The 230,686-nt window shown below is 63.0% G+C and carries 192 protein-coding genes and 4 pseudogenes (2 of these 196 only partly in view); 102 read left to right on the top strand and 94 right to left on the bottom strand.

Translation table 11 applies throughout. The features are described 5' to 3' along the window. The 7 genes from HB777_21725 to pxpA form a co-directional block, all read right to left on the bottom strand. Window positions 1-308: the beginning of an ABC transporter ATP-binding protein gene (locus tag HB777_21725; protein ID QND66274.1), read on the bottom strand. 427 nt of this gene lie to the left of the window's left edge; 308 of the gene's 735 nt are visible here — the first part of the coding sequence; the start codon lies at window positions 306-308; its stop codon lies beyond the left edge, outside the window. Next, window positions 305-1,057: an ABC transporter ATP-binding protein gene (locus HB777_21720; protein QND66273.1), complete on the bottom strand. Its 753-nt coding sequence runs from the start codon at window positions 1,055-1,057 to the stop codon at window positions 305-307. Before HB777_21720 ends, HB777_21725 begins: the two co-directional genes overlap by 4 nt. A gap of 249 nt (window positions 1,058-1,306) precedes the next feature. After that, window positions 1,307-2,278 carry a biotin-dependent carboxyltransferase gene (locus tag HB777_21715; protein QND66272.1) on the bottom strand — a complete coding sequence of 324 codons (972 nt, stop codon included), beginning with the start codon at window positions 2,276-2,278 and terminating at the stop codon, window positions 1,307-1,309. Continuing rightward, complete coding sequence (locus tag HB777_21710) at window positions 2,268-3,143, bottom strand: carboxyltransferase domain-containing protein (GenBank protein QND66271.1); 876 nt, start codon at window positions 3,141-3,143, stop codon at window positions 2,268-2,270. The genes HB777_21715 and HB777_21710 overlap by 11 nt, the downstream gene beginning before the upstream one ends. A gap of 9 nt (window positions 3,144-3,152) precedes the next feature. Next, a complete protein-coding gene (locus HB777_21705) occupies window positions 3,153-4,517 on the bottom strand; it encodes an acetyl-CoA carboxylase biotin carboxylase subunit (protein ID QND66270.1) in 1,365 nt (454 codons plus the stop codon). Next, the gene (locus HB777_21700; protein QND66269.1) at window positions 4,517-4,750 is read right to left on the bottom strand and encodes a biotin carboxyl carrier domain-containing protein; all 234 of its coding nucleotides are present in this window, start codon (window positions 4,748-4,750) and stop codon (window positions 4,517-4,519) included. The genes HB777_21705 and HB777_21700 overlap by 1 nt, the downstream gene beginning before the upstream one ends. Before the next feature lie 66 nt (window positions 4,751-4,816). Next, entirely contained in the window at window positions 4,817-5,539 is a 723-nt protein-coding gene (pxpA, locus tag HB777_21695; protein QND68861.1) for a 5-oxoprolinase subunit PxpA, read from the bottom strand. A gap of 135 nt (window positions 5,540-5,674) precedes the next feature. Here pxpA and HB777_21690 point away from each other — a divergent pair, with 135 nt between their 5' ends. From HB777_21690 to HB777_21635, 12 genes and pseudogenes are all read left to right on the top strand, one after another. Further along, window positions 5,675-6,580, top strand: a complete 906-nt coding sequence (locus HB777_21690) for a LysR family transcriptional regulator (protein QND66268.1) — start codon at window positions 5,675-5,677, stop codon at window positions 6,578-6,580. Between the two features lie 308 nt (window positions 6,581-6,888). Beyond that, window positions 6,889-7,119: pseudogene (locus HB777_21685) on the top strand (prephenate dehydrogenase/arogenate dehydrogenase family protein). A 150-nt stretch (window positions 7,120-7,269) separates the two neighbouring features. Continuing rightward, a complete protein-coding gene (locus HB777_21680; GenBank protein ID QND66267.1) occupies window positions 7,270-7,992 on the top strand; it encodes a class II aldolase/adducin family protein in 723 nt (240 codons plus the stop codon). Between the two features lie 3 nt (window positions 7,993-7,995). Further along, window positions 7,996-8,931 (top strand): glyoxylate/hydroxypyruvate reductase A, encoded by a 936-nt coding sequence (locus HB777_21675; protein ID QND66266.1) that lies wholly within the window; start codon window positions 7,996-7,998, stop codon window positions 8,929-8,931. Window positions 8,932-9,004: 73 nt separating this feature from the next. Next, entirely contained in the window at window positions 9,005-9,718 is a 714-nt protein-coding gene (locus HB777_21670; GenBank protein ID QND66265.1) for a GntR family transcriptional regulator, read from the top strand. A 118-nt stretch (window positions 9,719-9,836) separates the two neighbouring features. Then, entirely contained in the window at window positions 9,837-10,943 is a 1,107-nt protein-coding gene (locus HB777_21665; protein QND66264.1) for a LacI family transcriptional regulator, read from the top strand. Window positions 10,944-10,974: 31 nt separating this feature from the next. After that, window positions 10,975-12,078 carry an ABC transporter substrate-binding protein gene (locus tag HB777_21660; GenBank protein ID QND66263.1) on the top strand — a complete coding sequence of 368 codons (1,104 nt, stop codon included), beginning with the start codon at window positions 10,975-10,977 and terminating at the stop codon, window positions 12,076-12,078. 48 nt (window positions 12,079-12,126) lie between these two features. Next, window positions 12,127-12,966 carry an ABC transporter permease gene (locus HB777_21655; GenBank protein QND66262.1) on the top strand — a complete coding sequence of 280 codons (840 nt, stop codon included), beginning with the start codon at window positions 12,127-12,129 and terminating at the stop codon, window positions 12,964-12,966. Further along, a complete protein-coding gene (locus HB777_21650) occupies window positions 12,963-13,772 on the top strand; it encodes an ABC transporter permease (GenBank protein QND66261.1) in 810 nt (269 codons plus the stop codon). Before HB777_21655 ends, HB777_21650 begins: the two co-directional genes overlap by 4 nt. A 46-nt stretch (window positions 13,773-13,818) precedes the next feature. Next, window positions 13,819-14,838 (top strand): amidinotransferase, encoded by a 1,020-nt coding sequence (locus tag HB777_21645; protein ID QND66260.1) that lies wholly within the window; start codon window positions 13,819-13,821, stop codon window positions 14,836-14,838. Beyond that, window positions 14,839-15,897, top strand: coding sequence for an ABC transporter ATP-binding protein (locus tag HB777_21640; GenBank protein QND66259.1), 1,059 nt, complete (start codon window positions 14,839-14,841; stop codon window positions 15,895-15,897). 129 nt (window positions 15,898-16,026) lie between these two features. Further along, the gene (locus HB777_21635; GenBank protein QND66258.1) at window positions 16,027-17,388 is read left to right on the top strand and encodes a Xaa-Pro aminopeptidase; all 1,362 of its coding nucleotides are present in this window, start codon (window positions 16,027-16,029) and stop codon (window positions 17,386-17,388) included. A gap of 33 nt (window positions 17,389-17,421) precedes the next feature. Here HB777_21635 and HB777_21630 read toward each other — a convergent pair whose 3' ends face one another. The 12 genes and pseudogenes from HB777_21630 to HB777_21575 form a co-directional block, all read right to left on the bottom strand. Beyond that, on the bottom strand, window positions 17,422-18,426 hold the full coding sequence (locus tag HB777_21630; GenBank protein ID QND68860.1) for a quinone oxidoreductase: 1,005 nt from the start codon (window positions 18,424-18,426) through the stop codon (window positions 17,422-17,424). Window positions 18,427-18,501: 75 nt separating this feature from the next. Beyond that, window positions 18,502-18,942 (bottom strand): annotated as a pseudogene (locus HB777_21625) (SRPBCC family protein). Window positions 18,943-18,951: 9 nt separating this feature from the next. Continuing rightward, window positions 18,952-19,389 (bottom strand): SRPBCC family protein, encoded by a 438-nt coding sequence (locus tag HB777_21620; GenBank protein ID QND66257.1) that lies wholly within the window; start codon window positions 19,387-19,389, stop codon window positions 18,952-18,954. A gap of 304 nt (window positions 19,390-19,693) precedes the next feature. Next, window positions 19,694-21,880 carry a hypothetical protein gene (locus tag HB777_21615; protein ID QND66256.1) on the bottom strand — a complete coding sequence of 729 codons (2,187 nt, stop codon included), beginning with the start codon at window positions 21,878-21,880 and terminating at the stop codon, window positions 19,694-19,696. Window positions 21,881-21,969: 89 nt separating this feature from the next. Next, entirely contained in the window at window positions 21,970-24,165 is a 2,196-nt protein-coding gene (locus HB777_21610; protein ID QND68859.1) for an ABC transporter permease, read from the bottom strand. 55 nt (window positions 24,166-24,220) lie between these two features. Continuing rightward, window positions 24,221-25,006, bottom strand: coding sequence for an ABC transporter ATP-binding protein (locus tag HB777_21605; protein ID QND66255.1), 786 nt, complete (start codon window positions 25,004-25,006; stop codon window positions 24,221-24,223). A 25-nt stretch (window positions 25,007-25,031) separates the two neighbouring features. Next, complete coding sequence (locus HB777_21600) at window positions 25,032-26,279, bottom strand: ABC transporter substrate-binding protein (GenBank protein QND66254.1); 1,248 nt, start codon at window positions 26,277-26,279, stop codon at window positions 25,032-25,034. Between the two features lie 52 nt (window positions 26,280-26,331). Next, entirely contained in the window at window positions 26,332-27,357 is a 1,026-nt protein-coding gene (locus HB777_21595; GenBank protein QND66253.1) for a branched-chain amino acid ABC transporter permease, read from the bottom strand. After that, window positions 27,354-28,397 carry a branched-chain amino acid ABC transporter permease gene (locus HB777_21590; GenBank protein ID QND68858.1) on the bottom strand — a complete coding sequence of 348 codons (1,044 nt, stop codon included), beginning with the start codon at window positions 28,395-28,397 and terminating at the stop codon, window positions 27,354-27,356. Before HB777_21590 ends, HB777_21595 begins: the two co-directional genes overlap by 4 nt. 2 nt (window positions 28,398-28,399) lie before the next feature. Next, window positions 28,400-29,740, bottom strand: a complete 1,341-nt coding sequence (locus tag HB777_21585) for an amidohydrolase family protein (protein QND66252.1) — start codon at window positions 29,738-29,740, stop codon at window positions 28,400-28,402. A gap of 52 nt (window positions 29,741-29,792) precedes the next feature. Beyond that, complete coding sequence (locus tag HB777_21580) at window positions 29,793-30,572, bottom strand: alpha/beta fold hydrolase (GenBank protein QND66251.1); 780 nt, start codon at window positions 30,570-30,572, stop codon at window positions 29,793-29,795. Beyond that, entirely contained in the window at window positions 30,569-31,447 is an 879-nt protein-coding gene (locus HB777_21575; protein ID QND66250.1) for a fumarylacetoacetate hydrolase family protein, read from the bottom strand. The genes HB777_21580 and HB777_21575 overlap by 4 nt, the downstream gene beginning before the upstream one ends. Window positions 31,448-31,654: 207 nt before the next feature. Between HB777_21575 and HB777_21570 the strand changes: the two genes are divergently transcribed. Beyond that, a complete protein-coding gene (locus HB777_21570; GenBank protein ID QND68857.1) occupies window positions 31,655-32,326 on the top strand; it encodes a FadR family transcriptional regulator in 672 nt (223 codons plus the stop codon). A gap of 201 nt (window positions 32,327-32,527) precedes the next feature. Here the strand turns inward: HB777_21570 and HB777_21565 are convergent, their stop codons facing one another. The 5 genes from HB777_21565 to HB777_21545 all read right to left on the bottom strand — a co-directional run bounded on the left by HB777_21565 (window position 32,528) and on the right by HB777_21545 (window position 38,011). Beyond that, complete coding sequence (locus tag HB777_21565) at window positions 32,528-33,325, bottom strand: N-acyl homoserine lactonase family protein (GenBank protein QND68856.1); 798 nt, start codon at window positions 33,323-33,325, stop codon at window positions 32,528-32,530. Beyond that, window positions 33,325-34,248, bottom strand: a complete 924-nt coding sequence (locus tag HB777_21560; GenBank protein QND66249.1) for an NAD(P)-dependent oxidoreductase — start codon at window positions 34,246-34,248, stop codon at window positions 33,325-33,327. The genes HB777_21565 and HB777_21560 overlap by 1 nt, the downstream gene beginning before the upstream one ends. A gap of 69 nt (window positions 34,249-34,317) precedes the next feature. Next, window positions 34,318-36,273, bottom strand: coding sequence for a 4Fe-4S dicluster domain-containing protein (locus HB777_21555; GenBank protein QND66248.1), 1,956 nt, complete (start codon window positions 36,271-36,273; stop codon window positions 34,318-34,320). Window position 36,274: 1 nt separating this feature from the next. Then, a complete protein-coding gene (locus HB777_21550) occupies window positions 36,275-37,243 on the bottom strand; it encodes an electron transfer flavoprotein subunit alpha/FixB family protein (GenBank protein ID QND66247.1) in 969 nt (322 codons plus the stop codon). A gap of 3 nt (window positions 37,244-37,246) precedes the next feature. Then, window positions 37,247-38,011 carry an electron transfer flavoprotein subunit beta/FixA family protein gene (locus tag HB777_21545; GenBank protein ID QND66246.1) on the bottom strand — a complete coding sequence of 255 codons (765 nt, stop codon included), beginning with the start codon at window positions 38,009-38,011 and terminating at the stop codon, window positions 37,247-37,249. Between the two features lie 315 nt (window positions 38,012-38,326). Here HB777_21545 and HB777_21540 point away from each other — a divergent pair, with 315 nt between their 5' ends. The 11 genes from HB777_21540 (at window position 38,327) to HB777_21490 (ending at window position 50,538) form a co-directional block, all read left to right on the top strand. Continuing rightward, window positions 38,327-39,538: a substrate-binding domain-containing protein gene (locus HB777_21540; GenBank protein QND66245.1), complete on the top strand. Its 1,212-nt coding sequence runs from the start codon at window positions 38,327-38,329 to the stop codon at window positions 39,536-39,538. A gap of 75 nt (window positions 39,539-39,613) precedes the next feature. After that, window positions 39,614-41,155 (top strand): sugar ABC transporter ATP-binding protein, encoded by a 1,542-nt coding sequence (locus HB777_21535; protein QND66244.1) that lies wholly within the window; start codon window positions 39,614-39,616, stop codon window positions 41,153-41,155. Further along, window positions 41,152-42,102 carry an ABC transporter permease gene (locus tag HB777_21530; protein ID QND66243.1) on the top strand — a complete coding sequence of 317 codons (951 nt, stop codon included), beginning with the start codon at window positions 41,152-41,154 and terminating at the stop codon, window positions 42,100-42,102. Before HB777_21535 ends, HB777_21530 begins: the two co-directional genes overlap by 4 nt. A 2-nt stretch (window positions 42,103-42,104) precedes the next feature. Then, window positions 42,105-43,073, top strand: coding sequence for an ABC transporter permease (locus HB777_21525; GenBank protein QND66242.1), 969 nt, complete (start codon window positions 42,105-42,107; stop codon window positions 43,071-43,073). A gap of 36 nt (window positions 43,074-43,109) precedes the next feature. Next, window positions 43,110-44,783 carry a GMC family oxidoreductase gene (locus HB777_21520; protein ID QND66241.1) on the top strand — a complete coding sequence of 558 codons (1,674 nt, stop codon included), beginning with the start codon at window positions 43,110-43,112 and terminating at the stop codon, window positions 44,781-44,783. 1 nt (window position 44,784) lies between these two features. Continuing rightward, a complete protein-coding gene (locus HB777_21515; protein QND66240.1) occupies window positions 44,785-45,192 on the top strand; it encodes a hypothetical protein in 408 nt (135 codons plus the stop codon). A 29-nt stretch (window positions 45,193-45,221) separates the two neighbouring features. Next, window positions 45,222-45,599, top strand: coding sequence for a 4-carboxymuconolactone decarboxylase (locus tag HB777_21510; protein ID QND66239.1), 378 nt, complete (start codon window positions 45,222-45,224; stop codon window positions 45,597-45,599). Further along, window positions 45,596-47,095, top strand: a complete 1,500-nt coding sequence (locus HB777_21505) for an aldehyde dehydrogenase (GenBank protein ID QND66238.1) — start codon at window positions 45,596-45,598, stop codon at window positions 47,093-47,095. The genes HB777_21510 and HB777_21505 overlap by 4 nt, the downstream gene beginning before the upstream one ends. A gap of 25 nt (window positions 47,096-47,120) precedes the next feature. Next, window positions 47,121-48,623, top strand: coding sequence for an aldehyde dehydrogenase family protein (locus tag HB777_21500; protein ID QND66237.1), 1,503 nt, complete (start codon window positions 47,121-47,123; stop codon window positions 48,621-48,623). Between the two features lie 12 nt (window positions 48,624-48,635). Further along, window positions 48,636-49,550, top strand: a complete 915-nt coding sequence (locus tag HB777_21495) for an SMP-30/gluconolactonase/LRE family protein (GenBank protein ID QND66236.1) — start codon at window positions 48,636-48,638, stop codon at window positions 49,548-49,550. A 58-nt stretch (window positions 49,551-49,608) separates the two neighbouring features. After that, window positions 49,609-50,538, top strand: a complete 930-nt coding sequence (locus tag HB777_21490; GenBank protein QND66235.1) for a LysR family transcriptional regulator — start codon at window positions 49,609-49,611, stop codon at window positions 50,536-50,538. A 95-nt stretch (window positions 50,539-50,633) separates the two neighbouring features. Here the strand turns inward: HB777_21490 and HB777_21485 are convergent, their stop codons facing one another. The 7 genes from HB777_21485 to HB777_21455 form a co-directional block, all read right to left on the bottom strand. After that, window positions 50,634-52,112 (bottom strand): M81 family metallopeptidase, encoded by a 1,479-nt coding sequence (locus tag HB777_21485; GenBank protein ID QND66234.1) that lies wholly within the window; start codon window positions 52,110-52,112, stop codon window positions 50,634-50,636. A 67-nt stretch (window positions 52,113-52,179) separates the two neighbouring features. Further along, window positions 52,180-53,139, bottom strand: a complete 960-nt coding sequence (locus HB777_21480; protein QND66233.1) for an ATP-binding cassette domain-containing protein — start codon at window positions 53,137-53,139, stop codon at window positions 52,180-52,182. Continuing rightward, window positions 53,136-54,095, bottom strand: coding sequence for an ABC transporter ATP-binding protein (locus HB777_21475; GenBank protein QND66232.1), 960 nt, complete (start codon window positions 54,093-54,095; stop codon window positions 53,136-53,138). Before HB777_21475 ends, HB777_21480 begins: the two co-directional genes overlap by 4 nt. Continuing rightward, window positions 54,092-54,943: an ABC transporter permease gene (locus HB777_21470; protein ID QND66231.1), complete on the bottom strand. Its 852-nt coding sequence runs from the start codon at window positions 54,941-54,943 to the stop codon at window positions 54,092-54,094. Before HB777_21470 ends, HB777_21475 begins: the two co-directional genes overlap by 4 nt. After that, window positions 54,940-55,869: an ABC transporter permease gene (locus tag HB777_21465; protein QND66230.1), complete on the bottom strand. Its 930-nt coding sequence runs from the start codon at window positions 55,867-55,869 to the stop codon at window positions 54,940-54,942. The genes HB777_21470 and HB777_21465 overlap by 4 nt, the downstream gene beginning before the upstream one ends. A 48-nt stretch (window positions 55,870-55,917) precedes the next feature. Beyond that, window positions 55,918-57,504: an ABC transporter substrate-binding protein gene (locus HB777_21460; protein QND66229.1), complete on the bottom strand. Its 1,587-nt coding sequence runs from the start codon at window positions 57,502-57,504 to the stop codon at window positions 55,918-55,920. Between the two features lie 48 nt (window positions 57,505-57,552). Beyond that, entirely contained in the window at window positions 57,553-58,437 is an 885-nt protein-coding gene (locus HB777_21455; protein ID QND66228.1) for a MurR/RpiR family transcriptional regulator, read from the bottom strand. Window positions 58,438-58,650: 213 nt separating this feature from the next. On the opposite strand from HB777_21455, the gene HB777_21450 reads away from it, so the two are divergent. Beyond that, on the top strand, window positions 58,651-59,775 hold the full coding sequence (locus HB777_21450; GenBank protein ID QND66227.1) for an FAD-binding oxidoreductase: 1,125 nt from the start codon (window positions 58,651-58,653) through the stop codon (window positions 59,773-59,775). Between the two features lie 330 nt (window positions 59,776-60,105). Continuing rightward, window positions 60,106-61,668 (top strand): GMC family oxidoreductase, encoded by a 1,563-nt coding sequence (locus HB777_21445; GenBank protein ID QND66226.1) that lies wholly within the window; start codon window positions 60,106-60,108, stop codon window positions 61,666-61,668. 180 nt (window positions 61,669-61,848) lie between these two features. Here the strand turns inward: HB777_21445 and HB777_21440 are convergent, their stop codons facing one another. The 8 genes from HB777_21440 to HB777_21405 all read right to left on the bottom strand — a co-directional run bounded on the left by HB777_21440 (window position 61,849) and on the right by HB777_21405 (window position 72,031). Then, window positions 61,849-63,375 carry an aldehyde dehydrogenase gene (locus tag HB777_21440; protein ID QND66225.1) on the bottom strand — a complete coding sequence of 509 codons (1,527 nt, stop codon included), beginning with the start codon at window positions 63,373-63,375 and terminating at the stop codon, window positions 61,849-61,851. Beyond that, window positions 63,375-64,181: a creatininase family protein gene (locus HB777_21435; protein QND66224.1), complete on the bottom strand. Its 807-nt coding sequence runs from the start codon at window positions 64,179-64,181 to the stop codon at window positions 63,375-63,377. Before HB777_21435 ends, HB777_21440 begins: the two co-directional genes overlap by 1 nt. After that, a complete protein-coding gene (locus HB777_21430; protein QND66223.1) occupies window positions 64,178-65,152 on the bottom strand; it encodes an ABC transporter permease in 975 nt (324 codons plus the stop codon). Before HB777_21430 ends, HB777_21435 begins: the two co-directional genes overlap by 4 nt. Window positions 65,153-65,162: 10 nt before the next feature. Further along, window positions 65,163-66,185 carry a Gfo/Idh/MocA family oxidoreductase gene (locus HB777_21425; protein ID QND66222.1) on the bottom strand — a complete coding sequence of 341 codons (1,023 nt, stop codon included), beginning with the start codon at window positions 66,183-66,185 and terminating at the stop codon, window positions 65,163-65,165. Next, complete coding sequence (locus HB777_21420; GenBank protein ID QND66221.1) at window positions 66,182-68,740, bottom strand: ATP-binding cassette domain-containing protein; 2,559 nt, start codon at window positions 68,738-68,740, stop codon at window positions 66,182-66,184. Before HB777_21420 ends, HB777_21425 begins: the two co-directional genes overlap by 4 nt. 116 nt (window positions 68,741-68,856) lie before the next feature. Then, window positions 68,857-69,876 carry a substrate-binding domain-containing protein gene (locus tag HB777_21415; protein ID QND66220.1) on the bottom strand — a complete coding sequence of 340 codons (1,020 nt, stop codon included), beginning with the start codon at window positions 69,874-69,876 and terminating at the stop codon, window positions 68,857-68,859. Window positions 69,877-70,035: 159 nt separating this feature from the next. After that, a complete protein-coding gene (locus HB777_21410) occupies window positions 70,036-70,974 on the bottom strand; it encodes a threonine/serine dehydratase (protein QND66219.1) in 939 nt (312 codons plus the stop codon). Then, on the bottom strand, window positions 70,964-72,031 hold the full coding sequence (locus HB777_21405; protein ID QND68855.1) for a succinylglutamate desuccinylase: 1,068 nt from the start codon (window positions 72,029-72,031) through the stop codon (window positions 70,964-70,966). The genes HB777_21410 and HB777_21405 overlap by 11 nt, the downstream gene beginning before the upstream one ends. 131 nt (window positions 72,032-72,162) lie before the next feature. Here HB777_21405 and HB777_21400 point away from each other — a divergent pair, with 131 nt between their 5' ends. The 11 genes from HB777_21400 to HB777_21350 all read left to right on the top strand — a co-directional run bounded on the left by HB777_21400 (window position 72,163) and on the right by HB777_21350 (window position 83,005). Beyond that, on the top strand, window positions 72,163-72,948 hold the full coding sequence (locus HB777_21400; GenBank protein QND66218.1) for an IclR family transcriptional regulator: 786 nt from the start codon (window positions 72,163-72,165) through the stop codon (window positions 72,946-72,948). A 130-nt stretch (window positions 72,949-73,078) separates the two neighbouring features. Continuing rightward, a complete protein-coding gene (locus tag HB777_21395; GenBank protein QND66217.1) occupies window positions 73,079-73,828 on the top strand; it encodes a GntR family transcriptional regulator in 750 nt (249 codons plus the stop codon). A 69-nt stretch (window positions 73,829-73,897) separates the two neighbouring features. Then, window positions 73,898-75,460 carry a putative N-acetylmannosamine-6-phosphate 2-epimerase gene (locus tag HB777_21390; protein ID QND66216.1) on the top strand — a complete coding sequence of 521 codons (1,563 nt, stop codon included), beginning with the start codon at window positions 73,898-73,900 and terminating at the stop codon, window positions 75,458-75,460. A gap of 53 nt (window positions 75,461-75,513) precedes the next feature. Beyond that, entirely contained in the window at window positions 75,514-76,839 is a 1,326-nt protein-coding gene (locus HB777_21385) for a sugar ABC transporter substrate-binding protein (protein QND66215.1), read from the top strand. Window positions 76,840-76,894: 55 nt separating this feature from the next. Further along, window positions 76,895-77,761: a sugar ABC transporter permease gene (locus tag HB777_21380; GenBank protein QND66214.1), complete on the top strand. Its 867-nt coding sequence runs from the start codon at window positions 76,895-76,897 to the stop codon at window positions 77,759-77,761. 2 nt (window positions 77,762-77,763) lie between these two features. Further along, complete coding sequence (locus tag HB777_21375; protein ID QND66213.1) at window positions 77,764-78,585, top strand: carbohydrate ABC transporter permease; 822 nt, start codon at window positions 77,764-77,766, stop codon at window positions 78,583-78,585. Window positions 78,586-78,722: 137 nt separating this feature from the next. Beyond that, window positions 78,723-79,919, top strand: coding sequence for an L-2-hydroxyglutarate oxidase (lhgO, locus tag HB777_21370; GenBank protein ID QND66212.1), 1,197 nt, complete (start codon window positions 78,723-78,725; stop codon window positions 79,917-79,919). 263 nt (window positions 79,920-80,182) lie between these two features. Continuing rightward, window positions 80,183-81,007 carry a sugar ABC transporter substrate-binding protein gene (locus HB777_21365; GenBank protein ID QND66211.1) on the top strand — a complete coding sequence of 275 codons (825 nt, stop codon included), beginning with the start codon at window positions 80,183-80,185 and terminating at the stop codon, window positions 81,005-81,007. Further along, on the top strand, window positions 80,986-81,174 hold the full coding sequence (locus HB777_21360; protein QND66210.1) for a hypothetical protein: 189 nt from the start codon (window positions 80,986-80,988) through the stop codon (window positions 81,172-81,174). Before HB777_21365 ends, HB777_21360 begins: the two co-directional genes overlap by 22 nt. An 8-nt stretch (window positions 81,175-81,182) precedes the next feature. Continuing rightward, window positions 81,183-82,220, top strand: a complete 1,038-nt coding sequence (locus tag HB777_21355; protein ID QND66209.1) for an ABC transporter permease — start codon at window positions 81,183-81,185, stop codon at window positions 82,218-82,220. Next, the gene (locus HB777_21350; GenBank protein QND66208.1) at window positions 82,217-83,005 is read left to right on the top strand and encodes a sugar ABC transporter ATP-binding protein; all 789 of its coding nucleotides are present in this window, start codon (window positions 82,217-82,219) and stop codon (window positions 83,003-83,005) included. Before HB777_21355 ends, HB777_21350 begins: the two co-directional genes overlap by 4 nt. A 7-nt stretch (window positions 83,006-83,012) precedes the next feature. Here the strand turns inward: HB777_21350 and HB777_21345 are convergent, their stop codons facing one another. Next, window positions 83,013-84,254, bottom strand: a complete 1,242-nt coding sequence (locus HB777_21345; protein QND66207.1) for an ROK family transcriptional regulator — start codon at window positions 84,252-84,254, stop codon at window positions 83,013-83,015. A 226-nt stretch (window positions 84,255-84,480) separates the two neighbouring features. On the opposite strand from HB777_21345, the gene tkt reads away from it, so the two are divergent. From tkt to HB777_21320, 5 genes are all read left to right on the top strand, one after another. Continuing rightward, window positions 84,481-86,541, top strand: a complete 2,061-nt coding sequence (gene tkt, locus HB777_21340) for a transketolase (GenBank protein ID QND66206.1) — start codon at window positions 84,481-84,483, stop codon at window positions 86,539-86,541. Then, window positions 86,538-88,133, top strand: coding sequence for a carbohydrate kinase (locus tag HB777_21335; protein ID QND66205.1), 1,596 nt, complete (start codon window positions 86,538-86,540; stop codon window positions 88,131-88,133). Before tkt ends, HB777_21335 begins: the two co-directional genes overlap by 4 nt. Before the next feature lie 271 nt (window positions 88,134-88,404). Beyond that, window positions 88,405-89,352 carry a sugar ABC transporter substrate-binding protein gene (locus HB777_21330; protein ID QND68854.1) on the top strand — a complete coding sequence of 316 codons (948 nt, stop codon included), beginning with the start codon at window positions 88,405-88,407 and terminating at the stop codon, window positions 89,350-89,352. Window positions 89,353-89,570: 218 nt separating this feature from the next. After that, entirely contained in the window at window positions 89,571-90,557 is a 987-nt protein-coding gene (locus HB777_21325) for an ABC transporter permease (GenBank protein ID QND66204.1), read from the top strand. Continuing rightward, window positions 90,557-91,339 (top strand): sugar ABC transporter ATP-binding protein, encoded by a 783-nt coding sequence (locus tag HB777_21320; GenBank protein ID QND66203.1) that lies wholly within the window; start codon window positions 90,557-90,559, stop codon window positions 91,337-91,339. The genes HB777_21325 and HB777_21320 overlap by 1 nt, the downstream gene beginning before the upstream one ends. Window positions 91,340-91,410: 71 nt before the next feature. On the opposite strand, the gene HB777_21315 is transcribed toward HB777_21320, so the two are convergent. The 6 genes from HB777_21315 to HB777_21290 form a co-directional block, all read right to left on the bottom strand. Continuing rightward, window positions 91,411-92,139, bottom strand: coding sequence for an SDR family oxidoreductase (locus HB777_21315; GenBank protein ID QND66202.1), 729 nt, complete (start codon window positions 92,137-92,139; stop codon window positions 91,411-91,413). Window positions 92,140-92,172: 33 nt separating this feature from the next. Next, window positions 92,173-93,279, bottom strand: coding sequence for a sn-glycerol-3-phosphate ABC transporter ATP-binding protein UgpC (gene ugpC / locus HB777_21310; GenBank protein ID QND66201.1), 1,107 nt, complete (start codon window positions 93,277-93,279; stop codon window positions 92,173-92,175). A gap of 4 nt (window positions 93,280-93,283) precedes the next feature. Beyond that, window positions 93,284-94,117, bottom strand: coding sequence for a carbohydrate ABC transporter permease (locus HB777_21305; protein ID QND66200.1), 834 nt, complete (start codon window positions 94,115-94,117; stop codon window positions 93,284-93,286). Beyond that, window positions 94,117-95,055 carry a sugar ABC transporter permease gene (locus tag HB777_21300; GenBank protein QND66199.1) on the bottom strand — a complete coding sequence of 313 codons (939 nt, stop codon included), beginning with the start codon at window positions 95,053-95,055 and terminating at the stop codon, window positions 94,117-94,119. Before HB777_21300 ends, HB777_21305 begins: the two co-directional genes overlap by 1 nt. Before the next feature lie 64 nt (window positions 95,056-95,119). After that, window positions 95,120-96,406 (bottom strand): extracellular solute-binding protein, encoded by a 1,287-nt coding sequence (locus HB777_21295; protein QND66198.1) that lies wholly within the window; start codon window positions 96,404-96,406, stop codon window positions 95,120-95,122. A gap of 125 nt (window positions 96,407-96,531) precedes the next feature. After that, window positions 96,532-97,548 carry a hypothetical protein gene (locus HB777_21290; GenBank protein ID QND66197.1) on the bottom strand — a complete coding sequence of 339 codons (1,017 nt, stop codon included), beginning with the start codon at window positions 97,546-97,548 and terminating at the stop codon, window positions 96,532-96,534. A gap of 407 nt (window positions 97,549-97,955) precedes the next feature. Here HB777_21290 and HB777_21285 point away from each other — a divergent pair, with 407 nt between their 5' ends. The 4 genes from HB777_21285 (at window position 97,956) to fghA (ending at window position 101,913) form a co-directional block, all read left to right on the top strand. Further along, a complete protein-coding gene (locus HB777_21285) occupies window positions 97,956-99,218 on the top strand; it encodes a 6-phosphofructokinase (protein QND66196.1) in 1,263 nt (420 codons plus the stop codon). A 12-nt stretch (window positions 99,219-99,230) separates the two neighbouring features. Continuing rightward, entirely contained in the window at window positions 99,231-100,004 is a 774-nt protein-coding gene (locus HB777_21280) for an SDR family oxidoreductase (protein ID QND66195.1), read from the top strand. Between the two features lie 49 nt (window positions 100,005-100,053). Next, window positions 100,054-100,887 (top strand): DeoR/GlpR transcriptional regulator, encoded by an 834-nt coding sequence (locus HB777_21275; protein ID QND66194.1) that lies wholly within the window; start codon window positions 100,054-100,056, stop codon window positions 100,885-100,887. A 162-nt stretch (window positions 100,888-101,049) separates the two neighbouring features. After that, window positions 101,050-101,913 (top strand): S-formylglutathione hydrolase, encoded by an 864-nt coding sequence (gene fghA / locus HB777_21270; protein ID QND66193.1) that lies wholly within the window; start codon window positions 101,050-101,052, stop codon window positions 101,911-101,913. 62 nt (window positions 101,914-101,975) lie between these two features. Here the strand turns inward: fghA and HB777_21265 are convergent, their stop codons facing one another. The 4 genes from HB777_21265 to HB777_21250 are packed head-to-tail and all read right to left on the bottom strand — an operon-like array spanning window position 101,976 to window position 104,116. Then, window positions 101,976-102,149, bottom strand: a complete 174-nt coding sequence (locus HB777_21265) for a hypothetical protein (protein ID QND66192.1) — start codon at window positions 102,147-102,149, stop codon at window positions 101,976-101,978. Window positions 102,150-102,181: 32 nt separating this feature from the next. Continuing rightward, entirely contained in the window at window positions 102,182-103,309 is a 1,128-nt protein-coding gene (locus HB777_21260; protein QND66191.1) for a WD40 repeat domain-containing protein, read from the bottom strand. 13 nt (window positions 103,310-103,322) lie between these two features. Continuing rightward, on the bottom strand, window positions 103,323-103,646 hold the full coding sequence (locus HB777_21255) for a hypothetical protein (GenBank protein QND66190.1): 324 nt from the start codon (window positions 103,644-103,646) through the stop codon (window positions 103,323-103,325). Continuing rightward, window positions 103,643-104,116, bottom strand: a complete 474-nt coding sequence (locus tag HB777_21250; GenBank protein ID QND66189.1) for a hypothetical protein — start codon at window positions 104,114-104,116, stop codon at window positions 103,643-103,645. Before HB777_21250 ends, HB777_21255 begins: the two co-directional genes overlap by 4 nt. Before the next feature lie 564 nt (window positions 104,117-104,680). On the opposite strand from HB777_21250, the gene HB777_21245 reads away from it, so the two are divergent. From HB777_21245 to HB777_21205, 9 genes are all read left to right on the top strand, one after another. After that, on the top strand, window positions 104,681-106,348 hold the full coding sequence (locus HB777_21245; GenBank protein ID QND66188.1) for a methane monooxygenase: 1,668 nt from the start codon (window positions 104,681-104,683) through the stop codon (window positions 106,346-106,348). Between the two features lie 53 nt (window positions 106,349-106,401). Further along, the gene (locus HB777_21240; GenBank protein QND66187.1) at window positions 106,402-107,463 is read left to right on the top strand and encodes a 2Fe-2S iron-sulfur cluster binding domain-containing protein; all 1,062 of its coding nucleotides are present in this window, start codon (window positions 106,402-106,404) and stop codon (window positions 107,461-107,463) included. Window positions 107,464-107,510: 47 nt separating this feature from the next. After that, window positions 107,511-108,569 carry a toluene hydroxylase gene (locus tag HB777_21235; GenBank protein ID QND66186.1) on the top strand — a complete coding sequence of 353 codons (1,059 nt, stop codon included), beginning with the start codon at window positions 107,511-107,513 and terminating at the stop codon, window positions 108,567-108,569. Window positions 108,570-108,585: 16 nt separating this feature from the next. Then, the gene (locus tag HB777_21230) at window positions 108,586-108,957 is read left to right on the top strand and encodes a monooxygenase (protein ID QND66185.1); all 372 of its coding nucleotides are present in this window, start codon (window positions 108,586-108,588) and stop codon (window positions 108,955-108,957) included. A 73-nt stretch (window positions 108,958-109,030) separates the two neighbouring features. Continuing rightward, on the top strand, window positions 109,031-110,053 hold the full coding sequence (locus tag HB777_21225; GenBank protein ID QND66184.1) for an amidohydrolase: 1,023 nt from the start codon (window positions 109,031-109,033) through the stop codon (window positions 110,051-110,053). 5 nt (window positions 110,054-110,058) lie between these two features. Beyond that, window positions 110,059-110,856: an iron-sulfur cluster assembly protein gene (locus HB777_21220; GenBank protein QND66183.1), complete on the top strand. Its 798-nt coding sequence runs from the start codon at window positions 110,059-110,061 to the stop codon at window positions 110,854-110,856. Between the two features lie 77 nt (window positions 110,857-110,933). Beyond that, window positions 110,934-112,565, top strand: coding sequence for a molecular chaperone GroEL (locus HB777_21215; GenBank protein ID QND66182.1), 1,632 nt, complete (start codon window positions 110,934-110,936; stop codon window positions 112,563-112,565). A 38-nt stretch (window positions 112,566-112,603) separates the two neighbouring features. Next, a complete protein-coding gene (locus tag HB777_21210) occupies window positions 112,604-113,647 on the top strand; it encodes an NAD(P)-dependent alcohol dehydrogenase (protein QND66181.1) in 1,044 nt (347 codons plus the stop codon). A gap of 187 nt (window positions 113,648-113,834) precedes the next feature. Further along, window positions 113,835-114,332 (top strand): DUF1097 domain-containing protein, encoded by a 498-nt coding sequence (locus tag HB777_21205; protein ID QND66180.1) that lies wholly within the window; start codon window positions 113,835-113,837, stop codon window positions 114,330-114,332. Between the two features lie 98 nt (window positions 114,333-114,430). Here the strand turns inward: HB777_21205 and HB777_21200 are convergent, their stop codons facing one another. Further along, the gene (locus HB777_21200) at window positions 114,431-116,509 is read right to left on the bottom strand and encodes a sigma-54-dependent Fis family transcriptional regulator (GenBank protein ID QND66179.1); all 2,079 of its coding nucleotides are present in this window, start codon (window positions 116,507-116,509) and stop codon (window positions 114,431-114,433) included. Between the two features lie 85 nt (window positions 116,510-116,594). Continuing rightward, window positions 116,595-117,068, bottom strand: coding sequence for a hypothetical protein (locus HB777_21195; protein QND66178.1), 474 nt, complete (start codon window positions 117,066-117,068; stop codon window positions 116,595-116,597). 442 nt (window positions 117,069-117,510) lie between these two features. Here HB777_21195 and HB777_21190 point away from each other — a divergent pair, with 442 nt between their 5' ends. The 4 genes from HB777_21190 (at window position 117,511) to HB777_21175 (ending at window position 122,956) form a co-directional block, all read left to right on the top strand. Continuing rightward, window positions 117,511-120,060: a tetratricopeptide repeat protein gene (locus HB777_21190; protein ID QND66177.1), complete on the top strand. Its 2,550-nt coding sequence runs from the start codon at window positions 117,511-117,513 to the stop codon at window positions 120,058-120,060. Window positions 120,061-120,074: 14 nt separating this feature from the next. Continuing rightward, window positions 120,075-120,389 carry a hypothetical protein gene (locus tag HB777_21185; protein ID QND68853.1) on the top strand — a complete coding sequence of 105 codons (315 nt, stop codon included), beginning with the start codon at window positions 120,075-120,077 and terminating at the stop codon, window positions 120,387-120,389. A 214-nt stretch (window positions 120,390-120,603) separates the two neighbouring features. Continuing rightward, window positions 120,604-121,704 (top strand): OmpA family protein, encoded by a 1,101-nt coding sequence (locus HB777_21180; GenBank protein QND66176.1) that lies wholly within the window; start codon window positions 120,604-120,606, stop codon window positions 121,702-121,704. A 79-nt stretch (window positions 121,705-121,783) separates the two neighbouring features. Continuing rightward, entirely contained in the window at window positions 121,784-122,956 is a 1,173-nt protein-coding gene (locus HB777_21175; protein ID QND68852.1) for a peptidase c14 caspase catalytic subunit p20, read from the top strand. A 36-nt stretch (window positions 122,957-122,992) separates the two neighbouring features. Here HB777_21175 and HB777_21170 read toward each other — a convergent pair whose 3' ends face one another. Then, entirely contained in the window at window positions 122,993-123,595 is a 603-nt protein-coding gene (locus HB777_21170; GenBank protein QND66175.1) for a hypothetical protein, read from the bottom strand. A 217-nt stretch (window positions 123,596-123,812) separates the two neighbouring features. Here HB777_21170 and HB777_21165 point away from each other — a divergent pair, with 217 nt between their 5' ends. Continuing rightward, on the top strand, window positions 123,813-124,313 hold the full coding sequence (locus tag HB777_21165; GenBank protein ID QND68851.1) for an OmpA family protein: 501 nt from the start codon (window positions 123,813-123,815) through the stop codon (window positions 124,311-124,313). Window positions 124,314-124,351: 38 nt separating this feature from the next. On the opposite strand, the gene HB777_21160 is transcribed toward HB777_21165, so the two are convergent. From HB777_21160 to tagH (HB777_21125), 8 genes and pseudogenes are all read right to left on the bottom strand, one after another. After that, the gene (locus HB777_21160) at window positions 124,352-125,980 is read right to left on the bottom strand and encodes a hypothetical protein (protein QND66174.1); all 1,629 of its coding nucleotides are present in this window, start codon (window positions 125,978-125,980) and stop codon (window positions 124,352-124,354) included. 197 nt (window positions 125,981-126,177) lie between these two features. Then, window positions 126,178-128,571: a M23 family metallopeptidase gene (locus tag HB777_21155; protein ID QND66173.1), complete on the bottom strand. Its 2,394-nt coding sequence runs from the start codon at window positions 128,569-128,571 to the stop codon at window positions 126,178-126,180. After that, window positions 128,568-128,978 (bottom strand): DUF1036 domain-containing protein, encoded by a 411-nt coding sequence (locus HB777_21150; GenBank protein ID QND66172.1) that lies wholly within the window; start codon window positions 128,976-128,978, stop codon window positions 128,568-128,570. The genes HB777_21155 and HB777_21150 overlap by 4 nt, the downstream gene beginning before the upstream one ends. A gap of 105 nt (window positions 128,979-129,083) precedes the next feature. Next, the gene (locus tag HB777_21145; GenBank protein ID QND66171.1) at window positions 129,084-131,555 is read right to left on the bottom strand and encodes a protein kinase; all 2,472 of its coding nucleotides are present in this window, start codon (window positions 131,553-131,555) and stop codon (window positions 129,084-129,086) included. After that, window positions 131,552-132,334, bottom strand: coding sequence for a serine/threonine-protein phosphatase (locus HB777_21140; protein ID QND66170.1), 783 nt, complete (start codon window positions 132,332-132,334; stop codon window positions 131,552-131,554). The genes HB777_21145 and HB777_21140 overlap by 4 nt, the downstream gene beginning before the upstream one ends. 159 nt (window positions 132,335-132,493) lie before the next feature. Then, window positions 132,494-136,057 (bottom strand): type VI secretion system membrane subunit TssM, encoded by a 3,564-nt coding sequence (gene tssM / locus HB777_21135; GenBank protein QND66169.1) that lies wholly within the window; start codon window positions 136,055-136,057, stop codon window positions 132,494-132,496. A 22-nt stretch (window positions 136,058-136,079) separates the two neighbouring features. Beyond that, a complete protein-coding gene (tssL, locus tag HB777_21130) occupies window positions 136,080-137,591 on the bottom strand; it encodes a type VI secretion system protein TssL (GenBank protein ID QND66168.1) in 1,512 nt (503 codons plus the stop codon). Window positions 137,592-137,893: 302 nt separating this feature from the next. Beyond that, window positions 137,894-138,945, bottom strand: a pseudogene (gene tagH / locus HB777_21125) (type VI secretion system-associated FHA domain protein TagH). Between the two features lie 248 nt (window positions 138,946-139,193). Here tagH (HB777_21125) and tssI point away from each other — a divergent pair. The 3 genes from tssI to HB777_21110 are packed head-to-tail and all read left to right on the top strand — an operon-like array spanning window position 139,194 to window position 142,302. Then, window positions 139,194-141,521: a type VI secretion system tip protein VgrG gene (tssI, locus tag HB777_21120; GenBank protein QND66167.1), complete on the top strand. Its 2,328-nt coding sequence runs from the start codon at window positions 139,194-139,196 to the stop codon at window positions 141,519-141,521. Between the two features lie 8 nt (window positions 141,522-141,529). Further along, window positions 141,530-141,955 (top strand): hypothetical protein, encoded by a 426-nt coding sequence (locus tag HB777_21115; GenBank protein ID QND66166.1) that lies wholly within the window; start codon window positions 141,530-141,532, stop codon window positions 141,953-141,955. After that, the gene (locus HB777_21110; protein QND66165.1) at window positions 141,955-142,302 is read left to right on the top strand and encodes a hypothetical protein; all 348 of its coding nucleotides are present in this window, start codon (window positions 141,955-141,957) and stop codon (window positions 142,300-142,302) included. Before HB777_21115 ends, HB777_21110 begins: the two co-directional genes overlap by 1 nt. Here the strand turns inward: HB777_21110 and HB777_21105 are convergent. From HB777_21105 to tssA, 17 genes are read right to left on the bottom strand one after another with little or no spacing between them, the layout of a single operon-like run. Further along, window positions 142,299-143,333 carry a hypothetical protein gene (locus HB777_21105; protein QND66164.1) on the bottom strand — a complete coding sequence of 345 codons (1,035 nt, stop codon included), beginning with the start codon at window positions 143,331-143,333 and terminating at the stop codon, window positions 142,299-142,301. The two genes, HB777_21110 and HB777_21105, sit on opposite strands and share 4 nt — an antisense overlap. Further along, window positions 143,330-144,319, bottom strand: a complete 990-nt coding sequence (locus HB777_21100) for a DUF4150 domain-containing protein (GenBank protein QND66163.1) — start codon at window positions 144,317-144,319, stop codon at window positions 143,330-143,332. The genes HB777_21105 and HB777_21100 overlap by 4 nt, the downstream gene beginning before the upstream one ends. Beyond that, window positions 144,319-145,341, bottom strand: coding sequence for a 3-oxoacyl-ACP synthase (locus HB777_21095; protein QND66162.1), 1,023 nt, complete (start codon window positions 145,339-145,341; stop codon window positions 144,319-144,321). Before HB777_21095 ends, HB777_21100 begins: the two co-directional genes overlap by 1 nt. Then, window positions 145,338-146,450 (bottom strand): DUF2169 domain-containing protein, encoded by a 1,113-nt coding sequence (locus HB777_21090; GenBank protein ID QND66161.1) that lies wholly within the window; start codon window positions 146,448-146,450, stop codon window positions 145,338-145,340. Before HB777_21090 ends, HB777_21095 begins: the two co-directional genes overlap by 4 nt. Continuing rightward, window positions 146,450-146,977, bottom strand: a complete 528-nt coding sequence (gene tagF, locus HB777_21085) for a type VI secretion system-associated protein TagF (protein ID QND68850.1) — start codon at window positions 146,975-146,977, stop codon at window positions 146,450-146,452. Before tagF ends, HB777_21090 begins: the two co-directional genes overlap by 1 nt. Next, on the bottom strand, window positions 146,974-150,510 hold the full coding sequence (tssM, locus tag HB777_21080) for a type VI secretion system membrane subunit TssM (protein QND66160.1): 3,537 nt from the start codon (window positions 150,508-150,510) through the stop codon (window positions 146,974-146,976). Before tssM (HB777_21080) ends, tagF begins: the two co-directional genes overlap by 4 nt. Before the next feature lies 1 nt (window position 150,511). Beyond that, window positions 150,512-151,834: an OmpA family protein gene (locus tag HB777_21075; protein ID QND66159.1), complete on the bottom strand. Its 1,323-nt coding sequence runs from the start codon at window positions 151,832-151,834 to the stop codon at window positions 150,512-150,514. 4 nt (window positions 151,835-151,838) lie between these two features. After that, window positions 151,839-153,173 (bottom strand): type VI secretion system baseplate subunit TssK, encoded by a 1,335-nt coding sequence (tssK, locus tag HB777_21070; protein ID QND66158.1) that lies wholly within the window; start codon window positions 153,171-153,173, stop codon window positions 151,839-151,841. Window positions 153,174-153,212: 39 nt separating this feature from the next. Further along, window positions 153,213-153,665: a type VI secretion system lipoprotein TssJ gene (tssJ, locus tag HB777_21065; protein ID QND66157.1), complete on the bottom strand. Its 453-nt coding sequence runs from the start codon at window positions 153,663-153,665 to the stop codon at window positions 153,213-153,215. Window positions 153,666-153,668: 3 nt separating this feature from the next. Beyond that, a complete protein-coding gene (gene tagH / locus HB777_21060; GenBank protein ID QND66156.1) occupies window positions 153,669-155,135 on the bottom strand; it encodes a type VI secretion system-associated FHA domain protein TagH in 1,467 nt (488 codons plus the stop codon). Then, window positions 155,132-156,199, bottom strand: coding sequence for a type VI secretion system baseplate subunit TssG (gene tssG, locus HB777_21055; GenBank protein ID QND66155.1), 1,068 nt, complete (start codon window positions 156,197-156,199; stop codon window positions 155,132-155,134). Before tssG ends, tagH (HB777_21060) begins: the two co-directional genes overlap by 4 nt. Further along, on the bottom strand, window positions 156,163-158,037 hold the full coding sequence (tssF, locus tag HB777_21050) for a type VI secretion system baseplate subunit TssF (protein ID QND66154.1): 1,875 nt from the start codon (window positions 158,035-158,037) through the stop codon (window positions 156,163-156,165). Before tssF ends, tssG begins: the two co-directional genes overlap by 37 nt. Before the next feature lies 1 nt (window position 158,038). Then, a complete protein-coding gene (tssE, locus tag HB777_21045) occupies window positions 158,039-158,794 on the bottom strand; it encodes a type VI secretion system baseplate subunit TssE (protein QND68849.1) in 756 nt (251 codons plus the stop codon). After that, window positions 158,781-159,242, bottom strand: a complete 462-nt coding sequence (gene hcp / locus HB777_21040; GenBank protein QND66153.1) for a type VI secretion system tube protein Hcp — start codon at window positions 159,240-159,242, stop codon at window positions 158,781-158,783. The genes tssE and hcp overlap by 14 nt, the downstream gene beginning before the upstream one ends. A gap of 47 nt (window positions 159,243-159,289) precedes the next feature. Next, window positions 159,290-160,792, bottom strand: coding sequence for a type VI secretion system contractile sheath large subunit (gene tssC / locus HB777_21035; GenBank protein ID QND66152.1), 1,503 nt, complete (start codon window positions 160,790-160,792; stop codon window positions 159,290-159,292). A gap of 3 nt (window positions 160,793-160,795) precedes the next feature. Continuing rightward, on the bottom strand, window positions 160,796-161,335 hold the full coding sequence (tssB, locus tag HB777_21030) for a type VI secretion system contractile sheath small subunit (GenBank protein QND66151.1): 540 nt from the start codon (window positions 161,333-161,335) through the stop codon (window positions 160,796-160,798). A gap of 6 nt (window positions 161,336-161,341) precedes the next feature. Next, window positions 161,342-162,514, bottom strand: coding sequence for a type VI secretion system protein TssA (tssA, locus tag HB777_21025; protein ID QND66150.1), 1,173 nt, complete (start codon window positions 162,512-162,514; stop codon window positions 161,342-161,344). Between the two features lie 314 nt (window positions 162,515-162,828). Between tssA and tssH the strand changes: the two genes are divergently transcribed. From tssH to HB777_20955, 14 genes are all read left to right on the top strand, one after another. Further along, complete coding sequence (gene tssH, locus HB777_21020) at window positions 162,829-165,624, top strand: type VI secretion system ATPase TssH (GenBank protein ID QND66149.1); 2,796 nt, start codon at window positions 162,829-162,831, stop codon at window positions 165,622-165,624. Window positions 165,625-165,992: 368 nt separating this feature from the next. Beyond that, window positions 165,993-167,528, top strand: a complete 1,536-nt coding sequence (locus tag HB777_21015; GenBank protein QND66148.1) for a carbohydrate kinase — start codon at window positions 165,993-165,995, stop codon at window positions 167,526-167,528. Continuing rightward, window positions 167,525-168,301, top strand: a complete 777-nt coding sequence (locus HB777_21010; protein QND66147.1) for a DeoR/GlpR transcriptional regulator — start codon at window positions 167,525-167,527, stop codon at window positions 168,299-168,301. Before HB777_21015 ends, HB777_21010 begins: the two co-directional genes overlap by 4 nt. 50 nt (window positions 168,302-168,351) lie before the next feature. Further along, window positions 168,352-170,010 (top strand): glycerol-3-phosphate dehydrogenase/oxidase, encoded by a 1,659-nt coding sequence (locus HB777_21005; protein ID QND68848.1) that lies wholly within the window; start codon window positions 168,352-168,354, stop codon window positions 170,008-170,010. 427 nt (window positions 170,011-170,437) lie between these two features. Beyond that, window positions 170,438-171,448, top strand: a complete 1,011-nt coding sequence (locus tag HB777_21000; GenBank protein ID QND66146.1) for a sugar-binding transcriptional regulator — start codon at window positions 170,438-170,440, stop codon at window positions 171,446-171,448. Window positions 171,449-171,481: 33 nt separating this feature from the next. Continuing rightward, window positions 171,482-172,138, top strand: a complete 657-nt coding sequence (locus HB777_20995; protein QND66145.1) for a DUF2291 domain-containing protein — start codon at window positions 171,482-171,484, stop codon at window positions 172,136-172,138. Beyond that, a complete protein-coding gene (locus tag HB777_20990) occupies window positions 172,135-173,676 on the top strand; it encodes a sugar ABC transporter ATP-binding protein (GenBank protein ID QND66144.1) in 1,542 nt (513 codons plus the stop codon). The genes HB777_20995 and HB777_20990 overlap by 4 nt, the downstream gene beginning before the upstream one ends. Before the next feature lie 26 nt (window positions 173,677-173,702). After that, window positions 173,703-174,836 (top strand): ABC transporter permease, encoded by a 1,134-nt coding sequence (locus HB777_20985; GenBank protein ID QND66143.1) that lies wholly within the window; start codon window positions 173,703-173,705, stop codon window positions 174,834-174,836. Window positions 174,837-174,868: 32 nt separating this feature from the next. After that, the gene (locus HB777_20980) at window positions 174,869-175,816 is read left to right on the top strand and encodes a D-ribose ABC transporter substrate-binding protein (GenBank protein QND66142.1); all 948 of its coding nucleotides are present in this window, start codon (window positions 174,869-174,871) and stop codon (window positions 175,814-175,816) included. A 102-nt stretch (window positions 175,817-175,918) separates the two neighbouring features. Beyond that, the gene (locus tag HB777_20975; GenBank protein ID QND66141.1) at window positions 175,919-177,478 is read left to right on the top strand and encodes a carbohydrate kinase; all 1,560 of its coding nucleotides are present in this window, start codon (window positions 175,919-175,921) and stop codon (window positions 177,476-177,478) included. Further along, window positions 177,475-178,992: a glycerol-3-phosphate dehydrogenase gene (locus HB777_20970; protein ID QND66140.1), complete on the top strand. Its 1,518-nt coding sequence runs from the start codon at window positions 177,475-177,477 to the stop codon at window positions 178,990-178,992. Before HB777_20975 ends, HB777_20970 begins: the two co-directional genes overlap by 4 nt. Then, window positions 178,992-179,930, top strand: coding sequence for an erythrose 4-phosphate dehydrogenase (locus tag HB777_20965; GenBank protein QND66139.1), 939 nt, complete (start codon window positions 178,992-178,994; stop codon window positions 179,928-179,930). Before HB777_20970 ends, HB777_20965 begins: the two co-directional genes overlap by 1 nt. A 57-nt stretch (window positions 179,931-179,987) precedes the next feature. Then, window positions 179,988-180,755: a triose-phosphate isomerase gene (locus HB777_20960; GenBank protein QND66138.1), complete on the top strand. Its 768-nt coding sequence runs from the start codon at window positions 179,988-179,990 to the stop codon at window positions 180,753-180,755. 34 nt (window positions 180,756-180,789) lie between these two features. Further along, on the top strand, window positions 180,790-181,227 hold the full coding sequence (locus HB777_20955) for an RpiB/LacA/LacB family sugar-phosphate isomerase (protein ID QND66137.1): 438 nt from the start codon (window positions 180,790-180,792) through the stop codon (window positions 181,225-181,227). Window positions 181,228-181,262: 35 nt separating this feature from the next. On the opposite strand, the gene dhaL is transcribed toward HB777_20955, so the two are convergent. The 4 genes from dhaL to HB777_20935 all read right to left on the bottom strand — a co-directional run bounded on the left by dhaL (window position 181,263) and on the right by HB777_20935 (window position 185,659). After that, a complete protein-coding gene (gene dhaL, locus HB777_20950) occupies window positions 181,263-181,904 on the bottom strand; it encodes a dihydroxyacetone kinase subunit L (protein ID QND66136.1) in 642 nt (213 codons plus the stop codon). A 27-nt stretch (window positions 181,905-181,931) separates the two neighbouring features. Further along, window positions 181,932-182,939, bottom strand: a complete 1,008-nt coding sequence (gene dhaK, locus HB777_20945) for a dihydroxyacetone kinase subunit DhaK (protein ID QND66135.1) — start codon at window positions 182,937-182,939, stop codon at window positions 181,932-181,934. A gap of 130 nt (window positions 182,940-183,069) precedes the next feature. Continuing rightward, a complete protein-coding gene (locus HB777_20940; GenBank protein QND66134.1) occupies window positions 183,070-184,404 on the bottom strand; it encodes a four-carbon acid sugar kinase family protein in 1,335 nt (444 codons plus the stop codon). A 4-nt stretch (window positions 184,405-184,408) separates the two neighbouring features. Then, a complete protein-coding gene (locus HB777_20935; GenBank protein QND66133.1) occupies window positions 184,409-185,659 on the bottom strand; it encodes a ribulose 1,5-bisphosphate carboxylase in 1,251 nt (416 codons plus the stop codon). A gap of 185 nt (window positions 185,660-185,844) precedes the next feature. On the opposite strand from HB777_20935, the gene HB777_20930 reads away from it, so the two are divergent. Then, complete coding sequence (locus HB777_20930; protein QND66132.1) at window positions 185,845-186,558, top strand: transcriptional regulator NanR; 714 nt, start codon at window positions 185,845-185,847, stop codon at window positions 186,556-186,558. Between the two features lie 2 nt (window positions 186,559-186,560). Here the strand turns inward: HB777_20930 and HB777_20925 are convergent, their stop codons facing one another. The 8 genes from HB777_20925 to HB777_20890 form a co-directional block, all read right to left on the bottom strand. Continuing rightward, on the bottom strand, window positions 186,561-188,399 hold the full coding sequence (locus HB777_20925) for a hypothetical protein (protein ID QND66131.1): 1,839 nt from the start codon (window positions 188,397-188,399) through the stop codon (window positions 186,561-186,563). Continuing rightward, window positions 188,396-189,430 (bottom strand): Gfo/Idh/MocA family oxidoreductase, encoded by a 1,035-nt coding sequence (locus HB777_20920; protein QND66130.1) that lies wholly within the window; start codon window positions 189,428-189,430, stop codon window positions 188,396-188,398. Before HB777_20920 ends, HB777_20925 begins: the two co-directional genes overlap by 4 nt. Before the next feature lie 2 nt (window positions 189,431-189,432). Then, a complete protein-coding gene (locus tag HB777_20915) occupies window positions 189,433-190,497 on the bottom strand; it encodes an ABC transporter permease (protein QND66129.1) in 1,065 nt (354 codons plus the stop codon). Then, window positions 190,490-192,046 (bottom strand): sugar ABC transporter ATP-binding protein, encoded by a 1,557-nt coding sequence (locus tag HB777_20910; GenBank protein ID QND66128.1) that lies wholly within the window; start codon window positions 192,044-192,046, stop codon window positions 190,490-190,492. Before HB777_20910 ends, HB777_20915 begins: the two co-directional genes overlap by 8 nt. Further along, window positions 192,043-192,687 (bottom strand): DUF2291 family protein, encoded by a 645-nt coding sequence (locus HB777_20905; protein QND66127.1) that lies wholly within the window; start codon window positions 192,685-192,687, stop codon window positions 192,043-192,045. Before HB777_20905 ends, HB777_20910 begins: the two co-directional genes overlap by 4 nt. Before the next feature lie 93 nt (window positions 192,688-192,780). Next, a complete protein-coding gene (locus tag HB777_20900; GenBank protein QND66126.1) occupies window positions 192,781-193,722 on the bottom strand; it encodes a D-ribose ABC transporter substrate-binding protein in 942 nt (313 codons plus the stop codon). A gap of 505 nt (window positions 193,723-194,227) precedes the next feature. Continuing rightward, window positions 194,228-195,055 carry an NAD(P)-binding domain-containing protein gene (locus tag HB777_20895; protein QND66125.1) on the bottom strand — a complete coding sequence of 276 codons (828 nt, stop codon included), beginning with the start codon at window positions 195,053-195,055 and terminating at the stop codon, window positions 194,228-194,230. A 314-nt stretch (window positions 195,056-195,369) separates the two neighbouring features. Then, on the bottom strand, window positions 195,370-196,050 hold the full coding sequence (locus tag HB777_20890) for a GntR family transcriptional regulator (protein ID QND66124.1): 681 nt from the start codon (window positions 196,048-196,050) through the stop codon (window positions 195,370-195,372). Between the two features lie 323 nt (window positions 196,051-196,373). On the opposite strand from HB777_20890, the gene HB777_20885 reads away from it, so the two are divergent. From HB777_20885 to HB777_20855, 7 genes are all read left to right on the top strand, one after another. Next, on the top strand, window positions 196,374-197,501 hold the full coding sequence (locus tag HB777_20885) for a substrate-binding domain-containing protein (GenBank protein QND66123.1): 1,128 nt from the start codon (window positions 196,374-196,376) through the stop codon (window positions 197,499-197,501). A gap of 103 nt (window positions 197,502-197,604) precedes the next feature. After that, window positions 197,605-199,137, top strand: coding sequence for a sugar ABC transporter ATP-binding protein (locus HB777_20880; GenBank protein QND66122.1), 1,533 nt, complete (start codon window positions 197,605-197,607; stop codon window positions 199,135-199,137). After that, on the top strand, window positions 199,134-201,218 hold the full coding sequence (locus tag HB777_20875; protein ID QND66121.1) for an ABC transporter permease: 2,085 nt from the start codon (window positions 199,134-199,136) through the stop codon (window positions 201,216-201,218). The genes HB777_20880 and HB777_20875 overlap by 4 nt, the downstream gene beginning before the upstream one ends. Window positions 201,219-201,231: 13 nt before the next feature. After that, window positions 201,232-202,038: an SDR family oxidoreductase gene (locus tag HB777_20870; protein ID QND66120.1), complete on the top strand. Its 807-nt coding sequence runs from the start codon at window positions 201,232-201,234 to the stop codon at window positions 202,036-202,038. A 10-nt stretch (window positions 202,039-202,048) separates the two neighbouring features. Continuing rightward, a complete protein-coding gene (locus tag HB777_20865) occupies window positions 202,049-202,996 on the top strand; it encodes a 3-hydroxyacyl-CoA dehydrogenase (GenBank protein ID QND66119.1) in 948 nt (315 codons plus the stop codon). Continuing rightward, window positions 202,993-203,955, top strand: a complete 963-nt coding sequence (locus tag HB777_20860; protein ID QND66118.1) for a 3-keto-5-aminohexanoate cleavage protein — start codon at window positions 202,993-202,995, stop codon at window positions 203,953-203,955. Before HB777_20865 ends, HB777_20860 begins: the two co-directional genes overlap by 4 nt. 47 nt (window positions 203,956-204,002) lie before the next feature. Then, window positions 204,003-204,881, top strand: a complete 879-nt coding sequence (locus HB777_20855; GenBank protein ID QND66117.1) for an SMP-30/gluconolactonase/LRE family protein — start codon at window positions 204,003-204,005, stop codon at window positions 204,879-204,881. A gap of 148 nt (window positions 204,882-205,029) precedes the next feature. Here the strand turns inward: HB777_20855 and HB777_20850 are convergent, their stop codons facing one another. Continuing rightward, window positions 205,030-205,791, bottom strand: coding sequence for a GntR family transcriptional regulator (locus tag HB777_20850; GenBank protein ID QND66116.1), 762 nt, complete (start codon window positions 205,789-205,791; stop codon window positions 205,030-205,032). Window positions 205,792-205,940: 149 nt separating this feature from the next. Here HB777_20850 and HB777_20845 point away from each other — a divergent pair, with 149 nt between their 5' ends. From HB777_20845 to HB777_20820, 6 genes are all read left to right on the top strand, one after another. Then, complete coding sequence (locus tag HB777_20845) at window positions 205,941-207,188, top strand: mandelate racemase (protein ID QND66115.1); 1,248 nt, start codon at window positions 205,941-205,943, stop codon at window positions 207,186-207,188. A gap of 61 nt (window positions 207,189-207,249) precedes the next feature. Next, window positions 207,250-208,338, top strand: a complete 1,089-nt coding sequence (locus tag HB777_20840) for an ABC transporter substrate-binding protein (protein ID QND66114.1) — start codon at window positions 207,250-207,252, stop codon at window positions 208,336-208,338. A 16-nt stretch (window positions 208,339-208,354) separates the two neighbouring features. Continuing rightward, window positions 208,355-209,842, top strand: coding sequence for a sugar ABC transporter ATP-binding protein (locus HB777_20835; protein QND68847.1), 1,488 nt, complete (start codon window positions 208,355-208,357; stop codon window positions 209,840-209,842). Continuing rightward, window positions 209,835-210,806, top strand: coding sequence for an ABC transporter permease (locus tag HB777_20830; protein QND66113.1), 972 nt, complete (start codon window positions 209,835-209,837; stop codon window positions 210,804-210,806). Before HB777_20835 ends, HB777_20830 begins: the two co-directional genes overlap by 8 nt. Further along, on the top strand, window positions 210,803-211,741 hold the full coding sequence (locus HB777_20825; GenBank protein ID QND66112.1) for an ABC transporter permease: 939 nt from the start codon (window positions 210,803-210,805) through the stop codon (window positions 211,739-211,741). The genes HB777_20830 and HB777_20825 overlap by 4 nt, the downstream gene beginning before the upstream one ends. Continuing rightward, on the top strand, window positions 211,738-212,448 hold the full coding sequence (locus HB777_20820) for a cyclase family protein (GenBank protein QND66111.1): 711 nt from the start codon (window positions 211,738-211,740) through the stop codon (window positions 212,446-212,448). The genes HB777_20825 and HB777_20820 overlap by 4 nt, the downstream gene beginning before the upstream one ends. Here HB777_20820 and HB777_20815 read toward each other — a convergent pair. Both HB777_20815 and HB777_20810 read right to left on the bottom strand, forming a co-directional pair. Further along, window positions 212,445-213,461, bottom strand: a complete 1,017-nt coding sequence (locus HB777_20815; GenBank protein ID QND66110.1) for a Zn-dependent oxidoreductase — start codon at window positions 213,459-213,461, stop codon at window positions 212,445-212,447. The two genes, HB777_20820 and HB777_20815, sit on opposite strands and share 4 nt — an antisense overlap. 173 nt (window positions 213,462-213,634) lie before the next feature. After that, a complete protein-coding gene (locus HB777_20810; GenBank protein QND66109.1) occupies window positions 213,635-213,955 on the bottom strand; it encodes a hypothetical protein in 321 nt (106 codons plus the stop codon). 320 nt (window positions 213,956-214,275) lie between these two features. Here HB777_20810 and HB777_20805 point away from each other — a divergent pair, with 320 nt between their 5' ends. From HB777_20805 to HB777_20790, 4 genes are all read left to right on the top strand, one after another. Continuing rightward, window positions 214,276-215,727, top strand: coding sequence for a DHA2 family efflux MFS transporter permease subunit (locus HB777_20805; protein QND66108.1), 1,452 nt, complete (start codon window positions 214,276-214,278; stop codon window positions 215,725-215,727). 111 nt (window positions 215,728-215,838) lie between these two features. Further along, window positions 215,839-216,495, top strand: coding sequence for a GntR family transcriptional regulator (locus tag HB777_20800; protein ID QND66107.1), 657 nt, complete (start codon window positions 215,839-215,841; stop codon window positions 216,493-216,495). Window positions 216,496-216,592: 97 nt separating this feature from the next. Further along, window positions 216,593-217,381, top strand: a complete 789-nt coding sequence (locus tag HB777_20795; protein ID QND66106.1) for a DeoR/GlpR transcriptional regulator — start codon at window positions 216,593-216,595, stop codon at window positions 217,379-217,381. An 82-nt stretch (window positions 217,382-217,463) separates the two neighbouring features. Beyond that, window positions 217,464-219,941: an FAD-dependent oxidoreductase gene (locus HB777_20790; protein QND66105.1), complete on the top strand. Its 2,478-nt coding sequence runs from the start codon at window positions 217,464-217,466 to the stop codon at window positions 219,939-219,941. On the opposite strand, the gene HB777_20785 is transcribed toward HB777_20790, so the two are convergent. Next, window positions 219,938-220,807 (bottom strand): LysR family transcriptional regulator, encoded by an 870-nt coding sequence (locus HB777_20785; protein ID QND66104.1) that lies wholly within the window; start codon window positions 220,805-220,807, stop codon window positions 219,938-219,940. The two genes, HB777_20790 and HB777_20785, sit on opposite strands and share 4 nt — an antisense overlap. Before the next feature lie 151 nt (window positions 220,808-220,958). Between HB777_20785 and HB777_20780 the strand changes: the two genes are divergently transcribed. From HB777_20780 to HB777_20750, 7 genes and pseudogenes are all read left to right on the top strand, one after another. After that, window positions 220,959-222,665: a Na/Pi cotransporter family protein gene (locus tag HB777_20780; protein ID QND66103.1), complete on the top strand. Its 1,707-nt coding sequence runs from the start codon at window positions 220,959-220,961 to the stop codon at window positions 222,663-222,665. 118 nt (window positions 222,666-222,783) lie between these two features. Then, entirely contained in the window at window positions 222,784-223,983 is a 1,200-nt protein-coding gene (locus tag HB777_20775; protein ID QND66102.1) for a 2-aminoethylphosphonate--pyruvate transaminase, read from the top strand. Window positions 223,984-224,007: 24 nt separating this feature from the next. Continuing rightward, a complete protein-coding gene (phnA, locus tag HB777_20770; protein QND66101.1) occupies window positions 224,008-225,267 on the top strand; it encodes a phosphonoacetate hydrolase in 1,260 nt (419 codons plus the stop codon). A gap of 262 nt (window positions 225,268-225,529) precedes the next feature. Continuing rightward, complete coding sequence (phnY, locus tag HB777_20765; GenBank protein QND66100.1) at window positions 225,530-226,987, top strand: phosphonoacetaldehyde dehydrogenase; 1,458 nt, start codon at window positions 225,530-225,532, stop codon at window positions 226,985-226,987. A 73-nt stretch (window positions 226,988-227,060) separates the two neighbouring features. Next, a complete protein-coding gene (locus tag HB777_20760; protein ID QND66099.1) occupies window positions 227,061-228,425 on the top strand; it encodes an aspartate aminotransferase family protein in 1,365 nt (454 codons plus the stop codon). Beyond that, a pseudogene (locus HB777_20755) lies at window positions 228,422-229,430 on the top strand (C-terminal binding protein). Before HB777_20760 ends, HB777_20755 begins: the two are co-directional and overlap by 4 nt. 255 nt (window positions 229,431-229,685) lie before the next feature. Then, window positions 229,686-230,686: the 5' portion of a 2-aminoethylphosphonate ABC transporter substrate-binding protein gene (locus tag HB777_20750; GenBank protein QND66098.1), read on the top strand. The gene runs 31 nt beyond the window's last position; the window shows 1,001 of its 1,032 coding nt (coding positions 1-1,001); its start codon is at window positions 229,686-229,688; its stop codon lies beyond the right edge, outside the window.

Raw genomic sequence — 230,686 nt, 5'->3', positions numbered from 1 at the left:
GTGCCGACCAGAAGGTTCTCTTCGGTCGTCAGCGAGCCGAAGACATCGCGCCCCTCCGGCACCATGGAGAATCCGAGCCGGGCGATGTTCTCCGGCGCCTGGCCGGTGACCTCTCGGCCGGCAAAGTCGATCCGGCCGCCCGCCACCGGCGTGACACCGGCGATCGCGCGCAACAGCGAAGACTTCCCGGCACCGTTCGGGCCGGTGATGAACAGGATTTCTCCTTCGTCCATGGAGAAGGAGACGTCGCGGACCGCCGTGAGACGGCTATAGCGGATGGTGATATCGGAAAGGGCGAGCAGGCTCATTCCATCACCTCCAGCACAGGCAGGTCGGTGTTCGAAGCCGTTCCCATATAGGCGTGGCGCACCTTCTCGCTGTCGCGGATGGCTGCGGGCGGGCCTTCTTCGATGATCGCTCCGGAATCGAGCACGACGATATGCTCGCAAAGGCCGAGCACCAGCCCGACATTGTGCTCGATCAGCAGGACACCACAGCCGAGATCGCCGGCGATGTGTCTTATCAGGGTCGAAAGCTCCCGAGCCTCCGGCGCGCTCATGCCAGCCGCTGGCTCGTCGAGCAGGATGTATGCGGGCCGTCCCATCAGGGCACGGCCAATGGCGACACGGCGCTCATCCGTATAAGGCAAGGTTCCGGCGATGCGTGAGCCCAACGCGCCGATGCCTATCCAGTCGAGCATCGCTTCCGCTTCGGCGATGGCAGCGCGCCGGCTCATTCCCAGGCCAACGCCGGTTACCTCCAGATTGTCCAGCACAGGCAGGTCGCGGAAGAGCCGCCCACCCTGGAAGGTGCGGGCGATGCCGCGCCGCCGGACCTGATGCGGCTTGAGACCGGTGAGTGCTGCCCCGTCGAGCTTGATGGTGCCTTCCGTAGGAGCTTGGAAGCCCGTCAGCACGTTGACGAGCGTGGTCTTGCCAGCGCCATTCGGGCCGATAAGGCCACTGATGCGGCCGGGCGTAATTTGGAGGTCTACCGATGACAGGGCCTTTAGCCCCGCAAACGACACCGAGACGTTCTCCGCGCTCAGATGACTCATGTCCCTTTCCTTCTTTTTACCGACGGAAAGGCGCGAAGCATCCGGCCTTGCGGCCAGTCACGTTGCAAATGTCTTCCCCTGTCGGTTCCGGCGGTCTCTAGCGGACTGCTCGGATGCCAAATTCACGCCGTTGCCCGGCGTCGTCTTGTCGTTTCGCGCACCGGATTTTGTCTTCCGCCACGCGCGGTCGGTTTTGGCCGACCGATCTCCTCACCTCCGGCTCCTCCGCCGGCATTTCCCCGGCTGACGTCAGCCGGCCAGATGCCCTTCAGCACGCGCCAGCGCGGCGCGCTGTTCGGCTCGCGCGGCAAGCGCGCCTTCCAGCGTGACCGAAACGAAGCGCGCCGGCGTGTGCGGCTGGAGCTGGGCGATCAGGTCCATGTCGGCCGAAATCACCACCCCCAGCATCATGTAGCCGCCACCCGAAACCGCGTCCCGGTGCAGAACGATCGGCTCTGTGCCGCTCGGCACCTGGACGGATCCATAAGGATAGCAGGCATCGACGATGTTCGAGGGGTCGGAGCCTGCGCCGAAAGGCTGCTCGCGCCCAACGAACTCCAGCGGCGTTCCGCCACGGAAGCGATAGCCGATGCGGTCAGCTTCGGGCGCGACCTTCCAGGTTTCCTCAAAGAACCGATTGCCGGCAGCTTCAGTGATCCGATGCCAGTACATGCCGGGGAGCATTCTGAGTTCCGCCGGATTATTCCACGCGCGGCGCAGATTTGCAGGCAGCGAAAGACCGGTTTTGCCGGAGCCTTCGCCGACGGGAAGCTCATCGCCCGCCTTCAGCGTGCGGCCCTGATGGCCGCCGAGTGCGCCCAGAATGTAAGTCGAGCGGGAGCCGAGAACCACGGGTACGTCGATGCCGCCGGAGACAGCCAGATAACCGCGCGCGCCGCCCTTGAGGAAGCCGAAGGAAAGCCGGTCACCAGCCTTCACCGGAAAGCTCTCCCAGGTCGGCCGTTCCTCGCCATTGAGTTTGGGTGGGAGCTCTCCACCCGTGACGGCGACGACCGCGGATTGGGTGAATTCGAGTTCGGGGCCCATGAAGGTGGCTTCGAGCACCGCGGCACCCGGATCGTTGCCGACAAGCAGGTTTGCGATGCGTGTGGCAAAGCGGTCCATGCCGCCGCCTTCGGGAATGCCGACATGATAGTGGCCCGGTCGGCCAAGGTCCTGCACGGAAGTGGAGAGGCCGGGAGAGATTACCTTAACGGCCATTGATAAGCTCCATCAGCTTCGCATTGGTGCCGTAAATATCGCCGTTGAAATCCGTCAGGCTGAAGGTGCACTGGCGAACCGTCGGCTGCCACCGATTGGCTTCGATTTCCTCCAGCGTGGCGTCGTAATCATCGCGGCCAATGGCCTTGAACTTCACGATGTCGCCTGGCTTGAACAGGCACATATCGTCGGAGAGGTAGCGCACCTTCCTGGTCGGGTCGTAGATTGGGACCGGGGTTATGCCATACATCTGGTAGCCGCCAGCGCCGCGCACCGAATAGATCGCTGCAAAGCAGCCGCCGTGGCCGATGGTGAGCTTGGGAGTGTCGGTGCGTGGACGCAAGTATTTTGGCGCCTGAATCTGTTTCTTGCGCTCAACCATCTGGTACAGGAAGGGCAGTCCGGCGACGAAGCCGACCATGGATACGAACCAGGGCTGGCCGGAATAGGCCGCGATAAACTCTTCCACCGTGGCGTAGCCATTGATGCGTGCCGAATATTCAAGATCGGTGGAGGACGGGTCCTGGTGGCGCTCGCGGAAGCGCAAGCAGGTTTCACGCGTCCATGGATCCTGGAAATAAACCGGCAGCTCGATGATCCGGGTCTTCAAAACCGGGTCTGCCTTTGAGGCCGCCTCTTCCATCGACTTCAGTTCGCTGAGCAGATCCTGCGGCTTGATGATGTCGGGGTTGAAGCGAATCTGGAAGCTGGCGTTGGCCGGGCAGATCTCGGTGACGCCTCGGATGCCTGCCGTACGCACCGCGTTGGTCATCGAAAGGCCGGTAAAGAAGGAGGTGAGCGACATGTCCTCGGACACCTCGCCGAAGATATGTTCGTCACCGCCGAAGTTGAATCGTATCGACATCGGTCCTCCTTAGCCCGCCAATGCTGCGGCGTTTTCGATGAGCCAGCCTTCCAGCCAGCGGGTATGCACGTCTCCCGCCCGCACCGCAGGATCGGCGGCGAGCGCAAGAAACAGCGGCTTGGTGGTCTTGAGCCCGCCGATCTTCAACTCGTTGAGCGCGCGGACCAGGCGGACTATCGCCGCCTCGCGCGTCTCTGCATGCACGATCAGCTTGGCAAGCAGAGAGTCATAGAAGGGCGGCACTTGATAGCCTTGGTAGAGCATGGAATCGAAGCGTACGCCCGGACCGCCGGGAATGCGAAGCTCGGCCACCTGCCCGGGAAATGGAGCGAACTCTTTCGCCGGGTCTTCGGCATTGAGCCGTACTTCGATCGCATGCCCCTTGACGGAGACATCGCCCTGCCTGAACCGCAGCTTCTCGCCACCGGCGATGCGAAGCATCTCCGCAACGAGGTCGATGCCGGTGATCGCCTCGGTGACCGGGTGCTCAACCTGAATGCGGGTATTCATCTCGATGAAGTAAAAGCGGTCGGCTTCATCATCATAAAGATACTCTACCGTGCCGGCACCAGAGTATTTGACCGCCTTGGCCAAAGCGACCGCCGAAGCGCAGAGCTCCTCGCGCAGCCCGTCGGAAAGTGCGCGCGACGGCGCCTCCTCCCAAACCTTCTGACGTCGCCGCTGCAGCGAGCACTCCCGCTCGTAGCAGTGGATGGCGTCGCTTCCGTCCGCCAGCACCTGCACCTCGATATGGCGGGCCTTGCCGATCACCTTTTCCATATAGAGACCACCGTCGCCAAAGGCGGCGAGAGCTTCTGCTTCGGCCTGAGGAAAGGCCTGTTCGAATTCGGTGAGCGAGTTCGCAATGCGAATGCCCCGCCCGCCGCCGCCTGCCGCAGCCTTGATCATCACCGGAAAACCGGTTTCGGTCAGCACCTCGCGACCAGCCTCGAGGCCCTCGACCCGGCCAGCCGAGCCTGGCACCACAGGGACACCCGCAGCGGCAGCGGCCGATCGCGCCGAGACCTTGTCTCCCATCATCCGGATCGCATCTCCCGACGGGCCGACGAAGACCAATCCGGCGCCTGTGACCGCGTCCGAAAACGCGGCATTCTCGGCAAGGAAACCATAGCCAGGATGAACGCTGTCACAGCCGGTGTCGCGGGCAGCCTTCAGAATTGCTTCGATGTTGAGATAGGACTTCTTTGCTGCTGGTGGGCCGATGTTGACCGCTTCGTCCGCAAGCTGGACGTGGAGCGACCCTGCGTCCGCGGCTGAGTACACGGCCACGGTGGCGATGCCCAGATCTTGTGCGGCCCGGATGATCCTGACCGCTATCTCGCCCCGGTTGGCAACCAGAAGCTTTTTCAGCATCAGTCGAGATCCGCAAGAGGTGCGCCGGCCATGATGGGTTCCTCATTGTCGGCAATGAAGCGGATGTTCGTACCGGCCGTCTCGGCTCTCACTTCGTGGAACGACTTCATCACTTCGATGAGGCCGATTACGTCTCCGGCGGAGACTGCGTCGCCATCCACCTTGTAGGGCGGCTGGTCTGGCGAAGCGCTGCGATAAAAAGTGCCGGGAAGAGGCGAAAGAATCTGGGCCATAAAAGAGCTCCGGAAAACTGCAGACAAGCTAATTTGGAACCGCCCGCGCGGGTGGTTCGGTCGGCTTCAGTGCCAAGGGGCGATTGCGGTGCGCACAGCCCTGGCGATTTCGATGGCGTTCGGCGTATCGGAATGCACGCAAATGGTTTCGCATCGTACAGGGAAGAAACTGCCGTCCTCTGCCGTGCCCTCGCGCTTGCTGATGGCGCGCACGCAACGCTCGGCCATCTCCGCGGGGTCCTTGGCGTCATGAACGCGTGTCAGGATCAGCTTGCCGGAGGCGTCGTAGTCGAGATCGGCGTAGAACTCGGCGACGAATGGGATGCCGCGCTCTTGATAGATCTTCTCGTGCAGGGTGCCCGTCATGCCGAAGAGGGGGACGCCGAAGATCTCTGCCGCGTCGCACACGCCATGGGCGACTGCCTCCTGCTGCATGGCCATGAAGTAAAGGCTGCCATGCGGCTTGATATGGTGGAGTTCCACACCCTCGGCCTTGAGGAAGCCGGCAAGCGCTCCCACCTGGTAAATGATGGTGTTCCTGACTTCGTCGCGGGTCATCCGCATCTCGCGCCGGCCGAAACCCTGAATATCCGGCAAGCCCGGATGGGCGCCGATCTTTACGCCATTCGCCTTGGCACTGCGGACGGCGGTGTGCATGTGATCCGGATCGGAGGCGTGAAAACCACAGGCGACATTGGCAACGTCGATGATCGGCATCATGCCCACATCGTCGCCAACCTTGTAAAGGCCAAAGCTTTCGCCCATGTCGCAGTTTAGCGTCACCGCCATCGCATTGTTACCCCTCGAAGCTGCCGTCTTTGCGGCGTTGCAGCATTTTTTGCGCATGCGCGGGCATTTGTGAAATAGTAGTTTATTGATTGTGATATCAAAAAAACAGATAATGGGCCTGGGCCGGAGTGCACCATGACCATCACCTTGAAACAGCTCGATTATTTCATCGCGACCGCCGAGAGCGGACAGGTCAGTCATGCCGCGGTGGAACTCAACATCTCACAATCGGCGGTCACCGCGGCGATAAAGACGCTGGAGGCTGATCTGGGCGTACGGCTTTTGGAGCGTAACCACGCTGGCGTAAGATTGACGATGGAGGGCGCGCGGTTTCTTGAGCATGCGCGTGTTATCACCGGGGCCGTCGCAGCCGCTGTCCGAAGCCCATTGCGCGACAGGAAGGGCCTGGCGGGCAAGCTGCGGCTAGGCATGACCTACACCGTCGTCGGCTACTACATGTCCCGTCACTACGCGCGGTTCCGAAAGACCTATCCCCAGATCGAGGTCGAGGTGCTGGAATTGCCCCGAGACGCTCTCGAAAGCGGCTTGATGTGCGGGGAGATCGACATGGCTGTGATGCTGGTGTCCAACCTGGCGCACACCGAGGAATTGGCGCAAGAGGTCTTGATGCGGTCGAACCGCCGGCTCTGGCTTTCAGCTGACCATCATCTGCTCGCGCGGCAGGAAATCAGCCTCGCCGACGTGGCGGCGGAAGACTATGTCATGCTGACGGTGGACGAGGCGCGCACGACGGCCGCCCGTTACTGGGATGCCGCGGGGCTTACGCTCCGCCCAGTCCTTACCACCAGTTCGGTCGAGGCCGTGCGCTCGCTCGTGGCTGCCGGCATGGGAGTCACTGTCTTGTCCGACATGGTTTACCGACCCTGGTCCTTGGAGGGGCAGCGTATCGAAGTGCGCAGGCTTGTCGAGCCGATCCCCAGTATGGATGTCGGCCTGGCCTGGTCGCGTGACAGACCAATCGACCCGGCGGCTGCCGCCTTCCGCGCCTTTATGTCCGTGACCATGGGCGGCGGCGGCTAGCCGCCGGCCCGTCAGACAGACGCTTTACCCCAAAGGAGGGCACGCACCCCGGCGTCCCGCTGTTCGAAAGTTATCTTCAGGAGAACGAGGGGTAGGGGGTGCCCGAGGTCGGTGCGATTCCACGCGGATCGCCGCATCGCTGATAGTTGTTGCCGGGAGCGGTCGAGAGTTGGACCTGTTCGAAGATCGGTGTCGGCGGCGTCTGGGCCAGCGGCATATCAGTGCTTTCCCAAGGCATGACCGTACGCGCGGATCAGGGCAAGCGGGGTTGCTGCCGCGCGCGTCGAATTGCTCGAATGCTGAAGTCCATGTCCCCGTTCGAAAAGATCGCGCTGGTTGGCGTCGGCCTGATCGGCTCGTCGCTGGCCCGCGTCATTCGCCGCGAGGGTTCGGCCCGTCACGTCGCCATCTCGGCGCGCAGTGCCGCAACGCTGGCACGGGCGAGGGAGCTCGGCCTCGGCTCCTCATACACCACGGATGTGAAAGAGGCCGTCCGCGATGCCGATCTGGTCATCGTCTCGGTGCCGGTCGCCGCGTCGCGGATCTCGGCGGGCATGGGGGGTACCGGAACGAAAAGCCGCTTCCCGCCCGTTTTTCCCTTGTTCCGGCTGCCGGCCCGCCCGGTTTGTTGACTGCATGCAGGTATTCAAGTATGCGACAGTCATCAACAGGAAGGACGGACCGGTACGATGTCGACTGCTGAAATGGCTATGCGCGAGGATTTGGCGGCGGCTTATCGGCTGATCGCCCGGTTCGGAATGGACGACATCATCCACACGCACATATCCGCGCGTCTGCCGGAAGAGCCGGAACTCCTGCTGATCAATCGTTACGGCGATCTTTTTCGAGAGGTGACGCCACAATCGCTGGCGGTGATCGATCACCATGGCCAGCAGATGCGTGGCGGGCAGGTGCCGATCAACACGGCGGGTATCGTCATTCACACCGCGGTCCACGCAGCGCGCCCGGATGCGGTCTGCGTCATGCATACGCATACCGCCGCCGGCGTTGCGGTCAGCTGCCTCGAGGAAGGACTTCTGCCGCTCAACCAGACATCGCTGCTCTTCTACGGACAAGTCGGCTATCACGAGTTCGAGGGCATCGCGCTCGATCCCGGCGAGCAGGAGCGTCTGGTCGCCGATCTCGGCGCCAATCGTGCCATGATCCTGAGAAACCACGGGCTGCTGACCGTCGGGCGCTCCATCGGGGAGGCATTTTCCCTGATGTACAACCTCGAGCAGGCGTGTCGCATCCAGCTTTCCGCCTTGGGCAGCGGGCGTCCCATCCACCTGCCGAGCAAGGAAGTGTGCGAGCGCACCGCCAGGCAGTATGAGGCCGATCCGGACGGCGCCGCGGAACTGGAATGGCTGGCGCTGCGCCGGCTTGCCGGAATGCCCATCGACGGGCATTGAGCCATGCGGATCGTCATTGCCGATCCGCTAGCCTACAGCGACACCTTCGAGCGCGCCCTGCGCGCGGCCCTTCCGTCGGCGGACTTCGTCCGCTGGCCAGACCTGGCGGACGGCGCCGAATACGATCTTTTGGTTGCCTGGCATCTGCCGAAGGAGATGATTGCGCTGCCGCGGTCGCTGCGTGCCATCTTCTGTTTCGGCGCGGGAACGGACCAGCTTCTCGAGGATACCCGCATTCCGGCCGATCTCCCGATCGCGCGCCTGCAGGATCAAGGCCAGGCCGAGCAGTTGCTGGACTATGCGATGCATGCGGTCTTCGCGCGCCTGCATGACGACGTCGCCACCAAAGCGGACCAGCATGCCCGCCTGTGGCGCCCGCCCGATCGTCAGAACCGGACACGCGGGTCGCTGCGGACGGCTGTCCTTGGACTGGGTCCGCTCGGTCTGCATGTCGCGCAAGGGCTTTCGGCCGCCGGCTTCCAGGTGTCCGCCTGGTCGAGAAACCCCCGTCGGATCGAAGGCGTCGCTTGTCTGCATGGCGACGACGGGCTCGGCCCCTGCATCGACGGCGCTGACGTCGTGGTCAATCTCCTGCCCTCCAGGCCCGAAACAAAAGGCATATTGTCGGACCGGCTGTTTTCCCGTCTCTCGCCCGGCGCCTATGTCGTCAATCTCGGCCGTGGCGATCACCTCGATGAGGAGGCGCTACGCGCCGCGCTCGATCGGGGTTGGCTCGGCGCTGCGTGGCTGGACGTCTTTTCCGTCGAGCCTCTGCCGCCCGAGCACTGGTTCTGGCGGCACGAACGGATCCGGCTGACGCCTCATCGCGCCGGCCTGCCGACGCCGCAGGGCGCTGCGGCGTCCATTGCCGCCGTCGTTGCCGCACTCGAACGGGGTCGCAGGCTTCCGGGTTTGGTGCGGTCTGGGGAAGCTGACTGAAAATTGAGCTGATCGCGCAACTGCACAGCGAATGCGCTTGACTCGAAATATGCCTGCATGCCAGCATACCGCCATGCTGAAGTTAAGCACCCCTCTCTTGGCGGATCAGAACGAGCGTCGAAACACGATCTCGTCAAAGGCCTATGTCGAGTTGCGCGAGGCCATCATCACCGCGCGTGTCGCGCCCGGTGCCAATTTTTCGGAAACAGATGTCGCTCAGTCGCTTGGCATCAGCCGCACCCCTGTGCATGAGGCGTTCACTCGGCTTTTCGACGAGGGCCTGATCGAGATCTCGCCCCAGACCGGCACCCGTGTCTCGCTGATCGACATGGCGCGCGTCCGCGAGGCGGTGTTCATCCGCTCCACGCTTGAAAGCGCCGTCATTGCCAGCAGCGGCGTCAGGCCCGATCCAGCCTTGCTGGACGAGGTCGAGTTCTTGCTTCGAGCGCAGGAGCGCCTCGTCCACGGCGATGACATGGGTGCCCTGCACCGCGCCGACATGGCCTTCCATGCAGGCCTGCTTGGCGCTTTCGCGCATCCTCGGGCGTGGACTGCCTGCCAGCACGTTTCGGCCGACATGATGCGCGTCCAGTTCCTGATCGGCATGAAGCCGGATCACATCCGCTCGATCATCGCCGAGCACCGTGCCATTTTCGACGAGGTCCGGGCCGGCAATATGGCCGAGGCCGCACAACTCATGGCGGCGCACATCCGAAATGCCGATTTCGATCAGTTGAGCTTGAAGCGCGAGCATCAGGAATTCTTCCGAACCGGAGACCTCCCGTGAGCGCCGCCGTCATGCGCTCCTGCTCGGTCGCGGAAGGCGCGCGTGATTTTTTTGGGCCGTTTATGAAACCGGTTTACTGAGCCGGCTGTCTGCACATGTCTCGCGGGAGTTGGGCCGCTTGTCGGGAAGATTGAAAATCACCATTCGCGATGTTGCCCGGGCAGCCGGCGTGTCTGTCACGTCCGTTTCCCGTCATCTCAACGGGCAGATCAACCTGCCGGAGCCGACGGCGAGCCGCATCCGGCAGGCGGCCGAGCGCCTAGGCTACCGTCCCAACGCGATCGCCCGCAGGCTCAGCAGCGGCAAGAGCGAGACACTCGGCCTCATCACCGCCGACATCGCCTATCCGCTGTTTGCCGAGATCGCCAGCGCGTCGGAGGCCGAGGCCGCCAGGCATGGCTACAATCTCCTGATGTTCAACAGCCGGAATCTGGTGGAGAAGGAAGTCTCCTTCCTGTCGCGGATCGAAGACCGGCAGGTCGACGGCATCCTGCTTCTCACCAACCATCATGATGACGGGCGGCTTTTGCGGCGGATCAACGAGACCGGAAAAATCGTGCTTCTCGATGAGGACGTGCCCGGCGCGAAGGCGCCGCGACTGTTCGCCGACAACGTCCATGGCGGTCTCCTGGCGACACGCCATCTGATAGCGCGCGGCCACACCTGCATTGCCGCTATCGGAGGGCCGAGGGGACTTCTCAGCACCACCGAACGTCTCGACGGCTTCACGCAGGCGCTTGGCGAGGTCGGTCTTCATGCCGATCCCGCACTGCTGAGGTTCTGCGAGTACGAGGAGGCGCCGGCCTCGATCGCGTTTCTCGACCTTCTGGAACAGAACGAGCCGCCCACCGCGATCTTCACCTTCGGCGACATGCTGGCCACCGGCGCCATGCGGGCCGCACGGCAGGCTGGCATCCGCATTCCAGACGATGTTTCGCTCGTCAGCTTCGACGATATCCACAATGCGGATCTGCTCGCGCCGGCGCTGACCACGGTGCGTCAGTCGGCGGCCGAGTTCGGCACGCGCGGCGTCAACATGCTGCTCGATTTCATCGCCGGTCGGAAATCCGAAACGGCGACCGAACGGGTCGGCGTCGAACTCGTCATACGCAATTCGGTGGCGCCGCCACACGGCCGTCCGTCAGGACGTTCGATAGCGCATACCGGCACAGGAAGCCCCGATGGGCTCCCGGTGTCGGCCAGGGAGGAAGAGCAACAGAGTTAGCCGCTTCCGCGGACGTGAAAGGGGAACACACATGTCCATCAATCGCTTTGGTCAAGACGCAGCGTTGATTGCGCTTGATAAATTCAGAACTGGGAAGATCGATCGCCGAGGCTTCATGACCGCCATGGCCGGGCTTGGCATCGCAGTTGCGTTCAAGCCTGGGCGGGCCTCCGCCGCGGCGTCGGAAATCGTCGTCTGCAACTGGGGTGGGGCTGCCCTCGAAGCCTTTCAGAAGGCCTATGGCGAGCCGTTCAAGGCCAAATCCGGCATCGAGGTCGTCATCGACGGCGCTGGCCCGGCGACCGGTGCGATACGCGCCATGGTCGATTCCAAGAATGTCACCTGGGATGCCACGGATGGCGGCATGACGGACGCCGTCGTGCTCGGCAAGGGCGGCTATGTCGTGCCGATCGACTATTCCATCGTCGACAAGTCCCTTGTCGGCGAGGGCCTCGCGGCCGAGTTCGGCATCTGCAACTACACCTACTCCAACGTGTTGGCTTATGACGCCAAGAAGGTCGGCGCCACCGCCCCTTCAAGCTGGAACGACTTCTTCGACCTCGAGAAGTTTCCCGGCAAGCGCACCATGTGCAAGTGGATCCAGGGGCAGCTCGAAGCCGTGCTGCTCGCCGACGGCGTCAAGCCCGAAGAGATCTACCCGCTCGACGTCGACCGCGCCTTCAAGAAGCTCGAGCCGCTGCTGCCCAATCTGATTTTCTGGGATTCGGGCGCGCAGAGCCAGCAGCTCTTCCGCGACGGAGAGGTGGTCATGGGCAATATCTGGCATACGCGCGCCAACCTGCTGCGCAAGGAAAACCCGAACTACACCTGGACCTGGAACCAGAACCTGATGTTCGCCAGCGCCTGGTCGGTACCGAAGGGCAATCCCGCCGGCAAGAAGGTCTTCGACTTCATCAATTCGTCGATGGACCCGGAAGGCCAGGTGACGCTGTTGCGCATTATGGGCAACGGTCCGTCGAACCCGAAGGCGCTGGCGCTGATGACCGACGAGGACAAGGCGGTCTATTCGCTGGCCCCCGAGAACGCCAAGACAGGTCTGGCTATCTCGGCGCAATACTATGCCGACAACGAGGCCGAACTGCAGAACAAGTTCCTCGACTTCATCTCGCGCTAACCATCGGAGACCACCACCGGCCACTGGCCGGTGGTGGTTCGAAAGATCATGACGTCATTCCAGCGTTGGGCCTTCTGCCTGACGGTGCCGGCAGCGCTTTTGACACTGTGTCTCTACGTGCTGCCCATCCTTCAGGTGCTGGCCCTCAGTTTCACCGAGCCGACCCTCGGCTTCGGCAATTATGTGGCTCTGTTTCAGAACGCCGCCATCGGCCGCGTCGTGCGCACGACCGTCTTCGTCTCGGCGGTCACGACCGTGCTTACGATCGTCATGAGCTACGCGGTTGCCTTCGCGCTGGTTCATATGCCGCCGGCGACGCGCCGCGTTGCGCTGTTCATGGTCATGGTGCCGTTCTGGATATCGGTGCTGGTGCGCGCCTTCGCCTGGATCACCATCCTGCGTCGCAATGGCGTGCTCAACTCGGCCCTGGTCGGCAGCGGAGCCGTCAGCGAGCCTCTCGAACTGGTCTACAACCAGTTCGGCGTCATCGTCGGCATGGTGCATTACATGATGCCCTTCGCCATCATGCTGCTCTACGCGAACCTGTCGGAGATCGACCTCAGGATCATCCAGGCCGCACGATCGCTTGGCGCGCGCCCGGTCACCATCTTCTTTCGCGTCTGGGTGCCGCTCAGCATGCCGGGCCTGGCAATCGCCGGCCTGTTCATCGTCATCTTCTCGCTCGGCTTCCTCGTCACGCCGGCGATCCTGGGCGCCGGCAGGGTGCTGATGGTCGCCGAATATATTTCCGTGCAGATATCCTCGACGCTGCGCTGGGGCGTGGCAACGGCCCTGTCGACGATGCTCCTGCTCGTTGTCGCCATCCTTGTTGCGCTGGCCATGCGCAGCCCGGCATTGCGCGCTGCCTTCGAAGGTGGCCGCAAATGACGCCGCGCATCCGCCGCCTGCTCGAGCGCGCTCTGCCGAAGCTCTTCGCCTGGCTGCTGCTCGCCTTCCTGTTCGTTCCCGTGCTCGTCGTCATTCCGGTGGCGTTGACCGATCGGGACTACCTGTCCCTGCCCAACAACGGCATTTCATTCGACCATTTCGCGGCCCTGGCCAATTGGCGCGCGGGCTGGATGGCGAGCATACTCACGAGCCTCGGCATCGCCCTGGCCTCAAGCGTCGTGGCGACGGCCGTTTCGGCGGCTTTCGCCATAGGCGCGTGGGTCTATGTCGGACGCTGGCCGTCGATCCTGCGCGTCATCCTGCTTTCGCCGCTGATCGTACCGCCGATCATCTATGCGGTCGGCATGGTGCGCCTGTGGTCGAAGCTGGGTCTCCTCGACACGTGGCTTGGTGTCACTATCGTCCATGTGATCCTGGCGATGCCGCTCGCCGTTCTGGCGATCGGCGCTTCGCTGTCGAACCTCGATCCGAGGCTGGTGCAGGCGGCCCGCTCGCTCGGCGCGCGCCCAGCGACGATCTTCGGCCGCGTCATCCTGCCCAACATCGTGCCGGGCACGGCAGCCGGGGCGATCCTTGCCTTCATCGTCTCCTGGGACGAGATCACCGTGACGCTGTTCATCACCAGCCGAGGCATCGTCACCCTGCCGCGCAAGATCTGGACGAGCATCGCCGATGCCGTCGACCCCGCGCTGGCCGCGATCGCAACCGTCATGCTGGCGGTCACCATCGTCGGCCTCATCCTGCGCATGACCGTCTGGGACCGTATTGCCCAGCGCCGGTCATGACACGACCTTCACCAGCTTCGCTTGTTTCAGAAAGGAAATCGAAGACATGACTGCCCACAGCGCCGCAATGAGCGAGCACGAATACCGCGAGGCCAAGTTCTTCCAGACCTTCGGCTCTGTCCCAGCACCGGCTTTCCACGACCCGGAAGAGCAGACCCGCGTCTGGGGGCGGCCCTGGGGTTGCACCAACGATGTCGGCAAGCTGCGCGCCGTGCTGATGCACCGGCCGGGCGAGGAGATCAATGTCGTCGACAAGAACAAGCCGATGCCCGAGATCGGCGGCTTCGGCGATCCGGAAAAGGGCTGGTACTTCATGGGCAAGACGCCGCCCGATCTCGCCGCCATGCAGACCGCCCATGACGCCTTCACCAAGCTGTTGCGGTCGCAGGGCGTCGACGTCATCCTCACCGAAAAGGCCGCACCCGGCGCGCTTAAGTCGACCTTCTGCCGCGACAGCGTCATCGGCGTGAAGGGCGGCGCGATCGTCACCCGGCTTGCCCGCCGCGCGCGCCGTGGCGAGGAACTGATGGTCACCCAGGCGCTTGCCCGGGCCGGCTGCCCGATCCTCGGCACGCTGCATGGCGAGGCGGTGTTCGAAGGCGGCGGCTTCGCGCTGCTCGACGACAAGACCGCCGTCTGCTCCGTCTCCGTCGCTTGCAATGCCGAGGGCGTGCGGCAGGTCGAGATGATCCTCAACAGCCTGGGCGTCGAGCTGATCAAGGTGCCGATGCCCGGCTATCGCATCCACATCGACGGCTCCTTCATGATGATCGACAAGGAGACGGCGATCATCAACATCAACGAGCTGCCCTATGTCTTCATCGAGTATCTGAACAAGCGCGGCATGAAGCTGATCGAGCTGCCGCCGGAAGACAACGCCTTCTCGCTCAACTGCCTGGCGATCGCGCCCGGCCGGGTCGTCATGCACGCCACCCGCACGCCGCGTCTGGCCGACCGGCTCGACGCCGCCGGCATCGAGATCCTGACGCTGGACTATGAATGCATCGAACTGAACGGCGGCGGCATTCACTGCTCGACGGGTCCGCTCGCCCGGGATCCGATCTGAATGTCCTTTCTCGACGTCCGAAACCTCCGCAAGACCTACGGCTCCGCCGTCGCGCTCGACGGGATCGACCTGTCGATCGAGGCGGGGGAGTTCGTGACCTTGCTCGGCCCTTCGGGGTCGGGCAAGACCACGCTGCTGATGTCGGTCGCCGGGTTCACCAAGCCAGACCAAGGCGCCATCCTGCTGGATGGCGTCGACATCACGCGCGTCGACCCGGAGGACAGGAATTTCGGACTGGTCTTTCAGGGCTATGCGCTGTTTCCCCACCTGAACGTCGCCGACAACATCGCCTTCCCCTTGCGGGTCCGCAAATGGGACAAGGCCAGGATCGCCGCGAGGGTGGAAGAAGTCCTGAACCTTGTCGGTCTCGACAGGCTGGCCGCACGCAAGCCGCGCGAACTTTCGGGCGGTCAGCAGCAGCGCGTCGCGATCGGTCGCGCGCTGGCCTTCGGGCCGAAGATACTGCTGCTCGACGAACCGCTGTCGGCGCTCGACCGCACCTTACGCGACACCATGCAACGCGAACTCAAGCGGTTGCATCGGCAGACCGGCGTGACCTTTGTCTATGTTACCCATGACCAGGAAGAGGCCTACGCCATGTCGGACCGCATAGCCGTCTTTCACAATGGCGCAATCGTCCAGGTTGGCACCCCACGCGACATATACCGCGCTCCCGCCTCGCGCTTCGTCGCGGGCTTCCTCGGCGGCAACAACATCGTTTCGGCGCGTGCCGTCGATGGCGGGATCGAGCTGTTCGGTAGCCGGGCGCCGATGCCCGGGGGCTACGATGCGTCACGGCATGGCCGATCGGTGCTCACGGTCTGGATGCGGCCGGAGGACATCGCCATCGGCGAGCCGCAGCCTGGGGCCATCGCCTTTCCCGCTGTTGTCGCAGACGTCTCCTTCGTCGGCTCGTCCGAGCGCGTGACCGTATCCACCCCTGACGGCCAGGAAATCCTGGTCCTGGCCGCCTCGGCAATGGCGCGCGGCATCGCTGCCGGCAGCAAGGTCACCTGCAGCGTGTTGCCCTCGAGCATCGGCTTTCTTGCCGATGAATAATTCGCCGACGAGCAGGATCGCATCCATCGCCGGCGCATCCGACTGACGATCGGCCTCGGCCGAAATCCGGCTTTCCTGACAGCCCGCCTTTCCTGACAGCCCGCCCTTCCTGACAGATTGAGAGACATGATGACCATCAGCCTTCGCACCGTCGACATTCCCGATTTCGGCATTCCTGTCGAGCGTCCGGCCATTCCGGCCACGACCTACGAGGCACGTTGCGCCAGGGCGCTTGAGCGCGCCGGCACGGACTGGCTCGCCGTCTATGCCGATCGCGAGCATGCCGCCAACATCGCCTTCCTGACTGGCTTCGAGCCGCGTTTCGAGGAGGCAATCCTGCTGCTCGGCAAATCGGGCCAGCGCATCGTCGTCACCGGCAACGAGAATCTCGGCTACACGCCTATCGCCGGACTGCCCGATATCATCACCATGCTGGCGCAATCCCTGAGCCTGATGGCGCAGGATCGCATGCAGAAGCCGGACCTCGTGGCCGTACTGCGCGAGGCTGGCATCGCGTCGGGCGACAGTGTCGGCCTGGTGGGCTGGAAATATCTCGAGAAAGAAGAATGGTCCGCGGCGCGTCCGACCTTCCTGGTGCCGGCCTTTATCGTCGATGCAATCGCTGCGATCGTGTCCGCGTCGTCGATCATCGATGCGACGCCGGTGCTCATGCACCAGACGGGCGGGCTGCGCGCCGTCGTCGATGCCGATCAGATCGCCGAGGCCGAATGGGGTGCGGCCCGCTCTTCAATGGCCGTGTGGCGCATCCTGAGCGGCTTCACGCTCGGCGACACCGAACTGATGGCAGCCTCGCGCATGGGGTATGCCGGCGAGCCGATGAACTGCCATCCGATGTTCGCGACCAATGATGCGTCCGGCCCGGTGATAGGCCTGCGCAGTCCTACGGCTCGCGTGCCGAAGCGCGGCGACGGCGCCACCACGGCGGTCGGCTACTGGGGCGGGCTGACCGCCCGAGCCGGCCTGATCGCCGAGCATGACGACACGTTTCTGGAGGTGGCCGAAGCCTATTTCCGCGGCCTGATCGCCTGGTACGAGGCTGCCGGCATCGGCGCCGAGGGTGGTGCGATCCATGAGGCCGTGATTTCGACCCTGGCGAACGGCAAGCTGCGCCCAGCCCTCAATCCAGGCCATCTCGTCGGCCTCGACGAGTGGATGAACTCGCCGATCCGTCCCGGGTCGACCGAGCGCATCGTCTCCGGCATGCCGTTCCAGGTCGATATCATACCCGTGCCGATGCCCGATGGATGGACGCTCAATTCCGAGGATGCGGTGACATTCGCCGATGCCGGCTTGCGTGCCGAAATCGCGCACCGTCATCCAGCACTTTCGCAGCGGTTCGAGGCGCGCCGTCGCTTTGTCGCCGAACGGATCGGCATCGCGGTGAAGGAGGATATCCTGCTGCTGTCCGCCATCCCGCTCTGCCTGCCGCCCTTCTGGCTGGCCAGCGGCAAGCTTCTGGGCCGCGACTGAGAACATCGGCGGCTCAGATTGTGGCAACTCGTCTCACACCTTTAGCACCAGCGCGCCGGTCGTTTGTCGAGACTCCAGATCGCGATGGGCCTCCGACGCCGCTGCCAGATTGTAGTGCCTCGGAGGTTCGACCTTGATAACCCCCTGTCGCAGCGCGGCAAAGAACCGGTTCAATTGCGGAGCAAGCTTCTGCGGTGTGTCCGTATAGTGGGCGTAGTTCGGCCGGGAAATCGTGACGGACTTCGAAGAGAACCGACCGATGTCCCAGTTGCCGACTGGGCCGGAAGCCTGGCCGAAACTGACGAGATGGCCTCGTACCGCGAGCGCCGCCAGTGACCCACCGAAGGTATCTTTGCCGACAGCGTCGTAGGCGACATCCGCGCCGGCGCCGCCGGTCAATCGCATGACGGCTTCGGCGAAATTCTCTCGCGAATAGACGATGACGTGATGAGCACCGAGCCGTTCGACGATCCGCGCCTTGTCGTCGCTCGACACCGTCGCAATGACCGTTGCTCCGAGATGGCGGGCCCATTGCACCAGCAACTGCCCGATGCCGCCGGCGGCGGCATGGATGAGGACGATCTCGCCCGGACGGACAACATGGACGTCGTGCAGCAGGAAACTCGCGGCGATGCCTTTGAGCAGCCCGGCGGCGGCAATGTCATCGGAGATATCATCAGAGAGCTGGACCAAAAGATCAGGCACCATGTTGCGCCGCTCGCAATAGGCGCCGACCGGCGGACACGCATAGGCGACACGGTCGCCGACAGAGAAGCCCGACACCGCCGACCCAACGGCCTCGATGACGCCGGCCGCCTCCATACCCGGCACGCCAGGCGGCTGCAGAAGGTCGAAATAGCCGGCGCGGCAATAGACGTCGATGAAATTGACGCCGATCACCGTATGGCGAATCTGCACTTCGTTCGGTGCCGGCTGTGGCAGTCCAATTTCCCTGAGCTGCAGCTCTTCCGGTCCGCCATAGCGCTCGACAACGATCGCCCTGGTTGTTGCGGGCTGACCTGGAGTGACCGTTGGCACGACGCGCGGCACGCTTGCCGATGAGGCAGGAGCGGCAACCGCCCGGGAAGGTCTCGCATCGACCGGCGAGCCCACGCTTCGGCCTCGTAGAAGATTACGCACGGCCGCGAAGCCGGCCTGATAGATGCCTTCGGCGACCAGCTTGACCAGTTCGTCGCGCCGATGCGCCGGCGGATTGAACTCCGAGCGCCATTCCCAGAAGGTCGCGTTACCGTCGGTCACCGGTTTCAGCCGCACCGAGGCGACATAGCCCATCAAGGGAAGCGGCGCTTCGAGCAGGCAATAGCTGAGCCGCCGGTCCTTGTCGGACAGCGCCAGCAATTGCTCACGCAACTCGCCGCCGTCGGCCAGCCGGAAATGGCGCACCGACCCGACCGCATCGACCGGATCGCCGCCCTCGATCTCGCTGAAGGCAATAGCAGGGTGCCAGCGGTCATGGCCGTTGAAATCGCGCAGGATCGCCCAGACCTCGTCGATCGGTGCATCGATGATCGTGCTCTGGCGAACCTGCACCATCGGCCGATGTCAGCGCCCGAACCGGTTTTTCAGTGCGGTCAAGGCGGTCTGGAACACGCCGGTGCCGATCTGCTGTATCAACGCCGCCTCGCGATCGGGCGCGCAGTCGAACTCCGCTTGCCATTCGGCGAGCGTCAGATTGCCGTCGGTGATTGGCGTCAGCGACAGGGTTGCGACATAGTTCTCCACCGCCATCGGGCTTTCCAGGATCGCGTAGCTGCAGGATAGGTCGTAGTCGGAAAGCGCCAACAGCCTTTCGCGGATGCGTCCGCCGTCCTTCAGCGTGAAACTTCTGATGCAGCCGATCTGGTCGGCTTGCGCATTCTGCTCGATGCGGCTTTCGACAGCGAACGGCGCCCAGCCCGGCAAGCCATTGAAGTTGCGGACGAGCTTCCAGACTTCCGCCGCTGGCGCGGGAATGACCGAGGATACATAGACCTTGGTCATGCTTGGAAGCCGGATATGGGCGTGGCAGTCCGCGCATGCATTGTCTCGCGCCGTGCCAGATCGACCCCCACTCCGTCGAGCTTCGCTCGACACCTCTCCCCGATCGACGGGGGAGAGGAAGGGTACGAACCGTCCACGGCAGGCTCCCTTCCTCTCCCTCCGGAGGGGGAGAGGTGGCGCTGCGAAGCAGCGACGGAGTGGGGGAACCACTTGGCAATCATCGCGAACCGACGCAGCACGGCAATCAGGCGCAAGACATCGTCTCGCACGGCCCAACGAAGCGCAACGAAACACCGCCTTCACCTCAGTGATCGCGATCGTCATCGTCGTCCTTGACGGGTTTGCCCTTGCTCTTCTTGTCACGGGTCAGGCTGGCTATATCCTTGGCGTCGCGCAGCACGTCGGTCATGCGACCGAGCGAGCCGCCCTCAATGCCGATCTCCTTCATCAGATTGTCGATCATCGGCGCCTGCACCCGGTAGCGCAGCGCCGAGTCAATGACTTCGTCAGTGACATTGCGGTTGCCGCCATTGCCACCATTGATGCCGTCGACATGCAGGATCTTGATGCCCTCGATCTTCTCCATCGGCTTGACGCTTTCGCGGATGATGCCCTCCATGTGATCGAGCAATTTGCCGCGCAAGCGACCGGCCCTCGCGCCCTCGGAAAGAATGTTCTCGGCCTCGTTGAGTTGGCGATGGCCGGCGGCGTCGACCTCGTAGCGCTGGGCCGCGGCAAGGGCGTGGATCTTCTCCGATTCCGCCGAGGCGACTGCGGCGATCTTCTGTGCTTCTGCGAGGCTCTTCGCCGCCTTCATCTCGGCATCGGCGGCTGAGACGATGCGCAAGGCGTCACGCTCGGCCTCGCGCTGCGCTCCGATCAGGTCGGTCAGCTTGCGGCGTTCGGCGATCTCGCGCTCGCGGGCGGTGAAGGCCTGCTCCTCGGCCTGGATGGCCTTGGCACGCACGGCTTCGGAAGCCGCGATCGCCGAAGACCGTTCCTGCGTCTTCTTGGCGATATCGATCGCCTTCTGGATCTCGGCAATTTCGATCTTCTGGTCGCGATCGACGCCAAGCTGCCTGATATCGCGATCCTTGATCAGGCGCGCTTCCTCGATGCCGCGTTCGGTGGTGATGCGGGCGCGTTCGACCTCTTCGTCAGCCGAAATCTCGGCTTCCTCGAAAGCCTGACGTTTGGCGATCTGCAGTGCTTCGAGATGACGCTCCCTTGCGATCCTGACCTCGTCGATGGCGCGATCCTGCGCGATCCGCGCCGTCTCGGTCGCCTGGTTCTCGACGATCTCGGCACGGCGCTTTTCCGCCTCGGCCCTGGTCACTTCCAGCGCCTTTTCGGCCAGGGCTATCTGGCGCTCCAGTTCGGCAACCTCGAGCAGTTTCCTGCGATCGATCTCGAGCTGGCTCTGCGTGCCCTCGCGTTCGATGCGGGCCCTTTCCAGCGACAGTTCAAGCGCGATCTGCTCGCGCTCGGTCAGCTCGCGCATCTTCATCTCGGTCTCGTCGAGCGACCGGCGGCGAGCGATCTCCCGACGCTGCGTGTCCTCCTCGCTCTTGATGCGCTCCTCGGTGATGTTGCGCTCCTGGTTGAGGCGCGACTTCTCGACGGCTTCGCGCGATGACAGCTGCGCCTGTTCCGATTCCTGGTCGCGCAGCGCGCGATCGATGGCGAGTTCGGAGCGTTGGGCGGCACGGCGGATCTCGACCTCGCGCTCCTGCTCCAAGCGGGCGTATTCGCTGTCGCGGTCGATCTCCAGCACCTTGCGCTGGGTGTCGAGATTCTGGTTGCGGATGTCGACCAGCGTGCGCTGCTCGATCTCGTTGCGCATCCGGCGACGGGTCTCGATCGATTCCGTCAGTTGCGTCAGGCCTTCGGCATCGAAGGCGTTGGACGGGTCGAAATATTCGAGGCTTGTCTGGTCGAGATCGACGATGGCGACGCTCTCCAACTCAAGCCCGTTGGCGGCAAGCGATTCCTCGGCGAGCCTGCGCACCTTGGCGGCATAGTCGCCGCGCAGTTCGTGCATCTCTTCCAGCGTCATCTGTGCGGCGACGGTCCGCAGGGCGCCGGCAAACTTGCCTTCCAGCAGTTCGCGCAGGCTGTCGGGCTGCAGCGTGCGGCGGCCAAGCGTCTGCGCGGCAGCGGCGACCAGCTCGCGGCTGGCGCCGACGCGGACGAAGAACTCGGCGATCAGATCGACGCGCATGCGGTTTTTGGTGATCAGCGCAAAACCATCCTCGCGCCGCACCTCGATGCGCAGCACGTTCATGTTGACCGGGGTGATCTCGTGCAGCACCGGAATGACGAAGGCGCCGCCATTCACCACCACCTTCTCGCCCATGAAACCGGTGCGGACGAATGCCGTCTCCTTGGTCGAGCGGCGATAGAGCCAGCGCAAGATGTAGACGGCGATCACCACGACGACCGCGGCAATGATCAGCCACAACAGGAAAGCGCCAAAGGCTTGCGCGTCCATGATCTATCCTCCCCAAGACAATACGGTCGGCACGGGGCGACCGGCAGTGTTTTCAAACATCCACCCGCACGGTGGCGAAGTCCAATTCTTCATGCCCGCCTCTGCAGTTTCGGCGTGATTGCGTGGAACGCAGAGATCACAGCGTCGACGAAAGGCGTATCGTTGATATTTCCCCGCACCCGCTCGACATGGCGCAGCGGTGTGCGGCGAACGGTCTTCTCGATCGCTTCGAACAAGGCGTTATCGGCTTCCGGGTCATGAAAGGGCTGATCGGGCGCGTCGAGCATCGAGACGCCGCCTTCCGGCAGCAGGAACCGCACCGGGCCGTTCATGGCGTTGAGCCGCGCGCCGATCCATTCGCCAAAGGCACGGTTCTCGTCGCGCGTGGTGCGCATCAGCGTGACATTCGGATTGTGGATGACGAATTTGCGGCTGCGGAATTTCTCCGGCACGCTGTCGCGCGGGCCGAAATTGACCATGTCGAGCGCGCCGGTCGAGCCGACATAGGGCAGTCGGGTGCGGATCGCCGCACCGAAGCGGTCCTCCGTCGCCGGGAACACGCCGCCGACGATCATGTCGGCCACTTCCGTGGTGGTCAGGTCGAGGAACGCCGACAGCAGCCGGGAATCGCCAAGGGTCTCCATAGCGCGCCCGCCGATACCGGTGGCGTGGAAGACGAGGCAATCATAGTCGGCCTCAAGCCGTTTGGTCACCGCTTGCACGGCTGGCGTGGTGACGCCGAACATGGTGATGCCGACAGCTGGCCGCGCCAGTTTGCGTTTTGCTTCCCACGCCTCGGCATTGGGCAGTTGCGCGACCATGCCGGCCATGGCGTGCGCGGCATTGGACAGCACCTGTTCCGTGATCGAGTTCAGCCCCTGCACATCGGCGACCGAATGGAACATCATGATGTCGGCGCCGCCGACATATTTGGCGACATCGCCGGCCGCCACTGTCGACACCATGAGCTTGGGGATGCCAACCGGCAGCACGCGCATGCCTGCAGTCGCCAGCGTCGTGCCGCCGGAGCCGCCGGCCGAGATGACGCCGCCGATGCGCGGCTCGCGTTCGATCCAGCGCGCGAAGGCCTCCGCCATGGCGCTGACCGAGCCGCCGCGATCATTGGTGAAGACCGAGGACGAACCGCGCGCGTGCATGCCGGCCACCTGCATGGCGGGCACATCGGCGCTCGTCGGTTTGCCCGATGTCGAGAGATCAACGGTGCGCACCGGGACGCCCAGCGACTTCAGCCGATCAGCGACGAAGCGCAGTTCCTTGCCCTTGGTGTCGAAGGTGCCGACGACCAGAACTGTCCTGCCGATGCGCTCGGCAAAGGGGATGGTGAAGACCTTCTTCAGGTCGTCCTGAGGTGCTGTCTTGTCGACCGCCGCCTGCCGCAATTCGGTGACCGGCACGTTCCAGCGGTTGGGCAAGTCGGTGACCGGGCGATAGATGCCGTTCTGCGGCATTGGCTCGGCCGAGCCGGCTCCAGTGCGATCAACGCGATAGACTTCCGCCAGTTGTTCCCTGGCCTGCGCTGCGTCCGCCGGCGTGACCGGCGCTTCCTCGGCATGGCGGCCGACGCCAAGCAGCCGCTGCTGCAACTCGCGGTCGGCGGCGAGCGCCTTTGCGTCCATCAGCCGGTTGATGCGGCCGTTGACCATGATGGCGACCTGGTTCGACACTGCGGTCGCCACGCCGATATTCTGCTCGATGACCAGCACCGCCATCTCGCCTTCGGCGGCGAGGTCGATCAGCATCTGCTCGACCTGGTCGACGATGATCGGCGCCAGGCCTTCGGTCGGCTCGTCCATGACCAGCAGCTTCGGGTCGCTGAGCAGCGCGCGCGAGATCGCCAGCATCTGCTGTTCGCCACCCGACAGCTGCGAGCCGCCATTGCCGCGGCGCTCGGCCAGGCGCGGAAAGGTCTGATAGACACGCTCGACGGTCCAGCTGGCATCGCGCCTGCTGCCGGCGGCAAGCCGCAGATGCTCGTCGACTGTCAGGCTCGGCCAGACGCGGCGGCCCTGCGGCACATAGCCAACGCCGAGGCGATGGATCTCGTGCGGTTCGAGCGCCGATATCTCGCGGCCATCGACGCGAATGGAACCAGACTTCGCCCGCTTGAGGCCAACGATGGTGTTGCAAAGCGTTGACTTGCCCATGCCGTTGCGGCCGACCACCGACAGCACGCCGCTTTCCAGCGTCAGCGAAACACCCTGCAGCGCATGGCTTTCGCCGTAGAAGACCTGCAGGTCTTCTATCCGCAGGATTGCCTTGGCAATTTTGCCAGAACTTGCGCGGGACGAACCAGAATTTTCGCGGGAAGACGTTGGGCGCTCAGCCATGCTTGCCCCCGAGATAGATTTCCTGGACCTCGGGATCGGCCTCGATCTCTTGCGGCGTGCCTTCCTTGAACAGGCGGCCATTGTGCATCATCGAGACATATTCCGAGACACGCAGCGCGACATCGAGATCATGCTCGATGATGATGTAGCCGATGTGCTTCGGCAATGCGTTGAGGATGGCGACAAGGTCGCGGCGTTCGGTCGGCGAAAGCCCGGCCGCCGGCTCGTCGAACAGGATGAAGCGCGGCGCTCCAGCCAATGCGAGTGCGATTTCCAGTTGGCGTTGCTGGCCGTGGCTCAGCGTCGCCACCAGCGTGTCGCGATACGCTTCGAGATGCACGGCGTTGAGGATCGATTCCGCCTGCACCATGTTGACGTCTGATGTGGCCGGACGCAGCAGCGAAAACCGGCGGCGCGAGACGCCGCGACAAGCAAGAAAGATGGAATCGAGGACCGACAGACCCTTGAACAATTGCGAAATCTGATAGGTGCGCCGCAGCCCGCGCCGGATGCGTTCATGCGGCGGCAGGTCGGTGATGTCCTCGCCGAAGAAGCGGATGCGTCCTGCCGTCGGCAGGAAATCGCCGGTCACGGCGTTGAACAGCGTCGTCTTGCCGGCGCCATTGGAGCCGAGGACCGCGCGGCGTTCACCGGCCGCGATCCTCATATTGATGCCCGAGAGCGCTACCAGTGCCCCGAAATGCCGTGCCACGCCATCGAGTTCCAGCGCATAGGCGCCGGAACTCTGGAGACGGTTTGCTGCGAAGCTTTCGGTCACTGGCGGCTACACTCGATATCAGGTGTTACGGGCAGCTCGGATTGTCGCGGTTGACCGCGCCGAGCTTCATGAACTCGTCTTCGGGAATGCCGAGTGTCTGGTTGACCTGCGGCACCACCTTGACCAGCTTGTTCATGAGATTGCCGTCGGCGCCTTCGGTGACCTCGGTCAGGAAGATGTCGGCGATCGCATTGCGGTTCTTGTCGAGCGACACCTTGCCGGTCGGCGTGTCGAAGGACAGCTTCGACAGCGCATCGCGCAGCTTCTTGCCGCCGTCGGAGACATCGCCACCGACCTGGTCGAGACCGAGCAGCGTCGCCTTCATGTCGACATAGTAGCCATGCGCGAAGAGCGAGGGCGAGGGAAAGGCGCCCGGCTGCTTTTTGTAGGCCTCGACAAACGTCTTCCATGCCGGCGCGTCATTGGTGTCCGCGGTCGGCCCGGCCGACGGCGTGCCTTTCAGCACATCGCGCAGCTTGCCCTTCGAGGTCAGCACCGTCTGGTCGACGGTGATCGAGCCGCCGATCAACGGTGCGGAGCCGCCACCCTGCTGGTACTGGGTCAGGAAGTTGACGGCGTCAGCTCCGCCGAGCGCGACGTAGATCGCGTCGACATCCTCGGGAATGGCCGCGATGACCGAAGAAAAGTCCTTGTTGCCGATCGGTACCCAGGACTTCGACGGCACATGTCCGCCGGCCTTGCAGAACTCGGCCATGAAGCCGAACACCTGCGTGTAGGGGAAGGAATAATCCTCGGCGACGGTGGCGACCTTCTTGTAGCCCTTGTCGTTGAAGGCATAGGTGCCGAGGCCGGCCATCCATTGCGCGCCATCGGTCGAGAAGCGGAAGAAGTTTTCCGCCGGATCGCGCAACGTGGTGTCCTGCGCGGCCGAGGTGCCGTTGATGAAGGTCACGTTCGGCTGCGTCTTGGCGTAGTCCTTCACGGCGATGCCTTCATCGCCCGAAAGCGGGCCGACCAGCACCTTGACGCCGTCCTGCTCGACCAGCTTGCGCGCCGCGCGCACGGCGCTGTCGGGCGAGGCATCGGACGAGCCCTTGACGATCTTGACCTTCTTGCCGGCGACGGTGCCGTTCATCTCGGCAACCGCCGTCATCGCGCCGCGTTCGCCGTCCTCGCCGAGCACCGTGAACGGCCCCTCGAAGGTGGCGAGCAGGCCGATCTTGATGGTGTCGTCGGCAGCCAGCGCCATCGAAGGCGCGGTCAGCCCGGTGAACACCGCCAGGGCCAGCAATGTGCGTCTATGCATCCTCATGATTTTCCTCCCGTTGATTTCATTTTGCAGTGGTTCATTCCGCCCCGGTTGCCTATTGGCCGGGACGCAAGGACTCCTGGGCAAGATGTGGCTTGATCCTCCCCCACAACCCAAGAATTCCATCAGGTGAGACGAAGACGATCACCAGGAACACCATACCGATCAGCGTGTTGAAACGCTCGGCGCCGACGATATCGATGGCGAAGGTCTGCATCAGGACGACGACGACCGCGCCGAGGAATGGCCCGATCGGATGGCGAAGGCCGCCGATGACGGCAATGATCAGCACGTCGATCGCGGCATCGACGCCGATGGTGCCGGGCGAGACGCGGCCGTTGAACCAGACCAGCAGCACGCCTGCCAGCCCGGCGATGACCCCGGCCAGCAGCCAGGCGAAGACCTTGTGCGCGGTGACGTGATAGCCGAGCGCGCGCATGCGGCGCGGGTTGTCGCGGATCGCCTGCAAGGTCATGCCGAAGGTCGAGCGCGAGCCGTAGAGTACGGCTGCGTAGGACAACACCGCCAGACCGAGGCAAAGGTAGTAGAAAGGCCGGGCGTCACGCCAGCCGATGCCCCAGAATGCCGGAGCGCGAATGCCGGCATAGCCGGAATGGCCATTGAAGATGGCGTAGTTCTGCTGTGCGAAATAATAGGTCGCGGTGGCGATCGCCAGTGTGATCATGATTGTGTAGATGCCCTCGGTGCGCACCGAGATCCAGCCGATCAGCGCCGAGGCCAGTGCCGCCGCAAGAACGGCGAACGGCACGGCGAGCCACCACGGCCAGCCGAAACCCAGTATATTCGAATTGTTGTTGCCGAGGATGGCGATGGCATAGGCTGATATGCCGGCGACCGTGATCTGCGCCAGGCTGACCATGCCGCCATAGCCGGCGAGCAGCATCAATGACAGACCCAACATGCCGAAGATCAAGGAATAGCCGCCGATCTGCGTCAGGAAGAAATCCGAGGCCACGAGCGGATAGAGCACCAACGCGACGGCCAGGATGATGTGACCGGCCCCCAGCCTCTCCAGCCAGTTCTGCTGCGGCGTCAAATTGGTGGTAATGGCAAGGCTCATCGGGCCTTCCCCATGATGCCTTGTGGCCGCACCGCCAGCGTCACCACCATGATGACGAAGGTCAGCACGATGCCGTAGGTCGGGAAGTAGACGAGGCCAATCTGCTCGGCGAGGCCGATCAGCAGCGCGCCGATGGCGGCACCCGTGATCGAACCCATGCCGCCGACGATGACCACGACCAGCGAGGCCAGGAGATAACGGACATCCTCGCCTGGAGCGACGGACAGCGCCGAACCGCCGACGACACCGGCGAAGCCGGCAAGGCCGGCGCCGACCGCAAAGACGATGGCGAACACCGCATGCACGTTGACGCCGGAAGCCTGCAGCATGGCGCGGTCGTCGACGCCGGCGCGGATCATCATGCCGACGCGTGTCTTGTGCAGCATCAGCCACAGGCCGACGCCGATGATGATCGCCGCCGCCAACACGACGACGCGGTAGAGCGGATAGGTGAGGAAGACCGATACACCGTTTGAGCGCACTGCGGTGATGATTGGCAAGGTCAAGGCGCCGTCGAGCCATTCCGGCGTGGTGATCTGGTAGGTGCCGCCGGCCCACACCGCCAGCATCAGGTCGGCGGCGACGATCGAGATGCCGATGCTGACCAGCGTCTGGCGCAGGTCGTCGCCTTCGAGGCGGCGGAATACGAAAACCTGCATGACGACGCCGACGATCGCCAGCACGGCGAAGCCGGCGGCGACACCGAGCAGCCAGTAGCCGGTGCGGTTGGTGACCTCGTAGCCGATATAGGCGCCGAGCAGATAGAGCGAGCCATGCGCCAGATTGACGTTGCGCATCAGGCCGAAGATCAGGGTGAAGCCGCTGGCGACGAGGAAGTACAGGCCGGCCAGCGTGATGCCGTTGAGGATGGCGCTGACGAAGGCCTTCTTCGAGATCAGGATCGCGTTCAGCCAATCCGGCCAGACGGCGAAGACCAGCCACGCCATGACAGCGGCGGCAAGCAGGCCGACGAGGCCCCAGGCCTGCCCGCGTGTCGTGCCGCCACCCGAGAGCGATGACGAGGATGGCTGGTCGAGCAGGCTCATGCAGTCAGCCGCCGGCGCTGCTCGTTCATGCGCGGCGCCTTGTGGAACTTGCCGTCCTTCATGATGGCGAGGATGCGGTTCTTGTCCTGCAGGATGCGCACGTCGGAAATCGGATCGCCGTCGATCAGCAGGAGGTCGGCGAGGTAACCTTCCTTGATCATGCCGAGCTCGTCGCCCATGTTCATGATCTGGCCGCCATATTTGGTGCCGGCCTGGATGGCCTCCATCGGCGAGAAGCCGAGCATCTCGACGAAGGTCTGGATGTCCTTGGCGTTGGTGCCTTGCGGCGTCCACGCAAAGCCGTAGTCGCCGCCGATGCAGACGCGGATGCCGCGCCTGTGCATCTTCTTCATCGTCTCGATGCACATTTCGAGCTCGCGCTCATATTCGAGCGAAAGCGGCGAGCCGGGCTTGATGCCCCATTGCTCGGCGTGGCGCGCGGTGTTGATCAGCCAGGCGATGCCGGGCGCGACGAAATGCTTGTCCTTGACCGCCTCAAGCATGTCGAGTGCTTCTTCGTCGGCGAAGGACGCGTGGTAGATGTTCTGGATGCCGTGGCGAACGCACTGCTTGACCGAGCCGGACGAGCGCGCATGCGCCGACAGCACCTTGTTGCGGCAGCGCGCCTCGGAAGCCGCCATGGCGACCTCCTCTTCCGACATCGGCGTTTCCTCGGCGCCCATGCCGGTGATGCTCTCGCCGGACAAATTGAGCTTGATGGAATCGACGCCGTACTTGATCAGCTGGCGCACGGTGCGGCGGATTTCCTCGGGGCCGGAGACGACGATGCCGAGATTGAGGCCTTCATGGGGGATATGGGAGGGCGAGGAATCGCCAAGCCCGCCGACCGTGGTGATTTCCGGCCCCGCCGCAAGATAGCGCGGCCCCGGGAAGCGGCCCTGGTTGATGAATTTTTTCGCGACGACGTCGAGACGCGGCTTGGCGGCGGCAGCACCACGGCCGGCGGTGAAGCCGGCGTCGAGCACCAGCTTGGCCATCTCCATGGTGACCAGCATGTGTTCTTCGATTTCCATCATCTGGATGGGGTCGATACCGGGGGCGTTGTTCCAGGACAGATGCAGATGCGCGTCGATCATGCCTGGCATCAGCGTCGCGCCCATGCCGTCGATGGTCGTGACACCCCCTGTTACGCCACCGCTGTAGGCGGAGGACGAAGACGAGCCGAAGCGCGAGGAGCCCTTGGTGATCTGCTTGATGCGGTTGCCCTGCACCAGCACCTCACCGGTGTACGGATATTCACCGGTCGCGTCGAGCACGCGCACATTGGTGAACAGTGTGCTGCTCGAACCGTTGCCGTTCCAGCTGTCGTCTGCCATCACAAGCCTCCCAACCTGCCGAGCGCGTAGTTCTACGCCCGATCTGAAATCCTCACCTATCAACCCGTCTCAAAAAATCGGCGAGCTTCTGGCTGCTCTCGCGCGGGCTTTCCACCGTGGCCCAGTGCCCGCACCGATCCAGTGAGGAGAATACGGCGCCCTTGATCCTGTCGGCAAGCGCCTGGCCGACACCCGCCGGATTGACCGTGTCGGCATCGCCGGTGACGAGCAATGTCGGCGCCGAGATCCGCCGCGCATCGACCGAGGTCGCCTTGGCCAGCGCCTCGCAGGTGCGGGCATAGGATTCCGGGTCCTGGCGGGTGATCGATTCCCGCACGAAGGCGACGGCGGCTGGCGAAGTCTCCCTGGTGTGCGCCGAGATCGCGTTGGCGACGATCTGGTCGGCGATATCGGCAATGCCGCCCGAGCGCGCCAGCCGTGCCCGGTTGGCGAGGCCTTGTCTCGTCGCCTCGGCCGGTTCCGCCAGCGCGCCAAACAGCGTCAGCGAGGTGACCTGCGCGGGCTGCGTTGCCGCAATCTGCTGACAGACGATGGTGCCCATCGAATGACCGACGAAATGCGCGGATGCGACCCCCATGCCGACCATGGCGCGGATGACTGCCTCACTCATCCCTTCGATGGTGAGCTGCTCGATCGGGCGCGGCGAGCGGCCGGAGCCCGGCAGGTCGAGCCGGATGACGCGATAGCCGGACAGTGCTGCCATCTGCGGCTGGAACATGTTCGACGTGCCGCCGAGACCGTGGATCATCACCACGGCCGTGCCTTCGCCGACAACCTCCGCGACGACTTGGCCAACCGTCACGGTCGTCATTGCACGTGCTCCGCAAAGCGGTTTTCCAGCGTGCCGATGCCGTCGATCTCGATGCGCACGACGTCACCGGCCTTGAGATATTTCGGCGGATCAAAGCCGATGCCGACGCCGACCGGCGTGCCGGTTGCGATGATGTCTCCGGGCTTCAGCGTGATGCCTTGCGACAGCGTCGCGATGATGGTCGGGATGTCGAAGATGAGCAGCGAAATCCGGGAATCCTGGCGCAGGTCCTCATTGACGAAGCAGCGGATGCCGGCGGTGGCCAGGTCGAGTTCATCCCTGGTCACCGCCCATGGCCCCATCGGACAGAACGTGTCCTGCGACTTGCCGATCAGCCACTGGCTGTATTTGCCTTGCAGGTCGCGGGCGGTGACGTCGTTGACGATCGTGTAGCCCCAGACATGGTCGAGTGCGTTTTCCCTGGAGATGCCGCGCCCGCCCTTGCCGATGATGACGGCGAGTTCCGCCTCGTAGTCAATGGCCGTCGAGACGGAGGAATCGATCAGCACATTGGCATGGTTGGCGACCACCGATTCCGGCACTTTTGAAAAGATGATCGGATGTTTCGGGATCGCCCCGGCGCCGGCGCTGGAATCGAAACCGCTGCGGGCGAACTCATGCGCATGCTCGTGATAGTTCTTGCCGACGCAGAAGATGTTGCGGCGCGGTTGCGGGATCGGCGCTTCGATCTCGACCTGCGCCAACGGGATAGGCGACAGGGTGCGCGGCACGCCGGCGCCATTGCGTTCGATCAAGGCCAGGATGCCGCTCCTCGCCTGTTCGACGGTGAAATCGAAGGGCGCGACGGTTTGGGCATCAAGATCGACAAGGCCTACGCGACGTTCGCCGGCGATCGAAAAAGTCGCGACCCGCATTCGATTCCTCCCTGAACCTTTTTTGAACCAAAACTGGCTCTTTCGCTACACGCTACCGCCGATTGGTTCATGCTGCAAGAGGGTTCGGATTCACAATTCAACAAAATTTGGGCATATCGCACTTGCATTTCGTCTGGACACTGGACCGAATGGCAATCGCTTGATAAGATTGGTTCAACATTGGATCAGATAAAAGACTCTCAACGAATGCCGAAGCTCGTCGCCAACGACATTGCCACAATGCTGAAGAAGCGGATTTCCTCCGGCGAATGGCTCGAGGACGGCCGCATGCCGCCCGAGCGCGACCTCGCAGCCGAATTCGGCGTCGCGCGCAACACCGTGCGCCGTGCCGTCGGCTTCCTGGAGGACGACGGAACGGTCGTGCGGCATGTCGGGCGCGGCACCTTTCTGACGGCGACCAACCCGACATCGATCGCATCGATGGTCGCACGGATGGAAGGCACCAGCCCCGCCGACATGATGGAGATCAGGCAGCTACTCGAACCAGCAGCGGCTGCCTTTGCCGCGACCAATGCCAGCGCAACCGAACTGAATGCCGTTCGCGAAGCACACCAGACCGCATGCGATGCCATGGAGATGCCCGAGTTCGAGCATTGGGATGCCGAATTCCATCACCGGGTGTTTGCCTGCTGCCGCAATGACTTCCTGAAAGAGATCCACAATCTCATGCGTGCCATTCGCAACCAGTCACCCTGGTTTGAAATGAAGAGGCGCTCATTTTCGGAAGAGCGACGTCAGGTGTATTGCCGGGAACATCAGGCGATCTTGGAAGCGTTGTTCCACCGTGATCCGGAGGGCGCGAAGACGGCGATGCTTGGTCACCTCAAGACGGTCGAGAAGAACTTGCTGGGTAGGTGATCTGCGCGGCGCGGCTGCGCCTCATAGCGGAGGTCGTTCAACCTCCCGTATCAGTTTTCGGGCACCGGTCATCGCTCTGACTTCTGCGCCCAAAGTTGCGCCTTGGGCCCAAATGTCGATGCGTTCGTGGCTAGTTCGTTTCCTTCGAGTCATCGTCGTCATCTGAAAGCCACCAAGCACGCAGTCCTTCAGAACCCGCGCTCAGGGCAAAGGATGAGCAAGACTTACGATGTCTTCGACGTCCTGGTGGGTGCGCGCGAAGCGCTTGAGAACCAGCGGGTCATGGCCTGGCACGATGTGAGCCGGGGAACTGGCGAGTTGTTTCATACGCTCGACCCCGAAGATGACATCGCTAAGCCGATCGAAGACGGGAAACGGCTTCTGGCGTTCCATATTGGCGTAGAAATGGGCTGCGTCGGACGCGATCACGACCGCGCCGTTGCCGGTTTCCACCCGCACCACCTGCAATCCGCGTGAGTGGCCGCCAACCTTGTGGAGCGTGATGCCGGGCGCGATCTGCGACTCGGGGTCGTGGAAGCAAACCTTTCCGGCAAAGACGCGCCGCACCATGGTGGTGACGTCTTCGGCCTCGAAGGGATGGCGCATGGCATGGTGGCACATGCAGCGGCCGGTCGCGAACTCCATCTCCGCATCCTGCAGATGAAAGGTCGCGTTCGGGAACAGGTGATGGTTTCCGCAATGGTCGTAATGCATGTGCGAGATGATGACGTCGCTGACATCGGCGTGGTTGATGCCGATTGCCGCCAGGCCGTCATCGACTGGCCTGACGACACTGCGTCCGCGCTTGTCGCCGGTCGGTTTGTCGAAACCGGTGTCGACGATGAAGGTGCGTTTCTGCCCAACGATCGCCCAGACGAAGTAGTCGAGCGGCATCGCAACATCATGCGTGTCGCCGCCGAGGAAATTCTCACCCGAGCGGCGTTCGAAATGGCCGTAGCGAACGGCATGGACTTCATAACGTTCGGAATCACCCATGATCAACTCGCTTTGGCGACATCTGGGGTCTGGGCTGAACCGACCTCCACATGCGCCCATGTCTCAACCGTCTTGACCATACAGGTAAAATCGGATTCCGGCCCGTAGAGCTGGTTCGTCACGCTCAGCAACTGGCGCACGGCACTGCCCACCACCATTGGCACGCCCATCGCCTCCGCCTCATCCACGCACAACCGTACATCCTTGAAGGACAGGCCTGTCGCGAAACCGAAATCGAAGGTGCGCGGCAGGACGGATTTTGGGAACTTGTCCTCGGTGGCGCTGTTGCGGCCGCTCGAGGCGTTGATGACGTCGATCATCACCTTGGGATCGAGGCCCGCCTTGACGCCCATCACGACCGCTTCGGAGGATATCGCAAGTGCTGCCGCTGCAAGCAGGTTGTTGGCAAGCTTCATGGTTTGGGCGGAGCCCTGAACCTCGCCCATGAAGAATATCCGGCCGAAATTCTCGATCACCGGCCTTGCCGTTTCGAAGGCAGCCTTCGGCCCCGACACCATGACGGCGAGCGTGCCGTTGCGCGCGCCCTTCAAGCCTCCGCTGACGGGCGCGTCGATCATGGCGATGTTCCTGGCTGAAAGGCCTTCGGCAACCTTGGCGGCCATTCGCGGACCCGTCGTCGAGATGTCGACGAAGATGCGAACCGCCTTGCCCTCGGCGATGCCGCCTTCGCCGAGCACGACCTTTTCCAGGATCTGCGGGCTGGGCAGGCTGGCAAAGACGATCTCCGCAACATCGGCAACATCGCGCGCACCGGCGGCGGCTTTCGCGCCCGCGTCGGTCAACTCCGCAACGGCTTTGCTGTCGACGTCGTAGACAGTCACTTCGTAGCCGGCCTTGATGAGACGGGTCGCCATCGGCGTGCCCATTTTTCCGATGCCAACAAAGCCGATTTTCAGGGTCGACATGATCGCTCTCTCCTTCGTCGGGGCCTATTGCCCATGGTGCTTGGTCTCGATCTCCTGGATCGCATTCCGTCAGCTCGTTTCCACTGGGGGCATTTCGAGCGCCTGGCGTGTGCGCGGCACCAGAAGTTCCGCTATGTCCACGGCCTTCAACCTGTCGGCCACGCCGAGCGCATCGATCGCGGCGGTGTACATCACCTTGTCCTTCGGGCAGGCGACGACGAAATAAGCGACGTCGCCCAGGCCCAGCGCTTCACGGATGCGGTTCTCGCTCGGTCGCTCGGTCACGCCGTCGTCGCCTTGCCAGATGCGGCCGCCACCGGCGCCGCAGCAAAAGGAATTCTCGCGGCAGCGCGGCATGTCATGAAGCGTATAGCCGGCGGCGCGGATCAGCTCGCGCGGGGCGTCGAAGCCGCCATTGTAGCGTCCAAGATAGCAGGGATCGTGATAGGTGACCCTGGCGCCGTCGGCGACATGCAGGTCGAGTTTTCCCACCGTGATAAGTTCCGCCAGCAGCGCCGTATAGTGCAGCACCTCGAACGCCGCGCCGAAATGCTGATAGTCGTTCTTCAGCGCATTGAGACTATGCGGATCGGTGGTCATGATCCGGTTAAAGCTGCACGCCTTGATCTCATCGATGTTGGACTGAGCGAGCGTCTCGAACAGACCTTCTTCGCCAGCACGCCGCACATCATTGCCGCTGTTGCGCTCGGCATCGAAGAGGATGCCGAAGTCGACACCGGCCGCGGTCAGCAGTTCGGCAACCTTGCGGGTGATTTCCTGAACGCGCGGATCGTAGGACGCGTAGTCTCCGACGAACCACAGGACGTCGACGGGTTCCTCGCGCGCGTCCTTGACCGGAAAGCCGAGCTCCCTCGTCCAGCGGGCCCGCATCTTGGAAGGCTTGCCCATGGAATTGCCGAGACGGGTCAGGTTCGACAGCGCCTCCTGGAGGCCGGGGCTGACACGGCCTTCGTCGACCAGATGGCGGCGCATGTCGATGATCTTGGGCAGATGCTCGATCTCGACCGGGCATGCTTCCATGCAGGCACGGCAGGTGGTGCAGGCCCACAGCGTCTCCTCGGAAATCACGCCGCCGACCAGCGGGGCCGCCGATGACCCCGCGGCAAGCGCATCGCGCATGTCGGTGATCAGCAATTTCGGGCTGAGCGGCAGACCGGCCGCATAGGCTGGACAGACCGCCTGGCAACGGCCGCATTCGGTGCAGGACAGAAGGTCGAGCTGCTGTTTCCAGTCGAACTGTCCCAGGCTGTCGATGCCTGGAGCCTCACGCGCTTCGGGGACCGCGGGCGCCAGGCCACGCGGTTCCAGGCTGCGGAAGTAGATGTTGGGCGCGGCAAGGAACATGTGCCGGTGCTTCGAACCGGGAATATAGACAAGGAACGCCAGAATGGAGCCGATGTGAACCCAGTAGAACAGCTCTTCGCCCGCATATGCCGACATGCCGGCACGATCGAGCAGTCCCGCCAGCGCCGATGCGACCGGCCGCCACGAGCCATCGGCGCCACCGGCTATGCGCGCCGCCGCCTCAAGCAGCAGGGACGCCACGATCAGAACGATCAGCACATAGATGATTGCCGCATCACTGCCGCTCGAGCCGTCGAAACGGGCAGGCCGCAGCACGTAGCGCTGATAGAGTGCAAGTCCGACGCCGACCAGCATCAGCACCGAAAAGATATCCTGCAGAGCGGCAATCCAGGTTTCGCCACCGATGGGCGCAAGTGAGAACCCGGGAAACAGCCGCGAGCCGAAGGCATCGATCGTGGCGGTGAACAGCACGAAGAACGAAATGAAGATGATTGCGTGGAGCACGCCGGAAAGCGGCTTGCGGAGCATTTTCCGGTGCATGCCGATGGCGACCATCACGCCCTGGAGACGCAGCATCGGGCGGTCGAAGCGGGCCGCTGCCGGTGCATTGGCAAGAGCAACCGCGTAACGGTGCGAGCGCCAGGCCGTCAACGCGAGTGCTGTGATGACCAGGATCCAGAGTGGCAGGGTCGATGCCATCTCAACGGCCAGAGCCGGCCCGCAGCCTGTCGCTCAAATTGGCGACGAGATCGAACAGGTCACAGGTCGCGCCGTAATGCGCGACATTGAAGATGGGGGCCTTCGGATCGGTGTTGACGGCAATGATGAGGTCGGCCTGCGACATGCCCTCGAGATGTTCGGGCGCACCGGACACGCCGAGCGCCAGATAGAGTTTCGGCTTCACCTTCTGGCCGGATTTGCCGACCTGGCGCAGCTTGGGCAGCCAGCCATTGTCGACCACAGGACGGCTGCCGGCGATCTCCGCCCCCAGCATCGTCGCCAGATTGCGGGCAAGGTCGATGCTTGCCTCGTCGCCGATGCCGCGGCCCACGCATACGATCCTCTCGGCTGTCGTCAGATCGACGTCGGCATAGTCCGGCACGTCGATGGCCACCATCTTCACCTTGCCGCTGGTCAGCGCGGGGTCGGCATCGATCGTCTGCACGCTCACGGCGGTGATCGCGCCTGGCGGTGCCTCCGCGAAGGCCCCCGGGTTGATCATCAGAATGGCGGGCAGCTGCACTTCGCATTCGGCGAGTATCTTGCCGCCATACATCTGCGCGACGATCGTCAGGCTTTCACCATGCCGCTTGATTTCATTGACATAGGAGACGAGTGGCCAGCCGGTTCGCGCCGCGATGTCGGCTGCCACATCCAGTCCGTTTGCCGAATAGGGAACCAGGACCAGGCCGGGGCTCTCGGCGGTGATGACATCGCGCAGAAGCAACGCATAGGTCTCGGCGGGAATGACATCTGATTTTGTGGCGCGGGCCACGATCAGGCGATCGGCGGCTCCGAAGGAAGCGGACGCGCCTTCCGTGTCACGACCGGCGAAAAAGGCGACGACCTCGTCGCCGGCCTGGGCGAGCGAACGCGCCGCGGCGATCATTTCGAGGGAGAAGGCTTCGATCTTGCTGGAGTGGCCTTCGGTACAGGCAATCAATTTCATGACTTAGTTCCTCGCCAGGCCCTTGGCTGCCAGGATGCTGACCAGCCGATCCGCGACTGTCTCGGCATTGCCGCCGAGGTTCTCGCCGGAGCCGCCCTGGACTGGCAGTCGCAGTGTGATGATCTCGGCGGAACGCTCGAAGCCTGACGATTCGGGCGTGGCGCGGCCGATGGGCGTCTTGGATGCTTCGCGAAGCTTGCTGCCGGAAACATAGCGTGGCGCCTTCGACGCTGTCTGAACGCCCAGCACCGCCGGCGTGGCCAACTCATAGGTGACGGCAACACCCGCGCCGCGCTCTTGCGTGACCCGAAGTACGGCGCCGTTCGCAACGATACGGTTGGTTCCCGACACATGCGGCCAGTCGAGCAGCGCGCCGACATAGGGCGCGAGCTGGCCAAAGACATCCTCGCTCGATTGAACGCCGCACAGAACCAGGTCGGCCGACTTTGCTCGCGCCATTGCCGCGATGGAGGCGGCGATCTCACGTGAGGAGATCATGGCGTCCTCCTCGGACTGAAGCGCCACGACTTCGTCGGCGCCGCGCGCGGCAGCCATCTGCAGGACACGGTTGGCGCCTTCACCAACGGCCACCGCCGTCACCTTCGCGCCGCCGGCTTCCTTGAGCAGGATTGCTTCCTCGAGGGCATGATCGTCGAAATCGTTGAGCTGGAAATCCAGCCATTCCCTATCGATGCTGCGCCCGTCCTCGGCGAGCTGCAGCTCGCCCGCGGAATCCGGGATCATGCGCAAGACAACAAGAATATTCACGGCCTCTCCTCCGACGGAACGCACCTCAAGCGCCCGGCACCGGCTGCTAGATAAGTCGTATTCTTCGCCGCCCCCAATGGCGAAAAAGGTAATAGCAGCTATTACAAGACGGCAGATTGACGATCGTGGGTAATCGACTGCTAATTTGCGTCAAATCGCTTTCAATCGAATTTTCCTGAATTGGAGGTTGTCAGGAAAATAGTCGTGCGATTTGCCCGGGATATAAACATCTATTGTTTGTTTATACTGTCTCGTGTGCGCGAATATCTGAGGAGAATTTTAGGCGCTCTGTCGAGCGTTCAGGAGGAGGAACCAATGTCAATAAAGAGCATACTAGACCACAAGATCTCGCGTAAGAGCTTCATCCGCGGCATGCCGGCCGTGGCGGCAGCCATGGCCGCTGCACCGGCCATCCAACTTGCCCAGACCAGCGCAGCCGTTGCTTCAGAGCCGGAAACGAAGCCCGGCTACTATGGCGCGCCGCGCACCTGGATGTGGAACCCCAATGCCAACACCATGGTCGACACCTCGAAATGGAAGAAGGCGGGTCCGTATACAATCGGGTTCTCCAATGCTTCGATTTCCAATGCCTGGCGTGTCGCCTTCCAGCATGGCGTCCTCTGGTCCGCCGGCCAGCATCGCGACGAGATCGCCCATCTTCTCGTCACCGACGCCAATGACGACCCTTCCAAGCAGATCGCGGACATCCAGGATCTGATCAGCCAGGGCGTCGACATCCTGCTCATCGCGGCCTCGACCGAGGACGCGCTCGATCCCGTCGTCGGCCGCGCAACCGAACAAGGCATTCCCGTTGTCATGGTCGATCGCAAGGTGAAGACGCCGGCCAACTACATCACCTACGTCACGGCATCCGACTGGGCACTGGGCCGTCTCGAGGCGCAGTGGTTGTGCGAGACGCTGGGCGGCAAGGGCAACATCGTGATGCTGCCCGGCATCGCCGGGTCGAGCGTCGCTGAAATCCGCATCAAGGCGAACGAGGAAGTGTTCTCGAAATTTCCCGACATCAAGGTGCTGGAGAAGCAGTATTGCGACTGGAACCCGGCAACCGGCAAGTCGGTGATGGCCGCGCTGATCCAGAAGCACGGCAAGGCCATCAACGGCGTCCTGGCCGACAGTGCGCTTCAGGGCTATGGCGCGATCGAAGCGTTTCTTGACGCCGGCTACAAGGACGGCGAATTTCCACCGATGACCGGCGGCGACGTTGCCCGGATGTATCAGCTGGCCAACCAGCACAACATCAAGATGGTCGGCATCGACTATCCGACGTCGATGGGCATCACCGGCATCGAGACCGCGCTCGACGTGCTCAAGGGCATCTCGGTCCCGGACAAGGTGGAGGTGAGCTTCCAGGTCGTCACCTCGCCGGGTGCGGATACGATCTCGGTCAAGGGCGACAGGCATCTGCTCGACCATGTCAGCATGAGCGATCCGGGCGATCTGTCGCCAAGCAACGGGCTGCCCGCCGGCTACAATCCGAGCACGTTCAATCCCGACTATCCGAAGTAAGCTTCCCAAGCGACCCGGTGTGCGCCCATCCTGGGCGCGCACCGGACGTGCATTGAACAGTTCGAGCACCGGGATATGTCAGCGTCTGTTATTGAACTCAGCCAGATCGAGAAGGACTATCCTGGAGTCAAACCCCTGGACAAGGTCGATTTCGCCGTGCAGCCGGGCGAGATTCACGCCCTTCTCGGCGAAAATGGCGCAGGCAAGTCGACGCTGATCCGCGTCATGGGCGGCGTGACCAAACCGAATTCCGGGACCATGACCTATCTCGGCAAGCCGGTTTCCTGGCAGTCGCCGAAGGAAGCACGCGCTGCCGGCATCCACGTGATCCATCAAGAGCTTGCGCTCTTTCCCGAGCTTTCCGTTGCCGAGAACATTCTGGTCGATACGCAGCCCCGCGGCATGTTTGGTCTCATTTCGAACCGCGCCCGCCACGTCCGCGCCGCTGAAATCCTCGCACAACTCGGCGTCGATATTCCAACCCACGCCAAGATCGATGAATTGCCGCTTGCCGATCAGCAAATGGTCGAAATCGCGAAAGCCCTGGTCGGCAGGGTGCGGCTTCTCATCCTGGACGAACCGACAGCGGTCATCGCTGGCCGCGAGGTCGATCTCTTGTTCGAGAACATGCGCAGGCTGCGCAACGAAGGCGTCGGCATCGTCTACGTCTCCCATCGGCTCGAGGAGATCTTCGAGATCGCCGACACGGTGACGATCCTCAAGGATGGCCAGCTCGTCGGCACGAGCCCGGTAAGCGCGCTCACGCGTGAAGAGATGATTACCCGCATGGTTGGTCGCCGGCTCAGCCAGATCTATCCGCCGCGGCGTACGGCGCCGGCGGGCGGCCCGGATGTGCTCACCGTCCGCAATCTCAAGGCTGGTCCTCGCGTCCGCGACGTCAGCCTCAACGTCAAGGTTGGCGAAATCGTCGGCGTGGCCGGCATGGTTGGTTCGGGGCGCACTGAGGTCGCCGAGGCTATCTTCGGCACGCGTGCCGTCGAGAGCGGGGTGATCGAATTCGATGGCAAGCCATTCGAGACAAAGCTTCCGAAGGGTTCGATCGGCCATGGGCTCGGTTTCCTGACCGAGAGCCGCAAGGACGACGGCCTGTTTCTCGGCCTGCCGATTTCCGCCAATATCGTGGCGCCCGATCTGGACGGCATAACGAAACATGGCCTGATCGACCGGAAGCAGGAACGTGCTGTGGCGATGCAGCAGATCCAGGACTTTTCGGTTGCGACGCCGTCGCCTGACGCGAAGATCGGCAATCTCTCCGGCGGAAACCAGCAGAAGGTGCTGTTCAGCCGCTGGTCGCGGATCGCCAGCAGGCTGCTTATCCTCGACGAACCGACGCGCGGGGTTGATATCGGAGCCAAGGTGGAGATTTACCGTATCGTGCGCCGGTTGGCGGATTCTGGCGTCGGCGTGCTGATGATCAGTTCAGAACTGCCCGAAATCGTCGGTCTCTCCGACAGGGTCTTCGTCATGGCGCAAGGCTACGTCGTCGGCGAAATCAAAGGCGATGCACTCGGCGAGGAGGCGATCATGGATCTCGCCGTGCGATCTGTCCGGCACCGCGAGGCGAAAATGGATCAGCGTGCGGAGCCGGTCGGATGAGCGCGATCACGGTGGATCTTCGCCGCAACCGGTTGATGCTCTCCTATCTGATCGTGGCAGTGCTGCTGGTTGTGCTTGCCGTCGCCGGCGGCTTGTTGTCCGATCGGTTCCTCACTTGGCGCAACATCGGCAATCTGTTCCAGCAGCTCATCGTGCTGGGCATGGTCAGCCTGGGCCAGACGTTCGTCGTGCTGATGGGCGGCATCGATCTGGCGATCGGTTCGCTGGTCGGTGCGCTCACCGTCTTTCTGGCGAACTTCCTCGAATGGCGCCCTGATCTGGTCTGGCTTGCACTGCCGCTGGCCTTGGTCGCCGCGACCGCTGTCGGCGCGCTCAACGGCTTGCTGACGGTCGTGCTGCGCGTCCATCCCCTGATCGTCACGCTCGGCATGTCTTCGATCGTCTTCGGCGCAACGCTGATGTATCGTAAGGAGCCCGGCGGCTCCGTGCCGCGCGCCTTCGCGGATATTGCCTATGCAAAGGTCGGCGGCATTCCGTTCAGCGCCATCGTGCTCGTCGTGATTTTCGCGTTCGCCGGGCTTTGGCTGCAGCGCACGCGCACGGGCCGCAGCATCTACTTCGTTGGCGGCGATCGGGAAGCGGCGCGGCTGAATGGGTTGCCGGTCGATCGTATCGTGGTGCTTGCCTACGCGCTGTCGGGCCTGTGCGCCGGTATCGCGGCGATTTTCCTGACCGCGCGCACCGGCGTTGGCGACCCGCGCATCGGCGCCGCGCTGACGCTGCAATCGGTGACGCCAGTCGTGGTCGGAGGCACTATTCTGGCCGGCGGAAGAGGTGGCGTGCTTGGTACCTTCCTCGGCGTGCTGCTCGTCACCATGCTCAACAGCCTGCTCAACTTCGTCAATGTCTCATCCTACTACCAGTGGGTCATCCAGGGTCTCATCATCATCATCGCGGTCGGCATCCACACCACGAGGCGGAGATAACGATGGCGCCTCTCGATACCCCGATGCCGCGATCGCAAAGCATGTCCATGGCGTCTGTCTTCGAGCGCTACGGGCTGCTGGTCTTCCTGGTCGCGCTGATGACCGTTGCGGCTCTCGCTTCACCGACCTTTCTGCGGCCGGCCAATCTGGTCAATGTGCTGACGATCGCGGCACCGCTCGGCATGGTCGTCGTCGGCCAGACCTTTGTCATCTTGGTGCGCGGATTGGACCTGTCCGTGGCCTCGCTGATGGCGACGGTGGCCGTGCTGGCGACCGCTTTCAAAGCCACGACCAATGAGGCGATTCCGATGATCTTCATCGCCGCGATCGCCCTGTCGGCCGTGGTGGGCCTGGTGAATGGCTGGCTCGTCGCCAAGCGCAATGTCAGCCCGTTTCTCGCAACACTGGCGATGATGATCATCCTGCAGGGCATTCGTTTCGCCTATACTGGCGGGGCGCCGATCAGCACCTTGCCGCCGGGCATGGGCTTTCTGGCCTCCGGCCGGATTTTTGGCGTGCCCGTCAATCTGATCACCCTGGCATTTCTGGCCATCGCGTTCGGCATCGTGCTGCACCGGTCACGCTTCGGCCGTGAGATATTCATGGTCGGAAGCAATCCGAAGGCGGCGTTCCTCAACGGTGTCGCGCCCGATCGCGTGGTCATCCTCTGCTACGTCATCTGCTCGGTCTGCGCGGGAATAGGCGGACTGTTCCTGCTCGGCTATGTCGGCACCGTTTCGAACTGGGTCGGCCAAGGCTACGAACTGGACTCCATCGTTGCCGCCGTGATGGGCGGGGTCGCGCTTACCGGTGGGCGCGGCAACATCTTTGCGGCGCTGCTTGGCGTGGCCGTTCTGGTGGTGATCAACAATCTCGTGCTGCTGCTCGGATTTCCGATCGAGATGCAGCTCATCATCAAGGGTGTCATCATCATCGGCGCGGCGGCGTTTTATCGGACGCGCCTCGCCTGACCCGATGCTGCCGTTGGACCCCAAGGGAGGAAGAGAATGACCGTTGAAGTTCTGGCGGATCGCGGTGCACGGGCAAGGCGCGACGAGGAAGTGGATGTCGTGATCGTCGGGGCCGGTCCATCCGGCTCGGTCGCCGCACTTCATCTGGCGCGCGCCGGCATTTCCGTCGTCGTGCTCGAGCAGGGCGAATGGCCGGACTATGCCGACTATACCGGCGCGCGTCCGGAGCACGAGCTTGTCAGCACCAAGCTCTGGCATCCCAATCCCAACGTTCGCGACAATCCCAACGACTATCCCGTCGATACGTCGACGACGGACATCAACCCGCTGATGTTTGCCGGCGTCGGTGGCAGCGCGACGCTCTACGGCGCGCAGTGGATGCATTTCCTGCCGTCCGACTTCCGTGTGCGATCGATGGATGGCGTGGCCGAGGATTGGCCGTTCACATATGAGGACCTGCTGCCTTACCAACTCGAGATCGAACGCGAGGTAGGCGTCTCCGGTCTCGCTGGCGATCCGGCCTATCCGCCGCGCGGGGCCTATCCCTTTCCGGCGCTGCCGATGGGCTCCGTTGGTCAGCGCGGTGCGCTGGGCATGGAGAAGATGGGCTGGCACTGGTGGCCCGGCAGCAACGCCATTCCGTCGGAGAAGTTCGGCGAACTCAATCCATGCGTACGGCGTGGAACCTGTCTTACCGGCTGTCCGGAGGGCGCGAAATCCACGACCGACCGGTCGCATTGGCCGCTGGCCCTGAAAGCCGGCGCGCGGCTCGTCACCCGTGCTCGCGTGAAGGAAATCGAGACCAACGAGCAGGGGCTGGCGACCGGTGTCGTCTATGTCGACGCGAACGGGCGCGACCGGCGCCAGCGCGCCAAGGTGGTCATCCTGTGCGCCAACGGCGTCGGCACGCCCCGGCTGCTGCTGATGTCGGGAGGGTCCAGAACTCCAGACGGCCTCGCCAACTCGTCCGGCATGGTCGGCAAGCGGCTGATGATGCATCCCTTCGCAAGCGTCCTTGCCTCCTACCAGGATCCGCTCGATTCCTGGCGCGGCCCCTTCGGCCAGCAGGTCTATTCGCTGGAGTTCTACGAGACCGACGAAAGTCGCGGCTTTGTACGCGGATCGAAATGGAACTGCATGCCGTCGGGCGGACCGGTCGGCGTATCCGGCGCGACCGGGTCCAAGGTCTATGTCGCCGAAAGCGGCCGGTTCCAGGATTTCTGGGGCGCCAACCTGCATGAAAATGTAGCCCGCCGCTTCGGCCACTCGCTGATCTGGGGCATCGTCGGGGAAGATCTTCCGGAGGAAAGCAATCAGGTGGTGCTGTCGAAGGATCTGGTCGATTCCGATGGCCTGCCGGCGCCGCAGATCGTCTACAAGGTCAACGAGAACTCCAACCGGCTGCTCAAGTTCAACATCGACCGCTGCCTGGAATCGGTGCGCGCCGCCGGCGCCATCGAGACGCTGGTTTCGACACCGGTGCGTGAATCGGGCTGGCATCTCATCGGCACCACCGTCATGGGCGACGACCCCAAGCGCTCGGTCGTCGATCAATGGGGCGCCTGCCACGACGTGCCGAACCTCTACGTCATGGATGCCTCGACCTTCCCGACCTCGGGCGCCACCAACCCGACGGCGACCATCATGGCCGTGGCGCTGCGCAACACGCGCCGCATGATCGCCGAGCGCCGCAACCAGAAGGTGGCCTGACATGCCGAACGAGAGCGCCTTCCTTGCACTCGCGGACTTCCTGATCCCCGCGCACGGCAAGATGCCGAAGTTCAGCGACGTCTGCGGCTACGCCGATGTCGAGAAGTCCCTGGATTTTCGTGTTGATCTGAAGCCGGGCTTTGCGCGCGGCATCGCGGTCGATCCGGCCACCGGCGCCGAAGCTCGGCTGGAAAGCCTCAACAAGGAGGATGGCGAAGCCTTCTCGGCGATCACAACGATTGCCATCGCCACCTACTATATGAGCCCGCGCGTGCGCGAGCTGATCGGCTATCCCGGCCAGGAGAACGTCCCCTACGATTCCAAGGCGACGCAGATCTACCTGACCGACGGCTCGCTCGGCCAGGTGGTCGCGCGCGGCCGCAAATATCGGCCGACACCCGGCCTTTGATCTCCCAATCAACTGGAAAGGACCATCCGATGAGCAAAGACGTGTTCGACAAGGGTTTTGAAATCCGCAAATCGGTTCTGGGCGCCGAATTCGTCGAGAAATCCTTCGCCAGCGCCGACGATTTCAATCGTCCGCTGCAGGAGCTCGTGACGGAATATTGCTGGGGCGCTGTCTGGGGCCGTGACACGCTCGACAAGAAGACCCGCAGCATGCTGAACCTCGCCATGCTTTCCGCGCTCAATCGTCCGCACGAGCTGAAGATGCATGTGAAGGGCGCGCTGACCAACGGTGTGACCAAAGACGAAATCCGCGAAGTTCTTCTACAGGTCGTGATCTATGCCGGCGTGCCCGCAGGTGTCGATTCCTTCCGAGTGGCGCGCGAAGCCATGCAGGAAGTCGGAGCATGACAACCCGTCCGCCGCTGGCCACGGAAAAGCTCTCGATGCTGATCGGCGGCCGCTCGGCGGCCGCGCAGTCGGGGGACTATTTCGAATCCTTCGATCCCTTCACCGGCAAGGCCTGGGCGCTCGTTCCGCGCGCCGGCGTAGCCGATGTCGATGCGGCCGTTCAGGCAGCCGCCGCCGCGTTCCGCGGCGAGTGGCGGACGATGACCCCAAGCGCGCGTGGGCAGATCATGACGCGCTTTGCCGATCTCGTGGCGGAGGAGGCAGAAAACCTGGCCGTTCTCGAAACCCGCGACAACGGCAAGCTGATCAATGAAATGCGGATGCAGTGCAAATACATTCCGCAATGGTTCCGCTTCTTTGGCGGCCTTGCCGACAAGATCGAGGGGCGTGTGATCCCGATCGACAAGCCGGGCGTGTTCAACTACACGCGCCGCGAGCCGCTCGGGGTCGTGGCCGCGATCACGCCGTGGAACTCGCCCTTGATGCTGGCGACGTGGAAGCTTGCCCCGGCGCTCGCGGCCGGCAACACGATCGTCTGGAAGCCGTCGGAATTCTCCTCGGTGTCGGCATTGTTCTTCGGCCGGCTTTTCGAGAAGGCGGGCTTTCCCAAGGGCGTCGTCAACATCGTCACCGGCTTCGGCCATGAAATCGGCGACCGCCTCGTCACGCATCCCGATGTCGCGAAAGTGGCGTTCACCGGTGGTGATGCAACCGGCCGTCGCGTCTATCAGGCTGCCGCCGGCGGGCTCAAGAAGGTCACGCTCGAACTCGGCGGTAAATCCGCCAACATCGTTTTCGCCGACGCCAAGATGGATGCCGCCATCCCCGGCCTCGTTTCCGGTATCTTCGCCGCGACCGGGCAGACCTGCATCGCTGGCTCGCGCGCGCTTGTGCAGCGCTCCGTCTACGACCAGGTGACGGAGAAGCTGGTCGCCTTCGCAAAGACCGCGAGGATTGGCGATCCGCTCGATCCCGAGACCCAGGTTGGTCCGATCACCACTTTGCCGCAGCGCGCGAAAGTGCTCGACTACATCAGTATCGCCAACGGTGAGGGCGCCGCGCAACTGCTCGGCGGCAAGATACCCGAGGACAAATCGATTGCCGACGGCTGGTTCGTGGAACCGACGATCTTCGGTAACGTGAAGCAGTCCATGCGCATCGCCCAGGAAGAGGTCTTCGGACCGGTGCTGTCGGTCATTCCCTTCGAGGATGAGGACGAGGCGGTGGCCATCGCCAACGACACCATCTACGGGCTCGCGGCCGGGATGTGGACGCAGGACCTCGGCCGCGCAATCCGCCTGCCCGAGCGGCTCGAGGCCGGCAGCGTGTGGGTCAACATGTACCGCGCCACCAGCTATCTCTCGCCTTTCGGCGGCTACAAGCAGTCGGGCATCGGCCGGGAGAACGGCCAGACCGCCATCTACGAATATCTTCAGGAAAAGAGCATCTGGATCGATGCCGGGAATTCCATTCCCGCGCCGTTCGTCCAGCGCTGATCGAAGAGACCGTTCGGAGGAAATCATGAACATACGTTTCGATGCCGTGCCGCCACTCGATCCCAAGGTGGCGGCGTTCGTCGGCGGCAAGCATGCGATGCTGATCGGCGGCGCATGGCTGCCGGCGGCCTCCGGACAGTCGCTCGACGTCATCGATCCCTCGAACGGCCGGGTCATCGCGCGGGTGCCAGCCGGCGATGGCGCCGATGTCGATCTGGCGGTCAGGGCCGCGCGAACGGCGATCGATGGTCCTTGGTCGAAAATGGTGCCAGCCGAGCGCGCCAGGCTGATCTGGAAACTCGCCGATCTGATCGACGCCAATGTCGATATGCTGGCAACGCTCAATTCCTATGAGAGCGGCAAGCCGATCGGCGATTCCCGCAACGGCGAGGTGCCGTTCACGGCCGAGACGTTCCGCTACTATGCGGGGTGGGCCACCAAGATCAATGGCGAGACGATGACCGTCAACGCGCCGGGTGACTGGCACGCCTACACCCGCCGCGAGCCGGTCGGCGTCGTCGGCCAGATCATCCCTTGGAATTTCCCGCTCAGCATGCTCGCCTGGAAGGTGGCGCCGGCACTGGCGGCCGGCTGCACCATCGTGCTCAAGCCGGCCGAGCAGACGCCCCTCGGAGCACTCTACTTCGGCAAGCTGGTCCAGGACGCCGGCTTTCCGGAAGGTGTGGTCAACATCCTGACCGGCTTTGGCGAAACGGTTGGCGCGGCGATGGCGGCCCATCCCGATATCGACAAGGTGGCGTTCACCGGTTCGACCGAAGTCGGCCGGTTGATCGCGCGCGCCGCGACCGGCAATCTCAAGAAGGTCAGCCTCGAGCTTGGCGGCAAGGCGCCAACCATCGTGCTGGGCGATGCCGATATCGACATGGCGGTGGCCGGCGCCTCGAGCGCGGCATTCTTCAATGCCGGCCAGAGCTGCGGCGCGGGAACGCGTTTCTTCGTTCACAAGACAATCTACGACAAGGTCATGTCCGGCATTGCCGGGCGCGCCGAGGCGCTGAAGCTAGGCGCCGGGCTTGATCCTGCGACCGAGCTCGGACCTGTCGTCTCTCAGCAGCAGATGGAACGCATCACCAGGCTGATCTCGGAAGGCAGGAACGACGGTGCTGAAATCGTCACCGGTGGCGCGCGCGCCGGCGACGTTGGCTATTTCGTCAAGCCGACGGTCATTTCCAGGACGCGGCCGGACATGTCGGTGATCCGCGAAGAGATATTCGGGCCGGTGGCTTGCGCGATGCCCTTCGACGACGAGGACCTGGACAAACTCGCCAAGGATGCCAACGACACGGAATATGGCCTCGCCGCATCGATCTGGACCAACAATCTGGGCGCCGCGCATCGGCTGGCCGCGAAGATCAAATCCGGCACGGTCTGGGTGAACTGCCACAACTTCAATGACGTCACCATGCCGTTCGGCGGTTTCAAGCAATCGGGCTGGGGGCGCGAACTTGGCGAGCAGGCGCTCCAGCTCTACACCGAGACCAAGACCGTCGCGATCCGGCTGCCATAGGTGAGACGGTCGATGTCCTGCTACGAGACGATCGACGCGCGGTTCGGGGATCTGATCGATCCGGTCGCATTCCTCGAAACCATCCATACGGGAAATCGCTGGGCGGAGGGGCCGGTCTATTTCGCCGACCTCCGCTCGCTGATCTGGAGCGATATTCCCAACGACCGGATGCTGCGCTGGGACGAGGAGACAGGGGCGGTTTCGCTTTTCCGCGGCCATGTCTCCAACCCCAACGGCAATACACGCGACCGCAATGGAAGGCTGGTCACCTGCATGCAGGGGGAGCGTCGCGTCGTGCGCACCGAATGGGACGGCGCGATCACCGTGCTGGCCTCCTCTTTCGATGGCAAGCCGTTGAACTCGCCGAACGATGTGGTCGTGAAGTCCGACGGCAGCATCTGGTTCACCGACCCAAATTACGGGATCATTTCGGACTATGTCGGGCGCAAGGGCCTGCAGGAGCAACCGGGCTGCCGCGTCTACAGGATCGATCCCGGCTCGGGAGCAATCACCGTCGTTGCCGATGATTTCTCCATGCCGAACGGGCTCGCCTTCTCGCCCGACGAGAAGCGCCTTTATATTTCGGACTCCGGCTTCCTCACCGACCGCAGCGCCCCGCATCACGTCAGGCAGTTTGACGTTGATGGCGACAGGTTGGTAAATTCCCGCATCTTCGCCGACATATCGCCTGGCATTCCGGATGGTTTTCGCGTTGATGTTACGGGCAATCTCTGGATCAGCGCATGGGATGGCGTACAGTGCCATACGCCCGAAGGTGAGCTCATCGGGAAAATTCAGGTGCCGGAAATGGTTGCGAACCTGGCCTTTGGTGGGCCGCGCAACAATCGGCTGTTCATCACGGCGACAACGTCGGTCTATGCCGTGTTCCTGAATGTCCGAGGCCAGAAGTACCCGTTCGGCATGTGACACGGACACCACTGGGTCAGGCTGGAAGCTCTGCAGCAGCGGACGGTTGGGGTGAGAGTTGGACACGAAGCAGCTACAGGTATTCATCGCCGTCGGTGCGGCCGGCAGCTTCTCGAAGGCCGCGCTGGACCTCAACGTCACCCAGCCGATGGTCACGCGCCATATTCGCGGGCTGGAGGAGGAGCTTGGCGTCGAGCTGTTCTATCGCAACGGCCGCGGTGTCGTGCTGACCGAGGCGGGCGTGCTTCTGAAGGCCCATGCCGACGAGATCGTCGAGCGGATGCGGCTGGCGCAGAATGCGGTCTCGAACCTCAAATCCTCGCCGAAGGGGAGGTTGGTTCTGGCCGTGCCGCCTTCGGTCGGCACCGTTCTGACGGTGCCGCTGGTCAAGAAGATCAAGAACGAGTTTCCCAATGTCGCGTTGCAGGTGATCGAAGGCTTCAGCGGCCATATCCTGGAATGGCTGATTGCCGGCCGCATCGATGCCGCCGTGCTCTACAATTCGCCGAACCATCCGTCCGTGCTGACCGAACCGCTGGCCGATGACGAGCTGTTTCTGATCGGACCGGTCTTGTCCGAGCGCGTGCTGCCGCGCGGGCCGGTCGGCCTCAACATCTTCGCCGAGCTGCCGATGATCCTGCCCAGCCGCCCGCACGGGCTGCGGCGGCTTATCGACAACACCCTGGCGGAGCATGGCATCTATCCCCGTGTCGAGATGGAGCTGGAGGCAATGCCTTCAACCTTGCTTCTGGTCGAGGAGGGCACTGGCTATACGGTTCTGCCCTATGCTTCCGTCCATCTCCTTGTTGAGGCTGGCCGCATCGAGGTCTGGCCATTCGACCCGCCGATTACCCGACAGCTGATCCTCGCGACCTCGTCGCAGCGACCCATGTCCTCGAACTTTCGCCCACTCTTCCGTGCGGTGCGCACGGAACTGCGGGACATCATTTCCACCCACATCTGGAAACCGACAACTTATCCTGAATGAGTGTGCGAAAAGAATGCATGGCTCCAAGTTGGCTGGCGTTTGCGCGCGGGAAAGCGCTTCCTTGATCAGGTAAGCTCAGCCTCCTGTTGGTGCCGTCATTCCCGATCGAGTGGAAAGATCGGCCGCGGTACATTCCGGTACGGCATCCGTTCGTAGTGAGGCGTGCAAAGCGCGCCACTGTCGCAGACGATGATCTTGCCGGCAATCGGCGCGAATGCGGCACGGAAGTGCTGCATGGATTTCAATGCGACCACCCGCTTTGCCGCCGGGTCGATGCCGAATGCCCTGAACTGTTGGAGATCGAGCATCTGCTGGGCGATGGTCACGACCAGGATTTCGATGCCGTCGACGCGCAGCACCGCGCTCCTCCCGAAATTACCGGGGAGTCCGCCGATCATCGGCCCGTCGCCGACGAAGTGGCCATCGCTCAGCGCCACGATTTCGGCATTGAGCTTAAGCGGACCGCCGCCGAAGCGGGCGTCGGTCTTGCCGCCGAGCGCGATCTCGACGCGTTCGCCAACGGCCGACCCATGCAAGGCCGCCGCAGCCTCGCCATCGACCATCGGACCGAAGCAGGCGTCGGTCACGCCTGCTTCGAGCAGGGCCTTCAGCAGACTGGTCGCGTCGCCATAGCCGCCACCGCCGGGATTGTCGGCATAATCGGCGATGACAAGTGGGCCATCGTCTGACTTGTGTGCCACAGCGACGGCTGCCGCCGTTTCGACGCTGATATACGCGTTCAGCACCTCGTGGCGTCTCTCCCAGATATCGTCGGCGATCGTTTCGGCGAACGCCTGGTGCGCATCGAAATCGCCTTGGCCGGTGACCAGAACGGTCGGCCCGATCTCGGCGATATCGGCGCTGGCGAAGCCGCCATTGATGCTGACGGCAAACACGTCGGCTTGTGCTTCGTAGGTCCGCGCGGATGCGAGCCGTTCGAGCATCGGACCGATGTCGGTGCGCCCGCCATTGACCTCCTCGAGCATGGGTCGCCTGGCGCTGATCGTGCGCGGCTTGATCTCGCCGGCCATCGTGCGCTGCAGGATTTCGCCGGCCTGCCGGCCGATCTCACGCATGTCGACGTGAGGATAGGTCTTGAAGGCGACGATGATATCGGCGAGCTCGCACATCCGCCGGCTGACATTGGCGTGCGGGTCAAGCGTAATGGCAATCGGCACGGCCTGGCCGACCACGGCACGCAGGCGTTGAAGCAGTTCGCCTTCGCCGTCCTCGCAAACGTCGGGGACCATGGCGCCGTGCAGTCCAAGCAGGATCCCGTCGAAATCTCCAACTTTAGCGGAAGCGATCAATGGTTCGCATAACCAGTCGAACGCAGCGCGTGTGACCCTGCCGCTTGGACCCGCGGCGGAACTCAGCACATGCTCGACCTGCCAGCCATGAGCACGTCCCACATCGAGGAAACCGGCAAGCTCGGTGTTGGCGTCGCGCCGCTGGGCGATGGCTTCCGCTCCCGCCAGAAAATAGCGGTCGCGAAACGCCTGCTCGTCGGTCGGATGACGGCTGAACGTGTTGGTCTCGTGGTAGATTTCCGCGGTCAGGACTTTGAAGGTCATAAGTTGCTCCAGGGATGCATGGGTTCGGGCGCGGCAACCGCAAAGGGGCGGCAATTCGGCGCGTGGATCAGTCCGGATGGTGGCAGGCTACGGCGTGGCCTCCTCCGGAAGCGGCCAGGAGCGGCGTCTCCACCCGGCAACGTTCGCTCGCCCTTGGGCAGCGCGCCGCGAAGGTGCAGCCCGGCCCAAGATCGAAGGGGCTCGGCACCTCTCCGACCAGGGGCTCGATCCGGCGGCGCAGCTTCGGATCGGGCTGGAACGTGCTGTCGAGCAGCGTTCTGGTATAGGGATGGCGCGCCGGCGCGTCGGTATCGGGCAATGCCTCGACGACGCGGCCGAGATACATCACCAGCACTTCGTCGCAGAAATACTTTACCAGCGCGAGGTCATGGGAAATGAACAGGTAGGTCAGGCTCATCTCTTCCTGCAGCCGTTCGAGCAGGCCAACGATCTGGGCCTGGATCGAGACGTCCAGCGAGGCCGTCGGTTCGTCCAGCACCAGAAGCGCGGGCTTCAGCGCAAGCGCACGGGCGATGCCGATGCGCTGCTTCTGGCCGCCCGACAGCTGATGCGGGTAGCTCGATGCTGTCTGAGGGTTGAGCCCGACCATGGTCAGCAAGCCGCTGATCATGTCGGATCTCGCGGCTGACGAAAGGCGTACCCCCTGGATCTGGAACGGCTCCATCACCGCGTCGGCAACGGTGTAGCGAGGGTCGATCGCCGAATAGGGGTCCTGGAACACCATCTGCATGCGGGCGCGCAGACGGCGCATCTCGCGCGGGCGCTGCTTCAGCAAATCCAGCCCATCGAAACGGACCGCACCGCTCGATGGCTCGATCAGGCGCAGGATGAGGCGTGCGAGCGTGGATTTTCCACAGCCAGATTCACCGACGACGCCGACAACCCGGCCCTTCGTCATCCGGAACGACACGTCGTTGACCGCGTACATCGAGCGGGCCGCGCCGAACAGGCCGCGCTTGCTGCTGTATCGTTTGGACAGGCTGCTGACTTCCAGGAACGCACTCATCCGACCGCTCCTGCAAAATGGCATGCGGCAGCGCCATCACGGCTGGCTATGAAAGGTGGCGACACGGCAGCGCAGATTGCCTCGGCACGCGGGCAACGCGGATGAAAGCGGCAACCCTGCGGATAGTGGGCGACGCTTGGGACGGTACCCTCGATACCCTTCAAGCGCTGTGCACCCGCCAATCCGCGCGGGATGCAGCCGATCAGTGCCTTTGTATAGGGATGGCGCGGATCATCGAAAATCGCCGCGACCGTTCCGTATTCGACCGCGGTCCCGGCATACATCACAACGACCTTGTCGCAGGCTTGGGCAACAACGCTCATATCGTGGGTAATCAGCACCATGCTTAGACCCCGGTCGCGGATCAGGTCGCTCAACAATCGGATGATCTGCGCCTGGACGGTGACGTCCAGCGCTGTGGTCGGTTCATCGGCGATCAGCAGGTCAGGGTCGGCGGCAAGCGCCATGGCGATGACGATGCGCTGCTTCATGCCGCCGGACAATTGGTGGGGGTAAAGGTGATAGATGGAAGCCGGTTCCGGAATCCGCAGTTCGCCAAGCAGTTCGACGGTGCGGTTGCGTGCGGCGGATTTGTCCAGGCCAAGATGCAGCCGTGCCACGACATCGATCTGCGGTCCGACCTTTTTCAGAGGGTCGAGCGACGTCATCGGATTCTGCGTGATCAGGCCAATGCGGCCACCACGCAGTTTCCGGTAGGCCGGTTCAGGCAAAGTGGTCAAATCGCCGCCGTCAAAGACCACCGAGCCGCCGGTGATGCGCCCGCCGATCAGCGGCAGCAGCCCCATGATGGCCATGGCGGTCAACGATTTTCCCGATCCGGATTCGCCAACCAGTCCCAGCGTCTCACCTTTTTTGAGCGAAAAAGATACGCTGGACAATGGCGTGAGTGCGCCGATCGCAACGCGCAGAGCTTCTACTTTCAGGATCGTGCTCATGTTCCGCGCAGCCGTTCGCGGATGTCGAGTGCCCGGATCAACGCATCACCGAACAGGTTGATGGCAATCACGGTTGCGGCAACGACGAGGCCGGGAAAGATGATGACCCAAGGTGCCAGGAAAAGCTGCGCGGTGCCGCTGCTCATCATGGCACCCCAGCTTGGCGTGGGTGGCTGCGCGCCAAGGCCGAAGAAGCCGAGCGTCGCCTCCAGGATGATGCCGTCGCCGATGGCGAGCATGCCGACCACGATGACTGGCGCAACGGCGTTAGGCAGCAGGTGGCGCGACAGGATGTGGGCGGGCGTGGCACCCAGGTTGATGGTTGCCTCAATGAACGTCTCGCGCTTCAGCTGGACGATTTGCGCCCGGGTCAGCCGGGTGAATTGCGCCAGGTAGGCGACGGCTATGGCGAACATCGTGCTGGACAGGCCGGGGCCGATGATCGCCACCAGCATGAGCGCGATCAGGATGTCGGGAAACGACCATGTCAGATCGACGACCGTCATCACGGCGCGTTCGAAGAGGCCACCGAAATAGCCGGCGGCGGCGCCGAGCGCCATCCCCACGATCATCGAGAAACCGATGGCTGTTGCGCTGACCGACAGCGAGGTGCGTGCGCCGTACATGACGCGCGAGAGGACATCGCGGCCGAATTCATCGGTGCCCATCAGATGCGGCCAACCCGGCGCGGCGTTGCTGTTGGCCAGATCCTGGATGGTGACATCGAAGGGCGTGATCCATGGCGCGGTCAGCGCGACCACCAGGAGGATCAGGATATAGCCGCCCGAAAACAGGCCGAGCGGCGTGGTGAAGGCGCGACCGACGCCGGATTGAGCCAATGCGTTCATGTGGTGGCTTCCCTGACACGGGGGTCCAGTGCGGCCTGGGCGACGTCGCCGATCAGCGTTCCGAGCATCACGGCAAGTGCCAGCATGAGCAGGCATCCCTGCACGACGGGATAATCGCGCTGACCGAGCGCACGGATAAGCAGGCTGCCGAGGCCGGGCCGGCCGAAAACGAATTCGACGGTGACCGCGCCGCCGAGGATCCAGCCAATGCGCAGGGCCAGGATCGTGACGACCGGCAGAAAGGCGTGCGGCAGCAGATGGCGAAACAGGATGGTCGAGCGGGACAGCCCCTTCGCGTGCAAAAGCGTGACAAAATCCTGGCGTGCGATCTCGACCAGCGCCACGCGGGTGACACGGGCCACCAGCGCGACGCCGCCGAAACCGATCGTGAGGACCGGAAGGACAAGAGCCGTCCAGGTCTTGGCGCCGGAGACCGGAAACCAGCCGAGCGTCACCGAAAACAGCAGGATCATCAGCAGCGCCAGCCAGAAGCTGGGCACCGTCGAACCGAGCAGGATGAAAGCCTTGACCACCTGTTCCACGATCGGGTTCTTGGCAACCGCGGAGACGGTGCCGGCGATCATGCCGACGATCGAAGAGAAGGCGAAGGCCAGGGCGCCAAGTGTCAGGCTGTAGGGCAGGTTCTGCCGGATCAGGGCCGAAACCGGGCGGCGCAGTACGATTGCCTCGCCGAAATCTCCGCTCAGGATGCTCCTGATCCACAGCAGGTATTGCTCGACCAGCGTCCGGTCGAGCCCGTATTTCACGGTCATTGCGAGCCGGTCCTCCGGAGACGAGCCGACGCGCATGAGGTTGTCGATCGGATCACCGGGCAGGAGATGAACGACCAGGAAGATTACGACCGAAATCGACAGGGACACCGGAATGAGCATCAGCAGACGTTGCAGCGTGTATTTGATGATCATCCCGGCTCCTCCGGTGCTTCACTGTTGGTCAAGCGCCGGTAGCGCTGGTTACTGCAGGACCTGCATGTCCATGATGGTCTGCGACCGGAAACGCGGGCCGCGCACCTTTTCTGGAACGCTCACCGTCTTGGGGTTGAAGGCGATATTGGTTGCCGGCTGGTAGATCGGCACGAACAGGAACTGGGACAGAAGATATTCGTGATAGGTCCTGAAATTCGCGATCCGCTCGGCCGAAGTCTTCGAGTTGGTCATGGCGGTCTTGTTCAGTTCGTCGGATTTGGCGTCTTTCCACATCGAGATGTTCGGGTAGCCGAGCCGCGCGCCGCTGAAGAACCAGTCGAGGATGTCGGCGTTGTTCCAGTCGTAGCCGCGCACGGCGAGCTGATGGTTGTTCTTCTTGTACTCGTCGCGGATCGTGCTGGAATCGAGCACGGTGATCTCGGCATCCATGCCGATATCCTTGAGCTGCGCCTGCACGACCTGGGTAAGCCGCTTGAACTCCGTATCGTTTTGCGTGAAGAGCTTGACCTTCAGCGGTTGGCCGTCCTTGGCGCGCACGCCGTCGTCGGCCCTTTTCCATCCGGCTTCGTCGAGCAGCGCATTGGCCTTGGCCAGGTCGAAACTGACGTCGAGGCCGGGCTTGACCTGGGATTCAGGAAGCGAGCTGATCAGGAAGTTGTGTGCTTCCTGGCCGACGCCGGCATAGACGCTGTCGAGGATGGCCTTCTGGTTGATCGCCAAGGCTGTGGCCTGGCGGACCTTGATGTCGGTGAATGGTGCCACGGACGTATTGATCGGCATGTAATTGATGCCGGTTCCAGGCATGGTGATGATGGTGGCGGCCTTTTCGCTCTTGATGATAGACAGGAAATCGGTGGGCACGCCAAGCAGCACGTCGACGCCGCCTGTCTTCAATTCGAGGAATGCGGTCGACTGATCGGGAATCTCACGGAAGGTGATCTTGGCGATCTTCGCCGCGCCCTGGTTGACCGACAAGTCCGAATCCCAAGCGTAATCGTCATTGCGGACCAAGACTGTCTCAAGCCCTATCGAGAAGCTTTCCAGCTTGAATGGTCCCGTGCCGACAGCGGTGGTCACGCCGTAGTCCTTACCCAGCGCCTTGTAGGATTTGGGGCTGGGCACGCCCATGAAGGAGCTGGCGAGGTTGTACAGCATGTTCGGCTCCGGCCGCTTCATGACGAATTTGACGGTCAACGGATCGACGACCACGACCTTGTCGATTGCCTCGACCATGAAGGCATTTTCCGTGCCGGCAAAAGTCGGGATCCAGGCTGCGATCGTCTCGGCGTTGAATGGCTCGCCGTCATGGAATTTGACGTCGGGATGCAGCTTGAACTCCCAGGTCATGCCGTCAGGGCTTTCCTGCCATGACGTGGCCAGATGCGGGTGGAACGACTGGTCGGCATCCTGCTCGATCAGCCGGTCGTAGATGAGCGACGTCGCCGAATTGAGGTTGCTGGAGGTGACCGGATTGTACGAGGTCGCGCCGAGTTCACCGGCAGGAAGCGCGAATGTCGCTTCCTGGGCCATCGCCGTCGACGGCAGGCTCGTCATGAAAAGTCCGGCGGACAGAAGCGCCGAGCCTGAGAGAAATGCCTTGGTCATGGTACGCATGTCATTGTTCCCTTTTGTTTTGGTTGTTGGGCCGCGGTAGGTCTCGGATTAGTCCCCCATCGAGGGCCCGGTCGGGTCGCCGACATATCCAGTGAAGCGGCTGTAGAGGCGCGATACCTCATTCATGCGCTGCTCCACCTCGGGGCCAAGCTCGATGAACACGCCGTTGACGAGCAGGTTTGTCAGGCTCGCCATCTGGGCGGTCGATTCCCAGAACAGATTGAATTCCGTCGGGACCACGAACATCTCGTCGACCAGTTCGCGACCCCAGTCACAGAAGGCGTCGGTGATCAGGGTGGTCGGTATGCCGAGCCCTCGCGCCTCCTGCGCCAGCAGGCGTGCCATGCGCGAGTAGCGCTTGGCCTCGAAGAGAACGAGGCAGGACTGCTTGGTGTCGGAGGCCAGAAGTTCGCTGAAATTGCCGCCGGCCAGATCGAGAAGATGGACGCGGTCGCGCAGATACTGCAACTGATTGACGAAGGTCTGTGCAACGCCGCGCTCGGTCTGGAAACCGGAGACGAAGATGGCGGGTGTCGTGGCAAGGCGCTTGACGACACGCTTCCATTCCGGCGTGTGGGCAAGTTCATAGACGGCAACCAGGCCTGCTATTTCGAGCTGCAGCCCGCGTGCCAGCTGGTCTTCTCCGGCAAGCGTTCGGCGCTGCAAATCGCGCAGCCGATCGCTGATCAGCCACGGCCGGTCGCCCAGATCCTGTTTGAGATGATCCTTCAGATCCTTGAAGCTGGTGTAGCCGATGGAGCGGCAGAACCGTCCGACGGTCGGTTCGCTGACCTCCACCTTGCTCGCAATGCTGCCGGCGGTCTCAAAGGCCAGACTGTTCAGCTGGGCGAGCATGAAACTCGCAATCGCCTTGTCTGCCTTGGACGCGCTGCCCAGGCAATCCGACAGCCTTTGGCGAACCGAACCGATCATGCGCAATTCTCCTCCGCCGACTACAAAGTTATAAATCTTACATGGTGTCAACATATTTTTGTTTTCTTGCATTTCTACTGGAACTGCACTCTTGTGCGCCGGCGGCGACAGAGCGCCGGATCGAACCGCCAGAACAAACGCGGATAGTGGAGGATCGTCCGTCCAGCGTGCTGCGGCACCTGGATAGAGACGCAAGCCAAAGGCCAGGCCGTCATGGACTACGACTATCTTGTCATCGGCGCGGGCATCTCGGGCTCAGCCGCCGCCTATGAACTCGCAGCCTTGGGGACAGTCGCGCTCATCGAGGCCGAATCGACGCCCGGCTATCACAGTACCGGAAGGTCGGCCGCGCTCTTCACACCCAACTATGGCGTCGCCACGGTCCGACGCATCAACAAGACAAGCCAGGCTTTCTTCCTGAACCCGCCAGCTGAATTCTGTGACGGGCCGCTTCTGACCCAACGCGGCATGTTGACGGTGGCAGCTCACGGCGAGGAAGACCTGCTGGCGCCGATCCTCGATCTGTCGACGGACGGATACGAAATCCGGAAACTGGATGCGGCTGGCACTCTCTCCTTGGCACCGTTGCTTCGCCGCGAACGCGTCGCGGCGTCGGCCTTTGAACGCGACGTCATGGACATCGATGTCGCCTCCCTCCACCAGGGTTTCCTGCGCGGCATCAGGCAGCGCGGCGGGCTCGTCCTTTGCGGCAAGCGCATCACGAAACTGGATCGCCGCGACGGCCTCTGGAAAGCCTCAGCTGGAGATTTCTCGGTGAAAGGGCGAATTGTCGTCAACGCGGCAGGTGCCTGGGCTGGAGAGATCGGCGACATGGCCGGCGCTGGCCCGATCGGGCTGGTGGCGAAGCGGCGCACCGCAATCATCGTCGACGGACCTCCGGGGCTGGACATCGCCAAAATGCCTGCCGTCGACTACGTTGCCGCCGATGCCTACATCAAGCCGGACGCCGGCAGGATCATGGCATCACCGGGGGACCAGACGCCGATCGAACCGCAGGATATCCAGCCTGACGAATGGGACGTGGCAGTGCTGGTCGATTGGCTGCAGCGCGAGACGCTGGCAACCGTCAGCCATATTGCAAAGCGCTGGGCGGGTCTGCGCTCCTTCGTAGCCGACCAGGCGCCCGTGCTGGGCTACGACGCCGCAGCGCCCGACTTCTTCTGGCTTGCAGGCCAGGGCGGTTATGGAATCATGATGGCCCCGGCCCTTGGCCGTGCCGCAGCCGACCTGATTGTTTCGGGACGCCTGCCTGCAGACCTGCTCGCGAATGGACTATCCGAGAGGGATCTTTCGCCGGCGCGTTTGGCCCAGCCGTAGTCGGCTTCCTGGTTCAGGTTCGATCCGGCGGTCATGAGTTGACCGGTAGAACCCGCTTGGAACGAATTTTGATGCGAGGGTTCCATGGGTTCGGCGGTGCGTCGATCTCCCCAAGGATGGACACAGAAAAGGAGCATTTCCGAAAGGTTCATATACGAAATCATATTTACATATAAAACAAATCATGGTGATCTTGCCGTCGTGCAATGGCGGCTAAGGTAGTCGGTTCCGGCGTCCGTCGCTGACCCTGAATGCCGGCAGATAATGGTGACATCAACATGATGTCGCGGTCGAGCCAGCCGTGCATTGGTCGAATCCGGGGAGTGCGGCATGCCGTTTGATGTCATCGTTGTCGGAGCCGGCGCAGCCGGGGCTGTTCTTGCCGCCCGGCTAACCGAAGATGCGGCCACGACCGTGCTTTTGCTGGAAGCGGGGCCGGACTACCGGAGCGGCGAGCAACCTTCTGAGATGGCGAGTCCAAATCCCTTCAACCTGCTGCTTCCCGATCGTTTTCAGCAACAATACATGTATTCCGACCTGATGGCTCGCCGCACGAAGCGGCAGGAGCATCGGGTCTACTGGCGCGGCAAGGGGCTTGGTGGCTCGACTTCCGTCAATGGGCAAATTGCCATTCGCGGCGTGCTCCATGCCTTCGACCGCTGGGAGGAAATCGGATGCAAGGGCTGGTCGGGAGCCGACGTGCTGCCCTTCTTCTGCCGCCTGGAGGATGACCCGATCGCGGCCAATTTTCACGGCAGCAATGGCCCGATTCCGATCTACCGCGCGCCCGTCGAAAGCTGGGGAAATGTCGACAAGGCCATGCGCCAAAGCGCGATGGCTCTCGGCCATCCCTGGCATGACGATCTCAATGCTCCGGATGCCGAAGGGGCTTGCACCTACCCGATCAACAGTCGAGACAGCAAGCGCGTGTCGGTCAATGACGGCTATCTGGAAGCTGCCCGTGACCGGCCGAACCTCACCATCATCGGCCAGGCGACGGTGGACAAGGTGCTTTTCGATGGCAAGACGGCGATCGGCGTTTTGGCCATCGTGGACGGTCAGGTTCGCAAATTCGAGGCGCCGCTGGTCATCCTCTCGGCCGGCGCCATCCACTCTCCGGTCATCCTGCAACGCTCCGGCATCGGTCCGGCGGCTCTCTTGAACCGAAAGGACATCGAGGTGCTTGCCGACCTGCCGGTCGGCGAAGGGTTCTTCGACCATCCCTATTGCCGCATCGAACTGAAGCTGAAGCCCGAATTCAAGGCGACCGATGTCGACGCGCGGCATACCAACTGCTGTGTGCGGATGAGTTCCGGCGTGCCGGGTGCCGAGCGTGACGACATTCTCTACGTCGCCATGAACCATGGCGGTATCGGCGTGGAATCCGACAGCGCCCAGTTCGGCGAGGCCATGGTCAATTTGATCCTGATGGAAGCCAAGAGCCGCGGCACCGTGCAGTTGCGCTCCGCCAATCCCTTCGACCAGCCGATCGTGGAAGAGAACATGCTGGACGATCCAATGGATCTTCAGCGCATGCGTATCGCCTATCGCCATCTTGGCGAGATTGCCCGGCAGGCGCCGATCCAGGCGATCGCCGAGCGTATCCTGCTGGGGGATTCCGATCTGCCTTTGTCATGGCTCGAAACGGCAAGCGACGAAGAGGTCGACAATTTCCTGCTGGCGCAGTCTTCCGATGCACAGCATGGGATCGGCGGCTGTTGCATGGGACGACCCGGCGAGGCCGTGGTCGATCCGGAATGTCGGGTCTACGGTTTTGAAGGGCTGCGGGTGATCGACGCGTCGATCATGCCGCTCGATTGCCAGGCAAACACCAATCTCACCTCGATCATGATTGGTGAGAAAATGGCCGACAGCCTGCGCCGGTCCATCTGACATCTCGCTGCCGAACGGCATACGGTCGCGAGGACAGGCCCGCGCACAAGAGCATGATGCCGAAAAGTGCGAAGCGGTTTTCGGACGACATCATGCTCTATCTCTTTGAGTTAGAGGCGGATTCAGATTTCAGGTCGATTCGACCTGAAATCATCCGGCTCTAGGCGCGGGCCGTGGACATCAGCGGGTGATATCCACAGTAATCGTCTTCAGGTCGCACATTTCCATCAGCGTGTGCCGACCCCCGGTGCGACCGAGGCCGCTCTGCGTCCCAGCGGCGCCGCCGGCAGGGATGTGCGGCTCCCAATAGCAGCTCATCTCGTTGATGTTGACGATGCCGACCTTCAGGCTTTCAGCATAGGCAAAAGCATTCTTGATGGTGCTGGTGAAGACCGCGGCCGACAGGCCGTAAGGGCTGGACGCCGCAAGTTCCATCGCCTCCTCGTCGGTCTCGAAGGTCAGCACAGGTGCGATCGGCCCGAAGGACTCCTCGACATTGAGCAGGCTTTCCCGGGTCAGTCCTGTGACGATCGACGGCTCGAAATAGAGATTGGTGGCAAAACCCGGCGCCACATTGCCGCCGGTGACGATATCGGCGCCACGCGCGCGCGCGTCCGCGATGTGGCTGAGCACCTTGTCGACGGCCACCGCATTGTTGATCGGACCCATCGTGGTCGCGGGATCGAAAGGGTCGCCCATTTTTACCTTCGACGCCGCCTTCACGAGACCTTCGATGAAACGGTCATGGATGGATTTGTGCACCAGCACGCGTTCGGTGGCCGTGCAGATCTGCCCGGCATTGGCAAAGCAGCCGGCTCCCACCTGAGCGGCGGCCATGTCGATATCGGCGTCGGCCAGGACGATGGTCGGACCGTTGCCGCCCATTTCGAGCAGAAGCGGCTTGCCCGCGCCACGCCGGGCGATCGTCGCGCCGGTGGCGGAACTGCCGGTGAAGCCGATGGCATGGGTGCCCGGATGAACGACCGCCTCGTCGCCCACCTCGGCACCGTCACCCAGAACGAGATTGATGACGCCATCCGGCAGGCCCGCCTCGATGAAGCATTCGACAAGCGCCGTCGCAATCAGCGACGTCGTCGGCGCCGGCACCCAGACGACGGTGTTGCCTGTTGCGACGGCCGGTCCGAGATAATAGAGGCAGGGCAGGGCGAGCGGGAAATTCCAGGGCGTGATGATGGCAAAGACTCCCTTCGGCTGCAGGAAGCTGAAGGCGCGCTTGTTGACATCGGCCAACGGAAACGCCGCCGTCTCCAGCCACTTCATCTGCTCTGCCGCATTGCGGAAACCGAGAGCTGCCGCGGCGGCCTCGCCCTTCGCTTCGCTGTGGAACGGCTTTCCCTGCTCCAGGCAAAGCAGGCGTGCCAATTCTTCCGCGCGCTTGTCGATCGCATCGGCAATGCGCAAGCACAATTGCGCGCGCGCAAAAGTTCCCATCTTGCGCATGGCCTCGCGTGCGCCTTCGGCGGCTTTCACCGCACGACCGACATCGGCGCGGGTGGAAAGCGAGAGGTAGCCGAGATGCTCGCCCGTCGAAGGGCTATCGATTTTCAGGAATTTGCCGGAGCTGCCGGCAATCCACTCACCGCCGATGCGGTTGATGCCGATGCGGGCGGCTGCTTCCGGCTCCGAGACGATCGCCATGCCGCGCAGGTTGGGGCCTTCGAGAGAAGATTTGAAATGGACTGTCATCATGCGTTCCTTTGGCCGAATTCGGATTGGATGTTCAAAATGGCGGCGCGGCTGCGCTCCACGGCTGCGATGAAAAGTTTGCCGCCGGCCTCCGCGCTCGCCTGCGATGGCGTGCCGATGACGCCGTTGTCGCGGATGGCTTCGAAACGGCGCCAAACGGTGACGGCCGGCGCGGCGTAAAGGTGAGGATCCGGCCAGGATGGCGGGGTGCCGCCTGGCGGGATGAGATCGCGGCGAACGCTGTCGCCAAGCACATGCATCATCAAGGACGTTTCAAGCGCGCAAGCGTGACCTGTGCCCGTGGCGATGTCGGGTAGAGCCTCTGCGGCCACGTCGGCGATGAGATCGAAATACGAGAAACCCGCCGTGACGATGCCGCGCTGGCCAAGGGTGGTGATCGCCACCTGGATGGCGGCGCGGTTTCCGCCGTGGCCGTTCAGCATGACCGGCAGGAAGCCGTCTTCGGCAAGGCAGGTGCAGAGATCGACGAGCACGGCGATGAAGGTCTGCGGGCTGAGGCTCATCGTGCCGGAGAAGGAACGATGATGCTCGGACGAACCATAGGCGAAAGGTTCGGCGACACGGATGGAGGCTTGCCCTTCCGCCGCGGCGAGCGCAACCGCTTCCGCAAGCCAGCAATCGACGCCGAGCGGCAGATGCGGGCCATGTTGTTCCACAGCGCCGAGCGGCAGGATGACGACAGGTTTGTTCACGCCAGCCGTCGCCTGTCTTTCCGTATCCGGCGAGGTCATCAACGCAAAGCTGGACCCGGGCGGGATCGGCAAGGCCGGAACTGGCTCGCTCATCGTGCGGCCTCGACAAGCCGGGCCTTGGCGTAGGTCATGCCGGAATCGGCCAGAAGAGCGACCATGATGATTGCACCCTTGTAGAGTTCGAGGCTGGAAGGGTCCGTGCCGAACACCCGAAGCGCCGTCGTCAGCAGGCTGACGATCAGAGCGCCGACGACCGCCCCCCACACCGTTCCCCTGCCGCCGAAAATACTGGTGCCGCCAAGCACGGCCGCGGCGATCGCATCCAGAAGCAGCGAGGTGCCGCCGATATTGGGCGTCACGACCGGCACCCGGCTGATCATGATCACAGCCGTCAGGAAGACGAAGATGCTGGAGGCACAATAGACGAGGATCGTGTGTTTCCTCACCGGGATGCCGGCAAGTTCCGCGGCTCCGGCATCCGACCCGAGCGCATAGGTACGCAGCCCGAAACGGCTATGCCGCATCAGGATTGCTGCGACGGCGATGATCAGCAGCGTTGCGAAGATGACGTTGGGGATGCCGAAGCTGCGCTCGATGCCGACGGCGCGAAGCGTCGGATCCTTCAGCATCAGGACGCCTTTGGAGGCAACGGCAAGCGTTGCGCCCTGCAGCGCGACCATTGTGGCCAGCGTCGTCACGAAGGGTGGTATTTTCAACAGTGCGATAACGGCGCCGTTTGCGAGGCCGATCACCACCATCACGGCAAGGCCGACAAGAAGGGCAAGCGGCAGGCCGGCGCCACCATCGATCAGGCTGGCGATGAAGACGGCACAGAAGGCGACGCCGACGCCGGCGGACAGATCGATGCCCGCCGTCAGCAGAACGATCAGGGCACCCAGCGCCAGGATGGCGATCGGGGTCGCCTGTGCGACGATGTTGATGAGGCTGGCAGTCGAAACGATGCGGGCGTCGATAAGCGCGAAGATCGCCAGCAGGGTGACCAGCAGGATCAACGGCGAGAGATCGAGAAAGTGCCTGCACCAGATGTTCTGTTGGCGGGTCATGACGGTTCTCTCATCGGATGTGCCAGTCTTCGACCGGTTCGCGCAGGCCTGATCTGACGCTGCGCAGGATTGCATCGTTGACGGCGACGGCGCGCAGGGCATCGTCGACCGGCATCACGAAGGGGGTGTCGTCGCGAACCGCCGAAATGAAATGGTGGACCTCCTCGAAGAGATCCCCGGTGATACGGCCATTGACGGTTGGCCAGTGCAGGGCGTCGGGTTGCGACCACTGTCCCCGCGACAGGATGCGCAGACCGTGGTCGCGCACGTCGAGGTCGATCATGCCCTCGGTGCCGATGATTTCCGTGCGCGCCCAGATGCCGGTCGGAACGGTCGGTGGCAGCGTCCAGCCGAAGTAGAGCTGTCCGCTCATTCCGTTCGACAGCTCGACGGTGGAGAAGATCGCATCTTCGGATCGAACCCCGAGCGAAGGCATGAGCTTGGCGACCGGGCGGGAGTAGACGGCGATGATGTCCGAACCCGAGATCCATTGCAGCGCATCCACGTCGTGCACGCCGAGGTAGAAGCAGACGCTCGACTTTCCTTTCATGCGAAGACCGACTTCGCGATTGGTGAAACGGCCGCTGCTGCCGTGGATCGGCTCGCCGATCCGCCCGGATTTTACCGCTGCCGCGGCTTCGCAATAGCGCGGGTCGAACCGCAGGATGTGGCCGACCAACAGGCGTGCGCCGTTCCTCTCCGCCGCCTTCGCAATCGCCTTGGCAGCGGAAAGATCATGAGCCATCGGTTTTTCGAGCAGCACCGGCTTTCCGGCATCGAGCAGCGTGCGGCAGACGTCTTCATGCAGCGTGTCGGGCGCGGCCACGATATAGGCGTCGGCTGCATTGGCAGTCAGCGCGGCGGCGGCATCGCGGAAGTGCCGGGCACCGAAATCGGACGCGGCCTTGCTTCCCGTGGCGGCATTTGGATCAACGAATGCCGACAGTTCCGCGACAGGGCTGGCGGCAACCACCTGCGCATGCAGGAGGCCCATGTAGCCGGCGCCGACAATTGCGATCCTCAGTTTGCTCAAAGGGCTCTCCCTACAGGCATGGTGCAAGGCTGGATGTTGGCCGGGGCCGTGCTGGCGGGTGGCGCGATCTTGCGATCACCGAAGGCGTGCGTCATCACATCTTCTTCCGTCGCCCCTCGCGCCAGCGTGCAGACAGAATGGCCTTCGCGCATGACGACGATGCGGTCGGCAACGCCGAGAACCTCGGGCAACTCGCTCGACACCATGAGGATCGCCGCGCCCTCGGCCTTCAATTTCGCGATCAGGTGATGGAGTTCGGACTTTGCTCCAACGTCGACGCCGCGCGTCGGCTCGTCGAGCAGGATGATCTTCGGCCTGGTGGCAAGCCATTTGCCGATGACGACCTTCTGCTGATTGCCGCCCGAAAGCTCGATGGTCATCTTGTCGGGCTGGGCCGGCCGCACGCCGAGTGAGCCGATGAGATCGCTGGCGAGTGCCAGGATGCGGCGAGGTCTCAGCAGGCCGAAGTAACTGTTGTCGCGGATCCAGGCGAGAGACAGGTTGTCTCTGATCGACATCGTGCCGACGAAGCCTTCCAGGTGCCGGTCTTCCGGTATGTAGACGATGCCGGCGCGATTGGCGGCCTTGGTATCCCCGCCGGCCTGCTGCGCGCCGAAAATTGTGATCGTGCCGCCATGCATTGTCTCGAGGCCGGCAATCAGCCTGAGCACCTCGGAGCGGCCGCTGCCCATCAGGCCGGCGAGCGCGACGATCTCGCCCCTGCGCACGCTGAGCGTGGCCGACTTCAAGAGCTTGCCGTTGGAGATGTTGCTGATTTCGATGGCGGTTTCGCCGATCTTTGTTTCGAGATAGGGGAAGATGTCGCCGACATCGCGCCCGACCATCATCGAGACGATCTCGGCCTCGTTGGTCTGGCGGGTCTGCCGCTCGCCGATGAAGCGCCCGTCACGCAGAACGACCACGCGGTCGCACTGGCTGAAGATCTCTTCCATCTTGTGGGAGATGTAGAGGATGCCGGCGCCGCGGGCTCTCAGTCTGTCGATCAGGTCGTAGAGTTGGTCGCGTTCGCGATTGGAGAGCGCGCTGGTGGGCTCGTCCATGATGAAGAACCAGGCATCGGACAAAACGGCACGGGCAATTTCCACCATCTGCTGGCGCCCGACGGAAAGCGTTCGCAGCTCCGCGGCAATGTCGATATCGAGCGACAGCTCGTCCATGATGGCTTTCGCATCGCGCCGCATCCGGGCCCGGTCGAGAAATCCCAGACGGGTGTGCGGTTCGCGGCCGATGAAAAGATTCTCCGCCACCGTCAGGTCCGGCGAAAGGCTGAAATGCTGATGGATGACGCTGATACCCTTGGCGTCGCTGGGGGAGTGGAACTGGACGGCATCGCCGTCGATGACGATCTCTCCCTCGTCCGGGCGATGCAGACCGGAGATGCACTTCACCAGCGTTGATTTCCCCGCCCCGTTCTCGCCTGCAAGTCCCACCACCTCGCCAGCCGAGATGGCAAAGCTGACACCGTCGAGTGCCTTGACGCCCGGAAAAGACTTGCCGACGCCGCGCAACGCGATGCTGTGTTTGCCGACCGGTGTCGCGGCACTGTTGCGAGGTGAGGGGATGGACTTGCGGCCACTTGTCTTGAACAGGGCGGCAACACTCTCCGGCTGGCTGGTGAGAACAGCCACCAGAATGAGGCTGGCGGTCACGAAATAGATCAGGATCTGCGGCACCTGCAGGAAGGACAGGCCGGTGTTGATGACGCCCAGCAGCAGCGCCCCGATTGCCGTTCCCCAGATGGAGCCCTGGCCGCCGGACAGTTTCGTGCCGCCGATGATCGCGGCTGTGATGGCTGTAAATTCAAGGCCGGTGCCGGCAAGCGGCTGTGCCGAACCAAGGCGGCCGATGGTGAGGATCGCGCCGAGCCCGGCTGTCGCACCGGCAATCAGGTAGACGGAGATGCGCACGAGGTCGACGGGAACCAGGGAGGCTCGCGCCGCTCCCGCATTGCCGCCGATCGCATAGATCCAGCGCCCGTACACCGTGCGATTGAGCACGAACCACCAGAGGCCCAGGCAGATGGCGGCGATGATGACGGAGACCGGCAGGAGGCCGATTGTCTCGCGTCCCGCGAAAAGCAGGACCGGATCGGCGACCGCGATGCTGGATGCGCCGGAGAGACTGAGCGCCAGGCCGCGCGCAAACGCCATGGTGGCGAGCGTCGCGATGAAGGGGGAGATGCCGGCAAAGCCGATCAGCGCTCCATTGAGCAGACCGATCGCGGCACCGCCACCGATCGCGGCGAGAAGGCTCAGGCTCGCCGAGCCGGTTGCCGTGTAGGCAAGGCCCGCGGCGATGCCGGAACAGGCAAGGTTGCTGCCAACGGAAATGTCGATGCCGCGCGCGATGATCACGGCCGTCATGGCAAAAGAGATGAGGGCGATGACCGCACTCTGCTGCGCGATGCTGACAAGATTGCCGGTCGACAGAAAGCGCGGATCGATCCAGCCGAAGACGGCGATGGCGACCAGCAGCACCGCGATGAGAACCGGTTCGTTGCGCCGCGGAAACGGAGAGGTCCAGGACTGGAACATGGGTCGGTCCTCTTATCGAGCATCATGCGCGGTCACCGCGGAAGCGGCGACGGCGATCGTCAGGAAAAGGGGACGCCGGATGATACGTCATCCGGCGCTTGAGCCGCTTTAGGCTGTTACTTTGCCAGGGTCATGGCGGTCGCCGGAACCTTGGGACCGAGTTGTTCGGTATAGTTCTTGGCTTCCACCGCCTCTTTGTCGGTGTTGATGTATTCGAAGGTGAGGCCATCCGCCTTGAGCTTCGCCGCCGTCGCATCCGAGGTCACGAAATAGGTCGGCATGAAGAGATCCTGCGGCAGCTTTTCTCCCTTGGCCAGGCGAGCGGCAACGGCGATGTTCCAGTAGCCGACACGATAGGCGCCGGTCAGCACGTCCATCACCATCTTGCCGTCGTCGATCAGCGGCTTCATCTCGGCGTCGCCGTCATAGCCGCCGTAGAGCAGCTGGGTTCCCATCGAGCTGGCAACGGAATCGGCTGCCAGGCAAAGGCTGTCGGAGATGCAGCCGATGGCCTTCAGATCCGGATAGGTGGTGAGCCATGTCTGGGCGGCATTCGTTGCCTTGGCTGCGTCCCAGCCGGTCGGCTCGATACCGACGACCTTGATGTCCGGAAACTCCTTTTTCAGGGTTTCGACAAAGCCCTTTTCGCGCGTGTCGGACACGAAGTTGCCGCGCGAACCGACGAGCAGAGCGACTTCGCCCTTGCCGCCAAGCGACTTGCCGAGTGCGCGGGCAACCATCGACATGTTGTCGTAGTCCGGATAGAGCGTCGAGTAGTTCGAGCCGGCCTCGACCTTGTTGCCCATGGTGATCACCGGAATGCCGGCAGCAGTGGCTTTCTGGATGACCGGAATGACCGCATTCTTGTCGATCGGATCGATCAGGATCGCGCTGACACCCTGATTGATGAAATTCTCGATGATGCTGACCTGTTTTTCCAGACTGCCCTCGGCGCTCTGCCAGGTGGATTTCACCCCATAGTCGGCAGCAGCCACGTCGCCCGCTTCCTTCATGCGGACGAAGAAGGAGTTTTGCAGGTCGATTGCCGCGAGCCCCAGAACCTTTTCCGCGGCAAGCGAGGGCGTCGCGATGGCGAGTGCGAGCAGAGCAACAGATGCTTTCAAGGAAATGCGCATGTTTCAGTTCTCCTCTTGTTGCGACAGGGCGATTCTTCGCCTCTTTTTCATGTCCCGCACGACGACCGTCCCAGCGACAGCCATTCCGGCGGTATTCCGCGGCACTCGTGCCGTATCCATGTCACGGCCGCGTCCTGCGTGGACCGGCCTTTCTCAACCTCAGCCGTTCAGGCCTTCGACACCGGCGCCGCAGACAAGCCCGGCGATGCGGGCGCCGCGCGGTGGCTTGAAAGCTCCGCTCATCAACGCGGCCAGCGACGCCGCGCCGCTGAGGTCGGCGGCAATGCCGAATTCGAACCAGAGCAATTCAGCGGCCTTCTGCATGTCGGCATCCTCGACGAGGACGATGTCGTCGACGTGCTTGGCGACGATCGCGTAGATGCTTTCGTCCGTGCGGCCGCAGGCCATGGTCGCCACCTTCGTCGTTATCTCGGGCAAGCGAACGACACGGCCGGCAGCCAGGGAGGCGTGAAGGGTCGGTGAACCGGTCGGCTCGACACCAATGATCCTGGCTTCAGGTTTGACGTGCTTCAGGACTTCGGACATGCCGCTGATGAGGCCGCCCCCGCCGATCGCGACGATGTAGATGTCCGCATCGGGAATCTGATCGACCATCTCCAGCGCCACGGTTCCCTGACCGGACACGATCTGCGCATCGGCGAAGGGATGCATGTAGAAGGCGCCGCACGCCTTTGCCTCGGCCAATGCCGCCTCATGCGCTTCATCCCAGACCTTGCCTGCGAAGCGAACGTCAGCGCCCCATTTGCGCAACTTTTCCGCCTTCAGCGGGCTTGCATTGTTCGGCAGGTAGATGGTGGCGGGAACGCCGGCCTGGGCAGCCACATAGGCGGTCGCCAGGCCGTGATTGCCGCCGGATGCGGCGACCAGTCCGTTTTCGATCCGGCTCGGCTCGAGCGTTTTCACCCGGTTCGTGGCGCCCCGGATCTTGAAGGAGCCGCTCACCTGGAGGCATTCGAGTTTCAAATAGACATCATTTTGAAGGTTTGCGCCCGTGGCATGGTCGAGCTTGACGACCGGGGTGCGCCGTATGAAGGGGGCAATGCGTCGGGCAGCCGCTTCGATGTCCTCATGGCCCATCGGTCAGTGCCTCAGGGTATTCGTTGGCAAGCACGAAGCAGCAATTCCCCGGACGCACGCGGCCGGGCTGACGCTTGGCGAAAACGATGCCGTCGATAGGGTGAAGGAGATCGATGGGCGCGCGTGACGGCGTGTGGAGAAAGTGAATGCGTCCGGCAAGGTCACCCTTGCTGACGGCACTGCCGAGCGGGCTCAAGGGCTCGAAGACACCGTCCTCCTCGGAAAGCAGATAGCCTTCGCTTCCGGGCACCTTGAGCACGCGTGCGTTGGCGCCAGGGGCAATGTCAGGCGCGCCTTTCAGGACGCCTGCATGTTTCAGCACATTGCGGATGCCCCTGCGGCAGATGGCCAGCGCATCCTGACTGACAAGGCCGCCGCCGGCCATCTCACTGCCGATGACGATCAGCCCCTGTTGGTTGGCGGACGCGGTCGAGGTGCGGGTTTCACCGAGATTGTCGACCATGACAACGGTCGGCGCCCCGAAGGCGAGCGTCGCCTTGATGTTCTTGCGATGTCCCTGCGCGGTCGGGGACGGTTCGATGATCGCGCTCGGCAGGATCATCAGGGACGAACCGCCGGAATGGAGATCCAGGAAGTAGTCGGCCATCGGAAACAGGATGTCATGCACATAGGCCGCGATCTGGCTTGTCAGCGTGCCGTTGAAATCGCCCGGAAAACTGCGGTTGAAATTCAACCCGTCGACCGGGGAGGTGCGGGTGCCGGCCTCGACAGCCCGAATGTTGATGGCCGGGATCGCGATGATGCGTCCGGCAATATCGCGCGGATCGATCTCGCGCAGAAGCTCGCCGAGCGCGATCGGACCCTCATATTCATCGCCGTGGTTGCCCCCCTCGATCAGGACCGTCGGACCGTCGCCGTTCTTGATGACGGCGAGCGGAACGCGGACTGTGCCCCAGGCATCGTCATGCGGCGATTGAGGCACATGAAAGAAGCCGATCTGCTTGCCCTCGCGCTCGAAATCGACCGACGTGTAAACGCTGTTGGGCCGAGGGCTTATCGTCCGGCGCGCTGTGTTGGCAGGTCTCGGTACGGTCATCGGTTCGGCCTCGAAATTCATCATCTCGGGCATCATGTCAGTTTTATATATGGTGTCAAGTTTGGATATAAAACCAATGGCAATTCCGATTTCTTGCCTCTATCGTGTGTGGACCACCGGGGATTCTTCGAATGGCAGATGACGCAAAAGAGAGTGGCAAACCGACCTATTCGGCCCCGGCGCTGACCAAGGGCCTCGATGTCCTGGAGTTGCTGGCGGAGGCGAGGGCGCCCTTGACGATGAAGGAGATCGCGGAAGGCCTCGGCCGTTCGAAAAATGAGATATTCCGGATGCTGATCGCGCTGCAGGAGCGTCAATATATCGAGCGCAACGCCGAGACCGACGCCTATTCGTTGACCGACAAGCTTTTCAAGCTGGGGCTGCACACGCCGAGCGCCCAGGATCTCATGTCCGCCGCCATGCCCGAGCTGACGCGGATTGCCGGGGACTCAAATCAGTCGCCGCACCTGGTCGTCTTCAATCATGGCTTGACCGTCGTGACCGCGGCCGTCCCCGGCGGTGAGGACATGGCGTTCACGCTGCGCCTGGGATACGGCCGCCTGGCCACCGACGCGACCTCCGGCCATGTGATTCTTGCCTTCCAGCCGCCAAAGGTCGCGGCGCGGATGATCGATGAAAGTGCGGCGAATTCCCCGGTGCCGCTGGATCGTGACGCGCTGGAAAAGCAGCTTCGTATCATCCGCGCGGACGGCTACTGGATGCGCGAGAGCCGTGACTTCGTCGGGATCACCGATATCTGCTGTCCGGTCATCGGACCGGACGGCAGCGCCGTTGCCTCCATTATCGTCGCCTATATCAATCGCCATACGCGTGAAAGCCGCCATGCCTATACTCTGGAGGTCCTGCGCGCTGCCTGCGATCGCATCTCCATGAAGCTGTCACCACGGGTTCGCTGAGGGATCGTGGTGCGCTGAGGGTGCGCGCGAAGCACCGTCCGCGGGCCGTTTGCACCGGAATGATAATACCAGTATAGGTCCAGTCGGGAATATTTTGATCCTGGGTGCTTATCGCGCGGGAGGAAGGGCAATGGCAACCGACAACCTGATCGGGCTTGTCAGTCGGGAAATGGAAGCGACGGCGTCCGATGTGCCGCTTTACAGACGGTTGAAATCGGCGATCGAGGCAGCGATCCGTTCCAATGCTTTGAAAGCCGGCGCGGTTCTTCCGGGCGAGCGGGTTCTGGCGGAAGCCCTGTCGATCTCGCGTGTCACCGTGAGAAAAGCCCTGGCGTTGCTCGAAGCCGAAGGGCAGCTCAATCGCCGGCATGGTTCCAAGACCGAGATCGGGTCGCGGGTCGAAAAATCGCTTTCGACGCTGACGAGCTTTTCGGAGGATATTCTGGCGCGCGGCCTGAAGCCTGGATGTCTATGGCTTTCCAAGCAGATAAGCCGTCCATCCCCTGCCGAAATGATGGCCCTGGGTATTGCGGGCAATACCAATGTGGTTCGCATGCGTCGTGTGCGGACAGCCGATGGCGCGCCAATCGCCGTCGAGGTTTCGGCCGTGCCGGTTCGCTTCCTTCCTTCGCCCGAGATGGTTCAGGATTCCCTTTACGAAGCGCTTGATGCACGCGGCTTCCTGCCTCAGAGGGCAATCCAGCGCATGCGCTCGCGCGGCGCGTCGCTGGAGGATGCAAGACACCTTCAATGCGAGGCGGGCGCACCGCTGCTGATGACCGAGCGCCGCTGCTTTCTCGCCGACGGACAGATCGTGGAATACTGCGAAACACGCTACAAGGGCGACGTCTACGATTTCGTCTTCGAGCTGCAGAGATAATACCAGTTATGAACTGGTTGTAATCTGGTATTTTCCATTTATCGTGATGGCGACAGGGGAGTGCCTGACGTGCAGCGAGAAGATATCGCCAACAGTCTCATCGTGTCCTGCCAGCCGGTTCCCGGCGGCCCGATGGACAGTGCGCAATTCGTGACAGGCTTTGCCAAGGCCGCTCTTGAAGCCGGAGCCAAGGCGTTGCGCATCGAATCCGTACCCTATGTGGCGGCCGCCCGCCTGGCCGTACGCGCGCCGATCATCGGTATCGTCAAACGCGATCTCACCGACAGCCCCGTGCGCATCACACCCTATCTGGCCGATGTCGAGGCCTTGGCCGAGGCGGGCGCCGATATCATCGCTTTCGATGCGACGGACCGCGTCCGTCCCGTTCCGGTCGAAGCGCTTGTTAAAGCCGTCAAGGCCAGGAACAAGCTGACCATGGCCGATTGCTCTTGCCTTGACGATGCGCGCCGGGCCCTTGCCGCGGGTGTCGATTTCGTCGGCACGACGCTTTCCGGCTATGTCGGCGGGCCAGAGCCGGAGGATCCGGATATCGCCCTCATCGCTCAAATGCGAACCTTGACCCCCTACGTCATCGCCGAAGGCCGTATCCGGTCGCCGGAGCAGGCGGCTGCCGCCGCGCGCGCCGGCGCCTGTGCCGTGGTTGTCGGCTCGGCGATTACCCGTACCGAGCATGTCACCTCATGGTTCCACCAGGCGATTTCCGATGCCTATGCGGCGAGAGGCACGCAAACCGTGCTTGGCTCAACCGTCTTGGGCCTAACCGTCCTGGGCCCAACCGTGCTGGGCATCGACATCGGGGGAACCAAGACCATGGCCGCGCTGGTCAGCGGCGGCACGGTGATCGAGGACATGATCGTGCCGACCGCGCGAGAGGCTGGACCCGACGCCTGGCTGGCATCCCTGGCGCAAAGCACGTCGGCCTGGTCCGGCCGCTTCCGTCGCATCGGCATCGCCGTGACCGGACTGGTAGAGGATGGACGCTGGTCGGCATTGAATCCGGCAACCCTTGGCATTCCCGATGGCTACCCGCTGGTCGAAAGGGCATCCGCTGTTTTCGGCAAGCCGGTCTGTGCGTTCAACGATGCCCAGGCGGCCGCCTGGGGCGAATACAAATTCGGCGCCGGGCAGGGGCGCGACATCGTCTTTCTGACCATCTCGACCGGAATTGGCGGCGGCATCGTTTGCAATGGCCGATTGCTGTCCGGTCTTGCCGGTCACTTCGGTCTGATCCGTGGTTTGTCGGAAGACCGGGCCCCGCTCGAAGACAGCACCTCCGGCCGCTGGATCGCTTCGCAGGCGCTCAAGGCCGGCTTCAAGGCCGATGCCGCCGATGTGTTCGGGCGTGCGCTGAAGGGCGAGGCCTGGGCCGACGCCATCGTCTCGCGGAGCGCCTCGCGGGTCGCGACGCTGTGCCGGGACATTCAGATGATGTTCGATCCGAAATCGATCGTCATCGGCGGCAGTATCGGTCTTGCCGAGGGCTATCTCGACCGGGTGCGCGCGCATCTGGGCGAGGTTCCGCCGCGCCTTTCCTCCGATCTTGTGGCGGCGAAGCTTGCAGGCCACGCCGGCGTCATCGGCGTTGCCGACCTTGCCGAATGGGCAAGGTAACGGCGCCACGCAGTCATGCCATGCAAAAATCATCAAAAAAGAAGGGAACGATCATGAGACTGAACAGGACGTCTTTCGCGGTTATAGCCACCCTCCTTACGGGGACGGCTTTGCCGACCTTTGCCAACGCAACCGTGACCGTGCTCGGCTGGCCCGGCGGCTCCGAGGAAACCGCACTGCGGGCAACCGTGGAAACCTACAACAAGCAGGCAGGCGATGCCGACAAGGTGGAGCTGCTGTTCTTCAACCGCGAAGGCTTTTACGACAAGCTGCAGGCCGACATGGCGGCCGGATCCAGTGCCTTCGACGTGAACCTCGTCGCCACCTACTCGCTCGGTCGCTACGCGCCCTATATGGAGCCGGTCGATCTTGGCGCGGACGCGGCCAAGGTTTTCGGCGAATCCGTTCTCAAGACGATGCAGTTCGACGGCAAGCAATACGGCGTGCCGACCGACCTTTCGCTGCACTTCATGTACTACCGCAAGGATCTCATCGACGCTCTGATGAAGGATGACGCCGCCAAGAAGACCTATGGTGAAATCGCCCAGAAATATCTCGGCAAGCCGCTGCAGCCGAAAGACCCGGACAGCTGGACCTGGGACGACTGGGCAGCCACCGCCCTCTATTTTACCAAGCAGGTGAACCCCGACAGCCCGGTGCGTTACGGCACGGTCCTGCAGATGAAGAACCTGCTGTTCAACATGATGGTCTTCCAGTCGCTGCCGCGCTCCTACAGCGGCGACTGGATGGACAAGGACGGCAATGTCACGGTGGATTCCGATGCCTACCGGACCGGCCTCGAGCTCTACAAGAAGCTCTATGATGCCGGTTCGTCGCCCAAGGATTCGCTGAGCTACGAATACGCGGAAACCAACGCGGCCTTCGCATCCGGCCAGGCCGCGACAGCGCTGCAGTGGAACGCCGCGGCGGCGGATCTGACCAGCACCGAAAAATCCCCGGCCGTCGCCGAGGTGACCGGGATCGTCGCGCCGCCGGCAGGTCCCGACGGACGCGCCGATCATATCCACGGCCTTGGTTTGGGCCTCAACAAGAACGCCAAGAACAAGGAAGGCGCCGTCAAGTTCCTGAAGTGGCTCGCCACCGAGGATGCGGCCTTGCTCTATGCGCGCAGCGGCGGTTCGCCGGCATTGTCTCCCGATGTCGTCGCCAAGGTTGCGAAGGAACGTCCCGACCTCGTCAAGCTCGGCGAATTCGCCAGCAAGTACGGCTATGTCATGACCGGGGCGACGTCCGCGAGTGCGCTCCCGGTCTATGAGCTGCAGGCAAAGGAGTTCACCGGCTACTGGTCCGGCCAGCAGAGCCTCGAGGATGCACTCGCCCACACCAAGGCGGGCATGCAGGACCTCCTCAAGAAATGATCATTGGCCGGACGCCGGGTCGAGGCCCGGCGTCCGGCGCGTTTGGCGGATCGATATGGCCCTTGTGACACGTGCCGAAGGCAGGATGTATCTGACGCCGCTGGTCGGCTTCCTGCTTCTGTTCCTCGGCTTTCCGGCGATCGTCAATCTGATCTATTCCGTTTCGACCGTTACATTCGAGACGCTGCGCAGTCCGGTGTTGAGCGGTTTTGGCAACTACGTCGCGGTGTTGAACGACCGGGAATTCTGGAGCTCGGCCTGGTTCTCTCTGCGCTTCGGTCTTTTGACCGCGTTGGCCGAATGTCTGATCGGTCTTTTCCTTGCCATCTTCCTGGCGCCGCTTCTGAGCAAGCGTCCAGTCCTGATGGCGCCGTTGATGCTGCCGCTGATGGTCGCTCCGGCCATGGTCGGTCTCATGTACCGGCTGGTGCTGCATGAATTCGCAGGTCCCGTCCCCTACTATCTCTTCGAATGGTTCGGCGACAGCCCGGCCTTCCTCGACATCAACAATGCCTTCCGCACTCTTGTCGTCGTGGAAACGCTGCAATGGACGCCTTTCGCCTTCCTGCTCTTCTACATGGCCTATTCGGCCATACCGCTCGACGTGCGCGAAGCCTCCTCGCTCGACGGCGCATCACCGCTTGAGATCGTCCGGTGGATCGACCTGCCGTTGATGAAGCCGACGCTGGTCATCGCGTTTTTCATCCGTTTCATCGACGGTTTCCGGGTGTTCGATAATGTCTATGCGCTGACCGGCAGTGGCGCTGGCGGCTCGACGACCTCCTTGTCGATCTACATCTACCAGGCCTTCTTCAAGGAAGGCGCCATCGGCAAGGCGGTCGCCGCCTCGGTTGTCCTGTTTCTAGCTTCGTTCATCATTCTCCACGGCCTTAACCGGCTTGCCGGCCGCAGGAAGGGTTGACGATGGTCAGGGCTCTGCGCTGGGTCGTTCTTGCCATCGCCGTGCTGGCGATGAATTTCCCCATTGTCGTGACGCTGATCACATCGCTCAAAAGCCAGCGCGAGCTTTCGACGAACCCCGGTTTGTGGATCAGCCAGCCGACGCTCGACAACTATCTGGAGGTCCTGACGCAGACCAGCCGCTTCAACATCTATGCCTATCTGCTGAACAGCACCGTGGCGGCGCTGATCGGAACCGGCCTTGCGATCGTGCTCGCGTTCCCGGCTGCCTATGCGATCGCGCGCAGCGAGGCGGGAAAGCGCTTGGTCCTGCCGATCGTCATCAACCTTCGCGCCGTGCCGCTGATCATCTTCGCGATCCCGCTTTACATGATGTACCAGTGGCTGGGCCTGCTCGATACACGGATCGGGCTCGGGCTCATCCTGACGATCGTCAACGCGCCGCTTGCGCTCGTCATCCTGGTGAACGCGATTTCCGATGTGCCGGTCGAACTCGACGAGGCCGCGAAAGTCGATGGCGCAAGCTCCTTGCAGGTGATGATGATGATCGTCCGGCCGGTCATCCGCCCGGCGCTAGTCACAACCTTCATCTTCGGCTTCATCACCGCCTGGAACGAATTCCTCTTCGGCCTCATGCTGACAACCAGTCGTGCCGTCCCGATGACGGTCGGCGCGTCCTTCTTTTTCGCCGCGAGTGGCGGTGGCGTAAAATGGGGAACCGCTTCCGCGGTCATGATACTGGGCGCCTTGCCGCCGGCATTGCTGGGTCTTGTGATGTATCGGCAGATATCGGGATCCATGACCGCTGGGGCGATCAAAGGTTAACTCGGCGACAGATTGTGATGGAGAGGTTCCGTGGAGTATGCAATGCGACCGTCGTGCGGCTGGCGGAAGGGCTGCTGATCGTCACCAATCTCTTCGGACCGCAGCCCGCGGGAAGCTGAATCGGTCAGGAGGCTTGATTGATCTACGACTTCTGCGTGATCGGTGGCGGTATCGTCGGACTTGCCACGGCCAGGGAATTGCTGGCGCTTCGCCCCCAGGCCAGCCTGCTTCTGCTCGAGAAGGAGGATACAGTCGGCAAGCATCAGACGGGGCATAATAGCGGTGTCATCCACGCCGGAATCTACTATGTGCCGGGCAGTCTCAAGGCGCGGCTTTGCATCGAGGGGGCACGCGCGACCAAGGAGTTCTGCGACGAGCATGCGATACGCTACGACACCTGCGGCAAGCTGATCGTCGCGACCAACGCGCTTGAAATGACCCGCGCCGACGCGCTGCATGAACGGGCGACGTCGAACGGACTCAATTTGCGGCGGGTGGGAGAATCCGAGCTGAGGGAACTGGAGCCGCAAATTGCCGGCGTTGGTGCCTTGCTCAGCCCGGAGACGGCGATCGTCGACTACCGGGAAATCTGCCGGAAAATGCTGTCGCTCCTGCAGGCCGCCGGCGCGACCATCCATTTCGGCGAAACGGTCACCCGGATCAAGGAGACCGGCTCGGTCGTCGAGATCGGCTCCAGAGGCGGGAGCTGGCAGGCGCGACAACTCGTCTGCTGCGCTGGGCTCCAGTCCGACCGGCTGGCGCGCATGGCAGGCGCGGATATTTCCTACAGGATCGTGCCGTTCCGGGGCGAATATTTCCGCCTGCCGCCAAGGCTCAACCGGATTGTCAGCCATCTCATCTATCCGGTGCCGGACCCCGACCTGCCGTTCCTCGGAATCCATCTCACGCGCATGATCGACGGATCGGTGACGCTCGGTCCCAATGCGGTGCTCGGCCTGTCCCGGGAGGGCTATCCGAAATTTTCCATCAATGCCCGCGACGCGGCCGACATGATCGGTTTTCCGGGATTCTGGAAGCTTGTGATGCGGCATCGGCGCCATGCGGCGCACGAGCTTGCCAATTCGCTTTCGAAGCGTGGTTATCTGGAAGAGTGCAGGAAATACTGTCCGACGCTTGAACTCGCGGACCTGACGCCTTACCCGGCCGGCATCCGTGCGCAAGCGGTTACGGCATCTGGCGAGGCCGTGCACGATTTCCTGTTCGCACAGACGCCGCGCAGCCTGCACGTTGGAAACGCTCCGTCACCGGCGGCGACTTCGGCCATTCCCATTGGTCGGATGATTGCGTCCAAGTGCATCCAACACATGCGCTAAAGCTCCTACTCCCAGTCGGAAGTCGTCCTGCTTTACCGCACCACCGGTCCAATCGGGAAACCAGGGCAGGTCTGCCTCTCCTTCTGTTGGACGGGCGCCCGTGGCCGGCCATGCCTCGGCCCGCCGGTGTCATGTTATGTTTAAAAATAAACAAAATAACCCTGAAATTTAGATGAAGATAGACATATTGAGTGAGATGACCTATCGTCAGATGGAGGCTGACATCGGGAAGAGGCCTCGACACTCAGGGAGGAGATATAAAAATGAAATCGAAGCTGGTTTTGCGCGCTTCCGTCGCGACCTTGCTTGCGGCAGCAGGCTGCTGCGTCGCCTTTAGCGCTTTTGCAGGGGACAAGCCCAAGGGGCTGATGCTCTTTTCGTACCTCGGCGATCAAGCCTATGTTCGCCAGTACAACGTTGCCAAAGGCCGGGCGGACAGGATTGAAGATGTCCAGATCGACGTCAAATCGGGCACCTCGCGCGGCGACGTCAATTTCTTCATTCAGGAAATCGTCAACGCTCCCGCTGAAGGCTACAAGGTTATCGGCGTCAACACCGGCGCCACCTCCAAGGAACTGGTAAGCGCGCTCAACGATGCCACCAAGCAAGGCATCAAGGTGCTGTCCTTCGACGGCGCGCCACCGCCGATCGATGACCTGACCGCGCAGGTGAATTATGATCCGGTCGGGGCCGAGAAGGCAGTGGTGCAGGAATTTGCCAAACAGCTCCCTGCGGGAGGCGAGATTGGCGTCATCCGCTGTATTGCCGGCCTGGCGGATACCGATGCGTTCATCAATGCTTTCAAGGACGCGTTGAAGGGTACGAAGTTCAGCATAGTTGCCGAGGGCGACGCCCGTTGCGATCCCGAGAAATCGCGTACGATCGCCGAAGGCATGTTGAACGCGCATCCAAATCTGGTCGGCATTTACGACATCTTTGACGTCTCGGCACAGGGAACGCTGCAGGCGCTCGAGGCCGCCGGCTCCAATGTCATCGTAGGTTCAGTCGGCGGTCAGGAGTACGCGCTCAAGGCGATCGCCGCGGCAGCAAGAACTGGAAGTTCACGGTGCCTTACCCGTTCGAGGTGATCGCCAGAACAGCCACGGACACCACCGCTGACCTGGTGCGCGGTAAAAGCGTTGAAAAGCTCGTGGTGGTGCCGGCGCAGCCTGTCCAGACCTCGGAGAATGCCGGTGGCATGCTGAAGACGGTCTCTGACGTGGTGGCCGGCAATGTTGATGACGTCGTGAAATAGCGCCACCGATGGAAGCGCATGTCGACAATGCGGGGAAGTCGTCCGACACGGCGGCAGGACGCCGCGACCACCTCTCCGTCCTGCTATGGCTTCTGCAGGCCGGGCCGATCATAATTCTCGTAACCCTGGTCGTGGCATTCGGCCTGCTTGCCCCGCATTTCATATCGGTGCGCAATCTTCAGAATCTCCTGGCCCAAAGCGCGATTGTCTGCGCCTTGGGCCTGGGGCAATTCCTCGTGATCCTGGTTCGCGGCGTCGATGTTTCCGTCGGCAGCGTCATAGCGCTGAGTGTCGTAACGGTGGCCACGTTGACCGGTGTCGATCAGCCCAGCTCGGTTGCGCTGGTCATCTATCCGCTTGTTGGCCTGATTGTAGGACTGATCAACGGCTTCCTCATCGTCAAGGGCGGCATTCCGCAGCCTCTTGTGGTCACCGTGGCCATGCTTGGCATTGTTGCCGGTGTCGCCTTGCTCATCAGTGGCGGCAACACGCTCGTGGGTGTCTCGCCTGCCGTGCATTGGCTGGCAAACGGCAAGGTGCTGGGCATACCTGCCGGCGCGTTGATGGTCCTGGTTCTTGCCGGGCTGTTCTGGCTCATTTTGCGGCGTACGCAATGGGGCCGCTGGCTCTATGCAGTGGGCGGCAATCCAGATGTCGCACAATGGGTTGGTCTTCCGCGCGACAGGCTGATCATGAGCGCCTATGCCATCTGTGGTACCACTGCGGGCATCGCAGGCATGCTGTATCACGGTCGGACCGGGTCGGCGTCGCCTCTTTCCGGCATCGGCTACGAACTGGACGCTATCACGGCGGTGGTTGTCGGCGGGGCGAGTCTCTTCGGTGGTCGCGGCAGCATCACCAATGTGCTGTTCGGCGCGCTCATCATCGCCACCATCCGCAGCGGCCTCCAGCAACTCGACGTCTCTCCGTTCTGGTCGTCGGTGGCAATCGGCATCGGCATCCTGCTGGCACTTGAGCTCGATGTCTTGCGCAAACACATCGAGACCCGCATTCGAACGCTGCGCGCGAGACAGGTGAGCCAATGAGTGTCGCCTCGCCAGACAGCATTTCCAACGCGGCCTCCGATGCGCGTCTGGTTCTTTCGGTGCGGGACGCGCGCAAGGCCTACGGCTTCGTGACAGCGCTGGCTGGCGCGTCGCTTGACCTCCATGAGGGCGAGATTGTTGCCTTGCTCGGCGACAACGGCGCCGGAAAGTCGACACTCATCAAGGCGATCACCGGCATCGTAACGCTGGATTCCGGTGACATCGAGCTTGACGGACGCCCACTGCGGCTGCGTTCGCCCGCCGACGCGCGTGCATCGGGCATCGAGACTGTATTTCAGGATCTTGCTGTTTTCGACAATCTGACCGTATCCGACAACTTCCTGATCGGACGCGAGCAGACGTGGCCACGCTGGCTCGGTCCGCTGGGCTTCCTTTCCGCCGGACAAGAGCAGCGACAGTGGCGGCAGCATGCCAGCGCGCTGAGCGTCAGCCATGTCTCACCTTCCCAGGAGATCGGACTGATGTCGGGCGGCCAGCGTCAGGCTGTGGCGGTTGCACGGGCGGTGGCGTTCGCCCGCCGGGTGGTCATTCTGGATGAACCTACGGCGGCACTTGGTGTGCGCGAATCCGACGAGATATTGACGATGGTAAGACGTCTGCCGGAACGGGGCCTGTCCGTCATCATCGTAAGCCACAACATGGACCACGTCGTGCGCGTGGCGGATCGTGCTGTCGTCATGCGGCAAGGCCGAAGTGTCGGCGAGATGACTGTTCGCCAGGGCGTTCAGAAAGATCTTGTCGCTATGATCATGGGCGTCACCTGAAACAGCGTCATCCGGAAATCGTGCTGCTTTGTGAAAGCGGATTGGCGCGGTCGATGGCAAGCCGATCTATGAGTTCCTCCACTTTCCCGAGGCTGAAGATATCCTCAAGCGCCAGGTAGGCAGCGCCAAAAAGGGCACTGTCCTTCTGCGGGTTGGCAAGCACGATCTGCAACTCGCGCGTGGCAAGTGGAAGGCATCGCTGGTAGACGAGTTCGCGGATACCCGACAACAGAAACTCTCCACCCTTGGCGAGGGTGCCGCCCACCACGATCAGGTTTGGGTTGAGAATACTGACGACATCGGAGGCGACTTCGCCGATCACCCGCCCAGCGCTGCGCAGCAGCATCAGGGCTTCCGGCTTCTGCATTTCGACGAGGGAAATGACATCGCGCGCGTTCTCCGCCTTGAAGCCTTTGCTCGAGAGATCCCGGGCAATCGCCCAGCCGCCGGCGCGGGCTTCGACACAACCGAGTTTGCCACAGCGGCACAAGGGCGCGTTCTCGGAGTTGAACTGGATATGGCCGATGTCGCCGGCCGCGCCCTGAGCGCCACGAAAGATCTTGCCGCCTGCGATGATGCCGCTGCCGATACCCGTTCCCGCCTTGATGAAGAACATATCATCCACATGCGGGAAGTTCTGGCGATGCTCATGGATCGCCATGAGGTTCACGTCATTTTCGACATAGATCGGCACGTCGAAGCGACGGCGCAGCCAGCTGATGATGTCGAATTCGTCCCACCCGTGAAGCACCGAAGGACCGACGACGCGGCCGCGCTTGAAATCGACCGGCGTGGGCATGCTGAGGCTGACCCCAAAGAGCGAGCCATGGCTGGTCCGGGCCTTCGCCGCGAGGATGTCGAACCCGTCGGCAATCTGCTCGAGGGAAGCCGCCGGTCCGTCCGACGCGTTGAACGGTATTGTGCTTTGCGAGATGATAGCGGGTTCGAGGTCCATGGCGGCAAGATGGATGTAGGTTTCGCCGATATTGGCGACGAGAAAGAAACCCGCCCGTTCATTGATCCCAAGCACGCGCGTCGGCCTCCCGCCGCTCGGCATGGTGCGCGCCGTCTCGCGGATCAGGCCTGAGTCGATCAGCGCGTTCAGGCGCTGCGTGACCGTCACGCGTGACAATCCCGACGCGTCGAGCAACGCCGACCGGGACGTGGCGGCGCCGGTGGCGATCAGCGAGAGAATTTCACCGCTGTTAGCAAGGGCGGGATGCTCCGCCGTACCATTTGTCCTGACCATTCCGCACGTCCCCGTTCGCCCTGAGATTTAGCCATAAACCCTGGGGAGATAAAGGCGTGTCCGCAAGAAAGCGACATAACTTTTGTACAAAAATATGCAATAATACGTTGACTTAAAGATATATCGATGACTAAGAGGATGTCGTCCGGGAGGAACGGATGAACCAGCGTGGATCGATCCGCGCTGTTTCAGATGTTTCTCCGTCACTCGATCGACGGAATCTCACATGTTGTCAGCGCAAAAGGATTTCGCCCGCCCGGAACTCCTGGCGAATGCCATTCGCGCGCTGTCAATGGACGCGGTCGAGAACGCCAAGTCCGGCCACCCAGGCATGCCGATGGGCATGGCCGAGATCGCAGTCGCGCTCTGGCACCGGCATCTTCGTCACAACCCATCCAATCCAGCCTGGACCGATCGCGACCGCGTTGTGCTCAGCAATGGCCACGGCTCGATGCTGCTCTACAGCGTGCTCCATCTCACAGGATACGATGTTTCGATCGACGATCTGCGGCAGTTTAGGCAGCTTGGCAGCAGGACGCCGGGCCATCCCGAATTCGGCTATACGCCGGGAGTTGAAGTTACGACCGGGCCGCTCGGGCAAGGCCTCGCAAATGCTGTCGGCATGGCAATCGCCGAAAAGACGCTGGCCGCCGCGTTCAACCGACCCGGACACGACATTGTCGACCACCATACCTTTGTCCTGGCAGGCGACGGCTGCCTGATGGAAGGCATTTCGCATGAGGCGTGCTCGCTTGCCGGAACGCTAGGGCTGGGCAAGCTGATCGTGCTCTACGACGACAACGGCATTTCCATCGACGGCCATGTCGAGGGCTGGTTTTCGGACGATACGCCGAAGCGGTTCGAGGCCTATGGCTGGCAGGTCATTGCCGATGTGGACGGGCACGATGTCGAGGCAGTCGACAAGGCGATATCAGCGGCAAAGGCGCATGCAACCCGCCCGACGCTGATCTGCTGCAAGACCACGATCGGCAAGGGAGCACCGACGAAGGCGGGCAGTCACGATTGCCATGGATCTCCGCTGGGCGCCGACGAGGTCGGCGGGGCTCGACTGGCGCTCGATTGGCCGCATGCGCCGTTTGACGTCCCAAGAGAGATTGGCGAGGCGTGGAACGCCTCGTTCAAGGGGGCTGGGTCGGAGGCGGCCTGGCGCCGCCGCTTCGAGACGTACCGCGAGGCCTATCCCAATGAAGCGGCGGAGTTCGAGCGGCGATCCTCGCACGACCTTCCCGCGGCCTTCGCCGCCAAGGCGGATGCGTTCGTTGCGCAAACCGTCGAAAAGGCCGAAACGCTGGCGACACGCAAGGCAAGTCAGAACGCCATCCAGGCCCTTTCCGGCTTCCTTCCCGAACTGATCGGCGGTTCGGCGGATCTCGCCAGTTCGAACCTCACGCTTTGGAAGGGGGCCGAACCGATCACCTCCGTCTCGGGCGGCAACTACATCTATTACGGCGTGCGCGAATTCGGAATGGCCGCGATCATGAACGGCCTGATGGCCCATGGCGGGTTTCGTCCCTTCGGCGGCACGTTCCTGATGTTTTCGGAATACGCGCGCAACGCGCTGCGGATGGCGGCGCTGATGAAGCTCGGCGCCATCTATGTCTTTACCCACGATTCCATCGCGCTCGGACAGGACGGTCCGACGCATCAGCCGGTCGAGCAGTTGGCTACGCTCCGGCTGATGCCCAACATGGACGTATGGCGACCATGCGACACCGTTGAAACGGCGGTTGCCTGGCAGGTTGCGCTGGAGCAGGTGGCGACGCCGACAAGTCTTGCGCTTAGCCGCCAGAACCTGCCGTTTCAGCCGCGCGACCAAGCCCAGGTTCAAGCGGTGCGCAGGGGCGGATATGTGCTGCGCGGTGAAGACGGCTGGCTGGACGCGGTCATCATCGCGACCGGTTCCGAAGTGTCGCTCGCTGTCGGTGCCCGCGAGCAACTTGCAAAGCGAGGGGTTCAGGTTCGCGTGGTGTCGATGCCGTGCACCAGTGCTTTCGACCGGCAGGATGACGGCTACAAGGCCGAGGTGCTGCCATGGGGCGTTCCCCGCGTCTCCGTCGAAGCCGGCGTCACCGATTATTGGCGCAAATATGTAGGCCTCGAAGGCGAATGCGTCGGCATCGACCAGTTTGGGGAATCGGCCCCGGCCGAGATGCTCTATGAGCATTTCCACCTGACCGTCGAGGCGGTCGAGAAGGCGGTTCATAGGGCGCTCGAGAAACACCGCCGCGCTGTGTCGCCGGAATTGGGAAAGCAGCAGGCGAGATGACCGCAACCTACGTCATCGGACTGGATTACGGCACCGGGTCAGCTCGCGGCGTCCTGCTCGACGCCGCAACCGGCGAGCAGATCGGCAGCCACACGCATGCCTATCGCCATGACGTCATGACGCAAAACCTTCCTGACGGCACGCCCTTGCCACGGTCATGGGCGTTGCAAAACGCCGCCGACTATCTCGATGCCGCGGAAGAAATCCTCGGTGTGCTGGGGCGCGGACGGGTCATCGAGTCGATCGGGCTTGGCTTCTCGGCAAGCTCGCCGATGCCGACCACCACCGATGGCACGGCCCTTTCCCAACTTCACCCCGGCGAGCCCCATGCCTATGTCAAGCTGTGGAAACATCGCGCCGCGCAGCCCTATGCGGACGCGATCAACCGTCGTGGCGGAACTTTTCTGCGCAATTTCGGCGGCAAGCTTTCGGGGGAATGGTTGCTTCCGAAAGCCGCCCAGATCGCGGACGAAGCACCGCACATCTGGAGCGCCGCCGGCAGGTTCATCGAGTCCGGCGATTGGCTTGTCTGGCAGTTGACCGGCCGCGAAATGCGCAGCCTGGGTTTCGCGGCCTACAAGGCCCAGTATTCCGAGGCCGAAGGCTATCCGCCGGGGATCGTGCCCGGTCTTTCCGAAAGGCTGTCGGTGCCGCACCGTATCGGCACCCCCGCTGGAGGCCTGTCTGAGGCATGGCGGACGCGCACCGGGATCAGCGGCCGCGCCATCGTAGCGGTGGCGGTCATCGATTCACACGTCGTGCTGCCGGCGGTTGGGGCCGTGTCGTCCGGCTGTCTCGTCGGCGCGCTCGGAACGTCGGCGGTCTATCTCTTTTTGAACGAACAGTTCCGTCCACTGCCGCCCGGCATCGAAGGTGTGGCCAAGGATGGATCGGTTCGCGATCTCTGGTGCTACGAGGCCGGGCAGGCCGGGTTTGGCGACACGCTTGCCTGGTTCGTGAAGGCCTTTCCGCGTGGCGCGGACGAGGCGGAAAGTTTCCGTGTCTACAACCGCGAGGCAGCCGGGCTCGAACCCGGCGCCAACCATCTCGTGGCGCTCGACTGGTGGAACGGCAACCGGGTGCCACTCGCGGATTCAAACCTCAGCGGCCTGCTTCTCGGTCTCACCACCGAAACCACCGGCGTCGGCATCTACCGCGCACTGATCGAGTCGCTGTGTTTTGGCGCTCGCACGGTGGTCGACCTCTTCGAGGCCGGCGATTTTGCCATCAACCGCGTCATCCTGACGAGCGGGCTGGCCCAGAACAATCCATTGCTGGTGCAGATCATGGCCGACGTGCTGGGGCGCGTCGTGGAGGTTCCAAGCATTGCCCATGCAACGGCCGTCGGCGCGGCTGTTCATGGCGCGGTCGCGGCCGAACTGGTGAGCGGCTTCGCCGAAGGCACGGCCCGGTTCGGCGCGCGCACCTTCACCCCCTATCACCCCCGCCACGAAAACGCGGCCGCCTACCGGTCCCTTTACAAGAATTATCGGCAGCTCAGCGACAACCAGGCCGTGCGCAACGCCATGCACGATCTCAACAGGGCGGCGTCGCTCGACCGGCCGGAGGAAGAAACGAAATCGGTGGCCTGAACAAGGGCGATTGCCAACCTCGTCGATCTCTTTTGCGGAACCGCTATCCTTGTCATGCAGAGCACGACTGAGGCGCGACTTATATCTACGATTATGTATAAAAACATACATAATCGTAGATATAATGTTTGACTATATGCAAAACGTATGCGTAACTCGGCGAGCCTTTGAGGAGAAAGGTTCAACAACTTGGGAGGAGTTCATGTCCACTTTGCCTATGTCGACCGGCACCAAATCCGGAACCATCGTGAAATCAGCCGTTGCGGGCCTTGTGTTCTTCGGGACCGCTTTTGCAGTGACCGGCCATGCCTCGGCTGAGGAAGTCATTGTCGGCCTCGTCACCAAGACGGAGGTCAACCCGTTCTTTGTGAAAATGCGTCAGGCTGCCGAAGCGGAGGCCAAGGCCAAGGGCGTCAAGTTGATCGCCCGTGCCGGCAAGTTCGACGGCGACAATGAAGGCCAGGTCACAGCGATCGAGGATCTGATCAGCGCCGGCGCCAAAGGCATACTGGTGACGCCGAACAACTCGACCGGCATGCTGGGTATCATCAAGAAGGCGCGCGATGCAGGGGTCCTCGTGATCGCGCTCGATACGGCGACCGATCCCGCCGATGCGGTCGACGCCACCTTTGCCACGGACAATTTCGAGGCCGGCGTGCAGCAGGGCGCCTATGCCCGCAAGGCGCTCGGTGACAAGAAGCCGGTGCTGGCGATGCTCGATGGAACGCCTGGCGGTACGGTCGATACGTTCCGGCACAATGGATATCTGAAGGGCTTCGGACTTGCCGAAGGCGATCCGGCCATTGCCGGCTCGGCCATCACCAATGGCGCGCAGGACAAGGGCCAGGTCGGCATGGAAAACCTGCTCTCCAAGAACAGCGAGATCAATGCGGTCTACACCATCAACGAACCAGCCGCCGCCGGCGGCTACGCGGCATTGAAATCTTTCGGCAAGGAAGCCGATGTCATGCTGACCTCGATCGACGGCGGTTGCGCCGGCGTTCGCGACGTCAAGGCCGGCAAGATCGCCGCGACGGTCATGCAGTTCCCCTACAAGATGGCGGCGATGGGTGTCGACGCGGTCGTCGACTATGCGGCCAGCGGCAAGAAGCCGAGCGGGTTCGTCAATACGGGTTCGTTCCTGATCACCGACAAGCCGGTTGAAGGGATCGACTCCAAGGACACCGAATGGGGCCTCAAGAACTGCTGGGGCGACTGATTAACTCTTTGTTTTGACGCAATTCCAAAGGGAAAGCGCTGATGCGCTTTTCCCGGGAAAACCGTTTCACGCTTTTCCTGGAATTGCTCTAGATCCTCCCGGCGGGACCATGCCGGACAGGCCGTCGGCAAGACGGTATATCTGTATCGGCATGGTCCCGTTCGTTTTCGGCCCGACCCTTGAGGCTGGGAACGCGGCGACTGTTCCAGAGGGCACTTATGAATTCGCCATCGGCACTCTCTTTCGGCAGGACGTCCAGCATTGCCAAGAAGGTCATCGGCACGCCATCGGTGGGCCCATTGCTGGTACTGCTCGTTTTCGGCGTGATCTTTTCGCTAACCAATCCGCGTTTTCTCGCCACGCAAAACCTCTCGATCATTCTCCAGCAGACGGTGATCATCGGCACCTTGGCCATTGGCCAGACCTTGATCATCCTGACGGCCGGTATCGATCTCGCGGTGGGGGCGATATGCGTTCTGGGCACCATCCTTGCCGGGAAACTGGCCAACAGCGGCTATGATCCGATCGCGGCAATGGCCCTGGCCGTTCTGGCCTGCTCGGCGGCCGGTGTCGCGGCTGGAAGCCTGATCAGCGGCCTGCGCCTGCCGCCCTTCATCGTCACCCTCGGTATATTGGGCATAATCACCGCCGCGCTCAGGCTGATTTCGGCGGGCGGGGCATTTTCGGTCACCGACGAATTTCTCGGCTGGACGGGAAACACCATCCGCCTGAACGGTTTCATCGTGACCTATGGCGTCATCATCATGCTCCTCCTCTATGGAATGGTCTGGTTCCTTCTCAACCAGACCCAATGGGGACGGCATGTCTACGCGGTTGGCAACAATCCGGAAGCTGCCCGGCTTGTCGGCATACCGGTAGGCCGGCTTCTCCTCTCGGTCTACGTCCTTGCCGCGTTCATCTATGGGATCGCGGCCTGGCTGGCGCTCGGCCGAATCCCCAATGCCGACCCCAACGCCTTGCAGACCGCCAATCTCGATTCCATCACCGCCGTCGTCATCGGCGGCACCAGCCTGTTCGGTGGCCGGGGCGGATTGATCGGCACACTGATAGGCGCGCTGATCGTCGGCGTCCTGCGCAACGGGCTGACGCTCGCCGGTATTGATCCACTCTGGCAGGATCTGATCACAGGCATTCTGGTGATCGTGGCGGTCGCGCTCGATCAGCTGACCAGGGGGAGGCGGTGATGGCGCCTGTTATCCTCGAAGCGCGCAATTTGGTTAAACGTTACGGGCACGTCACTGCCCTCGATGGTGTCGATTTCGAACTGCGCTCCGGCGAAATCCTGGCGGTGGTCGGCGACAACGGTGCTGGAAAGAGTTCGCTGATCAAAGCGCTGACCGGCGCGCTCATCCCTGACAGTGGCGACATCCTGCTGGACGGCCAACCCGTCCATTTCAAGGGTCCGTTGGACGCCCGCAAGCTGGGCATCGAGACGGTCTACCAGGATCTCGCCGTCGCCGCGGCGCTTGATATCGCCAGCAATCTGTTTCTGGGCCGGGAACGCCGCCGCCCCGGCTTCCTCGGCAATGTCCTGCGCATGCTCGACAAGAAGGGTATGCGCGCGGAGGCGGAGCGCAGCATGGCGGAGCTGAAATTCCACCTGCCGTCGATCGGCAGCGCGGTCGAATCGCTGTCAGGCGGACAGCGTCAGGGCGTCGCGGTCGCCAGAGCGGCATTGTTCGCCAAGAAGCTCGCGATCATGGATGAGCCGACGGCAGCGCTCGGCGTGCGGGAAACGGGCCAGGTTCTCGACCTGATCCGGGCCATCCGGCAGCGCGGGCTGCCGGTGGTCCTGATCAGCCACAACATGCCGAACGTCTTCGAAATCGCCGACCGCATCCACATCATGCGCCTGGGCAAACGTGCGGCCGTGGTCAGTCCGAAAACCCACACCATGGCCGACGTCGTCGCCATCATGACCGGCGCGGCGAAGTTCGAAGAACCGGCAGGACTTCAAGCCGGTTAGCAGGTCGTCCGGACTTCAATACCGGCGCGAGGAAATGGGCCGCTACAAGCAGCGGCCCCCGGCCACAGGCCTCATCGGCAGGTGTAGCCACCGTCGATAGGAAGGTGAATGCCTGTTATCATCGAGGCGGCGTCGCTGAGCAGGAACACGATCGGCCCGGCGACTTCATCCTCCGTCGCCCAGCGGCCGAGCGGCATCTGTTTCAGGAATGGTTCGGCGACATGCGGCTGGCTCCAATGGCCCGATGAGATCGGCGTCATGACCACGGTCGGGTTCACGCTGTTGACGCGGATATTGTACTTGCCGAGCTCCAGCGCCGAACAGCGCGTGATGTTTTCGAGTGCCGCCTTGGAGGAGCCATAGGAAATGTGGCCGTCGAGCGCGACGAGTGCTGCCTGGCTGGAGACGTTGACGATCGCGCCGCCCTTGCCGATCGCCACCATCTGCCGCGTCGCGTATTTGGTGACCAGCAGCGCGCCGCGCGCATTGATGGTGATCACCTTATCGAAGATGGCGATGTCGGTGTCCATCGGCGTCGCGATCTCGCCGCCGAAACCGCCGCAATTGACGACGCCCCAGAGGTCGAGGCCTTCGAGCGCGTCGCGGATCTCGTCTTCCGAGGCGAGGTCGAAGGTCACGGTACGGCAGCCCGTCTCCCTGGCGATCGCATCGAGCGCCTCTTGCGAGCGCCCGGCTGCGATCACATTGGCGTTGGCCCGCACCAGATGCCGCACAGTGGTGCCGCCAATGCCGCCGCTGCCGCCCGTCACCAGAATATTTCGTCCGTGAAAATCCGTCATGGTTCCCTCTTCGTGGTGTTCTTCAAGTTGCTGTCAGGCGGGCTCGGTGGCTGCCGCCGCATCGAAAATTCGTTGGCCGACCTTGTCGAAGAGATGGCAGGCGCGGGGCGGCAAGGAGATCGCGATGCGATCCCCCGCGCGCGCCATGCGGCCGCCGCTGTCGCGGATGACTAGGCTCTCCTCGCCTTCGCGAACATGAATGAAGGTGTCGCTGCCCAACAGTTCGACCACGCTCGCCTTGACGATGAAAGCATCGGCCTGCCCCTCGGCGGACAGCACGATGTGTTCAGGCCGAATGCCGACTGTCACTTCGGCGCCCGCCCGCGGTGCCTTCGAAACCTGCATCGTCAGCGAAAGCCCGAGCTCCAGGCTGACCGTCACCTGGTTGCCTTCAACTTTATCGACACAGCCTTTCAGGAAATTCATCGCCGGCGAACCGATGAAACCAGCAACGAACAGGTTGTCTGGCCGATGATAGAGGTCGAGCGGTGTGCCGACCTGTTCGATGCGCCCGCCATTCATGACCACGATGCGGTCGGCGAGCGTCATCGCCTCCACCTGGTCATGCGTGACGTAGACCATGGTGGACGCCAGTTCGGCCTTCAGCCGCGCGATCTCCAGGCGCATGCCGACACGCAGCGCCGCATCCAGATTGGAAAGGGGCTCGTCGAGCAGGAAAAGCTTAGGCTTGCGCGTCATGGCCCGGCCGATCGCGACGCGCTGGCGCTGCCCGCCGGAAAGCTCTCGCGGCTTACGCTTCAGGTAAGAGCCGAGCCGCAGTTTTTCGGCAGCGCGGCTGACACGTTCGAGGATCTCGGCGGCAGGCGTCCGTGCGATTTTCAGGCCGAAGCCGATGTTGCGGTCGACATTCATATGCGGATAGAGCGCGTAGGACTGGAACACCATGGCCACGCCGCGTTCCGGCGGCTCGGCGCCGCTCATGTCCATGCCGTCGACCAGGATCCGGCCGGAGCTGATGGGTTCCAGACCGGCGATGATCCGCAGCAGTGTGGACTTGCCGCAGCCCGACGGCCCAACCAGCACGCAGAACTCGCCGTCCTCGATTGTCAGCGACAGTTCCGGAATGACCGTGGTGTTGCCGTAGGCCTTGGTGACTTTGTCGATCGAAAGCGTCGCCATGGATCTAACCTTTTACGGCACCGGCGAGCAGGCCACGCACGAAGGCGCGCTGCACCAGCACATAGAGAAGGATGAGGGGAAGCGCGATCAGCGTCAGGATTGCGAAGAGGGCACCGGGGTTGGCCATGTAGAGGCCGGAATACTGCATCGGCACGATGGTGAGTGTCTTCATCTCGCTTTTGGTGAGGACGATGAGAGCGAGGAAGAACTCGTTCCACGTCACGATGAATTGCCAGATCGTGACGAAAACCAGGGCCGGCCGCACCAGCGGCAAGGCCACGTGCCAATAAGTCTGCCAGGCATTGCAGCCATCCACCCGCGCCGCTTCGAAGAGTTCGTGCGGGGCATCTTCCATGAAGGATTTCAGGATGACCATGGCAAACGGCACGCCGAGCGCCGCATAGGGCAGGATGAGGCCGATATAGGTGTTCACCCAGCCGAAGTTCTGCAGCAGGATGGCGAGCGGCAGGACCATGGAAGCGAGCGGAACCATCAAGGTCGTCAGCAGCGTCGTGTACAGGAAGATCGAGCCCTTCAGCCTCAGGATCGCGCAGGCGAAGGCAAAGAGCGAGGAGACTGCGACCACGATCGCCACGGTGGCGACGGTGATGATCAGGCTGTTCAGGAAGATGGCGCCCAGCGGATTGTCGCGGATCACGGTGACGAAGTTGTCGAAGGTCACCGGCCAGGTGAACAGCTCCGCGTCGAAGGCCTGCGCCGGCGTGCGCAGCCCGATCGACAGCATGTAGATCTGCGGGACCATCCAGAAGCCGAGCACGATGAAGAGAACCGCATGGATGACCATGCTGCGGATTCGGGTGCGGGCGAGCGGCGTCATCACGGGCTCTGCCTCCCTGCGGGCGACAAGCGGGCACCCAGCGCCGCGATCTGGATCAGCGAGAGGGCGAGTGCGATGACCAGCACGATGACGGAGAGCGCGGCGCCGCTGCCAGTGTCGCCCAGCACGAAGCTCTGCTTGAAGATGAACGTGCCGAAGACCTCGCTGGCCCGGTTCGGACCGCCGCCGGTCATCAGGTGGACGATGGGAAAGGTCTGCAACGTGCCGATGACACCCAAGAGCAGCAGGGATTTCGTTGCAGGTGCCAGCATTGGCACGATGACGTGCACGGCCAGCCGCCAGCCCTTCGCGCCGTCGATGCGGGCGGCATCGAGCACCTCGCTGGGCAGGTTGGCGATGCCGGCGATGTACATGAGCATCGAAAAGCCGGTCCACTGCCAGATGTTGACGATGATCAGCGCGTAGATCGCGGTCTTCGGGTCGCCGATCGGCGACGTCACCATGACGATGCCGACATCCTTCAGATACTCCTGGGCAATGCCGTAATAGGGCGCATAGATTTGCACCCACACCAGGCTGATGACTGAAACCGAAGTCACCACCGGCAGGAAGAACATGGTGCGAAAGAAGCCGCGAAGGGCATGCGTATGCCGCTCGATGAAATAGGCAAGCAGTCCGCCGATCAGCATCTGCACCGGTATGGTGATGACGCCCCACAGGAACATGTTGCGCACCACGGTCCAGAAGGTCGGGTCGCCGAGAACCGTCATGTAGTTGGCAAGCCCGGCAAAGACCGCTCCGCCAGTTGTGCCGACATAAAGGCTCTGCCCGGCAACCCAGAGGATCGGATAGGCGATGAAGACGACGAACAGAAGCGTCGCCGGAAGCACGAAAAGATAGAGCTTCGAAGCTCTGGATGCCGATCGCCGTTTGACCGCCGCGACGGCGGACCCGGCTCGCATGGCTTCTGTGCTCATGATGCTCGCCACTTCAGGCTGAAAGGGACCGGGCGCGCTTCGGCGCCCGGTCGTTCGTCTCAGGTTACTTTGCAGCAAGTGCCTTGTCGGTCGCCGCCTGAACGGTGGCGAGCGCTGCTTCCGGCTCGATGCTGCCGGCTGCGACACCGGCAAGCGCATTGTCGAGCGCCTCTGCGACTGCCGGCGAGGCAAAGCGCTGGTTTTCCGCCTTGGGCAGATCAGCCATGAAGCGGGCCGAAATCTCCTTCACATGATCGGTGATGTCGCCCTTCGGCGAATTGCCCTCGAAGGCGGGAAGGTCGTTGAGGTCGTTCAACGCCTCCTGCAAGCCGACGCCGTTGGTGAGTTCGGCAAGGAAGGTCCAGGCTTCGGGGTTCTTGCCACCGTTCTTGGTCAGGCCGTAGCCGATGTCGATGCCGCCGACGGGCGGGCTGGCGGAATTGCCGTCCTTGACGGGCGGCATGTAGAAGAAATCGAAGCCGTCCATGTTCTGGACATACTCCGAAAGCGGCGGCGGGAACTTGCTTTCCTGCATCCACCAGGAACCGAGCGCCATCATGCCGACCTTGCCTTGGGCAAAGAGCTGAGCGCCGGTCGGATAGGCATGCGCGCCGAGCGCTCCTTGCTGGAAGATGCCGTCGTCGAAAAGACCCTTCCAGGCTTTCATGGCCGCGACGAGTTCCGGCGCTGTCCAGGGCGTTTCGCCGGCCTGGGCCTTGTCGACGATGCCTGCCGAGAACTGGTTGGCGAGCATGAGGAAGACGTTCTCGTTCTGCCAGCCATCGGCCGCGCCCTGGAACATCGGGATGTAGCCGCCGTCGGTCAGGGCCTTGGCCGCCGCCTTCAGATCGGCATAGGTCTTGGGAGCCGAAAGATTGAGCTTTTCGAAGATCTTGCGGTTGTACCAGATGCACAGAACCTGGGACTCCTGCGGAATGATGTAATAGTTCTCGTCGCCCTTCGGATTGCCCATCAGCATCTGCTTGCGATTGACGGGGAATACTTTTTCGGCCCACTTGTCGCCCCACTGCTTGGTGGCGCGTTCGTTCACCGCTTCGAGATTTTCGCGATACTGCTGGGTGAGCGAACCCGGCTGCAGGCCGATCACGTCAGGCAGGCTCCCGGACGCCGCCGCCGCCTTCAGGGCGGTGATGTATTCGGGCGAGTAGTTGTAGTACGTGTACTTGACTTTGACGTCCGGATGGACCTTCTCGAAGGCGGCGATCGACTTGTCCATCGTGCTCTGGATGAACCAGGACCAGACCGTCACCTCTTTCTGTTCGGCATTCGCCGAAGCAGCAGAAAGAGCGGCGCCGAGGATCGTCGTCGCAAGAAACAGCAGCTTCCTCATTTTATTCCTCCCTTTTTCTCCCACGTAATGCGCGTCGCGAGCCTCCTACCCGCGGGCGCAGTGACCCGTTGGAGGGTCACGTCCAAATGGAGCGGCGGTTCACGCGCCGCTCATCAGTTCCGGTGTCAGGCGGCCTTGGCGGCCGCGACCGTCAACACGTCTTCCGTGATCACCCGATCGTCAGCGAGCGAACGGTTCGGCGTCAGCCCAAGCTTCTGCAAGTCACCATGATAGGCGCGCACCGCTTCCTCCGGGCCGACCGTGCCGTCGGCAACCGCCCGCATCAAAACGATAAGGTGAAGTGGCGCCTCGGCGAGGTTGATCTTGCGGCCGAACAGCGCCAGACGAGCGCCATAGCGTTCCGACTGGGCGACGAGCTCGAACGTGTCGCGCGTGGTGCCGGCACCGCCGCCAAGCACGCCGACGATCAGCTCGGAGTCGAAACTGGCGAGTTCCTCCAGCGCTTTCGGCCCGTTATAGGGCGTCTTCAGGAAAAGCGGACGTTCGGCCTGCGGCACGCTCGCCAGCGACTTGATGATGTGGTCGTTGACGAATTCGCCGATCTGCTCGCGGTTGAGCCCGATGTCGACGCTCGGATTGAAGACCTCGTAGAAATATTTGAAGTTGGTCCGGGCCGCCTCGGCGCGGAAGGCGGCAAATTCATTCAGCGTGCGGATGTCGAGTTCGACATCGTTGCTGAAGGAAACCGAATAGAGGGCAAGGTCCGTACCGCGTTTCGGATAGCTGGCAATGGCGCGCGAGAGATTGGTGTCGCGGAAGGGCACTGACGGCTGCTGCGTATAGGTGCCGTGGCGCACGGCGCCCCAGCACATTGTTTCCAGATTGCCGCGGATCGCAGGCTTCATCTCGCTGCCGAAGAAGGCGCCGCGCTCGTCGAGAAGATCAAGGTTGGACTGCGACACCAGCATGAGGTCGACGATGTCCTGTTTGATGATCTCCTCGATCTGGGCGATGAATTCCTGGCGGCTGCGGCGGCGCGGCGGCTTGACCGAATAGTCGAAGCCCGTGGCGGTCACGCCGGCGCCGACGTCGCTGTCCTTGGCATCGGCAATGACGAAATCGGTCGGTTTGTAGCGGCCTGCGCGGATGTTCGCCAGCTTCCTGTCGAGTCTCGTGAGCATAGGTGTTCCTCGGTAGAAATGTTGTAAGGCCCTGCTGTCGGCGCTCTTCCTTGGCCGCTCCAGGCTCGGCATCATATGCGGATATTTCTCATAATCTGTCAATAGCTATCTAAATCTTTCTAATTTTGCGCCAACGCAGATCATTTTCCGGCGTTTCGCTGCGGGTACGCCCTGCTCGCCGAAGCGGTAGTTTGTATTATATTATTGTTTATAAACAGAAAAGTTTCTTCTGCCCGACATATGGAGCAATTTGAGCATTTGCAGCAAAAATTTCTTGCTGCGCTGCGCAAAAGCAGGGCTCGCAATGGTATATCCGGGCAATTCAGGCGCGAAGCGGCAAAAATCGCATTGACGATTTGGAAGATAATGATAGCAATTGGCAGCGTCGGGTGAGGAGGATCGCGGCCTTGAGTGATGGTTTCGCCACGTCGTGCGCAGAAAGCTATTCCGCCCTGATCGATCCACGGTCCGGTCCGCTCGGCAGGGACGCCCTTTCGTCGGCGGGCCTTTTCTTGTGCGGCATCAGCGCATGCGTCGATGCGCGGGTCGAGATGCACGACATCCAGCCGCTTCTGGACGCGCCGGCCGATACGCCGGCGGCGCAACTTGCCAATCTCCTTCTGTCCCGTGCGGCGCGCGGGGTGGGCGGCGAGGTACGGTTCGACTGGCCGGAAGGCCCGGCATGGCTGCGCGAGCGGCTGCGGCCGCGCTATGCCCTGGGCGGAACCGGGCCTCAGGCGGCCTGGGTGCTCGGACAACTTGGCGTTCGCTCTGTGGTCGCCCTCGAGGATCGCCACGCGGCAATGCTGCGGCAGATACCGGCAGGCGTTCTGCTGGCGGAAAGGGGGGCGCTCAAGACGTCGGATGCGGTATCGACCGCTGGTCCGCACATCCCCGAAATCTTCATCTTCGAATTCACGGCCGGCCGCGCGATCGGCGCTGTCGTGCCGCCTCGTTCCTCACGGGTCATCATTCGCTTCTGCGACCGCGGCATTCAGCGCGACAAGGACTTCGAAGCCATGTCGCGCCGGTTGGCGGCGTCGGCCGCCGCGGGGCTCCTTTCCGGACTGAACGACGAGGCGGTGGAGAATGTCGGCGCGGCCAGCCGCCACGTCTTCGCGCTCAGCCGCGACTGGAAGGCAGCCGGGCTCCGGACGATCCATTTCGAGCTGGCGGGCTATGCGACGCAGCAGGCAGTCGAGGAGCTCCTTTCACACACCCACGGCGCAATCACCTCGCTTGGAATGAGCCATTCCGAACTGCTTGCCATGAACCCGTCTGCTCATCATCCCATGGAGGCTCTTGTAGCGCTGGGCGAGCGGTTCGATCTCGAGCGAGTCTGCGTGCATGCCGATACCTGGGCCGCCGCTGTGACCCTGAACGATCCGAAGGAAGAGGAACGTGCGCTGATGGCAGGCTGCGCAATAGCCAGCGCCAGGGCGGCGAATGGAGAACCGGCACGAACCATCGCGATCGCGCCGACGGCCGAGTTCCATCCGCTTCCCTTCGAAACGCCGGTCCGCAAGGGACGCTGGACCTTCGTTGCCTGTGCTTCTCCCTATGTGGAGAAGCCTGCGACGACGCTCGGCCTGGGCGACAGCTTCACCGCCGGCTGCCTGCTCATCCTCGGACGCAACCGCCACGCCGATGCCACCCTCCAACACGCCTGAAGGACAATCCTCATGTTTCTCGAACGGTTCCGCCTTGATGGCAAGACTGCCTTTATCACCGGCGGTGGCCGCGGCATTGGCCTGTCGACGGCCGAAGCACTCGCCGAGGCCGGCGCACGGGTCATCATATCGGACATGGATCCGCAGGTGCTGGAGACAGGGCGCGACGAGCTGAAGCGCAAGGGCCACGATGTCGAGGCGGTGCAGCTCGACGTAACCGATTCCAGGGCGGTTGCCGCAGCTGCGCGATCCGCCAACGAACGTCACGGCGCGGTCGATATCCTGATCGCCAATGCCGGGATCGCCTGGCCCGACACCGGCGGGGAGGAGATGAGCGACGAGGTATGGCTGAAGGTGGTCGACGTCGACCTGAACGGCGCCTATTGGTCCTGCCGGGAGTTCGCAAGACCCATGCTCGAACGTGGCCGTGGCTCGATCGTCACGCTCGGTTCCATGTCCGGACTGGTCTCAAACAAGCCGCAACGTCAGGTGCACTACAATTCGGCCAAGGCAGCGGTCCACCACATGACACGTTCCCTTGCCGGAGAATGGGCCGAACGCGGCGTCAGGGTAAACTGCGTCGCGCCGACCTATGTCGATACCGTCATGTCGCGCGGCGGCTTCACCGACGACAGACTGATGCCGGTATGGATGGATATGACGCCGATGAAGCGCGTCGCGCGCGCCGACGAGATTGCTGCCCCCATCCTCTTCCTCGCCTCGGATGCAGCGAGCGCTATGACCGGTGCGGTGGTGGTTGTGGATTGCGGTTACACCATTTGGTAGAGATTGACTGATTTGGCCTGAAATCTGTCGGCCATCGAGCAGGTGAAGCATGGAGTCTCCGAGCAAACGCGTCGATATCGTTCCTGCCAAACGGCAGGCGCTGATCCTGGAGCACCTGCGCGTCAGCGGCGCGGCCAGCATCCAGGAGCTCGCCGACACGATAGGTGGGTCGCAATCGACGGTAAGGCGCGATCTCGAACATCTGGTGGAAAAAGGGTACCTCGAGCGCACCCATGGCGGGGCGCACCTGCTGCAGCCGATGCGCGCCACCTTCGAACGCGAGATGACCGTCAATGCGGAGCTGCAGCATGCCGAAAAGGTTGCGATCGGCCGCGAGGCCGCGCAGCGGCTGAGCGCTCGCGATAGCGTTATCTTCGACAGTTCCTCCACCGTCATGGAGGTGGTGCGCGCCGCCGCCGAGCGGGATTTGCCGTTGACCGTGGTGACGAACAGTCTCCAGATCGCCGATTTCGCGGCCGACATCAAATCCTGGCGCATCATCCTGCCCGGCGGCACCGTCCGTCCTGGCTACCGGCACCTTGCCGGCGAGCCGGGCGAGAGCTTCATCAAGACGCTCCATGCCGATCTCTGCATGACCGGTGCTTCGGCTGTGACGGGCACGCTGCTGACGGAAACGTCGTTGGAGGTGGCGTCGCTCAAGCGCGCCATGATCTCGTCTGCCCGCAAGACGATCCTGCTCGTCGACAGCTCGAAGTTCACCGCGCCTGGTTTCTGCACGCTTTCGGATATTTCCGAGATCGACGAGGTGATCACCGACGAGGGTATCTCCCAGGACGCACTTTCGTCCTTGCACTCCGCCGAGCGGAAAGTGACGGTGGTCAGCGTCAGCGCTTTGCCGGCTTCAGGGCGTCCCAAATTGTGATGGCCAGACGCCGGGACGCTCAGTCAATTCGAGTGCGTCCGACGCCGGCAGAGTGAGCCTTGGCTGTCGCGCCGCCGATAGGTTCACCGGGGTTGCCGCGATCCCAACCGATGCCGTAGACACCACCCGTGGTTGGCGTTTGAAATTGGCGGAGAGAAGCACATGTCAGAACAGATGAAGGTCATCTCCGCTGCCAAGTCGCATGGCGGCGTGCAGGGCGTCTATTCCCATGCTTCGGAGGCCTGCGCCTGCGACATGAATTTTGCCGTTTTCGTGCCGCCGCAGGCCCGTGAAATGCCTTGCCCGGTTGTGTGGTACCTCTCCGGCCTCACTTGCACCCATGCGAATGTGATGGACAAGGGCGAGTACAGGCGGATGGCCGCGGAGCTTGGCTTGATCGTCGTCTGTTCCGACACCAGTCCCCGCGGCACCGATATTCCTGACGAGAAGGACAATTGGCAGTTTGGCAGTGGCGCCGGCTTCTACGTCGATGCGACTCAGGAGCCTTACGCGAAGAACTATCGCATGTATTCCTACATCACCGAGGAGCTGCCCGCCCTGATCGCGCAGGAGTTTCCGGCCGACATGAGACGTCAGTCAATCTTTGGCCATTCGATGGGTGGGCACGGTGCGCTGACGATTGCCCTGAAGAATCCGGGACGCTTCAAAAGCTGTTCGGCGTTTGCGCCGATTGTGCAGCCAGCCACCGCCGGCTGGTCGAGGCCGGCCTTCGAAAAATATCTCGGCAAGGACGAGGCCTCGTGGCGCAGCTACGACGCCACCTCGCTCGTCGAGGATGGACACCGTTTTCCCGAATTTTTCATCGATCAAGGCACCTCGGACGGATTTCTCAACGATGGGCTGAGGCCCTGGCTTCTCGATGCGGCCTGCGCCAAGGCCCGCATTCCGCTGACACTGCGAATGCAGGACGGCTACGACCACTCGTATTTCTTCATTTCGACATTCATGGACGACCATCTGAGATGGCACGCCAAAAGATTGTCTGATGCAACAGCCGGCGCATAGCCTGGTCGCGCGTCACGCTGTTCATTTCGTCCCGTCGCCCGAGGACGGACAATCGCGTTGGTTCAGTTCGTCTTCAACTGGCCGACGCGGTTTTCGGCGATCCAGCGGGCGGCGAGCACCAGCGCGCCCATGCTGAAATCCTTGCCGTGCCTGGCCACCATCTCTTCCGACAGCTTGGCTAGCCGCTCGAAAAATTCGTCCTTGCTCTCGTCCTCTGCGGTGAGTTCGGTCTGCATTCTATCCTCCTGTTTGACGTGGACTGCGTCCGTTATTTGAACATCTGCGCTGGAAAGGTGACGATCGCGGCGGTGCCGTCGACGGCGCCCACCGCCAGGTGCCGTCCGTCGCCGGACCAGGCAAGCGCGGTGACCGCGCTGCCCAAAGGCCTGACGAGGAGTTCGTCGCGGGCGCCGATCTGGGCGATGGTGATCCGCCCGTTGGCGTAGCCGGCCGCAACGAGTTTCTTCTCAGGGTGCGCCGCCACCGTTTCGACCAGCACCAGCCCGGCACGACCCGTCTCCAGCGCGCCGGAGGTTTCGCCGCCAACCGGCGGCGCGGTCATCGACCAGCCGGCGATCCGGAAGGCGCCCGAGGCAAACAGCGCATTGGCCGGCCGGCTCCAGTACACGGTCCGCACAGGCGACGGAAATCCCGTGACGATGTCGGCGCGGCCATCGGCCATGCCGACCAGGGCAAGGCCTCCTGTTTCCAGCCCGCAGGCCAGCCATGTGCCGTCGCCGCTCCAGCGGATCGACACCGGGCGCGCTGGAAAAGAGACATCGCGTATCAATGCGGCGTCGCCTTCGACGGACCAGATCGACAGTCCCTCATCCAGGCCGCAGGCGAGGCGACGCCCGCCAGGTGAGAAAGCAAGGGCGTCCATGGACGATGTCACGGCATGTTTCAGTTGCACTGCGCCGCCTTGGCCGCGCGACAGGAAGACATCATGCCCATTGCTGATGGCTGTCATGTCCGTCCTGGCGCTGTGGTCGATGGCGGCGATCGGTCCGTCGATCCTGACCAAGGGGGCCGCTGCTTCACCGTCGGCGGCCAGATGCAGCACATCGCCGCTGGCCGCGCCGACCAGAAAGCCGGAATGCGCATAGGCAGCGATCGGGACATCGCCATCTCCGAATGCCGCCGTGGCGATCAGCGGGACGGGTGGCTTTTCCCTTGGGCGGATCGTCGTCTGCCCGAGATCGTTGCTCACCCTGATCCGCGTTTCCGGCGGCTCGTGATCGGCGACCGCGGCAATGGCGATGGTTCCATCCACGCAGGTGAAGGCAACAGCCGAACCGTCGGCGCTGAAGCGCAGATCGGCGATTGCCGACGGGCGACGCCAACTCCGCGCCAGAAGGTCGAACAAGGTCAGGTTCTGCATCGTCTGCTGGTTCATGCCGTCTCTCCCGTCAATCCTCGTTCGCCGTTGCGGCCAGCTGGCGATCAACGTCCTCGACATCGCCTTCCGCCGCGACGATGCGGTCCTCGCACGCCGCGCATGCCTGCATGACCGCCGCCGCGCTCTGCTCTGCCTCATGCAAGTCCCGCACCAGTTGCTCGCTGGCGCCGTTTCTGCCGATCTCCAGCTCGAGGCGCAGCACATCCATCTCGATGCCGGCGCGTTTCTGATTGAGCCGCAGCGCCTCGGCGGTAAGCGCGGAGACATTGGCGACCAGATCGAGCCGGCGGGCGAGCAGCGCGTCACGCCTGGCGATATCGGATACTCCTGTCATTTTTTGCTCCCCAAAGCCCCGGGTGGTTTTTCGAAGGCCGACAGCAATTTTGGCAACGTGCCGGCCTGTGACTGGAACTGTTTTTCGGCCGTCTCGATGTGGCTCTTGAGCTGATCCCAGATGTCGACGCGGATCATCGACGTCGTGTCGCCGGTGAGGCGCTCGATCTCGTCGACGCGGAACTGGCGCGTCAGCGAAACGCCGGAAAACACGAAGTCCCGCAACAGGATCGCGTGGTTTTCGATGAACAGATGGATCATCGGATGCGTTTCCGTGGTGACGCCGCCGGCGGCAAGCTCGGCCCGGATGAAGTCCTGGAAGTGGCTTTGCAGGCGATGTTGGCTCTCGCCCATGAAGCGCATGACAAAGACCAGATCGCGGGGCATCAGCCTGACAAGATCGCCGGTGACACCGTCGGCCTGGCTGGACATTGGCTCGGGCGGTCCCCGACTGTCTCTATCGCTCGGCATTGTCTCTCTCCAGCGGGAGGCCCGCCCATGGGCGCCGCCTTCAAATAGTAGAGAAAGACGTAGAATTGAATAGATGATATTTGTTTTCGTATTTGCTGCGCGTGCTAACTAAATATATTGCAGTTGCGAATAGACGATAAATATTACAGGCGTACGTTACGAATGTAAAAGAACGTTACAGTTGGCCGTATGCTCATGTGTTGCAAGAGCGGCGGTTTTGTTTTGAGCCCCAGCCGTGGGCGCTATTTTCAAATTGGCACGACGCTTGCTTTGTACATTCCTACAAGAAGCCCATCGCGCTTTTGACGCGGTGCCAAAAGAACGAAGGAACGGAGGAAGCAGAGACCGCTTCGATACGCCCATCGCACATGCGGTTGGCGCCGCGGGTCTCTGCCAAAACACCTCGAAACCTTTGCCGCGATCCACTTGAACGGCCGGACCATGAGTCGCGCCTCGATGCGCAACCCTTTGTCGTGCCGCTCGCACTCTCACTGGCGGTGCTGTGTGCCGCTTCATGCCGGGGTCAAGGGACCTGCGGCTCAAACCTGGTGGAGGCTTATGACCATGACGTCTCTGACGCTCAACAAGATTACCTCGCAACGCGGAATCTCCGTCGGCGAGGCAACCAAGAAGATTGCCGATCTCGGCTGGAATCCTTCCTACGTCCAGGAAGCGATGACGTTTCCGACCGACTACAAGATCAACAAGACGCCGCGCGACCCGATGAAGCAGGTTCTGCGGTCGTATTTCCCGATGCAGGAAGAAAAGGACAACCGCGTCTACGGTGCGCTCGATGCGGCGCTGCGCGGCGACATGTTCCGCAACGTCGAGCCGCGTTGGGTCGAGTGGATGAAGCTCTTCCTGGCCATCATCCCTTTCCCGGAAATCTCGGCTGCCCGCTCGATGGCGATGGTCGCCCGCATCGCGCCTGGTGAGGAACTCAGAACCGGCTTCACGATGCAGATGATCGACGAGTTTCGTCACTCGACGATCCAGATGAATTTGAAGAAATGGTACATGGAGAACTACATCGATCCGGCCGGCTTCGACATCACCGAGGAAGCCTTCGGAAAATGCTACGCCACGACCATCGGCCGGCAGTTCGCTGAGGGCTTCATCACCGGCGACACGATGACCGCCGCCTGCATGTACCTGACCGTGGTTGCCGAGACCGCCTTCACAAACACGCTGTTTGTCGCCATGCCTTCGGAGGCCGCCCGCAACGGCGACTACGCGCTGCCGACGGTGTTCCTGTCGGTGCAGTCCGACGAGAGCCGGCATATCGGCAATGGCCACTCGCTGCTGATGGCGGCGCTCAAGGAGCCGGAAAACCACCTCTTGCTCGAGCGCGACCTGCGCTACGCCTTCTGGCAGAACCACGCCATCGTCGATGCCGCCATCGGCACCTTCATCGAATACGGCACCACCAACCGCGACAAGAACAAGGAGTCCTACGCGGAAATGTGGCACCGCTGGATCTATGAGGATTACTATCGCACCTACATGCTGCCGCTCGAGAAATACGGCATCAAGGTCCATCACGACGACGTCCAGGCGGCCTGGGAACGCATCACGAAGAAGAATTATGTCCACAAGGTCGGGCAGTTCTTCGCGGTCGGCTGGCCGGTCAATTTCTGGCGCATCGAAGCCCAGACCGACAAGGACTTCGAGTGGTTCGAGCACAAATATCCGGGCTGGTACGCCGAGTTCGGCGACTTCTGGAAATGGTACGCCAAGCTCAGCCACAAGGGCGAGAAGGTGCTGCTGTTCAACAGCGACGTCGGCTACGTCTACCCGCACCGCTGCTGGTCCTGCCTCGTTCCTTGCCTGATCCGCGAGGACATGGTGGTCGGCGAGATCGACGGCCAGCTCCATACCTTCGCCCACGAACTCGACAAGTGGACCGCAACGGTCGCCTTCGCCGACGAGTATCAGGGCCGGCCGACGCCCGCGATGGGCCGCTTCAGCGGCAAGCGCGAGTGGGAGACGCTCTATGACGGCTGGGATCTGGCCGATGCGATCAAGGACCTGAACTTCGTCCGTTCCGACGGCAAGACGCTGGTTCCGCAGCCGCATCTGCGCTTCGACGACAAGGAGATGTGGACGCTCGACGACGTGCGCGGCAACACGCTCGGATCGCCGCTCAATGCGCTGCGTGCCATGTCGCCCGCCGACCGCGAGAAGCACCTGGCCGAGTACGCCAAGGGCTTCACCATCAACCCCTGCAACTGATCAGGCCAAAGGGGGGCGGGTTCGCCCCGCCCTTCCTTTCACTGGAGGTCCGTATGTCGGAAACCCACACGGTCAGGCTCAGCCCGGTCGGCGTCGAATTCGACGTTGAGCATGGCGAAACGGTGCTTAACGCCGCGTTCCGCCAGGGCATCGCCCTGCCGCACGGCTGCAAGGAAGGGCAATGCTCGGCCTGCAAAAGCGTGTTGCTCGAAGGCGAAGTCGACATGTTGAAATACTCGACCTTCGCGCTGAACGACATGGAGAAGGAGAGCGGGCACGTCCTGTTGTGCCGCTGTATCGCCTTCTCCGACCTGGAAGTCGAGCTTCTCAACTACGACGAGGAGATTTTGGCGAAAGCGATCGCCGTGAAGACGTACAAGGGCCGGATTGCTCGCATCGAGCAGCTGACCCACGACATTCGCGGCATCGAGATCGAACTCGGCTCCCCAATGAAGTTCTGGGCGGGGCAATATGTCGACATCACGGTTACCACGCAAAAAGGGGAGACGATTACGCGCTCGTTCTCCATGGCAAATACGCCGGACCAAACCGAAAAACTCTCCTTCATCATCAAAAAATACCCTGAGGGAAAGTTCTCAGGCGAGCTCGATTCCGGAGGCATCAGGGCCGGAGCCGAAGTCACCGTCGTCGGACCCTACGGAACCTGCTTCCGCCGCGACGAACGGCAAGGACCCCTGATCCTGGTCGGCGCCGGCTCAGGCATGTCGCCGATCTGGTCGATCCTCAACGATCACCTGAAGAGCGGCGAGAAACGTCCGGTCTATTTCTTCTACGGCGCCCGCACCCGCAACGACCTGTTCTATCTCGACAGGATCGCCGAGTTGGTCGGCAATCATTCCGACGTCACCTTCATTCCCGTGCTGTCGCACGCGAACGACGACGCCGAATGGCAAGGCGAACGTGGCTTCGTGCACCAGAGTGTCGACGCCGTGCTCAAGCAACTGGCGGTCGACGGGCAGGGCGATGTCCATGCCTGTGGCCCGCCGCCGATGATCGATGCGCTGCAGCCGGTGCTGTTCATGAACGGCTTCGAAACGGAGCGGATCTTCTTCGACAAGTTCACCACATCGGCAGGTGCAACGCCGGCCCATTGAGGGCGGCCGTGCACAGCCAACCACAACTGCAACAAGGGAGAGAGACTATGCCTGCAACCTCGAGTTCAGTCGGATCCGGAGCCGCCGGCGCGGCAATCTTCGCCGACTCCGACAGCCGGAAATACCGGTATTTCGACCCGAAAGGCCAGCGCGCCACCCACTACGAGGACATGACGGTCGACGTCCAGCCCGACCCGGAACGCTACCTGATCCAGGACTGGATCATCTCCTTTGCCGACGGCAAGGGCGCCTATGTCAAGCAGAACACCGCCGCCCAGAGCTCCAACTGGCATGCCTTCCGCGCTCCCGACCAGGAGTGGGAGCGTACGCACTACCAGCGCCAGTCGAAGATCGAGACGATGGTGCAGAGCGTCATCAACAACGCGCGCAAGTCGGGCACCCCGAAGACCTTCGACAAGGCCTGGGTCAAGATCCTGCAGACGCAGCTCGGCGCGTGGAAACATGCCGAATTCGGGCTCGGCACGTCGCTGATGCAAGCGCAGCGTTACGGCTACACCCAGATGATCAACAATGCGACGCTGACCAACTCGTCCTACAAGCTCAGGCTTGCCCAGGATATCACCCTCTACCTCGCCGAGATCGGCATGGATTTGCCTGACTGGGACGACGAACTCGGCAAGAAGGCCTGGCTCGAGGACAAGAACTGGCAAGGCACGCGCGAAGCGGTCGAAACAATCATGGGCGCGACCGACTATCTCGAGCAGTATTTCGCCATCAACATCGTCTTCGAGCCGCTGGTGGGCGAAGTGTTCCGCTCCGGCTTCCTGATGCAGATCGCCGCCGCCAACCATGACTTCATCACCCCGGCGGTGATTTCGGCGGCCGAGGCCGACTACGAGCGCAACCTCGCCAACACGATCGACCTCATGCACCTGCTGGCCAATGACGAGAAGCATGGCGCCGCCAACAAGAAGCTCTTCCAGGGCTGGGTCAAGAAACACGGCGCGCTCGCCGACAAGGCAGCCGCCGGCCTGCAGCCGATCTGGTCGATGCCGCATTCCAAGCCGGTCGCGTTCACCGACGTCCGCGCCAAATCCGAAGAGCGGATTGGCCAGATCCTCGGCGAACTCGGCCTCAAGCGCTGAAACAGGAGAAATCGTCATGTCACTATCAGCACGCGACGCAACGCATTCCAACATCTTCAAGGCGATGAAGGACATCACCTTCGAGCAGACGATTTCGCATCAGTGCGGCGTCACCATGAACGACTCGGTCGAGGCGAGGGCCATCGCCGAATTCATGGGCCTCAAGCCGAACGTAACCGTCACCTACCAACCGGCGATGATCCGCATCGATGGTACCGGCAAGCTGATCTTCAAGATGGACGAGATCAGCGAATATCTCGGCCGCGAGATGACGGCGGAAACCTTTGAGGTCAACAGCTCCACCCACTACGGGCGGATGGTGCGCATCGACGACAACACCGTGATCCTGTTCGGCAACATGGACGAGATGTTCGAATACATCGAATAGCCGTCGAAAAAATCCGGCGCGCCGCTGGGTGCGGCGCGCCGAACCGATCAACGCGATTGCTGCGGAGGCAACCATGTACAGAACACCGGAAGGCAAAGACATTTTCGTGGTCGACGGCCACACCCATTTCTGGGACGGCAGCCCGGAAAACCAGAAGAACATCCACGGCAAGCAGTTCATCGAGTGCTTCTATGCCTATCACACGGGCTTGAGCCCGAAGGACCAGCTGTGGGAGAAGAGCAAGTTCGAGAAATACAGCGCCGACGACCTCTACCGCGACCTGTTCATCGACGGGCCCGATGATGTGGCGATCGTCCAGTCGACCTATCTCAAGGACTTCTACAAGAACGGCTTCAACACGATCGAGCGCAACGCCGAGGTGGCCAAGCGCTATCCGGAGCGGTTCATCGTCAACGGCGCCTTCGACCCGCGCGACGGCGAGAAGGCGCTGGAATACATCCACTTCCTCAAGGAGACCTACGACGTCAAGGGCGTGAAGATGTATACGGCTGAATGGAACGGCGCTTCCAAGGGCTGGAAGCTCACCGATCCCGATGCCTACAAGTGCTTCGAACTCTGCGACAAGCTCGGCATCAGGAACATCCACGTCCACAAGGGCCCGACCATCCTGCCGCTCTCGAAGGATGCGTTCGACGTCCATGACGTCGATCACGCGGCGACGGATTTCCAGGGCCTCAACTGGATCATCGAGCATTGCGGCCTGCCGCGTCTCGACGATTTCTGCTGGATCGCGACGCAGGAAACCAATGTCTATGGCGGGCTGGCGGTGGCGCTGCCGTTCATCCATGCGCGCCCGCGCTATTTCGGCGAGGTCATCGCCGAGCTGCTATTCTGGCTCGGGCCGGAGAAGATCCTGTTCGGCTCCGACTACGCGATCTGGACGCCGCGCTGGCTGGTCGAGAAATTCTGGGCCTACCAGATCCCCGAGGACATCGCCGCTGAACGGGGTGTGCAGCTGACCGACGAGATCAAGGAGAAGATCCTCGGCCTCAACGCCGCGCGTCTCTACAACATCGACGTCGAAGCCAAGAAGAAGGCGCTTGCCAGCTCGCCCTTCAGCATCGCGGCGGAGTAGGAGCCATGGCAACCGCCAGCGTTTCCGGCGACTGCCAGAAGGAACTCTGGCGGCGCCTTGGTGAGGTCAACGACCCGGAACTCGACGAACCCGTCACCGAGATGGGCTTCGTCGAGCGGGCGCAGGTGACGAGCGATGGCAGCGTGGAGATCGACTTCCGCCTGCCGACTTACTGGTGCTCGCCCAACTTCGCGTTCCTGATGCTGGACGGCGTCCGCAAGGCGCTCGACCAGCTCACTTGGAAGCCTGCCTATCGCGTCAAGTTGCACGACCACATGTTCGCCGAAGAGGTCAATCGCGGCATGGCAGAGGGCAAAAGCTTCGGCGATATCTTCGCCGTGCTTGCCGAGGATCAGGATCTCGGCGGCTTGCGCGAAACCTTCAGGGTGAAGGCATTCAAGCGGCGCCAGGAGGCAGTCCTGCGCGGCCTGCGGCAGCACGGCCTGACCGATCGCGAAATCCTCGGCATGGACCTGCCGGCATACGACGTCGCGCGGTTCGAACCGGGCGAGGCGGCCAAACAGCAGCCGCGGTACCGGGCGGCTCTGCTCGAGCGTTTTCCCGACCGCCGGGCCGACGATCCTGTGTTCGTGACATGGGAAGGGCAGAAAATCCCGCCTGGTGCACTCAGTGCCCACCTCGCCGAGCTGCGCGGTGTGCGCATCAACATGGAGTTCAACGGCGCGCTGTGCCGGGGGCTCAAGCAGACCCGATACAAGGAACTGGATGTGGTCGACGGCGAACCGACGCTGGTCGATTTCATCATGGATCGCGTGCCGGCACGAACCGCGCCGACCGCCTGAAGCAGAGCCGACAGCAACGGCCTCCCTCGCACGAGGCCCCTAATCAACAACCCGCCCGTAAGGCGGAAGGAGGAATCATGCCCAAGATAATGCTTCATAATTCGCAGGCCCGCCGGGCTCTCGCCCGTGGTGTCTTCCGGCTTGCAGCCGCTGTCGAGCCGACGCTCGGCCCCAAAGGCATGAACGCCATGATCGACCGGCCGATCGGCACGCCAATGGTGACCCGCGACGGTGTCAGCATCGCCTCCGAGATCGAACTGCACGACCGTTTCGAAAACATGGGCGCGCAAGTCGTCCGCGAAGTGTCGATGCAGACCAACGAGATTGCCGGCGACGGCACCACGACGGCCATCGTGCTCGCCAACGCGCTCATCCAGGGCGGCGTCGAGGCGAATGAGCGCGGCGTGAAGTCCGTCGATCTCTGCAAAGGCATCGACCTTGCCGTGGCGGCGGTGGTGGCGGCACTCAAGGCCTCGGCCAAGCCAGCCAAGGGCAACGGCATTCTGGCGTCGGTCGCCAACATAGCGGCGACCAACACCAAACTTGGCGCGCTGGTGGCGGAAGCCCATCAGCGGGTAGGCGCCGAAGGCGTCATCACCACCGACTTCAGCGTCACCACCGAGACCACGCTCGATGTCGTCGAGGGCATGTCCTTCGAACGCGGCTACCTCTCTCACCACATGGTGACCGATCAGGAGAAGATGGAGGCTGTTCTCGAACGACCCTACATTCTGATGACCGACCTCAAGATCAAGGAACCCGGACAGCTCGATGCGGTTCGCCGCATCGCCGATGAGGATGGCCGGCCGCTGCTGATCGTGTCCGAGGAAATGTCGCCGGAAGTGGTGGTGACCCTGCTCGGCAAGCAGGGGCCGGGACGGTATCTCGTCGTCCACCCGCCGGAATATGGCCATTGGCGCAAGGCGATGATGGAGGATCTGGCCATCATCACCGGCGGCAAGGTGATCGCCCGCGATCTCGGCGGCCGCCTGGAGGATATCACCGCAGAAGATCTCGGCACGGCCGACCGGGTGAAGACCAGCTCGTCCTACACCTCGATCATTCGTGGCGGCGGCGACCATGCGTCAATTGCCTCGCGCCGCGCCCAGGTGCAACGGCAGTATGAAGCCTCGCCGCCGAACATCGACCAGGACAAGCTGCGCGAACGCCTGGCCAAGCTCTCCGGCGGCACCGCGATCCTCTATGCCGGCGGCGTCACCCCGGTCGAGCAGAAGCGGACCATCCAGCTGATCGAGGATTCGCTCAATGCGGTGCGCGCCGCGTCTGAAGAGGGCGTGGTCGCCGGCGGCGGCTCGGCGCTCGCCCAGATCGCGCCGCTGCTCGACAAGGTGGCGGCCGACGTCGAGGGCGATGTCGCCGAGGGGGTGCGACTGGTGCGCTCGGTCCTGTCGCGGCCGCTGTGGCGCATCGCCGCCAATGCCGGCGCCGATCCCGAAGCGGTGGTGACCGAGGTCACCCGCATCAATGGCGGCTACGGCTACAACGCATCGACCGGCGCATACCAGAACATGTTCGAGGCAGGCATCATCGACCCGGTCCGCGTCACCTACACAGCGCTCGCCAACGCAGCTTCGGTGGCGACCCTGATCCTGACCACCGAAACGCTGATTGGCGATCTTGCCGAGGACGAGGATCCGACGGCCGGCCCGGCGCGTGGCGGCGGCTCCGAAAAACTCGGCCGCGCCTGAAGCAATCCAGACAATCTCGACGTTGAAGGGATACGACGATGAAAGCTGCCAGACTGTACGAATACGACCCGAAGATGAACGTCCAGCTCAAGATCGAGGAGGTCAAGGCGCCGACGATCACCGCACCTGACGAGGTGATCGTGCGGGTGGGTGCCGCCGGCCTCTGCCGCACCGACCTGCACATCATCGAGGGCGTGTGGAAGCCGACCATGGATCCCGAAGGCACGCTGTTGCCTTACATCATGGGCCACGAAAATGCCGGTTGGGTCGAGGAAGTCGGCAGCGGCGTCAAATCGGTCAAGCGCGGCGACGCCGTGATCTGCCATCCCTTCCGCTCATGCGGCATCTGCCTCAACTGCCGCCATGGCGAGGACATGTATTGCGACAACGGCCAATTCCCCGGCCTCGGCATGAATGGCGGCTTCGCCGAATACTTCATCACCAGTGAGCGCTCGCTGATCAAGCTGAACGCCAACATCACGCCGATCGAGGTGGCTCCGCTGGCCGATGCCGGCATCACCGCCTACCGTGCCGCCAAACGCGCCGCCAAGCTGTTGCGGCCAGGCAGCTATTGCGTGCTGCTCGGCATAGGCGGGCTTGGCCATATCGCTCTGCAATCGCTGCATGCGATCTCGGGCTGCCGCATCATCGCTGTCGACCGAGAGCCGGCGGCGCAAGTGCTGGCCAGGGATCTGGGCGCCGACTTCGTCCTCGATGGCGGGCCGAACGTCGTCGAGGAGGTTGCCCAGATCACTGGTGGCGGTGCGCATGTGGTGATCGACTTCGTCGGCGAACTCGGTGTCGAGAACATCTGCTGGAAGATGGTGCGCAAGGGCGGGCAACTGTTCGTCGTTGGCTATGGCGGCAACATCAACGTGCCGACCGCGCATCTCGTCATCGAGGAGATCAACATCGGCGGCAGCCTGGTCGGCAATTTCACCGAGCTCGTCGAACTGATGGAACTCAACGCCGACGGCAAGGTGAAGATGCACTACACCGAATACAATCTCGCCAGCATCAACACCGCCCTCGACGACTTCAAGAACCGCCGGTTCACCGGCCGTGGCGTCATCGTGCCCTGAAGCATCCGGACCGGATGCGGCGCCGAACGGGTGCCGCGTCCGGTTCGATCTGACGGCGTGCCTGAACGGCAGCCTTCCTCGTGAGCTCCGTGGCTGATGCCATGGCATTTCCGTATCGGGACGTCAGCGAAGCGCGATCCCCATACGAATTTCGTTGCTTCGCGGTGTGGAAAAACGGGAGGACAACATGGATCTTGTTACAGGACTGGCCGTCGTCATCGGCATTATGGGTGGCATTGCAACATGGGCGGCCATCACGATCGGCAGTCCTTATCTGCTGATATGGGCGGTATTCGTCGGCTGGGGGAGCTTCTATCACTGTGGTGGCAAGGAAGCTGGGTTCAAGAGTTCGGCGGTTGCAAATCTGTGGGGTGCGATTTGCGCGGCCGGCGCATTGATAGCGCTGACGTCCATTGGCGTTACGGCGATCATGGCCGGCATTTGCGTCGGTATTTCAATCATCGTCCTGATCCTCGCTGCCAAGCTGCCATTGCTGAGCGCGATTCCGTCAGCGGTCTATGGCTACGCAACGACCGCGGCACTTTTTCTGCTTGGTGCCGCCGCTTATGGCGAAGGCGCCGGCGGCATCATCAAGGTCGCGGCCGCCGTGGTTGTTTCCCTGATCATCGGCAACGTCCTCGGCTACATCTCGGAGAAAGGTACCGGTGCGGTCGTAAAGAGCTGATCATTCCCGCGACCGCTGCCTGAAGGCAAATTCGGTCGAACGAATTTCCCCAACCCCGCGGCGCGAATGCCGCGTTTTTTTTGTGCCGATGATTGGGTCTAGAGGAAGCCGCGCCGGATGCCGTATTGGCCGAGCTTGCGATAGAGCGTCGGCCGTGAAATGCCGAGCCTGAGCGCAACCTTGCTGAGATTGCCGCTCTCCGCGGCGAGCGCATTCTTGATCGCCTGGCGTTCCGCATCCTCGAATGTACATACGGGCGCTTCGAGCATGGCTGTGGGATGGTCGCCGTGCATGGCCACGGTGTTGCGGTTGCCCGCGCTGATTTCGCCGGGAAGATCTTGCAGGTCGATCGTGCTGCCGCGCGTCAGTATGTGCAGGCGCTCGACCAGGTTCTTCAGTTCACGCACATTTCCCGGCCAGCGATAGGCAAGCAGTGCATCGAGCGCGTCGTTCGAAAACTCCAAGGGATCATTGCCAGCCAGTTTTGCGATCTGACGATTGAAATGCTCAAGCAGCAACAGCACGTCGTCGCCGCGGTCGCGCAAAGCCGGGACATGGATCGAGACCGCACCGATGCGGTAATAGAGATCGCTGCGGAAGCGCCCGGCCGCGACTTCCTGCTTGAGGTCGCGATTGGTCGAGGCGACCAGTCGCACGTCCACCGGCCGGCCTCTGGAGTCGCCGATGCGGTGGACCACGCGCTCTTCGAGGACACGCAACAGGAAGGGCTGGATTTCGAGCGGCAACTCGCCGATTTCGTCAAGGCTGAGCACGCCGCCATTGGCGAGTTCGAAGATGCCCGGCTTGCCGTCACGAGAAGCGCCGGTGAAGGCGCCGGAGACATGGCCGAACAATTCGCTGCCGAACAGCTCCTTGGTGATTGCACCGCAGTTCATGGCGATGAACGGATCGTTTTCGGTGCGCCGGCTGCCGGCATGGACAAGCCGCGCAAACAACTCTTTTCCGACGCCCGTTTCGCCTTCGATCAGCAACGAGGTGACGCCCTTCGACCCGGCCACCCGGGAGGCGACATCGATGGCGGCCAGCAATTTTTCGCTTTCGCCGACGATCATCGCCGCGGCTGTCCGCAGGTGCTTGTTCTCCTCCCGGCGGATCACCGTCATGCTCAAGACGGCCGGCACCGAGGGAAACACCAGAGCCGCGCCACGAAGATCGCCATCAAGCTTCAGCGGCGTGACATGGCAGGATCGCAGATGCGCCGGCAGCGCGTTGGCGAGATCGGCATCGGAGCCGGAGGCCGGCAGGTTCATCAGCCAACGACCACGCCCTGGCTCCATCGGGCCGTCCATCATCTCCGTGGTGTCGCCATTGGGCACGTTGTTGCAGAAGATCGCGCGGCCACGATGATCGACGATCACCAACCCGTCTTTCCGGCGGTAGCTGGGTGCCGAGGAAATGAAGGCTTCGAGCAGGCGCGTGCGCTGCTCCTGCTGCTGCTCGGCGAGCGCCTTTTCAATCTGCCGGGCGGTGGCGGCGACAAGCGCCGTGTTGTGCGGCCGGAAGATCGGCGAATAGCCTGACAGGTCGACAACGCCGATGATCTTGCCGTCCAGGGGATCGCGGATCGGCGCACCGGCGCAGGTCCAGGATTTGATGCCGGCGCAGAAATGTTCGGCGGCGTGGACGAAAATCGGTTCGCCGGTCCACAGCGCCGTGCCGATGCCGTTGGTTCCGACGGCGTCCTCGTTCCATTTGCCGCCGATACCCAGATGAATGTCCATGCCGTCATGCAAGGTCTTCTTGTCGCCGATCGCGTCGATCAGCACGCCATCGCTGTCGGCGAGCACCAGCATCGCTCCCGTCCCTTCCAGCAACTGGCCAAGGGACGCAAACGATCGCCGCGCCGCCGAAAGCAGCTCGGCGTTGGCACGGGTCAGATATTCGATCTCGTCGCGATCGCTGCTCAGCGGCGCTTCGATGCCTTGAGCGTTGATGCCGCCAGTGGCGCTGCGAAACCAGGAATCGTGGATCAACGAGCGGACATGGACCGGATCGCGGGCGGATGTCGGTTCGTCGGCCAGAAAACTTTCCCAAGCGCGCATGGTGGCGCGCTCGTCATAGTCGATGTTGTCCAGAACCAACTGCCCGGCGGCCATCGACGCACGCGCCGGAAGAGCATTGGTCTTCATCTGATCGGGGCCGTTCGCGTGTCTCATTCAGTCATCACAGTACCTTTGAGGTATGCCATTTCTGTATGCTGTCGCGGATTGGGCGCGCTCAGCGACGCCCGAGTGCCGGTGGTCAGTCGATGCCGAGTTTCGCGCCGATGTCGGCGGCAAGCTGTTCTTCGCCATAGATCGCCGTCAGGTGGGCTCCGTCCAGTTCGGCAAGCGCCTCGGCGATGGTTTCGTCGACTGGTGAGAAAAAGCCGTTCTGCTTCGTTGCCAGGACGAAAATCTGTTCCCCATTCCGGTCGCGGACATCGCCGATATGATGAAGCTGGCGGCCGGTGTTCTGATCCTTGGAGATCACACGGCCGTTCATGGTGACGCGGATGGACGGGCTCGCCTCGGCCACGCTCGCCACGCTGCCGCCTACATGGATGATCAGGCCTTCGGCCTTGGGTTGTTGGCGCGGCTTCCTGGAAGCCGAATAGCCGCCACCGCTGATCTGGTCGGCAAGGCGAACGATGGTCGATCGGTTCTGCTCGATCAGTCTCTTGACCTGAACATCCTCGCGTCGCGGGCCATCCCGCTTGGAGATGATTTCGACCATGAATCCTCCCAGATTCGCTTGGCGCCGTGAGTTCGGCTCAGTTCTTCTTGGCGCGAACCCTACACCGTCCCTGCGAAGTTCGCCATTCACATCAGATAGCACTAAGATTTGAACCGATGGTAGCAACTGGCTGCTACACGGGATCGAGCGGACACCACTGAGGTCGCCTCTGGATACGCGTTTCATGCTTCGGCGAGACCCGTCGCTGGATCGAGGCCTGGCGGGTGCGTCGGACCCAGACAGCCACGCCGGCGCCGTTCGACACTCATTGCGGATGGCTCGGCTCTGAGGTAATTTAGACGCTGATCGGATGGGGAAAGTGCCTGCTGTCGCGACGGTTTTTTGTTTCTGTTCCTGTCTCGGCGGATTGTGAGCTCTTTAACAGCCTTGATACCGCAACCTGGGGGCTTGTGGTCATCAGGTAGCGACGGTTGAAACAGCCATGCTCCGACTTTGCGGATTCATCGCGGTCTTTCTCGTAGCGGCCCTTACGACCTTCGGTGCGTCGGCCGATCGACGGGTCGCCCTGGTGATCGGCAATTCTCAGTACCGCGACATCCCCGCTCTCAAGAATCCCGACAAGGATGCCGAGGACGTATCCAAGACGTTTCGGTTGGCCGGCTTCGAAGTCTTCGTCGCCAAGGATCTCACAAAGCTGCAGTTCGAGGAACAGTTCCGCAACTACCTTGCGGCGGCGGACGGCGCCGATCTGTCCGTCGTCTACTATTCAGGTCACGGCTTCCAGATCGGTGGCGAGAATTTCCTGATCCCCGTCGATGCCTCGCTGAAGAATGCAGCCGACATAGAGGTCCAGGCGGTCAAGCTGGACGATGTCCTGCAGCAATTGCGCGCGAAATCGAAGATCCAGGTGATCATCCTCGATGCCTGTCGCAACAATCCGTTTCCGCGCAAGGATTATTGGCTGAGGGACCAGCTGATCACGGCGGGCAACACCGGCCTTGCGCAGGTTAAAAGCTCGTTGAACACGCTGATTGCCTTTGCCACCGAGCCAGGGGCGGTCGCCTATGATGGGGCGGGGGACCTCAGCCCGTTTTCATCCGCATTCTCTCGTCGCGCGCTGGCGCCGAACCAGGAGATACGCACGGTCATGGCCGCGGTGCGCCGCGATGTGGTCGAGGCCACTGACGGCAAGCAGGTTCCATGGGAAAACTCCTCGCTCATCGACGAGGTTGTCCTGATGCGTCGCACCAGCCGGCCCTCGTTGCCGCCGGTTCTGGAGAAGGTCGTGCCGTCGGGTGTCGGGCCTGTTGCCCTGGACCTGCCGGAACCGGTCGACGTCGATGGCGGATCGATCACCGTCAGCATCGAAAGGCCGCCTGCGCTCGGACGCCTGCTGCTGGACGGCAAGGCTGTCGCGGTGGGCGAACAGATCCAGGGCAAGGACCTGCCGCGCCTGAAGCTGGATGTGCCCAAGGGGGCCGGCGCGACGGAAGAGGTGGACATGCTGGCCTACGCCACGCACGACAATTGGGGTGGCGGGGCTCAGGGCATCATGGTGTTTCGTGTCAAAAGCGGCCAGGGCGCCGAGGGCGAACAGATTGTGGCCTCGCTCGAGACCGAGCAGAAACAGCAGGTGCTGGAGCGAGGCATCCATATCACCGGCGCCGCCGAGGCGATCGAAAACCGGCAGATCAGCGTCCCGGTCGGTGTCGGCCCGGTTCCGCTGAAGCTGGACTTCCCGACAAATGATCCCGCGGTCAGCCTGAGACTCGCGAGCTATCCGGCAACGGGAACGCTGTCCTTGCCGGATCGTGCCCTGTCGCCAGAGTCGAGCCTGATGGCGGATGAGGTCGACAATTTGCGCTATGAACCCCAGATCGGCGCAGCCGAGCCGGTCGAGGTCGGCTTCGAAATCCGGGCCGACAGCAGTTCTTCCAAGCCGGCCACCATGAGGCTGTCGCCAAGCGTAGATCCTTGCGACCAGGCTGCAGGCGAGCCTCTCGATCTGCAAGGCGTTGTCCCCGGCCTGCTGCCCAATGAAATCGGCGCGGCGGCCGTGAAGGCCTGCGAGGCGGCGGTGAAGGCCTATCCCGATGTCGCCCGCTTCCGCTACGAACTGGGCCGAGCGCTGCTGGCCGCCGGCAAGGTCGATCAGGCGAAGAAAGCCATTCAGGAGGCGGCCGACAGGGGCCACGTCCGCGCCGTGTTCGAGCTCGGCTACCTCAACGCGACGGGAACGGGAATGCCCGTCGACCGCAAGCAGGCCAACGGCTTCTACGCGGCGGCATCCGGCAAGGGCGATCCCTACGGGATGACGTCATGGGGTCGTGCCCTTTTCAATGGTTACGGGGTCGAACGCGACACCGGCAAAGGCCTGGACCTGCTGCTCAAGGGGGCGGCGATGGGGCATACCTATGCCATGAACGATCTCGCCGCGATCTTCACGGAAGGCCGCAACGGCGTGCCCGCCGATCCGGCCCGCGCCGTTGCGTTTTTGAAGGCAGGTGTTGAACGGCAGGACATGTATTCGATGAACCTGCTCGGTCGCAATTACCTGACCGGTGTGGGCGTCGAGAAGGATCCCGGGCAGGCGCAAGGGCTATTCCAGAAGGCTATGGATCTAGGCCAGCCCTACGCTCCGGCCAGCCTAGCGCGCATGTACCGGGACGGCGTTGGTGTGGGGCAAAACCTCGACGAAGCGCAAAGACTGTTCGAGCTGGCCACGGCGCGCGGCGATCAGTCCGGCGCATATGATCGCGCAGCGCTCGAAATGCAGAAGGGCGCCAATGCCGACCAGACGATAGCGGTGCGCTATCTGGCCTTCACCGTCGCGCTTGATCTTCGCAAGGAATTGCCGGGCGCCCAGACAACGCTGACGAAATTCGCAGTGAAGACGAAAACGGTGGCGCTCAAGCAATTGCGCGGCGAACTCAAGTCGAAGATCCCGGCGAAGGGCTCGCTTGACGACCAACTGGTCGACGCGGCCAGAGCGGTCTGGGAGCAAGCCAATCCGCGTCGGGACTTGTTTTGATCAATGAGGAGGCAATCGTGGGCAGGGCAGTGAAGCAGGCATTGATCGCCACAGTTCTATCCGGCGCTCTGGTGGCAGTAACGGGCTGCATGTCCGTTGCGCCCAAGGTCGAACCGACGGTGACGACGACCAAGCACAGGCCGAAGCTCATTCGCACGACGACCACGCCAAGGATCACCAAACAGAAGAAGGTTATCGCCAAGAAGGTGGTCAAGCCGGTTGAGGAAACCACTGTTCCCCTGCCGGTTGTCCCTGCCACAAATGGAGGCGGTAGCGGAAGCGGTGGGAGCGGCGGAGGCAGCAGCGGCGGCGGCGGCTGGGGAGGTTGACCAAGCATCGAGAAGGTCGGCAGTAGCTACGGCTGCGTTCTGGTCGTAGCAGAGCGGGCTTTGCACTGTTTTCACAACGGCTTGGGCTCCCTCCGGTTGAGAGCAGAGCACCACCTCGGGACCACCGGCCGCAGCTGCTCGCCAACCAGTCGCAAGTGCTCTATGCTTCCGCCAGGTGTCGTATCGATACGGTGGTCCTGGGCAGGGGCGTTCCATGTTCGAAGTCGTCGCATTCTGGTGGATGGCAAGGCTGAAAGGCCCCGCCATACCGGGTCTTGGCCTGATCGTCGCGCTCTCCGGCTGGCTGCTGCTCGGATCGCAAGCCGCCAACGCAGCGCCGAACTGGACGCTTGATCCCGCAGCTTCGGTGATCACCTACCAGTCGGTGAAGAAGAACACGATCGTCGAGACAAACAAGATCAGGAACATCACCGGCACGCTCAGCTCGGCGGGTGATGCCAAGGTCACCTTCGACCTCAATTCGGTCGATACCGGCGTCGACCTGCGCAATGTCCGCATGCGCTTCCTGTTTTTCGAGACATTCAAATACCCGACGGCCGAGCTGACGGCCAAGGTCGATCCCGCCGCATTCGCCGATCTCGCGACAAAGCGCAGGGTGAAGTCGACGCTGCCTTTCCGTCTCAATCTGCATGGCGTCGACAAGGACCTCGAGGCCAGCATCGTTGTCACCATGATCAGCGACACCATGGTGTCGGTCGCTTCGGAGGCTCCGGTCGCTGTCCATGTGGAGGATTTCGGCTTGCTGCCGAACGTCGACAAACTCCAGCAGGCGGCCAACGTGACCAACATCGTGCCCACCGCGTCGGTGTCGTTCGACTTCGTCTTCACCGCCGACGGCAGCAAGCCGGCCACCACCCAGAGCGCCGCGGCGGGTGCGGCCGATGTGGGGCCTGTTGCCACCGACGCCGCCAAGGCGAACTTCAGCGATGAGGAATGCCTGAACAGGTTTGCCGTGCTCTCACGCACCGGCGCCATCTACTTCCGGCCGGCCAGCGCCCGGCTCGATGCGAAGAGCCGGCCGCTGCTTGAAGAGGTCGAAGGTGTCGTCGGCAAATGCCCAAGCCTGAAGGTCGAGGTCTCCGGCTATACCGATTCCGATGGATCGCCGGACGCAAACAAGCAGTTGTCGGAGCGGCGGGCCCAGGCGGTTGCCGACGCCATTGTTGCCGCGGGCATTCCTCGCGCGCAGATCACAGCGACCGGCTACGGCGAGGAGCGGCCGGTTGCCGCCAACGATACGCCCAAGAACAAGGCGCTCAATCGGCGGATCGAGTTTTCCGCCACCAAGCTCTGAGGTTCCGGTGGGGTGCGATCTGATTGCCCGTTGCGGTGGCCTCTTTCGCGCCGCTGGGTTTGCGGCGCTCGCCTTGCTTTTGACGTTGACGGTCGCCAGTGCCGAGCGCCGCGTAGCACTTGTCCTCGGCAACTCCCAGTACCAGCACGCGGCGCCGCTGGCCAATCCGGTGCGCGACGCCCAGGCCATGGCGGAGCGCTTGAAGAAGCTCGACTTCGAGGTGGTTTCCGGCTTCGATCTGACCAAGCCGCAGACGCAAGCAACGATCGCCCAGTTCGCAAAACAGGTGCGCGGTGCCGACATCGCGCTGTTTTTCTACGCCGGCCACGGCTTGCAGGTTGCGGGCAAGAACTACCTGCTTCCAGTCGACGCCGCGCTGGAGGACGAAACCTCCCTCGACTTCGAGGCCGTGCCGGTTGATTTCGTTCTACGCCAGATGTCGCGAGAGACCAGTATAAGGCTGGTGTTTCTCGACGCTTGCCGTGACAATCCCCTCGCCGAGGTGCTGGCCAAGACCGCAGGCGTCAACGGCGCAAGCAGCGGCCTTGCCGAGATTCCGATAGAGAATGGTGGCGCCGGCACGCTCGTCGCTTTCGCCGCCAGCCCCAATCAACTCGCCTATGACGGGTCGGGCGAACATTCGCCTTTTACCTCGGCGCTCCTCCAGCATATCGGTGAATCCAACGTCTCCATCACCGAGGCCATGAACAGGGTCACCATCGACGTCTTCAAGGCAACCGCCGGCAAGCAGCGCCCCTGGATCAACGTTTCGCTGACCACGGAGGTCGTTCTGCACAAGGTCGATCTCAATGCGCCATTGATCGTGGGCGAGGCGAGCGCACCTCAGACTGAAGGCGGCTCCGAAGCGCGCAACACCGGCGCTGCAAGCGCATCGGGCCAAAGTGCCGATCAGCTTGCGCTCGATGCGCTGCGTCAGAAGATCCCCAGGCTGGCTTCGGACGATCCGATCTTTTTCGACCATCCGATCTATTTCGGTGATCCGGCAATCGACGGCAAGAGCATCGCCCAGCTGATCAAGGGCAAGCCCCTGTTCAGTCCGGTGGAGGGATTGGACAAATCGGTATGGGAGGGCAAGCACTGCGACGGCTGCCATGAATGGGACGAGGCACGGCTGTGCGAACAGGCGAAAAATTTCGCCACAAACGATGTCTCCGTTTTGCGCCTGCAACATCCGCTGGGAACCCGCTTCAAGGTGGCGCTTGCCAAATGGGCTCAAGGTGGCTGCAAGTAAGGCAACCTCCATCCAGTCTCTGTCGGGATGGAAGCTCTAATATGCATCCGCCGATTGGGGCAGCGCCTCGATCTCGGCCATCTGGATGCCCATTTCGACAAACGCGGAAAGAACGGCAAAGCGGTCCGCGAGTGCGACACGCGCCAGCCCGGCCAGGATCCCGGCATTGACTGCATGGGCGGCAGGAAACGGCTGCAAGGCCGATGCTGCTTCTGCGCCGACAACGCCTCCGCCAGCAACGGAACCATTGTCAGGCCATCCCGCCGCCAGGGCAATCCAGGCGCCCGGCGTCGTCGGCGGCGTCGCCTGCGCCTGGCTCACCGCGGCGCGATGGTGGGGGCTGTCCGGATCACCGATCCAGTCGCGAACACAGGCGAGCAACTCGTGATCGGTTCCATCGAGCAGCTCGCTCAGATGGCTCAGGCATTCATGCGCCCACCAGACCGCGGCCCGATCGGAAAGCAGGTAGGCACAGAACGTGATCGCCTCCTCGGGAACGCGCCCGGCGAGGAGGTCGCGGCAAAACTCGATCGACTGCTGTTCGGTTGGAAGGGTTCTCATGTCCCGGGCAATAGCGGGACAAACCATGAAGAGATCCCGTGCCGTTTTGAATCGAAGCCCGTTGGCCATGACCGCCACGCTTTCATCGAGGAGCCTTGGCCACTCAAGCCCCAGGCGCGGCGCGGGTCAAGCCTCAACCGGTGACGCTGCAACAACTGCCGGCACCACCGTATCCCTGGCGTTTATCGACAGACAATTGGCCCGGAGTTTGGTATGATCACCACCATCGAAATCGGATGCTCAAGCAGGAGTAACCGCTATGCAGTGGGGCAGTTCAGCCTTTGTGTTGGCGGTCGTGTTTTTCTCGACCCACGCTTCCGCCGACCCTGTGCAGAAATCAGAAGACATCGTGAAGTTTTTTGCCGGAGCGGCCGACCTCGGCAAGTCGCGAGGAATTTGTGTCGGCACCGAGGAGGAGTGCAAAAGCAAGAGCAAGGCGAAAGACGCGCCGGGAGAAAAATCCAGCCTCGATATGTTGATCAATTTCGGGTTGGATTCGGCCGAGCTCGACACCACTGCGCGCGCTGAACTCGGCGAGTTCGCCAAGGCGCTGAAGGACAACCGGCTGAGCACGTTCAACTTCGTCGTCGAAGGGTTCACCGACGCCACCGGCACCGTGCACTACAACGAAGGCCTGTCGCAACGGCGAGCGCAATCGGTGGCTGCCTTCCTGACGGCCAGCGGTGTCGAGGCTGCCCGCATCAATGCAATCGGCATGGGCGAAAAAAACCCGCGCAGCCCCAACCCGTACGATCCCGTCAACCGCCGCGTCGAAATGCGGATAAAGACGCAATAGCGCGCTGCTGCACGCCACTGCTCCAGGAACGCCGGCAGTCAGTTCTTGAGCACGCCGCCCACGGCCACACCGGCGCCGAAGATCAGTGCTTTGGCGAGGAAGTCGTTGTTGTATCGGCGTGGCGGAAGATCATCCTGCCGCACCATGATCTCGCGGTTGCGCCACTTCTGAACGGCCTCATGTTGTTTGCGGGGTTTCCGTGCCACCGGTCTCTGCATGCGGACCTTCTGTACCACCTGCTTTTTCGGCTGTGTCGCACTGGCCTGATCGGCAGCATGTCTGGCACGTACGGCCTCCATCATCGGATCTGTCTGGATCACGAGGAACGCCAGTTGCTGGCGCGTTAGATAGCTGGTCTGCGGCAGGCCGTTCTTCACTTGCCAGATGCCGATCGCCTGGCGGGTCTGTGGGCCTAAGTTTCCGTCGACGTGGCCAAGCTCGTTGCCCAACGCTTCGATGCGCAATTGCAGGTCGATGCGACCCTGACGGTCGAGGCCGATGGCACTTTCCGTCAACTCGGTGCCCGGTGTTTGCTTCACCTCGTCCGGGACGCCGACCGAGGTGCGCACGGCGGAGCCGGAACTGGCGTTCGCCTGGTCCGTATCGAGTGCCACGACCTGCCGGTTTTGAGCTTTCGGGTCGTTCAATTCGTCGACGTTCAGCCGCGCCACCGTGGCGAAGCGACCGTTCGGAAACTGGTCGAGATAGGCTTGGTAGAACGGAACAGAATTGTGCTTCGAAGCCTCGTCCCAAAGACGTTGCTCGACTTCCCACGAAGGTGGATCACTGGCAACGGGGGCAGGAGAGGATGTCGCTGCGGTGCTCGATGCGTCGGCCAGGGGATTTGCAGCAGGCGCCACTGCCGCAGCTGGTTTTCCCAGGAAAACCTCGCGTCCCAGCGATGCGTTGTGCCAGGGCCTCTGGCGACCTTGCGTGGTTTCGGTCACTTCGCCGCGCACGCGCGTCAGTGCGCTCTGGATTTCGACGCCGGGTTCGGTCAGGTACCTGGCCAGCGCTGTTGAGTAGGGACTGTCGACCCCGCTGCCGTCGAAGGCGATGGCGCCGGGATCCGTTGCATAGGCAATCAGGAGGCCGCCGGTGCCGACGCCGTCCGATATTGCTTCGACCGGCGCCAGACCTGTGCCCAGCGAGGTCGAGCGGCTTTTCGGCAGCGAGGCCGCCAGTGTCCTTGCCAGCGGATTGTCGCGGCAGGCATCGAGGATGATGACGCCAATCGCCGGGTCGGGCGGCAGCGCAGCCATGAAGTCGTCGATCTGAATGGTGCGGGTCTTGAGATAGGCCGGCGACGTCAATTCGGCGTCGACCGGTATCAGGTAGTTCTTGCCGTCGACCTGCATGCCGTGACCGGCATAGAAAATGACCGCGACGTCCGCGTCGTAGGCTTGCTCGGTAAACCGGCTGATGAGGCTGTGCATGCCTGCATTGTCCTGGTCGACCCCTTCGATCACCTCGAAGCCGGCATTGCGCAGCGTCGATGCGATGAGGTGGGCATCGTTGGCGGGGTTGGGCAAGGTAACCGCATGGACATAGTTGCTGTTGCCGATCACCAGCGCGACACGCTTGGCGTCAGGCGTGGCAGCCTGGGCGCCGAGACCGGCAAGGAAAACCAGGATAATCCCGCTCAGAAAGACTGTGAACGCTTTCATGGACCAGCCCTCTACCCATCAGGGTGCACTGTTGATGTCTGCGCATGCTCAATTTCGTCAGCGACTGGGTCGCTTGTGCCAAATGATGGCTCTCGAGCGTATGTGGTCTCGACCACGGTTTTGGTTCACAAAGGGCCTGAAAAAGGTGGCTATCGTGGCGCCAATAGTCTGAGCGACCAATGCCGTGACAGGCAGGTTCAAAGCGTATTCTGAATCGAGCTTATGACGGCCGTGACGGCTTGTTTGTATTTTTCGAACTCCGGCGATGTCTGGCGGATTTCCGTTGTGCTGGTTGTCTGCTGGCTGGCGTCAGTGGCGACGCGAGCAACCTTCTGGCCCATTTTCCTTTCTGCCCAATCCACGACGTAGGCGGCGGTCTTGCCCGTGAGAAAGGGGTTGGCTTGAATGACGGCGGACCCGAGCACGGCGCTCAATTGCGCCGAGCCCGACGCCGACAGCACCTGATGCGCGCCTTCCATGCCCAGGAAATGGCAGAGATAGAGCCGGCCGGCTGTGATTTGATGGCCGCGTGCGCGAAGATAGGCTTCGCCTTCCCGCGCCAGATTTCGCACCATCTCGCGCGAGATCGTGGCGTCGTAGCGCAGAGCGAGCAGGTCGGCGGTTGAGAGTGTTCGTGCAAGCTCTGGGCGGTAGGTATTCATCATCCGGATCCAGGTCTTTGTGATGAACTGGCCGGCGCCTGTCGCTGAAGAATTCGGGTTCTTGGCGCGGGCGCTGCCACCACTTTCGACATGAACGATGCGCTCGGTCAGCGTTTCGACAGCGACATCGCCGGAATTGCCAGAATTGCCAGTATCATAGGCGGCGACCGTGGTGACCGTCCCCAGCGGATCGATCGCCTCGCCATTCTGATAGAGTTCGAAATGCAGATGCGGTCCGGTCGACAGGCCGGTGGTGCCGATATAGCCAATGATGTCACCGGCCTTCACCTTGGTGCCGACACCGCTTGCGATTGCGAATTTCTGCATATGCGCGTAGCGCGTCTCGCGTCCGTTGGGATGCGTAATCTTCACCAAATTGCCGTAACCGCCGCCGTCGCCCTGGAAGGTGATCTCGCCGTCGAAGGCGGCTGCGATCGGCGTACCCACGGGGGCCGCCCAATCGACGCCCTTGTGGATGCGAACCACGCCCAGAATTGGGTGCTTGCGTGGGCCGAAGGTGGACGTCATGACCCCGTTGACCGGCGTGACCATGCCATTGGTGACCGTCAGCGAGCGAACCTGATCGTCGCCGGTAACGCATGCAAACTGACCGTCACTTTGCTGGAAGACGAAGCATTCGAGGCTCTTTTCAGTACCCTGCACACCGACATACAGCACGCGTCCGTCGGTCTCGCTCTTGCCGCGCGGCGTTTGCGAATAGATCAGGACAAGGCGCTGGTCCTCGCTGGCGAAGGCGTCCAGATCCTGTCCTCTCGACAGGTACATGATCGCTTCGCCGATCACCCCGGTCGGAACTTTGTTGCGCGCCGCCGTCGAATAGATTGCGTCGAGCAGCCGATACTGCCGCTTGTGCGTGCCTTCCTCCGGTGCGCCCGAATAGTTGAACAGATCTTCGCGGACCCAGGGATCGACACCCGACACGAAGGCGCCCGCGGCGTTGCGCGTCAGCGTGCCGACAAAGACGTTCTTGGCGTAAATCGACACCTGCATGAGCGACATTGTCGTGGTCTCACGCGTCGGCCTGAAACCACGCATGGCGACGACATAACCGGGTTCCAGGCCTTCCCGGTTGAAAAGCGCCTTCAGGGCTTCGCCCGCCAGCTTGGCGTCCTCGGCGGAGAAATGCGCGTCGAGCGCAACACTGTCCAAACTGCGGTCGTTGAGGATTTTCACGAACGTGTCTTCGGTCGCCTCGAACCGCCGATACTCGTTCGTGACGGTTGCGACACTCGTGTTGTTTTCGATCTGCGTCTTCTGGAATGCAGGCAGGGCTGCCTCGCCGGCATCGATTGTTTCACCCCAGCCGGCTTCGGGATCGTCGGTGCCCATCGGCTGTCCCGCGGCCGCCGGAGCCTCGTTGGAGGCAGGCGAGGGCTGAAGATCGTTCTGCAGGTCCCCCGCCGGTGGCTGAAGATCGTCCTGCAGATCGTTGGACGGCGGCGGAGCGGTCTGCCGTTGCGCCTGGAAGAATGCGAAGTCTTCCTGTGTCGACGGTATCGTCGTCATGAATTTTTCGCTGGCGCTGAGCATCACATCCGACAGGATTTCGATCTGCGGAGAAACGCCGGCCTGATCGAGATCCGCCGGCCTCGCGATCGCATGGCCTTTCGAGGTGGTGTCGGCGTCAGGTGCAAGGGTGATCCACATCGGATCGCCGGCAAGGTCGATGATGGCAGGCACATAGACCGATGCATCGGCCGGCACGTCGTCCACCCCTTCGACCGCGTGGAGTTCTTCGTCTTCGTCGCCGAACGACCAATAGTCCGCGGTGAGGTAGAAGCCCACGGCGATCGACACCACGACAATCGCGGCAAGACCGGCAAGCAGCCGGCGCCAGAGCTTGCGTCTGCGAAGCGCAAGGCGCGCCTGCTTCTTCTGCTTGAAGCTCGTGTCGATGCTGTGCGTCACGGGCTGCTTCCGGTCAGGAAGAACGTCCACCGCACCTGTTCAAGCGTATCGACTTCGAGAAATTGCGCCGCGATATGGCCGCGCTGCCAGCATTCGTCGATGCCACGGATCGAGAAACGCCGCCGCTCGATACACATTTCGGTCGATCCGGTGAGGATCGCATGGCCAAACACGTCCGTGGCATAGATGTAGATGTAGCGGTTCGTCAGTTCCTCGCGGATGACGTTCACGCATTGATTTGCGCCGATGGTCCACCAGCCGTCGGTCTGGTCCGCATTGTCGATCTTCTGGCCGACTGCGAGATTGACGACGTCGAGTGTCTGGTTGCAGACCGTGAATTCGGCTCGCGCTTCGCCCGAGGACAGCACGGCCAGCAACGCGGCGCCCGAGATGACCGCAAGCTTCATGCGGGCCGTCAGGGCAAGCAGGGCTCGAACCGGATCACGCCGCTTTATGGGCAGGTCGGCAGACGGGTGGGGCAAACACGAGCAGCGTTCCATCGGGCGCCCATGCTATCCGCCGAGCCGGAAATACTTGGCAGTGGCTGAGAACTGAGATCCGTCGGTCTCGATTTCCTCGAGAATCTTGGGCAGCAGCACCGAGGCTGGCGTCGGCGCGGAGAACGCAGCCGCTTGAATATCCTGGGGTCCCGTGATCACCAATATGATTTGAGGCACAGCCTTTCCGGCAGCCTTGTCGGCGGCGCCGAGGCCAATCGGGATGCTGAAGGTAGCCTTGTCCGATTGCGCGACGATGCGGTCGTCGAGATTGAACACCATGCCTTTGTGATCGATCAGCAGCACGCTGGAAATGAGCCCGCCACGCGTCACCAGCGTGCCGCTGATCGGCGTGCCGTTCGGTACCGATGTCCGGTCGAGAACAAGCTGCGGCTTGTCGGCGCCAGTCTGCCCCAGAAAGCGCAGAAAATTGGTGACTTCGCATTGGCTCGGCTCAATAAGACGGACGCTGATGTCAGGCTCGACATGGAATTTTGCCTGGAAATCGCCAAGCATCCGTTCGAATGGCTGGACCGCCGTTCCAAAGCCTTCGATCGCGGCGGCCGTGTCGGTTGACGAATTCATGGTCGCATAGAAACAGTCGCCGCCGCCGAAGTCGCGAACCCAGGAGACGCGCTGCGCGATGTCGTCGACGGCCGGGGGAACCGCTGGTTTGGGCACGTTCAACGCGACGACAGGTTGGTCCGGCTGCTTGGTTGCGGGTGACACCGCCTGTTGGCTCTCGGCGTTCGCGACATCCGTCTGGCTTGCAGTGGGTTTGGGCGCCGGGGCGGACGCCTTCGGCGCGACCGGCTGGCCGATCTGCTGTTCCGGCTTTGGGCTCTCCACGACCGCTGGCTGGGCCGGCGATGTCTTTTCGGACGGCTGCTGCGCGTCTGTTGCCGATGATTTCGGAGGTTCCTCGGCTTGCGTGGGGACGGTGGGCTTCGCCGGCTCCGGCGTTTGCACGGCCTTGGCATCTGCCTGGCTTCCAGCCGGCGGCAGGCTAGCTTCTGTTTGCGGTTGCGCTTCCGGCGGCTTCGCGGGTTCCTCGGTCTGCGAAGGGAGTTCGGCCGGCTTGGCCGGCTGCGGCTTTTGAGCCGCAGCCGCATCCGGCTGGTTCTCAGCCGGCGGTATGCTGGCCTCCGGCTGCGCAGGCGGAACTGGCTTTGCTGGCTCAGGAGCGTTCGCGACTTTGTCCGTGGAGGTCGGCTTTGGCGTTTCCGGTGCAGGCTTTGATGGTTCGGGTGCGGAAAGCGATGTCTTGCCGGCAGTCGGCGTCGCCGGCGTCATGAAGCCGCTCACATACAGGCCCGCGCTTGAGGCAACCGCCAATGTCGCCAAGGCAGCGATCGCGATGGTTCGGGTCCTTGTGGGTTTCTTGGGCATCTCCGCCATGACCGCGCGTGGCGGGCCGGCGACCGGCGAAGGCTGTGGTTCGGACAAATGCGCGGGCCGGACATGCGGGACGAAGCGCTGCTCGCCCGGGCCCGTTGCAGTCGGCGCGTTGTGTCCCGCGACATTGGATGGCTGGGGCTGGCCCTTGGGATCAGGAGCAAGGGTTTGCCCCGCTGGTGGCAAAGCCGGCCGGTTGCGGGGTGTGATGGACGTCGGCGGCGTTGTTCCTTCGTCTTCGCCACGCGTCAGCCTGGCGATATCAGCCATGCTGACCGGCCGGTCTCGCGGATCCGGTTGCAGCATGGCTTCAACAATGTCACGAAAATCGTCGTCGATGTCGGAGAGATCAGGCACGGCGCGGCGCTTTTCGATGATCTCGAACTGCGATCCGCTCATGTCGATCGGTTTCCCGCGCAGAGCGGCAGCCAGCACCAGCCCAAGGCTGTAGATGTCGGACTGCTCACTGACGTCGCCGCTGTAAAGCCCGAGCTGCTCTGGCGAAACGTAGTTGTACTTCCCCGCGAACTTCCCGCCGATCAGCGTCTCCCCGCCTACGGTCGCTGATCGCGCGATACCGAAATCGATAATCTTCGCGCGGTCGACCCGGCCCCCTGGCAGGATGATGTTGTCCGGCGACAGGTCGCGATGGATTGCTCCCGCTTGATGCACGGCGCTCAGGCCGGATGCGAGGCGATGGCAGAGCTTGCGCACCTCTTCCGTCGGCATCGGGCCACGTCGCATGATGTCGTACAGCGACTCGCCGTCGACGAATTCCATGGCAAGGTAGGGACGGCCGATCCCGGGATCGATGGTGAAGACGTGGTACCGCACGACTGCATCATGCGACAAATGGTTGAGGATCGAGGCCTCCTTGCGGAACAAGGACAGGATCGTCTGGTCGCGGGCAAATTCGGGCAGGACGATCTTGATAGCGACGTGGTCTCCGGTCTGGATGTTGTGGCCGCGGTAGACCTCGCCCATGCCGCCGAACGCGATCCGCTCGTCAAGTTCATAGATGCCGCTGAGCTGCGTGCCTACGGCGGTATTGGCCACCTGCGGCGATATTCGCGTCTTGTCGTCGGCGCTCATCGGCCTTCGCCCTCCGCTCCGGACCAATCAGGGTGGAGCGATTGTCCGTTGCGCCCTTTTTTGATCTTCACCAGCACGATGGTGACATTGTCCGTTCCGCCCCGCGTCAGCACCGTCTCCAGCAGATTTTCGCACGCCGCCTGAGGCGTCGCCGACACGACGGCGGCCTCGATCTCCGCGTCGGTGACATGCGCCGTCAGCCCGTCGGTGCTCAACACAAAAATGTCCCCCGGCATCAGTTCGCCTTGCTGGAAATCGATGACGAATTCGTCGCTGACGCCGACCGCATGCGTGATGACATTGCGGCGTGGCCAGGTGAGCGCTTCGGCTGCACTGATCATGCCTCGATCGAGGAGTTCCTGCACTTCGGTGTGGTCTTTCGAAATCTGCGAGATCGAGGCGTTGCGGATCAGATAGATCCGGCTGTCGCCCGCCCACAGGCAGGCAAACCGTCCGTCCATCGCCAACAGGGCGGCGACCGTGGAACCGATTGTTATGCCGCGAGATTCCGATATGCCGCGGATCTCTGCATTGGCCCGGCTCAGCCTGTCCTCGAAGCGCGCCCGCAAATCCGGCGCGGAGCTTGCGATGCCGATCGTGGCCAGATGGTCGACAATGCTGGCCGATGCGACCTCTCCGGCCTCATGCCCGCCCATTCCGTCGGCCACCGCCCAAAGGCCGGTTCGTGGCTCGAGCAGATAGCTGTCTTCATTGTGCTCGCGCACACAGCCCTTGTGGCTCACGCCGAAACTTTCAAAGGGAAGGGCGACATCGTTCAATTTGCCACCAAGCGCTTCTCAAGCGCCCTCCACGGCGCACCGCCAGGCGCCCGCTCGAGCCACTTTGCCACAGGCTCGAACATTAGAGTATCGAAATTAAGGTCTGGATGCCTGAGGCTTATGCAGGGTGTCACCGTATTGAAAAGCGCGAAGCCCATCTCAAAACGCCTTCGGACAGCTGAAGCCCGAAAGTGCGGGAAGCAAGAAGGGGTTGGGGCCGGAACCAGTCTGGATCGTATAGGTGACGTCGCGGCCGCCGATCACGAAGCGCGCTTCGACATTGCTGTCGCTGCCGGTGACGGTCGCCTTGTCCAGCAGCCGCTTCAGCGCCCACGGCCCCTCGAACTTGATGGCGGATTCGCGGCCCGGCATTTCCGGCGTCAGGCTCAGGCTGGCGGACCCGGAGGCCGTGCCGTTCGGCCAGGTCACGGTGCTTGGTGTGTTGCCCGCCTGGTTGCTCTGGACGGTCTGGCCGTCGACATCGAGCACCGCCGCATCGGCATCGCCATGCAGAGAGAACGGCGTGAAGGTCACGCTGACCGAGGGCACCGAGCCGCCCTGGGGAAAAAAGGCACTGCGGATTTCGGCCGCCAGCTGGAAGTTTTTCAGCGTCGACTTCGACAGGTCTCGCCCGAAGCGCGCATCCTGTTTCCAGCTCCAGTCCTGACCGGTCATGTCGATCAGCGATGCGAGGTTCTGTGCGAAGAACCGGTCCATCAGCCCACCCGGAGCGAACAGTTTGGCGAAATCCGCCATCGCAATGTCCTCGGTGCCGTTGCCGGAGAAAGGATAACGGCCATTGACCGCCGTCTCGCAGGGCTGTGTGACCGTCTGGTCGAGCATCTGGTTCAAATTCGCCACCGAGGTCTCGGTGACGTTGCCTTCAAACTCGTCCGCCGTCGCATTGACCATCCGGCCGAGTTGCTTGGGCAGTCGCGAGACATTGGCGCGAAGGGTGGCGATCTGGAGCTGCAGGTTTGCGTTGACGCGTTCAGTCTGGGAGGGAACGTCGGTCGCCAGTTGCAGGCTCTGGTAGATATCGCGGAAATTCTGGGTCAAAGCATCGATCGGGCGGTGTCCGGCAGGACCGCTCACCAGGGCCTGGAACGACCTGAATTGTGCTTCGATATTGGCGCCTGGATTCTGGTTTTCCGCGTTTGCGGATCCTGTGCCGGCACGGCTTTGCGATTTTCCGGTGGCGATTTGAATGCCGATGCGAGCCAGACCCTTGGCCATGTTCGCGGCGTCCTGTGGCTGGCCTTGAACCGTGCCGCCTTCAACCCCGGTGCCGGTGCCTTTGCCGGAAGCAGCGTCCCGCGTCAGAGCTGTTTCGTCGGCGATCGCCGTAAACAGCTGTTCGATCGGCGAGGTTGGCGAGGCGACGGCGGAAAGCGCGATATAGTGCGGCTTGTCCTTCAGCATCGCTTTGAACTTCAAGCTGTCGAGAACGCTGTTCCAGGCCGTTGCGAACTCCTTCCCATAGCGATCGAGAAGTTCGGGGCCGAGCCTGGGCAACTCCTGGTCGATGCCGCCTTGCTCACCGCCGCCACCGAGGACCCACTGGTCGTCGACGAGCGTCTGGGCAATGCGGGAGAGTTGCCCGAGATAGAAGGTGTTGAAGCCGGCATGGGTATAGAGGCCGGGAACACGAAGGCCCGACAGATCGCCGCCATCGACACGCTCGAACAGCAGCTGCGCCTCCGGCCCGCCTTTCAGGGAAACAGAAAAATCATCCAGCGCTGCCGCGTACACCGCGGATTTGACCAATGCCGAGGCACGGTCGGCAAGGCTCATGCGCCCGAGCGAGCGTTGAGCGGCTTCGACGAGCGGCTGGTTGAGTTGGAAAACCGGATCATAGGCATCATCCAATGCGAGCATGGCGCGCAGGTGCTTTTCGAGCTGCTCGCGTCCTTCGCGGTTGTTTTCGCCTGGATACCGGTTCTGTTCCCAGTCCTGCTTCATCCAGGAAACGATCAACGCGTCGTCGACCTTCGGCGCCTTGCCGCCAAGCATCAGGTAGATCTTCAACGGCTCGTAGAGCGCGGCGGGATCAGCCATCCTGGCCTGGATCGTCCGCTCTGCCTGGATCAGCAGGCGCGATCGGAACATTCGTTCCAGCGCTTGCCGGTAAGCGGTCTTGGATGCCGAAAGAAGTCTCTCCCTCTGGCTGAGGCCGAACGTCTCCTCGATGGGTGCCGATACGTCACCGGTCTCGTATCCAGCCGGCAGATCGCGCAGCTGGTCGAGCGGGCCAATGACGTTTTCGAGGTCTACATCGGTGACCTCGGTGCTTTTGAGCAGCGCGTCCGCCGTCTGGCGATACTGGCTCATGGCCTGCGTGGTGGAGGCGATCAGCGACCTGTTGGTTGTGAAGCTCAGGGCCAGGGTTCCGAGGACCGCCGCCGCGATCAACGCGATGGCGCCAAGGCCGGCGAATCTGGCGATCGCCGCACGTCTTACGGCTGATTTGTCATACGAAACCCATCCGGATTCGGCAAAAATGACGCCCGTCAGCAGGTCGTGCAAAAAGAAGCTTTTACCGGTTCCGGAAAGATGCGCGCGGGGGTTGCTGCCGAAATTGCGGCCGATCGCGCCCAACACCTGATCGATTGGCGTTCCCTCTTGCGTGCCTGAAGAGAAATAGAGTCCGCGCAGGCTGACATTCACCTGGCTGCGGGTCGGATCGAACAGGCTGGCGATGAAATCCGTAATTCGCTCCTTCAGCGCGCCAAACTGCGCCGGAAAGCCAAAGACGGATATGCGCGCGACCGGATCAGTCTCTTCCTGAAGGCGGTCGGGCATCTCCTCTGCCAGGCGTCTTGCCAGTGCATCGAATTCGGCCGGGGCCTCGGCGGCCATATTCCTGTTGCGGTCCGTGGTCTGGAATGTCGCGCCCCAGACCTTGCGCCGGCGTGGCTCGTCGAAGCCGCCGAAGTAATCCATGAACCCGGAAACCAGGTCGGCCTTGGTGAACAGCAGGTAGACCGGAAACTGGATTTTCAGCGTCTCGTGGATTTCCCGCAGACGACTGCGTATCTCAACGACATGAGCGGCAAGCTGCCGATCGTCGAGGCTGACGAGATCGGCAAGGCTGATGGCCAGGATGACGCCGTTTATCGGTTGCCGTGCGCGGGCTCTCTTGAGCAGCGACAAGAAGGCGAGCCAGCTCGTCTTGTCGCTCTCGGCATTGGAATCCTGCGTCGTGTAGCGTCCGGCGGTGTCGATCAGGACGGCCTGGTCGGTAAACCACCAGTCGCAGGAGCGTGTTCCGCCGACGCCCGCAACTGGCTGGGCATCACCCGAACCGGCCAGCGGAAAATTCAGACCCGAATTGACCAGCGCCGTTGTCTTGCCGGCGCCGGGCGGGCCGATGACGACGTACCAGGGGATCTCATAGAGGAAGTTGCGCTTGCCGCTCGACCGCTTAAGCGCCGCCACGGCCTCATTCATGCGGGCTTCGAGCACCCGCGAGTCGTCATCGCGGTCGTCATTGTATGCGACCACGGTTTCTAGCTCTTTCTGCGCTTTTCTCGCTTGCCAGAAACGCAGGCCGTAGAAAAGCGCGAGCGCTGCCACGATCACACCAATGATAGTGGCGCGCAGCCAGGCAGGTCCGAGAGGACGGGTATCGGCGAAGCGGATCAAGGGTCCGGCAAACCACACTGCCGCCGAAAAACCGGCCAGCGCGATCATGCTGAATATCCGCAGCAGCCAACGCGTCATCGGCGCTTCCAACCGGCCGTGCTCACAATGTTTCCTCCTTGGCGATCATCACATCGACACGGCGGTTCCTGCTGCGGCCTTCCGGCGTCGCATTGTCGGCGATGGGCTCGTCCTCGCCCTTGCCATCCACCGTTAGCCGCGAAGGATCGCTGAACTTCGGTGCCATCATTGTTTCGACAGCCTTCGCCCTGGCGACGGAAAGATCGAAGTTGGACTTGAACGGGCTCGATTTTCGCGGCTTCACATTGTCCGTATGACCGACGATCCTGATTGGTCCGCGCTCGGGTTCCAGGGCGGCTGCGATATCGGCGGCAATGGGCTGGAACTCCGGCTTCGCCTCGGCCCTGCCGGACTGGAACAGCAGGAGATTGTTGATTTCGACCACGATGAAATCGCCCTTCGTGCCGATGGTCAGTCCGCCGCCTTCGACTTCCTTGGCCAGTGCCGAGCGGATGCGATCGATCTGCGTGGTCGTGGCGGCGGGTGGGACGACTTTCGCCGGCCCCGCCAACGGCGCCACGCTGGCCCGTTCGATGGCGATCGGCGTCGATGGGGTGAGCGCCAGCAATTCATCGGCGGCAGCGTCGCCTTCGTTGGTGATGAAGACCCGCAGTGCGAAGAATGCAGCAGTCAGCAGCGCTGACGCAGCTGCCGCGACGACCCAGAGCGGCAGGCGTGTCGACGACTGCGTCATGGTCGACGCCAGGCCCTGCCAGCGGGGCGAGATGTCCACGTCCGCGCGTGCCCTGAAAAAGCGAAGCGTTTCGTAGACGTCGCGCCGAACGCGTTCGAGATTGCTGTCTTCGCGCGTCAGGCCCCGGTACTGGCCCTCGAACCCCAGCGACAGGCAGACATGCATCAGTTCGAGCAGATCGTAATGTGCCTCGGGACTGGCCAGGACCTTGTTCAGCGCTTCGAAGAAGCCTGTGCCGCTAGGCTCGACGTGAAAGAACTGCGACAGCATGCTGTGCTGCGCCCAAGCGTCTTTCCGTGGCCAAGGCAGGTTGTCGATGAGATCGTCGGCGGTTTCGCAGAGGACAAATTTCGCAATCCGCGCATCCTCTTCGGCAACACCTGATTTCTCGACTGTCCTCTCGAACCTATCGATCGCCTCGGAGACATGTTCGGCCAACGGCTCGGCTTGTTTCTCGACGGGGATAAGCCTGAGTTGGCCCAACAGCATCAGCAACGGTGCGGCCGCGGCAAGGATCGGGTTTGCCGCGGAATATCTGACACTGTCCGTGGCATTGAGCAGGGTCTCCTGCCGCAGGGCTGACGTCGGCGCCGCCGCGGAAGCGCCGCCGCTCGCCACGGCGGCAGGAGCTCCCTGATAAATCACGGTCCCAGATGTCCAGCCCGGCGGGGTATGCCGGCCGACGCCGGGATCGAACACGGTCGAATCCTTGATCTGCGAGGCCTGCCCGCCATCCGCGATGGGCTCCTGAGGGACAGGCGCCGGTTTTCGCTCACGCCGTGGAGGGGCGCGAATGACGGTCTTGCCCGCCGGGCCGAAGGGATCGTCTTTCGAACTCATCGCCGATCATCCGCAGATGCCCGGCGCCTGCATTCTTGCCCGACAGGCGCAAAGCGGCTCTTGGTCAGGTAAAGCAAAGACGAGCCCTGCCGACCCTGGCAGTGTCCGCAGGAAGGTCGGCTACTACTTACTATCCCGCCGAAAGATGACATTTGCCGCAGACCCCCAGGTCGATCAGCCTTACCCGCTTAGCGAATTGTCGTGTGCGATCGTAATCTCACAAACTCTCGATTGAAACCGGATGCCGCGCACCGAAAAGGTTTTCTTCGCCGACTTCAGTCTCGCATCGTCTTTTGATGGACCTATTTCTGCTTATCGGCCTTGGCATAGGCTTCGCTGAAATAGGCCAGGAATATGTCCAGCATGCCGTTCTCGTGGGCTTCCTCCATGGTTCGCCATGTCGCGACAAAAGCGTCCCAGGCCAGGCCTTTCTTCGACGAGAACGATGTAGGGGGAGTTTCCTTCCGATCGCCTCGGGCGACAGGTCGTCAAGCAGCCGCGACAGCGCAGCTTGCATGGCGGCATAGGTGGCGAATTCGTGCGTCTTGAGATCGCGGAATGCATCTTCGATACTGCGCCTGGCATCAAGATAGCCGGCCCTGCGGCGGGCGAACATGATTTCGAGAATGTCGTCGGTTCCCGGGACGAACTTCAGGGGATTGTTGTCAGCGGCGCTGATCATCGTTCGTTGTGTGCTCTTGGCCAGCATTTTCGCGGCCGCGCGCGCTTTCAAAAGCATGGTCAGTTCCTCGACCACTGTCCGCAGCACCGTGCCGATTTCGGCGGCGACTTCATGCGGGTCGCGCGATTGAAGCAATTCCGGCGAGATGCCGGCCGCGATCGCGATTTCCCGCAGCACTTCGTCTCTTGTCGAGGGGAGAGGCGGTTGCGACGAGAACGCCGGAGCCGGAACCCGCTGCCCGGACCGTTGCTCCGATGGAATGAAGAACGGCTCGGCCGCGAATTCCAGTGGCCGGCCTGTCGCGGCCGGCATTTCTCGTTGTGTCGAACTGTGGCTGGGATGACCTGTCGAGGCGCGCTCGTCGTCGATCGATACGAAGATAACATAACGGCCGATCAGCATCCGGTCGCCGTTGGCCATCCGATGCGGGCCGGTCATGCGCTGGCTCGATCCGTTGATGTAGGTTCCGTTGCGCGAGACATCGTGCAGCCAGAACGCGCCTGCCTCGTAGCGGACCTCGCAATGCCGCCCCGAGATGAACTTGTCAGGGTCCGGCAAGGTCCAGTCGCAAGCCTCGCGGCCGATTTCGAAGCTGCGATCCCGCGCCGCGTAACCGGTCGAGATGCCCGCAGGCAAGGCGTCGACATTGTTGATTTGCAGGCTGATATACATCCAGGATCGCCGTCGAACGCTGATCGATACTCCACATTCTAGCAGTTTGCACATCCCACAGGACAGGGGCGTTTCGAGCCGATGCATCGACAGCGCAAGGTTTTTCCGCTGTGCATCCTCTTTGGTCGGCCGGACAACATGTGGTAGGCTCAACATAGCCTGGTGCGGCGGGCCTAAAAAGTTCCTGGACAGACGCGGGAACTTCAAATCCACCGCGCCGGCGGCCGCGTCCAGGAGGGGCACGACCCATGCCGAACGAACGTGCCACGGTTGTGCAGACACCGGTTGGCGCCGAGCTGTTGACCTTCACGCATCTTGTCGGTCGCGATGAGATCAGCCGTTGTTTGGCCTATACGGTCGGGTTCGTCAGTCCCAGCCCCGATATCGATCCGTTGAAAATGCTGGGCGGCGTGGTTTCGGTCGAAGGTGAATCCGATCCGAAACGTTGGTTCAGCGGCCTTGTCTCCGAGTTTCGCCTGACCCGCATTGAGGACCGACTGGCCTACTACGAAGCGGTCATCAGGCCATGGCTCTGGTTTCTCGGCAACACCACCGATTGCCGTATTTTCCAGAACAAGAGCGTCGTCGACATCGTCAAGGACGTCTTCAAGAAATACAGCACGGCGGAGTTCGATCTGCGTCTGCAGGGATCCTACCCTCCGCGCGAATACTGCGTGCAATATGACGAGACCGATCTGGATTTCGTCCAGCGACTGCTCGAGCATGAAGGCATCCTGTATTTCTTCGAGCATGACGAGGGCAAACACACGCTTGTCCTGACCGATGCGATGAGCAAGCTGAAGCCGGCGCCGGGCTACGAGAAAGTACCCTACCATTTTGAAGGGCAGGGCTCCCGGCGCGATGTCGAATACATCACCGAATGGATACCGGGCAGTTCTGTGCGCCCGGGCGCCTATGCCCACACCGATTATGATTTCAAGAAGCCGGGCGCCGACCTTATGGCCAAGTCGGCCCAGCCGTTCGGTCACAAACTGGCCGCCGGCGAAAACTATCGCCAGCCAGGCGCGCATCTCGAAGTCGGTCGGGGCGACAACCTGGCCGCGATCCGGCGTGAGGAAATCCAGGCCGTCCACCAGCGCATCGCCGCGGTCGGCACCGTGCGCGGCCTTTTTTCGGGCTGCACGTTCAAGCTGGATGGCTTTCCGCGCGAAGACCAGAACCAGGAGTATCTGGTGGTCAGTGCCGAATACAGGCTGTTCGATCCGGGATACAGAAGCCATACCGACGTCGACAGCGAGAACTTCAAGGTGATCCTCGGCGTGGCGCCGACCGCCTTGCCCTATCGTCCGCCGCGCATCACGCCACGGCCGATCATGCGCGGGCCGCAGACGGCAACGGTGGTCGGTCCGTCAGGCCAGGAAATATTCACCGACAAATACGCACGGGTGAAGGTGCAGTTCCACTGGGACCGCCTGGGCAAGAAGGACGAGAACAGCTCCTGTTTCGTGCGGGTCTCACAGACCTGGGCCGGCAGCGGCTGGGGCTTCATCCAGATACCGCGCATCGGCCAGGAGGTGATCGTCGACTTCATCGAAGGCGACCCTGACCTGCCGATCATCACCGGCCGGGTCTACAATGCCTCGCAGATGCCGCCCTACGGGTTGCCGGCGAATGCCACGCAATCCGGCTGGAAATCGAACTCCTCGCTCGGCGGCGGCGGCTACAATGAGCTGATGTTCGAAGACAAGGCCGGCTCCGAACTGGTCAATTTCCAGGCGCAGAAGGATCACCACCTTCTGATCAAGCATGACCGCACCAAGCTGGTGCAGCACGATCAGTCGGACCGCATCGACCACGACGCCAAGCATTCCGTCGGCCACAACCTCGATGAGGACGTCGGCAACAACAAGACGGTCAAGGTCGGCGTCGACCAGACCACCAATATCGGCAACAACGACACCGAGACGGTGGGCGTCAATCGCTCGCTGACGGTGGGGTCGAACGAGACGATCAACATCGGGTCGAACTCCACCGAGACAATCGGCGCCAATCACACCCAGACCGTCGCGATCGTTCAGACGGTGAGTGTCGGAGCGGCGCGGGTCGATTCGGTCGGGGCATCCGAGACACGAAGCGTCGGTGCGGTACAGTCGAATACGATCGGCGCGTCGCGGAGCGTCACAGTGGGCGCAGGGCAGAGTCACGATATCGGTGCGTCGGATGGTTGGAATATCGGTGCTAGCCAGAGCGTCCAGATCGCCGCTGACCAAGGGATTAAAATTGGTGGAGCGCACAACACCGAGATCGGAAAGACACGCACGACCAAGGTCGGCGACGACCAAACAGGCGAGGTCGGCGGAGCCTATTTGCTGAAGGTTGGCAAAAAGAGTCTGACTCAGGTCGCCGACGACATGACGATTGCCGTCGGCAAGAACATGACGATCGAGGTGAAGGATAGCATCACCCTCAAGTGCGGCAGCGCGACGATCACCATGAAGAAGAACGGTGATATCGCGATAAAGGGCAAGGATATTTCCGTCACCGCTTCGGGCAAGGTCGATGCGAAAGCGTCGGGCAATATCACCATGAAGGGCTCGAAAATCCTCCAGAACTGAGGCTAGGCATGAGCACTGTTATAGAACGGATCGACGGCGTGGTTATTGGCGTTTTCCTTGGCTTTGGAGAAAGCGGACCGCTGGTTGTATTTCACGGCAATCCGGAAGAGGCGGCATTGCCCGCGCGCAGCTTGGCAGAACTGCATTTCGACATGATTGGCTCGGAAGTCGCGCTGCTGTTCGAGAACGGCGACCCACGCAGACCGCTGATTGTCGGCAGAATTGTGGAGCCGGCGAAGAAACAAGCGGAAACCAATGTCGTCCGCGACGGCGAGACCGTGAAGATTACAGCGAGCGAGCGGCTGGAACTGCGTTGTGGCAAGTCGGTGATCATTATGGAAAAGGACGGCCGCCTGACCATTCGCGGAACCTATCTCGTTAGCCATGCAAGCGCGGCCAATCGCATCAGAGGCGGTTCGGTGAATTTGAACTGATGATGAAGGCTCCTGTTCTCAAGAACATCGTACGCCAGCACGCGGAAATGGCGGCGCACCTTTGGAATATTTACGATCATCACCTACTTCACCCGGACGATAACCCGGACATGGACGAGGAGCGCCTGTCGCGGCTGGTCGAGCGTCTGGAGGCCCACCTTGATGGGCTTCGCACTGCGGAAGAAGCAGGGCGCGAGATCGCACAAGCGCTCTACGCCGAGTTTCCCGAGGCGGGGGAACTTTTCGTGCTGAGGATGCTGAGTTCAAGCCAGCCGCTCAAGGTCGTGACCCTCGATCTGCAACGGGTTCGAGCATACCTGGCCGCTACCCTGCCGCAACAGTCCTAGCCAAGGACAGGCGTCAGAAGGCTCCATGAGGTGCCGTCATAGAGTTGAACGACGTTCCTGTGCACGGCGGCCAGCCCCGCCGCCGAAGGCGAGACACTGAGGCAAGACGTATCCTGCGTCGGAAGCGGATCGGGAAAATCGACGAGCGTGTTGCCTTGCAAGACGAAAAGAGAGTCATCGTTCAGCACCAGCGGACGCCCGTTCCACTGTTTGACGTCACCCCATCCGTCCTGAGGTTGCTCCGTCGCAAAGACCTCCTCGAACGACCGAAACTCGCTCGTGCGCCAGATGGTGCCGGTGGAGACGAAGATCAGCCAGCTTGATGCACCCTCGACAAGAATGGGCGCCGCTATGCCTTCGACGTCAAACTCGTTCTCTGTCCATGTTCCGTTGAACATGCGAATGGTCAGGGTGTCGTCGCCGACCGCAGCCAAAATGAGCTCGGCCAAGCGGTCAGAATCGTCTTCTTCGTCAGCAGCTTCGATCTCGTCGGTGTCTTCGTATTCGGAAACATTCAAACCTCCGAAGACAAAGCTTTCTGGGGCAGGGCCAGGAGCCACCGTGAGGAGTGAGGGTGGGCTAGGCGGCATGCCGGACAACGGACGCACGCCAATGTCCTCCCATCCCGAATCGACGCGCCGACGGTAGACCTGGCCGCCGAATCCCATTGCAAAAAGCCATCCGCTCGCCTCCCCCAGAGTGGTCATACGGCCGAGACCGCGGGAGTCGTCTCGCGAATATCCGGACCCCGGAACAATCTCGGGCTGGGCGCCGGATGGCGTCAGGAAATAGACGAGTCCTTCCGCGGTAAGGCATGCAGCTTGACCCAGTGCTGCCCAGTCGGCGGACAGGCAGATCATGGACGCGATCTCCTCAAGGCCCGTGAGCTCATTCAGCACGATCCGGTCGCCCTCTGCGCGTCCGACGGCAACCACGGATTCGTCGTCATCGGCATCGTCTGTTTCAACCAGGAGATAGAACGTGCCGCTGTCATGCAGGACACCGCCAACAAGGGGAGCTTTGTCGGTCATTGATTGTTCATCCTTCCGGCAGCACTGCTGCTTACATTCGACAGGCTCTTTTCCGCTCTGATGTCGGCGTTCTCGATGTCTTTCGTTGCTTTCTTCACTTCCTCGACCGCCAATTTGTAGCAGTCCTCATCCAGCACGCCCTTCTTCACAAGCTTTGCCAGGGACGCAAAAGATTGCCGTCGAACTTTCTTGAGTTTGGCGAGCCCGCGATTTCTGGACCCTCTGTTGCGGCTGGTTCCAAGCTTGGTGAGCTTGTCGTCCAAGTCAGCGTGAACCGCAAATTCGCCCGCCGCTTTGCCAGCCTTCGTCCCGCAATGGTTCTGCGGTGGAAGACAGATACAGATACCCTCTCCGTGCGATGGGAAACCACTGTCCTGGTCCATTCGGATGTTGCGCGGCGTCTTCTGTCCACGGACTTTCACACGTCCGGAGCGGAAGCAGCGATCGGGAATGACATGGTGGAACTGCCCTGGTGGGTTCTGGGCGGCACATTCGGCCTGCTTCTCGGCATACTCGCCGACGATGCATTTCATCTGGTTTGGCGCACCCGGCGCACCTGGCTTTCCGATCTTTACGCTAGGCGCACCACCTGCCGTCGGAGATGCATGGTCATTGCTTGAAAGGTCTGAGAACCGACTGATCGGCTCGGCGTCCATCTTGACGTTGCCAGACCAAGCATGGGCATACTCCTTGCCCTTGTTTACCGATGTGATGAGATTCTTCTTCGGCGCACAGCCGGCTTCGTTGCCGGTACATTGGGTGTAGTAGGATTTGTTCTTCTGCGTCACGGTCTGGCCGCCGATCTTGACCGTACCGGTGCCGTTGTCGGTATCTCCGTCCATGCCGAATGTCGGATAGGGGACAGGTACGCCGGGGGGCGTAGCCGGCGTCTGAGGCGGAGTCATGCAGACATAGGGAAACGCCGCGATCACTTGGTTCGCCTGCGCCTTGCAAGCAATCTCGAGTCCGTTCGCGAACACCGTCATCAGGAAGGCCTCGCCCCCAGCAATGCCGCGCCACAGGCGCCGGCATCGCTGGATGCTTCCACAAGAACCGGGTTTCCAGCCTCATAACCTTTCTTGGCGGCCATCCATGCCATGCCAAGCATCAGCGGCCCCACGGCCGCGCCAATATTTCCAACAGATTCCGCAGGCGACCACAAATCCTGGAACTCGTGCCGCTCTCGCAGCAGCCGGATGCTGGCCAGTGCCGTTTGCTTGAACCAATACTGCTCGCCTATCAAATCCGAAATCCGGTATCCGAGGCGGTTCAATTCAATGCCGGCCTCGTTGAGTGCCGTGCGATACGCGCTCGTCATGCCGTCCGCGCGAAACGGCAGCTCATTGCCATCGTAGATCGGGGCCGGTTCGCGCGACAGGCCCAGACCATACAGGCCCAAGCCGCGACCCTGGGCGCGCGTGCACAGCACGGCGGCTGCCGCCTCCCCGGGGATGAAACCATTCGGATTGTTGGAAATGAGCAACCGATTGTGGCTGAGATAATGGTCGATCGACAATGATGTCAAATAGCTGTCGACGCCGGCGATCATGACATAGGGCGCTTCGCCGGCGGCGATCAACCGTCTTGCCCGGTCAAGCGCGACATGGCCGGAGGGGCGGCCGTGCGCGATGATAGACGGCCGCGGGTTGGCTTCGAACTCGCCGATTTCAGCGATTCGGCGCACCAACGCGGAGGGATCCCAGTAGGGGCAACCGGGACGGTCCGCTTCGGGAAGACACAGGATCAGGGCTGTCCCGCCACGCGCCTCGGGCACCGCCTCGAAAGCCTCACAGATGGCCCCTGCCGCCAGATGTGCAATGCGGTTCTCGCCGACCCAGTTGCGCGGCAGAAGCACCGGCGCTCCGACCAGCCACTCTCCGCTTGCATCGACAAATCTGGTTTCCTGAAATCCGTCCAACCTTGCCCGCATCGCGGCGCAACTGGACGGCGCGTCCAGTCCGACAGCCGTCACCATTCCGACCGAGACAATATCGAGGCTGGCGCTCATGCGGCTTCGGCCTCCCCATGATCGTCCCGTGCCGGTAGGTCGAAGGTGCGGATGTAGCGCTTGCCAGTTGCTTTGGCGCGTAGCATTCCCCTCGTCGGCGGGCCAACCCAACATTCGGAGAAATCCAGGATCGTTCGATGAATCCGCTGCGACACGCGCCACACCAATGAGAACCTTTTGTGTTCCGGGTCGAGCAGGATGGTGTCTGGGTGGATACGCCCCTCGAAAGCCTTCGCGCGACCCTTGAACAAGGTCATCGGCAACGCGGTGTCCGGCAACCTGAAACCTACCCGGCCCTCGGGCGTAAGGTTGACCAGTTGCACCTCTTCGCCGCCGCGCGGAGTGTCGATCTGCTGGTCCGGCGGCGCCATCTGAAAATAGCGCTCGTCGAAATCCTGCGGCAGGAAAGGGAAGACATTGTCTATCCAGTTCTGGTCGTAAGTGCCGCCATGTTCGATCCGGCCCGGCCAGCCACGGCCCATCGGACCAAAGCTCATCGGCTTGTAGTCGCCGAAGGGTGAGCGCACTTCCTCGCCAACTGCCTGGGTGTTCGGCAGCCGCAGGCCTGGAACAAGGCGCTGGTTCCTGGCACGCGACCAGCCAGTTCCGACCGGGTTGTATTTATAGCTGGCGGGGAGCTTGTCCTCCGGATCCAGCCTGTCGACACCACCCCAGGCGACGTCATAGGAAATGGGCATTTTCAGGAAGGGTTGCGGTGACGTTGCGGTAAAAACCGGACCGATGGAGCGCCATTCTCGGTGGCCGACAACCTCGAACAGTTTTGACCAATTGCCAACCTTGATGCCAACCGGCACGCGCTCCGCCGGACGCCCGCCCGGTGCGTAGGCGCAGCCATTGGCGATCACGTCGCAGCGTGGCTTGCGGAAGGCGAAGTCCGTCTCCCACAGCGTGGCCGAGTAGCCAGGCACGCCGGTTTGTGTGTCGGCCATCACAAGCGGCATCTGTTCCGCCGATTTTTGCACCAGTCCGCCCGGCTTGGCGGGGAAGTCAAACGTGCCTTTGACGACCACGACAATCCACTCATGGCCGGCCTTGTCCATGCCCATGGTGAATTGGTGCGGATAGCCCATCTGGTTCCAGATCAGCATCAGCCGGTCTCCCAACTGCCGGCGAAAATCTGTTCCAGCGTCGTCTGTGGCGATTGCGGATCGACGTCGAAAATATCCGAACGGGCCGTCCACATCACCATGCCGCTGATGATCTCGTCGTCCGGCTCGACAGTCGGCACCGGCAGTTCGGCCAGCGCGGCATCGAATTCGTCGGGCGTCAGTTCGCCGTGCTGGGCGGCGAGGGCCGCGCCTTCGATCCCGGCAAACCACGCCTCGGCATCGGCCAGCCGAACCGGGGCTTCAGCAAGCCGCGCGACGACGGTCAAAGGGAATTGCCTGCCAACTCTGTCGGCGCTTTGCACAATGATGCCCGCCGATGCACCGAAGCAAGCCGGGCCAGCCAGGAAGCGCAGCGCGGTTGTGCCTGGCCAGAATTCCGAGCCGAACAGCGGGACGAGATGCTGCGCCAGCCAGCGGTCCCAGCCGCGAACAAAGTCGCCCGTCAGTCGCCGCGTCACGAAATCGCCGGTGGCGGGCATTTTTCCGTAAAAGCCGGGCAGGTTCATATCTGCGGCGGACATGAGAATTTCTTGAACATCTGCAGGTTGTAGGGATTTTCGACGCTGGCGGCCTTGAGCTCGAAATCGGCGTACATGCCTTTCGTCCCCAGGCGCAGGCTGTAGACATCGGACAGCGAGGTCCCGGTGAATCGGCCGCTGCGCAGCATCCTCAGCCACGCCCAGCTGCCGGTCTCGTTGAGCATGATTTCAGGTGAGCCGTCGATGGGCTGGAAGGCGAGGGAGATCACTCCGGTGCCGTCCTTGCCGGGCCAGGTCATCGGTTGCGGACGCGTCGCGTTGTTGAAGTAGACGAGGGTCTGGCCATCGAGATTGAGCGTCACGCGCGTGACGTTCGGAGACAGGTCCTTCGGTTCGAGCGTGAAGCTCATCACCGGTCCGGTACCACCGGGAAAGAGATCGTCGCGGATATGCCTGGCCTGCTCGAACGCCGCCAGCGCCGAAGGATCGAGGCCGAAATCGGCGCGCCATTTCCATGGCTGGCTGGTCGTGTCGACATAGTTGATCAGGTGGTCATTGATGAAACCGTCGATCAGCCCGGCCGGTCCGAACAGCCTGGCGAAATCACGCACATTGACGTCCACCGCGCTGTCGGGACTGAATGGATAGCGCTCGTTCAGCGCTGCCTGGCAGAAAGGCAGTATGTCGGCTCGCCAAATGGCGTTGAGCTCCGAAGTGACCGCTTTCTGGGTCAAATTGCTGGTGTCGCCGGCAATCCCGCCCAACCAGTTGTTGATAGGGTCGGGCAGGATCTGTGCCTGCCTGGCGACCGCACCCGTCAGTTCGGCAAGGCCGCCCTGCTTCTTGATGGCATCCTGCGGATTGGGGTTCGCGGTGACCGTCTGCAGAACGTTCGAAAGCGCGGTCAGCGCGACAACGGCGGCATCGAGTGCCGGCGGCTGGCCATCGACCTCGGCAATGGTGCTCTTGAGCGGTTTGAAATGTTCGGCCACCAGATTGCCAGTCAGGTCCACCTCGCTGGCTGATCCGGCGCGGGGCAGCAGTTTGGCACCGCTCGTCGCCAGCTTGCCGAGCTTGCCAAGCTTGCCAAGCAGTTTGGAGGCGCCCTTGGCCGCCGCCTTGTCGTCGGCGGGCGCCTCATCGGAACGCGTCAGTTCGGTCTCCTGAACGACCGCCGTCAGCAGCCGCTTCAGGGCTGAATCGGCACTCGAGAGATCCTTCAGATTTTCGCTGGCGACATTGAGATCGGTCAGTGGCGCGAGCCGTATGTCGCGCAGGAAGCCGTCCCATTGCGCGATGTAGTCGTCATAGTAGAGCTTCAGAATATCCTCGGACAGCGCCGAGACCGAGGTTTCGGAATTTTCCGAGCAGCCGCCGGCGAAAACCGCACGATCGAGCGCAGCCTGTGCGGCGACATCGTCGATGCGGTCGAGAATGGCGTCGTGGAAGCCGGAATAGGTGAATGCTCCGGAAATGCCCACCCGAAGTGTCTTGTCGGAACGCCGCGCAAACACCTTGCCTCCGTTGGGGCCGGCAAAATTGGCCGGGATCCAGTCCTTGAGACCGGCCACCTCCGGATCGGCCAGCAACTGCTTGTAGGCGCGCGCCGGCAGCGAAATCGTGCACACCGTTTTCAGCGCTTCGGCAACCAGGGCCTGGTCGGGCTCGATATAGCTTTCGTCGACCGTCATCCGGCGGATGGCGGCAAGCTGATGCTCTTCGGCATCGGCGGTCGGAAATGGCGCCGCGGCTGCGAATTCGGGCAGGCTGTTCACCCACCAGTTCTGGGCGAAGTCAGGGTCCATCTGCGACAGACCTGTCATCATGCGATAGGTCTTGAGAGCGCCAAGCATGAAATCCGGATCGCGGATCTGCCGCCACATGGTGGCCTCGAGAAGGGCCACCATGTGGGGCTCAAGCACGTTGCGCAGGGCGTGATCGTACGTGTCGGTCTGGGCCCGCACCAGTTCCGCCGAGGCCGATGGACCCAGCAGATCCTGGGGCGCCCCCGGCGGGACTGTCCGGGCGCTTGCGACCGCGTCCATCGCCTCGAGCGCGCCGTCGATGGCGGGCTGCTGCACCGACGCCGAATTTGCGGCAACGGAGGTCAGCGGTGTCTGCAGCGCCTCGAATTGGCCTGCCTGGGCCGTGATCGCGTTGCGGTTGTCAAAATAGGACCAGGTGAACAGCCCGCCGGCCAACAAGCCCGCCGCGGCACAGGCCGCTGCCGCCCCGCGCCAGATCCAGGCCCGGCGGCGTTGCGCCAGCGGGTCGAACGTACCGAGGCCTGCTTCCTTGAAGATGACTTCGGTGAGCAGGTTCTTCAGGAAGAAGCTGCGTTTCTCGACCCTTGGTGCGGGCAGGGCCCGCCGTGGCGGAAGACCGAAGGACGATGACAGCGCCGCGGTCAGCCGGTCGATGGGTGCGCCTTCCTGGGTCGCCGATGTCAGATAGAGGCCGCGCAGCCACGCAGCCTCCTCATACCGGCTTTCGCCGAACATCGCCTCGACCAGCACCTGGATCGGTTCGGACAGGCTTGCGAGTTGGGCAGGAAACCGGAAGATCTCTGCACGGGCGGCGAGTTTTTCCTCATCCTCCAGGCGCGGCACCAGCCGCCGCTCGAGTTCCGTCGCCAGCGTCGAAATTTCGCGTTCGATGGTCTTGGCGTCCACGCGCGCATCCAGCGCGAAGGTCGTTCCCCATACCTGCTCGCGCGAGGCGGTGGACAGACCGCCGAAGAAGGCCTCGAAGCCCTTGATCAGATCGGCCTTGGTCAGCATCAGATAGACCGGAAGGCGTATTTCGAGCCGGTCGTTGAGCTCGGCCAACCGGCGGCGGATCTTGCGGCCGTGCGTCTTGATCGCTTCGTCGCCCTCCGAAAGCACATCGATCGAAAGCGCAACGATCACGCCGTTGAGCGCGCGGCGGCCGCGATGCTTCTTCAAAAGGTCGAGGAAGCCCAGCCATTCCGCCGCGTCGACATCGGGCTGGCTCTCCTGCTGGACATAGCGGCCGGCGGTATCGATCAGAACCGCGTTTTCGGAAAAGAACCAGTCGCAGTTGCGCGTGCCGCCCACCCCTTGCAGGTCGTCGGTGAGGTCGATCGGAAAATTCAATCCGGACTGGCGCAGGGCCGTGGTCTTGCCGGTGGCCGGCGGGCCGACGATCACATACCAGGGCATCTCGCGCAGAAACTTGCGTCCGCCGAGCTTGCGGCGCTTCAGTTCGGCCATCACCTCGGCGAACTTGGCGCCCACAGCCGCGACGTTCTCTTCGCCGGGGCTCAGCTGCTTTTCCACCGCGGGCGCGGCAATTTCCGCGACGAACATGCGGTTGGCGCGGATTGCCCGGCGCTGGGCGACGATCAGCCAGATCAGCCAGAAGATGACCAGCAGCGCGATGATGACGATGCGCACATTTTCGGAGGCGAACGGTTCATAGGGACCGACCCTGACGATCGGACCGAACACCCAGATGACCAGGGAAAGCAGCGTGATGCCGATCAGCGTCCACAGCCAGCGCGATGTCAGAACCGCCCAGAGGAAGCGCAGGATGAACATCTCACAGCCTCTTTTCGACAAGCACCTCGACGCGGCGGTTCAAGGCTCGCCCCTGGCGCGTGCTGTCGCTGGCCACTGGATCGGTGGCGGCGCGGCCCTCGGAATGGACGCGGTCCCGTGGCACTCCGTTCTGGACCAGCATGTCGGCAATCGTCTGGGCGCGAGCCTCGGACAGTCGCTGGTTGGTCGACAGCGGATTGGTCTTCTGCAGAGGAACGCCGTCCGTATGACCGATCACCGTGATGTTCCCGATCAGCTCCTGATTGGCGAGGATCACCTTGGCGATCGAACCGATCAGGGGCTCGAAGCCTTCGGTCAGTTGTGGCCGCGACGACTGGAACAGTTCGGGGTCGGAGGCCTGGATGATCAGCTTGGCCAGCGATACGCTCTCGGTGCCGCTGAGCGCGGAGCTGAGGCCGGCCGGCGCTCCGGCCTGAAATTCCGGCAACAGCGCAAAATCCACTTTCTCCGGCGGCGGGGCCTCGACCTTGGGCGACGTACGGCTGATGTCGCCGCGTGCAGGCGGCGGCAAGGCGCGCACAAGGGCGGAAAGCTCGACCGCCTGGCTGCTCAGCCCCATCGAGAGCCCGATATGGATTGCCGTGGCAACAACCGCCGCACCGAGCGCCATGACCCAGATCGGAACGATGAAGCGCTGTGGTTCGTCGGACGCGATCACGCCCTTCCAGTTTGGCGACAGCGGCGCGCCTTCGGCGTCGGCATCGCGCAGGAAGCGTGCCGCCGCCACGCGTACGGCGTTGAGCGATCGGTCGCCTGACCGGCCCGGCACGCGATATTTGCCGCGGAAGCCGAGCGCCATGCAATCATACTGCAGTTCCAGCAATTCGCGATCGCGGTTGGGATGGCGTTCCAGTTCGTCGAGACGCGTGAAGAACTGCGTGCCGGCATCGACATCGCCGCGCAGCATGACCACCAGCGGCTGCCGCGGCCATGCGCTGGCCCCGCCCCATGGCGTGTTGAGCGCCAGATCGTCGAGCAATGCAGCCACCGCCCAGGCTGCCTGGTCGGCCCTCTCCATCGGGGACCCCGTCGACATTGCCAAGTCGCGTGCCCGAACCAGTTCTTCGAGCAATCGGGTGCGCAACGTTTCCGGATTCTCCGGCGGCAGCGCGCTTTCAAGCTCGGGAGCGAATTCGAGCAAGGGCGCGAATGCGTTGACAAGCGCGTTCGGGTGGGTGCGAGAGCGCTTTACCACCGCGCCCGGCAAGAGCGGCGCCATCGGTCGCGGCGTCGGCGCGCCGGTCAATCGTATGCGGGTGCGTTCGCGATCATCCGACAGTCCGAACGGATCATCGCGGCTCATGATCTCACCTGTTCACCGAATAGCAGTCCACCTGCGGCTCGCTCGGCAACACACCCGAAACGCCGATGACGAAGCCGGGAGCATCGAGCAGCGACGCCCAGTGTTCGCTTTTCTGGTCCAGCTCAAGGCACAGCCGATCGCCATCGTAGGGGATCTCGCGCGGCTGGGAATGAAGCGGTTTCAGCGGAATGCCGGGCAAACGCGATTTCCACAGGCCCTCGAACTGGTCGGCCGAGCCGACAGTCGCCTGATTGACGAAGATCTTGCGCAGCGCGTCCTCCGACAGCTCCGAACCGACCCGGATGACGATCCGGCTGGCCACCAGCAGCTTCGGGTTGTCGATGCGGATTTTCCAGACATTGGTCGAATGCCGCATGACAGGCAGCGCACGCGATTTAGGCTCGATGTAACGCAGGCTGAGGATGAGCGAGCGCAGCGCATCCGCCAGCGCCATGTAGGCGGGGCCGGGCGCCATGTGATCGTAGGCGGGCAATTCGCCCAGCCGCCGCGCGCTCGATCCGTAGGTCGCCATCGAACCGGCGAGCCCGGCAAGTTCCAGATAGAGCTCGGCCGGATGGAAGACATCCTGCGCCAGCATGTGGGCCAGCCGCGGACGCGCGGCATTGGCGAGATTGAGCATCAGCAGATCTTCGACGCTACGCCCAGGCCCACCCATGACCATCTTGCCATGCGCCTCGGCGATCTGGTCGAGGCCCGTGACAACCTCCAGAAGCAATTGCCGATACCAGGCCACCGCACCGGTGATCAGTGTCGGCGGCAGGAAGGCCTCGTCCACGGAGACGCCGCCATCGGCTCGAACCCCCTTGAGGTCGGCTATCGGCAAGGCTGTGTAGCCACCGATCGACTTGCCGGGTGCAAGCAGCAGCGCCTGCGGACGGGCGATCTCGATTTCTTCAGGATCTGAACCGCCCTGGACGGCGTCACGCACCGAAACGATCCGTCCGTGATAGCGTGCTCCCGAGGCGGCGGCGTGCGCCGGATCGAAGCCGACACCGCCCGGAGGTTCCAGCGGCAAGGCCACCAAAACCGGCCCGGCGCCCGTGTCCGGGGTGACCAGCAGCGGTCGCGGCGCGTCCATCATGTCTGGGATGGAGAAAGGTGTCCCGTCGGGAAAGATGCCCCGTGCCGACAGGATCGAGATCTGGCCGGCCTCCAGCAATGCCTGATCCAGCGTCAGCTGCTGAAAGCCGAACGTATGCAGTTGCCCGGCCTGCAACGCGCCGCGCACCGTCGCCTCGAAAAAACGATCCTGCTGCTGGAAATGCTGGGTCCGCAGAAACAGACCTTCGGACCACAACACCCTGTTTGCATCGCTCATGCCGCTACTCTCTGCATTGAGCTCCCCTTGCCCTGGCCGCTAGGCGGAAATGCCGCCGCTGCCAAGCGTGACATTGATTGTGAACTTTGATCCCGATGACACCGACTTGGTCGTCCGCCAGTTCCTGCCGGTAGGCTCGCGGATCAGTGCAACCAAGCCCAGCGCCGTCGCATCCGGCTCGACGGTGATGGTCTTGGACGCGGATTTTCCTGGCCCGACGGCGATCTGGTCGGATCCGATGAGATCGCCTGCCAGAGCCGAGCCGGCATCCCCCTGCAGGGCAAAATAGTCGGCGGAATTGAATTTGCCGGTGCTGCGCAGCCGCATCACCAGGACCGTCACCGGCCGGTCACCGCCGCCTGGTCCCGGGTTCATGCCGGCCCCGCCAGTCACATTGATGGTGATCACAGAAGGTTTCGGTGGGCCGCTCTGGCAAGCCGTAAGCAGCCCGGTTGCGCCCAGGGCGACGATGAATTCGCGTCGGTCGATCATGTCTCACTCCTCCTCATATGCATCCCGAAAATCAGCGCCGATTTCACCCAGGAAGCTTTTTTCCGCGCTCTCGGCGATTTCACGATGGCGTTTCTGGTAAAGCTCCCACAGCCTGGCGCCGCGCCCGCCCGAAAGCAGGGTGCTGATCGCGGAATTCGATTTCAGCTCTTCCTCGATCGCTGCCGGGTCAAAACGGTCGATCATCCGCCGCAAGGCGCCCTGTACGCCCCGCCAGGCGCGCACGTGGTGTTGAGCGAGATCGCGAACAGCATCCGCGATTGCCGCTTCGCCGGCGAGAAATCCGGGGCTGCGCTCGGCGAGAAGCGTGACGATGGCGTCGTCGACCGTCGGCAGAAACTTGAGCGGATTGACTTCGGACGCTCCGACCATGGTCTGGGCGACGCGCGCGTTTCCTTTTTCCTCGGCCCGCTTGCGCAGAAGCTGCATCAGGCCTTCCATCATCAGCCGGTATTCGCGGCCAAACTTCTCCATTTCCGCAACGCTGTCGCGCCCGGGGAAATCGGCTTCCTCGACACCCATGCCGTGCAGGAATGCGGAGCGAAGCGCCATGTCCTCCAGTTGAGGCGCTGCCGGTAGGCGGGCAGGTTTGGCAGCAGCACCTGTCCGCACTGGAGGCGGAACGTCAGCCGCTTGCGCGCGCAAATCCCAGGGATTGGCGGATTGTGGTCGTTGGGCGACGCGCTGTCCGGCCGAGCCGGTGCCGTTTGCCGAACCGGGCGCCGCGGCTGATCCGAAACCAAAATCATCGTTGAAATCGGACGGCTTTCCATGAGCGCGTTCGGCTTCCCGGCTGGGAGACGGCACGGGGTCGAGACCGAAGGGGTCCGCCTGGTTCGCCGCGCCGCCCGGTTCGCGGTAAGGGGCGGCATTTTTCGGCACAGGCGTTGAAACCGGATCGAGGCTGAACGGGTCATCGAAAGCAGGCGAGCTGCGCTGGCCGGAGCTGGCACGCTCGAACGCACCCGGAACCGGCTGTTCGAACGGGTTCGGCAGATCCGCCGGACGTGGCCGTCGCGGCTCTTCTTCGACCGTAGCGGAAAAGAAGTCGTCGCGGCCGATGCTCACCGGCGCGCGGGATGCCGGCGGCAGGCGTTCCGGGGCCGGCTGGCCGGTTGTGGGTGCTTGGGCGGTTGGCGTCTGCAGATCGACATGGACGACGTAGTCGCCCAGCCTTAGCCGCATGCCGCTTTGAAGGCGCGTGGACTTGCCGGCGCCGAGCGGACTGTCAGAGTCGTTTATGAACAATCCGCTGCTTGACGTATCGGTGACGAAATATCCATCTCGCCCGCCCGAGATCCTGCAATGAGCCCGCGAAACGAACATGTCGGGATCGTCGATCTGCCAGCCTGCGTCAGCGCTGCGGCCGATCACCAGCTCGCCCTCGTCCAGCCGGGTCTGGCGTACCGCCTGGGTGCGTGGCCCTTGCTCCAGCGTCAGCAGCAGGCTCATGCCGCGACCCCCGCCATTTCCGGCCGCCATCCAACGATTGTCCGCAGCCGCAGATCGTCAGCATCGCCCCTTTCAGCGGGCCGCGCAAGCCAGGCGGTCCGGCCGAGCTGGACCGCACCGAGACGGGGCGGCGGCACGGCTTCGCGCGCCAGCACGATGCGCAGATCGACGTCGAGCGATTCCCCGACCATGTCGCGAACGGCTTGCTTGAACAGTTTGAGCCGCTGGCCGCCAGGCATGAATGCCTTGAAGTCTTCATACCCCAGCGGGCCGACACGCAGTTCGATCCTGCTTTGGCGGTTGAAAACGCGCGGGCCGATCGTGGCCCCCCGGCCGAGCCCTGCATAGGCTTTTGCAAGGCGGGTCTGGAGCCCGGTTGGGATGGTTATCCAGGCGGCGATGAACTCTTTGATCTGAACCGGCACCTTGAACGCTTCCGCCAGGAACAGCGTCAGCCGTTCCGGGCCGTCGACCTGGCTGGCGAGCGAAGCCGCCTGGCGAAGCTTCACCGTATCGAGATCGGTGTTCTGGGTGCCCGGAAGTCCTATTCCCGCCATGGCTTCAAGCATGGCGCGGACGCGCCCGCCGACCGCGCGTTCGACCTGTACGGCCGGATGCGCATCCGCCCATGCCCGATAATACAGGGCGATCATCCGGTGTTGCAGAATGTTGACGAAGTCGACGAATGTCGTGTCGCTGGTTTGCTGGGCATCGGCGCCGGTGAACCAGCGCTGCGACAGACGATCGAGCACCCAGCGTGTCAAATGCAGCGGCAGCGGACCTTCGGGTCCCATCAGGCCGAGATTTGCGACCGTGACCCTGGCCGGAGCCTTGTTTTTCGCGTCGCGGAATTCAACCACGTCCCTGGCCGAAAAGCTGAGACGCACATGCTGTCCGAGCCTTGCCGGCTCGCGCTCCGGCGAGCCGGAATAGCCGAACAGCCCGCCCCTCCGTTCGAGCCGGCGCAACAGCTCGAAGAAGTCGAACGTCTCCGACAGCGCCTCGGCCTGGTTCGGGTCGACTGTGTCTAGATCAGGTAGCGATTGCCGGGCGTCATCGGCCATGGCACATCCTCCTGCTTCTGCAGCAGCCGCGTACGGGTTCGCACGAAGCCGTTTATTCCGGCATGCCGGGCAAACAGCCGTGCCAGCAAGGCCGAAAGCAGCAATGTGCTTTGCCCTGCCAGGACTGACTGGTCGACATGCAATGTTACTTCCGTGCCGCGTCCGAAGCACATCGGCCCGTCGATCTGCAGCCGTTCGATGACCGAGCGCGAGTCGATGCGCACGATCGAATGCACGTTGCGGGCGAGGCTCGGATCTCCCCGGTCGGCGTACAGATCGAGCAGCGCATGCAGCGGATCGACGCCGCGACCTTCCTTGGCAAGGCTGAGAAAGTTGAGCGCTAGTTGCGCCACCAGCCGCCAGGCGAGATTATCGGCGCGGGATTCGCCCGCCGCGCCCATCGGCAGCGCGGCGGGAATGGCCGGGCGAGGCGGACGCAGCGCGCCGAGAAGCCGCACCGTTTCGACCGGGTCGCCGGCCTCCAGCGTCAAGGTGGGATTGTCATCGAGGATCGGCAGATCGCGGTTGGTACAAAGCGCCACGATGTCGACACGCTTCAGCGACCGGTTCGCCGGGCTTTCCACCGGGCGTGAAATTGCCAGGAAAACATCGTCCCCTGCGTAGGAAGTGCGGGTCAGCCCGTCGCGCCGTTCGTCTTCCGTCGCGCGACGGGGGCGCCGCTCGGTGGAGTAGACCCAGCCACTGCCGCGATTCTGACCCAGGCTGAAGAGTTCTGGAATTTCGGCATCGCTGCCACCGGTGTCGGCGTCCTCGACGCGGATGACCCGATAGATTTCGAAGTCGCGCGCCCGCGTTCGGTCGGCATGCAGCACCTGGCGCGTCCTGCGCGGATCAAGCTCGATGACGTTGCACTCACGCTCGAAGAGATTGATGATCGGCGTTGCGAAAAGTTCGAAATCGGCCGGTGTCAGGTCGGCAAGCTCGGGCACTGGACGCCTGAACATGAAGATGATCTCGAGCCCGGCCGTGCATTGGCGCACGACGGGCAGCAGCCCGGAAACCCGCGCATAGTGAAAGCGCTCGGGCATCATGAAATATTCGCGCAGCAGGCGGTACCCCTCGAATGTCGGACGGGTACGAGGCATCAGGGACTCGTCGTCGCTGATGCCGATCATTTCGGGTTCCGGCAAGGGCGATAGGGGATTGGTCTTGCCTTCCGCGCGTGCGCCAACGGCCGAGCAAGCGCCGAAAATCCCGTCGAAGAGCAGGGGGGCCTTGGTGCGTCCGGCAAAATAGAGATCAAGCCGGTCGAGCGACAGTTCGTCGAGCCTGCCTTTTCCGGTCCGGGCGAGCACAATGCGGAGCGCCGCCTCGCCGGTCACACCGCCGATCGGCGCTATTCCCGCCGCCGCCAGCGCGCTGCGATCTTGAAAATAGCTTACCGAAGTGACCGCTATCGGCCACAGCGTGACGTCCTGGGCGGTGGTGAAGGTGCAGCGCGTCGAAAGGCCGGGCTGCAGGCCGGAGACCAGCCGGGTGTTGCGCTTGACGACATGGCCGGCAACCATCGTCTGGACCTGCTGGCCGGGTTTCAGCACCACCATCGCCGTTGCCGGCGCCGGCGTCACCAGATCGGGATAGAGGACATCCAGCACGCTGCGTGAAAACCGCGAGCGCTCGGCATCGACTTTCAGCCGGGTGCGCGCCGCGAGGAAAGCGACGCCGTCAAGCAACCGCTCGACATACGGATCCGGACACGGCACCGTGTCGAGCGACAGATTGCGCGCCACCGCCGGATGCAGGTCGGCAAACTCCGCCGCCAATGCGCGGATATGGGTCAGTTCCTCCTCGTAATATTCCACGAAGACCCGATCCATCTCAGGCCTCCCTAAATTCGGTCCGCGCCAAGCCGTTATCGAGATTGATCGTGGTGCGCAGGCGCATGCGTTCCGGCGTTGGCGTCATGATCAGCACGGCGTCAATCTCGATCTTCAACCCCACGCTCTTGTCGCCAAGCGTCACCGTGACCTTCGTCGTACTTTCCTTGAGGCGTGGCTCGAACGTTGCAAGCACCGTGCGGATCTCGCGCGCGAGCGCCTCGCGATCAAAGTCGCGGGAGGAACGGCCCGAGAACGAGGGTACGCCGTAGTTGATCACGCTTCGACGCACCTCCGGAAAATCGGCGAGCGACGGCGGGTTGTCCGCTGCCTGCTCGCTTTCGAGATCGGAAAGAAGCGGGACAGCCTCGAAGCGCTCGGTGTTGAACAGAGCCTCGATGTCGCGCCGCACGGCCTCCCGGAGCACGCGGGCCGACACGACCACGCCGCGGCTTTCCATCTCCGCGCGGTGCTGGGTCTGAAAGGCCAGGCGGTGCAGACGCCGCTTCTGATCGGCCGTCAACTCCGCATCGGCATCGATGAGCCGCGCGCTGCCCGCAACCAGGCTCTCCAGCCGGTCCGCGCCGAGCTCGTCCTGCAAGGCCTGGCGCAGCCCGTCGATCTCGGAGGTCATGCCCGGCAGGTCGTTGACGAGGCGGTCCCAGAGAGAGGGCTGGACCGCTTCGCGTTTTGCTCGCGAACCAGCGGTAACCTGCAGCTTGTCCGCGTCGGGCCGCCGGCCCTCACTTGCCGACATAGACATCCATTTCGATTTCGTCATTGCCGTCATAGACGAACTTGATCTTCTTGTAGGCGAAGCTGACCTCCTCCTCGATCAGGTCTTCCTCGTCCTCGGCCTGCGACATGTCGTATTCCATGATCGAGGCGTCGGTGAGGGTGACGACCAGGTAATCCTTGGTCTCGCCATCGATGGTCCGGCGTGCCGAGAACACCACTTCGTCCAGCGCCTTGTTCTCGAACAGTGCCTTCTTCAGATAGGGCGAGGACTTGTCATAGTGCTTGGTGAACTTGATCATGCCCAAGGAAACGCGGCCGCGGCGCGACAGCGAATTCGGATCGTATGGCGCGACTATCTTGTAATCGACGCCGTGGATTTCGATTTCATCCTCGTGGCCGTCTCGAGCGCTTGGGCCTTTGATATCCGGAACTTTCAGAAAGCCATCAATCTTCGTACCTGTGGGCATTGTCTTTCTCCACCGCTTTCAAAAAACCAAGATGGTGCTGCTGCAAATCAAGTCTTCACGGACGGCAGTTCCGAGACCAGCCGGAGCGAGGCATTGATGCCCTCGAGCTGGTAATGCGGGCGCAGATAGAAGCGGGCGTTGTAATAGCCCGGCCGCCCCTCGACGCTGTCCACCTGAACCTCCGCCGCGGCAAGCGGGCGCTTGGCGCGCGCCTTGTCGTCGGCAAAGGCCGGGTTGGCCAGCACGTATCGGTTGATCCATTCGGTCAGCCAGATCTGCATGTCGGAGCGCTCTTTGAACGAGCCGACCTTGTCGCGCGCAATGGCCTTGAGGTAGTGCGCAAAGCGCGAGACCGGGAAGAGATAGGGCAGGTTGGCGCTCAGCCGCTCATTGGACTGCGCGTCGGGGTCGACCAGCCGCCCAGCCCGCGTCTCGTCGTCCTGCAGTGAGTGTGCGCCGATGAAGGCCGCGAGATCGGTATTCTTTCGATGCAGGATCGGCATCAGGCCAAGCTTGGCCAGTTCCGCTTCGCGTCGGTCGTCGATGGCAACCTCCGTCGGACATTTCATCGCTATCGACCCGTCGTCGGTCGGGAAGCTGTGCACCGGCAGGTTGAGGACCGTGCCGCCATTCTCGACGCCGCGGATCTGCGTGCCCCAGCCATAGAGCTTGTGGCTGCGGTTTATGTTGACGCCCATCGGGAAGGCGGCGTTCATCCAGACATATTTGTTGTGATCGCCCTGCACCTCTTCCTCGAAGGTGAAGCCCTTCACCGGAACGGTATCCGTGCCGTATGGCAGCCGCGCCAGGACGCGCGGCATGGTCAGGCCGATATAGCGAGCGTCCTCGCTCTCGCGCAGCGACTGCCACGAGGCATAGGCCGGGTTGGAGACGATCTGCTGCAGATCTTGCGGGTTCGGCAATTCCTGCCAGCTGTCCATGCGGAACAGGCGCGGCGAGGCGGCTGCGATAAACGGCGTGTGCGCCGAAGCACAGATGCCGGAGATGTTGCGCAGCAAGCCGACGTCGCGCGGGTGGTTCGAGAATTCGTAGGCGCCAATCACACAGCCGATCGGCTCGCCGCCAAGCATCGAATACTCGTCCGTATAGACTTTCTTGAAGATGGGGCTCTGGTCCCACATCTGGCCTTCATAGTCTTCAAGCGTGTCGGCCAGTTGCTCCTTGGAGATGTTCATCACTCGGATCTTCAGCTTCTGATCCGTCTCGGTGTTGTTGATGAGATACCAGAGGCCGCGCCATGTGCCTTCCATCTCACGCACTTCGGGCGCGTGCAGGATCTCGTTGACCTGTGTCGTCAGCATCTTGTCGATGCCCGCGATCAGCGACTTGATCGACTTGATCGCATTGGACGAGATGGTGGTGGTATCGGAACGGGACTGTGCAGCGAGCGCGAGATTGCGCACGAGTTGCTGCAGCTTCTCGCTGTCGTCCTTCTTGACCTTGAAATCCTTCTCGAGGAGCCCGCTGAATTCTCCAAGGTCGATGGCTTCGGCCTCGGCGACGGCGGCGGTCTTTTGCTGTTCGGCCATGATTTACTCCCCAACCTTGTCGTCGTCGGCCAGCGCCTGGCTGGCGATCTTGCCAAGAAGCGGTTCGTTGTTCAGAAGCTGCGCGATGCGTTTTTCGGCGTCGACGCGGCCATCCATGAAGCCAAGCAGCTCCTCGAGCTGGCGACGCATCTTGAGGATCTCGGCCAGTTGCGGAACTTGCTCGGCAATCTTGTCCGGGGCGAAATCGCCCATTCTGGAAAATGTAAGATCGAGCGCCAGTTCCTCGTCCCGCTCGGCGCCTTCAGCCTGAGGCAGCGTATTCTTCACGCGGGCTTTTACGCGGGGTCCGAGCGCTTCCATGAACTTGGGGAAGCGGTTCGCGTCGGTCTCGACAAAGGAGCGGTCCAGCACCGACTTTGACGCTTCCTTGGTTTGCGAAGCACCGGAAAGGTCGGCCATCACGCCCATGACGAACGGCAGTTCGATCGTCGTCGGACTACCGTAGGTTTCCACATCGTAGGCGATCTGCACCCGCGGCGCGCGGTTTCGTTCGATGACCTTCGCTTTGCTTTCGGCTGGCATGTGTTGTTACCTTTCATCCTTCTGAGCCGTCTTCTTGGCATCGGGAACGCCGGCAAGGAGCCGGAATTCCTTCAGGCCCGACGGGGCGAGATCTTCCATCAGTTCAACGAAATCCATATGCACCATCCGGCGCACACGCCGCGCCAGGTGCGGTATAGGGCTCGACGGTTCGGTGCGGTCATAGAAGGCGACGACGAGGTCGAGGCATTTCACCACGTCGTCGCGTGAGGAAATCCGGTCGGGAAGCCCCGTGCTCGAGTCCGTGTAGCTTGCCGCACTTGCCATAGTATCGGCTCCATGACCGTTTCGAGCAGGCATTGCCGGTTCTGCCGGCGTGGGCGGCTTGGCCGCGCCATTCACCACCGCGCCGGCTGCCGAATTCCGTTCGAGGGTCGTCAGCAAACGCTGCAGAAACCGTTTCAATTCCGGAACAGGCGCGCCGCTGCTCTCGAGACGTGCGTTGAGCGCGGTCTCGACCGCATCAAGGGCCACGATCGCTGCTCGGGCGTCGGCGACGAGCAAGACCATTTCTGCGTTGGCTTGATCCATCTGTGCCGCACATCCGGCACGCACCCGGTTCAACAATTGTCCGTGCGCACTGACCAGCGCGGCCTTTTCAGCCGCATTCAACCCGGAGGCGGCTTCCTGGAGCATGACGCGGTCGTCGAGCGCACCCTTTTCCAGATCCTTGCCCTGAATCGGGCCGATTGCACGCGGCGCAAAGAACGTCATTTGCCGCAGGTTCGCCAACAACCCCTCCTGACCATTCTGGAGGTCGAGCAGCGCGTTGATACGGCGCAAGGCGGCATCGCGTGGCGAAGCGTTGGGCCGCAGTGCCGGATGCATGGTTTCCCAATGCTGATCGAAGGTCTGCGCAATAAGGGTCAGCCCTTGCGCGAGCCCGGCCAGTCCTTCTTCATTGGCCAGCGCGCGCGTGACGACGACCAGCAGGCGCAGGTCCCGGCCATGCGCGCGCAATTCCTCCGCCTTGGCGAGCACCGCGGGCCAGTCGACCGGAATGGTGCTTTGCGAGGCGGGTTTGTTTTGGCCGTCGTGGACGACCTTGATCTCGGGCTCCGTCAGGCGCTCCAGCTCATGAAAAGCCGGGTCGTTGCGCAAATCCTCCCCTGACGGATTTTCACCGTCGAGCGGAGCAAGCCAGAGTGCGACATCAATCACACCAACCCCCAGCGATCGGCCATCAAACCATACGTGACCCTACGGTATCACACGGTTGCACTTTACCACAATTCAAGCACTGCTCAAAAAATTAACGAAAGCTGACCAGACCACTTCTGCGGTGCCAAAACCTTTGTTCAGGTTGCCGATCCTGTATGTAAAATGCATGACACGGAGGCGGGCAATTGCGTGGTTGTTTGCAGCCGATGGTGAGGTACTTTCCACAAATGGAAGGGGCACTGTCCACCACGCGCTTTGTCAAGTGACGGCTTATGTGGCAGGTTATCGACTGGCAGATTGCAGGAGCACGTTCGATGGAACAGCGCCGGTCATCGCAGACCTTCAAACGCAAGGAACTGGTCGGCAAGCTCAATCCTGTCGGTGTGCGCGCCTTCAAGGCCGCGGCCGACACCGCCAAACTGCGCGGCAATCCTTACGTCGAACTCGTCCACTTCATTGAGCAACTGGTGCTTTCCGACCGCTCGGATGTGCAAATGATAATCGCCGATGCGGGCGTGGATACGAGCCGGCTCACCGCTGACATGACCCGCGCCGTCGACAAGCTGCCCTACGGCGCAACGTCGATCGAGGAATTTTCCGACCATATCTTCCATGCCATCCAGGAAGCCTGGAACCTGGCGACGCTCGAGTTCGGCGTCGAGGAAGTCCGCAGCGCCCATATTCTCCTTGCGTGCCTGAAGACGCCGGTGCTGGAAGGCCTGCTGTCGAAGATCAGCGGCGAGTTTGACAAGATCGACGCCGCCGCGGTCATCGCGCGGTTCGCCGATGTGATGGAGGGCTCGCTCGAAGCTGGCGCCTCGACCACTGTCTCTGCCGCAGAGGCGCCGAAGCGGCCCCCTGGCGGGGATTCGGCGCTGGCGAAATACGCTACCGACCTGACCCAGCGCGCCCGCGACGGCAAGATCGATCCGGTCGTCGGCCGCGATCCGGAGATCAGGCAAATCGTCGATATCCTGATGCGACGCCGGCAAAACAACCCGATCCTGACCGGTGAGGCCGGCGTCGGCAAGACCGCGGTCGTCGAGGGCTTTGCCTTGCGTATTGCAGCAGACGACGTGCCGCCCACACTGCAAGGCGTCAGTGTGCGCATGCTCGATGTCGGATTGATGCAGGCGGGTGCAAGCGTGAAGGGCGAGTTCGAAAAACGGCTGAAGGCGGTCATCGATGAGGTGCAGTCTTCCGAAACGCCGGTCATCCTGTTCATCGATGAGGCCCACACCTTGATTGGCGCAGGCGGCGCGGCTGGAACCGGTGACGCGGCCAATCTCTTGAAGCCGGCGCTGGCGCGCGGCGAATTGCGTACGATCGCGGCAACGACCTGGGCCGAATACAAGCAGCACATCGAGAAAGACCCGGCGCTGACCCGCCGCTTCCAGGTGGTAAAAATCGACGAGCCTTCGGAGGCGGTGGCCGTTCTCATGTTGCGCGGTGTCGCCGGCGTTCTGGAGCAGCACCACAAGGTGCAGATACTGGATGAGGCGATCGAAGCGGCGGTCGGCCTGTCGCATCGCTACATCCCGGCGCGGCAACTGCCTGACAAGGCGGTGAGCCTTCTCGACACCGCTTGCGCCCGTGTCGCCATATCGCAGCACGCTACACCGGCCGAGGTCGAGGACATCATCCGTCGCCGCCAGGCGCTGGAGGTCGAGCGCGGCATCATCGGCCGTGAGGCCGCGATCGGCATCGAGGTGAACGACCGGCAGGCACGGGTCGACACCGGGCTGGCCGAAACCGAAGTCACGCTCGCAGCCGCGCAGGGGCGTTGGGATCGGGAAAAGGCACTCGTTGCCGAGATACTCGAACTGCGTGCCAGGCTGCGCGGCGAAGGTGTGCCGCTCGATGCGGTGGAGACGCCGGAGACCAATAGCGAAACGGCACGCGCGGACGCGGCTGAGGCTCAGCCAACCAAGAGCGAAACGCCCAAGACTAAACCGACCAAGACCAAAACAGCCAGACCCGACGTGGAGGCATCGGCGGCTGCCGATGCTCCTCCACCCGATCCGGTCGCCGATCTCTCCCGCTTGCGCGAACTGATGGCCGAACTGGCCGAGGCGCAAGGCGAGACGCCGTTGATCCTGCCGTCGGTCGACCGCAACGCCGTGGCGGCGGTTGTTCAGGATTGGACCGGCATCCCGACGGGGAGGATGCTGTCCAGTCAGACCGAAAAGGCACTCAAGCTCGCAACCACGCTTTCGGAGCGGGTCGTCGGCCAGGATCACGCCATGGAGATGATCGCCAAACGCGTGCAAACCAGCCGCGCCGGGCTCGGCGCGCCGGAAAAGCCGGTGGGCGTGTTCCTGCTCTGCGGCCCCTCGGGCGTCGGCAAGACCGAAACCGCCTTGGCCTTGGCCGAAACGCTCTACGGCGGGGAGCAGAACCTGATCTCGATCAACATGTCCGAATTCCAGGAGGCGCACACGGTCTCGACCTTGAAGGGGGCGCCGCCTGGATATGTCGGCTACGGCAAGGGTGGCATCCTGACCGAGGCGGTCCGCCGCAAACCCTATTCGGTGATCCTGCTCGACGAGGTCGAAAAGGCGCATCCGGACGTGCACGAAATCTTCTTCCAGGTCTTCGACAAGGGGATGATGGACGACAGCGAGGGCCGGCGCATCGATTTCAAGAACACGCTGATCCTGCTCACCTCGAATGTCGGCTCCGAAGTCATCATGGATCGCACCAGGAATGGCACGCTGCGGGCAGGGCTCGACGATCTGGACACAGCGCTGCGCAGCCCGTTGCTGAAGGTCTTCCCTGCGGCCTTTCTCGGCCGCGTGGTGACCATTCCCTACTATCCGCTCTCGGATTCGATGATCGAAGCGATCACCCGCCACCAGTTCGCCAAGATCGCTCGCCGGCTGCGTGCGACCAACGATGCGGAATTGGTGATCGGCGATGGCGTCATGGATCTGGTCAAGGCCCGCTGCACCGAGATCGAATCCGGCGGGCGGATGATCGATGCCATTTTGACCAACACGCTTCTGCCAGAATTGAGCCGTGGCGTGCTGAACCGGTCGCTAGAGGGCGAAAAGATGACGAAGGTGACGGTTGGCGCCTCCAAGGAGGGCTTCACCTATTCCTTCGAGTAGCTTCTGAAGCATCGGCAACCGAGGCTTGCCGGCGCGCGCAGCGCCGGGCGAACGAGGCCGATCTATGGCGTGCCCGTCGGTTGATTGAACGATCTGGGTGGGATATTTTACCGGCAAGAAAATTCAATCAAATCAGCCATTTTTGTAGTCAGTCATCGCTTACAATGCCCGTTTCGACGGATGCGATAAAAGAATTGTCTCATATATTGACGTTAAATTAACACCGAGATATGGTTCGTTTGACTCATTGGGCACCCGTCGCTTGTATCACCGTTGCTCGTCGATCGTCGCTATGTCTGTCACCCCTGTCCCAGCCTGCAGGATTGCCTTGCAGTGCGCATCGCCAGTCGCTGAAAGAGGCGGTGACCATGCCCAGCCTGCTCGGAATCGATAACGGTCTCACGGTCACCAAGGCGGTGATCTTCGATGCCGATGGCACGCAGTTGTCCGTGGCGCGTCGACGGGTTCCGCAGTCGATGCCCCATGCGCGCTGGGTGGAGCGCGACATGGCCGGCCTCTGGCAAGCGACCGCCGATGCGATCAAGGAAGCGATCGCGCTGTGTGGCCGCCCGGCGGACGACATCAGGGCGGTGGCGGCGACCGCGCATGGCGACGGTCTCTATTTGCTCGACAAGGATCGTCGGCCGCTAGGCCCCGGGATCCTGTCGCTCGACAGCCGCGCTGGCGAGATTGTCGAACGATGGTCGGCGGACCGGGTCTTCGAAGACGCGTTGGCGCGCACCGGCCAGGCGCCGCATGTCTCGGCGCCGTCGGCGCTGCTGGCCTGGATCAGGAAGAACCAACCCGACCGCTATGGGCGCATCGGGCATATACTGGCCTGCAAGGACTGGCTGCGCTTTTGCCTGTCGGGCACGATCGGCACCGACCGTACCGAGGCCAGCACCTCATTCACGGATTTCCGCACGCAGGCCTTCGCGCCGGAAGCGATGCGCATCTTCGGACTGGACGATCTGTTCGACGCGCTGCCGCCGATGGCGCACTCCGCCGAGATCGTCGGCCACGTCACCGCCGAGGCCGCCGAAATGACCGGCCTGGCCAAGGGAACGCCGGTCGCGTGCGGACTGCATGACGTGACCGCCTCCGCGCTCGGCATGGGCGGCCATGAGGAGGGCGTGCTTGCGATCGTCGCCGGGACCTATTCCATCAACGAAGTCGTTTCGTCAGAGCCGCGCGTCGATCCGCGCTGGTTCTGCCGCAACGCCATCGACGCAGGCCTCTGGAACAACATGGCGATCTCGCCGGCCTCGACCGCGAATTACGACTGGTTTCTCGACACGTTCTGCCGCTCGGAGCAGGAAAAGACATCGGTCGATGGCGGCTCGATCCACGAGTTTCTGGCAGCAGAGATCGACACGGCGCTGAAGAAGCCCTCGACCATCCTGTTTCATCCCTATCTGTTCGGCTCCCCTTTTGGCGATGTCGCCAGCGGCAGCTTTGTCGGCCTGCACGGCTGGCATACCCGCGGCGATATGCTGAAGGCGGTTCTGGAGGGCATAGCCTTCAATCACCGCACCCATGTAGAAGCCTTGCGCGAGGGCTTTGCTATCAGCGAGATACGCCTGACCGGCGGCGGTTCGCGCAATCCGGCTTTCGTCCAGATGTTTGCCGACGTGCTGAACGCCCCGGTCACCATCACCTCGACCGACGAGGCCGCGGCCTTCGGCACTGCCCTTTGCGCGGGTGCCGCGGTCGGCATCTTCGCGACACCGCAACAAGGCGCCAGGCAGGTCGGCATGACGGCGCGCCAATACGAACCAGTGCCGGCCTCGAGTGCTGTGTTCAACGAGCGCTTTTCTCTCTATGGCCGCATAGCCGGTGCGCTCGAACCGCATTGGCCGGAGATCGAGAAGCTGGCGCGGCCAGACACTTGGGGGACTGCATGATCAAGGCCGACGAACGGCGCGAAGAGATCGCCGACTATGTGATCAAGCTCGGCCAGGTGCGCATCGACGATTTGGTCGAGCATTTCGGCGTATCGCGCATGACCATCCACCGGCACATCGACCGGTTGGCGCAGCAGGGCGTGCTGCGCAAGCTGCACGGTGCGGTGACGGTCCAGCCTTCCGGCCTTTACGAAAGCGCCTTCCGCTACCGGGTGACGGTCAACCGGGCCGAGAAGGATGCACTGGCGCGGGCAGCACTCGATTATGTCGAGGCCGGCCAGGTGGTGATGCTGGACGATTCCTCGACGGCAAACGCCGTCGCGACACTGCTGCTCGACATCAAGCCGCTGACCGTCATCACCAACTCCGTGGCGACGGCATCACTGTTGACCAATGTCGACGATATCGATTTCATCTGTCTCGGCGGCCAGTACCACGGCACCTACAACGCCTACATAGGCATCGTCTGCGAGAACGCCGTGGCGCAGCTGCGCGCCAATGTGCTGATCTGTTCGGCTTCGGCCATCACCGGAACCACGGCCTTCATCCAGGACCCCAATGTCGTGCGGGTCAAGCAGGCGATGATGGCTGCATCGGTCAAGCGCATCCTTCTGATCGACCACGCCAAGTTCGACAGGATCGCACTGCATGTCTTCGACGATCTGACCAATTTCGACGTCGTGCTGGCGACCGAAGGCCTGGGCGAGGCGCGGGCGCAAGCCCTCGAACGGGCTGGCGTGAAGCTGCGCATCGTCAAGACGAAAGTACTATGAGCTCAAGCGAAGGAACATTTACGGAGAATCCCGCCGGGCGTTTGGCCGCCATGGCCGGGACCGGCGAAGTCGACGTCGTCATTCTTGGCGCCGGCATCAACGGAGCAGGGTTGTTCCGCGATCTGTGCGCGCAAGGCGTCAGCTGCCTGATCGTTGACAAGGCGGATTTCGGCTCGGGCACCAGTGCCGCGCCATCGCGGCTCATTCATGGCGGCTTGAAATATCTCGAAACCGGCGAGTTCGGGCTGGTGGCGCAGTCGACGCTCGAACGCAATCTGCTTTTGAAGAACGCGCCGCACTATGTCAGCCCGCTGCCGACCGTCATCCCGATCTTCTCCTGGAGCAAGGGCGTGCTGGCGGCGTTGCGGACGCTGTTCGGCTCGACCAGCGCGCCGCGTAGCCGCGGCGCCATCCTGATCAAGATCGGCCTGATGATCTATGATTTCTATGGCTCGCGAAACCAGGTCATGCCGCGTCACCGCATGGTCGGGCGGCGCCAGGCGCTCAGTGAGATGCCGGCGCTCAATCCCTCGATCGTCGCCACCGGCACCTATTACGACGCCAAGATAAGCCACCCCGAAAGGCTGGTGCTCGAACTGATCCTCGATGGGCTGCAGGCAAACCCGGCCTCGGCCGGCGCGAATTACACGGCGCTGGTGAAGTCCGCCAATGGCGTGCTGACCTTCCAGCCGGAGAATGGCGCGGCCTTTTCGGTGCGGCCGAAGCTGGTGGTCAATGCCGCCGGTCCCTGGATCGACGATGTCAACGAATTGCTTGGCGCGCCGTCGAAGATGATCGGCGGTACCAAGGGCTCGCACATCCTGCTGAAGCATGACGAACTGGTCAGAAGCCTGGCCGGGCGCATGCTGTATTTCGAAGCCGACGACGGCCGCATCTGCCTCGTCTACGACTATCTCGGCCTGGCGCTGGTCGGCTCCACCGACATCAAGGCCGATAATCCCGACGCGGTGCGCTGCGAGCCTGACGAAGTCGAGTACCTGCTCGACAGCGTGCGGACGCTGCTGCCGGGAATGGCGTTCGAGCGCGGCCAGATCGTCTATGCCTATAGCGGCATCAGGCCGCTGCCGGCCTCGGATGCATCGCTGCCCGGGCTGATCAGCCGCGATCACTCGGCCCCGGTCGCCGAGCCGGATCGGAACAGGCCTTTCGCGGTCATTTCGCTGATCGGCGGCAAATGGACGACCTTTCGTGGCTTTGCCGAGGAAGTCGCCGACACCGTGCTCGTCCGCCTGCAGCGCAGCCGCAAGGTGACGACGCAAGCGATGCCAATCGGCGGCGGCAGGGACTTCCCGGCCGATGCCGCAGCACGAGCAAGTTGGCTGGCTCTGGCTCACTCGGAGACGGGCGCTGAAGAACGGCGTCTCGATGAGCTGCTGTCGCGATATGGCACCAGAGCCACGCAGATCGCCACGCATGGGCCGGATGATGAGGATCGGCTGCCGGATTCAGAAAACTACAGCCGGTCGGAAATTGACTACATCGTCCGCAACGAGTTCGTCGAACATCTGGCTGATATCGTCATGCGCCGCAGCACCCTGGCGATATCAGGCTCCCTGACAGGCCGCGACCTGCAGGAGATTGCCGCGATTGCCGGACGGGCGCTGGGCTGGAGCGCTGGGCGCCTTGCAGGGGAAGTCGAGGCCGCGATTGTGGAGCTTGAGGGCCGGAACCTGATGCGGTTGGGCTGATCACTCCGTCGCCGCTGCCCTTTTCATAAGGCAATCCGATCGGTTTGCCCAAGGATGCGCCACATCCGCAAATCACCCAACTCACAGACGGATTGGGATTTTTCTGTGAGTGGATATTATTCATCAAAAACAAAATGTTGATGAAAAATTGGATGGCAATGAGCTGTGCAATTAGGTTGGCGTCAATAGGATATAACACAGATTGACGTTAATTTAACACCATTGTATGGTCGAATAATATGATTAGGTCCTAATAGGTCGATGTTGCCTGCCGAAACGCCGGCATGCCGGCGTTTCGGGAAGGGGCGAGACCTGTGAATTCCACGCGGGGCGTATGCGCTAGATCCGGCGAGGGATTGACAGTGATGCAGGGATGTGAAAATTTTTGCACACAAAGATAATAATATCATCTCAGGGAGGAGATGGCTTGAAATCCGGCGGAACCGCTAACCGCGATCACGAGTCCAGCCTCGCCACCCGCGCGGCCTGGCTTCACTATGCGGGGGGTCTTACGCAGGCCCAGGTGGCCAAGCGGCTCGGCCTGACCAGCCTCAAGGCGCATCGGCTCATCACCCGGGCCACCCAGGATGGTCTGGTCAGGGTGATCATCGACGGCGACGTCGGCGAATGCATCGACCTCGAGCAGCAGCTGATCGATGCTTACGGGCTCGACTATTGCGAGGTCGTTCCCGATCTCGATCAGGACGAGCTGCCGTTGAAAGCGCTTGGCATCGCCGGCGCGCAGTTTCTGAAGCGCGAGATCGATCGCGGCGAGGACATGCTGATCGGCGTCGGCCATGGCCGCACCCTTGCCGCAAGCGTCGAGTATCTGACGCGCACCGCCGCCGCCCATATCCGTTTCGTTTCGCTGCTTGGCGGTGTGACGCGCAAATTCGCGGCCAACCCGCACGACGTCATGCATCGTCTGGCCGAGCGGACCGGCGCGCAGGCCTATGTGATGCCGGTGCCCTTCGTCGCCAACACCGCCGAGGACCGTGAGGTGCTGCTTGGCCAGCGCGGCATCAGCGATGTCTTCGACCTCGCGAGCCGGTCCGACCTGATGTTCGTCGGCATAGGCACAGCCGAGCGGGAAGCCTCGCTGGTCGCCACCGGCATGATCGAACATTCCGAAATCGACGAGGTCAAACGCGATGGCGGCGTCGGCGAGCTGCTCGCCCACTTCTTCGACGATAAAGGCCGTCCGGTGGAAACGGCACTGTCGGACAGAATTCTGGCGCTTCCGCGGGACCAGTTGAAAGGCCGCCGGATCGTCGCCGTCGCCGGCGGCAAGGTGAAAGTACGCGCCATCAAGGCGGTGCTCGAAAGCCGTTATCTGAGCGGCCTGATCACCGATGAGTCCACCGCCCGTGCCCTTGTCGAACAAAACCAATCCAATGGTGCGGAGCGCCATGTGAACGGAGGATCGTCAAATGCGTGACAAGCGCGGATCAGCTTTGCTGGCGGTTGCGTCATGAGCGCGAAGGCCGCCACTGCATCGGCCAGGCCGGCCTCGCCCGGCCTGCGTCGCGCACTTGCCGGCGCTGCGGCTGTCGTCCTGCTCGGCGCCATGGCGCTCGACACCAAGGTGGTCAGGATCGGGTCGGCAGGCGACGTTCGCAGCGCCGTGTTTTCCGCCGCTGACTACGGCAAGTCGGAATTTCCCAAAGTGCAGGCCGATGTCGATGCGCGCGCCGCCGACGCGGTGACCGTGGCGGCGGCGATCGCCAAGGACAGGGCGACGGCCGAGAAGGAATACGGCGTGCCTGCGGGCGTCGGACCGGTCATCTCGGTCAAGTTCAGCGGCGTCGTCGGCGAAGGAAAATCGGGCATCTACAAGGTCGCCGTCGACGGTGTGCCCGACACGCTGATGATCCGCGTGCAGACGGGACCGGCGATTAACGGCACCGAGCTTCGTGACGCCACCGGCAAGATCACATTCGGACAGTTCACCAACCAGATCGAATATCAGGACGCCGGTTCGGCGCTGAACAACGAGATGAAGAAGGAAGTGCTGGCCAAGGTCGATGCGAGCGCCTTGACCGGCAAGACCATATCGGTGGTCGGCGCGTTCAAGCTGGTCAATCCGAAGAGCTGGCTGGTCACTCCCGTGAGGCTGGACGTCAAATGAGACCGGCTGCCGACATCGGACCCGCGAATGGCGACGCCGTGCTTTCGGCGCGCAACATCGTCATGTCGTATGGCGGCGTTCATGCGCTCAAGGGTGTCAATTTCGACATCCATCGCGGCAAGGTCACCACGCTGTTTGGAGAGAATGGCGCCGGCAAGTCGACGCTGATGAAGATCCTGTCCGGCGTGGTCACGCCGACATCCGGCGACATCGTGCTCGACGGCAATCTCGTCAGCTTTTCCTCATCCTCGGACGCGCGCGATCGCGGCATTTCGATCATCCACCAGGAACTCAGCCTGGCGCCCAACCTCAGCGTTCGCGACAACATCTTCATGGGCCGCGAACTGCGCACCAGGACCGGCCTCGACTTCGCCGAGGAGCAGCGCCAGGCGCGCGCGCTGATGGCCGACCTTGAAGAGGACATCGACCCGATGACCCTGGTCGAGGATCTGCGCCTCGGCCAACAGCAGATCGTCGAGATCGCGCGGGCATTGTCGGTCGACTCGCGCATCCTGATCATGGACGAGCCGACCTCCGCGCTTAGCGCAACCGAGGTGGAAGTTCTGTTCAAGGTGATCCGCGATCTGACCAGCCGTGGCGTCTCCATCGTCTACATTTCACATCATCTCGAAGAGGCGTTGCAGATCACCGACTACGCCGTCGTACTGCGCGACGGCGCGATAACGGCGACGGCTGAAGCCAGGGACATCGACCTCGAGTGGATCGTGCGCAACATGGTCGGTGAGAACTTCGACCTCGGTTCGCCGCCGACCGGCCATGCGTTCGGCGGGGTCGCCCTGTCTATCGAGGATGTCAGCGTCGTCGACACTTCGGGCTCAGGCTATTCCGTCGTCGATCACCTGTCGCTGGACGTGCGGGCAGGCGAGATCGTCTGCATCTACGGGTTGATGGGCGCCGGGCGCACGGAGTTGCTGGAAGCCGTCGCCGGACGGGTGCCGATGGCGGGCGGCCGCGCGCTTCTGGAAGGCGAGGACGTTTCGGGGCTGAGCATTGCCCAGCGCATCTCCAGAGGTCTTGTGCTGGTCCCCGAGGATCGCCAGCGCGACGGGCTGGTGCAAACCATGACCGTCGGCCGCAACCTTTCGCTCGCCAGCATCGAGGCGTTCGCCAGGGGGCTGTTTCTGTCCCGCTCCAGGGAGCGAGAGCTGGTCGAGGACTCGATCCGCAAGGTGACCGTCAAGACCGCCGGCGGCAACGCCATGATCGGATCGCTGTCGGGCGGCAATCAGCAGAAAGTCGTCATCGGCAAGATGCTGACGACCAACCCCAAGGTCATCCTTCTCGACGAGCCGAGCCGCGGCATCGATGTCGGCGCCAAGGCCGAAGTCTTCCGCTTGCTGAGCGAACGCGCCGCTCAAGGCCTTGCCGTCGTCTTCTCGACCTCGGAGGTCAACGAGTGCCTCAGCATTGCGCACCGCATCGTCGTCATGCGCAGGGGCAGGATTTCAGCCGAATTCGGCGCCAACGCCACCAAAGAGCAGATCATGGCCGCCTCCGGCGAAGCCGTGGTCGCCTGATCACCAGAATTTCGGAGCCCAGACCCATGACCGATGTCAGCCAGGCCAGAAAACAGTCCAGTCCAAGCGCGGGCGGCGAAGGCTTCGATCTCGCCAAGCTGCTGCTCGAGGGCCGGGCATTCTTTGCCCTGATCGTCATCATCGTCGTGTTTTCGATCCTGTCGCCCTACTACCTCTCGGTGGCGAACTTCCTGACCATGGCCTCGCATGTCGCCATCTTCGGAATTCTCGCCGTCGGCATGCTGCTCGTCATCCTCAATGGCGGCATCGACCTGTCGGTGGGGTCGACACTGGGCTTGGCCGGTGTCGTCGCCGGCTTCCTGATGCAAGGGGTGACGCTGACCTGGCTGGGCGTCGTCCTCTATCCGCCGGTCTGGGTGGTCGCGGTGCTGGCCTGCATGCTGGGCGCCGTTGTCGGGCTGATCAACGGCGTGCTCATCGCGCGCTTCAAGGTTCCGGCGTTCGTCGCCACGCTCGGCGTCATGTACATGGCGCGCGGCCTGGCGCTGCTTATGACCAGCGGTCTGACCTACAACAATCTCGGCGGCAAGCCGGAGCTCGGAAACACCGGCTTCGATGCGCTTGGCTTCAACCGCCTGTTCGGCGTGCCGACCGGTGTCGTGGTTCTCGTGGTCATCGCGCTGATCGGCAGCATCGTCCTGAACCGCACCGCTTTCGGGCGCTGGCTCTACGCCTCGGGCGGCAATGAGCGCGCGGCCGAACTGTCCGGCGTCCCGGTCAAGACGGTGCAGATATCCGTCTATGTGCTGTCAGGTATCTGCGCCGCCATTGCAGGCCTGATCCTGTCCTCGCAACTGACCTCGGCGGGGCCGACCGCTGGCACCACCTACGAACTGACGGCCATCGCGGCCGTCGTCATCGGCGGCGCGGCGCTGACCGGCGGCCGCGGCAACATCCGCGGAACCCTGCTCGGGGCCTTCGTCATCGGCTTCCTGTCCGACGGTCTGGTGATCATCGGCATCTCATCCTACTGGCAGACAGTGTTCACCGGCGCCGTCATCGTGCTCGCCGTGCTGCTCAATGCCGTTCAGTATCGCCGCCGCAGCAAGCTCCCAAGCGCGACAGGTGGCCAACCGACTTCTCAGAAACGGGGGAAGGCCGAAACGGCCAATCCTGCCCAAGGGAAGACTGCCAGGTGAACTGGCAGCAACACCGCGTAATCATTGGAGGAATGTACATGAGAACCATGCTGAAAAGTCTGCTTGCCGCCGCGATGGTCGTCGGGTTCACGGCCGCCGCGTCGGCTGCGGGCCTGATCTCGATCATCGTCAACGATCCGGCCAACCCCTACTGGCTGACCGAGGGCAACGTCGCCAAGGCCGAGGCCGAGAAGCTCGGCTACACGGCCAATGTCGGCGCCCACAAGGGCGATACCAACACGGAAAGCAACCTGATCGACACCGCCATCATCAACAAGTCGGTGGCGATCATCCTCGACCCGGCCAACGCCGATGGTTCGGTCGGCGCGGTGAAGAAGGCGATTGCCGCCAACATCCCGGTTTTCCTCGTCAATGCCGAGATTAACCAGGAAGGCCTCGCCAAGGGGCAGCTCGTCTCCAACAACGCGCAGGGTGCTGCTCTCGGTGCCCAGCAGTGGGTGCAGGCCGTCGGTGAAAAGGGCAAATATGTCGAACTGCTCGGCGCCCCCTCGGACAACAATGCCGCCACGCGCTCGAACGGTTACGCGACTGTGCTGAGCCAGTATCCGGATCTCGAAAAGGCTGCCTCGCAGGTCGCCAACTGGGATCGTACCCAGGGCCACGACAAGATGCAGAGCATGCTTCAGGCCAATCCCGACATCATCGCCGTGATCAGCGGCAATGACGAAATGGCTCTCGGCGCGGTTGCGGCGCTGAAGGAAGCCGGCAAGCTGGCTGGCATCAAGGTCGGCGGCTTCGACGGCTCCCCTGACGCGGTTGCGGCGATCAAGTCCGGCGAACTGCAGTACACCGTGCTGCAGCCGGTCGCCATCTTCTCGGCCAAGGCCGTGCAGCAGGCGGACTCGTTCATCAAGACGGGCGCCACCGGTGCGGCGACCGAGAAGCAGCTGTTCGATTGCCTTCTCATCACCAAGGACAATGTCGACAAGTACACGGCACCCTTCGTGCTGTCGGAATGAAACCTGCGCAGGGGGTGTCCTTGCGGACACTCCCTGCCTCTTCTACGAGATGACAAAGACTGCCTTCGTGACCTGTCTTCTTAACCAACCGGAATTTGCGGCATGAAAGACCTGCTGATCGGCATCGACGCGGGAACGTCGGTGATCAAATCGGTCGCTTTCGATCTGTCCGGGCGGCAGCTCGCCATGACATCCGTGCCCAACAGCTTCGCCACGCTGGAAGGCGGTGGCGCCGAGCAGGACCTCGATCAGACATGGCGCGACATGGCGCGGACCGTTCGCGATCTCGCGGCCAAAATCCCCGACCTCGCGCAACGAACCGCGGCGGTTGCCATCACCGGGCAGGGCGACGGAACCTGGCTGATCGATGGCGACGGCTTGCCGGTCTCGCGCGCCTGGCTGTGGCTCGACGCCCGTGCCGGACATCTGGTCGACGAGATGCGCGCCGATCCCCGGGATCGCAGGCGGTTCGAGCTGACCGGCACGGGTCTCAATTCCTGCCAGCAAGGCGCCCAACTTGCCTTCATGAAAAGGAACAATCCGGACTTGCTGGAGCGGGCGGCGACCGCACTGCATTGCAAGGATTGGCTCTACTTCAAGATGACGGGCGAACGCGCCACGGATCCCTCCGAAGGGACCTTCACTTTCGGCGATTTTCGGTCGCGCACCTATTCCGACGAAGCCCTCGACATCCTGGATCTGACGACGCATCGCCGCCTGTTGCCGCCCATGCTCGAAGGCACCACCGACCATCATCCGCTGTCGCGATCGGCGGCAGGGGAGACCGGCCTGCTCGAAGGCACGCCGGTGGTGCTGGGTTACGTCGATATGGTCATGACGGCTCTCGGAGCCGGCCTCTATGATCCCTCAGGCAATGTCGGCTGCACGGTCATCGGCTCGACCGGCATACACACGCGCTTCGCCGCCACTCCCGACGATGTCGTGCTGAACGGCGATGGCTCAGGCTACACGATCGCCATGCCCGTTCCGGGTGGCTATGCGCAATTGCAGTCCAACATGGCGGCGACGCTCAACATCGACTGGCTGCTTGGCCTTGCGCGCGACGTGCTCGCCACGGCTGGCGGCAAACCTTCCCATGACGAGTTGCTGAAAGCACTCGATGTCTGGGTGGAGGCATCGGAGCCGGGATCGCTGATTTACCAGCCCTACATATCGCTGGCCGGCGAAAGAGGGCCGTTCGTCGACCCTGACGCACGCGCGGGTTTCATCGGCCTTTCGGTCAAGCACGGCTTTGGCGATCTGGCACGCGCCGTGCTTGAGGGATTGGCCTTCGCTGCACGCGATTGCTACCAGGCGATGGGCGCCGTGCCGGGCGAGATCCGCCTGTCGGGCGGCGCCGCGCGCAGCCCGTCGCTACGCCGCATCATAGCAGCGGCGACCCGGGCGCAAGTGCGCACGAGCAGCCGCCAGGAAGCCGGTGCTGCTGGCGCCGCGATGATGGCGGCGGTCGGCCTCGGCGTCTACGGCTCCATGGAAAACTGCGCCGCCGAGTGGGTGACGCCGCTTCTCGGCGACTGCGATGCCTATGACGAGGCGCTTTCGCAAACCTACGATGCGCTCTTCCCTTCCTTCGTTGCGGCGCGTCAGGCGCTTCGGCCGGTGTGGAAGGGCATGGCGCACCGCACAGGAGCAAGATCTTGAGCAATACAACAGATGTCGTCGATCTCTTCGTGATCGGTGGCGGCGTCAATGGGGCCGGCATAGCGCGTGACGCGGCAGGGCGCGGGCTGTCCGTCATCCTGTGCGAAAAGGACGATCTCGCCCAAGGCACCAGTTCGCGCTCCGGCAAGCTGGTGCATGGCGGCTTGCGCTACCTCGAATATTACGAATTCCGGTTGGTTCGCGAAGCGTTGATCGAACGCGAGGTGCTGCTCGAGGCGGCGCCGCACATCATCTGGCCGATGCGCTTCGTTCTTCCGCACAGCCCGCAGGACAGGCCGGCATGGCTGGTCCGGCTCGGCCTGTTTCTCTACGACCATCTTGGCGGCCGTAAACGCCTGCCGGGGACAAGAACGCTGAACCTGAGGACAGCACCGGAAGGCGCGCCGATCAAGGACGAGTTCAGGCGTGGTTTCGAATACTCCGACTGCTGGGTCGACGATGCGCGACTGGTGCTGCTCAACGCGCTGGACGCCAAGCAGCGCGGCGCCAGGGTGCTCACGCGCACGGCTTGTGTCGCGGCGCGCCGCGAAGACGGCCTATGGTCGATCGACATGCAGGACGGCCGCACGGGTGCGATGACGAAGGTCCGCGCGCGGGCGCTGGTCAATGCGGCAGGACCTTGGGTCAACGACATTGTCAGCCGCGTTGCCGGGCAGAATTCGACGCGCAATGTTCGCCTGGTGAAAGGCAGCCATATCGTCGTGCCCAAATTCTGGGAGGGGCGGCAGGCCTATCTCATTCAGAACAACGACAAGCGGGTGATCTTCGTCAATCCCTATGAGAACGATCTGGCGCTGATCGGCACGACCGACATTCCCTACGAAGGCAGGCCCGAGGAAGTGGCCGCCGAGGCAAGCGAAGTCGATTATCTGATCAAGGTGGTCAATCGCTATTTCAAGCGACAGCTGACGCCACAGGACGTGGTCTATAGTTTCTCGGGCGTGCGCCCGCTCTATGACGACAATGCCGACAATCCAAGCGCGGTGACGCGCGACTATATTTTCGAACTCGACGCCTCCAATGGCAACGCGCCGCTGCTTTCGGTGTTCGGCGGCAAGATCACCACCTTCCGCAAGCTGTCCGAACATGCGCTGGAAAAGATCCAGCCGTTCTTTCCGGCGATGAAGAAAGCCTGGACGGCCAAAATTCCCTTGCCGGGGGGCGACCTGCCCAATGCGGATTTCGAGCAGTTCCTGAGCGATCTGCATTCCGAGTTTTCATGGCTCAGCCCGTCGCTGGTGAAGCATTACGCGCGAACCTATGGCACCCGCGCCAAACAATTGCTCGCCGGCGCGCATGGCGAAGCGGACCTCGGTCGCCGCTTCGGGCCCGATCTGTATGAACGGGAGGCAAGGTTCCTGGTCGAGACCGAATGGGCCGGCACATCAGCCGATATCCTGGAACGCCGCACCAAACATGGCCTGCATATCAACGCAGCCGAGCGGCAGGCATTCGAAGACTGGTTCAGTAACATCTTGGCGACGGCAGACTGATGGCCTTCACGCTTTCCCTCAACACCAATCCACTGGTCAATCGCTTCGCCGATCCAGACGATTTGATCGACGCGATCGCCTATGGCATCGGCATCCGCGACGTGCAGCTGACGCATGAATTCGTCAATCCGGGCTGGCCGGCGGCGACGATTGCCAAGTTCCTGCGCCTGTTCAACAGGGCACTGGCGCGGACCGGCGTGCGGATCACCTCCGGCATGACCGGACCCTATGGCCGGCTCAACCATTTCGGCCACCCGGACGCGGATGTCCGGCGCTACTATGTCGACTGGTTCAAAACCTTCGCCGACATTTCCGCCGAGCTCGGCGCGTCCGGCATGGGCACGCAGTTCGCCATCTTCACCTACAAGGACTTTGACGATCCGCAACGGCGGGCGGCATTACTCGACATCGCGCTCGAATGCTGGCGCGAGGTGGCCGAGCACGCCAAGGCGGCGGGCCTGACCTACCTGTTCTGGGAGCCGATGTCGGTCGGCCGCGAGTTCGGCCACACGATCGAAAGCTGCATCACGCTGCAAGGCGCCATCGACGCGGCGAAGCTGCCCATCCCGATGAAGATGATGGTGGATATCGACCATGGCGATGTCACCTCGCCCGATCCCGCCGACACCGACCCCTATGCCTGGGCGAAGGCGTTTCCATTGCAGTCGCCGATCATCCATATCAAGCAGTCATCCATGAACAAGGGCGGCCACTGGCCGTTCACGGCCGCCTACAACAAGGACGGCCGCATACTTCCGCAAAAGCTGCTGGATGCGGTTCGGCAAGGTGGCGGAACCGACAATGAAATTTGCCTTGAACTTTCCTTCAGGGAGAGGGAACCGGTGGATCATCAGGTTATCGAGATGATCCGCGAGTCGGTGGATTTCTGGGCGCCTCATATCGACAGTGGCCGCGACAGTCTCAAGCCTCGAGCCTGAGCGGATACGTCGCCCGAAAGCCGGCTTCGGCCGCAAAAGGATCGAAGGAGAAAAAGAATGGCCCCATATTGGGTCGGCACGAGCTGGAAGATGAACAAGACGCTTGCCGAGGCGTTGCAGTTCGCCGATGCGCTGGCGGCCTTCGTGCCTGACTTCGATCCGACGATACAACCTTTCGTCATTCCGCCGTTCACCGCAGCGCGCCAGGTCAAGGCGGTACTGGCCAACACCCGCGTGAAGGTCGGCGCCCAGAACATGCATTGGGCCGATGCGGGCGCCTGGACGGGAGAGATTTCGCCGGTGATGTTGAAAGACTGTGGGCTGGATGTAATCGAGCTCGGCCACAGCGAGCGCCGCGAGCATTTCGGCGAAACGGATGCGACTGTGGGACTGAAGACGGCGGCTGCGGTCAGGCACGGTTTCGTGCCGCTGATCTGCGTCGGCGAGACGCTGGCTGAGCGTGAATCCGGCCGCGCCGAGGCGGTGTTGACGGCACAGGTTCTCGGCGCGCTGCAAGAGCTCAGCGGCGAACAGCTGAAGGCGGAAATCCTCTTTGCCTACGAGCCCGTCTGGGCAATCGGCGAGAAGGGCATTCCGGCAAGCGCCGACTATGCCGACAAGCAGCAGGCGCTGATCAAGCAGGTTGCCGCCGATCGGCTGCCGGCTGCCCCGCCTGTGCTTTACGGCGGCAGCGTCAATCCCGGCAACGCAGCCGAACTCATCGCCCAGCCGCATATCGACGGCCTGTTCATCGGCCGCTCGGCGTGGCAAGCGGAAGGCTATATCGACATTCTGAAAAAGGCATCGGCCGCCATCGCGCGCTGACCGCTAAAAGACGAAAGAAAAGGAGTTCATCATCATGAAGATCGCACTCGGAGCCGACAGTGCCGGCAAGCCGCTGCTCGATGTCATCGCCAAGCATCTCGCCACGAAGCCGGAGCTGCAGGTCGTCGACCTCAGCCAGGCCGGGTTCTACGCCGATATCGCCGCCGCGGTCGGCCACGAAATTCTCGACGGCAACTACGACCGGGCCATCCTGTTTTGCGGCACCGGCATCGGCGTCAGCATCTCCGCCAACAAGGTGCCGGGCATTCGCGCCGCATTGACCCACGATACCTATTCCGCAGAGCGCGCCGCCAAGTCCAACAACGCCCAGATCATCACCATGGGCGCCCGCGTCATCGGTCCCGAACTGGCGAAATCGATCGCCGACGCGTGGCTGGCCTCGGAGTTCGATCCGAATGGCCCGTCTGCCGCAAACGTGCAGGCTGTCGACAAGCTCGACGCCAAGCGCTGAAAGGCAACCGCCGAAAGATGAGGGTCCGCTGCTGATCAGTCGGTCAGGGCGGCCCGCAACGCCTCGATCACGGTGACGGCGGACGCGGCGCCTGGATCCATATGGCCAAGCGAGCGTTCGCCGAGGCGTGAGGCCCGGCCCTTGGTGGCGACCATCGCCTTGGTCGCTTCCGCACCTGCTTTTGCCGCCTGCGCTGCGGCCTCGAGACTGCCCGCCAGATCCTTGCCGGAGGCCAGCGCTTCGCCCGCCGCTTGCGCTGCCGGCGCCCATGCATCGATCATGGTTTTCTCGCCTGGCTCAGCCTTGCCGCGATCTTGAATGCCCTTGGCCATGGCCTGGAACAGGGCGACCACGTCCGCGTCGTCGAGCGTTGTCTTGCCCTTGACGGCGGCGGCGCCGCGCATGAGCGCGGTCGCATAGAGTGGACCCGAGGAGGCACCAACCGCATTCAGGAACGACTTTGCGGCGGTGTTCAGCAAGGTGGTCGGATCGGTCGCCCCGACATCGAGTGCGGCTACCGCATCGCGTGCCGCGGAAAATCCAAGTTCCATCGCAATGCCGTGGTCGGCATCGCCGATTACCCCGTCAAGCGCGCAAAGCCGGTCTCTGTCGGCTGACATGGCGGTTGCGATCCTTGCGAACATCGCAACAAGGCGGGCGGTGTCGATTGTCGTCATGCTATTGTCCCTTGACGAGGTGCAGGTTCAGCCGGCGCGAAACATGGCGCAGTCGCAAGGGTGATCCAGCATCGTCTGCAACTCGCCGTCGAGTTGGTGCAGCGTGATCGAGGCGCCCGCCATTTCGAGCGAGGTGCAGTAATTGCCGACCCAGCTTGCGTGGATGGACACACCGATGTCATCGAGCCTCTGCTTCACGCGCCGGTTCATGATGTAGAGTTCCATCAGTGGCGTCGAGCCCAACGAGTTGACGAGCACCGCGACCTTGTCGCCGCGCGTCGGCGCCATCTCGCCGAGGATCCTGTCCAGCATCTCGTCGGTGATCTCATCGGCTGTTTTCAATTTTTCGCGCGCGATGCCGGGCTCGCCATGGATGCCCATGCCGATCTCCATCTCGTCCGGCCCGATCTCGAAATTCGGCCGGCGGGTCTGCGGCAGCGAGCAGGGCGACAGCGCCACGCCCATGGTGAAAGTGTGGTCGTTGGCCTTGCCTGCGATACGCTCGCATTCGTCGAAGGACAGCATCCGGTCGCAGGCAGCACCCGCCGCCTTGAAGATGAAGAAATTGCCGGCAACGCCACGCCTCTTCTGCCGCTGGTCGCGAGGTGCCGAGGCGACGTCGTCGGTGCTCAGCACCGTGCGCACCTCGATGTCGTCCATCGCTGCCATCTCGGCGGCCATGTCGAAATTCATCACGTCGCCCGCATAGTTGCCGTACATGAACAGCACGCCGGCGCCGCCGCTGACTGCCTTGGCGCATTCGAGGATCGGGTCTGGCGGCGGCGAGGCAAAGACATTGCCGATGGCCGCCGCGTCAGCCAACCCCTTGCCGACGAAGCCGAGAAAGCTCGGCTCATGGCCCGAGCCGCCGCCAATCACGAGGCCCACCTTGCCCTGGCGCGGTCCGTCGCGGGCGATGATCGAGCGTGGACTGCCGTCCACACTTTTGAGATGGCGGGGATGCGCGGCGAGAATGCCTTCCAGCATCTCGTCGACGGCGCGGTTGCCGTCGTTGATGATCTTCTTGGTCTGCACCCGGCATCCTCCCGATTTCGGTATTTTCGCAGATAATACCGGGTGTTACCGGGATTTCCACCCAGCAAGGCGTATTTCGCGCGTTGAGGTGTTCCCGCTGGCCAGCACCCGGACGCAGGCACTGGCTGTTTCAACCGCCGAGGCCATCGCGGATGGCTGAGAAATAGCGATCGGTTCCGACCTGGCCGCCCTTGAGCGCAACCTCCAGCCCGTCGATCGCCTTGAGGCGCGAATGGGCAACGCAAAGCGGCGAGCCCGGCGAAGCGGGCAGCGGCATGCGAATTGTCAGGGCATCGACACCCATCTCGCCGAGTGCGTGGCTCGACGTGTCGCCGCCGGCAATGACCACGCGCCGCAGGCTCTGTTCGATCGTCAGCGCTCGAAGGATTTCTCCTAGGCCGCGGCCAAGCTTGTGGCGCGCGCCTTCCTGCCGGTCGATTTCGGCGCCCCTGTCGGCAGTGGGACCAAGCGCGGTGTAGAGGATGACGCTGCGCCCGGCTTGCAGACTGGCGCGGCCGCTTGCCATTGCGCGCGCGATCGCTTGCTGTGAGGCCTGCGAAACCAGCTCGACCGGATCGACCTCGATGCCGTCGAAACCATCGGTCAGGGCATGCCGGATCTGTCGTTCGGTGGTTGGCGAGCAACTGCCCGAAACGACGGCTATCCGCTCGGCAGCCCCCGGCGGCGTGAAGCCTGGTCCGGCGCTGACGATGCCATTCGACGCCCATTCGGCCAGCAACGCATACTCGACCCCGGACGAGCCGACGACAAAGGAACCGCCAGGCTTGCGGACGCGCCACAGCTCCTTGCCGGCCAGAGCCTGCGTGTCCAGATTGTCGACATCGATGAGCACGATGGCGGTGCCGTTTCCGATCAGGCGATCGAACGCCGCTGGCCGGGACGCGGACTGCAGCGTCGCAAGGTCGACCAGTCCGGAGCTTAGCGCCGTCTGCCGCGACAGGTGGATCAGCAGATCGGACTCATCCATCGGCGTCGTCGGGTGGCGGCTCATCACCGGGTGGCGGTCGATGCGAAAATAGTGGTCGCGATAGGCGGCGAACAGATGGCCGAAGGCGGTGTAGCGCTTGAGCTGCGGCGCGCCGACCAGCAGCGGCACGCTGTCTTGTGCGAACACCGAGCGGCCGATTTCGATCGCCCGGCCGATGCTGCCGATCGTCGGGCTGGAATCGAAGGTCGAGCAGACCTTGTAATGGCAGATCGCGGCCTTCCGGGTGTTCAGCCAGGCGAAGGCATCGCGCAGATGCGTGTCCATCCATTGCGGCGTCTCGCTGCGGCTGGTGCCGGCCAGTCCGATCGCCTGGCAATGCGCGAAGCGCGACAGCAAGGCCGCGTCCGGCTGGCGCATGAACAGCACGGTAGGCACGCCGCCGAGTTCGAGCGCCTCCATGACATCGGTCGAGCCGGTCAGGTCGTCGCCATAATAGGTGAGAAGCAGGTCCTGCATGGCTTCAGGCTGCCTTGCCGTCGCCGAATTTTTCGATCGACCGCGCCAGTTCGGGATGGTTGAGGGCGAAGTCGGCAAGTGGAATGCCGTCGACCGCCGCTTGCCACGCCTGCTGCACGGCGCGCACGCCGGCGCCCGGCCCGTCCGGGTGGCTGACGATGCCGCCGCCGCAGAGATAGAGAAGATCGACCGTGCGTCCGGTCCGCGCATATGTCTCAGGTGCCTGGCCGCCCCACTGGCCGGAGCCGGCGACCGGCAAGGCGCAGTCCTCAGGCGAAAAGATTGGTGTCGTCACCGCTTTGAAGGATTCGACGAATGAGTCATCCGGTTCCCAGTATTTCGAGGCGATGCCGTTGATCTGGAACTGGTCGACGCCGAGCAGCCGCCAGAACTGCTGCCAGACCTTGAAGTCCATGCCGAGGCCCGGGTGGCGCGTGAGGATGTCCCAGCCGTTGCGATGGGCGTGCAGCACCAGGCTGGAGCGTTTTCTCAGGAACGCCATGCCGCCGAGCCCGATCGAATTGATGTTGATAACAGCGCAATTGCCGCCGGCCTTCGCCACCAGATCGTGGTTGCGCATCATCTCGTCCGGATCGGCATGCGAGACGCCGAAGGCATACATGACCTTCTTGCCGGTCTTCTGCTCGTGATCGAGGATGAGCGGCATGATCGCCTTCACCCGCTCGGCCAGCGGCGAATAGGCCGGGCTCATCAGCTTTTCATCGTCCTTGATGAAATCGACGCCGGCGGCGATCAGTTCCGCCACCATTGCCGCCGTCTCATGTGGCCTCAAGCCCAGCGCCGGCTTGACGATCGTGCCGATGATCGGGCGGTCCGTCACACCGGTCAGCCGCCGGCTGCCGGCGACACCGAACTGTGGGCCGGGATGCGCGCCGCGAAAATCCTCCGGCAGCTTCATGTCGACGACGCGGATGCCGGTGAGGCCCTTGATCGAATAGGTGCCGCCGATGCCGATCGTCATCAGCGCCGAAAGGTCGGTGCCGATGGCATCGAACGGAAAGGCGATGTCGACGTCTGCGCGCTTGAACGGCCCCTTGCCGTCATCGGGAAGCGACGGCCGCTCGGCGTCGGGCAGGGGCCGGATCGCCAGCACGCGCGCCGCCACCCGGGCCTTCAACTCCTCGGTCTCGCCAGGCAACGCGACGAAGGTGCCGGTCGACTGGTCGCTGGCGATCTTGGCCGCCAGCGCTTCGATGCTTGCAGGCGTTTCGATGCGATAGGTGAGGGTGATCATGGTCTGCTGTCTCAGGCCGAGGCGTTCGAAAAAGGTTCACCAGTGGTCTAAATCTGGTATAATGAGTACATAAGTATTGCAAGGCATATCCGGCTGGAAGTTTTAGGCAGGTCGTCAGATGGCAATTTCCAGGAAATGTGGCGGCAGTGTTAGATAGGGCCGGGTCAAGGGAGTGATTCGCGACGATGAACCGTTCGGAACCGATTGTCCGGCGCAAGCTTTCCGACGAGGTCTTCTTGCGGCTGAAGCGGCTGATCACCAGCGGCGAGCTGACGCCGGGCGACGATATGCCGTCGGAGCGTGAGCTGATGGAGCGCTTCGAGGTCGGCAGGCCGGCGATCCGCGAGGCGATGCAGGCGCTGAGCAATATGGGCCTGGTCGCGATCTCGCATGGCGAACGCGCCAAGGTGCTGCAGCTGACCGCCAAGTCGATCATCAAGCAGGTCGATGGCGCCGCCAAGATCATCCTGTCGTCCTCAAAGGACACGCTTGAGCACCTGAAGACCGCGCGCATCTTTTTCGAGCGCGGCATGGTCCGGGAAGCAGCCGAAAAGGCCACAGCCGAGGACGTGCAGCGGCTCAGGGCCACCGTTGCCGAACAGCGCGGCTTTCGTGGCGACTCCGAAGCCTTCATATCCGCCGACATGAAATTCCATACCCAGATCGCCGCGATCTCCGGCAACCCGATCTATGTCGCCGTCAGTGAGGCGATGCTGGGCTGGCTGAAGGAATACCACACCGAAATGCTGATCTGGACCGGCAAGGAAAAGTTCACACTGACCGAACACGAAGAGATCATCGGCCGCATCGAGAAGAAGGATGCCGACGGCGCCGAGAAGGCGATGATCAAGCATCTCGAGCGCTCGCGCGCGCTCTATGTGATGAACTCCGAAAAGTAGCTTCAGCCGAACCGGGTGATCGCGTAGGGCGTCATCACGAGATGGCCTCGGCCAAAAGCCGAAATGTCGACCTGCACATCGTCCGCCGTCAGGTTCGCCAGCCACACGACAGTCTCACCCGAGGCGGAGCGTCCAGCCAACGCCAGCACCTTGGTCTCATCGCTCGTCCTTGCCTCCACATGCGCAAGGCCGGCCAGTTCGCAAAGTCCCCTGATGGCCTGGAAGAGAGGCCGGCGTGATCCTTCCGCGACAGGTTCTCCGGATGATGCCAGCACGCCGAAAGGCCCTGTGAAGCCGGAGAGCGTGAGCTGTTCCAATCCGGCAGGCGCGACGCGTGCGGCATAGCCGATCGTCCATGCCGCCGCGAACAGGCCGGCATGGCGAGGATCGCTGTCGGCCATGGCGATGCGCTGTCCCCCGGGATTGGGCTTGGTCGCGCCGCCATAGGGGTTCTGGCGCATGGCAATCGTCGACGGACCGATCCGGTAGGGCTTTGCCCCGAAGATCGCCCGTGCCGATTGGGTGATGAAAGGCAGCGCCTCCAGCGACTGCATGATGCTGAGATCGTCGGCGGCGTGCACGATCGGGCAGGTGCAATGGGTGACGAAATCGAGCTGGTCCGCCGGCACGCGCTTGCGGTTGAGTTCGGTGAAATAGCTGAACATGCCGCCGCCGAGGCGGATGTCGGGGAAGGCGCGCCGCGCCGCGGCATAGACCTCTTCGAGCGGCGGACACTCAGGCCACGCGCTGCCCGGCGGTGTCGACTGCCGGTCGACCGAGGGCGACACGGCAATGGCCGAAAGTTTCAGCCCGGCCTGACGTACCAGGTCGGCGACGCCTGACAGCTCGGCGTCAAGATCGCCAGCGCAGGCAACGACGCATTCGAGGGTCGCCTGCACCGGATAGGCGGCGGCAAGTTCTGCAAAGGACTGCAATGCGTCGAGCCCGTGGCCGCGCGTTGGGTCGTAGTGGAAGATCAGCTGTTGTGGGCCGAGTGTCGTCAGCGTGGAAAGGTTCGCAAGCGCTGTCTCGACATCCTCTGGATAGATGACCACGCCGATATCCGGCAGCCTCGGTCCGGCTTCGCCGAGTTCGGCACGGACTGGCTCGGCGGTTGTCAGGGCAGCCGCAACGCTCGCGTCGCCAGTGATGCTCAGGCTGATCGTCTGGCGCAGGGGTTGGCCGGCAGGCAGCACATAGGGCCATGGCAGCGCCAGCGGCCGCACATAGGTCTTGTAGGAGGCATCCGACCAGTTGCGCTGGTCCTCCATCTCGAATGTATCGCCTTCCATCCGGCATTCGGCGGTGACGCCAGGCCGAACCTGATGGGTGATGGCGCGGATATCCTTGAAAGGTTGCCAGGGGTCGATCAACTCGGGAAGTTTTGTTGCCACCACGTGGCCGTCTGTGTGCTCGACCGTGACCGGGCTGCCGGCCAGCCCGGCGATAGGATGCAGGATGCAGAAGCCGCAGCGGTTGGTTTCGAAATCGCTTTCGGGCAGGGCGCTGACGTCGAAGACCAGTCGGCCATCGGCTGAGCCATTGATGGTGGCGCGGAAGCCGAGCCGGCCTCCATCGGGGTCCACGCAGCTTGCCGAATAGCCGACCGAAAAAGCGTCGGCACCCTGGTCGATGATCAGGTCCGTCAAATTTGGCTCATAGGTGCCCCAGTCGCGGTCACGCACGATATAGGCGATGGCTCGCAGAACCTCGGTGCCGCCATGTCGGATGGTGCGCAGATTGCCGTTGACGAAGTCGGCGGTAAGCGCGCCCGCGGTGAGTCTGACCGGTTCGGCCTCGACCATACGCGTGCCGTAGAAGAGGAAGGCGTCGGCGGTCATTTCAGCAAGACGTCGAGTTGCACCGGTTGACGGCTGGCAGCACCGGCGTAAGCCGCCTCAACCAGCGCGAACGTCTTGAGATTGTCCGCGCCCGAGGTCGCCGGTTCGATCCCTTTTGCCAGGCAGTCGACCCAGTGCTGCTGGATGGCGACGACGCTCTCCTGAATGTTGTGCCAGGGCCGCGACGCCCAGGGCAGCAGCGGCGGCGAAACGTCGGTGACGGCCGTGCTGCCCTTGCCGGTGACGGTGAGCCGGTACCCCTGCGCCAGCCGGATCGTGCCGTCGCTGCCGTCGATCTCGATCAGCGTTTCGGGAAACGGCTCGGTGGCGAGCTTCGTCGCGTAGCTGCAGTCGACCACCGAGGTCGCGCCGCTCTTGTGGTCCATCAGCATGGTCGCCACATCCTCGCCCGCGATACCGGGATTTATGCGGGCGGTTCGCGTGGTGATGACAGACACGTCGCCGAGCAGGAAGCGGGCGATGTCGAGGCTGTGGATGCCGAGATCCTCGATGATGAAGCGCTTTCCCGTCGCCAGATAGGGCTGGCCGGAAAACACGTCATAGGCGGAACGGAAGGAGATGCGCCCGAAGAAAGGCGTGCCGATCTCGCCGCTGTCGAGCACGGCGCGCACCGCCTGGATCGGCGATTGCCAGCGAAAATTTTCATGCACCATCAGCGGCACGCCGGCTTGCGCGCATGCCCTGACCATCGCCTTGGCGTCGGCCAGCGTCGGCGCGAACGGCTTTTGGCAGATCACCGGCACTTGGTGAGCGGCCGCCATCTCGACCAGCGGGCGATGGCTGGGCGCGGTGGTGGCGATGTCGACGAAGTCGAGGCTCTCGCCGGCAAAAAGTTCCGCCGCATCGGTATAGCGCTTGGCGATGCCGAACTGGTCGCCGACGATCCTGAGCCGTTCCGGATCACGGTCGCAGATGGCAACGATCGAGGCGCCTGCTACGTCGCGCCAGGCATGCATCTGGTTGACGGCAAAGAAGCCGCAGCCGATCAGCGCTCCTCGCAGCTCAGCCATGGTCAACCTGCCTTTGCCATCTGCATCAAGGTGACACGTTGCTGAAGCCGGCGCTGCGCCTGGTCGACGACGACGGCGACGATGATGACGAGGCCCTTGATCACCATCTGCCAGAACGAACTCACACCCATCATCACCAACCCGTCCGAAAGAATGCCGATGACGAAGGCGCCGACGATGGTGCCGCCGATCGTGCCGCGGCCGCCCGACATCGAGGTGCCGCCGAGCACGGCCGCCGCAATCGCGTTGAGCTCGAAACTCTCGCCTGTCGCCGGATGCGAGGCCATCAGCTCGGACGAGATGATCAGGCCGACGATCGCCGCGCAGAAACCGGAGAACATATAGACGAACATCTTCACCATGTTGACACGGACGCCCGAAATCCGCGACGCCCGTTCGTTGCCGCCGACGGCAAAGATGTGGCGGCCGAGCGGTGTGTATTTGGCGAGATAGGCGGCTCCCAGGGCAACGACGATCAGGATCCAGATCGCCACCGGCAGGCCGAGCAGCCGGCCGGCACCGAGGAAACCGAAGCCGGTGGTGCCCAGCTCCGGCTTGCCGACGAGGTTGGGGAAGGTGCGGCCGTCCGACGACAGCAGCGCCAGGCCGCGCGCGACATAGAGCACGCCGAGCGTGGCGATGAACGGCGCGACGTTCAGCCTGGTGATCAGCAAGCCGTTGACAGCGCCGATCAATATGCCGACCGCCAATGTGATCAGCGCAATCTCGAAGACGTTGAAATAGATGGTGTAGCCGATCTGCAGGTCGATGCCGTTGAGCACGAGGTAGCCGGCCACCATGCCGCACAGGCCGACGATCGAACCGACCGAAAGGTCGATGCCGCCCGTGATGATGACGAAGGTCATGCCCATCGCCAGGAACGCGTTCAGCGCCACATGCTTCGACATCAGGATCAGATTGGCGGTCGACAGGAAATTCGGCGCCGCGATCGAGAAGAAGACCAGCACGGCGATCAGCGCGATGAAGGTCCTGAGCTTCATCAGCGTCAACAGCACCGAGCCGCTGGAAGCGGAGGGAGCGGCCGCCTTGGCTGGGATGTCAGTCATGGGCGGTGCTCTCCGTGTGTAGGGCCGGTCCATGGCCAAGCGCCGATGCCGCGACGAGTATCGCCTCCGTCGCGTCAGTGCGGTCGAACATGCCGGTCAGTTTTCCGTTGCTCATCACGGCGATGCGGTCGGACAGCGCCATCACCTCGTCGAGATCGGAGGTTGCGAACAATATCCCCAAACCGTCACGGGACAGTTTGCGCATGGTGCGGAAGACGTCTGCCTTGGCGCCGACGTCGATGCCTCGGCTGGGCTCGTCCATCAACAGCACCTTGGGTTCGGTGAGCAGCGCCTTGCCGATCACCACTTTCTGCTGGTTGCCGCCCGACAGCGACGACACTTCCTGCGCCGGGTCCGCGACCTTGATCGCCAGTTCCCGCACCATCTGTGTCACCGCCTGCCTTTCGTCGGCGCCACGGATATGGAACAGGCGGGCAAATCGCGACAGGCTGGCCAGCGTCAGGTTGCTTGCGACCGAAAGGATCGACACCAGCCCTTCGCGCTGGCGGTCCTCGGGGATCAGTGCCAGGCCGCGCCGGATGCGCCGCGTCGTGTCGCGCTCCTTGATCTTTATGCCGCCAATGAAGATCGCGCCCGTCGAATGGCCGTGGCGGCCCATGATGCAGTCGAACAATTCGCTGCGTCCGGCGCCCATCAGGCCGTATATACCGAGGATCTCGCCGGCGCGCAGCGACAGCGAGACATGGTCGACGGCAAGCCCGCCGGTGGCGCGCGGCAGGCAGATGTCCTCGGCGCGGAAGATCTCCTCGCCCGGAAGATGGCCGTCGGCCTTGGCGAAGTCCTTGGCGTCGGAGCCGATCATCTGACGAACGATCCATTGCGTATCGACGTTTTTCATCTCCTCCTGGCCGGTGATGCGGCCGTCGCGCAGCACGGTGATGTAGTCGCCGATGCGGATCAGCTCTTCCAGCCGGTGCGAGATATAGACGATGGCCACGCCGCGCGCCTTGAGGTCGGCGATCACCTTGAACAGGATCTCGACTTCCGCAGCACTCAGCGCCGATGTCGGTTCGTCCATGATCAGGATGCGCGCGTCGAGCGAAACCGCCTTGGCGATCTCGACCAGCTGCTGCTGGCCGATGCGCAGATCCTCGACCAGCATGTCGGGCCGTATGCCGGCTTGCAGGCGTTCCAGAAATTCCGCCGCGCGGTTCTCCTGTTCCTTGCGGTCGATCTTGCCGAAGCGGTTGGTGATCTCCCGGGTGGCGAAAATGTTCTCGGCGACGCTCATATTGCCGAACAGGTTCAGCTCCTGGAACACCATGCCGATGCCGCGGTTCACCGCATCGCCGGACGAGGAGAAGGAAACCTCTTCGCCCTCCAGCAGGATGCGGCCGGCCGTTGGCCGTTCGACACCGGCGATGATCTTCATCAGTGTCGATTTGCCGGCGCCGTTTTCGCCGACCAGCACGTTGACCGCGCCCTTGCGCACCTCGAAATTGGCGCGCTTGACCGCGACGGTACCGGAATAGACCTTGGACACGTCCTCCAGCTTCAGGATGATTTCGGGCTTAGCGGTAGCGCTCATGGCTTCGGCCCGATCTCGGCCTCCGCCGGCGTCACCAGCGGCAGGTCCTGGCCGCTGCCCAGCGTATAGGCGCCCAGCACCTTGGCGCTGTGGCCCTCCAGTGTCTCGCGCGGCAGCTTGGACAGCACCGTCTTGTCGGCGTAGCTGTTGAACGCCTTGCCGAACTGGGCGAAGTCGATCTGGTTGGTGAAGTCGTTGAACTGGATGAAGTCCAGGCTGTCGCGCAGCGCGGTGCCGCGCACCGCCGGTCCGATCTGCACCCGCGCATCGGCCTTGCCATCGCCGTCGACATCGACGTCGATCGTCGCCGCGCGAGACTGCGTGTTGGCCGCGACGATCTTGCCTTCCAGGCGAACCGCGAAAGTCCACGGCGAGTTCGCCTGCTTGTTTGGATTGCCGTATTTGGCGCCGGCAGCCGCTGCATCGGTCGTCGCCAGGCTGTGAACCTCCGGAAACGGTCCGGCTTTCTGCTGGAGATAGGGCACGACCTTCGCCGCCCAAATCTCCTCGACCATCTTGTCCGGATTGAAGGCGGGAGCGTTGTCGCCACCTCCCGATTTCGTCGGCAGGATCTTGCAGGCGGTCAGGCTGATGCCGACCATCACGGCAAGGATCGGCCAGTTCGGCTTGGTGTTCAGCATGGTGGCCTGTCGTTCAGCATCGTGGTCGGCCCACGGAAAAAGGCGACGAGGGGCGAACCGAAATTCACCCCTCGCTGTTCAAATCACGCCGGCTCAGTTCGTCAGCGCGAAGGTCTCCAGCTTGGCGGCATTGTCGCCATTGACCAGGACGCAGTCCATCAGTTGCTTTTCCTTGGCCGGCGACGTCTTGTTCTTGATGAAGTCGTTGGCCTGCTCGACCGCCATCTGCGCCTGCGCGAAGGCCGGCTGCAGCACCGTTGCCTTGATGCCGCCCGAGGTGATGGAGTCGCGCACGTCATTCGATCCGTCGAAGCCGACGACGATGACGTCCTTGCGGTTCGCCGCGGCAAGCGCTGCATAGGCGCCCATCGCCATCGTATCGTTGCCGGAGATCACGCCCTTGATGTCGGGGTTGGCCTGCAGGATCGATTCCATCTTGGAATAGGCTTCCGTCTGGCTCCAGTTGGCCGACTGCTGGGCGACCATCTTCAGGTCCGGATAGTCGTCGATGACGTCGTGATAACCCTTGGAGCGGATGCCGGCATTGGTGTCGGATTCCTTGCCGACCAGCTCGACGAAATTGCCCTTCTCGCCCATCAGCTTGACGAATTCCTGCGCGCCGAGCTGGGCGCCCTGGTAGTTGTTGGAAACGATCTGTGCCACGGCGACGCCGGTGGCGTTGATCTCGCGGTCGATCAGGAAGGACGGAATGCCCGCGTCCTTGGCCTTCTGCACGGCGGCGACGGTGGCGTCGGCGCCGGCATTGTCAAGGATGATCGCCTTGGCGCCGCGGCCGATCGCGGTGTCGATCAGCTCGGACTGCTTGTTGGCGTCGTCGTCATGGACCAGCACCAGCGCCTCGTAGCCGAGTTCCTTGGCCTTGGCTTCCGCGCCGACGGCTTCCGCCTTGAAGAACGGATTGTCGTGCGAGGGCGTGATGATGGCGATGAGATCCGCCGCGTAGGCGGGCACTGCAGTGCCAAGCGCCAGCATGCCGGCGAAAGCCGCAAGCGTCATTCTGCGTGTGAGTTTCATGAAGTCCTCCCGTTGAAAACTCGTGTCTCGATAGATCGAGACCACTGTCTGCGTTGAATTGGCCAAGCAGCGCGGGCCACGGATCGCCTCGCGTTCAAAAGCCGTTTGCCGGCTTGCCCTGAACGGATCGTCGCTCCCCCGCCGTCCTCCACTCGTTCAGGCTTCGAGCTCCCTGCGAAAACCTGTTGATCCGAGCCAGTGAACAGCTAAGCCAACTGGTATGATGAGTCAACCACAAATTCAGATGATATGTACCTGATGAGGTCTTCCCTTCTCCCCTTGTGGGACCCGAAGGGCGGGCGAGACCGGTGGCTCGCCCCGGGGTGCCCGAGCGAAGCCCGGTCGGATAAGGGACGCTGGACGGATCGCTACGTCGAGAACATAAGCATCTAGAATCGTTTGGTTTTTTGATGCCGTGTTTCCTCCGGAACCCCGCATCCGTCTTGGCGCCACGCGCCAATCCACCTTCTCCCACAAGAGGAGAAGGGAAAGGCGTCTGCCTCCCTCAGGTGATGCGCTGAATGCTGGCGGCGATCTCTTCCGGCTCGAACACGCGTTTCCAGTCGTCACGCATCAGCACCGGCTTGCCGAATTCGATCGCCTTGTTGCAGGCGTCCGAGAAGACGCCCTTGGTCTCGCCGAAGATGACGGCGCCGAGCACGTTCATATGGCCGAGCAGGAAGTCGAGCGCCGCCTGCTTGTCGACGCCGCGTGCCACGACTTCGTCGACAGCTTCCTTCATGATAACCAGCAGCGAGGCGCACACCGTCTCCGACAGACCGGGCTCCAGCAGCGCCATCTGGTCGACGGTGACGCGGTGCGAGCGCATGACCGGCGCCCAGATGATTTTCGCGATCGCCTCGCCCTTGGCGTAGTCCTCCTCCGGTCCCTGCATCAGCGCGCTGACCATATGCTGCTTGGCCTTGACGCCGCCGAAATAGTCCTTCTTGGCAGCCATGTCGGTCTCGTCATTGAAGATCGGCGGATGGCAGGGATGGGTGACGAAATAGGTGAGGTCCGGCCGCTTCGGCAGATGGCCGGCGAAAGGTGCCGCCGCGTCGAGCACCACCACCATCGTGCCCGGCGCCAGCTTGCTCTCGATGCTGGTCGCCACCTTGCCGATATGCGTGTCCGGAACCGCCAGGATCACCACATCGGCGCCCTTGAGCGCCTCGTCGGCACTGACCGTATCGAAACCCAGTCCGGTCTTCAGCCGTTCGCGACCGGCATCGCTGACCTCGACATGGCGTATCGTGTAGGGCGATCCGCGAAAATTGGTCGATAGGCGGTAGCCCATTTTTCCGCCGGCACCGAACAGCGCAATCGTTGTCATCTGGTCACTACTCCTGATCTCAGCCGACGGTATCGCCCGTCGTCAACTTATCAACTGGTATAATCACGCTACCAGATTTTGGCAATCCGATAATGACCATGCGGGTGCAGGTCAAGCGCGCGCCGCGTCATCGCCTGCCGCCCGGCAAGCTCCAGCACAAATTGCTCCGTGAACAGGACCTTGGATGGCGCGCTCAGGGATACGATCTCTAGATCGGCCCGAAGAAGCCCGCACTGGCCGCTAAGTGCGCATGGGCGCTGCTCTGCCATCACCAGAGATAAACCGGCATGTGATCGGTCGTCGGAGGCCGGGCGCTACTTCAAAAGATCGACCAGCACGTCGAAAGCGGCGTCGATGTCAGCGCGGACCGCGGCCCTGACGGCCTCCGCGTCCCGGTTTCTCAATGCCGCGAACATCTCCTGATGGTGTTCGTTGGCGGTCGAGTAGTTTCCCGAATCGTGCAGCATGTTGAAGTAGGGGCTGATCTGCAGCCACAGGTTCTCGATGATGTTGAGCATGTTCTCGGAACCGGCCGCCCGATAGATCGAGAAATGAAAGGCGTAGTTGGCGCGCAGGTAGGATTTGACGTCGCCGGCGGCATTGGCCTGTTCGAGCGCATCCAGATGCTGGCGCAACTGCGCCACGGCCTGGTCGTCCATACGCTCCGCCGCCCATGCGGCCGCGATCGCCTCGATCTCGAACCGGACATTCCTGAGGTCGATGAGGCGTGCGCGGCTTAATGCCGGAATGCCGATCGACCGGCCTGAAACCACCATCAGCGCGTTGGCCGCCGTCAGGCGCCGCAACGCTTCCCTGACCGGCATCGGGCTGACGCCAAAAGCGTCGGCAAGGCTCTGAACCGTGACCATCTCGCCCGGCACGATGGAGCCGTCGAGGATCAGTTCGGTGACATGGCGATAGACCCTGTCCTGCAGGGTTTCCCTGGACAGGGGTGTGATCTCGACCCCCGGCTTCCTGTACGCCGACCCAGCCATCTCCCGTCAACCTTCCCGCCCAAGGGCGACGCTACCGCCAGAGCAATTCCAGGAAAAGTGTGAAACGGTTTTCCATCCGGAATTGCGCCAAAGCAAAGAGACAGAGTGGTTCCGGGTTTCACAGAGACGCGGAACCACTCTGGTGTCCGGAATGCAAGGTTCAAGGTGCCGCGTCAAGCGCTCACGACTCCCCGGTTTTGATATCAAGCGATTTCATCATTGATCTTTGATCAAATCATGTTACGGTCGCCGGCATCGAATGACAAGGGTTACGTTCGTGCCCTTGGGAGGCATTCGGTCGTTCGGATCGGGAGGAGTTTCATATGGGTATCGGATTGAAAGTCCGGCGGCTCGCGCTGCTGGCCGGCATGGCTGTATGCGCCCTTGGGCTGTCGGCCGCGCAGGCGGCCGAGAAGCACAAGATTTTTCTCAGCATGAGCTACATCGGCAATGACTGGCAGGCGGAGGCGGCCAACATGGTCAAGGCCATGGCCGCGCACAAGAGCCTGGCCGACAAGGTCGACCTGCAGGTCCAGGTCGCCGGCCCCAACGCGCAACGCCAGATTCAGCAGATCAACGCCATGGTGCAAAGCGGCGCCGAGGCGATCGTCGTGTATCCGATCTCGCCGACCGCGCTCAATCAGGTCGTCAAGAATGCCTGCGACAAGGGTGTGAAGGTCTTTGCCTACGACGCCGAGATCACCGAGCCCTGTGCCTACAACGTCCACATCGACCAGCTGGAAGCGGGCAGGGTGACCGCCGAATGGCTGGTCAAGAAGCTCAATGGCAAGGGCAACATCATCGCCATCACGGGTGTTCCGGGAACATCCGTCGATGATCAACGGACAAAGGCCGCCAAGGAAGTCTTCGCCAAGTATCCTGACATCAAGATCGTCGGCGAGGCTGTTGGCATGTGGAGCCAGGCGGTCGCCCGAACCGAGCTTTCGAAGATCCTGGCCACCCGCAATTGGGACGACATCAACGGGCTGTGGATGCAGGTCGGCTGCTTCACCGCCAACTCGATGCAGCTCGAGGCCGGCAAGAAGACCAGCGAACTCCTGCCTTGCGCCGGCGAAGGCTCCAATGGCGGCCGCATCCAGATGCTGCCGGAGGGGACCGAAGTCGAAGGCGCGGCGCCGCCCTATGCACCGGCGGGCGCGCAACGCATTTCCTATGCGTCCCCGCCCTATTCCGGCGCGCTGGCGCTGAAGCTCGCCGTCGAGGCGATCGAAGGCAAGGACGTGCCGAAGACCACCATCCTGCCGCTGCCGGTCGTCACCAATGAGACGATCAAGCTGTGCGACGAAGGCACATGGGCGGAGATGAAGGCAGGCTGCAACGCCTTCAAGCCGTCGCTGGTCTCCAATCCCGGCTGGTTTGCCTCGATCTTCTCGGACCAGACACCCGAGGTCGGCCTCGCCGCTGCCCTCGTTGGACAGCCGGAGAACTGAGCCTCTCAAGCCAAATCGCGACGATGCGCTGACGTCTTGTCCACGCATCGTCGATCCGCGCTAATGCGTGGCGCCCAAAGTGTGCAGCCCGGCGATCGAGGACATGACAGAACATACCGCGCTTCCCGCCATCGAGATCGACGGCATCAGCAAGGCGTTCGGCCCGACCGTCGCACTGGACGGCGTGTCGTTCGCGATCGCGCCTGGCAGCGTCCATGCACTGCTGGGTGAAAACGGAGCCGGCAAGTCGACGCTGGTGAAGCTGCTGTCCGGGCTGGTCCGGCCGAGCGAGGGGCATGTCCGTGTCTTCGGCAAGGAGATCGCCTACGGCGCACCGCGCGCCGCACACGCGCTGGGCGTGCAGACGGCGTTCCAGGAGATGACCCTGGTGCGCGATCTCTCCGTGCTCGACAACATGCTGCTGCCTTATGCCCCCGTGGGCGTCTCCGGCCTGATCCGGCGCAGTGCCGCCCGCAAGGCTGTCCGCCGCCACATCGACGATCTCGGTTTTTCCGTCGATCTCGACGCCGAGGTGAGCGAGCTCGAGCTTTCGGTGCGCCAGAAGATCGAGATCGCGCGGGCCGTCTATCGCAAGCCGCGCATCCTGCTGCTCGACGAGCCGACATCGACGCTCGCCGGCCGCGACGTCGACTGGCTGGGCGACATCATCGCCAGGCTGAAGGCAGCAGGCACCACCATCGTCTTCATCACCCACCGCATGCGCGAGGTCCGCGCCTTCTGCGACACGCTGACGATCCTGAGGAACGGCCGCCACATCGTTACCGCGCCGGTTGCCGACGTCTCGGATGGCGACGTCATCGAAAAGATCATCGGCCGCAGCATCGAGCAGACCTTCCCGCCCAAGCCAGACGGCGCCCAGGCCTTCGGGCCGCCGGTTCTAGGCGTGCGCGACCTCAAGGTCGGGCGCAAGCTCGACGGCGCCGGCTTCGACCTTCGCAAAGGCGAGATCCTCGGCGTTGCCGGATTGCAGGGCATGGGCCAGCAGGATCTGTTCCTGGCCTGCTTCGGCATGGCCGAAATCATCCGCGGCCACATCCTCGTCGATGGCCGCAAGGTTTGGCTCGGTTCGCCCGCCGATGCCTTGCTGCCCAACATGGCGATCGGCCTGGTGCCGGAGGATCGCAAATCCGAAGGGCTGTTCCTGAAACTGTCGGGCAGCCAGAACGCCACGCTTCCCGTGATATCGCGCTTCACCCGCCTCGGCCTTGTCGACGCGCAAGCCGAAACCCGCTCCGTCGAGGCGGCATTCGCTACTGTCGAGGTCGACCGCCGCGCGCTGTGGACGCGGGCCGGTGCGTTTTCCGGCGGCAATCAGCAGAAGATCGCCATCGCCAAATGGCTGGTGGCGCAGAGCCGCATCCTGCTGTTGTTCGATCCCACCCGAGGCATCGATGTCGGCACCAAGCACGAGCTTTATGTGATGATGCGAAACTACGTGGCTTCGGGCGGTTCGATCCTGCTGCACTCGACGGAGATTCCCGAACTCGTCCACCAATGCGACCGGGTGCTGGTTCTCTACGACGGGCGTATCGCGGCCGAACTCGAAGGCGACGCCATCACCGAGCCTGCCATCATGCGCCCGGCCCTTGGTCATGCCGGGGAAGCCGCCGCATGAGCCGCGCAGCAGCCTCATCCCCTGTTCCCAGTGGCTTCGGTCTGCGGCGCGCGCTGATGCGCAATCGCGGCGCACTGATCGCCGCGGCTGTCCTTGCGATCCTGCTTTTCATCGTCGACTGGATCAGCGCCGGGCCACTGACCTATTTCGATGTGTCGTTCCTGTCGAGCGGCGGCGCGACCTCCGCGCTCGCGGCGATCGGCCAGACCATCGTGATCCTGTCGGGCGGCTTCGACCTGTCCGCCGGCGCGGTGATATCGCTGGTCAATGCCGTGCTGGCATCGAGCATGGACCCGATGGCGCCAGGCGCCAGCATCATTTTGTGGACTGCCGTCGGCATCGGCGTCGGCATGGCCGTGGGCGCCTTCAACGGCTTCTTCATCGCGGTGCTGCGCATGCAGCCCATCGTGGTGACGCTGTCCACCATGTTCATCCTGCAAGGCGTGACGCTGCTGGTGATGGACAAGCCTGGTGGCTTCGTGTCGCCCGATCTCGGTACCTTCTATCTCGGCGACGCGATCGCCGGCTGGCTGCCGATGCCGCTGGTGGTGATCGGCGTCGTCCTGCTCGCCTGGTTCTGGCTGAAGGGAACCCGCTTCGGCACGGCACTTTATGCGGTCGGCAGCGATGCGGAGTCGGCTCTTGCCGTCGGCATCAATGTCGTGCTGGTCCGCTTTGCCGTCTATGTGATCGCCGGCGGCTGCTATGGCCTTGCCGGCGTGTTCATCAGCGCCCAGACCGGCAGCGGCGATCCGCTGGTCGGCAATCCGCTGCTTTTGTCGATGTTCGCGGCGGTCGTCGTCGGTGGCACGCGTCTCGGCGGCGGGCAGGGCGGCCCGGTGGGCTCTGTCTTCGGCGCCTTTATCCTGATGATCGTGGTGAACATCCTGCTGGTGCTCAATGTGTCGGCCTATTATGCGACCATCGCCGAGGGCACCATTCTGGTGCTGGCGGCGCTTGCCGGCTCCATTTCCCACGCATCGGTGCTTGCCGTGCAACTGCGCGCCGCGCGCGCCCGGCTTGCCGCCTGGCGCGCCGGCATATTGCCCGCGCAGCTCGAGCGCGTGGACCGGCGTCTCAAGATCACCGAACCATCGCCTGGCCAACGCAGTCCGGCATCGCCGCGCCCAGCTTTCCATCTGCGCAACGCGGAGGCGCTGCGCTACGCGCTGCCGGCCTATGTCTGCTTGCTGGTCATCGTGGTCGTCACGCAGATCTGGCTCGGCCGCGCCATCCTCAATCCGGGCTACTGGAATTCGCTGCTGGTGCTGTCGTCCTTCCTCGCCGTCCTGGCGCTAGGGCAGGGAACCGTCATTCTGACGGGCGGCCTCGATCTCTCCGTGCCGTGGACGATCGGCATCTCCGGCATCATCCTGGCCGGCATGGTCAACGGCTCCGATGCTGCCCTTTTCTACGCCTTACCAGTCGTGCTGGTGATGGCCTGCGCCATCGGCTTCGCCAATGGTTTCGGCATCGTCTATCTCGGCATCTCGCCGATCGTCATGACACTCGCCACCAACGGCATCCTGCAAGGCTGCGCGCTGCTCTACTCGCAGGGAACACCCGCCGGGTTTTCCTCACCGATGCTGCGCTGGGTCATGACGGCCAGGCTCGCCGGCCTGCTGACACCGATCGTGCTGCTGATGGTCGTCTTTGTCGCGGCGGCGGTGCTGCTGCTGGGGCGCACGCCGTTCGGGCGCCGGGTCTACGGTATCGGCAACGGGCTGCGCGCCGCGCGACTGTCGGGCATCGGCGTCGAGCGCACGCTGATCCTGGTCTACATGCTCTCGGCCGTCTGCGCTGCAGTTGTCGGCATCATGCTGACCGGCTTTTCGGGACAGGCGAGCCTCGGCATGGGCGACGACTATCTCTTGCCGTCGATCGCCGTGGTGGTCGTCGGCGGTGCCCTGATCACCGGCGGCCGTGGCCACTATCTCGGCATGCTCGGCGGCGTGTTGTTGCTGACGGCATTGCAGATGCTGCTGGCCGGCACCACGCTTCCCTACGCCATGAGGGCAATTCTTTACGGGCTGGTCGTTCTGGGCGCCGTCATGGCGCTGCGTGAACGGCGGCTGCAATGAGAAGGACAGGACCATGAGCACAAGGGCGCCGGTTTCGGCGGACGAATTTCTGACTGGGCTGAAAGGCCAGCGCGTGCTGGTGACGGCAGGCGCTGGCGGCATCGGTTTTGCCATAGCCGACACGCTGTCGCGGCTCGGCGCCCGCATCGTCGTCTGCGACGTTTCCGACGAGGCGCTGGCCGCTGCTCCCGGCAAGATCGATTTGGTCGCCGCTGTGAAGGCGGATGTTTCGCGCGACGATGACGTCGACCGGCTGTTCGAGGCGGTCGAGAAAGAACTCGGCGGGCTCGATGCGCTGATCAACAATGCCGGCATTGCCGGGCCGACCGGCGGTGTCGACGAGATCGATCCGGCCGACTGGCGGCGCTGCATCGACATCTGCCTGACCGGCCAGTTCCTGTGCGCCCGGCGTGCCGTGCCGCTGATCAAGGCAGCAGGCGGCGGCTCGATCGTCTCGATGTCGTCGGCCGCCGGCCGCCATGGCTACGCCTTCCGCACGCCCTATTCGGCGGCCAAGTTCGGCGTCATCGGTTTCACGCAGAGTCTCGCCAAGGAGCTCGGGCCGCATGGCATCAGGGTCAACGCCATCCTGCCCGGCATCATCGAGGGACCGCGCATCGAAGGTGTCATCTCGGCGCGCGCCAAGCAGGTCGGCATCAGCCACGAAGAAATGACGGATCGCTATCTGCAGAACATCTCGCTGCGCCGCATGACCAGCCCCTATGATGTCGCCGCGATGGTCGCCTTCCTGCTCTCCGATGCGGGCATCAACATTTCCGGCCAGTCGCTCGGCGTCGACGGCAACGTCGAAACACTTTGAGGAACAATCCATGGCCAATGTCGCGATCGTCGGAAGCGGGTTCATCGGGCGGGCCTGGGCGATCAGCTTTGCCCGCGCCGGCCATGATGTGCGGATGTGGGACCAGTCGCCCACTGCCACAGGCGGCGCCCGCGACTACATTGCGGGTGTGCTTGGCGACCTCGCTCAGAACGACCTGTTGCGCGGTCAGTCCGTCGACACCGTGCTCGGCCGGATCGCCATTGTCGCCGAGCTGGCGGAGGCGCTGGCTGGTGCGGTCCATATCCAGGAGAACACGCCCGAAAACCTTGAGGTGAAGCGGGAGGTGTTCTCCCTGATCGACAGTCTTGCCGACCCGCAGACAGTCATCGCCAGTTCCACCTCGGCGCTGCTGCCGTCCAAATTCACCGACCATCTGCAAGGACGGCACCGCTGTCTGGTCGTGCATCCGATCAATCCGCCCTATCTCATTCCGGCGGCTGAGGTCGTGCCGGCGCCTTGGACATCTGCTGACACGCTGGAAAGGACCCGCGCCTTCCTCATCGACGCCGGTCACGCACCGTTGGTGATGAAGCGCGAGCTTGACGGCTTCATCATGAACCGCCTGCAAGGCGCATTGCTGGAGGAGGCTTTCCGGCTTGTCGCCGACGGCTACGCCAGCGTCGAGGATGTCGATATCGGCATCCGCGACGGACTGGCGCTGCGCTGGTCGTTCATGGGTCCGTTCGAGACCATCGACCTCAATGCGCCCGGCGGCGTGCGTGACTATGTCGAGCGCTATCAGTCGATCTATTCGAACATTTTCCCGCAGATGCTGCGCCGGGTCGACTGGGCGGGCGAGGTGATGAAAACAGTCGAAGCCGACCGCCGCGAACGCTTGCCGCGCGAAAACCTCGGCGAGCGGCAGGTGTGGCGCGATCGCCGGCTGATGGCGCTGGCGGCGCACAAGAAAAAATCGGACCAGGAGTACGGACAATGAGCGAAACGAGCCGCAAGCCCGGCGCCCAGAAGACTAGGGGCAAGATCATCATCACCTGCGCGGTGACGGGCGCCATCCACACGCCGACCATGTCGCCCTATCTGCCGATCACGCCGGACCAGATCGCCTCGGAGGCGATCGCCGCTGCGGAAGCCGGCGCCGCGATCCTGCATCTGCACGCCCGCGACCCGGAAACCGGCAAACCCGACCAGACGCCGGAGGCCTTCGCCCGCTTCCTGCCACGCGTCAAGCAAGGCACCAACGCCGCCATCAACATCACCACCGGCGGCAGCCCTTACATGAAGGTCGAGGAGCGTGTGCGCCCGGCCGCCCAGTTCAAGCCGGAAGTCGCCTCGCTCAATATGGGTTCGATCAATTTCGGGCTCTATCACCTGGCCGACAAATACGAGGCCTTCAAGTTCGACTGGGAAAAGCCCCATCTGGAAGCGACGCGCGACCTCGTCTTCCGCAACTCCTTCAAGGACATCGAGTACATTCTGGCGACCTGCTACGACAATGGCACGCGCTTCGAGTTCGAGTGCTACGACATCGCTCATCTCTACAATCTTTCCCACTTCGCCGACCGCGGGCTGGTGAAGCCGCCTTTCTTCGTGCAGTCGGTGTTCGGGCTGCTCGGCGGCATCGGCACGCATCCAGAAGACGTCGCCCATATGAAGCGCACCGCCGACCGGCTGTTCGGCGACCAGTTCCGCTGGTCGGTGCTGGGCGCCGGCGCCAGCCAGCTGCGCATCGCCGCGCAGTCGGCGGCACTTGGCGGCAACATCCGCGTCGGGCTGGAGGACAGCCTGTGGGCGGGCAAGGGCAAGCTTGCCAAATCGAACGCCGAGCAGGTCTTGCTGGCCCGCAAGATCATCGAGGGGCTCGGCATGGAGGTGGCGACGCCCGACGAGGCGCGCGAGATACTGTCATTGAAGGGCGGCGACAAGGTCGCTTTCTGACGCGGCCCGACCAATCGCTGCGTGACGCCAATACCGAGGAGGACGGCATGAAGATCGAAGTCGTTGTGGACGTGAAGACCACGCTGGGCGAAGGACCGCTGTGGGACGTCGAACAGGAACGCCTGTACTGGATCGACAGTTTCGACGGGCGCGTGTTTCGCGCGACCGCCGACGGGCGCGAGATCCGGTCATGGGACGTGCCGATGAAGATCGGCTCGATGGCGCTGCGCAAGGACGGCAGCGGCGCTGTAGTGTCGCTGCAGCGCGGCTTCCATCTGCTCGATTTCGTCACCGGCGATGTGACGCTGATCCACGACCCGGAGCCGGACCGGCCGATGAACCGGCTCAACGACGGCAAGGTCGACCGGCGCGGCCGCTTCTTCGCCGGCTCCATGGATACGATGGAAGAGGGGCCGTCCGGCGGCCTCTACAGGCTCGATCCGGATTTCTCCGTCACCAGGATCGATTCCGGCATCATCTGCTCCAACGGTCCATGCTGGAGCCCTGACGACCGCACCTTCTATTTCGCCGACACCTGGACCGGCGAGATCTGGGCCTATGATTACGACATCGCCACCGGTGCCGCCACCAACCGGCGCACCTTCGTGCGCGTCGACACCAGCCGGGGCGGTGCGGCTGACGGCTCGACCGTCGATGCCGAGGGCTATCTGTGGAATGCGCTGGTCTATGACGGAAGGCTCGTGCGCTACGCGCCGGACGGCAGCATCGACCGCATCATCGACATGCCGGTCAAGAAGATCACCAGCGTCATGTTCGGCGGGCCGAAGCTCGACACCCTGTACGTCACCTCGATGGCCAAGCCGCCGCTGCCGCGTTTTCCCGGCGACGGCGTCTTGCGCGGCAGCCTGTTCGCCATCACCGGCCTTGGCATCAAGGGCGTCGCGGAACCGCGCTTCGGCGGCTGACGCGAAGGATTGGAGCGAGCTCTTGAAGTTGGTTGATCAGCACAATGAGTGGCTCGTGTGAGAGGCGTCAGTGCGGCGGCGCCCATGCGGACGCGTGCCGATCTGGGCGGCTCCTCACCCAATGACGATTTGAGCGGCGGTCAACGGATCACTGGCCAAACAGATCCGGTCGGGCGACGTTCAGCCGTTGCACCGTCCGCAGCACTTCGCGCAGATGCGCCGCCATGCGCGCGCCTGCCTGTTTTGCCTCGCCGGTTTCCACGGCTTCGAAGATCGCCACATGCTGGGCGAGCAGCGTTTCGAGGTGCCCGGGCTCGGGCAGGCTCAGATAGCGCACACGGTCCATCTGCAGCTTGACCACCTGGATCACCCGCCAGCTCTTGGGCAGGCCGGCCTCTTCGCACAGGCTGCGATGGAAGCCCTCGTCTAGCTCGAGGAACAGCTCGCGGTCGCCCTCGGCCACTGCCTTGGCCTGCTGGGCAAGGTTCACCCTGCCTGCCGCGATGAACGCGCTCGAGCCGTGGCCGGCCAGTCTCTGCACGACGGAGACTTCAAGCGCCTCGCGAATGAACTGTGCTTCCTCGACGTCACTCAGCCGGATCGGCGCGACGAAACTGCCGCGCTGCGGCAGGATGTCGATGAGCCCTTCATCGGCAAGCCGGATCAGCGCCTCGCGCACCGGCGTGCGGCTGACACCGAGCTGCTGGGCGAGATCCTGTTCGCTGAGCGCTTCCGACGGCAACATCGCCAGCGTCGTGATGGCGCGGCGCAGGCGCTCGTAGATCTGCGGCGAGATCGGCATGCGGTTGTTGACCGGCTCCAGCACCCGCGAGGGTTCGCGCTGACCGGCGTTCTTCAGCCTGGCAGCATTGCCTGAAAACCTGGTCGCCCCCGAAAGCTTGGTTCCCATGACGAATCCGTTGCTGTGAATGGCACTGCACTGCTCAGGTCATGACACCGCGCAGGCCGCAACTCAAGCGCCAAGCAAGATCGAGGCATCATTGACATACTACCATGGTAGTGTGTATGACGCCATTCGGCCAGGGGAGAGGAGCCGGCATGAAGATCACGGACATCAAGGCGACCACCGTCACCGTTCCGCTGGAAGCAGCATTGCGGCACAGCAACGGCACGCATTGGGGGCGCTTTGTCCGCACCGTGGTCGAGGTCGAGACTGACGAAGGCATTCTCGGCCTCGGCGAAATGGGCGGCGGCGGCGCGGGCGCCGAACTGGCCTTCGCCGGATTGAAGCCCTACCTCGTCGGCCACGACCCTTTCGATCTCAACCGCATGCGCTACGCCATCTGCAATCCGACGGCATCGCTCTACAACAACCGCACGCAGCTCCACGCAGCGCTGGAATTCGCTTGCCTCGACATCATCGGCAAGAAGCTCGGCGTGCCGGTTTACCAATTGCTTGGCGGGCGCGTGCGCGACCGGATCGGCTTCGCCTCCTATCTGTTCTTCCGTTATGCCGACCGCCGCAATGGCAAGGGCGAGGTCCGCACCATCGAGCAATTGCTCGACCATGCCCGCGCGCTCAAGGCCGAGCACGGATTTGGCGCCCACAAGCTCAAGGCCGGTGTGTTTCATCCCGACTATGAGTTGGAGTGTTTCAGGGCGCTCGCCGCGGAATTCCCTGCCGACACGCTGCGCTACGATCCGAACGCGGCACTGTCGGTCGAAGAGGCGCTGCGTTTCGGCCAGGCCATCTCGGACCTCAGGAACGACTATTTCGAGGACCCGACCTGGGGCCTGGCCGGCATGCGCCGCTTGCGCGAGAAGCTTTCCATCCCGCTGGCCACCAACACCATCGTCATCGATTTCGAACAGCTCGCCACCAATGTGCGCGACCCTGCCGTCGACGTTATCCTGCTCGATACCACCTTCTGGGGCGGCATCCGCGCCTGCGTGCGCGCCGCGCAGATCTGCGACACGTTCGGCCTCGGCATTGCGGTGCATTCCTCTGGTGAGCTCGGCATCCAGCTCGCCACCATGCTGCATCTTGGCGCTGTGCTGCCCAACCTCGTCTTCACTGCCGATGCGCACTACCACCATCTTGCCGACGACATCATCGTCGGCGGCAAGATGCGTTACGAGAACGGTGCGATCGCGGTGCCGGAGGCGCCGGGCCTCGGTGTCGAACTCGACCGCGACAAGCTTGCAACCTATGCCGAGCTCTACCGCTCGCTGGGCGGCTATGCCTACGACCGCGATCCCGGCCGTCCGGGCTGGTATCCGCTGCTGCCCAACACGAATTTCGCCGACCATCGAGACGCCACCGTGCCCGATCTCGGGCTGGGGTGAAATTTTTCGTTCGAAATGGTCGGCGGGAGGACGCTATGAATTTCAACAGGAGGAGAACGAAATGAGCAGAACCAGAACAGCTGGCAGAGCCTTCCTTATCGCGGCGCTGCTTTCCTGCACGACCCTTGCCACGACAGGCGCGCGGGCCGATGACGGCGTCGCCAAGGGCGACACGTCGGCCAAGAAGATCGCCTTCAGCAATTCCTACGCCGGCAATTCCTTCCGCCAGGTGATGATCAAGAGTTTTGAGGAGATGGGCGCCAAGGCCGTGGCCGACAAGCAGGTCGCCGCCACCGCCGTCGTCAGCTCGAACAATTCGGTGACCGAGCAGGCGAGCCAGATCGAGAACTTGATCCTCCAGGGCTATGACGCGATCATCGTGCTTGCCGGCTCCGACACCGCACTCAACGGCGCCATCAAGGATGCCTGCAATGCCGGCATCACTGTCGTCGCCTTCGCCAGCGGCGTCACCGAACCTTGCGCCTATGTCGTCGACTACAACCTCGATTCCTATGCCAAGGCCGAACTGGACTTCATCTCCAGCAAGCTCGGCGACAAGCCGGCCAACATCCTCGAAATCCGCGGCATGGCTGGCGATGGTTTCGACAAGCGCCTGCATGAAGGCGTCGAGAAGGCGATGAAGGCGCACGCCAGCTATAAGGCTGTCGGCGAGGTCTATGGCCAGTGGACGGCGACCGTGGCGCAAAAGGAAGTGTCGGGCATCCTGCCATCGCTGCCTCAGGTCGATGCCGTGCTGACTCAGGGCGGCGATGGCTATGGCGCGGCGCAGGCATTCAAGGCCGCCAACAGGCAGCTGCCGATCATCATCATGGGCAATCGCCAGGACGAATTGGCACTGTGGAAGCAGGAGCATGACGCCAGCGGCTACCAGACCTTCTCGCTGGGCGCGACGCCAAGCGTCTCGCAGGTCGCGTTCTGGGTTGCGCAGCAGATCCTGGCGGGCAAGCAGGTGCCGAAATTCGTCGAGGTGCCGCTCTTGCAGATCAACCAGCCCGACCTCGACGCCTGGCTGAAGACGGTTCCCGAAGGCGGCGTCGTCAATGCCGAATATCCGCAGGAACTGGTGGCCAAGATCATCGACGCCAACGTAAAGAAGGAGCCTCTGCCGGGCGTTCCCGCGCCGAAATGAGCAGCATGGCTGAATGATGAACGATCCCACGCCGCCCAAGAAGGACGTAGCAGAGACAGGCGATGCCGACAGCCTCCTCATCGAGGTACGCGATGTCCGCAAGCACTATGATGCCGTGCATGCCCTGGGCGGCGTGGACTTTCATCTGAAACCCGGCGAGGTCGTCGGCCTCGTCGGCCACAATGGCGCTGGCAAGTCGACGCTGATGAACGTGCTTGCCGGCACGGTCGAGCGCAGCAGCGGCAGCTTTCGCCTCGGGGGGTGTGAGATCGGCGTATGGAGTGCGGCCAGCGCCCAGCAGGCCGGACTGCGCTGCATCTTCCAGGAACTGTCGCTCTGCGCCAACCTGACGTCGGCGGAAAATACCCGCATCGTGCATAGGCCTTTGCGCGGGTTGGGCTGGCGCCGGCGCGCGCGCCAGGTGATCGGCCCGGTGCTGGACGAGATCTTCCCTGGCCACGGCATCGATCTCGACAGGAAAGTCGCCGACCTGCCGATCGGCGGGCGACAGATGGTCGAGATCGCCCGCGCTTTCACGCAGACCGGCATCAAATTGCGCGCCGTCATTCTCGACGAGCCGACCTCGGCGCTCGGCCACGAGGCGACGGAACAATTGCTCGCTCATATCCGCCGCGCGGCAGGGCGCGGCATCGCCTGCATCCTGATCACCCATCGCCTGAACGAGATCCTCGCCGTCTGCGACCGCACCGTCGTCATGGTCGACGGCAAGGTCGTCGCCGAGCGGCCGACCGCTGGCCTGTCACGCGCCGCACTTGTCGAGCTGATGGGTAGCATCGAACGGCCGCGCGACCGCTCCGCCGGCAAGGTGGCCTCGGTGCAAGCTCCGGTGATCCGGCATGCCGGCCGCGACACCACCGATCTGACCATCGAAGTCGGCAAGGGCGAGATCATCGGCTTCGCCGGGCTCGACGGCCACGGCCAGCGCGAGCGGCTGCGCGCGATGTTTTATGCCGCGCGCCGGCAGCGCGAGGCCTTGCCGGGCGCCTATGTCGCCGGCGACCGTGGCTCGGAAGGCGTGTTCTCGCTGTGGTCGATCGCCGACAATCTGACCATCCGCAGCCTGAATGCGCTGACGCGGGGCGGCATGATTTCGAGCGCCGCCGCCCGCAAGCTGGCCGAGACCTGGTCGGACCGGCTCAAGGTCAAGGCGCCTTCGATCGACACGCCGATCCTGTCGCTGTCGGGCGGCAACCAGCAAAAGGTGCTGTTCGCCCGCGCGCTGGCGTCAGACGCTGAGGTGATCTTCCTCGACGATCCGATGCGCGGCGTCGATGTCGGCACCAAGCAGGAGGTCTACCGGCTGATCCGCGCCGAGGCCGAGAACGGGCGCTCCTTCGTCTGGTACACGACCGAGCTCGAAGAGCTGACCAATTGCGAGCGCATCTATGTCTTCCGCGAGGGTCGCGCCGCGACCAGGCTGGAAGGCGACGCCATCGAGACCGGCAATATCCTGCAGGCGTCGTTCGGAGGCGGGCATGTCTGACGCGGCCGTCCGTGCCCCCCGTTCCCCTTCCAATGCGCGCCCGGCCTTGCTCAATGCCTTGCAGGTCGGCCTGCCGGCTATCGCGCTGCTGGTCATGCTGGCCATCATCTTCAGCATTCGCCCGGCGGCGATGAGCTATTTCGGCTTCCACCTGTTGTTCAAGCTCTCGGTGCCGCTGGTCTTTGCCGCACTGGCGCAGATGATGGTGATCATGCTGGGCGATATCGACCTGTCTAACGGCGCCTTTGTCGGGTTGATCACCTGCGTCACCGCGCTTTATCTCAGGGATGCGCCGGCGCTCGCTGCGCTGTGCTACCTGGTCCTGATCGCCGCCTATGCCGGCTTCGGCCTGCTTATCCATTCACGGCAACTGCCGTCGATCATCGTGACGCTCGGCATGTCCTTCATCTGGCTCGGCATCGCCGTCATCTTGCTGCCCGCACCGGGGGGCTCGGCGCCGGCATGGCTTGCTTCCTTCATGAGCTGGCAGCCGCCTTTGATGCCGCTGTCGATCTGGCTGGCGGCACTGGCGGCGCTCGCCGGCCATCTCGTCATCTCGCGCTCCTCCTACGGCGTGGTGTTGCGCGGCGCCGGTGGCAATCCGCGCGCCGTGGAGCGCGCCGGCTGGTCCGTTATCGGCATCCGCGTCGCGGTCTATGCCGCCGCCGGCCTGCTCGCCTGCCTGGCCGGGCTGACGCTGACCGGCCTCACCACATCGGGCGACGCCAATGTCGCGCCGGCCTATACGCTGCTCGGCGTCGGCGCGGTGATCCTCGGCGGCGGCGCCTTTACCGGCGGCGTCGTCTCGCCGGTCGGCACAGTGATCGGTGCGCTGACGCTGTCGCTCGCGGGCTCGTTGCTGTCCTTCCTGCAGGTGCCGCCGACATGGCAGATCGGCGCCCAGGGCGTCATCCTGTTTCTCGTGCTGGCCGGGCGCGTGCTTTTGTCGGAGCGGGCGCGATGACCCGGAGGTTGAGCCTCGCGCCGTGGACCTACGGCTTCATCGTGGCGCTCGCCATGTGGGTGGCGACGACGGCCTATTCCGGTATCGGCAGCGCCGGCGCCACGCTCTCGGGCGCGCTCGCCTTCGGTGCCTTCAGCGTCGTGGTGGGAACCGGGCAGATGTTCGTCGTCGCCTCCGGGCCGGGCAATATCGACCTGTCCGTGCCGTCCGTGCTGACGCTGGCCGCCTATGTGTCGATGACGGTCATGCAAGGGTCAGACGGCATGCTGTTGCCCGGCCTCGCTGCAGCACTTGCTGTCGGCGCCGTCGCGGGGGCCGCGAACTTCCTTGCCATCGTCGCATTGCGGCTGCCGCCGATCATCGCCACGCTCGCCTGGAGCTTCGTCTTCCAGTCGCTTGCCTTCAATCTCGGCGGCCAGGCGACGCTCAAGCCGCCGGCGGGCCTTTCCCGATTCACCTCGCTCAGCCTGGGCGGCGCGCAAATCATGCCTATCGTCGTGATGGCGCTGACGCTGGTTGCGATGCTCGCCCTCAAGCGCACGGTCTGGGGCCGGCAATTGCTGGCCACCGGCCAGAGCGAACCGGCGGCGCGGCTTGCCGGCATCGACGTCGCCCGGGTGCGGCTGATGGCCTATATGCTGTGCGGCACGGCCGCCGCGCTCGCCGGCTTCCTGCTTGCCGGCTTCAGCGGCGGTGCGGCACTCAACATGGGCGACGCCTATCTGATGGAATCGATCGCCGTGGTCGTGCTTGGCGGCACCAGCGTCGCCGGTGGACAGGCCAACGCCATCGGCATATGGGGGGCCGCATTGTTCTTCAACCTGATGTCCACCATGCTCAGCACCTTTGGTATCCAAGCCGGCGTGCGCTTCCTTCTGACTGGCGCGCTGATCATCCTGATCGTCGCTCTGGTGCCGAGGCCGCGCGTCAGATGACATCCGCCACCGACACACTCGCCGGCCTGTTCGAAACAAAGGCGGTTTCCTTCGTCGACCTGACGCATCCCATGAAGCAAGGCATGCCGGTGTGGCCGACGCATCCGCACTACTGCCAGGAGATGGTGGAATCCTACGACCGCGGCGACGTCGCCTGCAATCACGCGCTTGCCATGAGCGAGCACACCGGCACGCATTTCGACGCGCCGGTCCATTTCGTCCGCGGCGGCGCCGCCATCTCGGACATTCCCGTCGAACGCTTCTTCGGCCGCATGGTGACGATCGATGCGCGTGGCTGCCAGCCCCGGCAAGCGGTCGAGCCGCAGCACGTTTTCGCCTTCGAGGCCGAACATGGCCGCATACGGCAGGGTGACGCCGTGTTCTTCCATTTCGGCTGGGACCGGTTCTGGGACGATCCGGCAGCGTTTCTGGCCGACTGGCCCGGCCTGTCGCGGCAAGCGAGCGAATTGCTGGTCGAGCGCGGCGTGCGCATTGTCGGTTCGGACTGCCTGTCGATCGATTGTTTCGGCAGCGAGGATTTCCCGGCGCACAATACGCTGCTTTCAGCCGGCATCCTGATCGGCCAGAATTTCGCCCGGCTTGGTGAATTGCCGCCGCTGTGCTTCCTGATCAGCTTGCCGCTGGCGATCGAAGGCGGCACCGGATCGCCGCTGCGCGCCGTCGCGCTGGTCGAACCTGGGCCTTAAGAAAAGTCCAGTTGAACCTTCAGCGTTCGCTGAGGTTCCTTCTCGATCAGGTCGAAGGCGGCGCGCGCTTCCGCCGCCGCGAAGACCTGCGTGATCATGCCTTGCGGGTCGAGCCGCGTGTCGGCCAGCCATTCGACGACACGCGGCAAAAGCCGGCGGTTCAGGCGCGAGCCGACGATGGTCAGTTCCTTGCGCACCACTTCCTGCTGGCTGAGGTTGGACGGGGCATCCGAAAAGCCGAGCAGGCCGATGCGGCCGGCCGGACTGGCGAGGCGGCAAGCCTCGTCCAGAAGTGCCGGAATGCCGGCACCGTCGATGACCAGCGTCGGGCCAAGACCGTCATTTTCGCCGCGCACCGCGGCCGGCACGGGCTCGCGGATAGAGTGGATCACCCTGTCGGCACCGAAGCGCAGCGCCCGCTCGAGGCGGGCTTCATCGATATCGGCCACGATGCAGCGGGCACCCTTGAGCTTGGCGACCTGCAGCACGGTGACGCCAACCGTGCCGGCGCCATAGATCAGCACCGTGTCTTCGGGCCCGCAACCGGTACGATCGAGCACATTGGCGGCGATGGAAAACGGCTCGGCCAGTGCCGCAAGTCCAAACGGCATGTTCGCCGGCACCGGTATGGCGTTTGCCGCCGGCACCGCCACGAAGGCGCGAAAACCGCCATCGCGGTGAACGCCCATCACTTCGAGGTTGGCGCAGACATTGGAGCGGCCGACCCGGCAGGGATAGCAGTGGCCGCACGACACCACGGGATCGACCACCACGCGATCTCCCACGGCAACGCCGGTCACATCGCGTCCGAGCGCGGTGACCGTGCCCGCGAATTCATGGCCGATGATGCGCGGATAGACGGCGAACGGATTGGAGCCATGCAGGATGTGAATGTCGGAGCCGCAGATGCCGGCACGGCTGACGTGAACGACCACTTCGCCGGTGCTGGGCTCTGGCATGGCGCCCTGCCGGACTTCCAGCGATTGCGGCGCGCGAACGAGAACTTCAAGCATGGGCTCACCACTTGTATACTAGTCGACAAGTGACCGAACTTGGCAGCGCCGTCAAGCCGCAAGCGTGTGTGGCGGCAGTTCGAAGGCCAGCGCGGAGCGGAATGACAGGGCAGCCGCCCGAACAGCCGGGTCGGCTGTCCGGCGCGGTCGGGAGGCCGCGGTCGGGTCAGGTGTCAGGGGCCGTGGGGGCCGCAGCGGTCGAGCGTCCACTGGATGGTTCCGCAATAGTCGCCGGCGTAGCCGTTGTAGCTGCCGTAACCATTGTAGTAGCCGTCTATCCAGCCTTCATCGCCAACCCAATCGTCGCCAATCCAACCGCCACGGTGTCCATATCCGCCGCGCACAGCGTGTCGATGCGCGCTGCCGTGATGGGCCGCGGCGTGGTGGACAATATGGTGCCTGACGACCGCGGCATCGGCGAGTGTGGCAAACGGGATCGCGCTCGTGGCCAACGCCAGCACGATGGAACCGATGATTGCTATTTGCCTTTTCATGAGGATGCCTCCTGTACATGCGAGACATAGATGGGGAAGAAAACGGCCTCTCACTCGACACGTTCCTTCACGAAATCGGGATGGGCACGCGCGTAAGCGCAAATGCACCTTCAGGCGACGGCAGTTCGGACGTCGATCGCCGCTGACTTTGCCGATCTCCTCTGCGCCGGACTGGTAGTCAAAATTTGTTGACTTCCATCACAGCGGAAATGACTACCGCTTGCCTATTTGTCGGACCATAAGGCAGGCCGTGTGATCAGGCTGCGGCAGGCTTGCCGCACAGAAGGCGATCCTGCCTTTGGGATAGAGCAGCCGCCTGCATGACGGAATTGGCCACAGCATTGGAACAGCCTCAATTTGCCACCGAGCGCGATCCGAGGCTGAGACTGATTATTCCGATCATCGTCGCCATCGCCTTTCTGATGGAGCAGCTCGATTCCACGATCATAACCACCGCGATCCCGGCCATCGCGCGCAGCCTCGACACGACGCCGGTCAGGCTGAACCTGGCAATCACCACCTACATTCTGACCCTGGCCGTGTTCATTCCGGTCAGCGGCTGGTTCGCCGACAGGTTCGGCGCACGAAGAGTGTTCGCTCTGGCGCTTTTCACCTTCACCCTTGGCTCGGCGCTGTGCGGCATGGCCAACAGTTTCGGCATGCTGCTGGCGATGCGCGCCTTGCAGGGGCTGGGCGGCGCCATGATGACGCCGGTCGGGCGGCTGATCCTGCTGCGCAGCTTTCCGCGCAGCGGCCTGATCACCGCCATGACCTATATGACCTTGCCCGCCATCATGGGGCCTGTGATCGGGCCGCTGCTCGGCGGCCTGTTGACCACTTACGCGTCGTGGCGCTGGATATTCTATGTCAACGTGCCTTTCGGCTGCCTTGGCATTCTGGCGGCGTTGCGCTTCGTCGACGATTTCCGCGAGGAAGCGGTGCAACGCTTCGACTTCGCCGGATTCCTGATGGTGGGCTGCGGCGTCGCCCTGCTGCAGTTCGGACTGGAGAGCATCGGCCGGCCGATCGTCCCCGTGTCAGTGACGGTGCTGGTGCTGGCAGCGGCGATCCTGCTGCTGCTCGCCTTCGGGCGCTATGCGCGCCGCGTCGTCGCGCCGGCCGTCGATCTGACGCTGTTTCGATTTCGCTCGTTCTGGGTAGGCACGCTCGCAGGCGGCCTGTGCCGCGTCGGCCTCAATGGCGTGCCTTTCTTGTTGCCGCTGATGCTGCAGGTCGGCTTTGGCATGAGCCCGGTCACTTCGGGCTCGCTGACGTTCGTCGGCAGCTTCGGCGCCTTGCTCATGCGGCCTCTGCTGTCGCCGCTGTTGCGGCGCTTCGGCTTCAATGTCGTGCTGATCGGCAGCGCGGTGGTCGGCTCAGCCGCAGTGGCGGGCTTTGCCTTCATCGAGGCCGATACGCCGCACTGGATGATCGGCTTCTACGTCTTTGTCTTCGGGATCATCCGCTCGGCGCAGTTCATGACCTCCAACACGCTGTCCTATGCCGACCTGCCGGCCGACAAGCTCAGCCGCGCCACCAGCCTCGGCGGCGTCCTGCAGCAGCTCAGCGTATCGCTCGGCGTCTCGATCGCCGCCATGGTGCTGGGTCTGGTTGCAGGAGAAACCCACATCGTGACACCGGAACGCTTCCACGAGGTGTTCCTGCTGACCTCGGTCATCCCGCTGCTGTCCATCCCCGGCTTCCTGTATCTGCGTGCCGAGGACGGCGTGCAGGTCAGTGGGCACGTTCGATCGGGCAAGTCTGGCAAATGATGCCGAACATGTGCGTATACGGGCATACTTATATCCATACAGAGGGGTTTCCGTTAGGCTGAGCGCTGCGTGAAACGGGAGCATCGATTGCCAGGATTTGCGGAAAGCGTGATGCAGGGGCCGCGGACCGTGGCCGAGCAGGTTGCCAATGTCCTGCGCGAGGCCATTGCCAATGGAACGATAAAGGCGGGCACGCCGCTTCGCCAGGACGAGCTGGCCGAGCAGTTCGGCTTCAGCCGGATGCCCATTCGTGATGCCCTTCGCCAGCTGGAAGCCGAGGGTATTGTTTCCATCCACCCGACAAAGGGCGCGCAGGTCGCCCGGATGGACAGCGCCGAGATCAGCGAAATCTACGCGCTGCGTGAATTGCTCGAAAGCGAGGCGCTCCGGCTCTCGGTACCCAGCCTCTCCGGCTCGAAGCTCGACGAGGCCGAACAGGTGCTCGACCAGATCGACGCGGAGCGCAATGTCGGCCGTTGGGGGGCACTGAACCGCGCCTTTCATCTGGCTCTCTACGATGCCTGCGGCAACCATCGATTGCTCGGCCTGATCGAGGCGCACCACAATGCGGCCGATCGCTACGTGCGTATCCTTTTGTCGAACCTGGATTATCGCAACCGCTCGCAGACAGAGCACCGCGACCTGCTGGCCGCCTGCCGGCGGCGCGACGGCGACAAGGCCACAAGCATTCTGAGGCAGCATCTTCGCAAAGGAAGCGAGACGCTGGTCAGAGCGATCTGGGAAGATGGCCTGTCGCGAAAATCCTAGGCCGCGTTGACGGCGTGGCACGGGTTCCAGTGCCGGTTGCCTCCGCGCACGTTCACTGCCACATATTGCAACATCGATACGCGACCCGAGGATCATCATGTCCCCCGACAGCAGCTTGCCGGCGCGTGCCCTTGCCCCGCGTCGCCACGAAGAGATACTGCGGCGGCTGGGCGCCCAGGGGTCTGTCAGTGTAGCCGAACTGGCCGGGTTCTTCGATGTCTCGCGCGAAACCATCCGCCGTGACCTGAAGCTGCTGTCGGACAAGGGGCAGCTCGGCATCGTGCATGGCGGCGCTGCCCGTTTCGAACCGAGCGAACCGGCGATGAGCCTGCGCAGCCGGGAAAATGCCTGGGGCAAGGCCGCGATCGGCAGGGCGGCGGCAGGGCTCATCCGCAATGGAATGGTGGTTTTCCTCGACTCCGGCACCACCACGCTGGCCGTGGCGCAAGCCATGACCGACCTGCGCGATCTCACCATCTGTACGGCCAGCCTGCCGATTGCGCTCCTGCTGTGCCACATTCCAGGCATGCGCGTGCATATGCTGGGTGGCGAAATCGATCCGGGCGAGGAAGCGGCCTCCGGCATCGACATGCTGGAAGCCATGTCGCGCTTTCGCGTCGACATCGCCTTCCTTGGCGGGGGCGCTCTGTCGCCTGACGGCGAGGTCACCGATTTCACCCGCGCCGGCGCCGAACAGCGCGGACGGATGATCGCACTTGCCGCCAAAACCTACTTCGTTCTCGACAGCAGCAAGTTCGCAAAGCTGACGCCGCTCAGGATCCCGAATTTTCAGCGCGCCGCCGGCGTGATTGTCGATGCCAAGCCGCAGGCCGACATCGCTGAAGCGATGGCGCGCAAAGGGCCTGAGCTGATGGTTGCATCTTGATGTGATATTTTGTGGCATTTTGTGTTGATATTTGGGATTCGCCTGTTATGATCCAGCCGGTGTCAAAACGGCAGGATGTCCCATGGCAAACGAATTCCCCACGCAAGCGCGCGTCGTCATCGTCGGCGGCGGCATTATCGGCTGCTCCGTCGCCTACCATCTGACCAGGCTCGGCTGGACCGATGTCGTGTTGCTCGAGCAAGGCCAGCTCAGCGGCGGCACCACCTGGCACGCCGCCGGCCTTGTCGGGCAGTTGCGCGCCCACTCCAACATGACCAGCCTGATCAAATACTCCACGCAACTCTATGGCGAGCTGGAGGCCGAGACCGGGCTAGCCACTGGCTGGAAGAATTGCGGCTCGCTGTCGGTGGCGCGCACCGCCGACCGCATGACGATGCTGAAACGCACCGCCGCGTCGGCGCGCGCTCAAGGCGTCGACATCGATGTGATCTCGCCGAAGGAGGCGGCCGATCTGTGGCCGGTCATGGCGACCGACGATCTGGTCGGTGCCGTCTGGCTGCCGGGCGACGGCAAGGCCAATCCGACGGATCTCACGCAATCGCTGGCCAAGGGCGCACGCAATCGCGGCGCCAGGATCATCGAGCGGGTCAAGGTCACCGGCATCAGCGTCAGGAACGGCGTCGCCTGCGGCGTCGAGACCGACCGCGGCAACATATCAGCCGAGATCGTCGTCAACTGTGCCGGCCAATGGGCGCGCAAGGTCGGGCTGATGTGCGGCGTCTCGGTGCCGCTGCATTCGGCTGAGCACATGTACATCGTCACCGGCAGGATCGAGGGCGTGCATCCGGACCTGCCTGTCATGCGCGACCCCGACGGCTTCATCTATTTCAAGGAAGAGGTCGGCGGCCTGGTCATGGGCGGCTTCGAGCCGCATGCCAAGCCGTGGGGCATGAACGGCATTCCGGAAAACTTCGAGTTCGCGCTGCTGCCGGACGATTGGGACCAGTTCGAGATACTCATGGAAAACGCGCTTGTCCGCGTGCCGCAATTGGCTGAGGCCGAGGTCAAGAAATTCTACAACGGTCCCGAGAGCTTCACGCCCGACAACAATTTTCTCCTCGGCGAGGCGCCGGAGTTGAAGAATTTCTATGTCGGCGCCGGCTTCAATTCGATGGGCATCGCCAGCGCCGGCGGTGCGGGCAGGGCGCTGGCCGAGTGGATCGTCAACAGCGCGCCGACCATGGATTTGTGGCCGGTCGATATCAGGCGCTTCGCCTCGTTCAACAACAATCCGCGTTGGCTGCATGACCGGGTCAAGGAGACGCTCGGCTTGCACTACGCCATGCCGTGGCCGAACCGCGAGCTGGACACCGCACGGCCGTTCCGCCGGTCGCCGCTCTACGATCGGCTCGCCGCCAAAGGCGCCTGCTTCGGCTCCAAGATGGGCTGGGGGCGCGCCAACTGGTTCGCGGCGCCGGGAGAGAAGGCCGAGAACGACTACGCTTTCGGCCGCCAGAACTGGCATGAGGCGGTTCGCCGCGAAATGAAGGCGACACGCGAAGCCGTCGCGATCTTCGATCAGACTTCCTTCGCCAAGCTTCTCGTGCAAGGCCGTGATGCCTGTGCCGTGCTCAACCGGATCTGCGCCGGCAATGTCGATGTACCGGTCGGTACGTCCGTTTACACGGGCGTGCTCAATGCGCGTGGCGGCTACGAGAGCGACCTCACCGTGATGCGGCTTGGCGCGGAGAAATTCCTCATCGTCACCGGTTCGGCGCAAGCTGTCCACGATGCCGACTGGATTGTCAAAAACATCCCGTCCGACGCCCATGCGATGCTGACCGACGTCACCTCGTCCTACGCGGTGCTGGCCTTGATGGGGCCGCGCTCCCGCGCTCTCCTGGGCAAGCTCTCCTCGGCCGATCTTTCCAATGCTGGCTTTCCCTTTGCCACCATCCGCGAGATCGACATCGGCTACGCCACCGCCTATGCCAACCGCATGACCTATGTCGGCGAGCTCGGCTGGGAGCTGATCGTGCCGACCGAATTCGCCGTCGGCGTCTATGAGGCGCTGCATGACGCCGGCCGTGAATTCGGCCTGCTGGACGCCGGCTATTACGCGCTCGATGCCTTGCGCATCGAAAAGGGTTTTCGCGCCTGGGGCAGGGAATTGACGCCCGATATCAACCCCTGGCAGGCCGGGCTTGGCTTCGCTGTCGCGATGGACAAGCCGGATGGTTTCATCGGCCGCGACGCGCTCGTCGAGGCAAGATCGTCGGCAGCACCGGCCAGGCGCATCGTGCTGTTCACGCTCGACGACGCCGAACCCATGCTGTGGGGCGGCGAACTGATCCTGCGCGACGGCAAACCGGCCGGCGAGGTCCGCTCAGCGGCCTACGGCCACACGCTTGGCCGCTCGGTGGCACTCGGGTTGATCGAGAACGAGACCGGCGTCGATGCGATGTTCCTCACCGGTGGCCGTTTCGAGATCGACCTTGCCGGTGTTCGCCATGCGGCCACGGCGCATCTGCGCAGCCCCTACGATCCGAAGTCGGAACGGGTGAAGGCCGATGTGGTGGAGGTGAGGGCGGCGGCCTAATCCACCGACATCGAGCGCGCCATATCCAGAAAAGCGCGCACCAGCTTGCCGCCGCTGCGTTCGCGCAGGCAGATCAGCGCTTCATCCATCAGCGTCTCGGGCGCGTCGATGGTGATCGGCACCAGCCGCGAATCCTGGCCGAATTCGGCGGCCGAGACAAAGCCGATGCCGGCGCCGGAGGCGACGATCTCGCGGACGGCTTCGCGGCCCTCGGCCTCTATCACGGGTCTCAGTTCGATCTTCGAAGCAGCGGCCAGGTCTTCCAGCTTCTGACGCGTCTTTGAGCCGCGCTCGCGCATGACCAGCGATTCCTGTGCGAGTTGCTTGAGTGTCAGAGATTTCTTCGCCGCCAGCGGGTGGTCGACGGACGCGAAAGCGATGATCGGCGTCGAGTTGAGTTTCAGCACCTCGAAATCGCGCCCGGTCGGCACCTCACCCAGCACACCGATGTCGGCATCATAGCTGTAGAGGCTGCTGATCACCGTCTCGGTGTTGCCGGCGCGCACCGAAACCTGCACGCCGGGGTAGCGGGCCCGGAAGCTGCCGAGGATGTGCAGCAGATGATGCGCGGCATCGGCGACGATGCGCAGCGTGCCGGAACGCAGTGCGCGCGACTCCGTCAGAAGCTCGAGCGCCTGTTGTTCCGTGTCGAACATGCGATGGGTTATCTCGAGCAGCTTCTGGCCCGAATGTGTCAGCGTGACCTGCTTCTTGTTCCGATTGAACAGCAGCACATCATACTCTTCCTCGAGCTTGCGCACCTGATCCGATATCGCCGGCTGGGTCAGGAACAGCGCCTCGGCAGCCCGCGAAAAACCACCTGAGATGGCCACCTGGTGAAAGGCCCGCAGCTGAACGTAGCGCATCTTCCATGCCTCCGAAAATGTCGAAATCGTCGGCACCCTATCATAAGGTGCGCCAACTAAAAGATAGAAATGAACGATTTGACTTATGTCTGGCTGGCCATCAGCCTGAGCATGGGTCGACGTCCCTGCCGGCCGTTGCCGGGAGGTCGTCATGCAATTTTCCATCATCCTGCTGCATCTGGCGGGTGCGGTCATGCTGCTGCTCTGGGCTGTGCGCATGGTGCGCACGGGTGTGGAGCGGGCCTGCGGCCCCGCTTTACGCGATGCCCTGAGGCAGGCGCGGGGCGCACGGCTCAGGTCAGCCTGTGCCGGCACCGTGCTTGCGGTGCTGCTGCAGAGCTCCACCGCCGTCGCCATGCTGGCGGCCGGCTTTGCCATCAGCGGCATGGTTTCGACCGCCGGTGGGCTGGCGATCCTGCTTGGCGCCGATTTCGGTTCGGCCCTGGTCGTCCAGGTGCTGTCGTTCGACCTCAGCTGGCTGGTGCCGGCGCTGATTCTGGTCGGCGGCGCCATGGCCCTGAAATTCGAGGCACGCGGTATCAAGCAAGGCGGGCGCATCCTGATGGGCATCGCGTTCGTTCTGTTGTCGCTGCGCATGATCGGCGACGCGACCGCACCGATGCGGCAGAGCAATTTGCTGCCGCTGGTGATTTCCTATCTGCGCGCGGACTACTTCACGGCCTTCGCCGCCGCGGCGCTGTTCACATGGCTGATCCACTCCAGCGTGGCGGCGATCCTGCTGTTCGTCACACTTGCCGCGCAAGGCGTCTTGCCGGTCGAGGTCGGTCTGTTCTTCATCCTCGGCGCCAATTGCGGCGGCGCGCTGATCGCGGTGTGGCTGACGCGTGGCGAAGCCGTCGAGGCGCGCCGTATCCCGCTCGGCAATCTGATTTTTCGGGGGACGGCCGCGCTCGCCGCCTTGTTCGTGCTTCAGGTCATGGCGTTTCCGGCGCATCTTTTCGGTGCAACCGAAGGCCGCCAACTGGTCAACCTGCATCTTGCCTTCAATCTGGTACTCGTCATCTGCTGCTTGCCGTTCACCGGCATGATGGAGCGACTGGTCACCTTGCTGATCGCCGACAGGCCGGCGGCAAAGGCAGGGGAGGGCGTGGACCTGATGTCACGCCGCACCAGCGCGCTTGACCGCACCGTTATGCGCACGCCCGGTCTTGCGCTGGCCAGTGCGACGCGCGAGCTGCTGCGCATGGGTGAAGTCGTCGAGGTGATGCTGCGCCCGGTGATGGATTTCTTCGACGCCGGCAGTGGCGACCAGATCCGCCAGGCCCAAAAACTCGATGAGGAGGTCAACCGCGCTCATACCGAGATCAAACTCTACATTGCCGAAGTCAATCGCGGCAGCATGAGCGCGGCCGAGGCGCAACGCGGCATCGAACTCACCGATTTCGCCATCAATCTCGAACGCGCCGGCGACATCGTCGCCAAGAACCTGCTCGTGCTCACCGGGGAATTGCGTGACAAGAACCTGCGCTTTTCACGCGACGGCTGGAGCGAACTGGCCGGGCTTCACAACCGTGTCATGGCCAACATGCAGCTTGCACTCAACGTGCTGGTCTCGAGCGATCTCGAGTCGGCGCGCCAACTCGTCATCGAGAAGGAGCGGATGCGCAAGCTGGAACGCATGAGCCATGACCGTCACCTCAAGCGCCTGCAATCGGGAATGCCGCAAAGCATCGACACCAGCGACATCCATCTGGAGGCGGTCAGGGCGCTGAAGGAAATCAACTCGCTGATGGCGTCGGTCGCTTATCCCTTGCTGACACAGAGCGGCGATCTGCTCGAAAGCCGGCTGGCGACGGCCGGCCGTGCGTCTAGCGGGACAGCTCCCGCGCTCGCCTGACGAGGTGGTTTGAAGCATCAGTTAAATCGATACTTCGATACAAAATAACGATTTTACAAATATGTCATTCAGGCCAACACTAAGGCCACATCGAAAAGCAGATCGAGCGGAGGACAATATGCTCGCCGAGACGAAATTTGCCGCGGAGCCGCTGGCCAGGCCGGCGCTGGGGGAGCCGTATCTGCTGACCCCGGGACCGCTGACCACGGCCTATTCGGTCAAGCAGGCAATGCTGCGCGACTGGGGATCCTGGGACGGTGATTTCCGCGCCATGACATCAGACATGCGCCGCCGCCTGCTGGCGCTGACCGGTGACACGCAAGGCGAGTTCGACTGCGTGCCGATGCAAGGCAGCGGCTCCTTCTGCGTCGAAGCGATGCTCGGTTCGTTCGTGCCCAGGGACGGCAAGGTTCTGGTGCTGGCCAACGGCGCCTATGGCCTGCGCGCCGCGCAGACCATGCAGTATCTCGGTCGCGCCTACACGCTGATCGACAAGGGCGACTACCTGCCGCCGCGGGGCGACGAGGTGGCGGCGGCGCTTGAGGCCGACCCTGCCATCACGCATGTGATCGCCATCCACTGCGAGACCAGCTCCGGCATCCTCAATCCGGTCGCCGAGATTGCGCAAGCCGTCCATGCCAAGGGCCGCAAATTGCTGGTCGATTCCATGAGCGCCTTCGGCGCCGTCGCGCTCGACGTCAACGAGATCCGCTACGAGGCGATGGTGTCGTCCGCCAACAAGTGCATCGAGGGCGTGCCGGGCTTCGGCTTCATCATCGCCCGCAAGAGCGAACTGGAGGCCGCCAAGGGCCGCAGCCACTCGCTGTCGCTCGACGTCCATGCGCAGTGGGCACACCTCAACAAGACCGGCCAATGGCGCTACACGCCGCCGACGCATGTCGTCGCAGCTTTCCTCGAAGCGCTGCGCCAGCATGAGGCCGAAGGCGGCGTCGCCGGCCGCGGCGCCCGCTATACTAGGAACCGCGACGTCATGGTCGCCGGCATGCGCGAACTCGGCTTCGAGACATTGCTCAAAGACCGCTGGCTGTCGCCGATCATCGTCACCTTCTTCAACCCGGCCCACGCCAATTTCGCTTTCGAGCACTTCTACGATCTGATGAAGGACAAGGGCTTCATCATCTATCCGGGCAAGCTGACCGCCGTGGACAGCTTCCGCGTCGGCTGCATTGGCCAGATGGACGAGCATGTCATGCGCCGTGTCGTCGAGGCGGCGGCCTTCTCGCTTCATGAAATGGGCGTCGACACCGCCGCCCCACCCGCCGCGGCACTCGCCGAGCGCGCCAAACTCGCCGCCTGAAGCGGCAGATTCCGAGGATTTTCGATGAACCAGATGTCTCCCATCAACGTCGCGGTCAACGGCCGCACCTACGCCTGGCCGCGTGTGCCGGCCATCGCCATCTGCCTTGACGGCTGCGAGCCGGCCTATCTCGACGAAGCGATCAAGGCCGGGCTGATGCCGGCTTTGGTCCGGATCAAGCAGAAGGGCACGGTGCGTTTTGCGCACTCGGTCATTCCGAGCTTCACCAACCCCAACAATCTGTCGATCGCCACCGGCCGCCCGCCGTCGGTGCATGGCATTTGCGGCAACTACCTCTACGAGCGCGAGACCGGCAAGGAAGTGATGATGAACGATCCGCGCTTCCTACGCGCGCCGACCGTCTTCCAGGCCTTCTACGATGCCGGCGCCAAGGTCGCCGTGGTGACCGCGAAGGACAAGCTGCGCGCCTTACTTGGCAAGGGGCTTGCTTTCGACGAGGGCCGTGCGCTGTGCTTCTCGGCGGAAAAGTCGGACACCACCACCAAGGCCGAGCACGGCATCGACAACGCCTCGAAGCATTTCGGGCTGCCGGTGCCGGAGGTCTACTCGGCCGAGCTGTCGGAATTCGTCTTCGCCGCCGGCGTCCAGCTGCTGAAGAAGTTCCGCCCCGACATCATGTATCTGACGACCACGGACTATGTGCAGCACAAATACGCGCCCGGTGTGCCGCAGGCCAACGCCTTCTACGAGATGTTCGACAAATACCTGACCGAGCTTGATGCGCTGGGTGCGGCGATCGTCGTCACCGCCGACCACGGCATGAAGCCCAAGCACAAAAAGGACGGTTCGCCCGACGTCGTCTATGTCCAGGACCTGCTCGACGAGTGGCTGGGCAAGGACGCCGCCCGCGTCATCCTGCCGATCACCGACCCCTATGTCGTGCACCACGGCGCGCTTGGTTCCTTCGCCACCGCCTATCTGCCTGATGGCGCCGATCAGGCCGGCATCATGGCGAGGCTGGCCAAGGTCGACGGCATCATGCTGGTCGTCGACAGCCCGACGGCCTGCGAGCGCTTCGAACTGCCGGCCGACCGCATCGGCGACATCGTGCTGATCTCAACCGAAAACAAGACGATCGGCACCAGCGAGCATAGGCATGATCTGGCCGCGCTCAACGAACCGCTGCGCTCGCATGGCGGGCTGACCGAGCAGGAGGTGCCGTTCATCGTCAACCGCGTGCTGCCCGATTTGCCGAACGAACCAACGTTGCGCAATTTCGACGCCTTCTACTACGCCACCATGGCGGCGGCGCTGGCGGGCTGAGTGAGTTGGATCGCCGGTAGGGCGTGTCGCCGTCCATGATGGCGCTGGTCGACCCCCACTCCGGCCCTTCGGGCCACCTCTCCCCCGATCGACGGGGGAGAGGAAGGGCGCTGAGCTCGCCGGCCTTGGCTCTCTTCCTCTCCCTCCGGAGGGGAGAGGTGGCGCCGCGAAGCGGCGACGGAGTGGGGGAAGCCATAGCTGAAATGCGATGGCCTCGCCGACAAAAGATCAATGTTGCTCTCTGAGCACCGGGAACAATGACATGACCAAACTCGATCCTGCCATCAAGGTTCGCCACGAGCCGATGCGCATCGCCGGCAAGAAGGTCGATGCCGACGGCGTGGTCGAGGTGCGCTACCCCTGGAACGATGCCGTTATCGGCACCGTGCCCGCCGGCCGCGCCGAGCATGCGCGAAAAGCCTTCGAGATCGCCGCAGGCTACAAGTCGAAGCTGACGCGCTACGAGCGCCAGCAGATCCTGTTTCGCACCGCCGAAGCGCTGGCGTCGCGCCGGGAGGAAATCTCCGATCTCATCACGTTGGAGCTCGGCATCTCCAAGGCGGACTCGCTCTATGAGGTCGGCCGCGCCTATGACGTGTTCACGCTGTCGGCGCAGATGTGCATCCAGGATGACGGCCAGATCTTCTCCTGCGATCTCACCCCGCACGGCAAGGCGCGCAAGATCTTCACCACCCGCGAGCCGCTGAAAGCGATCTCGGCGATCACGCCGTTCAACCATCCGCTCAACATGGTCTCGCACAAGGTGGCGCCGGCGATCGCCACCAACAATTGCGTGGTGGTCAAGCCGACCGAATTGACGCCGATGACGGCGCTGCTGCTGGCCGACATTCTCTACGAAGCCGGCCTGCCGCCGGAAATGCTGTCGGTGGTGACCGGCTGGCCGGCCGATATCGGCAATGAGATGATCACCAACGAGAACATCGACCTGATCACCTTCACCGGCGGCGTGCCAGTCGGCAAGATGATCGCCCGCACCGCCGGCTACAAGCGCCAGGTGTTGGAGCTGGGCGGCAACGACCCGCTGATCATCCTCAACGATTTGTCGGACGACGATCTGGCAAAGGCGGCGGACCTGGCGGTGGCCGGAGCGACGAAAAACTCCGGCCAACGCTGCACCGCGGTCAAGCGCATCCTGGTCCAGGAAAGCGTCGCCGACCGTTTCGTGCCGCTGGTGCTGGAACGGGCGAAAAAGATCCGCTTCGGCGACCCGATGGACCGCTCGACCGACCTTGGTACCGTCGTGCATGAAAAGGCAGCGGCATTGTTCGAAGCCCGCGTCCACATGGCCGCCGAACAGGGCGCCGAAATCCTCTACAATCCGGGTCGCCAGGGCGCGCTGCTGCCGCCGATCGTCGTGGATCGCGTGCCGCACACATCCGAACTGGTGATGGAAGAGACGTTCGGGCCGATCATCCCGATCGTTCGCGCGCCGGACGATGACGAGGCGCTGATCGCACTGTCCAACTCGACCGCCTTCGGCCTGTCGTCGGGTGTCTGCACCAATGATTTCCGCCGCATGCAGAAATACATCGCCGGCCTCGAGGTCGGCACCGTCAACATCTGGGAAGTGCCGGGCTACCGCATCGAGATGTCACCCTTCGGCGGCATCAAGGACAGTGGCAATGGCTACAAGGAAGGCGTCATCGAGGCGATGAAGAGCTACACCAATGTGAAGACTTTTTCGCTGCCCTGGTCCTGACCGGGAGGCATTGGCGAGCAGAGCAATCGAGGGGGGCGTTCATCGCTCCCTCCTTCTCGTTTCGGAGACGGTGATGGCCGCGATATCTGAACTTGTGCATACCGAGGGCGATTCCAACACGACCGCGGCACGCGGCCGTTGGGATGCCGGGCAGGACGATCCCCGGATCCGCGGCCTGCTCGATCGCGACGCCGCCGCCTTCATGCACCAGAGCCTGTCCAGCCCTTGTCTTTCGACGATCGCGAAGGCGCAAGGCATCTGGATCGAGGATACCGCCGGCCGCCGCTTCATGGATTTCCACGGCAACAGCGTGCATCACCTCGGCTACGGCCACCCGAGGCTGGTGGCCGCGATCAAGAAGCAACTCGACGAGCTCTGCTTCGCGCCGCGCCGCTTCACCTGCGAGCCCGCCGTCGAGCTGGCGGAGAAGCTGGCCACCCTGGCACCAGGCGATCTCGGCAAAGTGCTGTTCACCACCGGTGGCTCGGACGCCATCGAGGTCGCGCTGAAGATCGCCCGCGCCGCCACCGGCCGCTTCAAGACGGTCTCGTTCTGGGATGCGTTCCATGGCGCCGGCTTCGGCGCCGCCAGCGTCGGCGGCGAGGCGACCTTCCGCTCGCACATATCAGGCCCGATGATGACCGGCACCGAGCACGTCGCGCCTTGGGATGGCTATCGCTGCCCCTATGGTCACGATTCCCTGGAAGCATCGGGCCTCGCCTGCGCCAACATGATTGCCTACGTCCTTGGCCGCGAGCAGGACGTGGCGGCGGTCGTCGCAGAACCGATGCGGGCGACGCCCAATCCGCCGCCGCCCGGTTTCTGGAAGCGGGTGCGCGAGGCCTGCGACCGGCACGGCACGCTGCTGATCTTCGACGAGATCCCGACCGGCCTCGGCAAGACCGGAAAATTCTTCGCGCACGAGCATGATGGCGTGAGGCCCGACATCGTCGTCCTCGGTAAGTCGCTGGGCGGCGGCATCCTGCCGATCGCCGCCGTCATCGCGCGCCGCGACCTCGATGTCACCGGCGGCTTCGCCATCGGTCACTACACCCATGAAAAAAACCCGGTGACGACGCGCGCGGCGCTGACGACGATCGATATCATCCTGGAAGAAGGGCTGGTCGAGCGCGCGGCCGAACTCGGCCAGCATATGCTCGGACGCATGCACGACCTGATGGCGCGCTCGCCTCATGTTGGCGACGTCAGGGGCCGAGGGCTGATGGTCGGCGTCGAACTCGTCGAGGACCGTGCCACCCGTCAGCCGGCACGCGATCTCGCCGAGCGCGTCTTCTACGCTTGCCTGGAGCAAGGGCTGAGCTTCAAGATCAGCCAGGGCAATGTGCTGACGCTGTCACCGCCGCTGGTCATCTCGAAAACCGATCTCGACCGCGCGCTCGATAGCGTCGAGGCCGCTGTGCTGGCGGCCTCACCATGAAGGCCGTACGCACCGACCGCGAACTTGAATGTCCAGGCATCGACGCCGGCTTGCGGGCGAGGGGCGTCGAACTGGTGGCGTTGCCGGATGGCATCGCCGAAGCTGATCTCATGGAGGCCGTTGCCGACGCCGATCTGCTGCTCATGTGCTACACGCCGATTACTGCCAGAGTGATCGACGCGGCTCCCAAATTGAAGGGCATCGTCAAATATGGCGTCGGCATCGATGCCATCGACTTGCTTGCCGCGATGCGGCGCGGCATTCCCGTCGTTAACGTGCCTGACTATGCCGAGGAGACCGTCGCCGAAGGGGCCTTTGCGCTGATGATCGCGCTGGCCAGGCGGCTACCGGCGATCACGGCGGCGGTGTCGCGAGATGGCTGGATCTGGCCCGAGCAGCGCTGGCTGGGACGCGACATGTCCGGCGCCACGCTTGGGCTTGTCGGCTGCGGCAAGATCGGCCGCAGCATGGCGCGCATGGCCGGGCAGGGGTTTCACGCGCATGTTGTCGGCTTCGACCCAGGTGTCGACGCGGCAACCATGCAGGCCGCCGGCATCGACAAGGTCGACGATCTCCAGGCCATGCTGCGAGCCTGCGATTTCGTTTCCCTCCACTGCGTGCTGAACGACAGGACGCGCGGCCTGATTGGTGAAGCCGAACTCGCTTGCCTGAAGCCGTCCGCCATCATCGTCAATGTTTCGCGCGGCGCCCTCATTGACGAGGCCGCCCTTGTCGAAGCGCTCGTTGCCGGGCGCATTGGCGGTGCCGGGCTCGACGTCTATTCGGTGGAGCCACTGGCCAAATCGGGCCATCCGATGAGCCCCCTTTTCGGTCGTGACAATGTCATCCTGTTTCCGCATCTCACCTTCTTCACGCGCGAGGCGATGCGTCGGCTCGAAGACGACGCTCGCGCGCTGCTTCGAAATCCTCGACGGCCGGCCGGTTACCGTTCGTTCGTCCGATCCGCGGCTGCGGGCGCAAATATCCGGCGTTTCATTCGGCTGACCATAGCCATCCCTGCCGCCAATTTCCGGCCTTCCGCGAGGCTGGAATCGCAGCCACGACAGCGTTGCGACAATTCCATGACAACTATCAGAAGAACTTTGCCTCTCATAAAATAAATAGATTTTACTTATCGATCGCCAATCCCCAGAGTTGCCACAACGACGAGATCGAACGGCGCCGCATGAGCCTCCGGCCCACAGTCGAGATCGCCGCAGTGCATCGCAGAATGTGCCAACAATCACAGGGGAACTGATCATGAAATCGCGCAATGCAACCGTAGCTATGGCCTTCGCCGCGTCGCTGTTGGCGTCCTCGGCTCTTATTGGACCGGCGCTTGCCGACGGCGTCGTCACCATCTATTCCGCCGACGGCCTGCATGACGGCAATGGCAGCTGGTTCGAGACCGAATTCGCCGCCTTCACCAAGGCTACCGGCATCACCGTGCAGTACATCGAGGCAGGCTCGGGCGGTGTCGTCGAGCGCGTCGCCAAGGAGAAGTCGAACCCGCAGGCCGACGTCCTGGTGACCTTGCCGCCCTTCGTGCAGCGCGCCGCCGCTGACGGGCTGCTGCAGGATTACAAGCCGGAAGCGGCGGACCAGATCGATGGCGGCACCGACAAGTACCGGCCGCTGGTCAACAACTACATGAATTTCATCTACAACAGCGCCGTCCTGTCGGAGGCGCCGAAGGCTTACAACGATCTGCTCGACCCGAAGTTCAAGGGCAAGATCCAGTACTCGACCCCCGGCCAGGCCGGTGACGGCACCGCCGTCATGCTGCAGGTGATCCACGCCTTTGGCGGCGAGGATGCCGGCTTCGACTTCATGAAAAAGCTGCAGGACAACAATGTCGGCCCGTCCGCCTCGACCGGCAAGCTGACCGCTCTGGTCAACAAGGGCGAACTGCATGTCGCCAATGGCGATCTGCAGATGAACCTGTCGCAGATGGCCGACAATCCCAACATCAAGGTGTTCTGGCCGGCTGGGCCAGACGGCGTGCGCTCCACCTTCGCGCTGCCCTATGAAATCGGCCTGGTCACCGGTGCGCCCAACGCCGACAATGGCAAGAAGCTGATCGACTTCCTGCTCTCCAAGGAAGCGCAGTCGAGCATCAGCTCCGTTGCGCTCGGCATGCCGGCGCGCAAGGACGTGACGCCATCCGACGCCAACTTCGCCAAGGCGCAGGATGCGATGAAGGGCGTGAAGATATGGTCGCCGAACTGGGACGACGCACTGAGCAAGCTCCCCGACTACGT

The sequence above is a fragment of the Mesorhizobium loti genome, assembly GCA_014189435.1.
Lineage (GTDB): Bacteria > Pseudomonadota > Alphaproteobacteria > Rhizobiales > Rhizobiaceae > Mesorhizobium > Mesorhizobium loti_G.
This window is presented reverse-complemented; position numbering and strand designations above follow the sequence as displayed.

Bases quoted from the DNA above. Each gene is read 5' to 3' on its own strand.
- HB777_21720 (QND66273.1), bottom strand. From the start codon at position 1,057: ATGAGTCATCTGAGCGCGGAGAACGTCTCGGTGTCGTTTGCGGGGCTA.
- HB777_21715 (QND66272.1), bottom strand. From the start codon at position 2,278: ATGGCCGTTAAGGTAATCTCTCCCGGCCTCTCCACTTCCGTGCAGGAC.
- HB777_21710 (QND66271.1), bottom strand. From the start codon at position 3,143: ATGTCGATACGATTCAACTTCGGCGGTGACGAACATATCTTCGGCGAG.
- HB777_21705 (QND66270.1), bottom strand. From the start codon at position 4,517: ATGCTGAAAAAGCTTCTGGTTGCCAACCGGGGCGAGATAGCGGTCAGG.
- HB777_21700 (QND66269.1), bottom strand. From the start codon at position 4,750: ATGGCCCAGATTCTTTCGCCTCTTCCCGGCACTTTTTATCGCAGCGCT.
- pxpA (QND68861.1), bottom strand. From the start codon at position 5,539: ATGGCGGTGACGCTAAACTGCGACATGGGCGAAAGCTTTGGCCTTTAC.
- HB777_21690 (QND66268.1), top strand. From the start codon at position 5,675: ATGACCATCACCTTGAAACAGCTCGATTATTTCATCGCGACCGCCGAG.
- HB777_21680 (QND66267.1), top strand. From the start codon at position 7,270: ATGTCGACTGCTGAAATGGCTATGCGCGAGGATTTGGCGGCGGCTTAT.
- HB777_21675 (QND66266.1), top strand. From the start codon at position 7,996: ATGCGGATCGTCATTGCCGATCCGCTAGCCTACAGCGACACCTTCGAG.
- HB777_21670 (QND66265.1), top strand. From the start codon at position 9,005: ATGCTGAAGTTAAGCACCCCTCTCTTGGCGGATCAGAACGAGCGTCGA.
- HB777_21660 (QND66263.1), top strand. From the start codon at position 10,975: ATGTCCATCAATCGCTTTGGTCAAGACGCAGCGTTGATTGCGCTTGAT.
- HB777_21655 (QND66262.1), top strand. From the start codon at position 12,127: ATGACGTCATTCCAGCGTTGGGCCTTCTGCCTGACGGTGCCGGCAGCG.
- HB777_21650 (QND66261.1), top strand. From the start codon at position 12,963: ATGACGCCGCGCATCCGCCGCCTGCTCGAGCGCGCTCTGCCGAAGCTC.
- HB777_21645 (QND66260.1), top strand. From the start codon at position 13,819: ATGACTGCCCACAGCGCCGCAATGAGCGAGCACGAATACCGCGAGGCC.
- HB777_21640 (QND66259.1), top strand. From the start codon at position 14,839: ATGTCCTTTCTCGACGTCCGAAACCTCCGCAAGACCTACGGCTCCGCC.
- HB777_21635 (QND66258.1), top strand. From the start codon at position 16,027: ATGACCATCAGCCTTCGCACCGTCGACATTCCCGATTTCGGCATTCCT.
- HB777_21620 (QND66257.1), bottom strand. From the start codon at position 19,389: ATGACCAAGGTCTATGTATCCTCGGTCATTCCCGCGCCAGCGGCGGAA.
- HB777_21615 (QND66256.1), bottom strand. From the start codon at position 21,880: ATGGACGCGCAAGCCTTTGGCGCTTTCCTGTTGTGGCTGATCATTGCC.
- HB777_21600 (QND66254.1), bottom strand. From the start codon at position 26,279: ATGAGGATGCATAGACGCACATTGCTGGCCCTGGCGGTGTTCACCGGG.
- HB777_21595 (QND66253.1), bottom strand. From the start codon at position 27,357: ATGAGCCTTGCCATTACCACCAATTTGACGCCGCAGCAGAACTGGCTG.
- HB777_21585 (QND66252.1), bottom strand. From the start codon at position 29,740: ATGGCAGACGACAGCTGGAACGGCAACGGTTCGAGCAGCACACTGTTC.
- HB777_21580 (QND66251.1), bottom strand. From the start codon at position 30,572: ATGACGACCGTGACGGTTGGCCAAGTCGTCGCGGAGGTTGTCGGCGAA.
- HB777_21575 (QND66250.1), bottom strand. From the start codon at position 31,447: ATGCGGGTCGCGACTTTTTCGATCGCCGGCGAACGTCGCGTAGGCCTT.
- HB777_21570 (QND68857.1), top strand. From the start codon at position 31,655: ATGCCGAAGCTCGTCGCCAACGACATTGCCACAATGCTGAAGAAGCGG.
- HB777_21560 (QND66249.1), bottom strand. From the start codon at position 34,248: ATGTCGACCCTGAAAATCGGCTTTGTTGGCATCGGAAAAATGGGCACG.
- HB777_21555 (QND66248.1), bottom strand. From the start codon at position 36,273: ATGGCATCGACCCTGCCACTCTGGATCCTGGTCATCACAGCACTCGCG.
- HB777_21550 (QND66247.1), bottom strand. From the start codon at position 37,243: ATGAAATTGATTGCCTGTACCGAAGGCCACTCCAGCAAGATCGAAGCC.
- HB777_21540 (QND66245.1), top strand. From the start codon at position 38,327: ATGTCAATAAAGAGCATACTAGACCACAAGATCTCGCGTAAGAGCTTC.
- HB777_21535 (QND66244.1), top strand. From the start codon at position 39,614: ATGTCAGCGTCTGTTATTGAACTCAGCCAGATCGAGAAGGACTATCCT.
- HB777_21530 (QND66243.1), top strand. From the start codon at position 41,152: ATGAGCGCGATCACGGTGGATCTTCGCCGCAACCGGTTGATGCTCTCC.
- HB777_21525 (QND66242.1), top strand. From the start codon at position 42,105: ATGGCGCCTCTCGATACCCCGATGCCGCGATCGCAAAGCATGTCCATG.
- HB777_21520 (QND66241.1), top strand. From the start codon at position 43,110: ATGACCGTTGAAGTTCTGGCGGATCGCGGTGCACGGGCAAGGCGCGAC.
- HB777_21515 (QND66240.1), top strand. From the start codon at position 44,785: ATGCCGAACGAGAGCGCCTTCCTTGCACTCGCGGACTTCCTGATCCCC.
- HB777_21510 (QND66239.1), top strand. From the start codon at position 45,222: ATGAGCAAAGACGTGTTCGACAAGGGTTTTGAAATCCGCAAATCGGTT.
- HB777_21505 (QND66238.1), top strand. From the start codon at position 45,596: ATGACAACCCGTCCGCCGCTGGCCACGGAAAAGCTCTCGATGCTGATC.
- HB777_21500 (QND66237.1), top strand. From the start codon at position 47,121: ATGAACATACGTTTCGATGCCGTGCCGCCACTCGATCCCAAGGTGGCG.
- HB777_21495 (QND66236.1), top strand. From the start codon at position 48,636: ATGTCCTGCTACGAGACGATCGACGCGCGGTTCGGGGATCTGATCGAT.
- HB777_21485 (QND66234.1), bottom strand. From the start codon at position 52,112: ATGACCTTCAAAGTCCTGACCGCGGAAATCTACCACGAGACCAACACG.
- HB777_21480 (QND66233.1), bottom strand. From the start codon at position 53,139: ATGAGTGCGTTCCTGGAAGTCAGCAGCCTGTCCAAACGATACAGCAGC.
- HB777_21475 (QND66232.1), bottom strand. From the start codon at position 54,095: ATGAGCACGATCCTGAAAGTAGAAGCTCTGCGCGTTGCGATCGGCGCA.
- HB777_21470 (QND66231.1), bottom strand. From the start codon at position 54,943: ATGAACGCATTGGCTCAATCCGGCGTCGGTCGCGCCTTCACCACGCCG.
- HB777_21465 (QND66230.1), bottom strand. From the start codon at position 55,869: ATGATCATCAAATACACGCTGCAACGTCTGCTGATGCTCATTCCGGTG.
- HB777_21460 (QND66229.1), bottom strand. From the start codon at position 57,504: ATGCGTACCATGACCAAGGCATTTCTCTCAGGCTCGGCGCTTCTGTCC.
- HB777_21455 (QND66228.1), bottom strand. From the start codon at position 58,437: ATGATCGGTTCGGTTCGCCAAAGGCTGTCGGATTGCCTGGGCAGCGCG.
- HB777_21450 (QND66227.1), top strand. From the start codon at position 58,651: ATGGACTACGACTATCTTGTCATCGGCGCGGGCATCTCGGGCTCAGCC.
- HB777_21445 (QND66226.1), top strand. From the start codon at position 60,106: ATGCCGTTTGATGTCATCGTTGTCGGAGCCGGCGCAGCCGGGGCTGTT.
- HB777_21440 (QND66225.1), bottom strand. From the start codon at position 63,375: ATGACAGTCCATTTCAAATCTTCTCTCGAAGGCCCCAACCTGCGCGGC.
- HB777_21435 (QND66224.1), bottom strand. From the start codon at position 64,181: ATGAGCGAGCCAGTTCCGGCCTTGCCGATCCCGCCCGGGTCCAGCTTT.
- HB777_21430 (QND66223.1), bottom strand. From the start codon at position 65,152: ATGACCCGCCAACAGAACATCTGGTGCAGGCACTTTCTCGATCTCTCG.
- HB777_21420 (QND66221.1), bottom strand. From the start codon at position 68,740: ATGTTCCAGTCCTGGACCTCTCCGTTTCCGCGGCGCAACGAACCGGTT.
- HB777_21415 (QND66220.1), bottom strand. From the start codon at position 69,876: ATGCGCATTTCCTTGAAAGCATCTGTTGCTCTGCTCGCACTCGCCATC.
- HB777_21410 (QND66219.1), bottom strand. From the start codon at position 70,974: ATGGGCCATGAGGACATCGAAGCGGCTGCCCGACGCATTGCCCCCTTC.
- HB777_21405 (QND68855.1), bottom strand. From the start codon at position 72,031: ATGACCGTACCGAGACCTGCCAACACAGCGCGCCGGACGATAAGCCCT.
- HB777_21400 (QND66218.1), top strand. From the start codon at position 72,163: ATGGCAGATGACGCAAAAGAGAGTGGCAAACCGACCTATTCGGCCCCG.
- HB777_21395 (QND66217.1), top strand. From the start codon at position 73,079: ATGGCAACCGACAACCTGATCGGGCTTGTCAGTCGGGAAATGGAAGCG.
- HB777_21385 (QND66215.1), top strand. From the start codon at position 75,514: ATGAGACTGAACAGGACGTCTTTCGCGGTTATAGCCACCCTCCTTACG.
- HB777_21380 (QND66214.1), top strand. From the start codon at position 76,895: ATGGCCCTTGTGACACGTGCCGAAGGCAGGATGTATCTGACGCCGCTG.
- HB777_21375 (QND66213.1), top strand. From the start codon at position 77,764: ATGGTCAGGGCTCTGCGCTGGGTCGTTCTTGCCATCGCCGTGCTGGCG.
- HB777_21365 (QND66211.1), top strand. From the start codon at position 80,183: ATGAAATCGAAGCTGGTTTTGCGCGCTTCCGTCGCGACCTTGCTTGCG.
- HB777_21355 (QND66209.1), top strand. From the start codon at position 81,183: ATGGAAGCGCATGTCGACAATGCGGGGAAGTCGTCCGACACGGCGGCA.
- HB777_21350 (QND66208.1), top strand. From the start codon at position 82,217: ATGAGTGTCGCCTCGCCAGACAGCATTTCCAACGCGGCCTCCGATGCG.
- HB777_21345 (QND66207.1), bottom strand. From the start codon at position 84,254: ATGGTCAGGACAAATGGTACGGCGGAGCATCCCGCCCTTGCTAACAGC.
- tkt (QND66206.1), top strand. From the start codon at position 84,481: ATGTTGTCAGCGCAAAAGGATTTCGCCCGCCCGGAACTCCTGGCGAAT.
- HB777_21335 (QND66205.1), top strand. From the start codon at position 86,538: ATGACCGCAACCTACGTCATCGGACTGGATTACGGCACCGGGTCAGCT.
- HB777_21325 (QND66204.1), top strand. From the start codon at position 89,571: ATGAATTCGCCATCGGCACTCTCTTTCGGCAGGACGTCCAGCATTGCC.
- HB777_21320 (QND66203.1), top strand. From the start codon at position 90,557: ATGGCGCCTGTTATCCTCGAAGCGCGCAATTTGGTTAAACGTTACGGG.
- HB777_21315 (QND66202.1), bottom strand. From the start codon at position 92,139: ATGACGGATTTTCACGGACGAAATATTCTGGTGACGGGCGGCAGCGGC.
- ugpC (QND66201.1), bottom strand. From the start codon at position 93,279: ATGGCGACGCTTTCGATCGACAAAGTCACCAAGGCCTACGGCAACACC.
- HB777_21305 (QND66200.1), bottom strand. From the start codon at position 94,117: ATGACGCCGCTCGCCCGCACCCGAATCCGCAGCATGGTCATCCATGCG.
- HB777_21300 (QND66199.1), bottom strand. From the start codon at position 95,055: ATGAGCACAGAAGCCATGCGAGCCGGGTCCGCCGTCGCGGCGGTCAAA.
- HB777_21295 (QND66198.1), bottom strand. From the start codon at position 96,406: ATGAGGAAGCTGCTGTTTCTTGCGACGACGATCCTCGGCGCCGCTCTT.
- HB777_21290 (QND66197.1), bottom strand. From the start codon at position 97,548: ATGCTCACGAGACTCGACAGGAAGCTGGCGAACATCCGCGCAGGCCGC.
- HB777_21280 (QND66195.1), top strand. From the start codon at position 99,231: ATGTTTCTCGAACGGTTCCGCCTTGATGGCAAGACTGCCTTTATCACC.
- HB777_21275 (QND66194.1), top strand. From the start codon at position 100,054: ATGGAGTCTCCGAGCAAACGCGTCGATATCGTTCCTGCCAAACGGCAG.
- fghA (QND66193.1), top strand. From the start codon at position 101,050: ATGTCAGAACAGATGAAGGTCATCTCCGCTGCCAAGTCGCATGGCGGC.
- HB777_21265 (QND66192.1), bottom strand. From the start codon at position 102,149: ATGCAGACCGAACTCACCGCAGAGGACGAGAGCAAGGACGAATTTTTC.
- HB777_21260 (QND66191.1), bottom strand. From the start codon at position 103,309: ATGAACCAGCAGACGATGCAGAACCTGACCTTGTTCGACCTTCTGGCG.
- HB777_21255 (QND66190.1), bottom strand. From the start codon at position 103,646: ATGACAGGAGTATCCGATATCGCCAGGCGTGACGCGCTGCTCGCCCGC.
- HB777_21250 (QND66189.1), bottom strand. From the start codon at position 104,116: ATGCCGAGCGATAGAGACAGTCGGGGACCGCCCGAGCCAATGTCCAGC.
- HB777_21245 (QND66188.1), top strand. From the start codon at position 104,681: ATGACGTCTCTGACGCTCAACAAGATTACCTCGCAACGCGGAATCTCC.
- HB777_21240 (QND66187.1), top strand. From the start codon at position 106,402: ATGTCGGAAACCCACACGGTCAGGCTCAGCCCGGTCGGCGTCGAATTC.
- HB777_21235 (QND66186.1), top strand. From the start codon at position 107,511: ATGCCTGCAACCTCGAGTTCAGTCGGATCCGGAGCCGCCGGCGCGGCA.
- HB777_21230 (QND66185.1), top strand. From the start codon at position 108,586: ATGTCACTATCAGCACGCGACGCAACGCATTCCAACATCTTCAAGGCG.
- HB777_21225 (QND66184.1), top strand. From the start codon at position 109,031: ATGTACAGAACACCGGAAGGCAAAGACATTTTCGTGGTCGACGGCCAC.
- HB777_21220 (QND66183.1), top strand. From the start codon at position 110,059: ATGGCAACCGCCAGCGTTTCCGGCGACTGCCAGAAGGAACTCTGGCGG.
- HB777_21215 (QND66182.1), top strand. From the start codon at position 110,934: ATGCCCAAGATAATGCTTCATAATTCGCAGGCCCGCCGGGCTCTCGCC.
- HB777_21210 (QND66181.1), top strand. From the start codon at position 112,604: ATGAAAGCTGCCAGACTGTACGAATACGACCCGAAGATGAACGTCCAG.
- HB777_21205 (QND66180.1), top strand. From the start codon at position 113,835: ATGGATCTTGTTACAGGACTGGCCGTCGTCATCGGCATTATGGGTGGC.
- HB777_21200 (QND66179.1), bottom strand. From the start codon at position 116,509: ATGAGACACGCGAACGGCCCCGATCAGATGAAGACCAATGCTCTTCCG.
- HB777_21195 (QND66178.1), bottom strand. From the start codon at position 117,068: ATGGTCGAAATCATCTCCAAGCGGGATGGCCCGCGACGCGAGGATGTT.
- HB777_21190 (QND66177.1), top strand. From the start codon at position 117,511: ATGCTCCGACTTTGCGGATTCATCGCGGTCTTTCTCGTAGCGGCCCTT.
- HB777_21180 (QND66176.1), top strand. From the start codon at position 120,604: ATGTTCGAAGTCGTCGCATTCTGGTGGATGGCAAGGCTGAAAGGCCCC.
- HB777_21160 (QND66174.1), bottom strand. From the start codon at position 125,980: ATGAAAGCGTTCACAGTCTTTCTGAGCGGGATTATCCTGGTTTTCCTT.
- HB777_21150 (QND66172.1), bottom strand. From the start codon at position 128,978: ATGAAGCTTGCGGTCATCTCGGGCGCCGCGTTGCTGGCCGTGCTGTCC.
- HB777_21145 (QND66171.1), bottom strand. From the start codon at position 131,555: ATGAGCGCCGACGACAAGACGCGAATATCGCCGCAGGTGGCCAATACC.
- tssM (QND66169.1), bottom strand. From the start codon at position 136,057: ATGACGCGTTGGCTGCTGCGGATATTCAGCATGATCGCGCTGGCCGGT.
- tssL (QND66168.1), bottom strand. From the start codon at position 137,591: ATGAGTTCGAAAGACGATCCCTTCGGCCCGGCGGGCAAGACCGTCATT.
- tssI (QND66167.1), top strand. From the start codon at position 139,194: ATGCCGAACGAACGTGCCACGGTTGTGCAGACACCGGTTGGCGCCGAG.
- HB777_21115 (QND66166.1), top strand. From the start codon at position 141,530: ATGAGCACTGTTATAGAACGGATCGACGGCGTGGTTATTGGCGTTTTC.
- HB777_21110 (QND66165.1), top strand. From the start codon at position 141,955: ATGATGAAGGCTCCTGTTCTCAAGAACATCGTACGCCAGCACGCGGAA.
- HB777_21105 (QND66164.1), bottom strand. From the start codon at position 143,333: ATGACCGACAAAGCTCCCCTTGTTGGCGGTGTCCTGCATGACAGCGGC.
- HB777_21100 (QND66163.1), bottom strand. From the start codon at position 144,319: ATGACGGTGTTCGCGAACGGACTCGAGATTGCTTGCAAGGCGCAGGCG.
- HB777_21095 (QND66162.1), bottom strand. From the start codon at position 145,341: ATGAGCGCCAGCCTCGATATTGTCTCGGTCGGAATGGTGACGGCTGTC.
- HB777_21090 (QND66161.1), bottom strand. From the start codon at position 146,450: ATGCTGATCTGGAACCAGATGGGCTATCCGCACCAATTCACCATGGGC.
- tagF (QND68850.1), bottom strand. From the start codon at position 146,977: ATGAACCTGCCCGGCTTTTACGGAAAAATGCCCGCCACCGGCGATTTC.
- tssM (QND66160.1), bottom strand. From the start codon at position 150,510: ATGTTCATCCTGCGCTTCCTCTGGGCGGTTCTGACATCGCGCTGGCTG.
- HB777_21075 (QND66159.1), bottom strand. From the start codon at position 151,834: ATGAGCCGCGATGATCCGTTCGGACTGTCGGATGATCGCGAACGCACC.
- tssK (QND66158.1), bottom strand. From the start codon at position 153,173: ATGAGCGATGCAAACAGGGTGTTGTGGTCCGAAGGTCTGTTTCTGCGG.
- tssJ (QND66157.1), bottom strand. From the start codon at position 153,665: ATGATCGACCGACGCGAATTCATCGTCGCCCTGGGCGCAACCGGGCTG.
- tagH (QND66156.1), bottom strand. From the start codon at position 155,135: ATGAGCCTGCTGCTGACGCTGGAGCAAGGGCCACGCACCCAGGCGGTA.
- tssG (QND66155.1), bottom strand. From the start codon at position 156,199: ATGGCCGATGACGCCCGGCAATCGCTACCTGATCTAGACACAGTCGAC.
- tssF (QND66154.1), bottom strand. From the start codon at position 158,037: ATGGATCGGGTCTTCGTGGAATATTACGAGGAGGAACTGACCCATATC.
- tssE (QND68849.1), bottom strand. From the start codon at position 158,794: ATGTCGGCAAGTGAGGGCCGGCGGCCCGACGCGGACAAGCTGCAGGTT.
- hcp (QND66153.1), bottom strand. From the start codon at position 159,242: ATGCCCACAGGTACGAAGATTGATGGCTTTCTGAAAGTTCCGGATATC.
- tssC (QND66152.1), bottom strand. From the start codon at position 160,792: ATGGCCGAACAGCAAAAGACCGCCGCCGTCGCCGAGGCCGAAGCCATC.
- tssB (QND66151.1), bottom strand. From the start codon at position 161,335: ATGCCAGCCGAAAGCAAAGCGAAGGTCATCGAACGAAACCGCGCGCCG.
- tssH (QND66149.1), top strand. From the start codon at position 162,829: ATGGAACAGCGCCGGTCATCGCAGACCTTCAAACGCAAGGAACTGGTC.
- HB777_21015 (QND66148.1), top strand. From the start codon at position 165,993: ATGCCCAGCCTGCTCGGAATCGATAACGGTCTCACGGTCACCAAGGCG.
- HB777_21010 (QND66147.1), top strand. From the start codon at position 167,525: ATGATCAAGGCCGACGAACGGCGCGAAGAGATCGCCGACTATGTGATC.
- HB777_21005 (QND68848.1), top strand. From the start codon at position 168,352: ATGGCCGGGACCGGCGAAGTCGACGTCGTCATTCTTGGCGCCGGCATC.
- HB777_20995 (QND66145.1), top strand. From the start codon at position 171,482: ATGAGCGCGAAGGCCGCCACTGCATCGGCCAGGCCGGCCTCGCCCGGC.
- HB777_20990 (QND66144.1), top strand. From the start codon at position 172,135: ATGAGACCGGCTGCCGACATCGGACCCGCGAATGGCGACGCCGTGCTT.
- HB777_20985 (QND66143.1), top strand. From the start codon at position 173,703: ATGACCGATGTCAGCCAGGCCAGAAAACAGTCCAGTCCAAGCGCGGGC.
- HB777_20980 (QND66142.1), top strand. From the start codon at position 174,869: ATGTACATGAGAACCATGCTGAAAAGTCTGCTTGCCGCCGCGATGGTC.
- HB777_20975 (QND66141.1), top strand. From the start codon at position 175,919: ATGAAAGACCTGCTGATCGGCATCGACGCGGGAACGTCGGTGATCAAA.
- HB777_20965 (QND66139.1), top strand. From the start codon at position 178,992: ATGGCCTTCACGCTTTCCCTCAACACCAATCCACTGGTCAATCGCTTC.
- HB777_20960 (QND66138.1), top strand. From the start codon at position 179,988: ATGGCCCCATATTGGGTCGGCACGAGCTGGAAGATGAACAAGACGCTT.
- HB777_20955 (QND66137.1), top strand. From the start codon at position 180,790: ATGAAGATCGCACTCGGAGCCGACAGTGCCGGCAAGCCGCTGCTCGAT.
- dhaL (QND66136.1), bottom strand. From the start codon at position 181,904: ATGACGACAATCGACACCGCCCGCCTTGTTGCGATGTTCGCAAGGATC.
- HB777_20940 (QND66134.1), bottom strand. From the start codon at position 184,404: ATGCAGGACCTGCTTCTCACCTATTATGGCGACGACCTGACCGGCTCG.
- HB777_20935 (QND66133.1), bottom strand. From the start codon at position 185,659: ATGATCACCCTCACCTATCGCATCGAAACGCCTGCAAGCATCGAAGCG.
- HB777_20930 (QND66132.1), top strand. From the start codon at position 185,845: ATGAACCGTTCGGAACCGATTGTCCGGCGCAAGCTTTCCGACGAGGTC.
- HB777_20925 (QND66131.1), bottom strand. From the start codon at position 188,399: ATGACCGCCGACGCCTTCCTCTTCTACGGCACGCGTATGGTCGAGGCC.
- HB777_20920 (QND66130.1), bottom strand. From the start codon at position 189,430: ATGGCTGAGCTGCGAGGAGCGCTGATCGGCTGCGGCTTCTTTGCCGTC.
- HB777_20915 (QND66129.1), bottom strand. From the start codon at position 190,497: ATGACTGACATCCCAGCCAAGGCGGCCGCTCCCTCCGCTTCCAGCGGC.
- HB777_20910 (QND66128.1), bottom strand. From the start codon at position 192,046: ATGAGCGCTACCGCTAAGCCCGAAATCATCCTGAAGCTGGAGGACGTG.
- HB777_20905 (QND66127.1), bottom strand. From the start codon at position 192,687: ATGCTGAACACCAAGCCGAACTGGCCGATCCTTGCCGTGATGGTCGGC.
- HB777_20900 (QND66126.1), bottom strand. From the start codon at position 193,722: ATGAAACTCACACGCAGAATGACGCTTGCGGCTTTCGCCGGCATGCTG.
- HB777_20895 (QND66125.1), bottom strand. From the start codon at position 195,055: ATGACAACGATTGCGCTGTTCGGTGCCGGCGGAAAAATGGGCTACCGC.
- HB777_20890 (QND66124.1), bottom strand. From the start codon at position 196,050: ATGGCTGGGTCGGCGTACAGGAAGCCGGGGGTCGAGATCACACCCCTG.
- HB777_20885 (QND66123.1), top strand. From the start codon at position 196,374: ATGGGTATCGGATTGAAAGTCCGGCGGCTCGCGCTGCTGGCCGGCATG.
- HB777_20880 (QND66122.1), top strand. From the start codon at position 197,605: ATGACAGAACATACCGCGCTTCCCGCCATCGAGATCGACGGCATCAGC.
- HB777_20875 (QND66121.1), top strand. From the start codon at position 199,134: ATGAGCCGCGCAGCAGCCTCATCCCCTGTTCCCAGTGGCTTCGGTCTG.
- HB777_20870 (QND66120.1), top strand. From the start codon at position 201,232: ATGAGCACAAGGGCGCCGGTTTCGGCGGACGAATTTCTGACTGGGCTG.
- HB777_20865 (QND66119.1), top strand. From the start codon at position 202,049: ATGGCCAATGTCGCGATCGTCGGAAGCGGGTTCATCGGGCGGGCCTGG.
- HB777_20860 (QND66118.1), top strand. From the start codon at position 202,993: ATGAGCGAAACGAGCCGCAAGCCCGGCGCCCAGAAGACTAGGGGCAAG.
- HB777_20855 (QND66117.1), top strand. From the start codon at position 204,003: ATGAAGATCGAAGTCGTTGTGGACGTGAAGACCACGCTGGGCGAAGGA.
- HB777_20850 (QND66116.1), bottom strand. From the start codon at position 205,791: ATGGGAACCAAGCTTTCGGGGGCGACCAGGTTTTCAGGCAATGCTGCC.
- HB777_20845 (QND66115.1), top strand. From the start codon at position 205,941: ATGAAGATCACGGACATCAAGGCGACCACCGTCACCGTTCCGCTGGAA.
- HB777_20840 (QND66114.1), top strand. From the start codon at position 207,250: ATGAGCAGAACCAGAACAGCTGGCAGAGCCTTCCTTATCGCGGCGCTG.
- HB777_20835 (QND68847.1), top strand. From the start codon at position 208,355: ATGAACGATCCCACGCCGCCCAAGAAGGACGTAGCAGAGACAGGCGAT.
- HB777_20830 (QND66113.1), top strand. From the start codon at position 209,835: ATGTCTGACGCGGCCGTCCGTGCCCCCCGTTCCCCTTCCAATGCGCGC.
- HB777_20825 (QND66112.1), top strand. From the start codon at position 210,803: ATGACCCGGAGGTTGAGCCTCGCGCCGTGGACCTACGGCTTCATCGTG.
- HB777_20820 (QND66111.1), top strand. From the start codon at position 211,738: ATGACATCCGCCACCGACACACTCGCCGGCCTGTTCGAAACAAAGGCG.
- HB777_20815 (QND66110.1), bottom strand. From the start codon at position 213,461: ATGCTTGAAGTTCTCGTTCGCGCGCCGCAATCGCTGGAAGTCCGGCAG.
- HB777_20810 (QND66109.1), bottom strand. From the start codon at position 213,955: ATGAAAAGGCAAATAGCAATCATCGGTTCCATCGTGCTGGCGTTGGCC.
- HB777_20805 (QND66108.1), top strand. From the start codon at position 214,276: ATGACGGAATTGGCCACAGCATTGGAACAGCCTCAATTTGCCACCGAG.
- HB777_20800 (QND66107.1), top strand. From the start codon at position 215,839: ATGCAGGGGCCGCGGACCGTGGCCGAGCAGGTTGCCAATGTCCTGCGC.
- HB777_20795 (QND66106.1), top strand. From the start codon at position 216,593: ATGTCCCCCGACAGCAGCTTGCCGGCGCGTGCCCTTGCCCCGCGTCGC.
- HB777_20790 (QND66105.1), top strand. From the start codon at position 217,464: ATGGCAAACGAATTCCCCACGCAAGCGCGCGTCGTCATCGTCGGCGGC.
- HB777_20785 (QND66104.1), bottom strand. From the start codon at position 220,807: ATGCGCTACGTTCAGCTGCGGGCCTTTCACCAGGTGGCCATCTCAGGT.
- HB777_20780 (QND66103.1), top strand. From the start codon at position 220,959: ATGCAATTTTCCATCATCCTGCTGCATCTGGCGGGTGCGGTCATGCTG.
- HB777_20775 (QND66102.1), top strand. From the start codon at position 222,784: ATGCTCGCCGAGACGAAATTTGCCGCGGAGCCGCTGGCCAGGCCGGCG.
- phnA (QND66101.1), top strand. From the start codon at position 224,008: ATGAACCAGATGTCTCCCATCAACGTCGCGGTCAACGGCCGCACCTAC.
- phnY (QND66100.1), top strand. From the start codon at position 225,530: ATGACCAAACTCGATCCTGCCATCAAGGTTCGCCACGAGCCGATGCGC.
- HB777_20760 (QND66099.1), top strand. From the start codon at position 227,061: ATGGCCGCGATATCTGAACTTGTGCATACCGAGGGCGATTCCAACACG.